Origin of the sequence: Pseudomonas sp. NPDC086566 (assembly GCF_050280885.1) — a bacterium.
GTDB lineage: Bacteria > Pseudomonadota > Gammaproteobacteria > Pseudomonadales > Pseudomonadaceae > Aquipseudomonas > Aquipseudomonas vlassakiae.
On sequence record NZ_JBNNWD010000010.1, the window covers coordinates 57672 to 258198 of the forward strand.

Below are 200527 nucleotides of genomic sequence, written 5' to 3' on the forward strand. Positions count from 1 at the left end.
GCAGATACCGAACTGCACGTTGGAGCCGCCGGTTTCGACACCGATTTCACGCAGCACCGCCAGCGAGGCGTTGCGCATGATCTGGTATTCCTTGTCGGTCAGGGTCTGCGCCGGCGCCACGGTGATCGAGTCACCAGTGTGCACGCCCATCGGGTCGAAGTTCTCGATGGAGCAAACGATGATGCAGTTGTCCTTCTTGTCGCGGACCACCTCCATCTCGTATTCCTTCCAGCCGATCAGCGATTCGTCGATCAGCAGCTCTTTGGTCGGCGACAGGTCCAGGCCACGGGTGCAGATTTCTTCGAATTCTTCGCGGTTGTAGGCGATACCGCCGCCAGTGCCGCCCATGGTGAACGATGGACGAATGATGCACGGGAAGCCGAGCTTCTCGAGCACTGCATTGGCCTCTTCCATGCTGTGGGCGATACCGGAGCGCGGGCACTCCAGGCCGATGTCCTTCATGGCCTTGTCGAAGCGCGAACGGTCTTCAGCCTTGTCGATGGTGTCGGCATTGGCGCCGATCATCTCTACACCGAACTTTTCCAGAACGCCGTGGCGCTCCAGGTCCAGGGCGCAGTTCAATGCAGTCTGGCCACCCATGGTCGGCAGCACCGCATCTGGACGCTCTTTTTCGATGATCTTGGCCACCGACTGCCACTTGATCGGCTCGATGTAGGTGGCGTCGGCCATGGCCGGGTCGGTCATGATGGTGGCCGGGTTGGAGTTCACCAGGATGACGCGGAAACCTTCCTCGCGCAGGGCTTTGCAGGCCTGGGCGCCGGAATAGTCGAATTCGCAGGCCTGGCCGATCACGATCGGGCCAGCGCCGAGAATCAGGATGCTTTTGATGTCTGTACGTTTTGGCATGGTTGTCACTCAAATCCGCGGGTCAGTCGGCAAGCCGTCTTGAACAATCTGGGTCAGGCGCTTCCGGGCGCGGCGCGAGCCGGCCCGGGGCCTTGATGCAGGATGCTCAGCGGCGCTTGGCCATGGCATCGGTGAAACGATCGAACAGTGGCGCGACATCGGTCGGGCCTGGGCTCGCTTCAGGGTGGCCCTGGAAGCTGAACGCGCTCTTGTCGGTGCGCTCGATACCCTGCAGGGTGCCGTCGAACAGCGACTTGTGGATGGCGCGGACATTGCCCGGCAGGGTGGCTTCATCAACGGCGAAACCGTGGTTCTGGCTGGTGATCATGACCACGCCGGTGTCCAGGTCCTGGACCGGGTGGTTGGCACCGTGATGGCCATGGCCCATCTTCACGGTCTTGGCGCCGGAGGCCAGGGCCAGCAGTTGGTGGCCGAGGCAGATGCCGAATACCGGAATCTCGGTTTCGAGGATTTCCTTGATCGCCTGGATCGCGTAGTCGCATGGCTCCGGATCACCAGGGCCGTTGGACAGGAACACACCATCCGGATTCAGTGCCAGCACTTCGCTGGCCGGGGTCTGGGCAGGCACCACGGTCACGCGGCAGCCGCGGGCGACCAGCATGCGCAGGATGTTCAGCTTGACGCCGTAGTCGAAGGCGACCACGTGGTACGGGAGGTCGGCAGCATCGATGGTCGGGTGGCTGTCGGTTTTCAGCTCCCACACGCTGGAGCGCCACTCGTAGCGTTCCTTGGTGGAAACGACCTTGGCCAGGTCCATGCCCTTCAGGCCAGGGAAGCCGCGGGCGGCCGCGATGGCGGCCTCTTCGCTGATGTTGTCACCTGCCAGGATGCAGCCGTTCTGAGCGCCTTTTTCGCGCAGGATACGGGTCAGGCGACGGGTGTCGATACCGGCGATGGCGACGACATTGTTGGCCTTGAGGTACTCAGGCAACGACTGGGTATTACGCCAGTTGCTGGCCAGCAGCGGCAGGTCACGGATAACCAGGCCAGCGGACCAGACACGGTTCGACTCGGCGTCCTCCGGCGTAGTGCCGGTGTTGCCGATGTGCGGATAGGTCAGGGTTACGATTTGCTGCGCGTAGGAAGGGTCTGTAAGGATTTCCTGGTAGCCGGTCATAGCGGTGTTGAATACCACCTCACCAACGGTCTGACCGTCGGCACCGATGGCTTCACCGCGGAAAATACTGCCGTCGGCAAGGGCGAGTATGGCTGGCTTTGTCAAGAAGACCTCCCGTAAGTCAAGCATGAAAGGGCGATCGCAGGTTGCAAAAAAGCGGAGTGACGTATGGACACGTCACCCCGCTTTCATGTGCTGAATTCAATTCGCTGCGCGCTTTTAGTGGACACACTAAAGCTGTAGCTTACAGAAAAGTGCGTTTTCGGTCTACCGCATATGTGCCTCTAAAACACATCAATGCGACAGACTGACATCGGCGTCGCCTGCTTCGCGGGTAAACCCGCTCCCACCGGCACCGCGCAAAGCCTGAGCCCTACATGATTCCTGCGGGAGCGGGCAAGCCCGCGAAGAAGCCAGCACCGTTCTGACGGCTCAGCGCAGCTCGAGCACGTCCTGCATGTCGTACAGGCCCGGCTCGCGCCCATCCAGCCACAGCGCCGCACGCACCGCACCCTTGGCAAAGGTCATGCGGCTGGAGGCCTTGTGGGTGATTTCCAGGCGCTCGCCTTCAGCGGCAAACAGCACGGTGTGGTCACCAACGACATCGCCGGCACGCACGGTGGCAAAGCCGATGGTCTGGCGATCACGCGCGCCGGTCTGGCCTTCACGTCCATACACCGCCACTTCCTGCAGATCGCGCCCCAGCGCATTGGCAACCACTTCACCCATGCGCAGCGCGGTGCCCGACGGGGCATCGACCTTGTGCCGGTGGTGCGCCTCGATGATCTCGATGTCGACATCGTCACCCAATACCCGTGCAGCCATGTCCAACAGCTTGAGGCTGAGATTGACACCCACGCTGAAGTTGGCGGCAAACACGATCGGGATATCTTTGCCCGCTTCGGCAAGCAGCTGCTTCTCCTCGGCGGTAAAACCGGTGGTACCGATGATCATCGCCTTGCCGTGCTTGCGGCAGAACGCCAGGTTCTTCAGCGTCACCGACGGGTGAGTGAAGTCGATCAGCACGTCGAATTCATCGGCAACCTTGGCCAGGTCGTCCGAAAGCAGCACACCGATACGACCGAGCGCTGCCAGCTCGCCGGCATCCGCCCCGACCAGCGAGCTGTCCGGACGATCGATCGCCGCCGTCAGCCCCGCGCCCGGGGTTTGCTGAACGGCTTCGATGAGGGTCTTGCCCATCCGCCCTGCTGCGCCCATCACTGCAATACGTCGCATAGCCATTTTCCTTGTCAGAGATCGCCGAAGAAGCGCTTAACGCCATCGAACCAGCCGCTGGCCTTGGGCGAGTTGTCACCTTCCAGCGAGCTGCGCAGCTCTTCGAGCAGTTCGCGCTGGCGACGGGTCAGGTTGACCGGGGTCTCGACCGCTACGCGGCACAGCAGGTCACCGGCACCACCACCGCGAACCGGGGCGACACCCTTGCCACGCAAGCGGAACTGCTTGCCCGTCTGGGTACCTTCCGGAATCTTGAGCTTCACGCGACCATCGAGGGTCGGCACTTCCAGCTCGCCACCAAGTGCGGCATCGGTGTAGCTGATCGGCACTTCGCAATAGAGGTGCTTGCCGTCACGCTGGAAGATCTCGTGCTCGCGCACGTTGATCACCACATACAGATCGCCAGTCGGACCACCATGGGTGCCCGCCTCGCCCTCGCCGGACAGACGGATGCGGTCGCCGGTATCGACGCCCGCCGGCACTTTGACCGACAGGGTCTTGTATTCCTCGACACGGCCCTCGCCATGGCACGAGGTGCATGGATCGGTGATGATCTTGCCCTGGCCGTGGCAGCGTGGGCAGGTCTGCTGTACCGAGAAGAAGCCTTGCTGCATGCGCACCTGGCCGATGCCGCCGCAGGTCGGGCAGGTCGACGGGGTCGAACCCTTCTTGGCGCCGGAGCCGTCGCACGGCTTGCAGTTGACCAGGGTCGGCACGCGAATACTGACCGTGGTGCCGCGCACCGCCTCTTCCAGGTTCAGCTCCAGGGTGTAGCGCAGGTCGCTGCCGCGCTGGGCGCCGCCACGTCCACCACCGCGGCCGCCGCCGAAGAAGTCGCTGAAAACGTCGCCGAAAATGTCGGAGAAGTTGGCGCCGCCGAAGCCGGCACCACCGCCACCCATGCTCGGGTCGACACCGGCATGACCGTACTGGTCGAACGCCGCACGCTTGCTCGCATCGGACAGTACTTCGTAGGCCTCGTTGGCCTCCTTGAACTTGTCTTCCGACTCTTTATCGCCCGGATTGCGGTCCGGGTGGTACTTCATCGCCAGTCGGCGGTAAGCCTTCTTGAGGTCAGCTTCGCTGGCGCCGCGCTCGACACCCAGGACCTCATAATAATCACGCTTGGACATAGGTCATTTGCACCTTGTTGGGCGTCAGGCATCTGCGCCGCGCCATCAGCACCTGCCTGCACACCACGAATGGCCCCGACAAATGCTGTAAAAAATCTCGAATTCCAGATACGCCAACGCGGGAGCAAGCCCCCGCGCGGCGACATCCTACCAGCTCACCGGCATCAACCAGTGAACGGCTCGACAGCAGGCAACGATTACTTCTTGTCGTCGCCTTTCACTTCTTCGAACTCGGCGTCAACCACGTCGTCGTGCTTGGCTTCCGGCTCGGCTTGCTGTGCGCCACCCTGAGGCTGTTCGGCCTGCTGCTCGGCGTACATCTTCTGAGCAACCGGAGCCGATACCTTGGACAGTTCTTCGACCTTGGCGTCGATGGCAGCCTTGTCGTCGCCTTTGACAGCGGCTTCCAGGGCGACCACGGCAGCTTCGATCGCGGCCTTCTCTTCAGCAGTGACCTTGTCACCGGCGTCTGCAACCATCTTGCGGGTCGAGTGGACCAGCGCATCACCCTGGTTACGAGCAGCGGCCAGCTCTTCGAACTTGCGGTCTTCCTCGGCGTTGGCCTCGGCGTCACGCACCATGCGCTCGATTTCCTCGTCAGACAGGCCGGAGTTGGCCTTGATCACGATCGACTGAGTCTTGCCGGTGGCCTTGTCCTTGGCGCCCACGTGCAGGATGCCGTTGGCGTCGATGTCGAAGGTCACTTCGATCTGCGGTACGCCGCGAGGCGCTGGCGGAATCTCGGCCAGGTCGAACTTGCCCAGCGACTTGTTCTGCGCGGCCTGCTTGCGCTCGCCTTGCAGCACGTGAATGGTCACGGCGCTCTGGTTGTCGTCGGCGGTCGAGAACACCTGCGACTTCTTGGTCGGAATGGTGGTGTTCTTCTCGATCAGCGCGGTCATTACGCCGCCCATGGTCTCGATACCCAAGGTCAGCGGGCTGACGTCCAGCAGCAGCACGTCCTTCACGTCACCGGCCAGCACGGCGCCCTGAATGGCAGCACCCATGGCCACGGCTTCGTCCGGGTTGACGTCCTTGCGCGCTTCTTTGCCGAAGAAGTCGGCAACGGCCTTCTGCACCATCGGCATACGGGTCTGGCCACCGACCAGGATCACGTCGTCGATCTTGCTGGCGTCGATGCCCGCGTCTTTCAGGGCGATGCGGCAAGGCTCGATGGTACGCTTGACCAGGTCTTCGACCAGCGACTCCAGCTTGGCGCGGGAAATCTTCACGTTCAGGTGCTTGGGACCGGTGGCATCTGCAGTGATGTACGGCAGGTTGACATCGGTCGATTGTGCCGAAGACAGCTCGATCTTGGCCTTTTCAGCAGCTTCTTTCAGACGCTGCAGGGCCAGAGGATCGTTCTTCAGGTCCATGCCGGACTCTTTCTTGAACTCGTCGACGAGGTAGTCGATCAGGCGCATGTCGAAGTCTTCGCCACCGAGGAAGGTGTCGCCGTTGGTGGCCAGTACTTCGAACTGGTGCTCACCGTCGACTTCGGCGATTTCGATGACCGAAACGTCGAAGGTACCACCACCCAGGTCATAAACGATGACGGTGTGGTCGCCCTTGGCCTTGTCCATGCCATAGGCCAGTGCAGCGGCGGTCGGCTCGTTGATGATGCGTTTTACGTCCAGGCCAGCGATGCGGCCGGCGTCCTTGGTAGCCTGACGCTGACTGTCGTTGAAGTAGGCCGGAACGGTGATGACCGCTTCGGTCACGGCCTCGCCGAGGTAGTCTTCGGCGGTCTTCTTCATTTTCTTCAGGACTTCGGCGCTGATCTGCGGCGGCGCCATTTCCTTGCCGCTGGCTTCAACCCAGGCGTCGCCGTTATTGGCTTTGACGATCTTGTAGGGAACCAGCTTGATGTCTTTTTGCACGACATCTTCTTCGAAGCGACGGCCAATCAGGCGCTTCACTGCGAACAGGGTGTTGTGCGGGTTGGTGACGGCCTGGCGCTTGGCCGACTGGCCAACCAGGATTTCACCGTCGTTGGCGTAGGCCACGATCGAAGGGGTAGTACGCGCGCCTTCGGCGTTTTCGATGACCTTGACGTTACCGTTTTCCAGAATGGAGACGCACGAGTTGGTGGTCCCCAGGTCGATACCGATGATTTTGCCCATGTTTACTCTCCCGAAACTTGAATTTGGCGGCAGCGGCTACGGTCGTGGCCAACTGCAGTAATACTTGAACGCTTGACACCTAGATGGGGATGCCCCGGAGGATTTCAAGCCTTCTCATCGATAGAAGGTTGCGCTGCCGCTGGCGCCTTGCTGACCACCACCATGGCAGGGCGCAGCAGGCGGCCGTTGAGCAGGTAGCCCTTCTGGAACACGTTGAGCACGCTGTTCGGCTCGACCTCGGCATTTTCCTGCATGGCCATGGCCTGATGGTGCTCAGGGTTGAATGGCTGCCCGTGCGGGTCGATGGCTTCGAGGTTGTAGCGCTTGAGGGTGTCCTGGAACATCTTCAGGGTCAGCTCGACGCCTTCACGCGTGTTCTTGACCTGTTCGTCCTCGGGGTTGAGGTGCGACAGGGCCATTTCCAGGCTGTCAATGACTGGCAGCAGGTCGCCAGCGAATTTCTCGAGAGCGAACTTGCGGGCCTTGTCGACTTCCTGCTCGGCGCGACGAATGCTGTTCTGCGCTTCTGCAGCGACACGCAGGGACTGATCCTTGGCGGCGGCCAGCTGCTCCTCGAGCTCCTGAACGCGGGCGCCGCTATCCACTGCACCAGCCTCTTCGGCATTAAGGTCTTTTTCATTCAGCTGTTCGTCAGCCATGGGTTCTCTCCTCCGCAATTTCGGTTGTACGAGCAAAGCTCGCCGTGTCTGCCGGCTATATGGGGCCGGAAAAACCAGCTTCAAGGGGCACGTGGGTTTTGCCGGCCGCAACAGAATCCGCCAGAGGGCATTGGCAGGGCCGAAAAAAGTACTGTATAAATAACCAGACCTGAACTTCGGGAGCCGCCCCCATGCTGGTGCACCTGTCCATTCACAACTACGCCATCGTCGAGCACCTCGACCTTGAAATCGCCCGTGGCATGTCGGTCATCACCGGCGAGACCGGTGCGGGCAAATCGATCATGCTCGACGCCCTCGGCCTGGCCCTGGGCGACCGCGCCGACAGCGGCGTGGTGCGCCCCGGCACCGACAAGGCGGACATCCTTGCCACGTTCGACCTGGTGGACATCCCCGAAGCCCATGCCTGGCTGGCCGAGCGCGACCTGGACACCGACGGGCTGTGTATCCTGCGCCGCGTCATCACCGCCGAAGGCCGCAGCCGCGGCTACATCAACGGCACACCCTGCCCGCTCGGCGACCTCAAGGCGCTGGGCGAGCTGCTGATCGACATCCACAGCCAGCATGAACACCAGTCTCTGCTCAAGACCGACACCCACCGCCGCTTGGTAGACGAATACGCTGGCGCCATCGACCTCTCCCGGCAGGTGCAGCTGGCCGCCAAACGCTGGAACCAGACCCGCCTGGAGCTGGAGCGGCTGAGCAATTCCGGCGACGAGCAACGCGCCCGCCATCAACTGCTCAGCTACCAGCTGGAAGAGCTGGACAATCTGGGCCTGGGCGAAAACGAACTGGAACAACTGGAGCAGGAACACAAGAACCTGACCAACGCAGAGGCCCTGTTCGGCATCTGCCGTCAGGTCATCGACCAGTGCAGCGAAAGCGATTCAGGCAATGTGCTCAGCGCGCTCACTTCCAGCCTCAACCGCCTCGGCGCTGCAGCGAACGCCCCGCGCGCGCTGGGCGAGGCCGCCAACATGCTCGCCAGTGCACAGATTCAGGTAGAAGAAGCGGTGGGCGAACTCAACCGCTTCCTCGACAACTTCGACGCCGACCCCATGCGCCTTCAAGCCCTTGAAGAGCGCCTCGATACGATCTACACCCTGGCGCGCAAGCACCGCGTACACCCCACCGAGCTGCCACACCTGCAGCAACAGCTGATGGACGAACTCGAAGGCCTGAATGCCAGCGACGAGTCGATCGAACGACTGGGCGAGGAGCTTGACGCCTTTGCCCAGCACTATAAAGAGAAGGCGCTGGAGCTGAGTGCACTTCGCCAGCAGGCAGCCAAACAGCTGGCCGTCGCCGTGGAGCACGAAATCCAGCGCCTGGGCATGCCGGGTGGGCGGTTCTGCATCGAACTTACCCCCAATGAAGGCAATGATCTGTCGCCCCACGGCCTGGAACAGGTCGAATTGCTGGTCAGCGCCAACCCCGGGCAGCCGCTCAAGGGCCTGGCCAAGGTCGCGTCCGGGGGCGAGCTCTCCCGCATCAGCCTGGCAATCCAGGTAATCACGGCGCAGACCTCGCGCATTCCGACCCTGGTATTCGACGAAGTGGACGTCGGCATCGGCGGCCCGACTGCCGAAATCGTCGGCCAGTTGCTACGCCGCCTGGGCGAGCGCGGCCAGGTACTGACCGTGACCCACCTGCCGCAAGTGGCCGCGCAAGGGCACCATCACCTGTTCGTGCACAAGGTGCGCAACAGCGACACCACCCACACCGCAGTCGCCAGCCTGGGCAAACGCGAGCGTGTCGAGGAAGTGGCGCGGATGCTTGGCGGCATCGACCTGACCAAGGAATCCCTGGCCCACGCCCGCAAAATGGTGGTTTCCGGCAAGGCCTGATACTGCCGCTCCTACAGAAAGCACAAAGGCGACCCGAAGGTCGCCTTTGTCATTCATAACGCGCTAAATCGTTACTTTTTCTTACGCACATAGAGGACCAGATTGTGGTCCACGAGCTCGTAGCCATGTTCGGCCACGATTTCTTTCTGGCGGCGTTCAATCTCTGCATCCATGAACTCGATAACTTCACTGGTATCCACGTTGACCATATGGTCGTGGTGACCGCCGTCAGCCAGCTCGAACACCGCGTGGCCACCGTCGAAGTTGTGGCGCACCACCAGACCAGCCGCTTCGAACTGGGTCAGTACGCGATAGACGGTTGCCAGACCGACGTCCTCGCCAGCCTCCATCAGCGCCTTGTAGACATCCTCGGCGCTCATGTGACGTTGCTCGGTCGAGTCGAGCATCTGAAGGATCTTGACTCGAGGCAGGGTCACCTTGAGACCGGCTTTGCGCAATTCGCTATTTTCAACCATGGTCAGCTTTCTCGCCGATGCTGCTTCGCAGCTTCTCTTAATACGGGTATGATCGGGGTTTACGTTGTCCAGCCAAGATAGTGGAAGTCGCCCACCGATGCAAAACACCAAGCTCTTGCTAAACAGCCTCGCCCTCGCGGGACTGCTCGCACTCGCCGGTTGCTCGTTTCCCGGGGTTTACAAAATCGACATCCAGCAGGGCAATGTCGTCACGCAAGACATGATAGACCAATTACGCCCCGGAATGACCCGTCGGCAAGTAAGGTTTATCATGGGCAACCCGCTGCTGCAGGACACCTTCAACACCAATCGTTGGGACTACCTGTACAGCCTGCAACCTGGTGGCGGCACTCGTCAGCAGGAACGGATGAGCATTTTCTTCAACGACAGCGACCAACTGGTCAGCCTGTCCGGCGACTTCATGCCAGGCGTGAGCCGCGACCAGGAAATCCTCGGCGGCAGCAATACCACCACGGTCAGCCCTGCCACCCAGCCAGAGCAGGCCAAGCCGCAGCCGGAAGAGAAGCCGGCCAAGCCAGGCTCGACGGAAGAGTCCATCCAGCGCGAGATCGACACCATCGAGACCACCCCAGTGCCGACTCCGGCACCGCTGGAAACTTCGCCACAGTAATTGCCGGCCAGATGAAAAAGCCCGGACCATGGTCCGGGCTTTTTATTACCGTCTGCTCAACTAGCGCTTGGCCTTCGCCTTCGCAGCGCGCTGCCTGCGCGCCTCGACAGGGTCGAGCAGCAGAGGCCGATAGATCTCCAGGCGGTCCCCCTCCTCGACTAAGCGCTCCTGCGCATCCGCCACCACTTTGCCGAAAATGCCCACCGGACAGCGCGCGATATCCAGCCCTGTCACTTGCCCGGCGATCCCGGACAGGCGCAACGCTTCACGCACTGTCGCACCGTCCGGCACTTCACAGGCCAACAACCACTGGCGCTCGGCCGTGGCGTAGGCCACTTCGACCTTAACCATTGAGCTGCTTGGCACGCTGGCAGAACGCATCGACCAGGGTGTTGGCCGCCTGGTTGAACAGCGGCCCGAGCGTGGCGCGCACGATCGCGCCGGCGTAGTCGAAGGTCAGGTCCAGGCTGATCTTGCAGGCTTTTTCGCCGAGCGGCTTGAACACCCACAGGCCATGCAGCTGCGTGAATGGCCCCTCTTCCAGGTTCATTTCGATGGACTGCCCCGGCACCAATATATTGCGGGTGACGAACTGCTGGCTCATGCCGCCCTTGGCCACTTCCAGCTTCGCCCGCATGTGCGTGTCGCTGGCCTCGATCACCGTCGAGGCCGAGCACCAGGGCAGGAATTCAGGGTAGCTGGCCACATCGTTGACCAGATCGTAGAGCGCCTGGGCAGGGTACGGCAGCAGGGCGGAACGTTGAATATGGGTAGTCATCCAGGCGTCACTTCCAAGGCTGGTTGGCGGCGCTTCGCAGCGTGCCGAAAACAGGTTCTGTGCATAGAACAGGCCTTGTATTGTCCGGTATTCATTGCAGTGGCTCAAGCACACCGAAATCCCATAGCCGACCACGTGATGTCTTGCCTATAATGCCGCCCCTATGGCTAAACAAAAGAAACATCCGACCGGGACCATCGCGCAAAACAAAAAGGCGCGACACGATTACTTCATCGAACACAAGTTCGAGGCCGGGCTGGTCCTGTCCGGCTGGGAAGTAAAGAGCCTGCGGGCCGGCAAGGCGCACCTGACCGACAGCTACGTGCTGCTCAAGGATGGCGAAGCCTGGCTGTTCGGCAGCCACATCACCCCGCTGACCACCGCCAGCACCCACGTCATCGCCGACCCCACGCGCACCCGCAAGCTGCTGCTGAACAAGCGCGAGCTCGAGCGCGTGGAAGCCGCCGTGGCGCAAAAAGGCTACACCTGCGTGGCCTTGGCGCTGTACTGGAGCAAGCACCTGATCAAGTGCGAGATCGCGCTTGGCAAGGGCAAGAAGGAGTTCGACAAGCGCGACACCATGCGCGAACGCGACTCCAACCGCGAGCTGCAGCGTGCGGTGCGGAACAAGGGCAAGGAAGAGTAAATCTCCTTTAGCCTGTTCTGGCCTCTTCGCGGGCAAGCCCGCTCCCACAGGGACTGCACAGGGCCTGAAACCTGCGCAGTACCTGTGGGAGCGGGTTTACCCGCGAAGAATCCCACGCCGAGCTCAGCGCCCGCTGCGCCGCTCTGCCCGCGCCACCCGCTGGGCCTCGTCCTGCGCCTCTTCCAGCACTTCCTGCACATACAGAATGTGCCGGCTGGACACCTCCCGCGCCTCCTCCGCCCTGCCCTCGACAATCGCCTGGTACAACTCGCGGTGCTGACTGATCAGCATGTCGCGTGTTTCCGTACGCTGCTGGTACATGCCACCAATGTTGGTCACCACATTGCGCTTGAGCAGGTCGAACAAGCCACGGATCGTATGCAGCAACACCGCGTTATGGCTGGCCTCGGCAATCGCCAGGTGGAAGCGCGCATCGGCCGCGCCCTCCTCCGCCCGCGTCACCTCGTCAGCCCGCGCATAGCAGTCCTGCAGAGCATCGAACGCCGCTTTCAGCCGCGCACGATCAGGCTCGGTGGCACGCAGGGCTGCGTAGTAAGCGCATGACGCCTCCAGGGTATGGCGAAACTCAAGCAGGTCGCGCTGCGCTTCGGCGCTGTGCTCGAGCAACTGCAACAGGGGGTCGCTGAAGGTCGAGCCGAGCGATTCGGCTACGTAATTGCCGCCACCCTGGCGGCTCACCAGCAGACCCTTGGCCACCAGCTTCTGGATCGCCTCACGCAGTGACGGACGCGACACACCGAACTGCTCGGCCAGGACGCGCTCGGCCGGCAGCCGCTGCCCAGAGGTCAGCGTGCCTTCCAGAATCATCCCTTCCAACCGATCGACGATATCGTCGGACAGGCGCCGTTGGCGGACCTGATCAAAAACCATCACATGCTCTCCACAAACCCCGGCCAATTTACGCCGAGCGCCTATTCTCGCCGATCCGTGCCGCGCCAGCACGCATCAGACGACGGTTTTCGCCGGTGAGCAGCTGCCCGTTCATCGAACTGCGACCAAAGTTTTGCACAGGACAAATTGACACACCCACGACAGCGCTTTTAACCTAGCGACCAGCCATTGTAAATTGGTCTTACCAATTATCCAATGCCAGTGCCTGACCAACAACAATTAGGGGCCACCCCATATGCAAACCTGGCAACAACTCTATACCCCGCTTGGTAGTCTCGGCCTGTCCGCACTGGCGGCGGTCATCCCCATCGTGTTCTTCTTCCTGGCCCTGGCCGTGTTCCGCCTCAAAGGCCACGTGGCTGGCAGCATCACCCTGGCGCTGTCGATCCTGGTGGCGATCTTTGCCTTCCAGATGCCTGTCGACATGGCCCTCGCTGCCGCAGGGTATGGCTTCCTCTACGGCCTCTGGCCGATTGCCTGGATCATCGTTGCCGCGGTGTTCCTGTACAAACTCACGGTCAAGAGCGGCCAGTTCGAAGTGATCCGCAGCTCGGTGCTGTCGATTACCGATGACCAGCGCCTGCAGGTACTGCTGATCGGCTTCTGCTTCGGTGCCTTCCTCGAAGGCGCGGCCGGCTTCGGTGCGCCGGTGGCCATCACCGCCGCGTTGCTGGTGGGGCTGGGCTTCAACCCGCTGTACGCAGCCGGCCTTTGCCTGATTGCCAATACCGCGCCGGTGGCCTTCGGCGCCCTGGGCATCCCGATCATCGTGGCCGGCCAGGTCACCGGTATCGACGCCTTCCACATCGGCGCCATGACCGGCCGCCAATTGCCGCTGCTGTCGCTGTTCGTACCGTTCTGGCTGGTGTTCATGATGGACGGCCTGCGCGGCGTGAAGGAAACCTGGCCTGCCGCCCTGGTCGCCGGCCTGAGCTTCGCCGTCACCCAGTACTTCACCTCGAACTTCATTGGCCCAGAGCTGCCCGACATCACCTCGGCCCTGGCCAGCCTGATCTGCCTGACCCTGTTCCTGAAAGTCTGGCAGCCCAAGCGCTCGTTCGCCGAAGCCAAAGCCAGCGTCGGCGCCGCCGTGGTGCAGCCAAGCGGCAGCCAGCCGACCCCGTACAGCTTCGGCGAGATCTTCAAGGCCTGGTCGCCGTTCCTGATCCTCACCGTGCTGGTGACAATCTGGACGCTGAAGCCATTCAAAGCGGCCTTCGCCCCAGGCGGCGCGATGTACAACTTCGTGTTCAATTTCGCCATCCCGCACCTTGACCAGCTGATGATCAAGACTGTGCCGATCGTTACCGCGCCAACCGCCATGCCGGCGGTGTTCAAGCTCGATCCGATTTCCGCCACCGGCACCGCGATCTTCCTCTCCGCTCTGGTCTCCATGTGGGTGTTGAAGATCAACTTCAAAACTGGTCTGACCACTTTCAAAGAGACCCTGTGGGAACTGCGCTGGCCGATCCTGTCGATCGGCATGGTGCTGGCCTTCGCCTTCGTCACCAACTATTCGGGCATGTCCTCGACCCTGGCCCTGGTCCTGGCCGGCACCGGCGCCGCGTTCCCGTTCTTCTCGCCGTTCCTCGGCTGGCTGGGCGTGTTCCTGACCGGTTCCGACACCTCGTCCAACGCCCTGTTCAGCTCGCTGCAGGCCACCACCGCTCACCAGATCGGGGTCAACGACACCCTGCTGGTCGCGGCCAACACCAGCGGCGGCGTAACCGGCAAGATGATCTCGCCACAGTCGATCGCCGTGGCCTGCGCCGCAACCGGGCTGGTCGGCAAGGAATCCGACTTGTTCCGCTTCACCGTCAAGCACAGCCTGTTCTTCGCCACCATCGTCGGCCTGATCACCCTGATCCAGGCCTACTGGCTGACCGGCATGCTGGTTCATCACTAAAGTGAAAGGGGCCGGGCGCCCTTACGCGCCCGGCATCTCCTTCAACCCACGCTGCGAGAATCCATGATCATTTCCGCCTCCACCGACTATCGCGCCGCGGCCCAACGCAAGCTGCCTCCTTTCCTCTTCCACTATGCCGACGGCGGGGCCTACGCCGAGCACACCCTGCGCCACAACGTCTCGGACCTGGCCAGCATCGCCCTGCGCCAGCGCGTGCTGAAGAACATGTCCGAGCTGAGCCTGGAAACCAGGCTGTTCGACGAGACCCTGAGCATGCCCGTGGCCCTGGCCCCGGTCGGCCTCACCGGCATGTACGCCCGCCGTGGTGAAGTGCAGGCGGCGCGTGCAGCGGCAGCCCACGGCATTCCGTTTACCATGTCGACGGTGTCGGTGTGCCCGATCGAAGAAGTGGCGCCCGCCATCGACCGGCCGATGTGGTTCCAGCTGTATGTGCTCAAAGACCGCGGTTTCATGCGCAACGCCCTGGAGCGGGCCAAGGCCGCTGGGGTGAAGACCCTGGTGTTCACCGTCGACATGCCCGTGCCCGGTGCCCGCTACCGCGATGCCCACTCCGGCATGAGCGGCGCGAATGGCCCGATGCGCCGCGTGCTGCAGGCCATGACCCACCCCGAATGGGCGTGGGACGTTGGCGTGATGGGCCGCCCGCACGACCTGGGCAACATCTCCAAGTACCGTGGCAACCCAACGGGTCTGGCCGACTACATCGGCTGGCTCGGCAACAACTTCGACCCGTCGATCTCGTGGAAGGACCTGGAGTGGATCCGCGAATTCTGGGATGGCCCGATGATCATCAAGGGCATCCTCGACGCCGACGACGCCCGTGACGCGGTCAAGTTCGGCGCCGACGGCATCGTCGTCTCCAACCACGGCGGCCGCCAGCTCGACGGCGTGCTGTCGAGCGCCCGTGCCCTGCCGGCGATTGCCGACGCGGTCAAAGGCGACCTGAAGATCCTCGCCGACTCCGGTATCCGCAGCGGCCTCGACGTGGTGCGCATGATCGCCCTCGGCGCCGACACCGTGCTGATTGGCCGCGCCTTCCTGTGGGCCCTGGCCGTGCATGGCCAGGCCGGGGTAAAGAACCTGCTCGAACTGTTCGAGAAGGAAATGCGCGTGGCCATGGTGCTGACCGGCGCCAAGTCGATCAGCGAGATCACCCGCGATTCGCTGGTCCGCGAACTGGGCGCCTGAGCGCCTGCCAACCGTACCGCCTGAATGACCGGGGCACGCTGCGCAGCAGACACTGCGGCCCCGCGAGGAGATTGCATGAGCCTGCCCGCTGCGTTCCTGCGCGATGCCGAGCGCCTTATCCCGGCCGAGCGCCGGTTCGACGACCCGACCTCCACCCTGGCCTTCGGTACCGACGCCAGCTTCTATCGGCTGATCCCCAAGCTAGTGGTGCGCGTCGAGTCCGAAGACGAAGTGGTCGGGCTGATTCAACTGGCCCAGCGCGATCGCGTGCCGGTAACCTTCCGCGCTGCGGGCACCAGCCTGTCCGGCCAGGCCATCAGCGACTCGGTGCTGATCGTGCTCGGCGACAACTGGGGAGGCAAAGAGATCCGCGGCCAGGGCGAGCAGATCCGCCTGCAACCCGGCGTCATCGGCGCCCAGGCCAACGCCTGGCTGGCCCCGTACGGGCGCAAGATCGGCCCCGACCCGGCTTCGATCAACGCCTGCAAGATCGGCGGCATCGTCGCCAACAACGCCAGCGGCATGTGCTGCGGTACCGCGCAGAACACCTACCACACCCTCGCCGGCCTGCGCCTGGTGCTGGCTGATGGCACCCGCCTGGACAGCGAAGACCCCGCCAGTGTCGCTGCCTTTGAAAGCAGCCACGCCGAACTGCTCGAAGCGCTTGCGCGGCTGGGCCGCGAAACCCGCGCCAACACCGAACTGGCCGACCGCATCCGGCACAAATACCGGCTGAAGAACACCACTGGCCTGTCACTCAACGCACTGGTGGACTACGACCAACCACTGGATATCCTGCAGCACCTGCTGGTCGGTTCCGAAGGCACCCTGGGCTTCATCAGCGCCGTCACCTACAACACCGTGCCCGACCATCCGCACAAGGCCAGCGCGCTGCTGGTGTTCCCCTGCGTGGAAAGCTGCTGCCGCGCCGTCACCGTGCTCAAGCGCCAGCCAGTGTCCGCCGTCGAACTGCTCGACCGCCGCAGCCTGCGTTCGGTGCAGAACATGCCAGGCATGCCGCTGTGGGTCAAAGCCCTGTCAGCCAACGCCTGCGCCCTGCTGATCGAGTCCCGCGCCGCCAGCCAGAGCCTGCTGCACGAACAACTGCAGCGGGTGATGGCCTCGATCGCCGACTACCCGCTGGAGCAGAAGGTCGACTTCAGCGAAGACCCGGCCGTGTACAACCAGTTGTGGAAAATCCGCAAAGACACCTTCCCTGCCGTCGGTGCCGTGCGCCAGACCGGCACCACGGTGATCATCGAAGACGTCACCTTCCCCGTCGAGCAACTGGCCGAGGGCGTCAAGCGGCTGATCCAGCTGTTCGACAAGCACCACTACGACGAGGCGATCATCTTCGGCCACGCGCTGGAGGGTAACCTGCACTTCGTCTTCACCCAGGGCTTCAACAGCGCCGAGGAAGTCGCCCGGTACCAGGCCTTCATGGACGACGTGGCACAGCTGGTGGCCGTCGAGTTCGGCGGCTCGCTCAAGGCCGAGCACGGCACCGGCCGCAACATGGCGCCGTTCGTGGCGCTGGAATGGGGCGCTGATGCTTATCAATTGATGTGGAAACTCAAGCGCCTGCTCGACCCCAACGGCATCCTCAACCCCGATGTGGTGCTGAGCGAAGATCCGGACATTCACCTGAAAAACCTCAAGCCGCTGCCCGCCGCTGACGAAATCGTCGACAAGTGCATCGAGTGCGGCTTCTGCGAGCCGGTCTGCCCCTCCAAGGGCCTGACCCTCAGCCCACGCCAGCGCATCGTCATGTGGCGCGACATCCAGGCGAAGAAGCGCGCTGGCATCGACACCCGCGCCCTGCTGCAAAGCTACCAATACCAAGGCATCGACACCTGCGCCGCCACCGGCCTGTGCGCCCAGCGCTGCCCGGTCGGCATCAACACCGGCGAGCTGGTGAAGAAACTGCGCAGCCAGGCCGCCGACCATGCCAAGACCGCCGATTGGCTGGCCGAACATTTCCACACCGCGCTGGGCGGCGCCCGCTTTACCCTCACCGCCGCCAACAGCGCCCGCAAGCTACTCGGCGCACCACGCCTCGGGCGCATCAGTGCAGCGCTGAGCAAGGCCAGCAAAGGCCGCCTGCCACAGTGGACACCGGCCCTGCCACAACCGCTGCGCACGCTGGACTTCGGCCCGGCGAGCAACGACGCCCGGCCCCGCGTGGTCTACCTTGCCGCCTGTGTTTCGCGCGTGATGGGCCCGGCCTACGCCGACCGCGAGCAAAGCTCGCTGCTCGACAAGACCCGCGCCCTGCTGGAAAAGGCCGGTTACCAAGTAGTCTTTCCGGACAACGCCGACAGCCTCTGCTGCGGCCAGCCGTTCGCCTCCAAGGGCTACCCCGAGCAAGCCGAACACAAGCGCCAGGAACTGCTCAACGCCCTGCTCCACGCCAGCCGCGGCGGCCTCGACCCGATCTACTGCGATACCAGCCCGTGCACCCTGCGCCTGGTGCAGGACCTGGGCGAAACCCGGCTGGACCTGTATGACCCGGTGCGCTTCATCCGCACCCACCTGGTCGACAAACTGGAGTTCAGCCCCCAGGACGAGCCCGTGGCCGTACATGTGACCTGCAGCACCCAGCATCTGGGCGAAAGCCAGGCATTGATTGACCTGGCACGCCGTTGCAGCAAGCAGGTGGTAATTCCGGAAGGCATTCATTGTTGCGGATTCGCTGGCGACAAGGGCTTCACCACACCCGAGCTCAACGCTCACTCACTGCGCAGCCTGAAGGATGCGGTGCAGTATTGCAGCGAAGGCATCTCCACCAGCCGCACCTGTGAAATCGGCCTGTCCAGCCACAGCGGCATCGACTACCACGGCCTGGTCTACCTGGTAGACCGCGTCACCCGCCCACGCAGCATCTGACCAGCCCCAGGGCCGCGCTGCGGCCCCTGCGGGAGCGGGTCTACCCGCGAACACAGGCGAAGCCCGTGCCATCACCATCCGGCCACCAAGCCATCACCCGATTGAACCCTCACCAAACCGCGGCAGTCCACCCTTACAGGCCCACTTCCCAGCGGCCATAAAAGGAGATTCCCATGAAAGGCACCGCGCTTTCGGCCCTCTTCGCGGCCGCTACCCTCCTGGCTTCGCCGGTATTCGCCGCCGACGACCTGTGCACAACCAACCTGCAGAAGATCGACGACAGCATGGCCACCGCCGGCGCTACCTCCGAAGGCCTGGACAAAGCCCTGACCGAGCAGGTCGACAAAGCCAAGGCCGCCCAGGCTTCAGGTGACACCAAAGGCTGCATCGCCATCACCAGCAAGGTCCTGGAGCGCCTGGAAAAGACCGAGAAAGGCAGCGGCACAGCCGGCGGCAGCGGTGCTTGAGCCGCCGCAGCGTGGGCGACAGGACCGGCTGTCGACGTCGCCCGCGCAATGGCGTATACTCCGTCTCACGTGCCGTAAGGTGCGTTAGCCAAGAGCTAGTGTGGGGCCGATCAGGATTCGACGCCGGTAGCGAAACTCTAGGTGCATGCCGAGTTGGTAACAGAACTCGTAAATCCACTGTTGCAACTTCTATAGTTGCCAATGACGAAACCTTCGGCGAGGAATCCTACGCTCTCGCAGCGTAAGTGACCTTTGCTTCTGGTAGCTTCGGCTCCAGCAATCACTAGGGGATGCCTGTAAACCCGAACTGATTGTCATATAGAACAGGATCGTCGCGTAGCACGTTGTGGGCGAAGTGACTAAAACTTACACAACTCATCCAAAGCACCCTGCCCGTCGGGCGGCTGCGGATTAAATCAGTAGACACGGCTAAGCATGTAGTACCGACAGCGGAGTACTGGCGGACGGGGGTTCAAATCCCCCCGGCTCCACCAAATTCCAAAAAAGAAGACGCCCTAGGGCGTCTTTTTTTGTGTCTGGAATAATCTAACTCACCGGCTTGGGCGTTACAGATTGTTTCGAAATGCCGCGAAAAATCAGATTTATCCCCTTTCTTGTAGGACATTTCCCAAAGATACTCTCCGCCCATGTTTTCCGTTGCGATCGCTTTTTCAGGGTTTTAGTCTCGCTGGGTCGTTGCACTCCAACGGCATGACTTTGACAGGTCGCGACGGTAAACAACAAAGCGGTTCGTCGTTATGGTGGCTGTACGTGCGGGCACGCTTGCGTGCGCCGGAACTTGTTGTTTCCGCCGGTCTGTCAACCCGCGTACAGCTGCCACCCTCTGTTTGACAGCAGATGGTGACGGCCCTGAAATGGAAGCAATCATGTTGAAGATAGTCCCCGATCCACCCCACCTCCTCCACGCCCTGGAAGACACGCTGATGATGGCCGCCGACTACGCGCTCTGCGCCGAAGCCGTCGTCCAGCAGGCAATGCTGATGCAGCCCAAGTCACCTGTGTCGCTGCTGATCATGACGTCGATGCACGAGCTCGACAGCTTGCGCAAACTGCTCGAAACGGCCCTGGCCCAGATCCAGAAACCCGCCGCCCCGCAGACGCTGCACTGATCCGCAGCATGCTCAGCCTGGCCTGCCAGGCCAGGCCTTTACGACTTCAGGGAGATCAAACAATGGCCACCGAAGAAACCCGATTCACCGTTGGCAAAACCACCTTCTTCCAAGGCGAAAACCAGACCCACCCATTATTCCGCATCGAACCCGGCATCCCTTGCCAGGCCGCCCGCGAACAGGCTTCAGAACTGATGGGCTACGTTCGCGACCTGTCCATCGATGGCCTCATGGAAGACAAACCACAGCTGCTTTGGGCCTCGCACTACCTAAGCGCCATGGCCAAGGCCCTGCTGGATGATGCGGAACTGGGCATGACGACAACGTCCTGAATCAACATTGAGCCGCTCTGCTCCTGAGGGCGGCTGTTCAAACGCGCCCCACCGCCCGCCTCACCTTGTCCAGCAACTCGCCCAACCGAAACGGCTTCACCAGCATATCCATCCCCACCCCCAGAAACGCCTGCCGGTCCAGCGCTTCATCGGCATATCCGGTCATGAACACCACCGGCAACCCTGGCCTGCAAACCCTGGCCATATCCGCCAGTTCGCGCCCGCTCATCGTCGGCAGCCCCACATCGGTCAACAGCAAATCCGGCCCTGGCTCAAGCCGCAGATGGAAAAGCGCCTCGTCGATCGTCGAAGCCAGTGTGCAGCGGTACCCCGCATCGGTCAGTGCCTCGGCCACCGACAGGCGCACCGAAGCCATGTCCTCGACAATCAGCACATGCTCGCCATTGCCGCGGGCATCTTCCGCCACTTCGCGCTGCGGGGTCACGGCGATATCCTCGGTGGCCGGCAACATCAGGGTCACTTCGGTGCCTTCATCCACTATGCTGCGCAGCACTACGTGGCCGCCCGACTGGCGGGCGAAGCCGTAGATGGTCGACAGCCCCAGACCGGTCCCCTGCCCCAGCGGTTTGGTGGTGAAGAACGGGTCGAATACCTTGTCCAGCACAGCAGGCTCGATGCCGGTGCCGTTGTCACGCACCGTCACCGCCACATAGGGACCGTCTTGCAGGTTGGGGTCGCCGTGGACCAACGCCGTGCAGGTCTTGACCCAGATCTGCCCGCCCTTGGGCAACGCATCGCGGGCGTTGATCACCAGGTTGAGCACGGCACTTTCCAGCTGCACGGGGTCGACCAGGGCGATGGCAGGATGGGTAGACAAATCCAGGCTGAGGGTGACGCGTTCGCCGATGGTGCGGGTGAGCAGTTCCTCTAGCGAGCTGACGTGCTGATTGACGTCCACCGGCCGGGTGTCCAGCGGTTGCTGGCGCGCGAAGGCCAACAGACGGTGGGTCAGCACGGCGGCGCTGTTGGCGGAACTGAGCGCTGCATCGACGTATTTGGGCACCTTTTCCGTGCGCCCTTCGGTGACGCGTTTGCGGATCAGCTCAAGGCTGGTGATCACGCCCGTCAGCAGGTTGTTGAAGTCATGGGCGATGCCACCGGTCAGGCTGCCCAGGGCTTCCATCTTCTGCAACTGCAGCAACTGGGCCTCGGTACGCGCGTGATCGGCAACTTCCTTGGCCAACTGCGTGGTGGCGTCGTCCAGGCGCGCCAGGTGCGAGCGTTCGCGATGGAGGTGCTCGGTGATGTCTTCGATGAACACCAGGCAAAGCCCAGGCGCGCGATACGGCGACAACTGCCATTCGGTATCGCGCGGCTCGCCATGCAGGCGCATGCCCAGATTGCCGCGCCAGCGCTTGCCGGCGCGCAGGTGCTCGCGCAGTTCTTCCAGCACCCGTGCCTGGCCATCGGCAAAGCACTCGCGCAGTTGCTGCGGGTCGCGGTTGTCCTGCATCAGGTGGGCGAATGCGTGGTTGCATTCATGCACCTTGAACTCGGCGTCGAGCACGGCGATAGGCGCCGATACGCTGCGGAAGATTTCCTGAAAACGCGCCTCGCTTTCGCGCAGTGCACGTTCGGTGTCGCGTACCCGCAACAGCGTACGCAGGGTGGCCAGCAATACGTCCGGGTCGACCGGGTGGATCAGGTAAGCATCGGCACCGGCGTTGAGGCCGGTGATGATGTCGCCGCTCTGGATCGATGCTGCCGACACGTGGATCACCGGCAACAAGGCTGTGCCCGGGTCCTGGCGCAGCAGGCGAACGATATCGAAGCCGCTCATGTCGGGCAGGTTGACGTCGAGGATGAGTGCATCCACCTGCTGCTCCCTGATCAGCGCCAACCCTTCGCCGCCGGTGCCGGCTTCGAGCACCTCATAGCCATGCACGCCCAACCGCCGGCGCAAGGCGTAGCGGGTGGCCGCGTTGTCGTCGACGATCAGCAGGCGCACATCAGGTTTCATCGGCGTTCTCCTGGGCCAAGGCCAGCGGGATGATCACGAAGAAGCATGAGCCGATCCCTGGTTCGCTGATCACGCCCACCTCGCCGCCCAGCAGCGTGGCGAAGCGCTTGCACAGCGACAGCCCCAGGCCGGTGCCGCGCAGGCGCTTCTGCAGCGGCGAGTCGACCTGGGCGAAATCCTCGAACAAGGTGTTCAACAGCCCGGTAGGGATGCCGATGCCGGTATCGCTGACGGCGAAGCGGATCTTGTTATCGCCTTGCAGTCGGGCAGAAACGCGCACCTCCCCGCGAGAGGTGAATTTCACTGCGTTGGAGATGAAGTTGCGCAGGATCTGCGCAAGCTTCTTGTCGTCGGTGTACAGCCTTGGCAGGCCGACCGGCTCTTCGAAGATCAGGTCCACCGCGCTGGCGTCGACAATTGGCCGGAACATGCCGCGCAGGGCCGCGAACAGGTCGAGCATGTCGAACCAGGCCGGCGAAATGGTGATGCGCCCGGCCTCGATCTTGGCAAGGTCGAGGAGGTCGTCGACCATGTCCGACAGCTCGCGAGTGGCGGTACTGACGAACGCGACCTGGCGGTGCTGCTCTTCGGACAAGGGGCCATCCAGTTCGTCGGCCAGCAGGCTGGTGATACTCAGGATCGAGCCCAGCGGGGTGCGGAACTCGTGGCTCATGTAGGACAGGAAGCGGCTTTTCAGGTCCGAAGCCTGGCGCAGTTGTTCGGCCTGGATGTCCAGTTCGGCATACAGCGCCAGCACGCCCTGGTTGGTCTCGTCGAGTTCGGCGCGCAGTGCCTGGTTTTCCGCCTGCAGGCGGGCGACCAATGCCACTGGGTCGGTCAAGGGTTTAGCCATGGGTGGGCTCCAGGTCGACGACCAGCACTGTCACATCATCCCGCCCACGGCAGAAGTCACGGTGCAGCACGGTCGCGATCACGGCCGGATGGCGATGCACCAGGCCAGGGTAGTCTTGAAGGTTCCAGCGCGATTGCAGGCCGTCGCTGTAGAGAATGAGCAGGTTGCCGTTTACCTGAGCGTAGTCGAAGGCCTGCGCCTTGCGGTACTGGCCGCCGACAATGCCCGGCAGCGAGGCCAGGCCACGCGCCTGGTTGCCCTGGATCAGGCTGGCGCCGATATTGCCGATGCCGGTGAAGGACAGGCGGTTCTGGCTGGCATCATGCTGGGCGATGGCGACGGCGCCACCGCGGGTGACGGCCATTGCCCGGTGCAGCCGCTCGATCAGCAGCAGCGGGTCGATGAATGCATCGGCGGCGAAGGCCACAGCGCCTGCCTGCGCGGCCGTCTCGGCATCTGGCCCGTGGCCCAGGCCATCCACCAGCAACACGCTGAGGCGGTTGCCGTCGAGCGCCACGTGCCAGGTATCGCCACACGCCGGGTCGTCATGCAGGGCGTGATGGCTCACGCCGATACGGATGTCGCGAGCGGCGTGCTGGCGCCTGTACAAGCGCGCCATGATCACCGAACCCCGCGCATCGGTATGCACGTCGAACACCTGCGCCAGGCGCGCAATGGCGCCCAGGCCAATGCCTTGGGTGCCGCCTGTGGAATAACCGTCGGCCAGGCAGGTGGCGGTATCGAAGCCCTGCGCCCGGTCCACGGCCAGCAGTTCGACACCGAAACCGTTGGCCCCGGGTATGGCGCGCAGGTGCAGCTCGCCGCGCTGTGCATGCTTGAGCACATTGCTGCTTAATTCGGTCGCCAGCAGGGCTACGCGCCCGGCATCCTCACTGTCGAAGCCTTGTTGCTCGGCCAGCTTCTGCGCCATGCGCCGGGCGTGGCCGACCTGGCTGCTGTCTTCCAGCGGCAACACCAGCGTGAGACTGGCATGGAGGTTCATGCCCATCGTGTGATCGTCACGCGTGTGCCCTCGCCTGGCGCGGTGTCCAGCTCGAATTCGTCGACCAGGCGCCTGGCTCCCGTCAGGCCAAGGCCCAGACCATTGCCGGAAGTCCAGCCGTCGGTCAGCGCCAGGTTGATGTCGGGGATGCCGGGGCCTTCATCGCGGAACACCAGGCGCAAGCCGGTTCGCCCGCCCTCTTCCAGCACCTGCCAGTCCATGTCGCCGCCACCGCCGTAGACCACGGTGTTGCGCGCCAGCTCGCTGACCGCCGTCACCAGCTTGGTCAGGTCCACCAGGCGCATGCCGCACTCGCCGGCCAGCTTGCGGGCCAATTGGCGGGCCAGTACCACGTCCTGCTCGATACGCACCGGCAGGCTGCCACTGTCATGGGCATTCATACGCGCCTCACGGTCTGGCGCAGGCGCTGCATGCCACGCTCGACGTTCAGTGCCGTGCTGACACCGGGCAGGTTCAGACCCAGCTCCACCAGAGTGATGGCCACCGCTGGCTGCATGCCCACCACCATCACCTGGGCATCCATCAGCCGCGACAGGCTGGCGATGTCGGCGATCATCCGGCCGATGAAGGAGTCGACCATGTCGAGTGCGGAAATGTCGATCAGCACGCCACGGGCCGAGGTACTGCTGATACGGTCGGTAAGATCGTCCTGCAGGCGCATGGCCAGTTCGTCATGCATGTCGACCTGAATGGTCACCAGCAAGAATTCACCCATTTGCAGGATCGGTATGCGTTCCATGGCCTTATCCCCGCTCGGCCAGGCTCACACCCAGGCGTGACAGGGCCAGTTTCAGCGCGTCGGCAAGGTTGGCCTTGGTGGTCAGCGTGCCGAGGTCGAGCCCCAGGTGAACGATGGTCTGGGCGATCTGTGGGCGCACCCCGCTGATGATGCAGTCGGCACCCATCAGGCGGATTGCAGTCACCGTCTTGAGCAAGTGCTGGGCGACCAGGGTATCGACGGTCGGCACGCCGGTGATATCGATGATGGCGATTTCCGAGCCGGTGTCGACGATGCGTTGCAGCAACGATTCCATCACGGTCTGGCTGCGTTGCGAGTCCAAGGTACCGATCAGCGGCAGCGCCAGCACGCCGTCCCACAGTTTGACCACGGGGGTGGACAGCTCCAGCAGCTCTTCCTGCTGACGCTTGATCACTGCTTCGCGGGTTTTCTGGTAGGTGCGCATGGTGTGCATGCCCAGGTTGTCTAGCAGTTCAGAGATGACCCACAGCTGCTCGGCGAGGCGCGCAGGCTCATCGCTGTAATGGGCCTGTAGCAAGCCAAACAACGGGCCTTTGAGGGCGAAGATGAAATAGACGGTCTGGTGCGAATCATGACCGAGCTGGGCGCGGCTGGCAGACAACTTTTCCAGGAAGCGCCGTATTTCCTCCCATTCACCCGTGCCGACATTATTGTCGCCATCCGATTGCATGCCTTGCGACAGCAGCTGGAGGAATTCGCGGGCTTCCTGGTTGAGCGTCTGCTCTTTGATGTTGCGCGTGGCGCCGCTGGCTTCCAGGGCCGCAAGCCACTCATTGAGCAGCTGAGCCTGGTTTGCCTTGATCGCTTCCAACGTGCTGCCTTGCAATGCTGCCATGTGCCTTTCGCTCCTGTGCGTTAAGGCCGGCATCCCTAGGTGGGCGCCAGCCTGTTGAGAATGACATCTTCACACTCAAATAGTTGTGGCGCACGGGAAAGATAGTTGCAATGGGCCATATCTGCGCGCTGTCTTCAACACCCAGGTGGCAGCGAGCGGTTCAGCAGCGCACCGACAAGCTCAGCGAACGCCAGGAGCGCGATGGTCTGACTCGAGCTCAAGCGCCGTCATCAGAAGCCCCCAAGGCGTAGAACTCGTGCAACTTGGCCTGCAGTAGTGCCTTGTCTGGCAGTCGTGTCTGGTACTCCGCAATCAGAGCGGGTGACAAGCTGCGGTTGAGCGCGTATTCGACCACTTCGTCGTCCTTGCTGGCACACAGCAATACACCGATGGAGGGGTTTTCATGAGGTTTGCGCTCATTGCGATCCAGGGCTTCCAGATAGAAATCGAGCTTGCCAAGGTATTCCGGCTCAAAGCGACCGACCTTGAGCTCGATCGCCACCAGGCAATTGAGACCACGGTGGAAGAACAGCAGGTCCAGAGCGAAGTCGCGGCCGCCTACCTGTAATGGGTATTGAGAGCCCACGAAGCAGAAGTCTCTGCCCAGCTCGATCAGAAATTCTTTGAGCCGATCCATCAATGCGCCATGCAGATCAGCTTCGGCATGGCCTCCAGGCAGGCCAAGGAACTCGACCATATAGGCATCCCGGAAAACATCCATGGCAGCAGGATAATTCTGTCTCAGCGCTGCTGAAACTTTTGCCGGGCTGGCGATGCTGCGTTCATACAACGCTGCCTTCAACTGTCGTTCAAGCTCACGCCTCGACCACCGCTCCTGAACGGCCATGCGCACATAGAACTGGCACTCATCGCGCTGCTTGCACTGCCCCATGATGATGAGGTTATGACTCCAGGATAATTGTCGCACCAGTGGTGCGACTTTCTCGTCACCCTGATATGACTCGTAGAACTGACGCATCCGGAACAGATTCGCGCGGGTGAAACCGCGCAGCCCCGGCTGCGTTTGGGCGAGATGTGCGGCCAATTGGCTGACCACCGAATCGCCCCACTCCGCTTGCTCCAACTTGCGACTGATATAGCCACCCACCTGCCAGTACAAATCGATCAACTGGGTATTGACTGCCTGCACCGCCCGTTGCCGGGCCCCGTGGATCAACGCCAGCACTTCTTCGAAACGGTCATCCTTTACCGACGGAGAAGCCACTGGCGCATTGGCGTCTTGTTGTTTCGCGCTCATGCCTCGACTCCCTGTATGAATTGCGCAGGAAGTCTACCCCCACCAAGCCACCCTCCAACTGCCAGCAGCACCGATCAAGTGTTTCAAAAAGCAAAGGGCACCCATCCACTGGGTGCCCTCGCCCTTGTTGCAAGATGAACTCAATCACCCCATCGACCGCGCCCCCACCGTTTGCGCATGGCCCCGGGAGGTCACGATCCCCAGGAAGGAAATCACGATCGCCAGGCCCAAGGTCGAACTCACTTCCGCCCGGTGTTCAGGGGTGTACATCATCACCGCCAGCGCACCAGCGATGAAGATGATCACCGCCCAGGTCAGGTACGGGAACAGCCACATGCGGAACTTGAGCTCCGTGTTCTCGCGCTCCAGGCGGCGGCGCATGCGCAGCTGGGAGATGGCGATGACCAGGTACACCAGCAGAGCGATGGCGCCAGAGCTGGCCAGCAGGAACTCGAACACGCCCTTGGGTGCGAAATAGTTGAGGATGGCGATGGCGGCGCCGATCAGGGTGCTGCCGAACACGGCGGCGCGTGGCACGCCGACCTTGGAGGTCTTGTTCAGCAGCGCCGGGGCGTCGCCACGCTTGGCCAGCGAGTACATCATCCGCGAGGCGATGTAGATCGACGAGTTCATGCAGCTGGTCACGGCCACCAGCACCACCAGGTCGACCATGAAGGCGGCGTTGGGGATGTTCATGATTTCCAGCGCACGCTGGTAAGACCCCACCACCGCCAGCTGTGGGTCGTTCCACGGCACCACCGAGATGATCACGAAAATCGACAGGATGTAGAAGGTGCTGATCCGCCAGATCACCGAACGGGTGGCCTTGGCAATGTTGCGCGACGGGTCGCTGGATTCGGACGCGGCGATGGTCACGGCCTCGGTGCCGATGAAGCTGAACATCACGGTGATGAACGCGCCAACCACCGCCGACCAGCCCTTGGGCACGAAGCCACCATGTTCGGCCATCAGCCCGCTCAGGCCGCTGACTTCACGGTCGGGCAGCCAGCCCAGCAGCGCGGCAAAGCCCAGGCCGATGAAGCCGAGGATGGCGGTGACCTTGAGGATGGCGAACCAGAACTCGAACTCGCCGTACTTGGCCACGCTGAACAGGTTGGTGCCGGCCAGCAACAGCACCGAGGCGAGGGCGAAGATCCAGCTGGGGATATCGGGGAACCAGGCGTTGAGCACGTGCCCTGCCGCCAATGCCTCGATCGGGATCACCAGCACCCAGAACCACCAGTACAACCAGCCGATGGTATAGCCGGCCCAGCGGCCGATGGCCTGGTCAGCATAGGTGGAGAACGATCCCGTGTCCGGATGCGCCACAGCCATTTCGCCGAGCATGCGCATGACCAGTACCACCAGGGTCCCGGCCACGAAGTAGGAAAGTATGGTGGCTGGCCCGGCAGCCGCGATGGCGTGCCCGGAGCCTACGAAAAGTCCGGCACCGATGATGCCGGCGATGGACAGCATCGTTACATGACGTGGCTTGAAACCTTGTGCAAGGTTGCCATCAGATCCCACGGTGTTCATTGATCTTGTTCTCTTTTTGCTGACACAAGGAAGGACGGGCAGGCGTAGGCGAAAATATCTCCTTTCAAATCAATAAGTCGACACGTTGCGGGTGCGCTGTTGTTGATCTTTGGCACACGTCACAGAGCAAGATGCCGGTGTGGTTCGGGCTTCATTTAAGCCCCGTAAGGCTGTGGGAAATTACACGAGAACGCCTCAGAACTGTTCGATCACGACAGGGCATTTCCCTGAGCGCCAGATGTCGCGAATGGCATGCCCGATCACGCCAGCGGGCCATCTGACGCTTCCGTTTTTCATTTGGATGTGTTTTCAGCAGGCACAAAAAAGCCCCGGTTCCCCGGGGCCTCTGTTGCTCAGGCGTCTGCCTACGCCTGCCCAGTGCGCTCGAAACGCCCGGCCAGCAACAGGTAAGCGAAGATCCCCAGCACCCCATGGGCGGCCACGAACCAGAGTGCGTTGTGGAACGAACCGGTGCTGGCGACCACGTAACCGATCACCAGCGGGGTGACGATGCCCGCGATATTGCCGATGCCGTTGAACACGCCGCCACACAACCCGACCATCTTCTTCGGCGCTACATCCGACAGCACCGCCCAGCCCACCGCCGCCAGGCCCTTGCCGAAGAACGCCAGGGTCATCAGGGCGATCACCGCCGCGTTGCCGTCCACATAGTTGGCCAGCACCAGGCTGGTGGACAGCGCCATGCCGATCACGAACGGGGTCTTGCGTGCCTTCGACGGGTGCACGCCGTGGCGGATCAGGCAGTCCGAAACGAAGCCGCCGAGAATGCCGCCGGTGAAGCCGCAGATGGCGGGCAGCGCAGCGACCCAGCCGGCTTCCATGATGGTCATGCCACGGCCCTTGATCAGGTAGATCGGGAACCAGGTGATGAAGAAGTAAGTGAGCGCAGTGATGCAGTACTGGCCCAGGTACACTGCCCACAGGTTGCGACTGGTGAACAGCTGTGCGATCTCGGCGCGGGTCGGTTTGCTTTTGGCCGTCTTGCGTTCCTGTTCAAGGTCGACCAGGGCGCCGCCTTCGCGCATGTAGTCCAGCTCTTCGCGGCTCAGCCCCGGCGCGCTGTGCGGTTCGTGATAAAGGCGGAACCACACCACGCTCAGCAGCAGCCCCAGCACACCCATCCAGATGAACACCTGTTCCCAGCTCAGGCTGTGGGTCATCCATGCCATCAGCGGGGTGAACACCACCACCGCCATGTACTGCGCCGAGTTGAACAAGGCAGAGGCCGTGCCGCGCTCACGGGTGGGGAACCAGCAGCTGACGATGCGTGAGTTGGCCGGGAATGCGGGTGACTCCACCAGGCCGAGCATGAAGCGCATGGAGAACAGCGCCACCGCCGCGGAAAAACCGGCCAGGCCCAGCCAGCCTACGGTGCCTTGCAGCAGCGTGAACAACGACCAGAGGACCAGGCTGAGGCCATACACCCGGCGCGCGCCGAAGCGGTCGAGCAGCCAGCCGCCGGGGACCTGGCCCAGGGCATAGGCCCAGGCGAAGGCCGAGAAGATCATCCCCAGCATCACCGGGTCCAGGCCCAGGTCTTTGAGTACTTCGGTGCCGGTGATCGACAGAGTGGCGCGGTCGGCGTAGTTGATGACGGTGATGACGAAGATCAGTGCCAGGACCAGGAAGCGATGGCGGCCGACCCCGACCACGGCCTGCGCTGGGGCGACGGCGGATTTGCTGTTCATGTGGACCCTCTTGCTTCTCGGTGGAAGCGATTGTTTTTGTACAGAGAAGGTGTGGCCCTTGGGCCTTGTGTTGCCTGATCTGGCCCTTCGCGGCTAAAGCCGCTCCTACACACGGCGATGTCCCTGTAGGAGCGGCTTTAGCCGCGAAAGGGCCCTAGAGGTCGTTCACCCGATTCGGCGGCACCTCACCTCGAAAACAGGCTTCAAGGTTGTTCAGCACCATGCGTCCCATTTCCAACCGGGTCTGCAGCGTGGCGCTGCCGCGATGCGGCTGCAGGCTGACCTGGTTCAGGTCGCGCAACGCCGGCGGCACATACGGCTCATCGACGAACACGTCCAGCCCGGCCCCGGCGATGCGCTGTTCACGCAACGCCTCGACCAGCGCGTCTTCATCAACCAACTTGCCCCGCGCCACATTGACCAGGTACCCCTCCGGCCCCAGTGCATCGAGCACCTCGGCCGTCACCAGTACCTGGCCGCCATCGGCGGAAGCCGCCACCACCAGCACATCCACCGAGCGCGCCAACGCGACCAGGTCGGGTTCGTAGCGGTAGCCGGTTTCTGGCTGCTCGCGCCGCCCGTTGTAGGCGATGCGCATGTCGAATGCAGCGGCGCGCCGGGCAATGGCCTTGCCCACCTCACCGAGCCCGACGATACCCAGTTCGATGCCGCTGACCTTACGCGCCAATGGCAGGTTGAGCGTGCCCCACAAGCCGTCGCGCACCAGCCGCTCGCCTTCGCCCAGGCGGCGCAGGGTACTGATGATCAGGCCCATCGCCAGGTCGGCCACATCAGCGGTGAGTACGCCCGGCGTGGTGGTGACGTGGATGCCGCGGCTGGCCGCGTGGCGCAGGTCCACGGCGTCGGTACCGATGCCGCTGATGGCGACGATCTCAAGGCTGGGCAGCCGGTCCATCAGCGCGTTCGCCAAGCCCTTGGCGCCGCCGGTGACAACCGCGCGAATGCGCGGGCCAACTTCGGCAAGCAGCTGTTGCGGGTGGTCATGCAGATACAGCCGATGCACCCGGTAGGTACTCACCAGTTGGGCATCAATGGCCTCGGGTACGGGCTGGGTCAGCAGAACGTCGATGGTGTCGTTGTTCATCGTGGGCATCCGGCAGTTCAAAGACATGACTCGATGCTAGGCCCACATTTGATACAGGTCTAATATAGTTACTGGATCGAATAATTCAGGAATTGAATCATGGAGCTGCACCAGTTGCGCTGCTTCGTCGCCGTCGCCGAGGAGCTGCATTTCGGCCGCGCCGCCACCCGCCTGCACATGACCCAGCCGCCGTTGAGCCGGCAGATCCAGCTGCTGGAACATTCCCTGGGGGTGCTGTTGCTGGAGCGTAACAACCGCCAGGCGCGCCTGACCCTGGCCGGGCAAAGTTTTCTCGAAGATGCCCGGCGTATCCTGCAAATTGCCGAGTCGGCCAGCCAGTCGGCGCGGCGTATCGCCCATGGCGAAGCAGGTCGCCTGACGCTGGGCTTCACCGCCGTCGGCGCCTACAGCATGATCCCGCGCTTGCTGGTGCACGCCGGCCAGGCCTTGCCAGACGTCGAGTTGCTGCTCAGCGAACGGGTCTCGTCCACCCAGGTGCATGACCTGGAAGCCGGCCTGATCGATGTCGGCCTGGTGCGCCAGGTGCTGCCCAGCGCACGCGTGGAGTACCTGCCGATTCACCGCGAACCCTTCGTCGCCGCCCTGCCCGCCGGGCATTCACTGGCGACACGCGAGCGGCTGAGGCCGAGCGATTTCGATAAGCAGCCGTTCGTGATGTACAGCGCCAACGAAGGGCGCTATTTCCATGACCGCATCGCCAACCTGTTCGCCCGGCACGAGGTGCAGCCGCTGTACCTGCATCAGCTGGGGCAGACCCATTCGATCCTGGGCCTGGTCAATGTCGGGCTGGGCTGCGCGGTGGTGCCGGCCTCGGCGCAGGCGTTGCGCCTGGAGCAGGTGGTGTTCAAGCCGTTGCTGGGAATGGAGCAGCAGGCGGAGATCTTTCTGGCGTTTTGCCGGGATAACCCCAACCCGGTGCTGGGGGCCTTTGTGGCGATGGCGCGGGCATTCTTTGAAGCAGGCTGAATGGTGATGGCCTCTTCGCGGGCGTGCCCGCGAAGAGGCCAGTAGCCTTACCGCACCAGGCAAGGCCGTTTGTTGTCGAAGCTCCAGCCCGGGATCAGGAACTGCATCGCCACGCTGTCATCCCGCGCCCCCAGCCCCATGTTGCGGTAGCACTCATGGGCTTTGGCCAGCTGGTCTTCATCCAGTTCAACGCCCAGCCCCGGCCGCTCCGGCACCCGCACATGGCCATCGATGATACGCAGCGGCGCGCGGGTCAGGCGCTGGCCGTCCTGCCAGATCCAGTGGGTATCGATGGCGGTGATTTCACCCGGCGCCGCCGCCGCCACCTGGGTGAACATCGCCAGCGAAATATCAAAGTGGTTGTTCGAGTGCGAGCCCCAGGTCAGGCCCCAGTCATGACACATCTGCGCCACCCGCACCGAACCCTGCAAGGTCCAGAAGTGCGGGTCGGCCAGGGGGATGTCCACCGACTGCAACTGGATCGCATGGCCCATCTGCCGCCAGTCGGTGGCGATCATGTTGGTGGCGGTCGGCAAGCCGGTGGCACGGCGAAATTCAGCCATCACTTCACGCCCCGAATAACCGTTCTCGGCCCCGCACGGGTCTTCGGCGTAGGCCAGCACATCGTGCTTGTCGCGGCACAGGGCGATGGCTTCTTTCAGCGACCAGGCGCCGTTCGGGTCGAGGGTGATGCGCGCTTGCGGGAAGCGTTCGGCCAGGGCCGTCACTGCCTCCATTTCCTCCTCGCCACGCAGCACGCCACCCTTGAGCTTGAAGTCGCTGAAGCCATAGCGCTGCCTGGCCGCTTCAGCCAGGCGCACCACCGCTTCCGGGGTCAGGGCCTTTTCGTGGCGCAGGCGCAACCAGTCGTCATCGGCGTCGGCTTCGTCGCGGTAGGCCAGGTCGGTCTGCTGGCGGTCGCCGATGTAGAACAGGTAACCGAGCATCTTCACCGCTTCGCGCTGCTGGCCTTCACCCAACAGTGCCGCCATTGGCACGTTGAGGTGCTGGCCGAGCAGGTCGAGCAGCGCCGACTCGATGGCCGTCACCGCGTGCACGGTGATGCGCAGGTCAAAAGTCTGCAGGCCGCGGCCTGCGCTATCGCGGTTGGCGAAGGTCTGGCGCATGGCATTGAGCACGCGCTGGTAGTGGCCGATCGGCTGGCCAACCACCAGGTTGCGGGCGTCTTCCAGGGTCTGGCGAATCTTCTCGCCACCCGGCACTTCGCCCAGGCCGGTGTTGCCGGCACTGTCGCGCAGCACCACGACATTGCGGGTGAAGTACGGGCCATGGGCACCACTGAGGTTAAGCAGCATGCTGTCGTGGCCGGCGACGGGAATCACCCGCAGGTCGGTGACGACCGGGGTGCTGGTGTGTACGGCGGGATTGGTCTGCATGTTCATGGTCGTTGTCTCGCAGTCTCAGTGGGTCTGGCCCAAGGCCGAAGGCGCCTTGTGCTGGTCAGAGGAAGCGCCCTTTGGGCGAATGCGTACGAAGAAGACGGCGATGGCCGCCAGCACCGAAGTCACGGCCAGGCCATACAGCCCGCCCTGGATCGAGCCGGTCTGCTGTTCGAGCAGGCCGAAGGTAGTGGGGGCAACGAAGCCGCCGAGGTTGCCGACCGAGTTGATCAAGGCGATCACGGCCGCAGCAATACGGGCGTCCAGGTAGCCCTGCGGAATCGGCCAGAACAGCGACGAGGCCGACTTGAAGCCGATGGCGGCGAAGCACACGGCGACGAAGGCGAACACCGGGCCGCCAGTGGTGGACATGAACATGCCGATGGCAGCGACTACCAGAGCACCGGCAACCCAGGCCTGCTGGAACTTCCAGCGCGTGGAACCGGCAGCGAAGGCGTACATGGCGATGATCGAGATCAGCCATGGGATCGAGTTGAAGAAGCCGACCTGCAGGTCGCTGAGGTCGCCCATGCGCTTGATGATGCTCGGCAGCCAGAAGGTGGCGGCGTAGATGGTCAGCTGGATGCAGAAGTAGATCAGGCAGAACAGTACGATCTGGCGGTCCTTGAGCAGGCTCCAGGCCGAAGGCTTTACCGCGCCGACGGCTTCACGCTCACGCTGCTCGCGGTCGATGGTCGCCACCAGCGCGTCCTGTTCGGCCGGGCTCAGCCACTTGGCATCCTGCGGTTTGGAGTCGAGCCAGAAGAATACGAAGAAGCACAGGGCCACCGAGGCCATGCCTTCGATGAACAGCATCCACTGCCAGCCATGCAGGCCCAGGCCCTGGATCTGCATCAGCGCGCCGGCCAGCGGCCCGGAGATCAGCGACGCCAAGGCCGAGCCGCTGAGGAAGATGGCGATCGCCTTGCCGCGCTCGGCGGCCGGCAGCCAGCGGGTGAAGTAGTAGATCACGCCGGGGAAGAAGCCCGCCTCGGCCACGCCCAACAGGAAGCGCAGCACGTAGAACTGGGTTTCGTTCTGGACGAAGGCCATGGCGGTGGCCACCAGGCCCCAGGTAAACATGATGCGGGTCAGCCACAGCCGCGCACCGACCTTTTGCAGCAACATGTTCGAGGGCACCTCGAACAGCGCGTAACCGATGAAGAACAGCCCGGCGCCGAACCCATAAGCGGCGGCACTGATGCCCAGGTCGCTTTCCAGGTGCGGACGGACGAAGCCGATGTTTACGCGGTCGAGGTAGTTGACGATGAACATGATGACGAACAGCGGCAGGACGTGGCGCTTGACCTTGGCCACGGCACTGGCCAAAGCGTCGCCTTCATTCCGGGCAGACGGAGCGAGGGTGTCGTTCACTGGTAGATCTCCCACTAATTGTTTTTGTGCGGGTCGGGGTTGTCTGACATGACAGTGGGTGGAGCATATGCGCAGCGAAGTTGTACGACAAGATGCCGAATATCGCCTAAATGGCAAAATACAAGCTGATAAATCAAGAAAACAGTGTCAATCATGCCTCGAAATCGATTAACAGCCTTGTGCCGCGCAGAGAAAATACGGGCAAAAAATATTTTTATCGATTAACTTGTCAGACAAGACGATCAGCTCCGGACGACTCATGGATACGCCAACCAAACGCAGCCACAGCCGCGCCCACGACATGGTGTCGAGCCTGACCCAGCAAATCCTCCTGGGCACTTTCAAGCCGGGGGACAAATTGCCGTCCGAGAACACCCTAGTGCGCGAGCATGGCGTCAGCCGCACCGTGGTCCGTGAAGCGCTGTCGAAACTGCAGGCCTCAGGCCTGGTGGAACCACGCCACGGCATCGGCACCTTCGTGATGGAGCGCCAGGGCCACGCGGGTTTGCGCGTGGGAGCAGAGAATGCCGCCAGCGTGCGCGACCTGCTGGAGCTGCGCATCGGCCTGGAGGGCCAGGCGGCCGCGCTCGCTGCCGTGCGCCGTAGCGACGAGCACCTGGCACGCATGCGCAAGGCGCTGGATGACTATCAGGACCTGGCGGCTGCCGGTGACAGCTGCATCGAGGCAGACCGGCGCTTTCACCTGTTGATCGCCGAGGCCACCGGCAACCTGTATTTCAGCGAGATGATGGCGCAGCTGGGTAACGGGTTGATCCCGCGTAACCGCATGGCCCTGGCCGAACGCACCGGGGCCAAGCTGGCGCGGCAGGCGTATTTAGCCAACCTTGAGCATGAGGCGATCCTCAATGCCATCCGCCGGCAAGACCCGGACGCGGCGCGGGCGGCGATCTGCCTGCACCTGTCCAACAGCCGGGATCGCCTGCTGCCGGACTAGGGCCGCTGTCGTTAGCGTTTCACCAGGTCAGGCAGATCTTGCCGAAATGCCGGTTGCTCTCCTGGTAGCGGAACGCCTCGACGATCTGCTCCAGTTCGAAGTGCTTGTCCACTACCGGCCGCAAGCCGTTGGCGTCGATGGCGCGCACCATCGCTTGCTGCTGCGCACGGCTGCCCACCAGCACACCTTGCAGGCGGATCTGCCGTACCAGTGCCTGCACCAGCGGCAGTTGCCCGGCCACACCGGTCAGAATGCCGATCAGCGATACATGCCCACCAATGCGCGCGGCGATCATCGATTGCTCCAGGGTCGCCGGCCCTCCCACTTCGATCACATGATCGACGCCGCGATTGCCGGTCAGCTCACGGGCCTTCTCGCCCCAGGCCGGGGTGCTCTTGTAGTTGATCAGGTGGTCGGCGCCGAGGGCTTTGAGGCGTTCGAGCTTGGCGTCGCTGGAGGACGTGGCGATGACCGTGGCCCCCGCCAGCTTGGCGAACTGCAGGGCGAAGATCGACACGCCGCCGGTGCCCTGCACCAGCACCGTGTCACCGGGTTTGAGGTGATCATCGCTAATCAAGCTGCGCCAGGCGGTGAGGCCGGCCGTGGTCAGGGTTGCAGCCTCGGCGTGGCTGAACCCCTTGGGCGCCAGCGTGAACGAAGTGACCGGGGCCGTTACCCGTTCGCGGGCATAACCATCGATGCCATCGCCGGGCACCCGGCCAAAGCCTTCGACGTTGGCCTGGCCGTCGAGCCAGTCGGGGAAGAAGGTGCTGACGACGTTGTCGCCGACCTTGAATTCACTCACGCCCGCACCGACCGCGACCACTTCGCCGGCGCCGTCGGCCATGGGAATGCGCCGCTCGCTCGGGCCCCACATGCCGCTGACCACGGCGAAGTCGTGGTAGTTGAGGGAGCTTGCATGCAGTTGCACGGTGATCTCGCCCGGCTTGGGCGCAGGGGCCTCGCAGGTGCCGACTTCGACCTTGTCGTAGCCGCCGCCGGGTTGCACATAGATGGCCTTGCTGGTCATGACTGAGGCTCCATTCAGAGAAAGACTGGGGTTCAGCATAGCCAGTGAAGCCACAACAATCAGCCCAGCATCACCCGCAATGCCCGGCAATCCGCCGCATGCCAATCCACCAGCTCCGGCCATGGGTTATCCGGCAAGTTCACCAGCACTGTGCGCGCCCCGGCGGCCCGCCCGCAGTCCAGGTCAAAGCGGTAATCGCCCACCATCACCAGCTCGTCAGGCGCCACGCCCCAGGCGCTGGCAATCTTCAGCAACCCATCCGGGCTCGGCTTTGGCTCAGCCTCATCGCGCCCGAGAATGTGCTCGACCTCAAAACAGTCGGCCAGCCCGATCGCCTCCAGCGTCACATGCGCCAGCTCCCGCGCATTGCGGGTCAGGATGCCCAGCCGGCAACCGCGCCCGGCCAGCTCACGCACCAGCTCCACCGCCCCGGTGGCGGCGGTCGAGGCAATCGCCAGGTCGCGTTCATGCTCCAGCAGCCAGGCATGCTTGGCCGCCGCTTCCACCGCCGGCAGCCCCGCCAGATGGGTGAGGATGTCGTGCTCGGCCGGGATATCCAGGGCGACGCGGATGGCGGCAAAATCATGCACCGCCACGGTCAGGGTGCCGTCCATGTCGAACACCCAATTGCGGATCTCGGCCAGGCTCATGCCCAGTCCTTGCGGTGGCGAATCAGGCCTTCCTGGGTCGACGACGCCACCAGCTGGCCGGCGCGGTTGAAGATGCTGCCGCGGCAGAAACCACGGGCATTACCGGCCCACGGGCTGTCGGTGGCGTACAGCAGCCACTCATCGGCGCGCAGGTTACGGTGGAACCACAGCGAATGGTCGAGACTGGCGATCTGCATGTCGCGCTGCCACACCGATTTGCCATGGGGCAGCAGCGACGTCGTCAGCAGGCCGAAATCGGAAGCGTAGGCCAGCAGGTACTTGTGCAGCGCCGGCACGTCCGGCAACGAACCGTCGGCGCGGAACCAGGCGTACTTCACCGGGTCGCCGGGCTGGGGGTTGAACGGATCGCGCTCGGTCACCGGGCGAATCTCGATCGGCTTGGCGCACAGCACCTTGTCGCGGATACGCTCGGGCAGCTTGTCGGCATGGGCACTGGCCAGCTCGACTTCGGTCGCCAGGTTTTCCGGGCCGACCACGTCGGGCATCTGCACCTGGTGCTCGAACCCTTCCTCGTCGTACTGGAACGACGCGCTGCAGGTGAAGATCGGCTGGCCCTTCTGGATCGCCGTCACCCGCCGGGTACTGAAGCTGCCGCCATCACGCACGCGGTCGACCGAATACACCACCGGCAAGCTGGCGTCGCCCGGGCGCAGGAAGTAGCCGTGCAGCGAATGCACGTGGCGCGCATCCTCGACCGTCTGGCTGGCCGCCGACAGCGACTGGCCCAGCACCTGGCCACCGTACAGCTGACGGAAGCCGAGGTCCTGGCTGCGGCCACGGAACAGGTTCTCCTCGATCGACTCGAGGCTCAACAGGTCGACCAAATCGTCCAACACATGACTCATCGGGGGGTTCTCCTTGCAGATGGAGAAATGATACAGGGTTTGTCATCGACACCGTGCATACCGGCTCATTCAGTGCGCAGGGTCTGCTCCCAATGTGCGCGGTCCATGCGATACAGCACATGCGGGCGCAGCGGGTGGCCGATGGGCAGGCGGGGGTGGTCGAAGCTGCCATTGACGTCCTGGACCATGCCGATGGCCTGCATGACTTTTTGCGACGGCAAGTTGCTCTCGCTGGTGAACGACACCACCTCATCCACGCGCAATTGGGCGAAAGCACACCGCAGGCAGGTCCATGCTGCCTCGCTGGCAAACCCTAGGCCCCAGTGACGCCGGGCCAGGCGCCAGCCAATCTCCACCGCCGGAGCGAACGGCGCGTCGAAATTGACATTGAGCAACCCGGTCATGCCGATGAACGCCCCGCTGTCTTTTCGCTCAAGCGCCCACAGGCCGAAGCCGTATTCGTTGAAATGCCCGCGGATCCTGCCGATCAGCGCCGCCGCTTCGAGCCGCGTCATGGGCGCCGGGAAATAACGCATCACCTGCGGGTCGGCACACATTGCCGCGAACTCGCGCAGGTCGTCATCGTGCCATTGGCGCAACACCAGGCGGGCGCTTTCCAGGTGGAGGATGGGGGTCATGGGAACAGCTCCGGTTTACACGATGGCATTTTACAGCGTAGGCGCGGCCAGGTTTGTCACGCAACCGGCGGCGCCCAGAATGCAATTTTCACAACCCCTTCACCGGTCCCCGACAGACGGCTGAGCACAATGCCCCCACACCACCGCCGCGCCATTGGAGTGACGCATGCAGCCGAGCAACACCTTGGGCCATCCCGCCATCCACGCCCGTCGCAAGCGACGCATGTCACGCAAAGCCCTGGGTGCCGCGCTCGGTTTGTGCATGGTCATCGCAGCGGTGACCACCTGGCTGGCAACGAGGACCCATATCGTGGACCTTGGCAACGAGCGGCAGTTGAACGAAAGCGGCCTGCTGCAGGACTGGGCCGACGGTGCGGTGATCGTGATGATCCGCCATGCCGAACGTTGCGATAGCGCGCCCGGCCCGTGCCTGAACGACCCCACTGGCATCACCGTGGCCGGTAGCGAAGCCGCCACCCGGGTCGGCCAGGGCTTGAAGCATCTGGGCCTGGGCAATGCCGATGTGCTCGCCAGCCCCAAAGTACGTACCCTGCAGACGGCGCACTTCATCCTTGGCCAGGCGGTTGCCAGCGAAGCCTGGCTGGAAAGCTGCGACAACGAGTTCGCCCGTGAAGCGCTGGCGCGCAAGCGTGCCGGGCACAACCTGGTGCTGGTCACCCACAATGGCTGCATCGACCATTTCGCCCGCCAGCAGCGCGTGGCCGGGGGTGAGCGCGAGAGCAACTACGCCAGCGCTCTGTTCGTCTCGGTGGACGCCAACGGCAAGGCGCGCATCCTCGGGCGCCTGAACGAGTCAGACTGGCAACGCGTATTGGCCAGCGTGGGGAAATAACTGGCAAGATCAGCGCTGGCCCCGATTGCGAACTCCCCATGCCGTTGCCGCTGATCTATCACGAAGACTACAGCCCGGAATTCCCCGCCGGGCACCGCTTTCCCATGGACAAGTTCCGCCTGCTGCGCGACCACCTGGTGGCCAGCGGGCTGACCACCGACCAAGCCCTGCTGCGCCCGGAAATCTGCCCCAACGATATCCTCGCCCTGGCCCATGACCGCGGCTACATCGAGCGCTACATGAACGGCGAACTGTCCCGCGAGGACCAGCGCCGCCTCGGCCTGCCCTGGAGCGAAGCCCTGGCCCGGCGTACCGTGCGTGCCGTGGGTGGTTCGCTGCTGACCGCCGAGATGGCCCTGCAGCAGGGCATCGCCTGCCACCTGGCCGGTGGCACCCACCACGCCCACTACGACCACCCGGCCGGTTTCTGCATCTTCAATGACCTGGCGGTGATCAGCCGCTACCTGCTCGAAGCCGGCCGCGTGCACCGGGTGCTGATCTTCGACTGCGATGTGCACCAGGGCGACGGCACTGCACGCATCCTCCAGGACACCCCGGACGCCATCACCGTGTCCCTGCACTGCGAACAGAACTTCCCGGCACGCAAGGCCCACAGCGACTGGGACATTCCCCTGCCACGCGGCATGGGCGACACGGCTTACCTGAAGGTGGTGGAAGACGCGCTGAACTACCTGCTGCCGCTCTATCAACCCGACCTGGTGCTGTACGACGCCGGCGTCGATGTGCACAAGGACGATGCCCTGGGCTACCTGCAGCTCACCGACGATGGCCTGGCGGCGCGTGACGAGCTGGTGATGCGCCACTGCCTGGGCCGTGACATCCCGGTGGTCGGGGTCATCGGTGGCGGCTACAGCAAGGACCGCGAAGCCTTGGCCAGGCGCCACGGCATTCTTCACCACACTGCGGCGCGTGTCATAGGTTGTTCACAATGACTGTGGAACCGCTTGTGGATAACCTGCGGGAAAGGCGCTGCAGCCCTTAACCGGTGGGGGTTGTGGAACACTGATCACTTTTTGTTCAGTACTTGGGTTGGCCCGGCTGCGCTAGAATGCGCAGTCTTTTCCACAACCTGCTGCCTACCATGTCCGATAAAAACCCCGCTTCCCCTCCCCTGGCCGTCGTGATCGGCGGCGGCCCTGCTGGCCTGATGGCGGCTGAAGCCATGGCCCAGGCGGGCCTGGCGGTGGAAGTGTTCGACGCCATGCCCTCGGTGGGCCGCAAGTTCCTGCTGGCCGGCGTCGGCGGCATGAACATCACCCATTCGGAAGTTTATCCACAGTTTGTTTCGCGCTACGCCGAGCGGCAGGCTGAAATCGACGGGTTGCTGCGCGACTTCGATGCCGATGCGCTGCGCCAGTGGATCCACGGGTTGGGCATCGAAACCTTTGTCGGTACGTCAGGCCGGGTTTTCCCCACCGACATGAAGGCGGCCCCGCTGCTGCGCGCCTGGCTGAAGCGCCTGCGTGACAACAATGTAGTTATCCACACACGCCATCGCTGGCTGGGCTGGACTGCCGACGGTAGCTTGCGAATCGCTTATCCACAGGGTGAATTGCAGGTCAGGGCCAACGCCGTGGTATTGGCCCTGGGTGGCGCCAGTTGGGCAAGGTTGGGTTCCGACGGTGCCTGGCAGCCATTGCTGGCCGAACGCTTTGTGGATATCTCTCCACTGAGGCCAAGCAACTGCGGTTTCGAGGTTGAAGGCTGGAGCCCGGTGCTTGTGGACAAGTTCGCGGGGGCGCCGCTGAAGAATGTTGCCCTGAGCGTGCCGGGCATGGCGCCGCGCAAGGGCGAATTCATCCTCACCGCGCAGGGCGTCGAGGGCAGCCTGGTGTATGCATGGTCGGCGCAGCTGCGCCGGGCCCTCGAGCATGAGGGGCAGGCCAGGTTGTTACTCGACCTGTTGCCAGACAAGCCTGTGGACAAGATTGCCGAGGCGCTGGCCAAGCCACGCGGGTCGCGCTCGATGGCCAAGCACCTGCATGGCCAGCTGGGGATCGATGGGGTCAAGGCGGGGATGCTGCGAGAGCTGACCGATCAGGCGACGTTCGCTGATCCTCAGGCACTGGCACGGGCAATCAAGGCGTTGCCGATAACCCTGGTGAGAACGAGGCCACTGGACGAGGCGATCAGCAGTGCCGGTGGCGTGCGTTTCGAAGGGCTGGATGAAGGACTGATGATTCGCCAGATGCCTGGGGTGTTCTGTGCGGGCGAGATGCTGGACTGGGAAGCGCCGACCGGCGGGTATCTGCTGACGGCGTGCTTTGCCAGTGGACTTCGTGCGGGAAGAGCTGCCGCAGACTGGCTGAAATCTCAAGGCTGACCCCGCACCCCTGTGGGAGCGGGCTTGCCCGCGAAGCAGGCAACGCGGTGCCTGGCACGGGCTTCGCCCGTGTTCGCGGGCCCGCCCGCTCCCACAGAGGTACCCGCTACTGCCGAAACTACGGTTTGCGCTTGCGCGGCCCGCTGTTGAAGCTCGGCACCTTGCGCACGGCTTTCACCGATGGCTCGGAGGCTCCCGCCTCGGCACTGTCCATCCACCGCCCCAGACCACGCTTGGCGCTGTTCTCTTTCGGTTTCTTGGGCTTTTTCGGCTTCTTGATCACCTGGCCACTGGCATCGGTCATCGGTACCCGATGTTCGGGAATGAAGTCCGGCTCTTCATGACGCGGCAGGGTCTGCCGGGTGAGCATTTCAATCGCCGACAGCATCTGCACTTCATCGGCACACACCAGCGAAATCGCCTCGCCCTTGTTGCCGGCGCGGCCGGTACGGCCAATACGGTGCACATAGTCCTCGGCCACGATCGGCAGGTCGAGGTTGACCACCAGCGGCAGGTCGTCGATGTCCAGGCCACGGGCCGCCACGTCGGTGGCCACCAGCACCTGGATTTCCCGCGCCTTGAAGCTGTCCAGTGCACGCTGGCGGGTGGCCTGCGGGCGGTCGCCGTGGATACCGTCGGCATTCACCCCGTCGGCCAGCAAGCGCTCGACCAGCTGATCGACACCATTGCGGGTCTTGGCGAACACCAGCACCTGCTTCCAGCGCTGCTTGCGCAGCAGGTGCATGAACAAGTCGGCCTTGCGCTTCTTGTCCACAGGCACCAGCCACTGTTTGACTGTGGTCGCCGCGGCGTTGCGCGGGCTGACTTCGATGCTCAGCGGGTCGTTCAGAGCCAGGCCGGCGAGCACGCGGATCTGCTCGGAGAAAGTGGCGGAGAACAGCAGCGTCTGGCGCTTGCGCGGCAAGGCGGCATAAACCGACTGCAACTCTTCGGCAAAGCCCAGGTCGAGCATGCGGTCGGCTTCGTCGAGCACCAGTGTCTGCACCTGGTTGAACTTCACCGCATTCTGGCGGAACAGGTCGAGCAGGCGGCCAGGCGTGGCCACCAGCAGGTCGACGCCACGGCGCAGGCGCATCATCTGCGGGTTGATGCTGACCCCGCCGTACACGGCATAGGTGCTCAGTGGCAGGTTCTCGGCATATTCGCGCACGTTGTTGTGCACCTGCTCGGCCAACTCGCGGGTCGGTACCAGCACCAGCGCACGGATCGAGTTGCTGGCAACCTTCTCACCTTCCAGGGCAAGGCGCTGCAGCACCGGCAAGGCGAAACCGGCGGTCTTGCCAGTGCCGGTCTGGGCCGCGGCCATCAAGTCACGGCCGGCCAGCACGGCGGGGATGGCCTTGGCCTGGACTGGGGTCGGGGTGGTGTAGTCCAGCTGCTGCAAGGTGCGCAGCAGCGGTTCGATCAGGCCGAGTTTGGCGAAATTCATGGCAATACCGTCAGGGGGTTCAGCGAAGGCGGCAAGTTTACCGCATCGCCCCTGGCTACTTGCTGCAGATTTCGCCCTTCATCGGCTGCTCTGGCGCCTTGCGCCATTGCGGCAGGCCGATCAGCACCACCGCGCCGATGATCACCGCCATGGCCAGGCACTCCTCGGTGCCGATCTGTTCGCCGGCAAAGAGGATACCCAGCAGCACCGCCACCGCCGGGTTGACGTAGGCGTAGCTGGTGGCCGCTGCCGGCCGCACGTTCTTGAGCAGGTACATGTAGGCACTGAAGGCGAGGATCGAACCGAACAGCACCAGGTAGGCCAGTGCTCCCCAGCCGGCAAGGGTCGGCATCTGCGTCATGCGCTCACCTGACAATGCACTGCCCAACAGCAATATCGCGCCGCCTACCAGCATCTCGGCGGCACTGGCCATCGGGCCTTGGGGCAACGGCAGGCTCTTGCTCCACACCGAACCGAACGCCCATGACGCCGCGGCGAACACCACCAACGCCGCCCCCACGGGGCTGGCCTGCAGGTTGGAACCGAGGTTGAGCAAGGCGATACCCAGCAACCCGAGCAGGATACCGGCCCACTCCAGGCGCGAGTTGCGGTGGCCGAACAGCAAGCCGAACAGCAGCGTGAACAACGGCACCGTCGCCACCGCCAGCGCTGCCACGCCCGAGGCCACGCCCGCATGCTCGGCCACTGTCACCCCGCCATTGCCGCAGCTGAGCAACAGGAAACCGATCGCCCCGGCCGCACGCCATTGCGGCCAGGTCGGGGCCGGCACACCGCGCCAGCGCAGGAAGCCGTACAGCAAACCGCCAGCGATGATGAAACGTACACCGGCCATCAGCATCGGCGGCCACGATTCGACACCGATGCGGATGAACAGGTAGGTGGAACCCCAGACCAGGTAAAGGGCAATGAAGGCGCCGATGAGCAACAGCGGAAAGCGACGGGAGGCAGGCATGGCAGGCAACTCAGAAATCCGTTTTCGGGTGACCGAGTTTAGGGCTGCGGGCAAGTAAAGATAAGTTACAAAACTGCGCGAAATGAGCGGCACACTTTTGGTGCGCTCGTCTTGGAATGGGCGCTCGATCTCACAGGCGCCAAAATCCACAGCCAGTCACCTGCCCGCCCTCAATGCTTGAGCAACAGCGCACCCTCGATGGGCACATAGCGGGTGGCGGCGCGAATCAGCGACAACGCCGTCAGGCCGGGCACGCCATAGACTACAGCCTCGGTGCCGTGGCGCTGGATGACCCGTTCCAGCAGCAGGTCGAAGTCACCATCACCAGAGGCCAGCACCACCTGGTCGACCCGGCTGGCCGCATCGATTACATCGAGAGTGATGCCCACGTCCCAGTCGCCCTTGGCCGAACCGTCGCTGCGCTGGATGAACGGCTTGAGACGCACGTCGAAACCGAGGTTGCGCAGGATCTGCTGGAACTGCTGCTGCTTGCTGTCGCCCCGGTCGATGGCATAGGCCACGGCCTCGACGATCTCGCCTTCGCGGCTGACGTCCTTCCACAATGCGGTGTAATTGAAATGGCAGCCGTGGGCCTGGCGCACGGTGTAGTAGAGGTTCTGCACATCGGCGAACAGCGCGATCTTTTTCACCTGAGAACCCCATGGTCTGGAAGAATTCGCGGGCAAGCCCGCTACCACAGGATTCGTGCAACCTTGTGGGAGCGGGCTTGCCCGCGAAAGGGGCGAATAGCGCCCCTCGAATTGCCGCCAGTATGCCAGACCCGTCAGACGAACGTATCGTCATCCGAGAAGAAGCCACCCCCATCATTACCGTAATCAGTATCGGCCCAATCACCCTGATCATTGCCCCAGCCACCGTTGTCGGCGACCTGCTGCTGTGTACCCTGGTCATGCCAGCCGCCGCTGTCACTGGCAGGAGCCGGCTCTTCCTTGATCACCTCGACCACCTCTTCAGGCTGCGAATGGTGGTTGAACAGGCTGCTGATGCCCTGGGCCAGCAACACGCCACCGGCGACACCGGCGGCAGTCTGCATTGCGCCGCCGAGGAAGCTGCTGGCCCCGCTGCGCGCTGGCGCCGCGCCAAAGCCGGGCTGTTGCTGTGGTGGTTGTGCCTGCATTTGCGGCTGCGGCTGGGAGAAGCCCGGCGCACTCGGCTCGCGCCAACCGCCACCCGATGCCACCGGCGCACTTGAGCGTTGCGGCTGAGCGGGCTCCGGATTGCGCGCACCGGCACCGAAGATGCTCGACAGGAAACCACCTCCGCCGTTACCACTGCTGGCACGGGTGGCCTCAAGCTGGGCCCGGGCCTGCTTCAGCTCGGCCTCCAGCTGCTTGTTCTGCTCGTCCAGGCGCTTGATCGCGGCTTCCTGAACCAGGATCGCCTGGGCCATGTAGTACGGCGCCGCCGGCTGCTGGCGGACATGCTCCTCGATCCGTGCCTGCGCCTGCACATCACGCGGCTGGCTTGGGTCCTCGGCTTGCTTGATGCGGCCGAACAGGCCGTCGATCAGGGTTTGTTCATCAGTGTTCATGGGGCTACCTCATGGGCTAGCAGGACATCGGACATGGCAAAGATGGGGCGCCCGGCCCAAGGATTCAATCACCGCGCGGGTGAAACTTTTTTCAGCAAGTGACCGCTCTGGGCTAAAGTTAGGCCCCTGCTTTTACTGCCTTGCGATGTTGACTGATGAATCCGCTGAGCGTTCTGCGCGACTCCCTGTACTTCTTCCGCCGCCACCTGGCCAGCATCATTCCGTTGTGTCTGCCGCTGGTGGTGCTCGAAGCCCTCTCCACCCAGCTGCTGTACCGCCAGCTGGGCGAGCAGGCCTCGCCGGCCTACGGCATGCTGATCAGCCTGTTGTTCTACCCGTTGTACAGCGCGGCGCTGATCCTCTACCTGGACACCCGCAGCAACGGCCAGGAGATCCGCAAGCGCGACCTGTTCGCCCGCGCCGTGCAACTGTGGCCGCAACTGGCCCTGCTGATCACGATCAGCTCGTTGTTGATCATGGCCGGCCTGGCGCTGCTGGTGTTCCCGGGCGTGTGGATCATGATCAACCTGGTGTTCGCCGAATACCTGCTGGTGTTGCGCGGCCTGCCGGTGGTGCAGTCGATGCGCGAAAGTGCGCGCATGACCACCGGGCACTTCCTGCGCATCATGATCTGCGTGCTCGGCGTGCTGGCACCGATCTGGCTGATCGATGGGCTGCTGCTGATGGCCTTCCCCGAGCCCGCGCCGGGCGTCGAACTGGCTCTGGACAGCCTGAGTGGGTTCCTGCAGTTGTTCAGCACGGTGGTGCTGTATCGCCTGTTCATGCTGCTGGAAGGTGAAGCAGGCGCCTGACAACGGCACATCCACGAAGCGCCGGAGGAAGCCATTCAGTCTCCCATGTGACATGCCTGATCCCTACGGTGGAGTCCCAATCACCTGGAGACTCCCCATGGACTCGCAAATACAAGACGCTTACGCCCGCTCGTTCAGCGGCCAACTGTATGCAATGGCCACCGACAGGTATGTGCCCCTGCGGTTAAGCCGCACTAGAGATAAATGGACCTGGGGTATCACGCCCCAGGACGACTGGCTCATGGCAGGCGGCGAGAAGAACTCCATACACCTGGATTTTGCCTTCGACTCCCAGACACACGACCGACTGCATTATCACATCAGCCTCTCCGGCAACGCCTATCCCCCTAAGAAACTAGGCCAGAGCCGGAACGGTTATCTGGGTTTCTACCAGCGCTCGGAAGTGACCGACTACTGGAAGATCGAACCGCTGAAGCTGACGGAGCACGGCCTGATCTGTCATCTGCGTGATCACTTGGGCCACCGTGCAGGTGCTATCAAGGACGATCCACATCACAGCGGCCAGACAATGTATCTGCTGAATACGAAAGAAGGCGAAACGCTCACCTTCCTTCTCCAGCAGAGCACCTGAAAGGAAGGTATTCAGGTACCGCGCGGTTTGGCCCGCGCGGTAGCCTCCGCCACCAGGGGGTCATCCGGCCAGTAGTGCTTGGGATAGCGCCCCTTCAAGTCCTTCTTCACTTCGGCATAGGTCGTGCGCCAGAAGTTGGCCAGGTCCTGTGTCACTTGCACTGGCCGTCGTGCTGGCGACAGCAGGTGCAGTTTCACCTGCTGTCGCCCCTGGGCAATGCGTGGGGTATCGGCCAGGCCGAACAGTTCCTGCAGGCGCACGGCAAGGATCGGCGGGTGTTCGCTGTAGTCCAGGCGGATGTTCGAGCCGGACGGCACTGCCAGATGCGCCGGCGCCCATTCTTCCAGGCGCTGCGGCAATGGCCAGGGCAGCAGGTTGCGCAGGATCGACGGCAGGTCCAGCGCGGCGAAGTGGCTCAGGCGCGAGACCTTGCCCAGGTAGGGCTGCAGCCAGTCTTCCAGCGTCGCCAACAGCGCCTCGTCACCCAGGTCGGGCCATTCGCTGTGCCCGTCCTTGTCCAGATCCAGCTGACGCAACAGCGCCACCCGTGCTTGCCACTGGCGCAGCTCCGGAGTCCAGGTCAGCAGGTTCAGGCCCTTGCGCCGCACCAGGCCAAGCAACGCCTTGGCGCGGGCTTCATCATCCAGGGCAGGCAACGGTTCGCGCGCCAGGACCAGCTCGCCGACCTTGGTCTGGCGCTCGGCACGCAGCACCTGCTCGCGCTCGTCCCAGTCGAGGATATCGACGTGCTCGACCTGTTCGGCCAGCACATCATCGAGCAGCGTCGGGTCGAACTCGGCCGCCAGGTAGATGCGTTCTTCCCGTTGGCCCTGGCGGCTACCGAGGTCAGCGATCACCAACCACGGGCATTTCATCAACGCGTCGACCTCGGCGAACAACGCCGCACGGCCATTGGCCAGGCGATATTCAGCGCCACCCTCGCGACGCTGCTGGGCGATCCGATCGGGATAGGCCAGCGCCAGCAGTGCGCCAAGCCAGCGCGGATGGTCGGGGTCGGCAACCGCCGCCGTGGCCTTGCCGCGCAACAGGCCACGGTATTGCCGAGCGAGTTGCCGTGCACGCTGCACGCCACCCTGGCCACCCCGGCTGGCCTTGCTTTCACCGCTGACCAGGGCCAGGCGGCTGTGCAGGTCGGCCCCACCACCGCGCTGGATATCACGCTCGCCAAGCAAGGCAGCGACATCACAGGCCATCGTTGCCAGGCCAAGGTCCTGGCCGCGCAACAGCAGGTGGGCGATGCGCGGATGGGCCGGCAGTTCGGCCATGGCCTGGCCGTGGTCGCTGAGGTTGTTGCGGCTGCCCGGCTTGAACGCGCCCAGCCGCGCCAGCAGGTCCTGGGCTTGGGCGAAGGCCGCTGCCGGCGGCTGGTCGAGCCAGCGCAGCTGATCGGGCGTGACGCCCCAACGCGCAAGCTGCAGGGCCAGGCCGGCGAGGTCGGCCTGGAGGATTTCGGCGCTGCCGTGGGCAGCCAGTTGGTCATGCTGGGCCTCGGACCACAGGCGGTAGCACACTCCGGGTTCCAGGCGCCCTGCCCGGCCGGCGCGCTGGGTGGCGCTGGCGCGGGAAATCCGCTGGGTGTCCAGGCGGGTCATGCCGCTCCCCGGATCGAAGCGCGGCACCCGCGCCAGGCCAGCATCGATGACAACGCGCACGCCGTCGATGGTCAGGCTGGTTTCGGCGATGTTGGTAGCCAGTACCACCTTGCGCAGGCCCTTGGCCGGCGGGTAGATGGCGGCGCGCTGGGCATTGAGGTCAAGCTCACCATGCAGCGGGCACAGCAGTACATCCGGCCGCTCCCCCAAGGCGTCCTGCAGGCTCTGATGCACACGGCGGATCTCGGCCTGGCCGGGCAGGAACACCAGCACGCTGCCGGGCTGTTCGGCCAACGCCAGCAATACGTTGTCCACGACCCGCGGCTCGATGAACTCGCCTGGCTGGAACGGTCGGCCCCAGCGGATATCCACCGGGTGCATGCGGCCTTCGCTGCTCACCACCGGCGCGTCACCCAGCAGCCGCGAAAGGCGCTCGCCCTCAAGGGTTGCCGACATCAGCAGGATTTTCAGCGCAGGCTCGTCACGCAGCAGTTCGCGGCCATTGAGGCTCAACGCCAGGGCCAGGTCAGCATCCAGGCTACGCTCATGAAATTCGTCGAAGATCAGCAGGCCCACGCCGTCCAGCGCCGGATCGGACTGCAGCCGGCGGGTCAGGATGCCTTCGGTGACCACCTCGATGCGCGTGTCCGGCCCGACCTTGCTGTCCAGGCGGATGCGGTAGCCCACGGTTTCTCCGACCTTTTCACCCAGTTCGCTGGCCAGGCGCTCGGCCGCCGCCCGCGCCGCCAGGCGGCGCGGCTCGAGCATGAGGATGGTCTGCCCGGCCAGCCACGGCTCGTTGAGCAGCGCCAGCGGTACACGGGTGGTCTTGCCTGCTCCGGGAGGCGCTTCGAGCACGGCTTCGTCGCGGTTATGCAGGGCGTCGCGCAAGGCGGGCAAGACAGCATCGATCGGTAAAGAAATCATGGTGGTCCTCGAACAGTCTGGCGAGTATAACGGCGAACCCAGCCTGCTCTATCATGGTCTTAGCTTCAGGTGCTGGCGCTTCGCTTGCCCTGCTGAATACTTTTCGGAGATTTACATGCGCATCCCATCCCGCGTCATCGGTGGCGCCCTGATCGTCACGCTGCTGACCCAGCTGACGGCCTGCGGCACCATCTTCTATCCAGAGCGCCGTGGCCAGATCGGCGGCAAGATCGACCCCGTCGTAGCGGCAATGGACGCCATCGGCATCCTGTTCTATGTCATCCCCGGCCTGATCGCCTTTGGCATCGACTTCGCCACGGGCGCCATCTACTACAAAGGCGGGCACACCGCCCAGGTCGACCCGGTAAAACTGCGTGACGCCGTCAGCCCGGATGGCAAGGTCGACAACCTCAAGCTGCAGGCCATTCTGGAAAGTGAACTGGGCCAGCGCCTGCCGCTGGATGACCCGCGGCTGATCCAGCACCGCGGCAGCGTCGAGCAACTGGCGGCCCTGGGGCTGGTACCCGCAGCCTGACACTGACAAGGACAATGCCCTGAGCATGATCACCCCAGCCGAGCACCAGCGCTTGCTGCGCCTGGCCACCCGCGTATCACTGGCGGTGGCCAGCATACTGGTGGTAAGCAAGGCCGTGGCCTGGTGGCTGAGCGGCTCGGTCAGCCTGCTGGCCGGGCTGACCGACTCGGCGCTGGACGCCGTCGCCTCGTTCCTCAACCTGCTTGCCGTGCACTACGCCCTGCGCCCTGCCGATGACGACCATCGCTTTGGCCACGGCAAGGCAGAGGCGCTGGCTGGCATGGCCCAGGCGCTGTTCATCGGGGTCAGTGCGGTGCTGATCGGGATACAGGCGTATGAGCGCCTGCAAGCCCCGCGGCCGCTGGGTGACACAGCCATCGGTATCAGCGTGATGCTGCTGTCGCTGGCGCTGACTGTCGCTTTGCTGGCCTTGCAGCGCAAAGTGATTCGCCTGACCGGCTCGACCGCGGTGCGCGCCGACTCGCTGCACTACCGTTCCGATCTGCTGCTCAACGGCAGCATCCTGCTGGCGTTGCTGCTGGCACGCCTGGGCTGGGCACAGATGGATGCGCTGTTCGGCTTGGGCATCGCGGTGTACATCCTCTGGAGTGCACTGCAGATCGCCCGCGAGAGCACGGCGATTCTCATGGACAAGGAACTGCCAAGCGACATTGGCGAAGGGATGGTCGAACTGGTGCTGGGCATTCCAGGTGTCGAAGGCGTGCATGACCTGCGCACCCGGGTGTCAGGTAACCAGTGGTTCGTGCAATTGCACCTGGAGCTACCTGGGCAGCTGCCGCTGAATGCAGCGCACGACTTGTGCGTGCAGGCATCGGCAGTCATCCGCCAGCGTTATCCACAGGCGGATGTGATGGTGCACGCTGACCCCGTGTGAATCAGTTGACGCTGTAGCCGCGGCCACTGAAACAGGCGCTCAGCGCCCGTCGGTAATTGCTCGCCACTTCGCCGGGAGGCGCATAAGGCGCGGTTGCCGGGTCGAAGCCTGACTGGCTTACCGCCCAGCGGTGGCACTGGTAGCGGTCCTGGTCCTGCTGCTCCTGCCCTTGGCCATACATGGGGTAGGCAATCACGTCGTAGCTATTGCCGGCCGGCGCTGCCGCCGGCAACGGTGCCGGGGCCATGGCAGGCGGGTTGACCACCACATACTCCTGGCTGTCGGCCAGGTACTGGTAGTAGGTGTCGGCCACAAGGAAGAACAATGCCCCGCCCAGCCAGACTTCCCGCGCATAGGAAGGCAGGTAGCTGACCCGCACGCCGTAGGGCGGGGTTACCACCACGTAGCTGCCCCCATGCGGGCGATACCAGTAGCCGCCGGAGTAGAAGTAGTCATCGCCGCGATAGGGCACCTTCCAGTAACGGTCCGGGAAGTGATCGATGGTGTGCCCCGGGCGATACTGCGGCCCAGGGCCCCAGCCATTACCGTGGCCATCCGGGCGTCCCTGCCAGTCGCCGCCGGGCCGTTGCCCTGGGCCGCCGGCTTGCCAGTGACGGTTGTCGCCGTTGTGCCGGGGGATATCCTGGTAATAGCCCTGCCGCGCGGGCTGCGTCTGCTGCACCTCGTCACGCGAGTTGAGTGAGCGGCCTGGACCTCCCTCGTTGCCGTGCCCCTCGCCCGGGCCTTCGGCCATCGCCCCGAGGCTGATACTCAAACCCAGCAAACCAACACCTGCCAACTGCCAGATGCGTGACTTCATGTTGTTCCTCACGGTAAAGAAAACGGCAGGCTGCCAGTCTACCGCGCTGGCACTGAGAGCAGATGAAATTGCGGCCATGAAAAAAGGGAGGCCATTGACCTCCCTTTGGGAATTGTCGTCCGTGCTCGGCACTTGTGGCGCCGGCTCACCTCACAGCGTCTTCTGGAAGCTGTGTAGCCCGGGGGCCTGCAGATCCTGTTGGATGGCTGGCCGCGACCGCCCGCCTAGGGCGCGTCACCGTGGACTGATGTCCGGGCAGTGATTCTGGGAGTAACGATACGGGAGCGGTAGCGGCACAGGATTGCGAAGATTGCTCAGATAAATAGCACTTGCGCAATTTTTAACCCTGGATCGATAATTCACCGCAATCCGAACAGAAAAGGCCTTTTCCATGAGCAAACTTGACCGCTACGACCTGAGCATCCTCGCCGAATTGCAGCGCGACGCGCGCATCTCCAACCAGGAGCTGGCCGAACGCATCGGCCTGTCGCCATCGCCATGCTCGCGTCGGGTCAAGCAACTGGAAGACGACGGCTATATCTCGCGCCAGGTCGCCCTGCTCGATCGCAAGAAACTCGGCCTGAGCCTCACTGCCTACGTGTTGATCGGCATGGACCGGCACACCCCGGAGCGCTTCGAGACATTTGAAGCCGCCATCCGCAACCTGCCGCAGGTGCTCGAGTGCAGCCTGGTCACCGGGATGGATGCCGACTACCAGCTGAAGGTGGTGGTGCCAGACATGGACCACTACCAGAAACTGCTGCTGGGCAGCCTGACCCGCATCGAAGGGGTGACCAGCGTACGTTCGAGCTTCGTGCTCAACCAGGTGCTGGCAAGCACCGAGCTGCCATTGACGCACCTGCGTTAAACGCCTGCTCGCCCGCGTATAATCGCAAGCTCAGCCTGCCTGGAGAACACAGATGGATCCCGCCGTATTCGAAGAGTGGATGATGATCGTGCTGGTCACTGTACTGATCGGCTTCATGGGCTTCATCGTCTGGGACCTGGCGAAAAAGTCCAAGGCCGGGCGCTTTGGCACGATGATCCTGTTCTTCGTGCTCGGGCTGGGGGTGCTGGCCTTCATCATCAAGAGCGTGGTGGTGGCGTTTCTCGAAGGCGTCTAGGCCTTCAACGCGCGAGCTTCGGGGCAACCTCGCGCCAGCAGCCCTGTTCCAGCCCCTCCAGCGCCCAGTCGCCGATCCGCACCCGCACCAGGCGCAAGGTCGGCAAGCCAACCGCGGCAGTCATCCGCCGCACCTGGCGATTACGCCCTTCGCGAATCACCAGCTCCAGCCAGCTGGTCGGTACGCTCTTGCGAAACCGTACCGGCGGATTGCGCGGCCATAGCTCGGGCTCGTCGAGGCGCCGCGCTTCGGCAGGCAGGGTCGGGCCATCATTGAGCTCCACGCCATCGCGCAAACGCTGGATCTGCTCGTCGCTCGCTTCGCCCTCCACCTGTACCCAGTAGGTCTTGGGCAACTTGTGCCTGGGGTCGGCAATGCGCGCCTGCAGGCCGCCATCGTTGGTCAGCAGCAACAAGCCTTCGCTGTCACGGTCGAGCCGGCCGGCCGGGTAGATGCCAGGGATATCGATGAAATCCTTGAGCGTCGCGCGCCCCTCACCGTCACTGAACTGGGTCAGCACGTCGAATGGCTTGTTGAACAGGATCAGGCGTGGCTCGGCCGGTGGCGCCTTGGCCTGGCGACGGGGGCCGGCAGGCCGCGCCTGGGGGCGGCGCGGCTTGGAACGGGGTGGCAGTGGCATGGATCCTCAGCGGAACGGCGGCTCATCGAAGCTGCGCAGTTTACGCGAGTGCAACGAATTGAGCTCGGTGCGCAGCAGGTCGAGGGCGGCGATGCCGATCTTCAGGTGCTGGCTGACCGCACGGTTGTAGAAGGCATTGGCCGATCCGGGCAACTTGATCTCGCTGTGCAGGGGTTTGTCGGACACGCACAGCAAGGTGCCATACGGTACCCGCAAGCGATAGCCCTGGGCGGCGATGGTGCCGCTTTCCATGTCCACCGCCACCGCACGCGACAGGTTGATCAACGGCCGCTCCTGAGCCCAGCGCAGCTCCCAGTTGCGATCGTCGTAGGTCAGCACGGTGCCGGTGCGCAGGCGCTTCTTCAGCTCTTCGCCACGCTCGCCGGTCACCTGTGCCGCGGCTTCCTGAAGTGCCAGCTGCACTTCGGCCAAGGCCGGAATCGGAATGTTCGGCGGCACCACTCGGTCGAGGATCCCATCGCGGCGCATGTAGGCGTGGGCCAGCACGTAGTCGCCGATGGTCTGCGACTGACGCAGGCCGCCGCAGTGGCCGATCATCAGCCAGCAGTGCGGGCGCAGCACCGCCAGGTGGTCGGTGATGTTCTTGGCGTTGGACGGGCCGACACCGATGTTGACCAGGGTCACGCCATCACCGTCGCCGGCGATCAGGTGGTAGGCCGGCATCTGGTAGCGGTGCCAGACCACGCTGGCCACCAGGGCCTGCGCTTCGCCGTGGTCCATACCCTTTTCGATCACCACGTTGCCCGGCAGCACCATGCGCACGAAGCGCGGGTCTTCACGCAGCTGCTCGAGGCCGTGGCTGATGAACTGGTCGACATAGCGGTGATAGTTGGTCAGCAGGATCCACGGCTGCACATGGCGCCAGTCACTGCCGGTGTAATGCACCAGGCGACGCAGCGAGAAATCCACGCGGGCGGCATCGAACAGCGCCAGCGGCAGGGTTTCGGCATTGCCCCAGTCGTACAGGCCATCGGCGATGTTATCGGTGGCTGCGGACAGGTCGGTGCTGGGGAACACCCGCGCCAGCTCGGCGGCGGTAATGCCGCTGCCAGCCAGCTCATCGCCCTGGTCAACCACATAGGGGTAAGGGATGTTCTGCTCGCTGACGCCGACTTCCACGGTCACCGTGTAGTCATGCATCAGCGGGCGCAGCTGCTCCAGCAGGTAACCGCGAAATGCCGCCGGCTGGGTGACGGTGACGCTGTAGGTACCCGCCACCTGGACCTTGGCATAGGCGCGCGTGGTGGCAGCCACTTCACCGTGGCTGTAATAAGTCAGGCGCAGTGCCGGGTAGCGATACAGGGCGCGCTCGTCGGCACTCGGTTCGGTACGGTCCTTCAGGTATCGCTTGAGGGCCTGGCTCAGAGCCCCGGTGGCCTGTTCATGCAGGGCCGCCAGACGGTCGACGGCCTGTTCGGGGGTATCAACGACTACAAAAGCTTGGCTCACACTGGGCTTCCTGTCTGGACATGCATGTCAGCCATCTTGCCTGCCTTTGTTACTAAATACATCCCCGATGGTCAGCCACGGTGTTCAACTTGGCCAGGCCGGTGTCGCCCGCGCCACCAATGCCTCGACATCGATGCCTCGCGGCAATGCGCCATACACCCGCCCGCCACCGCTCAGCCGGCTGCTGATGAATGCATCGCTGACCACAGCATTGCCAGCCTCCAGCAGCAGCTTGGCCTGCAACGCCAAGGCAATGTCTTCGGTCAGCTGCCGTGCCCGGTACTGGATATCGCTGGTATCGGCGAACGCCCCCTTGAGGTTGCCGATATGCGCGGCAAGGCGCGGGTCGCCATGCCCGTCGCCCAGCTCGGCGAACAGCGCATCGAGCACACCCGGCTCCTTGGACAACGCCCGCAGCACGTCCAGGCATTGCACGTTGCCGGAACCTTCCCAGGTCGAGTTGACCGGCGCTTCGCGATACAACCGCGGCAGGATGCTGTCTTCGACATAACCAGCACCGCCCAGGCATTCGGCGGCCTCGTTGATCATGGCCGGCGCCCGCTTGCAGATCCAGTACTTGCCCACCGCCGTAACCAGCCGTGCGAAGTGCGCCTGCTGCGGGTCGTCCAGCTGCTCCAGCGCTTGCCCCATGCGCAGGCTGAGGGCCAGCGCGGCCTCGCTTTCCAGGGCCAGGTCGGCCAGCACGTTCTGCATCAGAGGTTGTTCGCTCAGCACCCGGCCGCCGACCTTGCGATGGGCGCAGTGGTGCGCCGCCTGGGTGAGCGCCTGGCGCATCAACGCGCTGGAGCCGACCATGCAATCGAAACGGGTCATGGCCACCATCTCGATGATGGTTGGCACGCCGCGCCCCTCCTCGCCCACCATCCATGCCAGCGCGCCGCGAAACTCGACTTCGCTGGAGGCGTTGGAGCTGTTGCCCAGCTTGTTCTTCAGGCGCTGGATGTAGAACTGGTTGCGGCTGTCGTCGGGGCGATGGCGCGGCAGCAGGAAGCAGCTGAGGCCCTTGTCGGTCTGGGCCAGGGTCAGGAAGGCATCGCACATCGGTGCCGAGCAGAACCACTTGTGCCCGACCAGCTCGTAGGGCTGCCCAGGGCCGGAGCTGCCGACCGGGTAAGCGCGAGTGGTGTTGGCACGCACGTCGGTGCCGCCCTGCTTCTCGGTCATGGCCATGCCAAGGGTCACGCCGGCCTTGTGGCGGTCACCGACGTTGCGCGGGTCGTATTCGCGGGCGAGGATCTTCGGTAGCCAGTATTCGGCCAGCTCTGGCTGCAAGCGCAACGCAGGCACGGCCGCAAAGGTCATGGTCAGCGGGCAGCCGCTACCGGCTTCGGCCTGGCTGTGCAGGTAGGTCATCGACGCCCGGGCCACGTGGGCACCTGGGCGAGGTTCGGCCCAGGGCAATGATGGCAGACCGTGTTCGACGGCAGTGCGCATCAACTCGTGGTAGGCGGGGTGGAACTCGACCAGGTCGATGCGGTGGCCATAGCGGTCATGGCTGCTGAATTCCGGCTTGTGCGCATTGGCCAGGAAGCCTGCGGCCATCAGCGGACCACCGGCCAAGGCACCATAGGCATCGATCCGCGCTTCGGCCCAACCGGCCCCGAAACGCCGCGACCATTCCTGCAGTGGCAGGTCGAGGCGGTAGAGGTTGGCGCTGTCGAGCGAAGGCGGCTGATTGGTGACTTCGTGGGTTTCAGCGTACTGGTGGAGGTTCATCGGGAGCTCCTGAATCCGGGCATGCCTGAAAGGCCCAGTGAAGCACTCCCAGCGGGTCAGTCAAAGTGGCAATAATGACTAAGCATGTGGCTCAGGGCTCGCCACAACAGTTTCGCAGGCGCTGAAACCCTCAAGGAAGGCCCTAGAACCGCGTAGACCCCGACACGGCCCGCCCCGGCGGCATCTGCACCTGGGCAATCGCCACATTCAAGGTCAGCTCAAAGCGGCTGCCCAACCCCCGCGTCGACTCATGGGACAGCTTGGCATCAAGCAGTTCGGCCAACTGCCGGCAGATCGACAATCCAATCCCGAGCCCGCCATAGCGCCGGGTCATCGAGCCATCGACCTGGAAGAAACGCTGATAGAGAATCGCCTGGTCCAGGTCATCGAACCCGATACCGCTGTCGCTGATGGTAAACGTCAACGCCAGGCTGTCGGGGCCAAGGCGGCGCCCGCGAACTTGCATCATCACCCCACCGTGATGGGTGAACTTCAGGCCGTTGTCCACCAGGCAGCCCAGGCAGCGGGCCACTTTCTGCGCATCGCCCAGCAACTCGTCCGGCAGCTCGGCGGGGATGTCCAGGCTCAGGTACAAACCCTTGCCCAAGGCCGTTCCGGCATAGCCGGCACGCAGGTCCTGCAGCGTGCGCCGCAGGCTGAACGGCAGTGCCTGCAGGCGCATGCGGCCGGCCTGCAGTTCGGTCAACGTGAGGATGTCGTCGACCATGTCCATCATGTCCTGGGCCGAGCCGACCGCCGTGCGGTGGTACTGGGCCATCTCCGCAGTCATGGGCAGTGTGTGCATCAGTTCCAGCGAGCCGATTACACCATTCATCGGTGTCCGCAGTTCGTGGGTAACGGTGGCGAGGAATTCATCCTTAAGGTGATTGCTCCTGGCCAGTTGCTGGTTCATCTGCTCCAACGCCTCGCCGGTATCACGCAAGGTCTGTGCCTGCTGTTCGCGCATGCTGTTGATGCGGTCGGCCAGGGCCAGCGACAGCAACGCTACTTCCAGCGCCGACCCCAGCTGGCTGGAATACATGGTGATGAACTGGTTGGGCAGGTAACCCAGCACCATCAGGGTATTGACCAGCCCACCGAGCAGGAACGCCGTCCAGGCGATGATGAACCAGCGCGCCACACGCAGGCCACGCACCCAGGCATACAAGCCGGCGGCAAAGATGCTCACGGTGAACAGCAAGGCCAGCACCGTGGCCATGCGCAAGGCGATGCCGTAGCGCATGCTCACCGACAGCACCATTACCAGCACGCCACCGAGCATCAGCAATTGCAGCAAGCGGTCGAAGCCGCGACTGATCTTGCCTAGCTGCAGGAAGTGACGGGCGAACTGGCACCCAAACAAGCCCGCAGCGCCGATGAACAGTGGTGTTGCGGCGTTGGCCCACCACGGGCTGTCCGGCCAGAAGTAGGCAACCCCTGCCCCGTTCACCGACACCTGATACAAGCCAAACGAAGCGATATAGAGGATGTAGTAGAGGTAACTGACATCCCGCACGCTGAGGTAGATGAACAGGTTGTACACCGCCATCACCAGCAGTACGCCGTAGATCATGCCAAGCACATAGAGGCGGGTCGGCTGGTCTTCCATGTAGGCTTCGGCAGACCACAACGACAGCGGTGCCTGTACCGAACCCTGGCTGTGCAAGCGCAGGTAGGCGGTGGTCGACTGCCCCGGCTGCAGCGGCAGTTCGAACAGGTAATTGTTCTGACGGATCTGGCGGCTGCCGTAGGGCAAAGCATCGCCGGTGCGCTGGGCCAGGACGAACTCGCCATCGCTGCCCGGCAGGTACAGCTCGATATGGTCCATGGGGGGGTATGCCAGCTCGAGCAGCCACTGACGCGGTTGCGCATCGGCAGAAGCCACATAATGCAGGTCGACCTTGAGCCAGAACACCGAATGCGAGTAACCGGCGTTCAGCACCTCCTGGTGATGCGTGCGGAAACGGCTGGCAAAGATAGGCGCACTGACTTGGGCAATGCTCGCGCTGCCGTCACGGTCCTCGTAGACCTGCATGATCTTGCCCAAGGGAAGATGCCGAGTCGCCTCGTCGATTTCGACGGCTCCGGCCAGGACGGGCAACAAGCCCAGAAGCATAATCAGCAAATAGCGCATACAGCCCCAGCATGGCTTGTCCGGTCGCGTCGCGATGGCCTCCTATCCCTTTGAGACGACGAAATCCGGCAGAGCCCGTTTGTCGAGTTATCCGAGCACTCTAGCATAGCTTTCAAGGCTGGCGACGGGCCACTCCAATTTTCAAGGAAAAGGCTCTAGGACAATGCTTTCAGGGCATACATTCAGCCAAATCTGACCGCACGATCAACAAAACCCGTTTGTAGGACGATCCGCACAAAGGGGTTTGGTGGTAAGCTCGCCGACCATGAATACCTACAGCTCCCGCCCCGTTGTCCTCTGTCTCTCCGGCCACGACCCAAGTGGCGGCGCCGGCTTGCAGGCAGATATAGAAGCCCTGCTCGCCCAAGGCTGTCACGCCGCACCTACCGTGACCGCCCTGACGGTGCAGGATACCGTCAACGTTTCCGACTTCCGCGTGCTCGACCGCGAGTGGGTCCTGGCCCAGGCCAATGCCGTGCTGGCCGACTCCACCGTCGCCGCGGTGAAGCTGGGCATGCTCGGCTCGATCGGCATGGTCGACACCGTCGCCGAACTGCTCAGTGCCCACCCGCACCTGCCGCTGGTTTGCGACCCGGTGCTGCGTGCCGGTGGCGGTGGCCGCCTGGGCAAGGACGAAGTCGGCTATGCCCTGCGCGAACGCCTGCTGCCGCTGGCGACCATTGCCACGCCGAACTTGCCAGAAGCGCGCATCCTGGCCGAACTCCCCGAGGGCACCGCCGACGAGTGTGCCGAAAAACTGTTGCCGTTTTGCAAGAACCTGCTGATTACCGGTGGGCACGGTGACGAGGAAGAAATCCACAATCGCCTGTACAGCCGCGACGGCCATAGCCATACCTGGACCTGCCAGCGCCTGCCAGGCAGCTACCATGGTTCGGGCTGCACCCTGGCCAGCGCCCTGGCCGGTCGCCTGGCCCTCGGCGAGCAATTGCAAAGCGCGGTGAAAAGCGCCCTGGATTACACCTGGCGCACCCTGCGCGACGCCGAACAGCTGGGCAAAGGCCAGTACGTTCCGCGTCGCCTGCCCCTGGATTTCTGCTCCTGACACGAGGCGTTCAATGAAGCTACGCGGCCTGTATGCAATCACCGACAGCCAGCTGCTCGCCGGCCGTTTCCTGTCCCACGTCGAAGCCGCGCTGGAAGGCGGTGTGTGCCTGCTGCAGTACCGCGACAAGGGCGATGACGCCGCCCGCCGCCTACGCGAGGCCGAAGCCCTGATGAAGCTTTGCGAGCGCTACGGCACCCAGCTGATCATCAACGACGACGCCGAACTGGCCGCACGCCTGGGCGTCGGCGTGCACCTGGGCCAGACCGACGGCCCGCTGACACCGGCTCGCGCCCTGCTCGGCCGCCACGCAATCATCGGTTCCACCTGCCACGCCAGTCTCGAACTGGCCGCCCAGGCTGCCAACGAAGGCGCCAGCTATGTAGCCTTCGGCCGCTTCTTTAATTCCGTCACCAAGCCTGGTGCGCCGGCTGCCAACGTCGATCTGCTGAAGCAGGCCCGCGCCCAGGTAAAACTGCCGATCGCCGTGATCGGTGGCATCACCCTCGACAATGCCGCCCCGCTGATCGCCCATGGTGCCGATCTGCTGGCGGTGATCCACGGCCTGTTCGGTGCCGACAGCGCGCAGGAAGTCACCCGCCGCGCTCGCGCCTTCAACGCCCTGTTCGCTTCCTGATTTCGAGAGAAGATCCCATGTCCCGTTCCGAAGCCCTGTTCGCCCAAGCCCAGAAGCACATCCCTGGCGGCGTCAACTCGCCGGTCCGCGCTTTCAAGAGCGTTGGCGGCACTCCTCTGTTCTTCAAGCATGCCGAAGGCGCCTACGTCGTCGACGAAGATGACAAGCGCTACGTCGACTATGTCGGCTCGTGGGGCCCGATGATCCTTGGCCACGGCCACCCGGACGTGCTCGGTGCAGTGCGCCGCCAGCTGGAACACGGCCTGTCCTATGGCGCGCCGACCGCGATGGAAACCGAGATGGCCGACCTGGTCTGCTCGCTGGTGCCGTCGATGGAAATGGTGCGTATGGTCAGCTCCGGTACCGAGGCGACGATGAGCGCCATTCGCCTGGCCCGTGGCTACACCGGCCGCGACGCCATCATCAAGTTCGAAGGCTGCTACCACGGCCACTCCGACAGCCTGCTGGTCAAGGCCGGTTCCGGCCTGCTGACCCAAGGCGTGCCTAGCTCGGCAGGTGTACCGGCAGACTTCGCCAAGCACACCCTGACCCTGCCGTTCAACGACATCGCCGCGGTCGAGAAGACCCTTGCCGAAGTCGGCCAGACCGTGGCCTGCATCATCGTCGAACCGGTGGCCGGCAACATGAACTGCGTACCGCCGGCACCCGGCTTCCTCGAAGGCCTGCGCGAGCAGTGCGACAAGCACGGTGTGGTACTGATCTTCGACGAAGTGATGACCGGTTTCCGCGTCTCCCTCGGCGGCGCCCAGGGTTACTACGGGATCAAGCCGGACCTGTCGACCTTCGGCAAGATCGTCGGCGGTGGCATGCCGGTCGGCTGCTTCGGCGGCAAACGCGAAATCATGGGCTGCATCGCCCCGCTGGGCCCGGTCTACCAGGCCGGTACGCTGTCGGGCAACCCGCTGGCCATGGCCGCTGGCCTGACCACCCTGAAGCTGATCAGCCGCGCAGGCTTCCATGACGAGCTGAGCAATTTCACCAGCCGCATGCTCGATGGCCTGCAACAACGCGCCGATGCCGCTGGCGTACCTTTCGTCACCACCCAGGCGGGTGCCATGTTTGGCCTTTACTTCAGCGGCGCCGACGACATCGTCACATTCGACGACGTGATGGCCAGCGATGCCGAACGCTTCAAGCGCTTCTTCCACCTCATGCTCGACGGTGGCGTGTACCTGGCGCCGAGTGCATTCGAGGCAGGCTTCACTTCGATCGCCCACGGTGAAAAAGAGCTGCAGATCACCCTGGATGCGGCTGAAAAAGCCTTCGCCGCGCTGAAGTGACGGGCCGCCTGCGCCGGCCTCTTCGCGGGTAAACCCGCTCCCACAGGTTATGCGTGTACCCTGTAGGAGCGGGTTTACCCGCGAAGAGGCCGGTACAGGCAATAATTGCCAATCCAATCGGCAAACCCGTCTTCTCTACAGAATTTCGCGTAAAACTTTGTAAGGTTGGCGCTGCTTATCCCATAATGTGCCACCAGAGACATTGGCCGCAGCTTTGCAGAGGTAAGTCGATCCCCATGAACCGCACCGGCCGCGCCCTGACCTTGGGCTGCCTGTTGCTTCTTCAGCCCCTGCTGGCCCTGGCGGAGGGCGGTAACTCGTTGCTGATTCCGGCAACGGGGCGCTGCACGCTCAATGTTCAGCCAGAAGACCTGCAGAACGCGCTGAAAGCCTGCGAAGAAACAGCGGCGACCGGGGACGCCCAGGCACAGTTCGAGCTAGGCGAGTACTACTACACGCTGACGCCGAAAAACCTGAAGATGGCCCTGGACTGGTTCCAGAAGGCCTCGCTGCAAGGCCACGCCGAAGCCCAGTACCGCCTTGGCGCCATGTTCTTCCATGGCGAAGGGGTCAAGGCCAACAATGTGCAGGCCTATATCCTGCTGAAGATGGCCGCGGTCAACGGCGCCGAGGATGCGCTGGACATGGCCGACGAAGTGACCGAACAGATGCCTCGCGACGAGCTTGAGCACGCTACCCAGGTGCTTGGCCAGATCTTCCGCAAGTACCTGCTGGAACTGCAGAACGCCGAAGGACGCACACCGTTTTCGCCACTGCCCTGATCCTTACCGCTCCGGCATTGGCATGGGGAACGGCATTACATTGCCGCTGGCCTTCGCCTCGCTGATCTTGGCCGTGCCCAGGCGCTCCACTTCATCGATGCGCACGATCGAATGCATCGGCACGAAACTGCGGATCACCCCTTCGAACTGATTCTTGAGCTTCTCTTCGCTTGGGTCGACCACCACCTGGGTGCGTTCGCCGAACACGAACTCCTCGATTTCAAGAAAGCCCCACAGGTCGCTCTGGTAGATCTGCTTGGCGTACATCTCGAAGACCTGCCCCTGGTTGAGGAAGATCACTTTATAGATGGCAGGTTCGCGTTTGCTCATGTTCGGCGGGATAACACATGCGTAAGAAAAGGCGCGCATCATAGCAGAGCGGGCCCCGGCCCGTGCGGGGACACAGCCTGAACCAACCCTTGATCGTTTCAGTGCTTTCGCCACTGCCCTTCAAGGGTTATTCTTGAGTTCACATTCATTGCCGTCGAGCGGCTAAAAACGACCTTGAACGCACCCATACAACCTCATCGTTTCATCCTCGAACCTTTCGAGGCCCACCGTTTCGCCAACTTGTGCGGCCAGTTCGACGAGCACCTGCGCCTGATCGAACAACGCCTGGCCATCGAAATCCGCAACCGCGGCAACCAATTCGAGCTGATCGGCGAACCCAAGACCACTTCCGCTGCCGAGCAACTGCTGCGCCGCCTCTACCGCGAGACCAAGGCCACGGACCTGTCGCCGGAAACCGTGCACCTGTACCTGCAGGAGTCGACGGTAGAGAACATCGACAATCCTGCGGTCAACGAAGTCAGCGTCTCGCTGCGCACGCGCAAGGGCAATATTCGCCCGCGCGGCGTCAACCAGCAGCGCTACGTCAAGGAGATCCTGGCCAACGACATCAACTTCGGCATCGGCCCGGCCGGTACCGGCAAGACCTACCTGGCCGTGGCCTGCGCTGTCGACGCCCTGGAGCGTGAGCAAGTGCGCCGCATCCTGCTGGTACGCCCAGCGGTTGAAGCGGGCGAAAAGCTCGGATTCCTGCCTGGCGACCTGGCCCAGAAGATCGACCCGTACCTGCGCCCGCTGTACGACGCGCTGTACGAGATGCTCGGCTTCGAGCATGTGGCCAAGCTGATCGAGCGCCAGGTGATCGAGATCGCCCCGCTGGCCTACATGCGCGGTCGCACCCTGAACAACAGCTTCATCATCCTCGACGAGAGCCAGAACACCACGCTGGAGCAGATGAAGATGTTCCTTACCCGTATCGGCTTCGGCTCGACTGCGGTGATCACGGGTGATATCACCCAGGTCGACCTGCCCCGTGGCACCAAGTCGGGCCTGGCCCATGTGATCGAGGTGCTCAGGGACGTACCGGGGATCAGCTTCACCCATTTCCAACCCAAAGATGTGGTTCGTCACCCACTGGTGCAGCGTATCGTCGAAGCGTATGACCGCTTCGATGCCCGCCAGGCCAAGCCCGAGGCGCCCGGCAAAGATGCTTGAACTTGACCTGCAACGGGCCACGGATGCTGCCGCCCCGGATGACGCCGCCTTCCGCCGCTGGTGCGAACTGGCCTTGCGCCAGCGCACGGCCGACTCGGAAATGACCATTCGTCTGGTCGACGAAGGCGAAGGCCGCGAACTCAACCACACCTACCGGCACAAGGACTACGCGACCAATGTGCTGTCGTTCCCGGCCGACGTGCCGGATGACCTGCTCGATATCCCGCTGTTGGGCGACCTGGTGATCTGTGTGCCAGTGGTCGAGCGCGAGGCGGCCGAACAGGGCAAATCGCTGGAAGCGCACTGGGCGCACCTGGTCATCCATGGCTGCCTTCACTTGCTCGGCTACGACCACATCGAAGACGATGAGGCCGAGGAAATGGAAGCGCTGGAACGGGAATTGCTGGCGGAACTGGGTCACCCCGACCCGTACGCCGACGATGAAAACGAACCTCTCACACACTGATACACGAAGGATCACGAGAACCGCCATGAGCGAAGATCGATCGAGCAACGGGCAGAAGTCCTGGCTGGGTAAACTGACCCAGGCTTTTGCCCATGAGCCGAAAAACCGCCAGGAGCTCCTTGAGCTGCTGCGCGAAGCCCATCAGAACAAGCTGCTCGACAGCGAAGCGCTGACCATCGTCGAAGGTGCCATCCAGGTCGCCGACCTGCAGGTACGCGACATCATGGTCCCGCGTTCGCAAATGATCAGCATCAAGGCGACCCAATCGCCGCGCGAGTTCCTCCCGGCCGTCATCGACGCTGCCCATTCGCGCTACCCGGTGATCGGTGAAAGCCACGACGATGTGCTCGGGATCCTGCTGGCCAAGGACCTGCTGCCGCTGATCCTCAAGGAGAACGGCGACAGCTTCAACATCAAGGACCTGCTGCGCCCGGCCACGTTCGTGCCGGAGTCCAAGCGCCTGAACGTGCTGCTGCGCGAGTTCCGCGCCAACCACAACCACATGGCCATCGTCATCGACGAGTACGGCGGCGTGGCGGGCCTGGTGACCATCGAGGACGTGCTGGAGCAGATCGTCGGCGACATCGAGGACGAGCACGACGTCGAGGAAGACAGCTACATCAAGCCGCTACCGAGCGGTGACTTCCTGGTCAAGGCGCTGACCCCGATCGACAACTTTAACGAGTTTTTCGACAGCGAATTCTCGGATGACGAATTCGACACCGTCGGCGGCCTGGTGATGAGCGCCTTCGGCCACCTGCCCAAGCGCAACGAGACCACCGAAATCGGCGCCTACAAGTTCCGTATTCTCAATGCCGACAGCCGGCGGATACACTTGCTGCGCCTGACCCCGATCACCCGCTAAGGACAAACATGCGTTGGATCTCCCGCCCCGGCTGGCCCGGTAATTTGCTGGCCCTGGCGGCCGGCGCATCGACCCTCCTGGCCCTGGCGCCGTTCGACATCTGGCCGCTGGCCCTGCTGTCAATCGCCCTGCTCTACCTCGGTCTGCGCGAGCTCAGCCCACGCCAGGCCATGTGGCGTGGCTGGTGGTTCGGCTTTGGCCTCTATGGCGCAGGCACCTGGTGGATCTACGTCAGCATGAACACCTATGGCGGCGCCTCGCCGTTGTTGGCGATCGTCTTGCTGCTGGCGTTCTTCGCCGCCCTCGCCTGGTTCTTTGCCCTGCCCACCTGGCTGTGGGCACGCTGGTTCAGGCGCAATGAGGCGCCGCTGGCCGATGCCCTGTGCTTCGCCGCCCTGTGGCTGCTGCAAGAGGCCTTCCGTGGCTGGTTCCTGACCGGCTTCCCTTGGCTGTATGCCGGTTACAGCCAGCTCGATGGCCCGCTGGCGGGGCTTGCGCCGCTAGGTGGCGTGTGGCTGATTTCCTTCGCCCTGGCGCTGAGCGCCGCGCTGCTGTGCAACCTGCACCGCCTGCGCGAACGCCCATCGTTCCTTGCCATCGGCGCAGTACTGCTGCTGGCGCCATGGGTAATCGGCATGGCGCTCAAGGGCCACGCCTGGACCAAGCCGGCGGGTGACCCGCTGAAGGTCGCGGCCCTGCAGGGCAACGTCGAGCAGGAGCTGAAATGGGACCCGGCCCACATCGACGCGCAACTGGCGCTGTACCGCGACATGAGCTTCAGCTCCAAACCGGTTGACCTGCTGGTGTGGCCGGAGACCGCCGTGCCGGTGCTCAAGGACCAGGCTCAAGGCTATATCGATGTGATGGGCCGCTTTGCTGCCGACCGGCACTCGGCGCTGATCACCGGCGTGCCGGTGCGTGAAGTGGTGCATCACCAACGCCGCTTCTACAACGGCGTCACCGTGACCGGCGAAGGCGACGGTACCTACCTCAAGCAAAAACTGGTGCCGTTTGGCGAATATGTGCCGTTGCAGGACATGCTTCGCGGCGCGATCGAGTTCTTCAACCTGCCGATGTCGGACTTTGCCCGTGGCCCCGCGGACCAGCCACTGCTGCAAGCCAAGGGCTACCAGGTTGCCCCGTTCATCTGCTACGAAGTGGTCTACCCCGAGTTCGCTGCTGGCCTGGCGGCACGCAGCGACCTGCTGCTGACCATCAGCAATGACACCTGGTTCGGCACCTCGATCGGCCCGCTGCAGCACCTGCAAATGGCGCAAATGCGTGCACTGGAGGCCGGCCGCTGGATGATCCGCGCTACCAACAACGGCGTGACCGCATTGATCGACCCGTTTGGCAAGATCACCGCGCAAGTGCCGCAGTTCCAGCGGGCGGTGCTGTATGGCGAAGTGGTGCCGATGCAGCAGCTGACGCCTTACCTGCAGTGGCGGTCGTGGCCGCTGGCCATTCTGTGTGTGCTGTTGCTGGGCTGGGCGTTGCTGGCCGGGCGGATCGCCAAAACCGTCTGAGTCGTCCTGCACTGGCCTCTTCGCGGGGCAAGCCCGCTCCTACAAGGGCATTGCGCGCCCTTGTAGGAGCGGGCTTGCCCCGCGAAGAGGCCCGCACAGGTTACCGATAGAACAGCCGGTACCCCACCAACCCCACCGCTTCATTGAGCAACTGCCCGCTCTGCCACATGGCCCGGCTCTCCGGCAGCAACCCGCCGAACGGCCGCGCATGATCGCGCCCGAGGAACCCCACCGGCGCCGGCACCACCTCGAACCCGGCCCGCTCGAAGCTCCAGCGCGAGCGCTGCATGTGCCACGCCTGAGTCACCACCACCACCCGGTGTATACCCTGCGGTTGCAACACCTTGGCGCTCAGTTGGGCGTTCTCCCAGGTAGTGCGGCTGGCCTCTTCCTGCCATTTCACCTCGACGGCAAAATCCTCACGAAAGCGGTCTGCCATCAACTGTGCTTCGCTCGGTGGCGTGCCATAGTGCAAGCCACCGCTGGTCAGCACCGGCAAACCCGAGGCTTTCGCCAGCCGAGCGGCAAAACGCATGCGCTCAAGGGCCGTTGCCGCAGGCTGGTCATCACCGCCCCAGGCCGGGTCACCCCGCTCACGCCCCGCGCCAAGCACGACGATGGCGTCTGCCCTGTTCGCCAGGCCAGCCCAGTCCGCTGTCGCCAGGGGCGGCTCGGTCTCCAGCAGGCGTGCGGACTCCTGCACCACCAGCGGCAAGCTCATCAACCACAGGCCTCCCAGCCCCGCGGCAAAACACAGCGCCGCCAGCCGCGGCCGCCGCCGACGCAACCACCAGGCCGCGAGCAGCAGCAGAAACAAGACGCCAGGCGGCATCAGCCATTGCTTGAAAAAAAACCGGATCGGCATCGACACACCTCCATGGAAGGCGTGCAGCCTATAAAGGATCGACGCCGGTCAACAAGCCCGGGCCGGCGTCGATCATGGGAAGTGTGTTGTAGAACCGGCGCGCGATTGCCTGCGCCTGGCGTCCTGAACGGCTAGCGATGCGGCAGCGTCCTGGATCTCGCCGAGTTGGCGGGGCGTTTCTTGTCCTTGAGCCAGATAATCTTGGCCGTGGCCGGTTCCGCTTGCGGGACTGTACCGGCACAGGCATTACGGCGTTCCGGGAGGGACTCCAGGTAAGCCTTGATCACTTCGAACTCTGCATGGCTCAAGCCACGCAACTCCAGCTCGGCTGGCATCTCGTCGCGTAATCTTACCGAGGTCCTGGCGACTTCCAGTGCCAGGCCAAGCCGGTCGATCAGGCGTTCGTAAAGCTCCGGTTTGATTGCGGGTAGCTGCGTCTCTCCCATCCGTTCACCTCATTGAAGATAAAGATTATCTCCCCCCACACCTGAGCTTAGCGTCGCTGTAAAAAGCAGCCGGATGCCGCGACCAGCGGGCATTCGCAATCAAGGTTTCCCACGATGCGCAGCGCTGCTGTATGCTACGGCGTTCACTCTAAAACGACACCGGAGTGCCGGACGCAGCGAGGTTCCGCTGCCTGGAACAAGGTCTCTTCCCTCTCAGCAAAAAGTAGCCATGCACGAACAATACACGCCCCGTGATATCGAAGCCGCCGCCCAGAAATTCTGGGACGAGCAACAATCGTTCGCTGTTACCGAACAGCCAGGCAAGGACACGTACTACTGCCTGTCGATGTTCCCGTACCCGAGCGGCAAGCTACACATGGGCCACGTGCGCAACTACACCATTGGTGACGTGATCGCCCGTTACCAGCGCATGCTGGGCAAGAACGTCCTGCAGCCGATGGGCTGGGATGCCTTCGGCATGCCTGCGGAAAACGCGGCAATGAAGAACAACGTCGCCCCGGCCAAGTGGACGTACGAGAACATCGACTACATGAAGACCCAGCTCAAGAGCCTGGGCCTGGCCATCGATTGGGCGCGTGAAGTCACCACCTGCAAGCCGGATTACTACCGCTGGGAACAGTGGCTGTTCACCCGCCTGTTCGAGAAAGGCATCATCTACCGCAAGAACGGGACCGTGAACTGGGACCCGGCCGACCAGACCGTACTGGCCAACGAGCAGGTCATCGACGGCCGCGGCTGGCGTTCGGGCGCGCTGATCGAGAAGCGCGAAATCCCGATGTACTACTTCCGTATCACCGACTACGCCGACGAGTTGCTGGAAAGCCTCGACGAACTGCCGGGCTGGCCTGAGCAGGTCAAGACCATGCAGCGCAACTGGATCGGCAAGTCGCGCGGCATGGAAGTGCAGTTCCCGTACGACAAGGCCAGCATCGGCCACGAAGGCACCCTCAAGGTCTTCACCACCCGTCCGGACACCCTCATGGGCGCCACTTACGTCGCCGTTGCTGCCGAGCACCCGCTGGCCACCCAGGCCGCCCAAGGCAACCCGGCCCTGCAGGCGTTCATCGACGAATGCAAGAGTGGCAGCGTCGCCGAGGCCGACATGGCCACCCAGGAGAAGAAGGGCATGCCCACTTCCCTGTTCGTCGAGCACCCGCTGACCGGCGAGAAATTGCCGGTCTGGGTCGCCAACTACGTGCTGATGCACTACGGCGATGGCGCCGTGATGGCCGTCCCGGCCCACGACGAGCGCGACTTCGAGTTCGCCCGCAAGTACAACCTGCCGGTCAAGGCCGTGGTGCGCACCAGCGCCGGCGATGATGTCGGCAGCGAATGGCTGGCCGCCTATGGCGAGCATGGCCAGCTGATCAACTCCGCCGAGTTCGACGGCCTGGACTTTGCCGGCGCCTTCGACGCCATCGAAGCCGCCCTGATCCGCAAGGAACTGGGCAAATCTCGCACCCAGTTCCGCCTGCGCGACTGGGGCATCAGCCGCCAGCGCTACTGGGGCTGCCCGATCCCGATCATCCACTGCCCGTCGTGCGGCGACGTCCCCGTGCCGGAAGACCAGCTGCCGGTCACCCTGCCGGAAAACGTGGTGCCGGACGGCGCCGGCTCGCCGCTGGCGCGCATGCCTGAGTTCTATGAATGCAGCTGCCCGAAATGCGGTGCTGCGGCCAAGCGCGAAACCGACACCATGGACACCTTCGTCGAGTCGTCCTGGTACTTCGCCCGCTACGCTTCGCCGAACTACCAAGGTGGCATGGTCGACCCGAAAGCAGCCAACCACTGGCTGCCGGTCGACCAGTACATCGGTGGTATCGAGCACGCGATCCTGCACCTGCTGTATGCGCGCTTCTTCCACAAGCTGATGCGTGACGAAGGCCTGGTAACCTCCAACGAGCCGTTCAAGAACCTGCTGACCCAGGGCATGGTGGTCGCCGAGACCTACTACCGCGTGGCCAGCAACGGCGGCAAGGACTGGTTCAACCCGGCCGACGTCGAAATCGAGCGTGATGCCAAGGCCAAGATCATCGGCGCCCGCCTGAAGACCGACGGCCTGCCGGTGGAAATCGGCGGCACCGAAAAGATGTCGAAGTCGAAGAACAACGGCGTCGACCCGCAGTCGATGATCGACCAGTACGGCGCCGACACCTGCCGCCTGTTCATGATGTTCGCCTCGCCACCTGACGCGAGCCTGGAGTGGTCCGACTCCGGCGTCGAAGGTGCAAGCCGCTTCCTGCGCCGCGTTTGGCGCCTGGCCCAGGCTCATGTCGCACAAGGCCTGCCCGGCAAGCTGGACGTCGCCGCACTGGAGGATGCGCAGAAGGTCATCCGCCGCGCCATCCACGCCGCAATCAAGCAGGCCAGCACCGATGTCGGCCAGTTCCACAAGTTCAACACCGCCATCGCCCAGGTGATGACCGTGATGAACGTGCTGGAGAAGGCCCCGCAGGCCACTGAACAGGACCGCGCCCTGCTGCAGGAAGGCCTGGAGGCCGTGACCCTGCTGCTGGCACCGATCACTCCGCACATTTCCCACGAGCTGTGGAAGCAGCTGGGCCACGACCAGGCTGTCATCGACGCAGACTGGCCGGCAGTCGACGAAAGCGCCCTGGTGCAGGACAGCGTCACCTTGGTGGTGCAGGTCAACGGCAAGCTGCGCGGCCAGGTGGAAATGCCAGCCGCCGCCAGCCGCGAGGAAGTCGAAGCCGCTGCCCGCAGCAACGAAAACGTCCTGCGCTTCATCGATGGCCTGACTATCCGCAAGGTCATCGTGGTACCGGGCAAACTGGTCAACATCGTCGCCAACTGATGGCAACGCCCACCTGCATCCGGTGCGGGTGGGCGGTATCGGCCCACAAGGGAGCAACAACATGATCAAACGCAATCTGCTGGTAATGGGCCTGGCTGTCTTGCTCAGCGCCTGCGGTTTCCAGCTGCGCGGCACCGGCACCAACGATCTGCGCGTCAAGGAGATGGACGTCAGTGCGCGCAACGCCTACGGCCAGACCGTGGTGCTACTGCGCCAGGTACTTGAGCGCAGTGGCGTCAACGTGCACGCTGGCGCGCCTTATCGCCTGGTACTGACCAACGAGCAGGAAAACTCGCGCTCGGCGAGCTACGCCGGCGGCAACAGCACGGCCGAGTACGAGCTCACCACCACGCTCAACTACAGCATCCTGGGCCTGAACAACCTCGAACTGCTGAGCGACAAGGTCGAAGTCCGCAAGGTGTATGTGCGTGACGGCGGCAATATCACCGGCTCCGATCAGGAAGCCCAGCGGGCGCGCGAAGAAATGCGCCGCGACCTGGTGCAGTCGATGGTCTCGCGCCTGCAACTGCTGAGCCCTTCGCAGCTCGATGAGTTGCAGCGCAAGGCCGACGCACGCGCCAAGGCCGAAGCCGATGCACTGGAAGCTGCACGCCGCCAACAGGCCGAGACGCCGCAGCAGTCACCCATGGAAATCCCGGGCAACTAAGCCCGGACGGGGCACTTCGGTGCCCCGCCTGCTCTCATGAAGCTCGCCCCCGCCCAACTCAACAAGCACCTGCAAGGTAGCCTGGCCCCGGTCTACGTGGTCAGCGGCGACGACCCACTGCTGTGCCAGGAAGCCGCCGACGCCATCCGCAACGCGGCGCGCCAGCAGGGGTTTGATGAACGTCAGGTGTTCAGCGCTGACGCCAACTTCGACTGGGGTACACTGCTGCAGGCGGGCGCCAGCCTGTCGCTATTCGCCCAGCGGCGTCTGCTGGAGCTGCGCCTGCCATCGGGCAAGCCCGGTGACAAGGGTGCTGCGGCACTCATGGAATATTGCGCCAGGCCCGCCGAAGACACACTGCTGCTGATCAGCCTGCCCAAGCTCGACGGCAGCGCGCAAAAGACCAAGTGGGGCAAGGCACTGATCGAAGGTGCCCACTGTCAGTTCATCCAGATCTGGCCGGTGGATGCCCAGCAACTACCCCAGTGGATCAACCAACGCCTGTCCCAGGCCGGGCTGTCGGCGCAACGCGATGCCGTCGACCTGATCGCCGCACGGGTAGAAGGCAACTTGCTGGCCGCCGCCCAGGAGATCGAAAAGCTCAAGCTGCTGGCAGAGGGCAACCAGATCACCGTCGAGACGGTGCAGGCTGCGGTTGCCGACAGTGCGCGCTTCGATGTTTTCGGCCTGGTGGACGCCATCCTCAATGGTGAAGCCGCACACGCACTGCGCATGCTCGAAGGGCTGCGTGGCGAGGGTGTGGAACCGCCGGTGATTCTCTGGGCACTGGCGCGTGAGCTGCGCCTGCTGGCCGGGTTGGCCCAGCAGTTCAGCCAAGGCGTACCGCTGGACAAGGCCTTCAGCCAGGCGCGCCCGCCCGTGTGGGACAAACGCCGGCCGCTGGTCAGCAAAGCGCTGCAGCGCCTCTCCGCGCAGCGCTGGGCGCAGCTGCTGCAGGATGCCCAGCGTATCGATGCGCAAATCAAGGGGCAGGCCGAGGGCTCGCCGTGGACCGGGTTGTCGCGCCTGGTGCTGTTGATGGCCGGGCAAAAACTCGGGCTTCCTGCGCAATAGCTGGAGCGCGGAGCGGCCCAAAGCGCCGGCCATAAAGACAATCAATTGGCCCCACCCAGCCCCAAGCCCTAAAGTCCGCCCCGAAACCCACCCTAGCCGGGAACCCGCCATGAGCAAAAAGCCGAAAAAGCACGGCCACAACAAGGCCAAATCGATCATCGCCCAACCCTTGTTCCGCTGCCGCCAGGAACAACCGGAAAAAGGCAAAGGCAGCTACCGCCGCAAAGCCTTCCAATCGAGAGATTGGGAGGCTTCTTACTTTTTGGCCGCATGAAAGCATCGCAGGCGCAGGCATGGTATGGTCGGCACCTGACCTGCAATTCTGGATCTGTGCATGCTCTTGAGTCTTCTCCCCCGTTGGAAATCCCGCCAGTTGCTCGCGGTCTCCAGCTTCATCCTGCTCGTCGCCTGCGCGGAAAAACCCACGGCCGCCGACGCCCTGCCGCTGGCCCCCGCCCAGCCCGCGCCGGTAGTGACCCTGCCCAGCGCCACAGCTGACGTCAGCACCGACATCCAGCCCCTGCTGACCTTCGCCGAATGGCAGGCGAACTTCCGCCAGCAGGCCCTTCAGGCCGGCATCGAAGCGAGCACCTTCGACCGAGCGTTCCTCGGCGTGACGCCTGATCTCGATGTGATCAAGGCCGACCGCAGCCAGCCCGAATTCACTCGCCCGGTGTGGGAATACCTGGAGGGTGCGCTGTCGCCCCTGCGCGTGCGCAACGGCAAGAAACTGCTGGAACAGAACGCCGAACTGCTGACCCGCATCGAGCAGCGCTATGGCGTCGATCGTCAGGCGCTGGTTGCGGTGTGGGGCATGGAGAGCAACTTTGGTCAGTTCCAGGGCAGCAAGTCGGTGATCCGTTCGCTGGCCACCCTCGCCTATGAAGGCCGCCGCCCTCAGTTCGCTCAAGACCAGCTGATCGCCGCCCTGCAAATCATCCAGCACGGCGATATCCAGCCTGAGGCGATGCGTGGTTCATGGGCCGGCGCCATGGGCCAGACCCAGTTCATCCCGACCACCTACAACACACACGCGGTGGATTTCGACAGTGATGGTCGACGGGATATCTGGAACAGTACGCCCGATGCCCTGGCATCAACTGCGCACTACCTGCAGAGCTCTGGCTGGAAACATGGCCAGCCTTGGGGCTTTGAAGTGCAGGTGCCGGCCGGTTTCGACTACTGGCAAGCCGACGGCTCGCTGCGAAAGCCGGTGTACGAATGGCTACAGATGGGCGTAAAACTGCCTGCAGGTACCCAGCTGCCAGCGGGCAGCAATCAGTTGTCGGCAGCCCTGCTGCTGCCTGCGGGCGCCCGCGGCCCGGCATTCCTCGTGCTGGACAACTTCCGCGCCATTCTCAAGTACAACAATTCGTCGTCCTACGCGCTGGCAGTGAGCCTGCTCGGTGATCGTTTCTCGGGCTGGGGTTTCATCAGCGGCAGCTGGCCGAAAGAGGACCTGCCATTGAGCCGCAGCGAGCGGATGGAATTGCAGAATCTGCTGAATGCCAGCGGGCATGAGGCGGGGAACCCGGACGGCATCATCGGGGCCAACACCCGCAAGGCGATTCGTAATGCCCAGCAGCAGCTGGGGTGGCCGGCGGATGGCTATCCGACCCACAAGTTGCTCGACAGCCTGCGTCAACGCTGAAGTCATCGGGGCCGCTTTGCGGCCCCGGCGATCTCAAGCCTTGAACAGGCCCTGACCCAGCACCAGTGTCTGCTTCTCACTGTCCAGCCTCACCAAGGCCCCCAGCGGCAAGCACACATTCGGATCACAGTGCCCACTGCGCCACCCGGCCAGCACCGGCACCCCCAGCGGCCTGAAAGTCTCTTCCAGAAGCGGCGCCAGCGCTGCCACGGTAATCCCGGCAAAATCCCCCACCAGAACGCCCTGGACGCCCTCCAGCTTGCCCGCCAGGCGCAATTGAGTCAGCAACCGGTCCACCCGATACAGCGGTTCATTGACGTCTTCGATGAACAGGATGCAGCCCTGCGTATCTATCTCCGCTACCGTCCCGAGGGTGGCACTCAGCATCGACAGATTGCCACCCAGCAGACGCCCGCTGGCGACACCGGGAACCACGCAATTCAAGGCGAACGCGGCCGGATGGACAATTTCATCCCCCTCCCCCAAAAGCCCGCCCAACTGCGCCAGCAACGATGACTCGGTCGGTTGCAACTTGGCGCCCAACAGGTCGGCATTGAGCATCGCACCGTGAAAGGTGATCATCCCGGTACGCTGGTAAATGGCGGTGTGCAGCGCGGTGATATCGCTATAGCCGATCAGCGGCTTGGGGTTGCGGCGGATCAGCTCGAAATCGAGCCGCTCGAGCAGGCGCATGCTGCCATAACCACCACGCATGCACAGGATCGCATCGACCTGCGGGTCGGCGAAAGCGGCATGCAGATCCTGCAGGCGCTGCTCGTCGCTGCCGGCCAGGTAACCCTCAGCCTGAGAAACGCCCGGGTAGATCTTGCAGCGGTAGCCACGCTCACTGAACCACTGGCCAGCCTTCTGCACATCCAGACGTGCCGGCCCTGCCGGTGCAACGATGGCAAAGCAGGCATTTTCCGCCAGCGCCGCAGGCAAACGGGACTCTGTGGTTTCAACGCAATTCATCGCAGCTCCTTACGGGACAGCAAAGACAAAAATGCCGATGCCGCCTCTAAGCGTGCATCGGCATGTTCAACCCAAGCCCGGCTCAGAGCTTGATCTTGGCTTCGTGCGCCTGCTGGTCGGCATGGTACGACGAACGCACCAACGGGCCGGAAGCAACGTTCTTGAAGCCCATCTTGTAGCCTTCCTCGGCGAACCAGGCGAAGGTGTCCGGGTGGACGAAACGCTGCACCGGCAGGTGGCTGCGCGATGGCTGCAGGTACTGCCCGAGGGTCAGCATGTCGATGTCGTGCTCACGCATGCGGTGCATCACCTCGATCACTTCCTCGTCGGTCTCGCCCAGGCCGAGCATCAGGCCCGACTTGGTCGGCACGTGCGGGACCATCTGCTTGAACTTCTGCAGCAGGTCAAGCGACCAGTCATAGTCCGAACCCGGACGCGCGGCCTTGTACAGGCGCGGCACGGTCTCGAGGTTGTGGTTGAACACGTCAGGCGGCGTTTGCGCAGTGATTTCCAGGGCAACGTCCATGCGGCCACGGTAGTCCGGCACCAGGGTTTCCAGCTGAACGCCAGGCGACAAGGCGCGGATTTCGCGAATGCAGTCGGCGAAGTGCTGGGCACCGCCGTCTCGCAGGTCGTCGCGGTCCACCGAGGTGATCACCACGTACTTCAGGCGCAGGTCGGCAATGGCAACGGCCAGGTTCTTCGGCTCGTCCAGGTCCAGTGGCTTCGGCCGGCCATGGCCGACGTCGCAGAACGGGCAGCGACGGGTGCAGATGTCACCCATGATCATGAAGGTCGCGGTGCCACCGGAGAAGCACTCGCCCAGGTTCGGGCAAGACGCCTCTTCGCACACGCTGTGCAGCTTGTGCTTGCGCAGCAGCTGCTTGATACGGTCGACTTCAGGGGATACCGGGATGCGCACGCGGATCCAGTCAGGCTTTTTCGGCAGCTCATCGGTGGGGATGATCTTCACCGGGATACGCGCGACCTTTTCGGCGCCACGCAGCTTAACCCCGGCTTCCACTTTCTTCGGCGCTGGGCGCGCGGTGGCATCCTGGGTAGGTATCAGGTTCGGCACGGCTTCTTGCACAGTTGTCATATTCAGTCGATTCCGCCCGTGAGGGTCGTCTGCTCAGCATAGTCGAGGTGCCTGACCAGCTGTCCGCGCAGCCTTGTCCTGACCTCGTCGAGTTCGATCGGACCTGCCAGGTCACGCAGCTGGGTCATGGCCAGCCCCGCATACCCACAGGGGTTGATTCGGCGGAATGGAGCCAGGTCCATGTCCACGTTCAGAGCAAGGCCGTGGAAGGAACGGCCGTTGCGGATTCGCAGGCCGAGGGAGGCGATTTTCGCTCCGTCGACATAGACACCCGGCGCATCGGGCTTGGCCACCGCGTTGACGCCATAGCTGGCCAGCAGGTCGATCAGGGTCTGCTCGATGCGGCTGACCAGTTCGCGCACGCCAAAGCCCAGACGGCGCACGTCCAGCAGCAGGTAGGCCACCAGCTGCCCGGGGCCATGGTAGGTCACCTGGCCGCCGCGGTCGGTCTGCACCACCGGGATGTCACCCGGCACCAGCAGGTGCTCGGCCTTGCCGGCCTGGCCCTGGGTGAAGACCGCGGGGTGCTCGACCAGCCAGACTTCGTCCTGGCTGTCCGGGCTACGCTGCTCGGTGAAGCGACGCATGGCCTCCAGCACCGGTTCATAGGGCTGCAGGCCAAGTTCGCGAACACCGAGGCAAAGCGACATCAGAGCACCATTTTCACGATGCCGGTGGCACGCAGGGCACTGTTGATGTCATGCAGCTGATTCTCGCTTTCGGCGACGATGTGCAGTTGCACCGTGGTGTACTTGCCTTCCTTGCTCTGGCGCTCGGCCAACGTGGAAAGGTCGACCTTCGCGTGCTTGCTCAGGATCTCGATCACCGTGTCCCTGAAGCCGACTACGGTGTCGCCGATTACCTTGATCGGGTAATCGTCGCAGGGGAATTCGATTTTGTGCGACTTGACGTCAGGTTCGCTCATGGCGGAAACGGCCTCGTAAGCCGTGGCAACAACAACGCCCCCGCTGGATACGCGGGGGCGTGCAGGTCACGTATTCAGTTGAACAACCCGTAGAAGAATAGACGGATGCTATCCCACATACGGCGGAAGAAACCACCTTCCTCGACGCCATCGAGGGCAATCAGGTCGGCGCTGTGAACCACGTTCTCGTCCAGTTTGACTTCCACTTTGCCGATCACGTCACCTTTGGCGATAGGTGCGGTGAGCTGCGGGTTCATGGTCATCGAAGCCTGAAGGCGCTTCAATTGGCCTTTAGGCATAGTCATGGTCAGGTCGTCGGCCAGGCCAGCCTTGACTTGGCTGGTAGCACCCTTCCAGACCGGAGCCTGGGTCAGCTCGGTGCCCTTCTGGTAGAAGGTCTGGGTTTCGAAGAAGCGGAAACCGTAGGTCAGCAGCTTCTGGGTCTCGGCAGCACGGGCTTGCTCGCTGTTGGTGCCGAACACCACGGCGATCAGGCGCTGGCCGTCACGAACGGCCGAAGCCACCATGCAATAGCCGGCTTCTTCGGTGTGGCCGGTTTTCAGACCGTCGACGGTCTTGTCACGCCACAGCAGCAGGTTGCGGTTCGGCTGCTTGATGTTGTTCCAGAAGAATTCTTTCTGCGAGTAGATGGCGTAGTGGGCCGGGTCGATATTGATGATCGCGCGGGCCAGCAGGGCCATGTCGTGAGCCGACGAGTAGTGCTCCGGGTTCGGCAGGCCGGTCGGGTTCATGAAGTGGCTGTTGGACATGCCCAGTTCGGCAGCGGTCTTGTTCATCATGTCGGCGAAGGCGTCTTCACTGCCGGCGATGTGCTCGGCCAGGGCAACCGAGGCATCGTTGCCCGACTGGATGATGATGCCATGCAGCAGGTCGCTCACGGTGACCTGGCTACCGACCTTGATGAACATGCGCGAACCGCCGGTGCGCCAGGCGTTTTCGCTGACAGTGACCGGGTCGTTCTCGCCGATCTGGCCGCGACGGATGTCGACGGTGGCGATGTAGGCGGTCATCAGCTTGGTCAGGCTGGCAGGCGGCAGGCGCTCGTCACCGTTGTTCTCGACCAGCACGTTGCCGCTGGACGCGTCCATGAGTACGTAGGACTTGGCTGCCAGTTGCGGTGGCGCCGGCATCATCTGCTCTGCTGCGAAGGCAGCAGGCGTGAGCATCAGCAGTACGGGCAGGCAAAGTCGTTTGGCAAGGTTGGTGATGTTCATCCGTCTCTCGAAAATCGCTAATGGTCTGATGTTCCCTGGGCCACATCGTGTGCCCAGCGCCAGTCAGTCTAGTTTTTGTGGCCTTCGGCCTGGCCCACGAACTGCGGCTTTATGTCGCTGCGGGCAAAAGCCGACATTGTACATGGCCGTGGCCGGCAATTCATGACAAAACCGACAGTTTGTGGAGGCCCACGCCCCCACGTGAACGGTCAGTCAGCGGTGACCAGCTTGGCCTGGCCAAGATTCGCCAGGCGAATGCTGTCCTGTGCCTGCTGGATCTCCCCCTGGCTGCCGAACGGCCCCAGGCGCACGCGGTGCAGGGTTTGCTGGTTGCGCACGATGGAGCTGATGAACACCGGCGCGCTGACCATGGTGCTGAGCTTGGAGCGCAGCAGCTCGGCCGCATCCGGGTTGGCGAAGGCGCCTACCTGAAGGACATTGCCGGCAGCGCCGGCTGGCACGTTGCCGCCGCCTACCTGCACCGGCACCACCGGCGCCGCGTGCTGCTGCGGTGGCGGGGTCCACTGCTCGACCCGCCCGGTGCTGGCCGGAATCGCCTGGGTCTGCGCGACCTGCGGCTCTTTGAGCATCAGCGGCGGCTTCTGGCCCTTCTGTGCCCACCACTGCTGCGGGTCGATACCCTCGACCCGCACGTGCGCGGTGCCAATCTCGGCGTAGCCGAGTTTCTTCGCCGCCGCATAGGACAGGTCGATGATCCGGTCGGAATAGAACGGGCCGCGGTCGTTCACCCGCAAGATCACACTACGGCCGTTGGCCAGGTTGGTCACCCGGACATAGGCCGGCAGCGGCAGGGTCTTGTGCGCCGCGCTCATGCCGTACAGGTCGTAGAGTTCTCCGTTGGCAGTGTTCTGCCCGTGGAACTTGGTGCCGTACCACGATGCAGTGCCCTCGGCGCGGTAGTTGCGCGCGTCCTGCATCGGGTAGTAGGTCTTGCCCAGCACGGTATACGGGTTGGCCTTGTAGGCACCGGTATGCACGGTCGGGGTGGCATCAGGGATCTTGTTGACATCCACATCCCACCACGGAGCACCGTCCTTGTGGGCACGGTTGATATCCAGGCCAGGCTGCGAACGGACGACATTGCCACTGCCCTGGGAGGTCGGGCGGCTGGAGGAACAGCTGACCAGCAACATGCCGACGGTCATGCAGGTCAGCAGCTTGAAGGTATTGGCAGAGATGATTGCGCGCATTACTTGACGCCCCGTACTTGGACCAGCTGTTCCGCAAGCTGATGCACCGCCATGGCATACATCACGCTGCGGTTGTAGCGAGTGATCGCGTAGAAGTTCTTCAGGCCCATCCAGTACTCGGGGCCGTTTTCGCCTTCCAGGCGGAAAGCCGTCACCGGCAGATCATCGCGCAGCGCATCATGGCTCGACCAGCCCAACGCCCGCAACTCCCCGACCGTCTTGACCGGCTCGATGCCGGTGGTGACGCCTTCGTCGACCCGCGTACCACTGACCCGGGCGCGGCTGACCACGCCTTCGCCGGCCACCCAGCCATGGCGCTTGAAGTAGCTGGCCACGCTGCCGATGGCATCGTCGGGGTTGTTCCAGATGTTGATGTGGCCGTCGCCGTCGAAGTCCACCGCGTAGTTGCGGAAGCTGCTCGGCATGAACTGCGGCAAGCCCATGGCGCCGGCGTAGGAGCCCTTGAGGTTGAGCGGGTCGATCTGTTCGTCGCGGGCCAGCAAGAGGAATTCGCGCAGTTCCTTGCGGAAGAATTCAGCTCGCGGCGGGTAGTCGAAGGCCAGGGTGGACAGGGCATCGATCACCCGGTAGTTGCCGGTGTTGCGGCCAAAGAAGGTCTCCACCCCGATGATCGCGACGATGTATTGCGCCGGCACGCCATAGGTTTGTTCGGCCCGGGCCAGCACCGCCTCGTGCTGACGCCAGAAATCCACACCCCGGGCAATGCGCGCGTCGGTGATGAACATCGGCCGGTATTCCTTCCACGGCTTGACCCGTTCGGCCGGGCGCGAGATGGCGTCGAGAATCGACTGCTTGCGCTGCACCTCGCGAAATACACCGTTCAATTGCTCGGGAGCAAACCCGTAGTCGCGGCTCATCTGGAGAACGAACTCGGTCACCTGCGGGGAGCCGTCGTAGTCACCGGCATGGGCCAGCTGTACAGCGCCGAACAGGCCCACCGCGCCGATCCACGGCGCACAACGGGCAGCCCAGTTACGCACTGCTTGCATGAAATTGTTCACCTTATTCAAACTTGCGCGATCCATTTGCGGTGCGTGTGGATCGACATCAGAACGCCAAACGCTGACAGCAGCGTCACCAACGAAGTTCCGCCATAGCTAATGAAGGGCAGCGGCACTCCCACCACGGGCAACAGGCCGCTGACCATACCGATATTGACGAACACATAGACAAAGAAGGTCATGGTCAGGCTGCCCGCCAGCAACTTGCCGAACAGGGTCTGCGCCTGAGCGGTGATCATCAGCCCGCGGCCGATCAGCAGCAGGTAGACGATCAGCAGCAGGCAGATGCCGACCAGGCCGAACTCCTCGCCAAGCACCGCGATAATAAAGTCGGTGTGGCTTTCCGGCAGGAAGTCCAGGTGCGACTGGGTGCCCAGTAGCCAACCCTTGCCGAACACACCACCAGAACCGATGGCCGCCTTCGATTGAATGATGTTCCAGCCGGTACCCAGCGGATCGCTTTCCGGGTCGAGGAAGGTCAGTACGCGCTGCTTCTGGTAGTCGTGCATCACGAAGAACCACATCGCCACCGCTACCGGTACCGTCGCTGCAAGTACGCTGAGGATCCAGCGCCAGCGCAGCCCCCCCATGAACAGCACGAAGGCACCGGAGGCAAGAATCAGCAACGCGGTGCCCAGATCAGGCTGACGGACGATAAGAATGAACGGCACGCCAATCAACACCAGGCTTATTGCCACGTGTTTCAGGTGCGGCGGCAACGTGCGCTTGGACAGGTACCAGGCGATGGTCGCCGGCATGATGATCTTGAGGAATTCCGAGGGCTGGAATCGGATCACCCCGGGAATGTTGATCCAGCGCGTGGCGCCCATGGCGTTGTGGCCCATGACGTCGACCACCACCAGCAGGCACACCCCTACCAGATACGCCAGTGGCACCCAGCGGGCCATGAAGCGCGGCTCAAGCTGGGCGATGACGAACATCGAGACCAGGCCAATACCGAACGAGGTGGCCTGCTTGAGCAGCAGGTCCCAGTTCTTGCCACTGGCTGAATAGAGGACGAACAGGCTGCCGGCAGCGAGGGTCAGCAGGATGATCAGCAAGGGGCCGTCGATGTGGATGCGCTGCAGGAAGCTGGCGCGTCGACGCATCACGTCCTCGCTGGAGAGCATGCGATCGAAATTGTTCTTCACTGGGCCGTTTCCTGGGCGACGGTGGCAGGCGCGAATTCGCTTTTCAACCGGCCGCTCTCGTCGAGCAGCCAGGCGTCCATGATCTGCCGCACCACGGGCGCGGCAACGCCGGAGCCGGACTCACCGTTCTCGACCATCACCGAGACCACGATCTTCGGATCGTCGGCCGGGGCAAAGGCCACGAACAGCGCGTGGTCGCGGTGGCGCTCCTGGAGTTTGTTGCGGTCGTACTTCTCGCCCTGCTTGATCGCCACCACCTGGGCGGTACCGCTCTTGCCGGCAATGCGGTACTGGGCGCCGGTTGCCGCCTTGCGCGCGGTGCCGCGGGCGTTGTGCATCACCTGCTCCATGCCGTGGGTGACCTTCGCCCAATCGGACTTGTCGCGCAGGACGATGTCTTCCATCGGGTTAGGGTCCACCGGCGGCTGGCCTTCGATGGTCTTGGCCAGGTGCGGACGGTTCCACACGCCCTTGTTGGCGATCAGTGCAGTGGCCTGGGCCAACTGCAGCGGCGTGGCCTGCATGTAGCCCTGGCCAATGCCGAGAATCAGCGTTTCACCCGGGAACCAGGCCTGGCGGCGAGTGGCGCGCTTCCACTCGCGCGACGGCATCAGCCCGGGCGACTCCTCGAACATGTCGAGGGCGACCTTCTGGCCGATGCCGAACTTGTTCATGTAGCTGGACAGCCGATCGATACCCATCTTGTGGGCAAGGTCGTAGAAGTAGGTGTCGTTGGAGCGCATGATCGCGGTGTCCAGGTCGACCCAGCCGTCACCGGTGCGGTTCCAGTTACGGTACTTGTGATCGTAGTTGGGCAACTGGTAGTAACCGGGGTCGAATACCCGGCTGCTGGCATTGACAACCCCGCTATCGAGGCCGGCAATGGCCACCGCCGGCTTGATGGTCGAACCCGGCGGATACAGGCCGCGCAAAACACGGTTGAACAGTGGCCGGTCGATCGAGTCGCGCAGTTCGGCATAGGCCTTGAAGCTGATGCCGGTGACGAACAGGTTGGGGTCGAAGCTCGGCTGGCTGACCATCGCCAGCACCTCGCCGGTACGCGGGTCGAGCGCCACCACAGCCCCACGCCGGCCACCCAGGGCGGCCTCTGCGGCTTCCTGCAGTTTGATGTCGAGGCTCAGCACGATGTCCTTGCCCGGCTTCGGGTCGGTGCGCTTGAGCACCCGCAGCACACGGCCCCGCGCGTTGGTCTCGACTTCCTCGTAACCGACCTGGCCGTGCAGCTCGGGCTCGTAGAAGCGCTCGATGCCGGTCTTGCCGATATGGTGGGTGCCGCTGTAGTTCACCGGGTCGAGGGTTTTCAGCTCTTTTTCGTTGATCCGCCCGACATAACCGACCGAATGAGCGAAATGCGCGCCCTGTGGGTAATGGCGCACCAGTTGGGCAACGACCTCGACGCCTGGCAGGCGGAACTGGTTGACCGCCACGCGGGCGATCTGCTCTTCGTTGAGTTCGAACAGGATCGGTACCGGCTCGAACGGCCGACGCCCCTGCTTCATGCGCTTTTCGAACAGCGCGCGGTCGTCCGCGGTCAGGTCCAGCACTTCAACGATGGTATCCAGCACTTCCTGCCAGTTACCCGCACGTTCGCGGGTCATCGACAGGCTGAAACTGGGCCGGTTGTCGGCGACGATCACCCCGTTGCGGTCGAAGATCAACCCGCGAGTCGGCGGAATCGGCTGCACATGCACCCGGTTGTTTTCCGAGAGCGTCGAGTGATAGTCGTACTGGATGATCTGCAGGTAATACAGCCGCGCGACCAACACGCAAATAAGCAGCATGACCGCCACCGCGCCGACAACGACGCGGTTGCGCACCAGGCGGGCGTCTTTCTCGTGGTCCTTGAGACGGATCGGCTGCGACATCGGACTGCTTACAGGCTCATTTGTGGTAAGGGTGCCCGGACAATACCGTCCAGGCGCGATAGATCTGCTCGCCGATGAGTATCCTTACCAACGGGTGCGGCAGGGTCAGCGGCGACAGCGACCAGCGCTGCTCGGCGCGTGCGCAGACCTCAGGCGCCAGCCCCTCCGGACCGCCCACCATCAAATTCACCGTGCGCGAGTCCAGGCGCCAGCGATCCAGCTCGGTCGCCAGTTGCTCGGTACTCCAAGGCTTGCCATGGACCTCGAGGGTGACGATGCGTTCCCCGGGCTGGACCTTGCTCAGCATGGCTTCGCCCTCCTGGCGGATCAGGCGGGCGACGTCGGCATTCTTGCCACGAGTGTTCAGCGGGATTTCCACCAGCTCGAGCGACAGCTCCTGGGGCAGGCGCTTGGCATATTCATGCCAGCCTTCCTCGACCCACTTGGGCATACGCGAGCCGACCGCGATCAGGCGCAGGCGCACGACGCTTCCTTATTCCCGGTCTTTCAGTTTGTCGGTGAAGTAGTCGCTGGCGTTTTCCGGGCTGTGGTGCTTGGCATCAGCCGCACGGCTCTGCTCGGCGCCCATCCACAGGCGCTCCAGGTCGTAGAACTGGCGGGCAGCGGCGGTCATCATGTGCACGATGACGTCGTTCAGGTCCAGCAGTACCCAGTCGCTGTCGCCCTTGCCTTCTTCACCCAGCGGCTGCGCGCCCTTGGCCTTGACCGCTTCACGGACCTTTTCCAGCATCGCGTTGATCTGACGGTTGGAGGTACCGGTGGCAATGATCATGTAGTCGGTCAGGCTGTGCTTATCGCGCACGTCGATGACCTGGATGTCCTGGGCCTTGACGTCTTCCAGGGCGGCTTTGGCCAGATCGACCAGTGCTTGGCCATTGATGGTTTGCTTGCTCATATAAAACTCTTCAACTCGTTTGGATGAGGCGCCCTGGGGCACCGTCAGTTAGGGGCACGATACAGTTCGTGCGCCTCGATGTAGGCCAGTACGGCGTCCGGCACCAGGAACCTCACCGATTTGCCGCTGGCCAGCAGCTGTCGGATCTGTGTAGCCGACACCGCGAGCGGCGTCTGCCAGACGAACGAAATATTCCCCGCCGGGCCGGACATGGCGGTGGGATCGCTCTCCGAGCGCGCAGCCAGCAGGTTGCGCAACTCGTCAGGGGGTTCAACGTCCGCATCCGGGCGTTGCAGCACCAGGATGTGACAGTGTTGCAGCAGTTCTTCCCAGCGGTGCCAGGTGGGCAGGCCACAGAAGGCATCCCAGCCGAGCACCAGGAACAGCTGGTCGTCGACGCCCAGTTCGGCGCGAATCGATTCCAGCGTGTCGAGGGTGTAGGACGGCTTGTCGCGTTCGAGTTCGCGAGCATCGACGCTGAGGCAATCGACGCCCTGCACCGCTTCACGGACCATGGCCAGGCGGTCCTGCGCCGCTACCTGCGGGGTATCGCGGTGTGGCGGGCGGGCATTGGGCAACAGGCGCAGCTCATCGAGCGCCATGAACTCGGCCACTTCAAGCGCGCTGCGCAGGTGGCCGATGTGCACGGGGTCGAAGGTACCGCCAAGAATGCCGATGCGCCGGACTGCCTGGGCCTTGCTCAACTCAGCAGGACTCCTGGCCACGCAGCTGGCCGTCACCGATCACCACGTACTTCTCGCAAGTCAGGCCTTCCAGGCCGACCGGGCCGCGGGCATGCAGCTTGTCGGTGGAGATGCCGATTTCCGCGCCCAGGCCGTACTCGAAGCCATCGGCGAAGCACGTCGGGGTGTTGAGCATCACCGATGCCGAATCGACCTCGGCCATGAACTGGCGGGCCTGGCCCTGGTGTTCGGTGATGATCGAGTCGGTGTGGTGCGAGCCGTACTGGTTGATGTGCTCGATGGCCTGGTCCAGGCCGTCGACGACGCGGATCGACAGGATCGCGTCGAGGTACTCGGTGTGCCAGTCGTCCTCAGTGGCCGGCTTGGCCTCGATCAACCCACGGGTACGCTCGCAGCCACGCAGTTCGACGCCCTTCTCCTGGAAACGGCGGGCCATTTCCGGCAGGAAGCCTGCGGCCACGCGCTGGTCGACCAGCAGGGTTTCCATCGCGCCGCAGATGCCATAGCGGTAGGTCTTGGCGTTGAACGCCACGCGCCAGGCCTTGTCCAGGTCGGCGTGCTCGGCCACATAGACGTGGCAGATACCGTCCAGGTGCTTGATGACCGGCACACGGGCATCGCGGCTGATGCGCTCGATCAGGCCACGGCCACCGCGCGGCACGATGACGTCGACGAACTCGGGCATGCTGATCAGCGCGCCAACGGCTTCGCGGTCGGTGGTCTCGACCACCTGCACCACGGCAGCCGGCAAGCCGGCCGCAGCCAGGCCACGCTGGATGCAGGTGGCGATGGCACGGTTGGAGTGGATGGCCTCGGAACCGCCCCGCAGAATGGTGGCGTTGCCCGATTTCAGGCACAGGCTGGCGGCATCGATGGTCACGTTCGGGCGCGACTCGTAGATGATCCCGATCACTCCCAGCGGCACGCGCATCTTACCGACCTGAATGCCCGACGGGCGGTAGCTCATGTCGCGGATGGCGCCGACCGGGTCCGGCAGGCTGGCCACCTGGCGCAGGCCGGTGATCATGCCGTCGATACGCGCCGGGGTTAGCGCCAGGCGGTCAAGCAGCGCCGCCTCCAGGCCATTGGCCCGGCCGGCGGCCAGGTCCAGTTCGTTGGCTGCGGCAAGCTCGGCGCGCGCAGCATCCAGCGCATCGGCGGCGGCCTGCAGGGCGCGGTTCTTCTGCGCGGTGCTGGCACGTGCGATGACGCGGGAAGCCTGGCGTGCGGCGCGACCCAGGCGGGTCATGTAGTCAAGAACGGACTCAGTCATGGGTTCGGTGTCTTGGCGAAGGGGAAATCGGCTGATTATAACTGTCGCGCAGGTATACGCCCAGCGGCGGGTGGCGGATGGTCGAAAATGGCTTGGTAGAATCCATAGGAAAGATGTAACCGCGCTTATCGAACTGTCCCGGTTCAGCCTCGATTAAGCTATTCATTGCTATCATCCCCGCCTTTACTGCCACGAACCGCCAGCATGCCAGCCTCAGCCCCCTGCCCTGCACGTGCCCTTCCTGACAACTTCTTCGACCGCGACGCCCAGACCTTGGCCAAGGCGTTGCTGGGCAAAGTCATCCGTCATCGCCAAGGCGACCTCTGGCTGGCTGCGCGGATCATCGAGACCGAGGCCTACTACCTGACCGACAAAGGCAGCCACGCGTCGCTCGGCTACACCGAAAAACGCAAGGCGCTGTTCCTCGACGGCGGGCACATCTACATGTATTACGCCCGCGGTGGCGACTCGCTCAATTTCAGCGCCAAAGGCCCGGGTAACGCGGTGCTGATCAAGTCCGCATACCCTTGGGTCGATGCCATCTCCGATGCCAACAGCCTCGCACAGATGCAGTTGAACAACCCCGACGCCAGCGGCAACCTGCGCCCGCCCGAGCGCCTGTGCGCCGGGCAGACCCTGCTGTGCAAGGCCATGGGCCTGAAAGTGCCGCACTGGGACGCACAGCGTTTCGACCCCGAACGCCTGTACGTCGAAGATTGCGGCATTGCCGTGCCAAGGGTGATCCAAACGGCACGTCTGGGCATTCCCCACGGGCGCGACGAGCACCTGCCGTACCGCTTCGTCGATGCCGAATACGCCCGTTTCTGCACCCGGAACCCGCTGCGCCGGGGTCAAGTCGAAGGGCAAGACTTTTTCATCCTCGAACAAGGAAGCTGAAACATGGGCCAATGGCTCGACAGCCTGACAGGCTGGCTCAGCGCCAACCCACAGTGGCTTGGTGTGGCGATTTTTCTGGTGGCGTGCGTTGAGTGCCTGGCCATTGCCGGCATCATCGTGCCGGGCACGGTACTGCTGTTTGCCGTTGCCGTGCTGGCCGGCAGTGGCGCATTCAGCCTGGGAGAAACCCTGCTGCTGGGGTTCCTCGGCGGCCTGCTCGGTGACGCACTGTCGTACACCGTCGGCAAGTACTTCCACCAGAACATCCGCCGCCTGCCGCTGCTGCGCCATCACCCCGAGTGGATCGGCAGCGCCGAGGCCTACTTCCAGCGTTATGGCATCGCCAGCCTGCTGGTCGGCCGCTTCATCGGCCCGCTGCGGCCGATGCTGCCAATGGTGGCCGGGATGTTCGACATGCCGCTGCCGCGCTTCATCGCCGTCAGCCTGGTGGCGGGTGCGGGTTGGTCAGTGGCTTACCTGCTGCCCGGCTGGGCCACCGGTGCCGCCATGCGCCTGCCCTTGCCTGAAGGTTTCTGGCTGGATGCCGGCATCATCGCCGGGACCCTGGCGGTACTGATCGGCCTGAGCCTGAACAGCAGCCTGCGCGACCAGCGTCATGGTACCCGGCTGATCGCCGGCCTGAGCTTCATCGCACTCGCGGCGGTGTTTCTTGGCTGGCCTTACCTGCAGGCATTCGATCAGGGCGTGATGACGCTGGTACAGGAACACCGTAGCAAAGCCATTGATGGCACCGTGGTGCTGGTGACCCGGTTGGGCGACTTCAAGACCCAGTTTTTCCTGGGCGGTTTGCTGACCGGCTTGCTGCTCCTGGCGCGTCAGTGGCGCCATGCCCTGTTCGCGGGCGGTACGCTGATTGGCACGGCGCTGGCCAATGGCACGCTCAAATGGCTGTTCGCCCGTGCCCGCCCGGAAGTACTGAGCGACCCGTTGACCAGCTACAGCATGCCCAGCGGGCACAGTTCGGCATCGTTCGCATTCTTCCTGACCCTGGCAGTGCTGGCCGGGCGTGGCATGCCGCCGCGCATGCGCCTGACCTGGGTGATGCTGGGCTGCATTCCGGCGTTGGCGATTGCATTGTCGCGGGTGTACCTGGGCGCCCATTGGCCGACCGACATCATGGCCGGCGCCTTGCTGGCCTGTTGTGTGTGCGCGCTGAGCCTGACGCTGGTGCAGCATCGGCAGCCGCTGACAGCACTGCCGCAGAAGGTCTGGTGGCTGGTGTTGCCGGCGTGCGTCGCGTTGCTGGCGTTCTTTGCCATGCATGCGCTGCCTCATGCCCTGCTTCGCTACCAGTATTGAGGTGGCCGGTACAGGCCACTGCGCTCAATCAGGCGAACAACTCACCCTGGATCCGCTCAAGCAGCTTCTGGATTTCTTCCAGCCGCTGCGCCGGCGAGTCGATCGCCAGCAAGTCCAGCTTGTCCTCTTCCATGAACGGCAACAGATACGCCAGTTGGTTGGCCAAGGCCTGGCGCCCGTCGACGTCCCGCGGCATGTCCAGCGCCTCGACCATCGGATGCTCGCCCAGTGCCACCAGCAGCGCCAGCAAGTCATCGTCGTGATCGGTGAGCGGGCTGTCCGGCTGTTCCGCCAGCCAATGGACCTCGCCGACCAGCAATTGGTCTTTCTGGACTTCGGTCTGGCTCAACTCGAAGCGCCGTATACCTTCCACGCGAATGCCCAGCAAGCCGTTGTCCTGCTGGACGAAGTCACGGATCATGGCCTCGCAACCGATCGAGGCCACCACCGGCGGCGCCTTGCCGACCTGCTCCCCTTCGACGATGCACACTACGCCAAAGCCGGTGCCCTGTTTCATGCAGCGGCCAATCATGTCCAGGTAACGCGCCTCGAAGATCTGCAGATCCAGCAGGCAACCGGGAAACAACACGGTATTGAGGGGAAACAGCGGTAGCGTCATCACAACTCCTCAAGCCACCAGGCTGACCGCCAACGGCAGGAACACCGCCGTGGCCACCCCCATCAGGCTCATCGCCAGCGCGGCAAAAGCGCCGCACTCGTCACTTTCCTGCAAGGCCACCGAAGTGCCCACGGCGTGAGCCGTCACACCTAGCGACATGCCACGCGCCTCCGGGCTGTGCACACCCAGCCGGGTCAGCAGTGCCGGGCCGAAGATTGCCCCGATCACCCCGGTAATCAACACGAACACGGCCGCCAGCGCCGCCACGCCACCAATCTGTTCCGCCACCAGCATGGCGATCGGCGAAGTGACCGATTTCGGCGCCATGGTCATCAGGATCATGTGTTCGGCACCGAACCACCAGCCCAGCAGCAAGCAGCAGACCGTGGCGAACAGGCCTCCGATTACCAGCGTAGTAAAAGTCGGCCAGAACAGCTGCCGGATGCGCCGAAGGTTGAGATAGAGCGGCACCGCCAGTGCCACGGTGGCGGGGCCGAGGAGGATGTTCATGATTTCGGTGCTTTTGCGGTATTCGGCGTAGCTGATGCCGCAGGTCAGCAGCACGCCGATCACCAGCAGCATCGACACCAATACCGGTTGCAGGAACAGCCAGCGGGTCTTTTCGTAAGCGGCCAGCACTATCTGGTACGCGCCCAACGTGATCCCGATACCGAACAAGGGATGGTGGATGACCGCGTCGAGCGCGCCCTGCCAGTCAAAGATCATGGCTATTCCTCGTGCTTGCGGTGTTGGCGGTCGATGAGTTTCTGCATCAGCAGGCCGACGAACACCAGGGTCACCAGGCAGGAAATCAGCAACGCACCGGCAATCGCCCAGAAGTCTGCGGCAATGTCCTTGGCGTAGACCATCACCCCCACCGCTGGCGGCACCAGCAGCAATGGCAGGTAACGTAGCAGGCTACCGGCGGCCTCGCTCAGCGGCTTGCCGACCTCGCCGCGGGCCATGAGGAAAAACAGCAGCAGTAACAGGCCGATGATCGGGCCCGGCAGAATCGGCACGCACAAGTGATTGAGCGCCGTACCCAGCAGCTGAAACAGCACCAGCCAGGTCAAACCACGCAACAGCATAAGGACCTCCTTCAGGCACGCCGCGACATTATAAGCACGCGCTGCGTATAAGCCGATATTCGCCGAAATGCGGGCTTCTTGACTGAAACGGTTCGCCGTGCTGATCTTGCACTTTCGTACCAAATGACAACCTGGAGAGTCGCGATGCCCTATGTACCGGTAAACGAGCTATCGCAGTACGTTGGAAAGGAGCTGGGACGTTCCGACTGGCTGAAGATCGACCAGCAGCGCATCAACCTGTTCGCCGAAGCCACCGGCGATTTCCAGTTCATCCATGTCGACCCGGAAAAAGCGGCGAAAACCCCGTTCGGCACCACCATCGCGCATGGTTTCCTGACCTTGTCGCTGATCCCCATGCTGATGATGGACATCCTGGTGCTTCCTGAAGGGTTGAAGATGGTGGTCAATTATGGACTCGACAGCGTGCGTTTCATCCAGCCGGTAAAGGTCGACAGCAAGGTTCGACTGAAGGTGGACCTGGGTGAGGTGACCGAGAAGAAGCCGGGGCAGTGGCTGCTCAAAGCGACCGCTACCCTGGAGATCGAAGGCGAAGAGAAGCCGGCCTATATCTCAGAACCCCTCTCGCTCTGCTTCGTCTGACAGAGCCAATTTGCGGGTGAACCCGCTCCCACAGGATCGCCACACGGCCAGGCCTTTGTGCTGTACCTGTGGGAGCGGGTTCACCCGCGAACAATCCAACCCCGATTCCGATTGGATCACAGATACCTGCGCCCCGCATTCTGCGGCATACTCGGCAGACCTTTTGCCCGGATTCCGCCATGCGTCCACTGCTCCCCCTCGCACTGACCCTGATGCTCGCAGCCTGTGGCGATGGTGAGTCGTTGTCCCCGCCTGACGCACGCCTGCCCGACGGTGGCCGCTACCGCGGGCAGGTTGTCGATGGGTTGCTGCAGGGCGAGGGGCGCATCGACTACCCCAACGGCAGCTGGTACGCCGGCAGCTTCAAGGACGGCCAGTGGCACGGCCAGGGCGAGTGGCATGGCAGCAACGGTGAGATCTACCGAGGCCAGTTCGACAAGGGGCTGTTCCACGGCCTGGGCGACCTGACCACCCCCGGCAGCCACTATGCCGGCACATTCAGCCACGGCCGACGTGACGGTGAAGGTACGCTCAAGCAGGCCGACCTGAGCTACCGCGGCCAATTCAAGGATGACCAGTACGAAGGTGCCGGCGAACTGGAAATGGCCGACGGCAGCCGCTACCAAGGCTTGTTCGCCAAAGGCAAACCCAATGGCGCAGGCGTGCGCAGCGATGCCAGCGGCAACCAGTTCAGTGGCCGCTTCGTCGACGGCCAGTTGCAGGGCAGCGGCACCTACGACAGCGTCGATGGCGAGCAATACATCGGTGAGTTCAAGGACAACCGCCTGGAGGGCCGTGGCCGCTACGAGAACGCCGACGGCGACGTCTGGATAGGCGAGTTCAAGGACGGTTCGCTGACCGGCGAAGGCGAATTGCTCGGCAGCGACGGCAGCCACTACAAAGGCACTTTCGTCGACTGGCATCTGTCTGGCCAAGGCAGCCTGCAGTTGCCGGATGGCAGCAGGTACGTCGGCGGTTTCGACAACGACGCCTACCAGGGCCACGGCAAGCTGACGCTGGCCAACGGCCAGGTCGAAAGCGGCTTCTGGGTCAATGGTGTGCGCGTACGTGACCAGAAAGGCAAGCTACTGCCCGACCCGCTGGACCTGGCCCTGCTCAATCAGGGCCGCCTGCTGGATGAAGCCCTGGCGCGGGTACCGCGCTCGGCGCCGCCCGTCCAGCTGTACAGTCTGGTAGTGGCCGGCGATGGTCAGCAGAGCGTGTTCCTGCGCGAAGCCGACTATGTCAGCAACATGCTCAATGTGCGTTTCGGTGCCCGTGGCCAGGTCACCTTGGTCAACCACCGCGACCAGATGACCACCCGCCCCATGGCCACCCGCGAGAATCTCAGCCGCGCCGCCCGCACCCTGGCCGAACGCAGCGGCCCGGAAGACCTGATCTTCATCTACCTGACCAGCCACGGCAGCCAGGACCACCAGCTGGTGCTCGACCAACCGCGCCTGCAGCTGGCCGACCTGTCCGCCGACGAATTGGCCAGCGCCCTGGCGCCGCTCAAGGACCGCGACAAGATCATTGTCATCTCCGCCTGTTATTCAGGTGGCTATATCGCCCCGCTCAAGGACGACCGTACGCTGATCATGACGGCCGCCCGTGCCGACCGGGTATCGTTCGGGTGCTCGGAAGAAGCTGACTTTACCTACTTCGGCGATGCCTTGTTCGCCGAGGCCTTGAACCAGACCGACGACCTGAAACAAGCGTTTGAACTGGCGCGTACCAGTGTTGCCGAACGAGAACGGAGGGAAGGTTTCGAGGCCTCCGAACCCCAGATCTGGGCGCCGCCCGCAGTACTGGCACACTGGCAGCAACTGCGTAAGCACCAAGCCGAGGAAGCCTTGCGTAATGCGGCACAGGCCAAGCCGCAGGAACAGGCAAAAACGCCTGCCAGCCGCTAAGCTTGTGTGTAACAAGGGAGAGACATCATGTATTTGACGCCTCAGCATGTCCTGCTTGCCGGTGCCACCGGCCTTACCGGTGAGCACCTGCTCGACCGCCTGCTCAACGAACCCACCATCAGTCGCGTGCTGGCCCCGACCCGTCGGCCATTGGCCGAGCACCCCCACCTGGAAAACCCGGTGGGCGACCCCGCAGTGTTTCTCCCGCAACTGGCCGGCCGGGTCGATATTGCCTATTGCTGCCTGGGCACCACCCTCAAGCAGGCGGGCTCGGAGCAAGCGTTTCGCGCCGTCGATCTGGACATGGTCGTGGCCTTCAGCAAGCGCGCACGAGAAATGGGTGCGCGCCACCTGCTGGTCGTCAGCGCCCTGGGTGCCGACCCCAAGTCGTCAATCTTCTACAACCGCGTCAAAGGCGAAATGGAAGAAGCGCTCAAGGCTCAGGACTGGCCACAACTGACCATCGTGCGGCCATCGTTGCTGCTCGGTGAACGGCTGGAACCACGCCTGGGTGAGAAGCTGGCCTCGCCATTCTCGAAGTTGATGCCGGGTAAATATCGCGGGATCGAGGCATGCACACTGGCACGGGCGTTGTGGCGCCTGGCGCTGGAAGAAGAAGATGGAATCCGCGTGATCGAGTCCGACGAGTTACGCAGGCTCGGCAAATAACAGCCGCTACAGCCCACCCGTAGCCTGAAACCCTATGCCTGCCGCCGTCAGCAATGACAGCGGCAGGAACAGCGTGTCCAGCAGCATGCTGCCAGGCAGGTCCAGGCGTGGATACGCCGGCGCCTCGGCACCGAAGCGATCCATGGGGCAGCAGCCACCCTTGATTGCGTACATGTCCAGCCGGGTCCCGGCATACACCACTGGCGCCCCTGGCTTGTTGGCGTCCAGCGTGCGCACTGTGGCGCAGCCGCCGAGCAGACTGGCCGCCAGCAATCCAGCCAGGCAGCGTTTCAATCATCAGCCCCGAAATGATGTTCGCCCCAGCGTGGCAACATGTCCTGCGGAATGTTCAGCAGGTTGAGAATGCGCGCCACGACAAAGTCGATCAGGTCATCGATGGTCTGCGGCTGGTGATAGAACCCCGGCGCCGCTGGCAGGATCACTGCGCCCATCTGCGACAGCTTGAGCATGTTCTCCAGGTGAATGGTCGAGAACGGCGCTTCGCGCGGCACCAGGATCAACTGCCGGCGTTCCTTCAGGCTGACGTCGGCGGCCCGCTCGATCAGGTTGTTGCAGGCACCGGTGGCGATGGCCGACAAGGTACCGGTCGAGCATGGCACCACCACCATCGCCGCTGGCGCACCAGAGCCCGAGGCCACCGGTGACATCCAGTCCTCCTTGCCGTAAACGCGAATCTGCCCGTCGGCAGCCCCTGTGTATTCGGTGAGAAACGCCTGCATGGCCTGCGGCTTCGCCGGCAGGACCACGTCGGTCTCGGTGGCCATCACCAGTTGCGCGGCCTTTGAGATGAGGAAATGCACCTCACGGTCTTCGCGCACCAGGCAGTCGAGCAGGCGCAGGCCGTATTGCACGCCGGAGGCGCCGGTCATGGCCAGGGTGATGCGTTCCGGACCGCTCACTGCAGTGCCTCGGCCAGCTTGCCGTGCAGGCCGCCGAAGCCGCCATTGCTCATGATCACCACATGGGTACCCGGGCGCGCCTGGCCCTTGACCCGCTCGATGATGGCGTCGAGGCTGTCGGCCACCACACTGGGCACCTTGCATTGCGCCGCCGTGGCGGCCAGGTCCCAACCCAGGTTGGCGGGCGCATACCAGATCACCTGGTCGGCGTCATTGACGCTTTCCGGCAAGCCGTCACGATGGGCGCCAAGCTTCATGGAATTGGAGCGCGGCTCGACAATGGCGATCACCGGCGCTTCGCCAACGCGCTTGCGCAGGCCGTCGAGTGTTGTGGCAATGGCGGTCGGGTGGTGGGCGAAATCGTCGTAGATAGTCACGCCCTGGACTTCAGCGACCTTCTCCATGCGCCGCTTGACGCTCTTGAATGCGCTAAGGCCTTCGATGCCCATTGCTGGCACCACGCCCACATGACGGGCAGCGGCCAGCGTGGCGAGGGCGTTGGCAACGTTGTGCTGACCGGTCAGCGCCCAGTCCACCACTCCTTGTACTTCACCTTCGAACAGCACTTCGAAACGCGAGCCATCGGCGCTGAGCAGGCGCGCCTGCCACTGGCCACCTTCACCGGTAGTCTGCACCGGAGTCCAGCAACCCATGCCGATGACACGTTCCAGCGCTTGCTCAGTGGTCGGGTGAATGACCAGGCCCTCACTCGGAATGGTCCGCACCAGGTGATGGAACTGCCGCTCGATCGCCGCCAGATCCGGGAAGATATCCGCATGATCGAACTCAAGGTTGTTGAGGATCGCGGTGCGCGGGTGGTAATGCACGAACTTCGAGCGCTTGTCGAAGAAGGCGCTGTCGTATTCGTCGGCCTCAACCACGAAAAACGGCGTGCCGCCCAGGCGTGCCGACACCGAGAAGTTCTGTGGCACACCGCCGATCAGGAAGCCCGGGCTCATGCCGGCATGCTCCAGCACCCAGGCCAGCATGCTGCTGGTGGTGGTTTTGCCATGGGTGCCTGCCACGGCCAGGACCCAGCGGCCCTGCAGCACGTGGTCGGCCAGCCACTGCGGGCCGGACACATAAGGCAGGCCCTTGTTGAGCACATACTCCACGGCCGGGTTGCCCCGCGACATGGCGTTACCGATCACCACCAGGTCAGGTGCAGGGTCCAGCTGAACCGGGTCGTAGCCCTGGGTCAGCTCGATGCCCTGGGCTTCGAGCTGGGTGCTCATGGGTGGATAGACGTTGGCGTCGGAGCCGGTGACGCGGTGGCCGAGCTCTTTGGCCAGCACGGCCAGCGAACCCATGAAAGTGCCGCAAATACCGAGAATATGAATATGCATGATCGACCTCGCAAAACTTCGAGGCAGGGTAGCCTAGGGCGAGAAAAATCGCACACGCTGTTTCGGTTATTACACGCGGCTGATGCCGTGTTTTCGAAGTTTTCGATATAAGGTATTGCGGCTGATGCCCAGGTGCTCGGCGACCCGGGTCAGGTGCCAGTGTTTTGCTTCCAGCACTTCCATCAGCGCCTGATGTTCAGCGCTCTGCAATACATCGACGCCCTCCGAAACTTCAGGCTCGACAGCCGCTCCCACAGAGGGCGCGTACGTCTTGATGATGGCGGGAAGGTCCAGGAAGTGGATGATGGTGTCTTCGCACAGCGCCACCAAGGTCCGTAGCACGTTGCGCATCTGCCGGACGTTCCCCGGCCAGGCAAAGCCAAGCAGTGCCTGACGCGCCTCGGGCGCCAATCGGACCACCTGCCCCTGTGCCTCTTGATGCAGCAGGAAATCCAGCAACTGCTCCTTGTCACTACGCTCGCGCACCGCTGGCAGCGCCACCTCCAGGCCATTGAGCCGGTAGTACAGGTCTTCGCGGAAACTGCCCTGCTCCACCCGTTCCAGCAAGTCGCGGTGGGTGGCGCTGACGATCCGCACATCCACTGCCTGCGGCTCACCACCAATCGGCACCACCTGGCGCTCTTCCAGCACCCGCAACAGGCGGGTCTGCAACGCCAGCGGCATGTCGCCGATCTCGTCCAGCAACAAGGTACCGCCGTCAGCCTGCAGCAGCTTGCCACGCATGCCCTCCTTGCGTGCTCCGGTAAAGCTGCCACCGCGATAGCCGAACAGCTCACTTTCGATCAGGCTCTCTGGGATCGACGCACAGTTGACCGCCACGAACGGCTTGCCACGGCGCTGGCTGGCCTGGTGCACGGCTTGGGCAAAGGCTTCTTTACCGCAACCGGTCTCGCCGCGCAGCAGCAGCGGCACATCGCGCTCGAACACACGCACGGCACGTTGGAAATCGTGCTGCAGAGCCGGGTCCAGCAAGCAGATGCCCGGCGCTGTGGCAGGCCTGGCCTGGGGCAGGCTGGCCGGCACCGTCCATCGCGGCGCCGACGCCTGGCCGCGCAGGCTGGCGAACACCTGGCGACCATCACGGGTGCGTAACGGCCAGACCGTACTGCCGCCTGGCGTCGCGCGGCTGAACAGCTCGTCGTGGCTGCAGGCGAAGAACATCTCCAGCGGTTTGCCCAATACACCGCCGCGAATGGTCCCCAACAGGTTCAGCGCACTCTGGTTGGCGGCGCAAATCCGGCCATCGCCATCGAACGCCAGCAACCCTTCACTGAACTGGCCGACCGACTCCGCCTGCACGTGGATGCGCAGCAACCACTGCTGCTCGAAGTGACGCAGGAAATAGCAGCTCTCGATCATCTTCGCCGACAGGTTGACCAGCGCCATGGTGTGGAACTGGCTCTGGCGCGATACGTCCGGCCGCGCCGAGGACACATCGAGCACCGCCAGCAGCTCACCGTGCGGGTCGAACACCGGGCTCGCCGAGCAGGTCAGCCCGGTATGGCGGCCGCGAAAGTGCTCATTCTGGTGAATGGTCAGGGCCTGACGCTCGACCAGGCAGGTGCCGATGCCATTGGTACCCTCGCGCGCTTCGCTCCAGTCCGCGCCCAGCCACAGCCCGGCACGCTCGAAGTTGCGCCGCTCGCTGGGCGCGGTGACACAGTTGAGGATCACCCCGCGGGCATCGGTCAACAGCACCGCATGGCCGGCGCCAGACAGCTGCTGGTGCAGGCTGTTCATTTCGCTGTCGGCGATTTTCAGGACTTGGCGCAGGCGCTCGCGGCTCTCCAGCAGGCGGCCGTGCTCAAGCACCACCGGTGCCTCGATCACTGACGGGTCGAGATGGTAATCGTCAAGGCAGCGCAGCCAGGAGCGGGCAATGGAAGGATCGCTGCCCGCTTCGCCACGGGCAACGGTATGCACTTGCTGGGCATGTTGGCTGAATGAGTTGCTCTGCATTTGTTGTTGTTCTCCGCAGATAGAGATTCAGGCCAGCATCCTCCACCTGCGCAGGGTTTGCAACGTACCCGCCGGCACCGTGTCGCAAACGGTACAAAGTGTCACCCCCGGCCGTCCCAAGCCTGGCACAGCGTTCCTTGCTGCAGCGCCAAAGCATGACCCAAGTCATTGATTCCACGAGGGTGCACCACGCTGGCCCGACCTTTGCTCTACGCTTTCCAACTCCTCAACAAACATAACAGCCAGGAGACACACCATGCGTTACGCACATCCCGGTACCGAGGGCGCGAAGGTTTCCTTCAAGAGCCGCTACGGCAACTTCATCGGTGGCGAATTCGTGGCCCCCGTCAAAGGCCAGTACTTCGAGAACACCTCCCCGGTGAACGGCCAGTTGATTGCCGAATTCCCGCGCTCCACTGCCGAAGACATCGATAAAGCCCTGGATGCCGCCCATGCTGCTGCCGATGCCTGGGGCCGCACCTCGGTCCAGGACCGCTCCAACGTCCTGCTGAAGATCGCCGACCGTATCGAGCAGAATCTGGAAATCCTGGCCATCACCGAAACCTGGGACAACGGCAAGCCGATCCGCGAAACCCTCAATGCCGATATTCCTCTGGCCGTCGACCACTTCCGCTACTTTGCCGGCTGCATCCGCGCCCAGGAAGGCGGCGCTGCGGAAATCAACGAAAACACCGTGGCCTACCACATCCACGAGCCGCTGGGTGTGGTCGGGCAGATCATCCCGTGGAACTTCCCGATCCTGATGGCCGCCTGGAAGCTTGCCCCGGCTCTGGCCGCCGGCAACTGCGTGGTGCTCAAGCCGGCCGAACAGACGCCGCTGGGCATCACCGTGCTGGTCGAGCTGATTGCCGACCTGCTGCCCAAAGGCGTGCTCAACGTGGTGCAAGGCTATGGCCGCGAGGCTGGTGAAGCATTGGCCACCAGCAAGCGCATCGCCAAGATCGCCTTCACCGGCTCCACCCCGGTCGGCTCGCACATCATGAAATGCGCGGCCGAGAACATCATCCCGTCCACCGTCGAGCTGGGTGGCAAGTCGCCGAACGTGTACTTCGAAGACATCATGCAGGCCGAGCCGAGCTTCATCGACAAGGCCGCCGAAGGCATGGTGCTGGCGTTCTTCAACCAGGGCGAGGTGTGCACCTGCCCATCGCGCGCCCTGGTGCAGGAATCGATCTACCCGCAGTTCATGGAAGTGGTGATGAAGAAGGTGCTGCAGATCAAGCGCGGCGACCCGCTCGACACCGACACCATGGTCGGCGCCCAGGCCTCGCAGCAGCAGTTCGAGAAGATCCTCTCGTACCTCGACATCGCCCAGCAGGAAGGCGCCGAGCTGCTGACCGGCGGCAAGGTGGAAAAACTCGAAGGTTCGCTGGCCACCGGTTACTACATCCAGCCGACCCTGCTCAAAGGCAACAACCGCATGCGCGTATTCCAGGAAGAAATCTTCGGCCCGGTGGTCAGCGTCACCACCTTCAAGGACGAAGCCGAAGCCCTGGCCATTGCCAACGACACCGAGTTCGGCCTCGGTGCTGGCGTGTGGACCCGCGACATCAACCGCGCCTACCGCATGGGCCGCGGCATCAAGGCGGGCCGCGTGTGGACCAACTGCTACCACCTGTACCCGGCGCATGCCGCATTCGGTGGCTACAAGAAGTCCGGCGTCGGCCGTGAAACCCACAAGATGATGCTCGACCATTACCAACAGACCAAGAATCTGCTGGTGAGCTACGACATCAACCCGTTGGGCTTCTTCTAAGACCGAGTCGCCTGCTTCGCGGGTAAACCCGCTCCCACTGGGACCGCACAAGCCTGAAAACTGTGCAATCCCCTGTGGGAGCGGCTTTAGCCGCGAAGAGGCCAGACCTGCTTTCACCAACCCAGAGCCAAATCCGCTCTGGCTCGCTTCCTGCAGTACCTATCACCATCGGCCTGGACACCTTCCGGCCATCAAGAAAAAGAACAGGTGAAACTATGCCAAGCGATCATTCCGCCGGGGTGCCGGCAGGGTCTTCCGTCGACTTCGAAAAGGTCGGTTCGGACTATTTCCAGCAACGTGAACTGAAGAAAGGCGCCGCCGGCTGGGTACTGCTGGTAGGCCTGGGCGTTGCCTACGTGATTTCCGGCGACTACGCCGGCTGGAACTTCGGCCTCGCCCAGGGCGGCTGGGGCGGCATGTTCCTCGCCACCTTGCTGATGGCCACCATGTACCTGTGCATGTGCTTCTCGCTGGCCGAACTTTCCTCGATGATCCCAACCGCTGGCGGCGGCTACGGCTTTGCCCGCAGCGCCTTCGGCCCGTGGGGCGGCTTTTTGACCGGCACGGCGATCCTCATCGAGTACGCCATCGCACCCGCCGCCATCGCGGTGTTCATCGGCGCTTATTGCCAGTCGCTGTTCGGTATCGGCGGCTGGATGATCTACCTGGCGTTCTACATCGTGTTCATCGGCATCCACATCTTTGGCGTGGGTGAGGCACTGAAGCTGATGTTCATCATCACCGCCGTCGCAGCCATTGCCCTGGCCGTATTCCTGGTGGCCATGGTGCCCCATTTTGATGCAGCCAACCTGTTCGACATCGCCAAAACGGACGCCGCGGGCGCCAGCAGCTTCCTGCCATTCGGCTATGTCGGCGTGTGGGCCGCGATCCCCTATGCCATCTGGTTCTTCCTCGCCGTGGAAGGTGTGCCACTGGCCGCTGAAGAAACCAAGAACCCCAAGCGCGACCTGCCCCGCGGCCTGATCGGCGCAATGCTGGTACTGCTGGCGTTCGCGCTGCTGATCCTGGTGGTCGGCCCTGGCGGCGCAGGCTCCGAAGCCTTGAAGGCCTCGGGCAACCCGCTGGTCGAGGCGCTGGCCAAGGCCTACGGCGGCTCCACCTGGATGGGCGGTTTCGTCAACCTGGTGGGCCTCGCCGGCCTGATCGCCAGCTTCTTCTCGATCATCTACGCCTATTCGCGGCAGATCTTCGCCCTTTCGCGCGCGGGCTACCTGCCGCGCAAGCTGTCGGAAACCAACAAGAGCAAGGCCCCGGTCATGGCGCTGGTGATCCCCGGAATCATCGGCTTCGCCCTGTCCCTGACCGGTCAGGGTGACTTGCTGATCCTGGTGGCGGTTTTCGGTGCCACACTGTCGTATGTGCTGATGATGGCCGCGCACATCACCCTGCGTATTCGCCGGCCGAAAATGGAACGCCCTTACCGCACCCCGGGCGGCATCTTCACCTCGGGCCTGGCCCTGGTGCTGGCCTGTATCGCCGTGGTCGCGGGCTTCCTGGTCGACCCACGGGTGGTGATTGGCGCTGCGGTGATCTACGCGGTATTCATCGCCTATTTTGCGTTGTACAGCCGCCACCACCTGGTTGCGGGCACACCGGAAGAGGAATTCGCCGCGATCCAGAAGGCCGAAGAGGCGCTGCACTGATCAAAGCCACCTGCCGCGGGCCAGCCCGCGGCTCTGGAGATTCTGTATGGCAAGTTTCGTACACACGGTGGGCCACCTGGTCTATCGCTTCGACAGCCTCAAGGACGTCATGGCCAAGGCCAGCCCGGCCCGTTCCGGGGACTTTCTGGCCGGCGTCGCCGCCAGCAACGACGGCGAACGCGTGGCCGCGCAGATGGCCTTGGCCAACATCCCGCTGACGCATTTTCTGAATGAAGCACTGATCCCCTACGAACAGGACGAGATTACCCGGCTGATCGTCGACACCCATGACGCCCAGGCCTTCGCCCCGGTCAGCCACCTGACCGTTGGCGGCCTGCGAGACTGGCTGCTCAGCGAAGAAGCTGATGAGCAGAGCCTGCGCGCCCTCGCCCCTGGGCTGACCCCGGAAATGGCCGCTGCCGTGTCGAAGATCATGCGTGTGCAGGACCTGGTCCTGGTGGCGCAGAAGATCCGCGTGGTCACCCGGTTCCGCGGCACCATCGGCCTGCGCGGGCGCCTGTCGACCCGCCTGCAACCCAACCACCCGACCGACGAGCCGGCCGGTATCGCCGCCAGCATCCTCGACGGCCTGCTCTACGGCAACGGCGACGCCATGATCGGCATCAACCCGGCCACCGACAGCATCGCCTCGATCTGCGCCCTGCTGGAAATGCTCGACGCCATCATCCAGCGCTACGATATCCCCACCCAGGCCTGCGTGCTGACTCACGTCACCACCTCGATCGAAGCGATCAACCGCGGCGTGCCGCTGGACCTGGTGTTCCAGTCGATCGCCGGCACCGAGGCGGCCAACGCCGGCTTCGGCATCAACCTCAACGTTCTGCGGGAAGGCTACGAGGCCGGCCTGTCGCTCAAGCGCGGCACCCTCGGGCAGAACCTGATGTACTTCGAGACCGGTCAAGGCAGCGCGCTGTCGGCCAATGCCCACCACGGCGTCGACCAGCAAACCTGCGAAACCCGCGCCTACGCCGTGGCCCGCCACTTCAAGCCGTTCCTGGTCAATACCGTGGTCGGCTTCATCGGCCCCGAATACCTGTACAACGGCAAGCAGATCATCCGCGCCGGCCTCGAGGACCACTTCTGCGGCAAGCTGCTCGGCGTGCCGATGGGCTGCGACATCTGCTACACCAACCACGCCGAAGCCGACCAGGACGACATGGACACCCTGCTGACCCTGCTGGGCGTGGCCGGGATCAACTTCATCATGGGCATCCCAGGCTCCGACGACATCATGCTCAACTACCAGACCACGTCGTTCCACGATGCGCTCTATGCGCGCCAGACCCTGGGCCTGAAGCCCGGGCCGGAATTCGAAGCCTGGCTGCAACGCACCGGCATCTTCACCCAGGCCGATGGCCGCGTGCGCTTTGGCGACAACCTGCCGCCGGCATTCCGCCAGGCCTTGGCGCAGCTGGCTTAGGAGGTGACCATGGCAGACCGATCCCCCACCCCGGACAATCCCTGGCTGGCCCTGCGCGACCTGACCCCGGCACGCATCGCCCTGGGCCGTTGCGGCACCAGCCTGCCCACGGGTGCGCAACTGGACTTCCAGTTCGCCCACGCCCAGGCCCGCGACGCTGTGCACCTGGCCTTCGACCACGCCACCCTGAGTGAACAGCTCAAGGACCGTGGCCGCGATAGCCTGGTGCTGCACAGCGCCGCCACTGACCGCCACCAATACCTGCAACGCCCCGACCTGGGCCGGCGGCTTAACGAAGACTCGGCCGAGCGCTTGCGCCAGCATGCCCAGGCCAACCCCGAAGGCGTAGACCTGGCCATCGTGGTCGCCGACGGCCTCTCGGCCCTGGCCGTGCACCGCCATACCCTGCCATTCCTGGCCCGCTTCGAGGAGCAGGCCGCAGCCGATGGCTGGACCAGCGCCCCGGTGGTGCTGGTCGAGCAAGGCCGGGTTGCCGTGGCGGACGAAGTTGGCCAATTGCTCGGTGCGCGCATGACCGTAATGCTCATCGGCGAGCGCCCAGGGCTGAGCTCGCCAGACAGCCTGGGCCTGTATTTCACCTACGCCCCGAAGGTCGGCCTGACCGATGCCTACCGCAACTGCATCTCGAATATCCGCCTGGAGGGCCTGAGTTACGGCATGGCGGCCCACCGGCTGCTATACCTGATGCGCGAAGCCTGCCGGCGCCAGCTTTCCGGTGTGAATCTGAAGGACGAAGCCGAGGTCCATAGCATCGACAGTGAAAATACCCCCAACCGGCGCGGCAACTTCCTGCTCGGTGAAGGTTAAAGAACCTGTAACGGAAGGCGGATTGCACTGATGGCCAGCATTGGGGCAGCATGCCCATGAAAGCTGCAGGCATTCCGCCGTTTCCCCAAATGGACTCTGAGGGCCGCACATGCGCATCATCAAGGCAACCCTGCAACACCTCGACCTGCTCACCCCGCTGTTCGTCAGATACCGCGAGTTCTATGGGCAGCTGCCTTTCCCCGACAGCTCGCGTGCCTTTCTCGAGAAACGCCTCAAACGCGACGAATCGGTGATCTACCTGGCCCTGGCGGACGATGATGACGGTAAATTGCTTGGTTTTTGTCAGCTGTACCCGAGCTTTTCATCGCTTTCGCTGAAACGTGTATGGATCCTCAACGACATCTTTGTCGCCGAAGACTCGCGGCGCATGCTGGTGGCCGACCACCTGATGCGCGAGGCCAAGAAAATGGCCAAGGAGACCCAGGCCGTGCGCATGCGGGTATCGACCAGCGCCAACAACGAGGTGGCGCGCAAGACCTATGAGTCGATCGGCTTTCGCAAGGACACCGAGTTCGAGAACTACATTTTGCCGATCAGCCAGGACTGACCCGTACCGGCCTCTTCGCGGGTTGACCCGCGAAGAGGCCGGTACGGGCTTGCGCAGTAACCCCCCGCTACAAACTCTGCGGGCACGTTTCCTTCTTCGCCGTATAATGCTTCGACCTGTCATGTGTGAAAATTTACCCACCCACAGGTAGTCATGCCGACGCCCAGGGCATTGCCCGTCATCGCGTGCCCGTATAGGCGGGTCAAGAACACAGGTGCTGTACATGGAATTCAACCCGCTGGACTTAATCCTGCATCTCGATGCCTACCTCGATCTGCTGGTCACCAATTACGGCCCCTGGATCTACGCCATCCTCTTTGCCGTGATCTTCTGCGAAACCGGCCTGGTGGTGATGCCGTTCCTGCCGGGCGACTCGCTGCTGTTCATCGCTGGCGCCGTGGCCGCCGGTGGCGGCATGGACCCGGTCCTGCTGGCGGTCCTGCTGATGGCAGCTGCGATCATGGGCGACAGCACCAACTATGTGATCGGCCGTACGACCGGCGAAAAACTGTTCAACAATCCGAATTCGAAGATCTTCCGCCGCGACTACCTGCAGCGCACCCACGAGTTTTATGAACGCCATGGCGGCAAGACCGTGACCATGGCGCGCTTCCTGCCGATCCTGCGCACCTTCGCACCGTTCGTGGCCGGTATCGCCCACATGCACTACCCACGTTTCCTCGGTTTCAGCGTGGCCGGTTCGCTGCTGTGGGTCGGCGGCCTGGTAACCCTGGGCTACTTCTTCGGCAACGTGCCCTTCATCAAGCAGCACCTGTCGCTGATGGTAGTCGCCATCATCGTGCTGTCGCTGGTACCGATGATCCTCGGCGTGCTGCGCAGCCGCCTGGGCCGCACCGCCAAGGTCCACTGACAGCAGACATGTGGTCCTTCAGCGCCTGGCGGCGCAAGCGCACACTCGCACGCTACCCGATCGACCCACAGCAATGGCAGGTGATCCGCGATCGCCTGCCAATGCTCGACGGCATCACTGATGCCGAGGACCAGTGGCTGCGCGAAGCCTGCATCCTGTTCCTGCTCGACAAGCACCTGACCACCCTCCCTGGGGTCGAACTGGACGACGAGCAGCGCCTGTTTCTCGCCGCCCAGGCGCAGCTACCACTGCTGCACCTGGGCGAGTTGAACTGGTACCAGGGCTTCCACGAGATCATTCTCTACCCCGATGACTTCAAGAGCCCGCAGCGCCACCGCGATGCCACTGGCGTGGAGCACGCGTGGGATGCCGAACACAGCGGCGAAGCCTGGCAGCAGGGGCCGATCATCCTGGCCTGGGCCGGGGTGCTGGCCAGTGGCGGCTGGGAGGCCTACAACCTGGTGATCCACGAGCTGGCGCACAAGCTCGACATGCTCAATGGCGATGCCAACGGCCTGCCGCCGCTGCACCCGGGCATGCGCGTGGAGGCCTGGGCTGCGGCCATGCAGCAGGCCTACGACGACCTCAATCGACAGCTCGACGCCGACCCCGACGCCGAAACCGCCATCGACCCTTACGCTGCGGAAAACCCGGCAGAATTCTTCGCTGTCACCAGTGAGTACTTCTTCAGCGCTCCCGACCTGCTGCAGCAGGCTTATCCACAGGTGTATCAGCAGCTTTCGCTGTTCTACCGGCAGAACCCGCTCGAGCGCCTGCTGAAGCTGCAGGCCGGGCACCCGGATTACCGCGAAAGCCACGCCTGATGCGGCCGCACATCCGCCCACACGTGGCATGGCCTGGTGGAATGTGCCTATAATCGCCGCCACTTTTTTGATCAAACACGGGGGCACCGCCCAATGAGCTACAGCAAGATTCCGGCTGGCAAAGACCTGCCGAACGACATCTACGTCGCTATCGAGATCCCGGCCAACCACGCGCCGATCAAGTACGAAATCGACAAGGACAGCGACACCCTGTTTGTCGACCGTTTCATGGCCACCCCGATGTTCTACCCGGCCAACTACGGTTTCATCCCGAACACCCTGGCCGACGACGGTGATCCGCTGGACGTGCTGGTCGTGACCCCGTACCCGGTTGCGCCTGGCTCGGTCATCCGCGCCCGTCCGGTCGGCGTGCTGAACATGACCGACGACGGCGGCGGCGACGCCAAGGTCATCGCCGTGCCTCACGACAAGCTGAGCCAGCTCTACGTCGACGTGAAGGAATACACCGACCTGCCAGCCCTGCTGATCCAGCAGATCGAGCACTTCTTCGCCAACTACAAGGATCTCGAGAAGGGCAAGTGGGTCAAGATCGAAGGCTGGGAAGGCGCCGACGCCGCCCGTGCCGCAATCACCAAATCGGTCGCTGCCTACAAAGGCTGATACCGCTTTGCTGAAAAAACCCCGCTTTGGCGGGGTTTTTTTATGGGTCACTCAGGAGGTCGGTAAAAAATCCTACGCAGTCCTACGCCTTTGCCCTACATCCCGGCATTTTTCACACCGTTCATATCAACATCACGTTCATATCGCTACTGGCAACCGGCCGCTACACTCGGCGATATGAACAGATCCGGTGACCGCCTCAAGGCACTCCTTCGGGAATGTGGCCTTACCCCCTCAGAATTCGCTGCCCAACGTCGCGTGTCGTCGCAGCACATCAACAACTGGTTCACCCGAGGCATCCCCATTGCCCGCCTCGATGAAATGGCCGAGTTGTTCTGCGTGCAGCGCCGCTGGCTGCTGACCGGCGAAGGTCCCAAGCATCCACATTCGTTGCTGCGCATGTACGCGCCTCAGACCATCCCGACGCACAATGCCGGTTTGCCATCGGAGTCGCCTGCGGCCTTGGTGCACGTGCCCTTTCACGAGCTGCGCAACGGCCAGCTCATAGCGCTCGACGGTCACCACATGGCAATGCCGGCACCTGCGCTGGAGGCACTGGCCGTGCCTGTGGACCAAGCGATCTGCATGACCATGCCTGCAGCCAACATGGCGCCGTGGATCCCGCGCGATGCCATCCTGGCGATCGACCTCAGCTACACCCGGGTGGTGGATGGCGAGATCTATGCCCTGCTGCACAACGGCAGGCTCAGGGTGAACAGCCTGAGCCTCGGCCATCAAGGCACGCTGTGCCTCCATAGCCACAACCGGCGTGAGGTGGTGGAGCGCTACACACCGCTACAATGCAAGGCGCAGAAGCTTGAGGTACTCGGCTGGGTGTTCCACTGGTCGCATTACCGTCAGCGACGCCCCGACTGACACACGCTGTGCCATTTTTTGCTGGGCATACTGCGCCAGCCCTTGTATGCTACGCCGCACATTCAGCCCCGCCCGGCGCAAGCCGTGTTGCAGAGGGCTCGGCGACGTTCCACACGACCGTCAGCCATCTCTTTCAGGCCCTTGCTGGCCACACAGTTAAGGCGGTTGCGACTTACCATAAATTAGTCGGAAGCGTCCCCGAGAAGCCGGCCACAAGCCGGCTTTTTAATGCCTGCCGGTTTGTTCGCCATGATATTTGCAGCGCCTGTGCGATCGAGCGCCGCCCGCGCGGCGCATCGCGGATAAATCCGCTCCTACATTTGTTGCAACGTGCCGAACCTGTTACGCCATGGTCGCCTGCCTTGGTGCATGTCTTGAGTCTTGCGAACCGGCTGACAACCATGGCCTCACAGGCATGGCCACGTTGCAACAAATGTAGGAGCGGATTTATCCGCGATGCGCCGCGCGGGCGGCGCCCGATCTCACAAACGACGCAACCTTAAAGCCCTACTCAAAAGTCATACCGCGCCCCGACCATCATGCTCCGCGATGGCCCATAGAAGTTGAACGTCGAGGTCGAGCCCACCCGTGACAGGTAATCCCGGTCGAACAGGTTGTTGACGTTCAAGGTCGCCGTCAGCTTCGAAGTCACCGGGTACGACAGCATCGCATCCACGGTGGCATAGCCCGGCGCATCGATGCGCACGCCGCCGTTCTCGGAGTAGAAGTTGCTCATCGCCGATACACCGCCACCAATGGCCAGCCCGTTCAGCGGGCCCTGGCTGATGGTGTACTTGCTCCACAGCGACGCCTGGTTGCGCGGCATGATGAAGAAGGTGGTCTCAGCATCGCCCTTGACCGTTTCGGTTTCCATCCAGGTATAGCCCGCCAGCAGTTCCCAATTTGGCGTGAGCTTGCCGCTGACTTCCACCTCCGCGCCCTTGACCCGGGTCTTGCCGGAGGCGACCGAGAAACCTGTATCCACGCCATCGGTATCGTACTGGGTACTGGCGCGGTTCTTGTCGGTCAGGCGGAACACCGAGAAGCGGGTGTTCAGGTCGCCACCGAAATAGCTGCTCTTCAGGCCGAATTCATACTGCTCGCCCTGGCGTGGCTTGAGTACCCGGCCATTGCTGTCGGTGTCGGACTGCGGCTTGAACACCTGCGAATAACTGGCGTACAGCGCGTGGTTTTCGGTCAGGTCGTAGACCAGGCCACCATACGGCGTAAAGCGGCCATCGACGCGCTTGTTGTCGTCGACCGTCGAGCCGCTGCTCAGCGTGGTGGTATAGAAATCACCGCGATACCAGCTGAAACGGCCACCGGCAATCAGCGCCAGGCGCTCGACCGGGCGGAAGGTCACCTTGGAATACAGGCCGTATTCCTCTTCCTGCATGCCGGTCTCGGTGCTGTAGTTCGGCGACGGCTTGGCGAAGCGCGTTGGCGTGTAGGTGTTGACGTTGATGCTGCCCAGGTTGGTGGTGCCGTTGAGGTACTCGGTGTCGTAGTTCTTGTAGTCGCTGCCAACCACGAATTCGCTGACCTGGCCGAAGGTTTCGAACGGCTGGCTGTAGCTGGCGTCGAGCGAGTAGGTGTCTTGGGTGAAGTCCCGGGCGCTGGCACGCTCGGAGTTGGCCCCGGTGGTGGCATTGGTCGCGGTGAAGGCGTACAGGTAGTTGGTGTCGCGGTGCGAGCCACGGGCGGCGACGCGGCCATAGCCACCGTTATCGAAGCGGTGGGTCAGTTCGGCGACCAGGTCGGTGGTCTTTCCGTCGAAGTAGTTCCAGTCGGCGCCGAGGAACTTCGAATGGCTGAAATCAGGCACTTCACCGGACAACGTCGCCGGGTAGCCGTTATGCGGTGTGATGTTCTTCACTTCATGGATCAGGCCGAACGACAGCTGGGTGTCGTCGTCCAGGTCGATGTCCAGCGCGCCATAGTAGCTGTTGCTGGTGTTGGCGTTGTAATCGACTTCGCCGTTGGTGTCGTCACGCGAGGCGATGAAACGACCGCGCACCCGGCCGGCATCGTCCAGCGGCCCGCTCAGGTCGATTTCTTCGTGGTTGGTGTCCCAGGTGCCATAGCTACCCTCGACATGGCCCTGGAATTCGGCGGTCGGGCGCTTGCGCACCATGTTGACGATGCCGCCCAGTTCGCTGGTGCTGCTGAACAGCCCGGCCGGGCCGCGCATGATCTCGACCCGGTCGAAGGCGGCCAGCGACGGCACAGTGCCGAAGATGCTGGCCATGGGCGCCGGCAGGCCGTCGATGTTGAATTCGCTGTACTCGTAGCCACGGGCGTAGATCGACGAACGGCCACTGTCGTTGGTCAGGGTGCGCAGGCCCGCGGTGTATTTGGCCAGGTCATCCAGGTGCACGAACTGGCGGTCCTTGACGTAATCCTGGGTGTACACGGTGATCGACTGCGGGATGTCCTTGAGTGCCGCCGGGGTCTTGGTACCCACGGTGGCGGCATCGACGCTGTAACCACCCGTCTGTTCCGAGGGCAGCATGTCGTACAGGCGGTTGCCTTCGATGGTCAGCGCCGGCAGGTCGAGCGAAGCGTCGTCCGCTGTCACCTCACTTGCCACTGTTTCAGCCAGTGCCGACAACGAATAAGGCGCGAGCAGCCCCAGCACCAGCCATCCCCGCACCCGTCGCGCACTCCCCGCACCTTTGAAACCGCTCATGACACACCCTTCGCTCAAATGATATTTAATCGCAAACGAAACAAGTTGCTTTTTGCGAAAGATACCGGACGGAAAACGGGGGTGCAGCAGGATTAACCTTCTTAACACAAACCAGCAGCACGGGATGATTGCCCTTTGCCTGCTGGCAGTGGGATGATTGCTAACTGATATGAATTCTCATTAAAGACAAACGATGCCCACCTCACTCCTCCTCGCCGAAGATGACGCTCGTCTGCGTGAGGACCTGCAGCGCCACTTTCTCAACCGCGGCTTCCGGGTCAACGCCTGCGCCACCGGCACCCAGGCATTGAACGCCGTGCAGCTCGGCCGTTTCGACCTGGTGCTGCTGGACATCATGCTGCCCGGCATCGACGGCCTCAGCCTGCTCGACGAACTGCGCCGCCAGCACGCCGTGCCGGTGATGCTGATGTCGGCGCTGGGGGCCGAGCAGGACCGTATCAGCGGCTTTACCCGCGGCGCGGACGACTACCTGCCCAAGCCGTTCAGCCTGGCCGAGCTGGATGCACGGGTGGACGCCCTGCTGCGGCGCGTGGCGTTCGGCCGCAACTCGCTGGCGCAGCGCGAAGCCGGCCCGCTGATCTACGACCAGTACCTGCAGGACGTAATTCTCGACGGCAAGGCGGCCGGCCTGACCGCTTCGGAGTTCCGCTTGCTGGCCACGCTCAACGCCCACCCCGGTGAGGCCCTGAGCAAGCCGTTCCTGTACCAGACCGTGCTGCACCGGGCCTACACCCGCCTGGACCGCGGCCTGGATGTGCACGTGTGCAACCTGCGCCGCAAACTGGCCGATATCGGCGCCCAGCACCTGCAGATCCAGGCCGTGCGCGGCCAAGGTTACCTGCTGGTCGACACGGAACGCGCCTGATGCGCCGACACCCCTTGTTGTGGAAACTGGCCGCCCTGCAGGTCAGCTTCTGTCTGCTGCTGACCTGGCTGATCTGGACCTGGGGCCTGTCGGTGGAGCGCAGTACCTATTTTCTTTCCCAGGCCGACCAGGACTACCTCGCCCGCTATGCTCAACAGGCCGAACAGGCCTGGCAGCAAGCAGGGGCAACGGGTGCCGAAGCCTTCCGGCGCCAGCTCGAACACGCCGAAGACACCTGGGCGGTACTGCTCGGGCCGCACCTGCAAAGCCTGGGCACCATACCGCTGGACGCCGAAGAGGCCAGCCACCTGACCTTCATGCGCAAGCTCGACTGGCCGATGAGCCGGCGCCTGCAGGATGAACTGCCCTACGTCAGTATCGAGTTCCCGCAACACCCCGAGAACGGACGCCTGGTGATGCAACTGCCCGAACGTTTGCTGCCCACCGGCCTGACCCCCTGGACCCATGTCATCACCCACGGCGTCGCGCCCACACTATTCGCTCTGCTGCTGGGCCTGGCGATCTATCGGCAACTGGTGGTGCCGCTCAACCGCCTGCGCGACCGTGCCGATGCCCTGCGTGCGGACGACCTGGACAGCCCTGGCCTGCCACTGCAGGAGCGCCGCGACGAGCTGGGCGAACTGGCGCAGGCCTTCGAACACATGGCCGGGCGCTTGCGGCAAAGCCTTGAGCAACAGCGCCTGTTGCTGCGCACGTTGTCCCACGAACTGCGCACGCCTCTGGCGCGGCTGCGCATCGCCCACGACAGCGACTTGCCGCCAGCGCAACTGCGCGAGCGCCTTGAGCGTGAAGTCGACGACATGCAGAAGCTGCTCGAGGACACCCTGGACCTTGCCTGGATGGACACCGAGCAGCCGCAACTGCCCACCGAGCCGGTGCTGATGCTTTCGGTGTGGGAAGCGCTGTGCCAGGACATCTGCTTCGAAAGTGGCTGGGACCGCTCGCGCCTGCCCTGTTCCCTGGGCACCGATTGCCGGGTGCAGGTTCACCTGGACAGCCTGGCCCAGGCCCTGGAAAACCTGATGCGCAACGCCATCCGCCATTCGCCTGAAGGCGGCCGGGTCAGCCTCGATGGTTGGCGTGAGGGCGACTACTGGCACCTGCGCCTTAGCGACCAGGGCCCCGGCGTGCCGCAAGCTGACCTCGAACGCATCTTCAAACCCTACCAACGCTTGCCCGACAGCGGCGCAGGCTTCGGCCTGGGGCTGGCCATCGCCCGCCGCGCCATCGAACTGCAAGGTGGCCAGCTGTGGGCCAGCAATGGCCACCCTGGCTTGTGCCTGCATGTGGTGCTGCCGATCGGCGAGGATTGTTTAGAAAGTTAATGCGCTTTACGCCCAAACAGCACTGATTATCATCGGGGTCATTCCGCTTTGCGCGCCTTGCAAAGCCCTGACGAGACGCCTGATGAGCAAGATGACCCTGCCCCTGATCATGGCGCTGGCATTGGCCGCGCCGGTTGCCTTAGCGCAGCCAGCGCGTGAGCAGAAGATGGATACCTCGCTGCTGCAGCGCCAGGATCTGGCCTACCGCTTCAGCCAGCTTGACCTGGATTCGGCCGACGGCCGGCGCCATTACCGCCTGTGGGTCGGCAAGCCGGACCGCCCGGCGCCTGCCGCCGGTTATCCGGTGCTGTGGATGCTCGACGGCAATGCCGCTCTGGGGGCGCTGGATGACCAGCAACTGAGCCAGCTTGCCGCCGGCCAAGCGCCGCTGCTGGTAGCCGTGGGCTACCAGACTGACCAGCGCATCGAGCGCACCGGGCGCACCTTTGACTACACCCCGCCAGTGCCAGGGCAGACCGCGCAGCGCGACCCCCTTACCGGCGAGCCCAGCGGCGGGGTGGATGCGTTCCTTGACCTGCTGATCCAGACGATGCGGCCACGGGTGGCCGGCGTGGCGCCGATCGACCCGCAGCGACAGACGCTGTGGGGGCATTCCTATGGTGGCCTGGCGGTGCTGCATGCTTTGTTCACCCGGCCCGGGGCGTTCAGTGACTATGCGGCGGCCAGCCCGTCGCTGTGGTGGAACGATGGGGCGATCGTGGGTGAGGCGCAGGGGTTTCAACAGCGCCTGGGTGACAGCCGGCCGCGGTTGTTGCTGATGCGCGGGAGTGAGGAGCCGGCGAATCCGCGGATGCCGGTGAAGGGCGATGTGGAGCGGCCGGCGCGTGAGTTGGCGGCTGATCTAGCCAAGGTGCAGGGGTTGCAGGTGCGCTATGAGCGATTCGAAGGGCTTGGGCATGGGCCGATGCTGTCGGCTTCGCTGGGTAAAGTGATCAAAGAAATGTCGCGGTAGGATTCTCTCACGACCGCGTCTCCCAAGACATGTACACCGCCGAAGGTCGTAGAACAGTGGCTTGCCAGCAAGGTGGCACAGTGCTGTATGCTTGGCCGGTCTTCAGGGCGGGGTGAAAGTCCCCACCGGCGGTAAATCGAAAGATGAGCCCGCGAGCGCCCCGGCCATGCCGGGGGTCAGCAGATCTGGTGCGACTCCAGAGCCGACGGTCACAGTCCGGATGAAAGAAGGCGTCAGGCAGGGGCCATTCGGGCGCCCCTGTGCGCGCATTTTGTTCGCCCCGAGACGTTCATCGATCAATCACGAGGAGCGTTTCATGTCCCCTTTGCTGCAAAAACAATTCCCCAATGTCTCCGCCGCCATCGCCGCCTTCCAGGCCGGGCGCCCTGTGCTGCTGCTCGACGATGACGACCGCGAGGACGAAGCCGACATCGTCGCCGCTGCCGAGAACCTGTCGCTGCAGACCATGGCCATGATGATCCGCGATTGCAGCGGCATCGTCTGCCTGTGCCTGGACGAAGCCACCGTCGATGCCCTGCAACTGGCGCCGATGGTGCAAAACAACCAGGCCCGCCACGGCACCGGCTTCACCGTCACCATCGAGGCCGCCGAAGGCGTGAGCACCGGCGTTTCCGCCCAGGACCGCATCACCACCATTCAAGCGGCGCTACGCTCGACCGCCGAGCAACGCCATATCGTCAGCCCGGGCCATGTGTTCCCGCTGCGTGCGCGTGACGGTGGCGTGCTGACCCGTCGTGGGCATACCGAAGGCTCGGTGGACCTGGCGCGCCTGGCCGGCCTGCGCCCGGCGGCGGTGCTGTGCGAGCTGATGAACCCCGATGGCAGCATGGCGCGGGGTGAGCAGGTGGCGGTGTATGCGCGGCAGTACAATTTACCGGTGCTGACGATCGAAGAGCTGGCGCGGTGCCGTGAGGCCATGGTCCAGTTCGAAGCCGAGCCTGCCTGATCTATCGCACGGGGCCGCTTTGCGGCCCATTCGCGGGTAAACCCGCTCCCACACGCTGAACCCGGTGCAGACCTTGTGGGAGCGGGTTTACCCGCGAATGGTCCAGTGATTCCAGCGGAAGTTTGCTCCCCCCGCCCCGCTCTGCTAACGTCGCGCGGTTCTGACCCGCCAACGAGACTGTCGCCATGGCCCGCAAAAAAGCCTCCATCGATTTCGAACAATCCCTCGCCGACCTGCAAGCCCTGGTCGAGCGCCTGGAGAACGGCGAACTGTCGCTGGAAGACTCGCTGGCCGCGTTCGAGCAAGGCATCGCCCTGACCCGCGACTGCCAGGGCGCCCTGGCCCAGGCCGAACAGAAAGTGCAGATCCTGCTGGAACGTGACGGCGAACTGGCCGCGCAGCCGTTCGATGCGGAGCCAGAGGCATGATCACTGCTTACCAGGCCAGCTGCCAGGCCCGTGTCGACGCCGCCCTCGAACCGCTGTTCATCGCCCCGACCAAAGAGCTGGAGCGGCTTTACGCCGCCATGCGCTACAGCGTGATGAACGGCGGCAAGCGCGTGCGCCCGCTGCTCGCCTATGCCGCCTGCGAAGCCCTTGGTGCGCCAGCCGAGCAGGCCAACGGTGCGGCCTGTGCGGTGGAACTGATCCACGCCTATTCGCTGGTGCATGACGACCTGCCGGCCATGGACGACGACGACTTGCGCCGTGGCCAGCCGACTACCCACAAGGCTTTCGATGAAGCCTGCGCGATTCTTGCCGGTGACGGCTTGCAGAGCCTGGCGTTCAGCGCCCTGCTCGACCCACGCCTGAGCCCGCAGGCCGACAGCATCCGCCTGGCCATGGTCCAGGCCCTGGCCAAGGCAGCAGGCCCTGCGGGCATGGTCGGCGGCCAGGCCATCGACCTCGGCTCGGTCGGCCTGAAGCTGGACCAGCAGGCCCTGGCATTCATGCACCGGCACAAGACCGGCGCCCTGATCGAAGCCAGCGTGCGCCTCGGCGCCCTGGCCAGTGCCCGCGCCGAGCAGGCGCAGCTGGATGCGCTGCAGACTTATGCACAGGCCATTGGCCTGGCATTCCAGGTGCAGGACGATATCCTTGATGTGGAAAGCGATACCGCCACCCTGGGCAAACGCCAGGGCGCCGACATCGCCCGCGACAAACCAACCTACCCGGCATTGCTCGGGCTGGAAGCGGCCAAGGCCTACGCAATCGAGCTGCGCGACCAGGCGCTGGTCGCCCTGCAAGGCTTTGGCGAAGCCGCCGAGCCGCTGCGGGCGTTGGCGCGCTATATCGTCGAACGCCGCCACTGATTGAATGGGGCCGCAGCGCGGCCCTTCGCGGGCAAGCCCGCTCCCACAGGGGCAGCTTTTCCCACAATGGGGTAAACTGCCGCGTCTTCACATCTATAACGACTCGCCTGATGCCCACGACGTTTCAAGAGATCCCCCGCGAACGCCCGGTCACGCCGTTGCTCGACCGCGCTGACACGCCTGCCGGCCTGCGCCGGCTGGCCGAAGCCGACCTGGAGACCCTGGCCGACGAGTTGCGCCAGGAGTTGCTCTATACCGTTGGTCAGACCGGTGGGCATTTTGGCGCCGGCCTGGGCGTCATCGAGCTGACGATCGCGCTGCACTACGTCTTCGACACGCCGGATGACCGGCTGGTGTGGGACGTCGGCCATCAGGCCTACCCGCACAAGATCCTCACTGGCCGCCGCAACCGCATGCTCAGCCTGCGCCAGAAAGACGGCATCGCCGCCTTCCCGCGTCGCAGCGAGAGCGAATACGACACCTTCGGCGTCGGCCACTCCAGCACGTCGATCAGCGCTGCGCTGGGCATGGCCATAGCCGCCCGTCTGCAGAACAGCGCCCGCAAGTCGATCGCCGTGATCGGCGATGGTGCCCTTACTGCCGGCATGGCCTTCGAAGCGTTGAACCACGCCCAGGAAGTCAACGCCGACATGCTGGTGATCCTCAACGACAACGACATGTCGATTTCGCGAAATGTCGGCGGCCTGTCCAACTACCTGGCCAAGATCCTCTCCAGCCGCACCTACGCGAGCATGCGCGAGGGCAGCAAGAAGGTGCTGTCGCGCCTGCCCGGTGCCTGGGAAATCGCCCGTCGTACCGAGGAATACGCCAAAGGCATGCTGGTGCCGGGCACGCTGTTCGAAGAGCTGGGCTGGAACTACATTGGCCCGATCGACGGCCATGACCTGCCGACCATGATCGCCACCCTGCGCAACATGCGTGACCTCAAAGGCCCGCAGTTCCTGCACGTGGTGACCAAGAAAGGCAAAGGCTTCGCCCCGGCCGAAGTCGATCCGATCGGCTACCACGCCATCACCAAGCTCGAACCCGCCGACAAGCCGGCTGCGCCGAAAAAGGTCAGCGGGCCGAAGTACTCTGCAGTGTTCGGCCAGTGGCTGTGCGACATGGCCGCCGCCGACAATCGCCTGGTGGGCATCACCCCGGCGATGAAGGAAGGCTCCGACCTGGTCGATTTCAGCGAACGCTACCCCGAGCGCTACTTCGACGTGGCGATCGCCGAACAGCACGCGGTGACCCTGGCCGCAGGCATGGCTTGCGAAGGCAGCAAGCCGGTGGTGGCGATCTACTCCACCTTCCTGCAGCGTGGCTACGACCAGCTGATCCACGACGTGGCGGTGCAGAACCTCGATGTGCTGTTCGCCATCGACCGTGCCGGCCTGGTCGGCGAAGACGGTCCGACCCACGCTGGCGCCTATGACCTGTCGTACCTGCGCTGCATCCCAGGCATGCTGGTGATGGCCCCGAGCGACGAGAACGAACTGCGCAAGATGCTCAGCACCGGCCACCTGTACAACGGCCCGGCCGCTGTGCGCTACCCGCGCGGCACCGGCCCGAATGCACCGATCAGTGGCGACCTCGAACCGTTGGAAATCGGCAAAGGCGTGGTGCGCCGCCGTGGCGAGAAAATCGCCCTGCTGGTGTTCGGCGTGCAGTTGGCCGAGGCGCTGCAAGTGGCCGGGCAGATCAACGCCACCGTGGTCGACATGCGCTTCGTCAAACCGCTCGACGAGGCCCTGGTGCTGGAGCTGGCTGCCAGCCATGAGCTGCTGGTGACCATTGAAGAGAACAGCATCATGGGCGGCGCCGGAGCGGCCGTGGGCGAATTCCTGGCCCGTGAGGGCGTGGTCAAGCCGCTGCTGCACCTGGGGCTGCCGGATATCTATGTCGAGCATGCCAAGCCGGCGCAGATGCTGGCCGAGTGTGGGCTGGATGCCGCTGGCATCGAGGCCTCGGTGAAAGCCCGCATGGCCAAGCTCGGGCTGTAAATTTTGGGGCCGCTTTGCGGCCCTTTCGCGACACAAGGCCGCTCCTACAAGGATCGCGCAATCCTGTGTAGGAGCGGCCTTGTGTCGCGATCGAGGGCGCAGCCCTCGCAAAATGGAACAGCCAATGAAAACCTCAACCCTTGCCACCCTGCTTTGCCTCCCCATTCCGTTGCTGGCCGCCGAGCGCGACGACGCCCTCAAGCTCCCCGACATCCTGATCAGCGCCAACCGCCAGGTCGAATCGCGCAGCGCCACCAGCGCCGCCAACACCGTCTTCACCCGCGCCGACATCGACCGCCTGCAACCGGGCAGCGTCACCGACCTGCTCACCCGCGTGCCTGGCGTGCAAGTCGCGCCCACTGGCGGCCGCGGCAGCCTGCCTGGCATCTTCATCCGGGGCACCAAGGCCGCCCAGAGCCTGGTGCTGGTCGATGGCGTGCGTATCGCCAATGCCACCTCCGGCGACAGCGGCCTGCAGTTTCTCGATGTCGACCAGATCGAACGCGTCGAAGTGCTGCGCGGTTCGCGCTCGGCGGTGTATGGCAGCGATGCCATTGGTGGGGTGATCCAGATCTTCACTCGCCGCAGCAGCGGCCCCGGCCTGCAACCCCGCTTGCGCCTCGCGACGGGCAGCAACCAGACGTTCCAGCGCAGCCTGGGGCTGTCTGGCGGTGACGATGCCACCCGCTTCAATCTGGGCGCCAGCCTGGATGAGACGGCGGGTATCGACTCGACTGGCCCGTCGTTCGCCAGCGACGGCGACCACGACGCCTACCGCAACAAGTCGCTCAACCTGAGCCTGAGCCATACCTTTGGCGAGCGCTTCGAAGCCGGCCTGAACCTGCTCGACAGCCGCGGGCGCAGCGAATACGACAACCCGTTCGGCCGCTTCGATCCGGTCACTTTCCAGAGCTTCGGGCAAAAGCCCTACACCGACTTCAGCGTCAGCAGCCTGGGCAGCTATTTCGATGCCCAGCTCAACGACCGCTGGCATTCGCGCCTGGAAATCGCCCACAGTGAAAACCGCGACGACAAGCGCGACAAGCTCAGCGACGAGCGCTTCGTGTTCAACACCTACCGCGACCAGGTTACGTGGCAAAACGACCTGGCCCTGGCCGAGCGGCACAACCTGCTGCTGGGCGGGGACTGGTACGAAGACCGCGTGCACGGTAGCACCGATTTCACCGAGGACAGTCGCTGGAACCGCGCGGCGTTCATCCAGCACCGCTACAGCGGCGAAGACTTTTCCACGGAGCTTGGGGTACGCCACGACGACAACCAGCAGTTCGGCGGCCAGACCACTTGGAGCGGCAGCCTCACCGTGCCGCTCAATGCTCGCAATGACGTGCTGCTGTCCTACAGCGAAGGCTTCCGCGCCCCGACCTTCAACGACCTGTACTACCCGCAGTTCAGCAACCCGGACCTCAAGCCCGAGCGCTCGAAGAGCTATGAAGTACAGTGGCGCAGTCAGCTGAGCCGCGACAGTCGCCTGGAAACATCGCTGTACCGTACCGACCTGCGCGATGCGATCATCTTCGGCCAGGACTCGATTCCGCAAAATGTCGCTTCGGCGCGTATCAACGGCCTGGAGATCGCGCTGGACCAGCAATGGGGCCAATGGCGCAGCCAACTTGGCCTGGCGCTGATCGACCCACGCGACCGGGATAGCGGCCACACCCTCGCCCGCCGCGCCCGCCGTACCCTGAGCCTGGACCTGGACCGCCAGTTCGAGCGCTTCGATGTGGGCGCCAGCTGGCAAGCCGTGAGCGCCAGCTACGACGACGAGGCCAACCGCAATCGGCTCGGTGGCTCCGGCCTGTTGGGCCTGCGTGCGGGCTGGCTGGCAACCGATGAACTGAAACTGGAAGTGAAGCTGGATAACGTGCTGGACAAGGACTACAGCCGGGCACTCTACAGTTTTGACGGGGCCAGCTACGGCTACCGCGAAGAAGGCCGCACCGCGCTGTTCAGTGTCACCTGGACGCCGGCACGCTAGCCGCGAGCAGCGCGCACAGTCGGGCAGTGGCTTCGATCATCTGCCCGCTGGGCCGCTCCAGGCCCTTGTCCGGCACTACCAGCAAGCCCTTGCCTGCCACCGCGCTCAGCCGTGGCCAGGCCTTCCAGCTCGCCAACTGCGCCTCGTCACCCGCCAGGATCACTTGTGGGTCGCGGATCAGTACCGACTCGACATTCACCTGCGGTGCCGGCTGGTCCAGATCGGCAAAGACATTGTGCGCCCCACATACCGCCAGGGCATCGCTGACCACCTGCCGTCCGCCCAGTGTGTACAGCGGCCGGTCCCATACCTGATAGAACACCCGCAGCGGTTGCCCGCGCCGGTATTGCTGGCGCAGTTGCTGCAGGCGCGCGCGCAGGGCTTGCACGTAGGGCCGGCCTTGCCCACCTCGTCCGATGCGCACGGCAATTTCCTCGATCTGGTCGAGCAACTGGTTCAGGTCGTGGGGTTCGGCGCTGTAAGTGGCAATGCCCAGGCGCGTGAGCTGGTCGCGCTGGGCCGGCGCCACGCTGCCGGGCCAGAGCAGCAACAGGTCGGGCTTGAGGCTGAGCAGGGTTTCCATGTCCAGCTGGCCGTGGCGGCCGACCGAAGGCAGCCGCTGCAAGGCTGGCGGCCGCTCGCCGCCATCGAGCACACCCACCAGCAGGTCATCGGCGTGCAATTCGAGCATGATTTCGCTCATCGACGGCGCAAGGCTGACCACGCGCATAGGCTCGTCTGCCTTTGCGGCAAGGGCGAACAGCGCCAGCAGGTAGAACAGGACGCGCATCAGCCCAGCTGACGCGGAATACGGTAGAGGTAAAGCAGCACCACGGTGGACAGTGCCAGGAGGAACTGCGGCACTGCCTCAAGCCCGACCAGCACAGACAGCGCAGCAACCCAGGCCGGGAAGCAGGCGAACAGCATGGCCATGCGCCGCACCCGCGCCAGGACGATCCAGGCGTCCGGCTCTTCAGCCGTGCCGAGCACCTTCGAGGTGGCAATCAGGGCCCGCTTGTAGGCGCCGAAGCGCGGCAGGCTGAGGAACAGGGTTGCGGCGCCGGCGATGAACAACGGCATCGCCAGCACCGGAATCAAAGCATCGCCACCGCCAAAAGCCCAGGCCATCACTGGCAGCGGTACCAGGCCGACTGCCAGGTACTGCCACCAGGCCAGCGCCAGGCGCCGCTTGACCTCACCCCGGGTCACGCCTGGGGCACCTCGCCCTGGTGTTCATTACCCAGCATGTGGCCGAGCTTGCCGGCCTTGGTCGCCAGGTAGTAGCGATTGTGCGGGTTGTGGCCGGTGTGCAGCGGCACGCGCTCGGCGACCTTGATGTTCATGTCGGTCAGCGCCTTGACCTTGCGTGGGTTGTTGGTCATCAGACGCAGCGATTTGACGCCCAAGTGCTCCAGCATGGGCAGGCACATGGCGTAGTCGCGCTGATCCGCGGCAAAGCCCAGGCGCTCGTTGGCCTCGACGGTGTCGGCACCACCATCCTGCAGCTCATAGGCACGGATCTTGTTCAGAAGGCCGATGCCGCGGCCTTCCTGACGCAAGTACAGCAGCACGCCACGGCCTTCGCGGGCGATCGCCTGGAGCGCGGCTTCCAGCTGCGAACCGCAGTCGCAGCGCTGGCTGAACAGGGCATCGCCGGTCAGGCACTCGGAGTGCAGGCGCCCCAGCACCGGCTCGCCGTCGGCGATGTCACCCAGGCTGAGCACCACGTGCTCACGGCCAGTGGCTTCGTCGAGAAAGCCATGCATGGTGAAGATCGCAAAGGGAGTCGGGAGTTTCGAGGCGGCAACAAAGACGACGGGCACGTTGTGCTCCTGGATTAAGTAGGAAATTTCTCGTGAGCCGATTGTATCAGCAGGTCGCTGCGTGTGCGCTCGTTGAATACCGTGGCTTAAGATCGAAAAGTTCGATGCTTAGCTGCCTCCCGTCCTCTGCCCTGCGCTCCCACAGGGACCTACGCAGGTCATCAGACTGTGGTCCTACTGTGGCTTGCTGTTCGCAGTGAAGGGGTACGGCTGCTTCCAGTGCTCGAAGATCGGCTTCAACTCGCCGCTGTGCACCAGCTCGGCCATGCGCCTGTCGAACAGGTCGCGCAGGGCCTTGGCGTGCTCGGTCCTGGCAAACGCCAGGTACAAGGGCAGTTCGGCTACATGGGTGCTGCGAAAACGCTCAGGCTGCGAGGCCTGCCCGAGCACATAGTCGACTTCGGTCTGCGCATCGATGTAGAAATCCACACGCCCGTGCTCAAGCATCGGCAGGATGCCTTCGCGGCGCTGGATTTCGCGGAAATCGTGCGCGTTGGGCAGGTAGCTGCCGTAGTCATAGCCGCGCACCCAGGCCAGGCGGTAACGGCCGACAGTGGCCAAGGTCGGCACCGGCTTGCTGGCCAGGCCAAGGGCATAGATGTGGTCCATATCAAAATGCCAGCGCGGATACAGGTTGTCGCTGATCTCTTCCTTGTAGGACCCGACCCAGGCATCCGCCTCGCCACGTTTGACCAGGCCAACCGCACGGCTGTACGGCGCGCTCTGGGTCACCACCTTGACCCCGGCAGGCTCGAACACCTTGCGCAAGACATCCCAGGCCACACCGCTGCCATCGGCGTTGGTGTAGTCGATCCACGCTTCGCTGACCAGATGAATCTGCCTGGGTAATGCATCGGCCGCCATCGCCCAGGGGGCGACGCTCAGCATCATTGCCAGCAGCACAGTCCTTATGGCCATCGGAACGCTCCCTGCTTCAGCCTACCGCCCACACCAGAATCTGCATGCCCAGCCAAGCAAATACACCGGCCAGGATATCGTCGAGCATGATCCCGACACCCCCGTGCACATGGCGATCGATCCAGCGAATCGGCCATGGCTTGAGGATGTCGAAGAAGCGGAACATCAGGAAACCCGCAAGCAGCCACTGCCACCCTTCCGGCACCAGCCACAGGGTGATCCACATGCCGACCATCTCGTCCCAGACAATGCCTTCGTGGTCGTGCACACGCAAGTCGTTGGCGACCTTGCCGCACAGCCAGAAGCCGAACAGCATGGTCACACCCAGCAACAGCCAGTAGCCCCAGTCGGGCAGCATCTGCCACAGCGGGATGAACGGGATTGCTACCATCGAGCCCCAGGTGCCGGGCGCCTTGGGCAGGGTGCCGGAGCCGAAGCCGAAAGCGATGAAGTGCCACGGGTTGCGCCAGACCGAGGGCGGAACGAACTCCGCAGGCACCTGGTTGGGGTGGTCGGTCACGGTGTCTCCCTAAAGTGTTGATAGCCCCGTTTGACCGGGGTGATGTCCTGGCCCTGCGGGTCGCGCAGGGTCACACCCTGGCCTTCGAGAACGCGGCCGATGACCTGTACCTCGGCAAAATCGAGGTCGGCCAGCGGGGCGAGCGCGGCAGGCGGCAGGGTGAAAACCAGTACGTAGTCGTCGCCGCCGGTCAACGCTGCCTGCCGAGCCGCATCGTGGCCAAGGAAGGCTTCCAGAGCAGCAGACACTGGCACCTGGGCCAGGTTCACCTCGAGTGCGACCCCGGATGCCTTGGCGATATGCCCACAGTCAGCGAGCAGGCCATCGGAAATATCCAGCGCCGCCGTAGCCCGGCCGCGCAAGCGTTGGCCAAGGCAGAGCTGCGGCATCGGTGACCAATAGTGGTCGAGCAGCGGTTTGGCCAGTTCGGCCGCTGCCTCGCGCTCACCCAGTACCAGCGGCAATGCCCCTGCCGCATTGCCCAGCACACCACCGACGCAAAGCAGGTCGCCCGGCCGAGCGCCGCTGCGGCGCAACGCCTGCCCGGCCGGCACTCGACCGAACACGGTGATGGTGATGCTCAGCGGGCCGCGGGTGGTATCCCCACCGATCAGGCTCATGCGGCAACGCTGGGCCATGCGGCCGAGGCCGTCGGCATAGGCCGCCAGCCAGTCGGCGCCGACATCAGGCAGGGTCAGGGCAAGGGTAAAGCCGATCGCCGTCGCGCCCATGGCTGCCAGGTCACTGGCCGCCACGGCCAACGAGCGCTGGCCAAGCAGCAGCGGATCGCAAACAGCGGGGAAATGCACCCCGGCGACCAGGGTGTCGGTCGACACCGCCAGTTGTTCGCCAGGCGGGAGGTCCAGCAAGGCACAGTCGTCGCCGATACCCAGGGCCACGCCCTCACCGCCCTGCGCACAAGGCGCGGCGGCGAAGTAATGGTTGATCAGCTCGAACTCACCCATGGGCAGGCAGCGCCAGGATCAGCGCTTGTTCGCCTTGACTTCTGCTTCACGCAGGGCCGGGGCGAGCTTGTCCAGCACACCGTTGACGAACTTGTGGCCATCGGTGGCGCCGAAGACCTTGGCCAGCTCCACGCCTTCGTTGATGACCACGCGGTACGGTACGTCGACGCGCTTGATCAGTTCCCAGGTGGACAGGCGCAGCACGGCCAGCTCGACCGGGTCGAGCTCTTCCAGTGCGATGGACAGGCACGGCTTCAGCGCGCCGTCGATTTCGCCTTTGATCGCTGGGACCCCGTGGAGGATCTCGCGGAAATAGGCACCGTCGACATCGGTGAAATCGTTATCGACCCGGAACTGCGCTTCGATCTCGTTCAGCGAATGCTGGGCCATGTGCCACTGGTACAGGGCCTGGGTCGCGAGCTTGCGGGCTTCGCGGCGCTTGGCGCTCTTCGAGGGCTTGCCGGCATCCGCAGGTTTTGGATCGCGCGGGTTGAAACGATCGCTTTCGTCGCTAATCACTTGGCCTCCAACTGCGCCAGCAGGCTGACCATTTCCAGAGCGGACAGGGCAGCTTCACCGCCTTTGTTGCCAGCCTTGGTGCCGGAGCGTTCGATGGCTTGTTCGATGGAGTCGACGGTCAGAACGCCGAAGGCCACCGGTACGCCGAACTCCATGGACACCTGGGCCAGGCCCTTGGTGCATTCGCCCGCCACGTATTCGAAGTGCGGGGTACCGCCACGGATCACGGCGCCCAGGGCGATGATCGCGTCGTATTCGCCTTGCTGGGCGACTTTCTGTGCCACCAGCGGGATTTCGAAGGCGCCCGGGGCACGAATGATGGTGATGTCGCTTTCGCTGACACCGTGGCGTACCAGGGTATCAACGGCGCCGCTTACCAGGCTTTCGACAACGAAGCTGTTGAAGCGGCCAACCACCAAAGCATAGCGACCTTTGGGGGCGATGAAGGTACCTTCGATGGTCTTCAGGGTCATTCCGATATTCTCATCTTCAAGAGCGAGGCCGCTTACAAGCGGCCTCGACAGGGGTCTGGACTCGAGCTCAGGGCGTCAATGCCGCCTCAAGTCACTCGGAGGGCACGTATTCTACAACTTCCAGATCGAATCCGGATATCGCATTGAACTTCATCGGCGAACTCATCAGGCGCATCTTGCGCACGCCAAGGTCGCGCAGGATCTGCGAACCGGCACCGACGGTGCTGTAGGTGGTCGGCGTCTTGGCCTGTGCATCGCCCGCGCTTTCGCGGATGTGCGCCAGCAGCACGTCGCCGTCCAGCGGGTGGCCCAGCAGCAGTACCACGCCACTGCCCGCCTCGGCCACGGCGGCCATGGCCGCGCGCAGGCTCCAGCGGCCCGGCTGCTTGACCAGCAGCAGGTCACGCAGGGGGTCCATGTTGTGAACGCGCACCAGGGTCGGCTCTTCGGCGCAGATGTTACCCAGGGTCAGGGCCATGTGCACGTCGCCTTCCACCGAGTCTCGGTAGGTGACCAGGTTGAACTCGCCCAGCTCGCTCTCGATCGGCTGCTCGGAGACACGCTGCACGGTGCGCTCGTGGATCATGCGGTAGTGGATCAGGTCGGCGATGGTGCCGATCTTCAGGCCGTGTTCGGCGGCGAACACTTCCAGTTCGGCGCGGCGCGACATGGTACCGTCGTCGTTCATCACTTCGCAGATCACGCCGCTCGGCTCGAAGCCGGCCATGCGCGCCAGGTCGCAAGCCGCTTCGGTATGGCCGGCGCGGGCCAGGGTGCCACCCGGCTGGGCCATCAGCGGGAAGATGTGGCCTGGGCTGACGATGTCTTCGGCCTTGGCGTCCTTGGCAGCGGCAGCCTGCACGGTACGTGCGCGGTCTGCGGCGGAGATGCCGGTGGTGACGCCTTCGGCGGCTTCGATCGACACGGTGAACTTGGTGCCGAAGCCCGAACCGTTGCGCGGCGCCATCAGCGGCAGTTTCAGGGTTTCGCAGCGCTCGCGGGTCATCGGCATGCAGATCAGGCCGCGGGCGTGCTTGGCCATGAAGTTGATGTGCTCAGGCAGGCAGCACTCGGCCGCCATGATGATGTCGCCTTCGTTCTCGCGGTCTTCGTCATCCATGAGGATGACCATTTTGCCCTGGCGGATGTCTTCGACCAGTTCTTCGATGCTGTTGAGCGCCACTCGGCACCCCCTTCTCAATCAGGATTTCAAGAAGCCGTTGGCGGCCAGGAAGCTTTCGGTGATGCCACTGCCCTTGCTCGGTTCGGCGGCCTTGTCGCCCAGCAGCAGACGCTCCAGGTAACGGGCCAGCAAGTCGACCTCAAGGTTGACCCGACGCCCTGCGCGGTAGTCGGCCATGATGGTTTCGGACAGGGTGTGCGGGACAATGGTCAGCTCGAATTCGGCGCCATCGACCTCGTTGACCGTCAGGCTGGTGCCGTCGACGGTGATCGAACCCTTGTGGGCGATGTACTTGGCCAGTTCCCTGGGCGCACGCACCCGGAACTGGATGGCGCGGGCGCTATCGCTGCGCGAGATGATTTCGCCGACGCCGTCGACGTGGCCGCTGACCAGGTGGCCGCCCAGGCGGGTGGTCGGGGTCAGGGCTTTTTCCAGGTTGACCTTGCTGCCGCTCTTGAGGTCGATGAACGCGGTGCGCTTGAGGGTCTCGACACTGACGTCGGCCCAGAACCCGTTGCCCGGCAGTTCGACAGCGGTCAGGCATACGCCGTTGACGGCGATGCTGTCGCCGAGCTTGACGTCACCCAGGTCGAGCTTGCCGGTTTCGACGTAGACGCGCACGTCACCGCCCTTGGGGGTCAGGCTGCGGATGGTGCCGATGGATTCGATGATGCCGGTGAACATGGGGACTTCCTCAGAAACGGGTTGCGCGGGGCAAGCCCGGCATTATACGCCGGGCGCCGGCAGAGGGATGGCAGTGACCCGCCAGTCATCGCCCACAGCGCGCATTTCGGTGATTTTCAGCCGTGGTGCCTGGCTCATCTTCTCCAGGGGCCAGTCCAGCAACGGCCGGGCCTGGGAGCCGAGGAAGGTGCCGGCGACGAACAGCTGGTACTCGTCAATCAGGCCCCGCTGGGCAAAGGCGCCAACCAGGCCGGCACCGGCCTCCAGCAGGACCTCATTGACGCCGCGGGCGGCCAGCGCCTGCAGCAGCGCCGGCAAGTCTACCTGGCCATTGTCGCCCGGCAGGCTGAGCAGCTCATGGCCGGCAGCGGCATAGCGCACGTCATCTGCGACGGCAGTGACCACCAGCGCCGGGCCGGCCTGGAAGAACGGCGCGTCCAGCGGCAAACGCAGGCGGCCGTCGACCAATACGCGCAACGGCGTGCGGCTCAGTGCCAGGGCGGTGGTTTCGGCGTCCAGGCCCAGTTCGCTGCCTCGCACGGTCATCCGCGCGTTATCGGCCAGCACGCTGGCCGCGCTGGTCAGCACCACGCTGGAACGGGCGCGCAGGCGTTGCACGGCCGAGCGGGCAGCGGGGCCGGTGATCCACTGGCTTTCGCCGCTGGCCATGGCGGTGCGGCCATCGAGGCTCATGGCCAGTTTGGCGCGGACGAACGGCAGGCCGTGCTCCATGCGTTTGAGGAAGCCGGGATTGAGGGCGCGGGCTTCGGCTTCGAGCACGCCGCTGGCCACGCTGATGCCGGCTTCTGCCAGGCGCCGCAGGCCTTGCCCTGCGACTTGCGGATTGGGGTCCTGCATGGCCGCGACCACCCGGGCTACGCCGGCCTTGACCAGCGCCTCGGCGCACGGCGGCGTGCGGCCGTGGTGGCTGCACGGTTCCAGGGTCACGTAGGCGCAGGCGCCACGGGCCAGTTCGCCGGCCTGACGCAGGGCATGCACTTCGGCATGCGGCTCGCCGGCACGCACGTGCCAGCCTTCACCGACCACTTCGCCATCGCGTACGATCACACAACCCACACGCGGGTTGGGGTGGGTGGTGTACACACCCTTGCGCGCCAGCTCCAGCGCGCGGGCCATGTAGTGGGCGTCGAGGATCGCGGTCTGGCTGGGCATGCTCACTCTTTAGCCGGCTCGCGGGCCAGGCGGTCGATTTCTTCGCGGAATTCGTCGAGGTCCTGGAAGCGCCGGTACACCGAGGCGAAGCGGATGTAGGCCACTTCGTCGAGCTTGCGCAGTTCGGCCATGACCATTTCACCCACCACCAGCGACTTCACCTCGCGCTCGCCGGTGGCGCGCAGGCGGCTCTTGATATGCGCCAGCGCCGCTTCCAGGCGCTCGATGCTGACCGGGCGCTTCTCCAGCGCACGCTGCATGCCGGCACGCAGTTTCTCTTCATCGAAGGGCTGGCGCGTGCCGTCCTGCTTGATCAGCCGGGGCAGTACCAGTTCGGCGGTTTCGAAGGTGGTGAAACGCTCGCCGCAGGCGACGCATTCACGGCGGCGGCGCACCTGTTCGCCCTCGGCGACCAGACGCGAGTCGATGACCTTGGTGTCGTTGGCACCGCAAAAGGGACAGTGCATGGTGGCAGGCAACAAAAAAAGGGAGGGCCATGGTAGCGCATTGCACTGGCAAGACAAGCCAAAGGGGTTAACATCCATACAATTCTGCCCGTGAAGGACCCACCCATGCATCTTCGTGCGCTCGTCGTGCTGTGCTGCGCTTCCCTGCTCGCCGCCTGCGGCAGTGACCGCCCCAAGCCTGAAGCAGCTCCTGCACCAGCAGTGGCCAAGGTGGCGAAAAACGCCGAACCGCTTGGGCCGCTGCCGGCCTATCAGCGTGAATTGAGCGGCACCTTGCTGGAGATCCCCGCCGGCGCCGACGTGGAGCTGGCGCTGCTGGTCATCGACGACCGCGACCGCCCGCAACAGCTGCTGGCCAGTAGCAACCTGACCGGCACCGGCCAGGCCCTGCCCTATCACTTGCGTTTCAACCCCGAGGCCTTCCCGGCCGGCGCCCGCGTCGAGCTGCGCGGCCGCGCCAGCCGTTCCGGCCAGCTGATCATGCACCTGCCCCCCGTGCGGATCGTCCAGGCCCAGACCCAGGCCACCGGCCCGCTGCGCTTCGAGAAGATGCCGTAAGTGGTGCTGCTTGCCCTGCAACAGGCCCTCAGCGGCCTGATCGGCGAAGCGCGGCTGGTCGTCAGCCATCTGCCTGAGTGTGCGCTGAAGCTGTGGCTGATCGATGATCAGAACATGGACCGCGCCTTCAGCAGCGAAGAAACCCGGCGCATCCTCGAAGAACCACCGTACTGGAGCTTCTGCTGGGCCAGCGGCCTGGCCATGGCCCGCTACCTGGCGGCGCACCCCGAGTGGGTCGCCGGCAAGCGCGTGCTGGACTTCGGCGCCGGCTCCGGCATCGCCGGGATCGCCGCGGCTCGCGCCGGGGCGCTGGAAGTGGTCGCCTGTGACCTCGACCCGCTGGCACTGCAAGCCTGCCGTGCCAACGCCCAACTCAACGACGTCGAACTGGGCTACAGCAGTGATTTCTTCGCAGAAGCCGACCGTTTCGACCTGATCCTGGTCGCCGACGTACTCTACGACCGCGCCAACCTGCCGCTGCTCAATGCCTTCCTGGGCCGTGGCCGCGAGGCACTGGTGGCCGATTCGCGCGTCCGCGATTTCAGCCACCCGCTGTACCGGCAGCTGGGCGTGCTCGAAGCCTTGACCCTGCCAGACCTGGCCGAGCCGCACGAATTCCGCCGGGTCAGCCTGTACCACGCCAGTCGCGAGCCTTTATAGTGGTGCGAATCACGGATTTGCGAGAGTCGCGATGAGCCAAGCTCCTAGTAAAGATCTGCCCTACATCTTCGATGCCACCGATGCCACCTTCCAGCAGCTGGTGATCGAGAACTCCTTCCACAAGCCGGTGCTGGTGGACTTCTGGGCCGAGTGGTGCGCCCCGTGCAAGGCGCTGATGCCGTTGCTGGCGAAAATCGCCGAGGGTTACCAGGGCGAGCTGCTGCTGGCCAAGATCAACTGCGACGTCGAACAGCAGGTCGTTGCCCAGTTCGGTATTCGCAGCCTGCCGACCGTGGTGCTGTTCAAGGATGGCCAGCCGGTTGACGGTTTTGCCGGTGCGCAGCCGGAGTCGGCGATCCGTGCCATGCTCGAGCCGCATGTGCAACTGCCGCCCGCCCCGACCGCTTCGCCGCTGGAGCAGGCCAAGGTGCTGTTCAGCGAAAGCCGCTTCGCCGAGGCCGAGGCAGCGCTGAAGGCACTGCTGGGTGAAGACAACAGCAATGCCGAGGCACTGATCCTGTATGCCCGTTGCCTGGCCGAACGAGGCGAACTGGCCGAGGCTCAGGTGGTGCTGGATGCGGTCAAGACCGATGAGCACAAGGCCGCCCTCGCGGGTGCCAAGGCCCAACTGACCTTCCTGCGCCAGGCCGCCAGCCTGCCGGAAGTCGCCGACCTGAAAAGCCGCCTGGCGCAGAACCCGCAGGATGATGAGGCGGCTTACCAGCTGAGCGTGCAGCAGTTGGCGCGTCAGCAGTATGAAGCGGCGCTGGACGGATTGCTGAAGCTGTTCCAGCGTAATCGTGGGTATGAGAACGGCTTGCCGCAAAAGGCGATGCTGCAGGTGTTCGAGCTGCTGGGCAGTGACCATCCGCTGGTAGGTGTTTACCGCCGTAAGCTGTCGTCGGCCATGTTTTGACTTCAAGTCCCTTGCGAGGGCTTCGCCCTCGTTCGCGGGGCAAGCCCGCTCCTACAAGGGGACGCATATTCCTGTAGGAGCGGGCTTGCCCCGCGAAAGGGCCAGAACAGGCAACCTCATCCCACCCAGTGATACACCGGCGCATCCACGCCACTTTCCACCTTCACTTCACTGCTGTGCCGCAAACGCACCAGCAGCCGCTTGCCCGCAGCCGTACTGCCGGCCAACCCTTCCAGCCGGTCGAGCAATTCCGGCCCGCTCATCTGCCCTGCCAGACGCAGCACTTCACGCGCCGCATCCCACTGCCCATCATCCTGGCGCGGTGATGATGCGGCTACGGGCTGAGCAGCCGGCACTTCGAGTTGCCGCCCCAATTGCGCCCACTCCTGCGGCTCCAGCTCGATGGTCAGGTCCACCGGCCAGTCACCAATCTGTCCACGAATTCTCACGATGCGTTCCTTCAGCTCAAGTCAATGCAGCCATGCTACCGCAACATGAAACCTGCGCCACGCAGGCTGGCGGCGCGAAGAAAAGTTGTTATAACATAACGCAATCTTCCAACCCGCTCCCGGAGTCGTCCATGCGTCGTCTGCTGCTCGCCCTGCCCCTCGCCCTGCTGCCCCTGGCCGTGGCCCACGCCCACGACGAACATGACCACGATCACGCCCACGGTACCCTCGGCGCCCACGAGCATGGCGTGGCCAAGCTCAATGCCGTGCTCGACGGCAACACCCTGGAGCTGGAGCTGGACAGCCCGGCGATGAACCTGGTCGGCTTCGAGCACATGGCCAGCAGCGATGCCGACAAGGCCAAGGTCGCCGCCGTGCGCCAGCAACTGGAACAGCCGCTGAAGCTGTTCGCCCTGGCCTCGGCCGCCGGCTGCGAGGAAGACCAGCAAGAACTGGAAAGCCCGCTGTTCGGCGATGCAGCCAAAGCTGACGACGACGGTGACGAGCACGAAAAAGGCCACGTGCACAGCGACATCAATGCCCATTACCAGCTGACCTGCGCCACCCCGGAGAAACTCGCCCAGATCGACCTCACCCCGTTGTACAAGGCCTTCCCGGCCACCCAGAAGATCAATGTGCAACTGATCGGCCCGAACGGCCAGAAAGGCGTCGAGACTTCGCCGGCCAAGGCCGTGGTCGCGTTCTGAAATGAGCCAGGCGTTGATTGAACTGCAGGACCTGGAGTTCGCCTGGCCCGGCCAGGCGCCACTGCTGGATATCCCGGCATTCCGCCTGGAAGCCGGCGAAGCACTGTTCCTCAAAGGCCCCAGCGGCAGTGGCAAGACCACCCTGCTGGGCCTGCTCGGCGGGGTCAACCGGCCGGGCCATGGGCGCATCCAGCTGCTCGGGCAGGACCTCGCCCTGCTCGGCCAGGGGGCGCGTGACCGCTTCCGGGTCGACCACACCGGCTATATCTTCCAGCAGTTCAACCTGCTGCCGTTCCTTTCGGTGCGCGAGAACGTCGAGCTGCCCTGCCGCTTCTCGCGCAGCCGCGCCGAACGGGCGATTCAGCGCCACGGCAGCGTCGACCAGGCCGCCCGTGAGCTGCTGGCTCACCTGGGCCTGGGTGACCCGGCGCTGCTCGTACGGCGCGCCGACAGCCTGTCGATCGGCCAGCAGCAGCGCGTTGCAGCTGCTCGTGCACTGATCGGCCAGCCGGAACTGGTGATCGCCGATGAGCCGACTTCGGCGCTGGATGCTGACACCCGTGAGGCCTTCATCCGCCTGCTGTTCGATGAATGCCGCGCCGCCGGTTCCAGCCTGCTGTTCGTCAGCCACGACCAGGGCCTGGCACCGCTGTTCGACCGTCACCTGTCCCTGGCCGAACTCAACCGCGCCGCCAAGCCCCGGGAGGCCTGATGTACCTGCTCCGCCTAGCCCTGGCCAGCCTGGCCAACCGCCGCTTCACCGCATTCCTCACGGCCTTCGCCATCGCCCTGTCGGTGTGCCTGCTGCTGGCCGTCGAACGCGTGCGCACCGAAGCGCGCGCCAGTTTCGCCAGCACCATCAGCGGCACCGACTTGATCGTCGGCGCCCGTTCAGGGTCGGTGAACCTGCTGCTGTATTCGGTGTTCCGCATCGGCAATGCCACCAACAACATCCGCTGGGACAGCTTCCAGCACTACGCCCAGGACCCGCGGGTGAAGTGGGCAATCCCCATCTCGCTGGGCGATTCGCACCGTGGCTACCGGGTGATGGGTACTACCACCGATTATTTCAGCCATTACCAGTACGGCCGCAAGCAGCACCTGGAGCTGAGCCAGGGCCGTGAATTCGCCAGTGACCCGTTCGAAGTGGTGCTCGGCGCCGAAGTGGCCGAGGCGCTGCACTACAAGCTCGGCGACAAGCTGGTACTGGCGCACGGTGTCGCCGCGATCAGCCTGGTCAAGCATGACGACAAGCCGTTCACCGTGGTCGGCGTGCTCAAGCGCACCGGCACGCCGGTCGACCGCACCTTGCATATCAGCCTCGGCGGCATGGAGGCCATCCATATCGACTGGCACAACGGTGTGCCAGCCCGCGGTGCCGGGCGCATCAGTGCCGAACAGGCACGGACCATGGACCTGCAGCCAGCCGCCATCACCGCGTTCATGCTTGGTCTGAACAACAAGATCGCCACCTTCAGCCTGCAGCGCGAGATCAACGAGTACCGCAACGAGCCGTTGCTGGCGATCCTGCCTGGAGTTGCCTTGCAAGAACTGTGGAGCCTGATGGGCACCGCCGAACAGGCGTTGTTCGTGGTGTCGTTGTTCGTGGTGCTGACTGGCCTGATCGGCATGCTCACGGCGATTCTCACCAGCCTCAACGAGCGCCGCCGGGAAATGGCGATTCTGCGCTCGGTGGGCGCGCGGCCGTGGCATATCGCCGGGCTGCTGGTACTCGAAGCGCTGGCGCTGGCGGTGACGGGCATCGCGGCGGGGCTGGGGTTGCTGTATGCGGGCATCGCCGTGGCCCAGGGCTACGTTCAGGCCAACTACGGGCTGTACCTGCCCCTGGCCTTGCCCAGTGCGCATGAATGGACGCTGCTGGCTATCATCCTTGGCGCAGCGCTGCTGATGGGCAGCGTACCGGCCTGGCGTGCCTATCGGCAGTCGCTGGCCGACGGCCTGTCCATTCATCTCTGAGAGGCATCATGCTCCGCGTACTGTTGATATCGATGCTGTTCCTCGCCGCCCCTGTGTGGGCGGGTGAGGTGCGCGAGCTGGACTGGCCTGCGCTCATCCCTGAAGGTGCGCCGGTCATCCCGCCACAACTGGCACCGCTGCACGACATGTCGCAGCTGGGCAATGCGTTGTCAGCCGAATCGGCCCCACCGGCGCAGCAGCAGGCGCCCAATGCGCCGGTGGTGAAAAGCCTCGACGGCCAGCAGGTCAAGATCCCGGGCTACATTGTGCCGCTGGAGGTGAGCGAAGAGGGGCGCACCACGGAGTTTCTGCTGGTGCCCTACTACGGCGCCTGCATCCATGTGCCACCGCCGCCGTCGAACCAGATCGTGCACATTTTCAGCGAAATGGGTGTGCGCGTGGAGGACCTCTACCAACCCTACTGGATCGAGGGAAAGATGCAGGTTAGAGCCTCCAGCAGCGAATTGGCCGACGCCGGATACCAGATGGAAGCGGAGAAAATATACGCTTATGTTCTCAAGTGAGAACTGTGTCGGATTCATGACGACGCTTCTTTGAGCTGGGTCAAACATTCCGTTTAGCCAGCTCCGTACCATTGGACTACTCGATTACTCACGTCCTTTGGGAGCTTCCATGAACAAGTCCTTGCTCGGCGCCTCGCTTGTGGCCCTTGCGCTCGCCGCCCCTGTTGCCCACGCCCACCAGGCGGGTGATGTCATCGTCCGCGCCGGTGCCATCACCACCGCACCGAACGAAAGCAGTGGCGACCTGAAATTCGACGGCAACAAGGTGTCGGGCACCAAGGCGACCCTGGACAGCGACACCCAGCTGGGCCTGACCTTCGCCTACATGCTCACCGACCACATCGGCCTGGAGCTGCTGGCCGCCACCCCGTTCAAGCACAGCGTAGGCGTCAAAGGCCTGGGCGGCGGGCTGGACGGCAAATTGGCCGACATCAAGCAGCTGCCACCGACCCTGTCCGTGCAGTACTACCCGATGGAGCCTAACTCCAAGTTCCAGCCCTATGCCGGCGTCGGCATCAACTACACCCTGTTCTTCGACGAAGACCTGACCAGCGAACGCAAGCAACAGGGCTTCAGCAACCTCAAGCTGCAGGATTCGGTAGGTATCGCCGGCCAGTTGGGCATGGACTACATGATCACCGACAACCTGCTGGTGAACGCCTCGGTCTGGTACGTCGACATCGACACCAAAGCCAGCGTCAACGGCCCGACCGCATTGGGCTACAGCAAGACCAAGGTCGACGTCGATGTCGACCCTTGGGTGTACATGGTCGGCCTTGGCTACAAGTTCTGACCTGAACACGACAGGGCGGCTTCGGTCGCCCTTTTTCGTTGCCCCCATGACCAGTACCCCAGCGCCAGCGCACTGATCGCCATCCCCAGCCCGCATACCGCCATCCAGCCCCAGCGCGCATACACCCAGCTCGCCAGCACCGCCCCTGAACCGCTGCCGACCGAGTAGCAACACATGTAGGCGCCGATCAAGCGGCTGGCCATCGCGCCACGCCCCGCCAGCAACAGGCTCTGGTTGGTGACATGCACCGCCTGCACGGCGAAATCCAGCATCAGCACACCCAGCACGAACGCCGTCAGCGATTGCCCGACGAAGGCTGTCGGCAGCCATGACAGCGTCAACAAGGCCAGCGCCAGGCCAGTGGTGCGCTCGCCCAGCCCTCGATCAGCCAGCCGCCCGGCCCTCGACGCTGCCAGGGTACCGGCGATACCTGCCAGGCCGAACAGGCCGATCTCGGTATGGCTGAGCGCCAAAGGTGGTGCACTCAGGGGCAGCACCATGGCACTCCACAGCACACTGAAGGCAGCGAAGATCAACAAACCGAACAAGCCGCGCCGACGCAACAAGCTGTCATGCCGGTACAAAGTGAACAACGAACCGATCAGTTGCCGGTAGCCTGGCCGTTGCGCGGGTAACCGGCTGGCTGGCAGGCAGCGCCAGAGCACCACGGCCATCAGCGTGAGCACAGCTGCTGCCACGAAGTACACGTTGCGCCATCCGGCCAGGTCAGCGAGTGCGCCGGAAACCAGACGCGCGAGCAGAATGCCCAGCACCACCCCGCTGGTGACCGTGCCCACCGCTTGCCCCTGACTGGCCGGGGTGGCCAGGGTGGCGGCGTGGGCGACCATCACTTGCACCATGACAGCCATGAGCCCTACCAACGCCAGAGCGGCGAGCAGTATCAGCCATTGCTGCGCCAGGCCAACACCGACCAGTGCCAGGGCGGCAACCAGCAACTGCCCCAACAGCAGGCGCTTGCGTTCGATCAGGTCACCAAGGGGCACGATCAGGATCAGCCCAAGGGCATAACCCGCCTGCGTTGCGCCGACCACCCAACCGATCTGCTGCTGCGCCACACCGAGGTCGCTGGCTATCGACTCGAGCAATGGTTGGGCGAAATAGACCGTGGCCACTGCCATGGCGCAGGTGGCGGCAAGCAACAGGGTTATCCCGCGATACATCAGGCTGACTCCTTCATGCTGGTTTCAAATTGAAACCACAGGATGGATATTTAGCAAATGTGGTTTTAATCTGCAACCAGACGAACAACGGAGGTGCCCCCCATGCTCGATGAAGTGAACGCTCAATGCCCCGTGGCTCGGGCGCTGGAAGTGCTGGGTGACCGCTGGGCGCTGATGATCCTGCGCGATGCCTTCGATGGCCTTCGCCGTTTCAGCGAGTTCCAGAAGAACCTCGGGCTGGCGAAGAACATCCTGGCGTCACGGCTGAAATGGCTGGTGGAGAGTGGGCTGTTGGCTTTGCAGCCGGCCTCGGATGGCAGTGCCTACAAGGAATATGTGCTGACCGAGAAAGGGCGCTCGGTGTTTCCGATCGTGGTGGGGTTGCGCCAGTGGGGGGAGCGCTTTCTGTTCGAGGCGGGGGAAACGCGGTCTGAGCTGGTGGACAGCGCCAAGGGGCGGCCAGTCGGGATTCTGCAGGTGCGAGCGGAAGATGGCCGGCTGCTCACGGCACAGGATTGCCTACGCAAGGTTGTACGGCATACGTGAACTGGGGCCGCTTTGCAGCCCCAGCTATCTCAAGCCCTGCCGAGCAACTTAGCCAAGCCCTCGACCATCGGGGTCGGCTGCGGGAAGTCGAAGCGCGCCAGCAAACGCTGGTTGTCCGCACGGGAATGGCGAATGTCACCCGAACGCGCCTGGCCGTAGCTGACCGCCGGCAAGCTGCCCACCACCTGCTGCAGCGCCTTGAGCATCTGGTTCAGCGAAGTCGCCTGGTTCAGGCCCACGTTCACCGCGCCCTCTTCCACCTGCGGTTGCTCCAGTGCCTGTACCATCACGTGCACCAGGTCGCCGACGTAGAGGAAGTCACGGGTCTGCTCGCCATCACCAAACACGGTGATCGGCAAGCCTTGGGCCGCCCGCTCGCTGAAGATGCTGATCACCCCGGAATACGGCGAGGAAGGATCCTGACGCGGCCCGAATATGTTGAAGAAGCGGAATATCACCGGCTCCAGGCCATGCTGGCGGCGGTAGAAATCCAGGTACTGCTCGCTGGCCAGCTTGTCCACGGCATAGGGCGTCAACGGTGCCTTGGGCGTGTCCTCGGCAATCGACTCGCCTTCACCATTGTTGCCGTATACCGCTGCGCTCGATGCGAAAAGCACACGGCGCACGCCATGCACACGCATGGCCTCGGCCACGTTGAGGGTGCCAATGAAGTTGCTCTGGTGAGTTTTGACCGGGTCTTCGACCGAGGCCTGCACCGACGCCACTGCAGCCAGGTGGACCACGGCACCGCAACCGGCGGCGGCACGCTGAACCAGCGCGGCGTCCGCCACATCGCCTTCGATCAGCTCGAGGCGCGGGTTGCCCAGTTGCAGGTTGTCACGCTTGCCGGTGGAAAGGTCGTCGAGGATACGTACGGCATAGCCCTTGGCCAGCAACGCATCGCACAGGTGAGAGCCAATGAAGCCGGCGCCGCCGGTGATCAGGATGGGGGCATCAGCCATGGCGGTAGAATCGATCCAATAGTGGCGGCAAGCCAGCGCGCCAGGCACGCGGCTTGATGCCGAAGGTGTGAAGAATTTTCTTGCAGGCCAGTACCGCGTGCTGCGGCTCCTCACTGGCATCCGGCCGTGCGGCATGGGCTTGCGCCGTCGGGGCCTGCACGGCCAGCTGACGGTACTGCCCGGCCTCGCTGAGGATTGCCTGGCCCAGTGCCAGCGGCGTGGTCGCCTCGTTGCCGGCGTAGTGATAGGTGCCCCACAGCGGCGCGCTGCAATCGAGCTGCTTGAGCACCGACAGGATCACCCGCGCGGCGTCGTCGACCGGCGTCGGGTTGCCGCGGCGGTCATCGGCCAGCAGCAGTTCCTGGGGTTGCTCGGCGCGGGTCAGGAAGCGGCCCAAGGCACCGTCGATGCTTTCGTCCAGCAACCAGCCGAAGCGCAGCAGCACATGCTGCGGGCACGCCGCACGCACGCTCTGCTCGATACGCCACAAGGCCTGGCCACGCTGGCCCAGGGGCACCGGTTCGTCCTTTTCGCTGTAGGCCGTGGCCCGCGAACCGTCGAACACCCGGTAGCTGGAAGGCTGCACCAGGGTGATCTGGTGATGCTGGCACAACTCCGCCAGCCGCTCCACTGCGCGCTCCTGCTGGGCCAGTCGCTGTTCGCTGACCGACTCGGCCTGGAACCAGTCGAAGTAATAGGCCAGGTTGACCAAGGCATCGGGGCGATGATCGTCGAGCAGCTGAGTGAGGCTGGCCGGAGCCCAGCCGTTTTCTGGCGGGCGCGGAGCCAGGAATGCGATGTCCTCCTCGGCCCCGAGACGAATCAGCGCTTGCCCAAGGGCATTGCCACCACCCAACAGCATCAGGCGCATACGCATAGAGTCAGCAGATCCGAACAGGTTGATTGAGCGAAGGGAGTCATTTTGCGGTTTCCGGGCGGGGAAGTCCAACCCTAGGGTGCGCTGCTACTAATGCGCCTCGGAGCCACCACCTCGCAGGAATATTCCTACGCCTTCGAGTGGCCAGGTCCTGCATCCAACATCAAAAAAAGTTGCCTAAATAGCTCCCTTATCTTCGAAAGTTTCACAGAAGCCCTACAGGCCAGGACAAAACAATGACAGGGAGCTATAGCGAAGAATTACACGATGTTGCTCATTTCAACTTGCATTCTCGGGACACCATTCTTGATAACAGGAGGCTACTGGTTCGGCTGTTTGCATATGCGCCACACTCAGAACCTCTGGTGCTTCAATCAGATCCACTCGTCGTTAGCGGATAAGACTGGATAACCAAGTATGGAAATCGAAACTTCAACTTTGTTGATCCTTGCCGCCACTGCATTGATGGCAGGCTTCTTCGACGCCATCGCAGGCGGCGGTGGTTTACTCACGCTTCCGGCGTTATTCATTGCTGGAGTCGATCCGCTGGCGGCAATGGCTACCAACAAGTTCCAGGCCTCCTCGGCCAGTTCTTCAGCAGTCTGGGCGTTCGCCCGCAAGCGAATGATCCAATGGCGAACAGACTGGCCAATGGCTTTGCTGTCATTCGCAGGTGGTGCGGTAGGGGCCTTGTCGATCAGCTTGCTCGACAGAGCGGTCCTGGAAGCAACTGCGCCGTTCTTGCTGATAGCAGTCGCTGCCTACTTTGCACTCAGCCCCAAGCTTGAAGATCAGGACCGCAAGCGGCGGCTGTCGTATTTCTACTTTGCGCTCGTGGTTGCTCCAGGCATTGGTTTCTATGACGGGATTTTTGGCCCGGGTACCGGTTCATTCTTCATGGTCGCCTTCACACTGCTGCTGGGGCAGCCTCTCATGCAGGCAATCTGTAGCAGCAAACTGCTCAATGCATCTTGCAACCTTGGAGCATTGTCGGTGTTTGCCTTCGGTGGGGCCATCATATGGCCTTTGGCGCTGGCCATGGCAGCCTGCGCCATCCTCGGCGCTCAACTCGGCGCTCGTTGCGCCCTCTACTTCGGGCCGCAATTGATCAAACCACTGTTGATCACAGTGTGTTGCCTGATGGCAGTGAAGTTGTTGCTGGGTGATGGTCATCCGGTAGCGGAGTGGCTGCGCGCTTACACAGCGCTGCGCTAGATATTTCACTCGATCTCGAACAGGCTGTTACGCAACGGCCCCACACTCAACCGCTCACGCACATCGTCATCGATCCGTGGATCATCCGGCTGGTACAGCCTGACCTGCCGATAGGCATTGATGCGATTGATCTCCTCCCCCAGGTACTCCCACACCACCCGGGTGCAGGCCGGGTTGCGCCGATCGCCGCTGGAGACCCCGGCCTTCAGGCCGTTCAGGCGGGTGATGCGGCTCTTGAAGCTGGGGATGAGGATGGTCTGGCTCATCTCGTTGAAGGTCAACGATTCGTAGTCGACCAGGAACATCCGGTCCTGCAACTGGAACGCCGCCCCAAGATAGCGGCAACGCACCTCGGCATGTGGGTCGGTGGCACTGGAGCGTTCCTGGCGTTCCTGGCGCTCGAACAAATAGCGGCCACGCTCCTCCCACAGGTGCACCAACGACACCAGGATGGTGCCCGGGACGGACATGCAGTTGGAGTATTCCAGGTAGTAGCCACAATAACGCGACAGGTTACCGGCGTGATCATGCAGCGGGCGGAACAGTTCGCTGATCGGGTCACCGGCCTGCTCGGCCGGTGTCGACGCACGAGCACCGATCAGGCGACTGAACTGCTCGGGCGGCAAATTCAGCTCGTAATCTTCAACGCCGAAGAAATCACCGATGCGCTTGAGGTTGTAAGCCGTCGGACGGCTCTGCCCGCTCAGGTACTTGTTGAATTGCGCACGGTTTATCGAAAGCTGGCGGCAAACTTCGGAGATAGAGCGGTAATGGCTGCACGCCAGTTTGAGGTTGGTAGCGAAATGATCGCTCATGCTTAGGGGCTCGGGTGACGCGATTGACGCCATTGTAGCATCAAGTCGCACCAAATTAGAGCAACCCGCGAAATTGTAACCGCCTTTGTCATGGCCAACCATGCGCGCCAACGAATAGCGATACGCCTGCCGTCCGCTGTTCATTCCATGCGAAGAATAAGAATCGAGGTCATTTTCCAATGCTCGAAGCACTCAACGATTTCCTTTCGGGAAAACTCCTCATCGTGCTGATCGTCGGTCTCGGCGGTTACTTCACCATCCGTTCGCGGTTCGTCCAGTTCCGCCACTTCGGCCACATGTTTGCTGTATTCAAGGAATCGCTGCGTGGCCAGGCAGGCCAGCTGAGCTCCTTCCAGGCCCTGATGCTGAGCCTAGCCGGCCGAGTTGGCGCCGGTAACATCGCCGGTGTCGGTATCGCCGTGACCCTGGGCGGCCCAGGCGCGGTGTTCTGGATGTGGGTCACTGCCCTGGTCGGCATGGCCAGCAGTTTCTTCGAATGCACCCTGGCCCAGGTCTACAAGCGCGCTGACGGCGACGGCCTGTACCGTGGCGGCCCGGCCTACTACATCCAGCACGGCCTGAAGCTCAAGAGCATGGCCATCGTGTTCTCGATCCTGCTGCTGGTCACCTATGGCTTCGCCTTCATCGGCCTGCAGTCGTACACCGTGACCCACTCGCTGCAGAATGCCTTCGCCTTCGACCCCAAGCACACCGGCATCGTCCTTGCCGTGCTGCTGGCCATCACCTTCATCGGTGGCATCAAGCGCATTGCCGCAGTGTCCGACCTGCTGGTACCGGTCAAGACCCTGGCCTACATCGGCGTGACCCTGTACGTGATCGGCACCCAGATCGACCACGTGCCAGCCATGCTGGAAACCATCTTCAAGAGCGCCTTCGGCCTTGACCCGGCGTTCGGTGGCCTGCTCGGCAGCGCCATCGTCATGGGCGTCAAGCGTGGCGTGTTCGCCAACGAAGCGGGCCTGGGCAGCGCGCCAAACGTGGCTGCCGTGGCCGCTGTGAAACACCCGGGCGCCCAGGGCGTGGTCCAGGCGTTCAGCGTGTTCCTCGACACCTTCGTGATCTGCACCTGCACCGCGCTGCTGATCCTGCTGTCGGGCTTCTACACCCCGGGCTTCGAAGGTGACGGCATCGTCCTGACCCAGAACTCGCTGGCCGCCGTGGTCGGTGACTGGGGCCGTCTGTTCGTCAGCGTGGCACTGTCGCTGTTCGTGTTCACCTGCATCCTCTACAACTACTACCTGGGTGAAAACAGCCTGCAGTTCCTCAGCCGCAACCGCTTGGTACTGCTGGTATTCCGCGCCCTGGTACTGGCGCTGGTGGTATGGGGTTCGATGCAGGACCTGTCGACCGTATTCGCCTTCGCCGACATCACCATGACCTGCCTGGCCTTCGTCAACCTGGTGGCCCTGGCACTGCTGTTCAAAGTCGGCCTGCGGGTAATGCGCGACTACGACGAACAGCGCAAGGCCGGCATCCAGCAGCCGGTGTTCGATTCGTCGAAATTCGCCGACCTGGACCTGGACCGTAACGCCTGGCCTGCCAATCCGCAGGCGGAAACCGCCACCGACGCGGCAGCTGGCCAAGTTCAGACGCAGCGCTGATATCCTCCCCTGCCTGGCCGCCCCGTCCGTGGGCGGCTGCTTCACCTCCGCTCACCGCTACGGATGTTTTCCATGCGTGCTGTCAAGAATCTTCTCGTGCTCTACACCGGTGGCACCATCGGCATGCTCGAAACCGCCGAAGGCCTGGCGCCGGCTGGCGGTTTCGACGCGCGGATGCGCGAACACCTGGCCCAGTTGACCGACGCACCCCAGGTGCAATGGACACTGCAGGAAATGAACCCGCTGCTCGACAGCGCCAACATGCAACAGCACAACTGGCTGGCGATGCGCGATGCCATCGTCGCGGCGGTGGACGCAGGCCATGACGGCGTGCTGCTGCTGCACGGTACCGACAGCCTGGCCTACAGTGCCGCAGCGCTGTCGTTCCTGTTGCTGGGCCTGCCGGTGCCGGTACTGCTGACCGGCTCGATGTTGCCGGCTGGCGCGCCGGGCAGCGATGCCTGGGGCAACCTGTGCGGGGCCTTGCGCCTGTTCGAACAGGGCCTGGAGGCTGGCGTGCAGCTGTACTTCCATGGCCAGTTGCTGCATGGCTGCCGGGCTTCGAAGCTGCGCAGCGAGGCCTTCGACGCCTTCGCTGCACTGCCGCGCCACCGTGAAGGCGAGCGTGCCGCCGAATTGCCTGCCGCCCTGAGCTATCGCCAGCAGCGTCAGCCAGTCAACCTGGCGGTGATGCCGGTGTTCCCGGGCCTGCAAGCCGGGCACCTGAAGGGATTGCTCGACAGCGGCGTGCAAGGGTTGCTGCTGGAATGCTATGGCAGTGGCACCGGGCCGTCGGATGACCAGGCGCTGCTGGAAGTGCTGCGTGCAGCGCGCCAGCGTGGTGTGCTGCTGGCTGCCATCAGCCAGTGCCCCGAAGGTTCGGTCGTGTTCGATACCTATGCGGCAGGCAACCGCCTGCGCGCGGCTGGACTGGTCAGTGCTGGCGGCATGACCCGCGAAGCGGCGCTGGGCAAGATGTTTGCGCTGCTGGGTGCCGGGCTAAACGCGGATGCAGCGGAGCAATGGTTCGCGCTGGATCTTTGCGGGGAGCGGGCCTAGGTTTCGGCCTGATCGTGGCCTCTTCGCGGCCTTGACAGGCAAGAGAAATGGCGGAAGGCAGCGGGAGTCGAACCTGCCCGGGAACGGCTGCCGTCCCCAACCGGGTTTGAAGCCCGGCCGCGCCACCGGGCGCGATTGCCTTCCTTGAACTCAGTGCCTGGCCTGCTGTTGGGCCAGTGCGCTGTCGGCGCGGATGTAGCGTTGGTCAGCCACCCGACGGGTCAGGCCGATGCGGTCGAAATACTCGAGAATCTGCACACTGCGCTTGCGACCGATGCCCAACATATCGCGAAACGCAGCAACCTGCACTACTGGCGTGTCGTTAGCCTGCCGCAGCAGCAGCTCTGCCATGCGCCTCAGCGTCACCTCAGGATAGAACAGGTCGCGCACCACCTGGTGTACCAGGCCCAGCCGGGCCAGCTTACGCAGCAACAGGCGCACATCCGCCTCCGCGCACTTTTCCTCAGTAGCCAGCGTCCGGACCCAAGGTGGGTCATATTGCCCTGCGAGCAACTTCGGCTGCAGCCGCTCCCACAGCGCGCTGTCGGCGGCGCTCAACTGCACCTTGTGATCAGGCAGATGCAGCCACGGTCCGCTGCTGGCGATCATTTCGTCATTGAGCAGCTCATCGAGCAAGCTGACAAACGCCGGGCGCTCAAGCGGCAAGGCGGCGAAGCGGCGCAGGCGGTCGCGGTCCGGGCCGAGCTGGTCAGGCTCCTGCTCATGGAAGCGCGCCAGCTGCTCGAGCACCTGCTGCCTGAGTGCTTGCCATTGGCTTCTGGCAAACAACAGCGGGCCTTGGCGCGTGGCTACCACCAACACATCATCGGGCAAGCGCCAGGTATCACGCTGGCGATTGAACTGGCGCTCCAGGCGCTGCGGGTCAAGGCCGCCGAGCGCACTGGCGAGCAAGGCCGGCAGTGCGTCCTCGAGGCCATCTGCATCACGCAGCACCTGCAGCTGGCGCAGCCTTTCTTCACTACGGCGCTGTCGACTTGGCGCGAACGGATCGAGCACCTTGCCGCCGCCCAGGGTGCGCTGCGCACGCTGGTCCCGTAGCACCAGACGGTCGCCGTGTACCGCCTGCAAGGGTGCGTTGAGCAGCAACTGGGCAAACATGCGCTGGCCGGCAGCCAGGGTTTCACCTTCAAGCAACGCCACCCGTGCCGTCACATCCTGAGTGCCAAGGTGTACATGTACCGCACGGAAATGCTCGAACAGGCGGGTTTCGCCGGGAAGCAGGCAAAGTTCGATATCGACTCGCACGCTGGGCGCATGCAGCCATTCCGGCACCAGCCAGTCGCCTCGGTGCACCTGCTCTACCGTGAGGCGCTCAGCGCTGATGTTCAACGCCACCCGCTGGCCGGCCTCGGCCACCAACGCCACCTGGTTCTGCGCGTGCAAGCCACGCACCCGTACCGGCTTGCCGGCCTTGCCCAGCAGCAATGTGTCGCCGGCACTGACACGCCCGGCCAGCGCCGTGCCGGTCACCACCACCCCGGCACCGGTCACGGCGAAGGCGCGATCGACGGCCAGGCGAAAGCCCCCGCGTGCGCTGCGTTGACGCACCCGCACTTCGGCCTCCAGCAAGGCTCGACGCAACACCTCGATACCCTGCCCGGTGATGCTCGACACGGGGAACTGCCGTGCCTTTGCGTAAGGCCCCGCCGCCAGCAACTCCCTGACCTGCGCCTGCACCTCTGCCAGACGAGCGGGCTCGACCCGGTCACATTTGCTGATCACCACCAGCGCCTGGGGAATCCCCAGCAGCTCGATGATCGCCAGGTGCTCCCGGGTCTGAGGCATCACCCCATCGTCAGCGGCCACCACCAGCAGCACCAGGTCGATGCCATGGGCGCCGGCCAGCATGTTGTGGATGAACCGCTCATGGCCCGGCACATCGATGAAGCCAGTCAATGCAGCCCCTTCGGCCAGCGCCGCGTAGCGGTAGCCGAGGTCGATGGTCATGCCACGCGCGCGCTCTTCCTGGCGCTGATCCCCGGCCTGGCCGGTGAGGGCCTGAAGCAGCGCGGTCTTGCCGTGGTCGATGTGGCCGGCGGTGCCGACGATCATTGCACGGGCCCAAGTTGTAGGGCCGGCAACTGCGCCAGCCACTGGGCCTCATCGTCGAGCTGGCGCAGGTCGAGCCACAGGGCGTCGCCAGCGATGCGCCCAAGCACCGGTACCGGCAGGTCGCGCAAGGCACGCTCCAGCACATGCAGGCTGCGCCCGCGCAGCTTCTTCGACACGAGCGGGCGCAGGCACAGCGCCGCACTGGGCAGCCGCGCCACTGGCTGGCTGCCGCTGCCGATCATGCCCAGCGCCGGCTCGACGCTGACTTGCCATTGCTCACCAAGGTGCGCCTTGAGCTCCGGAGCCAGGCGTTCGGCCTGGGCCTGGATCCCGGCCTGGCCGCGGGTCAGCAGGCGCAGGCTCGGCAAGCGTTCGGCCAGGCGATCAGGGTTGCGGTATAGCGCCAGCACCGCCTCGAGCGCGGCGAGGGTGATCTTGTCGACCCGCAGTGCGCGCTTGAGCGGGTTCTTCTTGATCCTGGCGATCAAGGCTTTGCTACCGACGATGATCCCGGCCTGGGGGCCGCCCAGCAGCTTGTCGCCACTGAACGTGACGATATCGGCACCATCGGCCAAGGCCTGGCGCACCGTCGGTTCGGCGGGCAGGCCCCAGCGCGTGAGGTCAAGCAGGCTGCCGCTGCCGAGGTCTTCGAGCAGTGGCAAGTCATGCTGGTGAGCGATACGCGCCAGTTCGGCAGTCGGTACCTGATGGGTAAAGCCCTGAATGCTGTAGTTGCTGCAGTGCACGCGCATCAGCAGGCCGGTGCGCGGGCCGATGGCGGCTTCATAGTCGCGGGCGTGGGTGCGGTTGGTGGTGCCGACTTCGTGAAGCTTCACCCCGGCCCTTGCCATGATGTCGGGAATGCGGAAGGCACCGCCAATCTCGATCAGTTCGCCGCGACTGATGATGCCCTCCTTGCGTGCGCCCAGGCTGTTGAGCGCCAGCAGTACGGCGGCGGCATTGTTGTTGACCACGGTGACGGCCTCGGCACCGGTCAGCTCGCGGATCAGGCCTTCGATCAGGTCGTCGCGATCGCCGCGTTTGCCGGTGGCCAGGTCGAACTCCAGGTTGAGCGGGTAGCGGGCGGCAGTCTGCATGGCCTCGACCGCCTCCTCGGGCAGCAGCGCGCGACCGAGGTTGGTGTGCAGCACGGTGCCGGTAAGGTTGAATACGCGGCGGACCTGGCTGCGTTGCTGGATCGAAAGGCGTTCGCCTGCACGACCGAGGAGGATTTCAGGGGCCAGTTCGGCGGCGCCGAGGTAGCCGTGACGGGCGGGGTCGCGCAGGTCATCGAGCAATTGGCGCAGGGTGGCCAGCACGATGTCGCGGCCGTGGCGGTCGGTCAGCGCGAGGCAGGCCGGGTGGCGCAGGAGGGTGTCGATGGAGGGTAGGCGTGGGGTGTCGCTGGCTAGGCTGGAGGACATGCAGTACTACCTTGGACTGATCCGTTGTCTTTGATGGCCCTTTCGCGGGTAAACCCGCTCCCACAGGTCCAGCGCCAGCCTTCAGGTTGCGCGGCAGCTTGTGGGAGCGGGTTTACCCGCGAAGCAGGCGACTCGGTATTACAGTGTAGACACTACCCGGGCGCGAGCAGCAGGTTGGGTGCCAGGCGATGGAAGCCCTCCTCGTCCAGCCTGATATCCAGCGCCAGACTGGCCAGGTCATCAGCCAGCGGCTCGGCCGCCGCATCGTTTTCCAGATAATGCTGCTTCAGGTAGCTTGAGCATCCCGGGCAGCATTCGGCCCGTAGCGGCGCCTTGCCCGGCGCGTGGCGGTCGTCTTCGAGGCTGGTGTAACGCAGATCCTTGCTCGATTCGCAATACACGCACTTGACCCGCACCACATGCCACTCACAGGCACACAGCGAACACGCCAGGTAACGTAGACCGTTATGCTTGCCACGGTTGCGCACCACCCCGGCCATTGCCGGCGAACCGCAGGCCGGGCACTGCGCCAGACTACCGGCGGGCTTCAGTTCAGGTACTGGCAACGCCAGCAACCAGCTCGACCAGGCTGCCTGCAAGGCGGCGCCAATGAACGGTACCAACGCCGCCGGCACCGCATCGTACTGGCCGGCCAGCAAGGCGATCCCCCAGCCCTTGCGCTGGCTGTCGTCACTGTCGCGCAGGGCCTGCAGTGCTTCGCCCAGCGCGCCATTGGCCTCGCTATCGAAGTGCAAGAGCAAGGCCTCTAACCAGACCAGCCAAGGCCCCTCCCGTACCAGGCCGTCGGCTGCCAACGGCGGCAGGCCATGACTTATGCACAAGCGCTGGCGCTCCTCGGCCACCGGCAAACTATCGGGAGGGTTATCCACAAGCTGCTGCTGGACGCGGCACAGTTGAGCGATCAGCAGCAGGTAGTCGCCAAGCGCATTGCCCTCAGCCAAGTGCTCCAGGCGTGCTGCGCGCAGTGCAAACAGATTGGGGGGCGGCAGATGCAGAAACGGCGGCATCACTGCCGACGCCTCGATCTGCCCGGGTTCGAGTATCGTGCTCAAGCGCTCATCCTTCTTTTCGCCCGTGATTGCCCGGCGTCTTGTCGCCGGTCACTTCGCGGTACCACAACTCATGGTGCTTGCGTGCCCAGGCGCGGCTGACCCAGCCATGCAGCATGGCGCCGATCGAGCCCTTGATCCAGATACCGGCGTAGATGTGCACGATGATGCTGAGGATCAGCACGAAAGCCGCCAGGGCATGGGCCAGCGCCGACAGGCGAATGACCTCGATACCGAACAGCTGGCTGAAATACGCGCGCCAGATCACCACGCCGCTGAGCAACAACACCAGCATGCACACCAGCAGTGTCCAGAACAGCAACTTCTGCCCGGCGTTGTACTTGCCGATCGGTGGCACTCCCTCCTCCTGGTTCAGCATCACCCGGTCAACGCGGCGCAGCCACAGGCGGTCGTTGGCGGTGATGAAGTTGGCGCGCCAGAAGCGCACCACCAGGCCGAGGAAGAACACGAACATCGCCACGCCCAGGAATGGGTGCAGGATGCGTGTCCATGGCCCGCCGCCAAACAGATGGCTGAGCCAGAACAGTGCCGGGTGGAACAGCGCCAGCCCGGAAAGGCCTGCCGTCATGAACAGGATGGCGACGATCCAGTGGTTGGTCCGCTCGTTGGCGTTGTAGCGCAGGATGGGTTTGTTATCGTTCATGGCCGCTGCTCCCCTTGCCCGCCGGGCTTGGTCGGGTCATAGACATGCACCGCAGGGTCCACCGTGTGCACGCTGTTATCCGGTGCCGTCGGGTGCTCGTCTTCCTCGACCCGCTGCGGGCCAACCCGCACGTAGTGGAAGAACCCGGCCAGCACCGCCGCGCCCATGGCCAACAGCGCCAGCGGTTTGGTGAAGCCCTTCCACAAGCCCACCAGCGGGCTGATCACCGGTTGGTCCGGCAGGCCGGCGTACAGCTTCGGTGTGTCGGCGTGGTGCAGCACATACATCACGTGGGTGCCGCCGACACCGTCCGGGTCGTACAGCCCGGCCTGCTCGAAGCCGCGTGACTTGAGGTCGACGATACGCTCGGCGGCATGCACCTTCATCTCCTCCTTGGTGCCGAACACGATCGCCCCGGTCGGGCAGGTCTTTACACAGGCCGGCTCCAGGCCCACGGTCACGCGGTCGGAACACAGAGTGCACTTGTACGCCTTGTGGTCCTTCTGCGAGATGCGCGGGATATTGAACGGGCAGCCGGTGATGCAGTAGCCGCAGCCGATGCAGTGGTCCTGGTTGAAGTCGACGATGCCGTTGGCATGCTTGATGATCGCGCCCGGGCTAGGGCAGGCCTTCAGGCAGCCCGGCTCGGCGCAGTGCATGCAGCCGTCCTTGCGAATCAGCCACTCCAGGTTGCCGTCGTCGCGTTCGTGCTCGGTGAAGCGCATCAGGGTCCAGGTTTCGGCGGTGAGGTCCTGGGGGTTGTCATAGGTGCCGTGGTTGTGGCCGACCTCGTCACGCAGTTCGTTCCATTCCGAGCACGCCACCTGGCAGGCCTTGCAACCGATGCACTTGGTGGTGTCGATCAGTTTGGCGACCTCGTCCAGCTGGCGTACCGAAGGCGGAACGGTGGTGGTGGCCGAGCGGGCGATGATGTCTTGGCTGGCCATCAGAGTTTCTCCACTTTGACGAGGAACGACTTGGACTCTGGCGTCTGGGTGTTGCCATCACCAAGGAACGGCACCAGGGTGTTGGTCAGGTAGCCATGCCGCGTGGTCCCGGTGAAGCCCCAGTGCAGCGGGATGCCGATCTGGTGCACCGTCTGGTTGTTGACCTGCAGCGGGCGAATCCGCTTGGTCACCACCGCCACCGCGTCGATATGGCCACGCTTGCTCGACACCCGCACCCGGTCACCGGCCTTGATGCCTTTTTCGTTGGCCAGCACCTCGCCGATCTCGACGAACTGCTCGGGCTGGGCGATGGCATTGAGGCGGCAGTGCTTGCTCCAGAAGTGGAAGTGCTCGGTCAGCCGGTAGGTGGTCGCCGCGTACGGGAACTCCTCGTGCTTGCCAAGGGTGTCCCACACGGAATCGAAGATCCGCCCGGCCGGGTTGCTGGTGGCCTTCTTGTTCTGCGGGTGCAGCGGGTTGATGCCAATCGGCGTCTCGAACGGCTCGTAGTGCTCGGGGAACGGGCCTTCGGCCATCTTGTCGATGGCGAAGAACCGTGCCACACCTTCGGGGTTCATAATGAACGGGTTCATTCCCGCCTCGGGTGGCGAGTCGACCTTGAAGTCGGGCACATCGGTGCCGGTCCAGGCCTTGCCGTTCCACCACACCAGGCGCTTCTTCTCCGGCTCCCACGGCTTGCCTTGCGGGTCGCTGGACGCGCGGTTGTAGAGGATGCGGCGGTTGGCCGGCCACGCCCAGGCCCAGTTCTGCACCTGGTGCATGCCGTACGGGTCGCTGTTGTCGCGGCGGGCCATCTGGTTGCCTTGCTCGGTCCAGCAGCCGGCGAAGATCCAGCAGCCGGAGGCGGTACTGCCGTCATCCTTGAGTTGGCCGAAGCCGGACAGCTGCTGGCCAGCCTTGATGACCGCACCGGTCGGGTCGGTGACATCAGTCACTGCCCAGCCGTTCATCTCCCTGGCCAGCTCCTCCGGTGAGGGCTCTTCAGGAATCTTGTACGGCCAGTGGATGTTCATGATGGCGTCTGGATAGGCCCCGCCTTCTGCCTGATAGCGCTGGCGCAGGCGAATGAACAGCTCGCTCATGATCTGCACGTCGGTGCGGGTCTCGCCCGGGCCGTCGGCGCCCTTCCAGTGCCACTGCAGCCAGCGGCTGCTGTTGACCAGGGAACCATCCTCCTCGGCGAAACAGGTGGTGGGCAGGCGGATCACCTCGGTCTGGATATTGGCCGTGTCGACATCGTTGAACGGCCCGGCGTTGCGCCAGAACTCCGAGGTTTCGGTGGCCAGCGGGTCCATGATCACCAGCCACTTGAGCTTGCCCAGGGCCGCAGTGACGCGGTTCTTGTCCGGTAGCGCAGCGATCGGGTTGAAGCCCTGGCACATGTAGCCGTTGACCTTGCCCTGGCTCATCATTTCGAACATGCGCAGCACGTCGTATGCCGGCACATCGAGCTTGGGCAGCCAGTCATAGCCCCAGTTGTTTTCCGCCGTCGCGTTCGGCCCATACCAGGCCTTCATCAGGCTGACGTGGAACTTGCCGTAGTTCTGCCAGTACGACAGCTGCCCCGGGCGCAGCGGCTTGGAAGCGCGCTTGTCGATATAGGCGGCGTAGTCCTGCTCGGCATCGCCTGCCAGGGTCAGGTAGCCCGGCAGTGAATTGGACAGAAGGCCGAGGTCGGTCAGGCCCTGAATGTTCGAATGCCCGCGCAGGGCGTTGACCCCGCCACCCGGCATGCCGACGTTACCCAGCAGCAACTGGACCATGGCCGCACTGCGGATGATCTGCGCGCCGATGGAATGCTGCGTCCAGCCGAGTGCGTAGAGGATCGTCATGGTCTTGCCCGGTACCGAGCAGGTGGCGATCTCTTCCCAGACTTTCATCATGGCGTCCTGCGGCATGCCGCAGGTCATGCTGGCAAGTTCCGGGGTGTAGCGGCTGTAGTGCTGTTTCATCAGCTGGTACACGCAGCGGGGGTGCTGCAAGGTCGGGTCGACTTTGGCGAAACCATCCTCGCCCAGCTCGTAGCCCCAGCCGGACTTATCCGCATACACACGCTTGGCCTCGTCGTAGCCGCTGAACAGCCCGTCCTCGAAGCCATAGCTTTCTTTAACGATGAACGACACGTCGGTGTAGTTGCGCACGTACTCGTGCTGGATCTTGTCATTGCTCAGCAGGTAGTTGATCAGCCCACCCATGAAGGCGATGTCGGTACCGGTACGGATCGGCGCGTAGTAGTCCGCCACCGAAGCGGTACGGGTAAACCGCGGGTCGACCACGATCAGCCGCGCCTGGTTGTGTGCCTTGGCCTCGGTCACCCATTTGAAGCCGCATGGATGCGCTTCTGCTGCGTTGCCACCCATTACCAGGACCAGATTCGCGTTGGCGATATCGGACCAGTGGTTGGTCATGGCGCCACGGCCGTACGTCGGGGCAAGACTTGCCACCGTCGGGCCATGTCAGACACGTGCCTGGTTATCGAACCCCAGCATGCCTGTAGCGCGGACGACCTTGTGGGTCAGGTAGCCAGCCTCGCTTGAGGCGGCGGAAGCAGCGAGGAAACCGGTGGTGAGCCAGCGGTTTACCGTTTGCCCCTGGGCATTCTTCTCGATGAAGTTCGCGTCGCGGTCCCTCTTCATCAGATCGGCAACGCGGTCGAGCGCCTCGTCCCAGCTGACCCGCACCCACTCGTTGCTGCCCGGCTTGCGCACTTCGGGGTACTTGAGGCGGCTGGGGCTGTGGATGAAGTCGAGCAGGCCGGCACCTTTCGGGCACAGGGTGCCACGGTTGACCGGGTGATCGGCGTCGCCTTCGATGTGGATGATGTTCTGTTTGACGTTCTTGCCCGCATCGCCCTGGCTGTACATGATCAGCCCGCAGCCGACCGAGCAGTAAGGGCAAGTGTTGCGGGTTTCCTTCGTATGCGCCAGCTTGAAGTGGCGCACCTGCTCGGCGAAGGCCGGCGTCGGGGCCATGCCCAACGCCGCCAGGCTCGAGCCTCCAAGGCCGACAGCGGCGACCTTGAAGAACTGCCGACGGTTGAGATCCATCGTGCACTCCTGATCAGGTTTGACGCACGGAACATGGCCGGCGCCTCTTGGTAGTCACGGTGGCGGCCAATTGATGGCCGCCAGTAGATAAGACTAGTCAAGAAACGAGAAGGTGCGATGACATGAGTCACGGGAGGGGGGATTGATTGTGTCTGGGGGTTGCGTTGGGGCTGCCGGTGTATGCCTTGAGCTCTTCAGCGCCTGTGAGATCGAGCGCCGCCCACGCGGCGCATCGCGGATAAATCCGCTCCTACATCTGTTTCGGGCCAATTCCTCCTGACAGGCCACCGCTGTCCGCCTTGTTTTTCCATTCGTAATCGAAGGTATCGCTGCTGCCGGTACACCTATGTCCAGGCATGTGCCAAGGCGGCGCACGCAAGGTCCCTGGAATAACTGGCTCGAAACGGATGTAGGAGCGGATTTATCCGCGATGCGCCGCGTGGGCGGCGCTCGATCTCATAGGCGCTGCACATGGTTTGGCGAGTACCTAGGGCTGTCAGCACACCAACTTCAGTAGAAGCAATTAGTGAGGCGGCTGGGTCTGAGGATAACGTTGAGCAGGCCCCAGTCAGTCATTGCATACGCCAATCAACACCGCGGCAGATTACGCGCCACATTGAGAGCCGCGCTGCTCTGGGCCACCGGCATGATCTCGACGGTGTTGATATTCACATGCCCCGGTTGCTCGGCAATCCAGGCCACCGTGGCGGCGATATCTTCGGGCTGGATGGCCTCCACGTCGCGGTACAGCGCTTGCACGGCATCCAGGTCACCGTTCAGGCGCACCACCGAGAAATCGGTACCCGAGCACAAGCCCGGTTCGATATTGCTCACCCGCACACGGGTGCCTGCGAGGTCGGCGCGCAGGTTGAGGCTAAACTGGCGAACGAAGGCCTTGCTGGCGCCATACACATTGCCGCCCGGGTACGGATAGGTGCCGGCGATGGACCCCATGTTGATGATCATGCCGCTATCGGCTTCCACCATCTGCGGCAGGACCTTGTGGGTCACCATGGCCAGGCCGGTGATGTTGGTGTCGATCATCTGCTGCCAGTTCTCGCTGCTGCTGGCCTGGGCACGGTCGACACCCAGCGCCAGCCCGGCATTGTTCACCAGCAGGTCAATTTGCAGCGAGGCGTCACGGACTTGTTCAAACGCCGCCTCGATCGACTGCGGATCGGTGACATCCAGCGCCAGCGCAATGAAATTGACGCCCAACTCGGCTTCCAGCGCTTGCAGCTTGTCCATGCGCCGGGCGGCGCCGATCACACGATAACCCTTGCCGATCAGGGTGCGGCAGATGGCCAGACCAAAGCCCGAAGAAGCGCCGGTCACGAATGCAGTTTTCATCAATTATCTCCTTTGAAAGGTCAGGCCAGGTACTTAACACCCAGGCTGGTAAACAGGCAGAGCATTGAGAACACCAGCGCCTTGCGCACCACTTCATTGCCTTTGCGCAGGGCCAGGGCGCTGCCCAGGTGGTTGCCGAGGATGTTGCAGGCCACCAGCGGTAGTGCCAGCAGGTAAACGACCTTGCCCGCCATGACGAACGCCACCAGCGCGCCGATGTTGGAGGCGAAGTTGAAGGTCTTGGAGTTGGCGGAGCTGGAGACCAGGTCCATGCGCAGCAGGTAGTGGAACGCGATGATGAACATGCTGCCGGTGCCGGGACCGAAGAAACCGTCGTAGAAGCCAATGGCCAGGCAGGTCAGCGGAACCACGGTGAACAGCATGCGCGGCGACAGCTCGCGCTCCTCCACCGGGCGGTCCTTGGGGGTGAGGAAGATGAGGATGCCGAACGGGATCAGCGCCAGGATGATCTTGCCCACGGTTTCCTGGGGGATCGAGACGATCAGGTGCGCGCCCAGGTAAGCCCCGAGCAATGAAAATGGCACACCGACCAGTGCCACCTGCCAGACCATCTTACTGTTGGCCAGGAAGTTGCGGATGGCCGCGAGGGTGCCCAGGGTACTGACCAGCTTCTCTTGCCCCAGGGCAACCTGCGGTGGCATGCCCACCAGCAGAAAGCCCGGCACCAGAAACAGCCCGCCACCCCCGGCGATACTGTCGACAAAGCCGGCAACGAATGCGATGGCGCCCAGCATCAGGATCGCCAGTAACCAGTGTTCCGCCCAGAAGGCGCCTAACAGTTCCATATCGGTACGTCCGTCGAGTCAGTAAAAAATCAGGAGAGCACTTCGTAGAGGTGGTCGGCCCGGACGAAATGCACGCGGTTCAGGTCGTTGACCGCGAACAGACGCAACAGCCAGCGGTCTGCGCCATCGTTCTGCGGCTCGAAGCCATCGCGGGCATGCAGCACACGCTGGTTCTTGAAGACCATGAAGTCGCCCGGCAGCAGCAGGTGTGGTTCGTCGAAGCGACGGGTTTCCAGCACGCCGCGCAAGCTGGCCAGCGCCTGCTCGGCCCGCAGGTTGAGACCGTGGGTGTTTTCGCTGTCGAAACGGCACAACCATTCACCGGCATGGCCGCGCACCAGAATCGGGAGTTCGGCCGTGCAACGGCGGTTGCCGCTAAACGAGTCAGGGCGGCGGATCTCGAACTGTGGCAGGCACAGTTCGCGCACGGTGGTTGCGGGCAATGCCGCCACCACGGCATCAAGGCTGACCAGGGTGGTGCTGATGCGCGGGTCGCAACGCATGCCAAAGAACGAGAGGTACTCCGGGCAGCACGAAGTGGCGCCAAGGGGCTCGGAAGACAGCGGCAGGTCCGGGTTGTCCACGTGATAGGAGAAGCGCAGCCGAGAGCCATGGGAGCTCTTGTGGCTGGATGAATGGCGCGACGGAATAACATGGCGGAACAGCCGGCCATCGTTTTCGCCCTCGTAGACCACCGGGTTGATCTCCATCAGGCTCTGCATGGTCAGGCTGACCAGGCACGCGACCGGCGTGCTGCGCGGGCTGAGCACACCTGAGTAAGGCGTGGGCGGAACATCACGATCCCGCGGGCAATTGCGCACGATCATGCTGGTCAGGTACGGGTCCGCGACAAAGCCACGCATCTGTTGGCACAGCGCCTTGCCCAGCACGTCCTGCGCCTGGTCCTTGAGCTGTGGATAGATTTCCTTGCTTGTCTCGAAGTCGAGCGGTGTGTTGTTCAGCAGGGTTTGCCAGGCGCTGGAGATGACCCAGGGCAGACGGATCTCCAGTGAGGCTTGAAGCTCAGCGCCTTGATGCAGGTGTGCACTTTCCATTTGCAGTGATATTCCATGTTGCGGCCTGAGGCCAGTCGGTGTCGGCGGCAGATGTTTGTGTTTTATGAAGCCGGTCACAGCGGGACGATTGAGCGACTGAAGCCGGTGAAAGCTTCGCGCATTGAATCGACGCAATCATTGTAATTACAAAAATAACATCGACTCAATGCCTTTCATGTTGCGTACAGGGCGACGATTGCATCGATCAAATCAAGCCATTGATTTCAAAAGGGTTTCTATTTTCTCAACGTGAGGCGACGTAACCCAAGCAGCTCGAGCTCTGGCAAGCGACGCTTCTCGAAGATGACGATCGGAATATCGATGCGATTCAATCGATGTAATTTACGTGTAGGAAAACACAATTACTTCCATCAGACCATTCGTGCTAGGCTTTCGCGTTCTCGCAGATTCTGGTGCCATTTCTATGTGGGTTCCTCATTACAGCGACCTGGCGCAGCCGGTCTACCTGATGATTGCCGACGCCCTGGAGCAGGACATCGGCAGTGGCCGGCTGGTGGCCGGCGATCGCTTGCCAACCCTCAAGGATCTGGCCGAGTCACTGGGCGTGACCCCCGGCACCATCGGCCGAGCCTATGACGAAGCCGCCAAGCGTGGCCTGGTGGTGGGCGAAGTCGGGCGCGGGACGTTCGTGCTGCCGCAACGTCAGGCGCAGCCCCCTGCCCCGCCTGCGCGGCCTGGGCCTGCCAGCACCGAGCGCGAAAGCGGACAGATCGACCTGTCGATCATCAAGCCCAATGACGCCCACATGACCGACTGGCTGCGCGGCGCCATCAACGAGCTGGCCGAGGCGCCCGACCTGGCCCAGGTGCTGGACTATGTCACCGAAGGCGGCCATGCGACGCACAAGCAGGCAGGTGCGGCCTGGATCAGGCGCTGGCTACCCGAAGCCCGCTGGCAGCAGGTGGTGCTGACGTCCGGCGCCCAGCATGGCTTGCTGGTGGCCATCAGCAGCCTGTCGAAGAGTGATGACGTGGTGCTGTGCGAGTCGTTCTGCTACCCAGGCATCATCTCCCTGGCCCACAGCATGGGCCGTCGCCTGCGCGGTGTGGCCATGGACGAGTTCGGCCTGATTCCCGAGGCACTGCGTGCAGCATGCCTGGAACACCGCCCTTCGCTACTGGTTTGCGTCACCACGCACCAGAACCCGACCAACTCGATCATGCCCCACGCGCGGCGCGAGGCCATTGCGCAGATCGCTCGCGAGTTCGACCTGTTCATCGTCGATGACGACATCTACGGCTTTCTCGAACCCGCCCCGGATTACCAGCCGCTTGCCGCCTATGCCCCTGAACGCTCGGTGTACCTCACCAGCCTGTCCAAAAGCGTGCTGCCGGCGCTACGCATCGGCTACCTGTACGCCCCGCCGCAAACCCTCTCGCGGCTGTCGTCGATGGTGCGCAGCAGCGTCTGGATGCCGTCGCCGTTGATGGCGCAGCTGGCCAGCAACCTGATCAACAGCGGCATGGCCGACCAGCTGGTGCAGGTGCAGCAGGAAGAAGCGGCTGCGCGCCAGCAAATGGCGGGCGAGATCCTGGGCAAGTACAGCATCCGCAGCCAGCCCAACAGCTTCCACATCTGGCTGGAACTGCCTGAGCCCTGGACCAGTGACGAGTTCGCCAATCTAGCGCGCAACAATGGTGTCACGGTGGTCAGTGGCAGCCAGTTCCTGCCCGAGCGCAGCCACGCCGTGTGCGGAGTGCGCATTGCTTTGATGGCCCCCAGCCGCCAGGAGCTGGGCTTTGCCCTGACCAAGCTGGCGAGCCTGCTGGATTCGCCAGAGCCACGGTTGTTTTACTAAACGGCAGGCATAAAAAAACCCAGGGCACATGCCCTGGGTTCTTTGGTTCCAGCCAGACGCCAGACCGTTCAATCAGAACGGAATATCGTCATCGAAGCTGTCGAAGTCAGCTGCCGGCTGCGGTGCTGGCTGCTGCGGCGCCGGGCGCTGTTGCTGCTGCGGGCGCTGGGCCTGCTGGCGTGGCGGGGCCTGGTTGTACTGTTGCTGCTGGCCGCCACCCTGGTTGTAGTTGCCGCCACCCTGATTGTACGGGTCACCGCCCTGCTGCTGGCCCTGCGGACGACCGCCGAGGAGCTGCATGGTGCCGTTGATGTCAACGATGATCTCGGTGGTGTAACGCTTGATGCCGTCCTTTTCCCACTCGCGGGTCTGCAGCTTGCCTTCGATGTAGCACTGCGAACCTTTGCGCAGGTACTCGCCGGCGATTTCGGCAACCTTGCCGAACAGCGACACACGGTGCCACTCGGTACGCTCGACCTTCTGGCCCGACTGCTTGTCGGTCCACTGCTCGCTGGTGGCCAGGCTCAGGTTGGTCACGGCGTTACCGTTGGGCAGGTAGCGGACTTCGGGATCCTGGCCACAGGTGCCGACCAGAATGACTTTGTTAACCCCACGGGCCATAACGTTCTCCTAGGCTTCGCACGCCGAAGAGGCTGGATTCACCAGTCGCTCGAGGGTCGCACGGTCCAAAATTTTCGTATCCAGTTTGATATAGATGGCGGCTTCATCTGCCACCACCACGGCGTCGGTCACACCCGGCACGGCCATCAGGCGCTCGGTCAAGCCGGCTTCCCGAACGGCCTCTGGCGTCAGCGGCATGCGCAGGCTGGTCACATAGGGCGGCTCGTTCATGCGCAAGGCGACGACCAACCAGATGGCACACAGGACTGCGCAACCAAGGAACACCATGTTCAGCCCGCCGTGCTGGAACAGCCAGCCACCGAGGATGCCTCCCAGGGCAGCGCCGAGGAACTGGCTGGTGGAATACACCCCCATCGCCGTCCCCTTGCCACCAGCAGGCGACACCTTGCTCACCAGCGAAGGCAACGAGGCCTCCAGCAGGTTGAATGCGGTAAAGAATACCACGGTGCCAATCACCAGTCCGCGCAAACCGTCAGCCCACTGCCAGAAGAACACTTCCGTCAGCAGCAGGACACTGACCGCACCGGCCAGGACGCGTTTCATCTTGCGCTTTTTTTCGCCGTAGATGATGAACGGGATCATTGCAAAAAATGAGATCAACAGCGCGGTCAGGTATACCCACCAGTGCTGCTCCTTGGGCAGCTCTCCGCGTTCGACGAAGGCCAGCGGCAGCGCGACGAAGCTGGCCATGAGGATGGCATGGAGGATGAAAATGCCCGCATCCAGGCGCAGAAGGTCCGGATGACGCAGGGTCGGGCCGAGTGCCTGGCGCGCCACACCCGACTCGCGATGCTGCAATGTGCTGTGGGTATTGGGGACGACAAAGGCAATCAGCAGGATACCCACCAGCGCTAGTCCTGCGGTAGCCAGGAACAATCCTGACAAGCCGAAGTGGCTTGTGAGCAATGGGCCGATGACCATGGCCACGGCAAACGACAAGCCGATGCTCATGCCGATCATCGCCATCGCCTTGGTCCGGTGCTGCTCGCGGGTCAGGTCCGAGAGCAAGGCCATGACCGCGGCGGAAATCGCTCCGGCGCCCTGCAGGATACGCCCGGCGATTACCCCCCAGATGGAGTCTGCCTGAGCCGCCAGCAGGCTACCCAGGGCAAAGACCACCAGCCCCAGGTAAATGACGGGCCGGCGGCCAATGCGGTCGGAAATCATCCCGAACGGGATCTGCAATACCGCCTGGGTCAGGCCATAGGCGCCTATCGCCAGGCCGATCAGCGCAGGGGTAGCGCCGGCCAGGTCCATGCCGTAGGTGGCCAGCACCGGCAAGACCATGAACATGCCCAGCATACGAAAGGCAAAGACCAGGGCCAGGCCGCCAGCAGCGCGGGTTTCGCCGCTGCTCATGCGCTCGTTGTGGGTGTCGTGCATGGATAAACCTCGTGTGAACCGGCGGCGATTCTATCAGTCCGACAGCTTGACGGCATCTACGCGACGCTTTGCCGCGTACTGGCAGCGCGCCGTATACTTCCTTGTTTATGCCCGCCGAGCGAGGCCGCAGTGGACAAGATCCTGATTCGTGGGGCACGTACCCACAACCTGAAGAACATCGACCTGACCCTGCCGCGGGACAAGCTTATCGTGATCACCGGCCTGTCCGGATCCGGCAAGTCGTCCCTGGCGTTCGACACACTCTACGCCGAGGGCCAGCGCCGCTACGTGGAATCGCTGTCGGCCTATGCCCGGCAATTCCTGTCGATGATGGAAAAGCCCGACGTCGACACGATCGAAGGCCTGTCGCCGGCGATTTCCATCGAGCAGAAGTCGACATCGCACAACCCAAGGTCGACGGTCGGCACCATCACCGAGATCTACGACTACCTGCGCCTGCTGTACGCCCGCGTCGGTACGCCGCGCTGCCCGGACCATGACATCCCACTGGAAGCGCAAACGATCAGCCAGATGGTCGACTTGGTACTGGAGCGCCCTGAAGGCAGCAAGCTGATGCTGCTGGCGCCGGTCGTGCGCGAGCGCAAGGGTGAGCACCTGGCGGTATTCGACGAGTTGCGCGCCCAGGGCTTCGTGCGTGCGCGGGTCAACGGCAAGCTTTATGAGCTCGACGAACTGCCGAAGCTGGACAAGCAGAAGAAGCACAGCATCGATGTGGTAGTGGACCGTTTCAAGGTCCGCGCCGACCTGCAACAGCGCCTGGCCGAGTCGTTCGAAACCGCGCTGAAGCTGGCCGATGGCATCGCCTTGGTAGCGCCCATGGACGACGAGCCCGGCGAAGAGATGATCTTCTCCGCGCGCTTCGCCTGCCCGGTGTGCGGCCACGCGATCAGCGAACTGGAGCCGAAGCTGTTCTCCTTCAACAACCCGGCCGGTGCCTGCCCGACCTGCGATGGCCTTGGGGTGAAGCAGTTCTTCGATACCAAGCGCCTGGTCAACAGCGAGCTGACCCTGGCCGAAGGCGCGATTCGCGGCTGGGACCGGCGCAACGTGTATTACTTCCAGATGCTCGGCTCGCTGGCCGCGCATTACGGCTTCAGCCTGGAAGAGCCGTTCGGTGAACTGTCAGCCGAGCACCAGAAGGTGATCCTGCAAGGCAGCGGCAAGCAGAGCGTCGACTTCAAGTACCTCAACGACCGCGGCGATATCGTCAAGCGCTCGCACCCGTTCGAAGGCATCGTGCCGAACCTCGAACGCCGCTATCGCGAGACCGAATCGGCCACCGTGCGTGAAGAGCTGGCCAAGTTCCTCGGCACCCAGCCCTGCCCGGATTGTCGTGGCACCCGCCTGCGCCGCGAAGCCCGCCACGTGTGGGTTGGCGAGAAGACCCTGCCGGCAGTGACCAACCTGCCGATCGGTGAGGCCAGCAGCTATTTCGGTGACCTGACCCTGACCGGCCGCCGCGGCGAGATTGCGGCAAAGATCCTCAAGGAGATCTGCGAACGCCTGCAGTTCCTGGTCAACGTCGGCCTCGACTACCTGACCCTCGATCGCAGTGCCGACACGCTGTCTGGCGGTGAGGCCCAGCGTATCCGCCTGGCCAGCCAGATTGGTGCCGGCCTGGTCGGAGTGATGTACATCCTTGACGAACCGTCCATCGGTCTTCATCAACGGGACAACGACCGCCTGCTGGCCACCCTCAACCACCTGCGCGACCTGGGTAACACGGTGATCGTGGTGGAGCACGACGAGGACGCCATACGTCTGGCCGACTACGTGGTGGACATCGGCCCAGGTGCCGGCGTGCACGGTGGCCAGATCGTTGCTGAGGGCTCGCCACAGGAGGTCATGGACCACCCAGATTCGCTGACCGGCAAGTACCTGTCCGGCCGCAAGAAGATCGTCGTGCCCGCCAAGCGCACCCCGCGCAACAAAAAACTGCAGCTCAAGCTCAAGGGCGCACGCGGCAACAACTTGCAGAACGTCGACCTTGAAATCCCGATCGGTCTGCTGACCTGCGTGACCGGCGTGTCCGGCTCGGGCAAGTCGACGCTTATCAACAACACCCTGTTCCCCCTCGCCGCCACTGCCCTCAATGGTGCAAGCACCCTGGAAGCTGCGCCGCACACCAGCATGGACGGCCTGCAGCACCTGGACAAGGTGGTGGATATCGACCAGAGCCCGATCGGCCGCACACCGCGCTCGAACCCGGCTACCTACACCGGTATCTTCACGCCGATTCGCGAACTGTTCTCCGGCGTGCCGGAATCGCGCTCGCGCGGCTACGGCCCTGGGCGCTTCTCGTTCAACGTCAAGGGTGGCCGTTGCGAGGCCTGCCAGGGCGATGGCCTGATCAAGGTCGAGATGCACTTCCTGCCGGACATCTACGTGCCCTGCGACGTTTGCAAAAGCAAGCGCTACAACCGGGAAACCCTGGAGATCAAGTACAAGGGCAAGAACATCCACGAAGTGCTGGAAATGACCATCGAGGATGCCCGTGCGTTCTTCGATGCGGTACCGGCGCTGGCGCGCAAGCTGCAGACGCTGATGGACGTGGGTCTTTCGTACATCAAGCTGGGGCAATCGGCGACCACCCTGTCCGGTGGCGAGGCGCAACGGGTGAAGCTGTCCCGCGAGCTGTCCAAGCGCGACACCGGCAAGACCTTGTACATCCTCGACGAGCCGACCACCGGCCTGCACTTCGCCGACATCCAGCAGCTGCTGGACGTGCTGCACCGCCTGCGTGACCACGGCAACACCGTGGTGGTGATCGAGCACAACCTGGATGTGATCAAGACAGCCGACTGGCTGGTGGACCTGGGGCCGGAAGGTGGTTCCAAGGGCGGGCAGATCATTGCCTGCGGTACCCCGGAAGAGCTGACCAAGATGAAACAGTCGTATACCGGGCACTACCTCAAGCCGCTGCTGGAGCGTGACCGGGCCTGACGGTTGCGGGTGACATGAAAAAAAGCCCCTGGCACCGTGAATGCCAGGGGCTTTTTCGTGAAGCTGTGGATAACTTACATCTGCGACTGCAGGTAGTTCTCCAGGCCGATGGCCTTGATCAGGCCCTGCTGCTTCTCCAGCCAGTAGGTGTGATCTTCTTCGGTGTCAGCCAGTTGCGCGCGCAGAATGTCGCGGCTGATGTAGTCCTTGTGCAGTTCGCACAATTCGATGCCTTTGCACAGCGCGCCACGCACCTTGTACTCGAGCTTGAGGTCGGCCTCGATCATTTCCGGCACGGTGCTGCCCACTTCGAGGTCGTCCGCGCGCATGTCGGGAGTGCCTTCGAGCATGAGAATACGGCGCATCAGGGCATCAGCGTGCTGCGTCTCTTCTTCCATCTCGTGGTTGATACGCTCGTAGAGCTTGGTCAGGCCCCAGTCTTCGTACATGCGCGAGTGGATGAAGTACTGGTCGCGAGCCGCCAGTTCGCCCTTCAGCAACGTGACGAGGTAGTTGATAACGTCCGGGTGACCTTGCATCGCCCTGATTCTCCCTGTGAAAACGACTAATGCACATAGTGTGAACCAGCTTTTGCGCGCGGTCACTGAAAAACGCGCAATTAGATGCAAAAAATCGGTTAAACAGTAGTGATATTCATTGAAAAACCGCCCAAATGAGGGCGGTTCTTCTTATCACTTCGACTTAGGCGAGATTCACGCCCAGTGCCTTGGCGATGCCTTCGCCGTACGCCGGGTCAGCCTTGTAGAAGTACTGCAACTGGCGCTGGATCACGTCTTCGCTGACACCCGCCATGGTGCCTGCGATGTTGCTGATCAGCAGTGCCTTCTGCTCGTCGCTCATCAGGCGGAACAGCGCACCGGCGTGGCTGTAGTAATCCTGGTCTTCGCGGTGGTCGTGGCGATCCGCCGCGCCGCTGAGGGCCAGTGCAGGTTCGGCGTGGCGTGGCGACTGCTTCGGCGCATAGGCGTAGCTGTTGGGCTCATAGTTCGGCGCGCTGCCGTAGCTGCCCATGGCCATCGAGCCATCACGCTGGTAGCTGTTCACCGGGCTGCGCGGGGCGTTCACCGGCAACTGCTGGTGGTTGGTGCCCACACGGTAGCGGTGTGCGTCGGCGTAAGCGAATACGCGGCCCTGCAGCATGCGGTCAGGCGACAGGCCGACACCCGGGACCATGTTGCTCGGGCCGAATGTTGCCTGTTCCACTTCGGCGAAGTAATTGAGCGGGTTGCGGTTGAGCTCCAGCACACCGACTTCGATCAATGGGTAGTCCTTCTGCGACCAGGTCTTGGTCACGTCGAACGGGTTCTCGTCACGGCTTGCCGCCTCGGCCTCGCTCATCACCTGAATGCATACGGTCCAGCGCGGGAAATCGCCACGCTCGATGGCCTCGAACAGGTCACGCTGGGCGTAGTCCGGGTCAGTACCGGCCAGGCGAGCTGCGTCGGCCGGAGCCAGGTTCTTGATGCCTTGCTGGGTTTTGAAGTGCCATTTGACCCAGGTGCGCTCGCCTTGGGCATTGATCAGACTGTAGGTGTGGCTGCCGAAGCCGTGCATGTGCCGGTAACCGTCCGGGATACCGCGGTCGGAGAACAGGATGGTGACCTGGTGCAGCGCCTCGGGCGAGTGCGACCAGAAGTCCCACATCATCTGGGCGTTCTTCAGGTTGGTTTGTGGGTGGCGCTTCTGGGTGTGGATAAAGTCCGGGAACTTGAGCGGGTCGCGGATGAAGAACACCGGGGTATTGTTGCCAACGATGTCCCAGTTGCCTTCCTCGGTGTAGAACTTGACCGCAAAGCCACGTGGGTCACGCTCAGTATCCGCCGAGCCACGCTCGCCGCCGACCGTCGAGAAGCGCAGGAAGGTCTCGGTCTGCTTGCCAATCTGTTCGAACAGCTTGGCACTGGTGTACGAGGTGATATCGCGGGTGACGGTGAAGGTACCGTAGGCACCCGAGCCTTTGGCGTGCACACGGCGCTCAGGGATGTTCTCACGGTTGAAGTGAGCGAGCTTCTCGATCAGGTGGAAGTCGTCGAGCAGCAGCGGGCCGCGTGGGCCTGCGGAGCGGGAATTCTGGTTGTCGGCTACAGGTGCACCGCTGGCGGTGGTGAGAATCTTGCTCATGGGCTCTCCTAATCGGTCTTCATATGCCGGCTACCGGCTTGAGAAGGAGTATCGATGAGCGGTAGCTTCAGAACAAATTCATTACATGACTTGTATCAATAGAAATAAACAATACCTACAGCTACAAAAAACCGGGCACTAGGCCCGGTTCTTTGTAGCAGACAGAACGTCTTACTCAGCAGCTTCTACAGCACCGCCGACCGGACGATCAACCAGCTCGACGTACGCCATAGGCGCGTTGTCGCCAGCGCGGAAACCGCACTTCAGGATGCGCAGGTAGCCGCCCTGACGGGTGGCGTAACGCTTGCCCAGGTCGTTGAACAGTTTGCCAACAGCGGACTTCGAACGGGTACGGTCGAAGGCCAGACGACGGTTAGCAACGCTGTCTTCCTTGGCCAGGGTGATCAGCGGCTCGGCAACGCGGCGCAGTTCCTTGGCTTTCGGCAGGGTGGTTTTGATCAGCTCGTGCTCGATCAGCGACACTGCCATGTTCTGGAACATAGCCTTGCGGTGAGAGCTGGTACGGCTCAGGTGACGTCCACTTTTACGATGACGCATGATTCATTCCTTACCAAACACTACGTTCGGTGATTACGACGATCAGGCGGTCGCCTTGTCGTCTTTCTTAAGACTTGCAGGCGGCCAGTTGTCGAGGCGCATGCCGAGAGACAGACCACGAGAGGCCAGAACGTCCTTGATTTCAGTCAGGGACTTCTTGCCCAGGTTAGGAGTCTTCAACAGCTCTACTTCGGTACGCTGAATCAGGTCGCCGATGTAGTAGATGTTCTCCGCCTTGAGGCAGTTGGCCGAACGTACAGTCAGTTCCAGGTCGTCAACCGGGCGCAGCAGGATCGGATCGATCTCGTCTTCCTGCTCGACTACGACAGGCTCGCTGTCACCTTTGAGGTCGACGAACGCGGCCAACTGCTGTTGCAGGATGGTCGCAGCGCGGCGGATAGCCTCTTCAGGATCCAGGGTGCCGTTGGTTTCCAGATCAATGACCAGCTTGTCCAGGTTGGTACGCTGTTCAACACGGGCGTTTTCGACCACATAGGCGATACGACGCACCGGGCTGAACGAAGCGTCCAGCTGCAGACGGCCAATGCTACGGCTTTCGTCTTCGTCGGTTTGACGGGAGTCAGCCGGCTCGTAACCGCGACCACGAGCTACGGTGAGCTTCATGTTCAGGGCGCCGTTGGACGCCAGGTTCGCGATTACGTGATCGGGGTTGACGATCTCGACATCGTGATCCAGCTGAATATCGGCAGCGGTAACCACCCCCGAACCCTTTTTCGACAAGGTCAGCGTAACTTCGTCACGACCGTGCAGTTTGATAGCCAGGCCTTTCAGGTTCAACAGGATTTCAATGACGTCTTCCTGAACACCTTCGATCGCGGAGTACTCGTGGAGTACGCCATCGATCTCGGCCTCGACTACTGCACAGCCAGGCATGGAGGACAACAGGATGCGGCGCAGCGCGTTGCCCAGGGTATGGCCGAAACCACGCTCGAGAGGCTCGAGCGTAATCTTGGCGCGGGTCGGACTGACTACCTGCACATCAATATGGCGGGGAGTCAGGAACTCATTTACCGAAATCTGCATGGATGCACCTATTTTCTAGCCCTTACTTGGAGTAGAGCTCGACAATCAGGTTTTCGTTGATGTCGGCAGACAGATCGCCACGAGCAGGAACGTTCTTGAAAACGCCCGACTTCTTAGCAGAATCTACGTCTACCCACTCAACGCGGCCACGCTGGGCACACAGTTCAAGGGCTTGAACAATGCGCAGCTGGTTCAGCGACTTCTCGCGAACCGCGACCACGTCACCCGGACGAACTTGGTAGGATGGAATGTTTACAGTCTTACCGTTGACGCTGATCGCTTTGTGCGAAACCAGCTGACGGGATTCGGAACGAGTCGAACCGAAGCCCATACGGTAAACGACGTTATCCAGACGGCACTCGAGCAGTTGCAGCAGGTTCTCACCGGTTGCGCCTTTTTTCGAGGCAGCAGCCTGGTAGTAACCGCGGAACTGACGCTCCAGAACACCGTAGATACGACGGACTTTTTGCTTCTCGCGCAGCTGGGTACCGTAGTCGGACTGACGGCCACGGCGCTGGCCGTGGATACCTGGGGCTGCTTCGATGTTGCACTTCGATTCCAGAGCGCGAACGCCGCTCTTCAGGAACAGGTCGGTGCCTTCACGACGAGACAGTTTGCATTTTGGACCAATGTAACGTGCCATTCTTCTGTCTCCTGATTACACGCGACGCTTCTTCGGCGGACGGCACCCGTTGTGCGGGATAGGCGTCACGTCGGTGATGCTGGCGATCTTGTAGCCGCAGCTGTTCAATGCACGAACGGCGGATTCACGACCTGGACCTGGGCCCTTGACGTTGACGTCGAGGTTCTTCAGACCATATTCCAGCGCAGCTTGACCAGCACGCTCAGCAGCGATCTGGGCTGCGAACGGGGTGGATTTGCGCGAACCACGGAAACCCGAACCACCGGAAGTAGCCCAGGACAGTGCGTTGCCCTGACGGTCGGTGATGGTCACGATGGTGTTGTTGAAAGACGCATGGATGTGGGCGATGCCATCAACCACTGTCTTTTTGACTTTTTTACGAGGACGAGCAGCAGGTTTTGCCATGTCTATATTCCTGGGCGATTACTTGCGGATCGGCTTACGCGGGCCCTTACGGGTGCGTGCGTTGGTCTTGGTGCGCTGACCGCGAACCGGCAGACCTTTACGATGACGCAGGCCGCGGTAGCAACCCAGGTCCATCAAGCGCTTGATCTTCATGTTGATGTCACGACGCAGGTCACCTTCGGTGGTGAACTTCGCGACTTCGCCACGCAGGGTTTCGATTTGCTCGTCGCTCAGATCCTTGATCTTTGCGGCTGGGTTGACACCAGCGTCTGCACAGATCTTCTGTGCAGTTGTGCGACCGACACCATAGATGTAGGTCAGCGAGATAACAGTATGCTTGTTATCTGGAATGTTGACGCCTGCAATACGGGCCATTCAGTGGGACTCCAATTGACAGCTACCTACGCCCCGGAAGCCAAGAAATAGGGCGCGAGATAATATCGCTGTAGAAACGAATAATCAACCCAGCAGCACACTAGCTGCTGGGTTTGAAGCGCAGATCACACTCAGCCTTGGCGCTGTTTGTGACGCGGTTCCGCGCTGCAGATCACTCGTACGACGCCTTCGCGACGGATGATCTTGCAGTTGCGGCACAGCTTTTTCACCGATGCACGAACTTTCATTACCGACTCCTCGAACCTTAGGGGCGTATCAGCGCAGCAGACCGCTGCCACCGTAGCCTTTCAGGTTGGCTTTCTTCATCAGGGATTCGTACTGGTGCGAAACGAGGTGCGATTGTACTTGGGACATGAAGTCCATCACAACCACTACCACAATCAGCAACGAGGTCCCGCCAAGGTAGAACGGCACATTTGCTGCCACCACCAGGAACTGGGGCAGAAGGCAGACGGCCATCATGTAAAGAGCACCGAACATGGTCAGACGAGTCAGAACGCCATCAATGTAGCGTGCGGACTGCTCACCAGGACGGATACCCGGAATAAAGGCACCGGACTTCTTCAGGTTTTCCGCTACGTCTTTCGGGTTGAACATCAACGCTGTGTAGAAGAAGCAGAAGAAAATGATCCCCGCACTAAACAGCAGAATGTTCAACGGCTGACCAGGAGCGATCGACTGCGAGATGTCCTGCAGCCAGCCCATACCTTCGGACTGACCGAACCAGGCACCCAGCGAAGCCGGGAACAGCAGAATGCTGCTCGCGAAAATGGCTGGGATAACCCCTGCCATGTTCACCTTCAGCGGCAAGTGGCTGGTCTGCGCGGCAAAGACCTTGCGGCCCTGCTGACGCTTGGCGTAGTGAACGGCGATACGACGCTGACCACGCTCAATGAACACCACGAAACCGATGATCGCTACTGCAAGCAAACCGATTGCGACCAGGGCGAAAATGTTGATATCGCCTGTGCGTGCAGACTCGAAAGACTGCCCGATTGCTCTCGGAAGACCGGCAACGATACCTGCGAAGATCAACATCGAGATACCGTTACCCACACCGCGCTCGGTGATCTGCTCACCCAGCCACATCATGAACATCGCGCCTGCCACGAAGGTGGAGACAGCAACGACATAGAAGCCGAGCCCTACAGAAAACGCCACGCCCTGGTTGGCCAGGCCAATGGACATGCCAATGGCTTGAACCAGTGCCAGGATAACGGTGCCGTAGCGGGTGTACTGGCTGATCTTGCGACGGCCAGCTTCACCTTCCTTCTTCAACTGCTCCAGTTGCGGGCTGACCGCCGTCATCAGCTGCATGATGATCGATGCCGAGATGTACGGCATGATCCCCAGTGCAAAGATGCTCATGCGCTCAAGCGCGCCACCGGAAAACATGTTGAACAAGCTAAGAATGGTCCCCTCATTCTGCCGAAACAGATCCGCCAGACGGTCTGGATTGATGCCAGGAACCGGGATATGCGCACCTATCCGATAGACGATGATCGCCATGAACAGAAAGCGCAGACGAGCCCAGAGTTCCGACATCCCGCCCTTACCGAGCGAAGAGAGAGCACCTTGCTTAGCCATTTATTCCTCGAATTTGCCGCCAGCTGCTTCGATAGCCGCACGCGCACCCTTGGTGGCTGCGATGCCCTTGATGGTGACTGCGCGAGTGACTTCGCCAGACAGCATGATTTTCACACGCTGTACGTTCTGGCCAATCACGTTGGCGTCCTTCAGGGACTGTACGGAAACCACGTCGCCTTCCACCTTGGCCAGTTCGGACAGACGCACTTCAGCGCGGTCCATGGCTTTCAGGGAAACGAAGCCGAATTTCGGCAGACGACGGTGCAGCGGCTGTTGACCGCCTTCGAAGCCAGGAGCGATCGAACCACCGGAACGGGAGGTCTGACCCTTGTGGCCACGGCCGCCGGTCTTACCCAGACCGCTACCGATACCACGACCTGGACGATGCTTCTCGCGACGGGAACCCGGCGCTGGACTCAGATCATTGAGTTTCATCGATTAACCCTCGACCTTCAGCATGTAGTAAGCCTTGTTGATCATCCCGCGGTTCTCGGGAGTATCCTGGACTTCTACAGTGTGACCGATGCGACGCAGACCCAGACCCTTAACGCACAGTTTGTGGTTAGGCAGGCGGCCCGAGACGCTCTTGATCAGCGTTACTTTTACGGTTGCCATGATTAGAAGATCTCCTCAACGCTCTTGCCGCGCTTGGCAGCAATGGACTCAGGAGATTGCATGGCTTTCAGACCCTTGAAGGTGGCGTAAACCACGTTCACTGGGTTGGTCGAACCGTAGCACTTGGCCAGGACGTTCTGAACACCAGCAACTTCCAGGACGGCACGCATTGCACCGCCGGCGATGATACCGGTACCTTCCGAAGCAGGCTGCATGTAAACCTTCGAGGCGCCGTGGGCAGCCTTGGTGGCGTACTGCAGGGTGGTGCCCTTCAGGTCAACCTGGATCATGTTGCGACGTGCAGCTTCCATGGCTTTCTGGATCGCAGCAGGTACTTCGCGCGATTTGCCACGGCCGAAACCAACGCGACCCTTGCCATCACCCACCACGGTCAGCGCGGTGAAGGTGAAGATACGGCCGCCTTTTACGGTTTTAGCTACGCGGTTAACTTGAACCAGCTTCTCGATGTAGCCTTCGTCGCGCTTTTGATCGTTATTTGCCATAACTTAGAACTCCAGCCCGCCTTCACGAGCAGCATCAGCCAGCGCTTTGACGCGGCCGTGGTACTTGAAGCCGGAACGGTCAAAGGCAACTTGAGATACACCGGCGGCTTTCGCGCGCTCAGCTACCAGCTTGCCAACCTTAGTGGCCGCGTCGATGTTGCCAGTGGCGCCATCACGCAGGTCTTTGTCCAAGGTCGAGGCGCTTGCCAGAACCTTGCTGCCGTCGGCCGAAATGACCTGGGCGTAGATGTGCTGCGAGGAGCGGAACACGCACAGGCGCACGACTTCGAGTTCGTGCATCTTGAGACGTGCTTTGCGAGCGCGACGCAGTCGAATAACTTTTTTGTCGGTCATTTGCTAGGCCCTACTTCTTCTTGGCTTCTTTACGACGGACTGCTTCGTCCGCGTAACGCACACCCTTGCCTTTGTAAGGCTCTGGCGGACGGAACCCGCGGATTTCAGCGGCCACCTGACCTACCAGCTGCTTGTCGATACCCTTGATCAGGATGTCGGTCTGGCTAGGAGTTTCAGCGGTGATGCCGGCTGGCAGTTCGTAGTCCACTGGGTGAGAGAAGCCCAGGGCCAGGTTCAGGACGGTGCCTTTGGCCTGTGCCTTGTAACCAACACCGACCAGCTGGAGCTTGCGCTCGAAGCCTTGGCTTACGCCTTGGACCATGTTGTTGACCAGAGCGCGGGTAGTACCGGCCATGGCGCGAGCTTGCTGGTCACCATTGCGAGCGACGAAACGCAGCTCACCAGACTCTTCGGTAACTTCAACAGACGAGTGAACGTTCAGTTCGAGAGTGCCTTTGGCACCCTTCACCGAAAGCTGCTGGCCGGCGAATTTGACTTCGACGCCTGCTGGCAGCTTAACGGGGTTCTTAGCGACGCGAGACATGTCTATCCCCCCTTAGAACACTGTGCAGAGAACTTCGCCGCCGACACCGGCAGCGCGCGCAGCGCGATCAGTCATCACACCTTTGTTGGTGGAGACAATAGACACGCCCAGGCCGCCACGTACTTTCGGCAGCTCAGCGACGGACTTGTACTGGCGCAGGCCTGGACGGCTGGAGCGCTTCAGTTCCTCGATGACCGGACGGCCTTCGAAGTACTTCAGTTCGATCGACAGGGAAGGCTTGGCTTCACCAGTAACCTGGTAGCCAGCGATGTAACCTTCGTCCTTCAGAACTTTGGCAACCGCGACCTTCAGGGTGGAGGAAGGCATGCTTACGACGGACTTTTCAGCCATCTGGGCATTACGGATGCGAGTTAGCATGTCCGCTAACGGGTCCTGCATACTCATGGGCTAGATGCTCCTGATACAAGAAATATTAGCCTTGCGGCTATCACAACCACCCGAGCGGGCAGGGTAAAAAACCCAGGCTCAGGTGAGCCGGTCATTCTAGACATAAGGCAGAAACGAAACAAGCCCCACGAGGGGGCTTGTTTGTTGGCGAGGTCACCGATGGTCGGAAGATTGCTCCCCTTCCATCGGGATCACACCTATAGCGATTACCAGGAGGCCTTGACCAGACCTGGTACGTCGCCGCGCATTGCAGCTTGACGCAGCATGTTACGGCCCAGGCCGAACTTACGGTATACACCGTGAGGACGACCAGTCAGGCGGCAACGGTTGCGCAGACGCGCAGCGCTGGCATCACGTGGCTGCTTCTGCAGAGCGACAACGGCAGCGAAACGCTCTTCTGGAGAGGCGTTCAGGTTGACGATGGTCGCTTTCAGCTCAGCACGCTTTTTGGCGAACTTGGCTACCGTGAGCTGACGCTTCAGCTCGCGGTTCTTCATGCTCTTCTTGGCCATTTTCCTACTCCAATCAGTTGCGGAACGGGAATTTGAATGCACGCAGCAGAGCGCGGCCTTCGTCATCCGAACGAGCAGTGGTGGTCAGGGTGATGTCCAAACCGCGCAGAGCATCGATCTTGTCGTAATCGATTTCCGGGAAGATGATCTGCTCTTTCACGCCCATGCTGTAGTTGCCACGACCATCGAAGGACTTGGCATTCAGGCCGCGGAAGTCGCGTACCCGAGGCAGGGAGATCGCCAGCAGGCGGTCCAGGAATTCGTACATCTTGTCGCTACGCAGGGTCACCTTGACGCCGATCGGCCATCCTTCACGGACTTTGAAGCCCGCGATGGATTTACGAGCGAAAGTCACGACCGGCTTTTGACCGGTGATCTTTTCCAGGTCGGCAACAGCGTGCTCGATGACTTTCTTGTCGCCGATCGCTTCGCCCAGACCCATGTTCAGGGTGATCTTGGTAACGCGCGGAACTTCCATCACGTTCGACAGCTTAAGTTCTTCCTTAAGCTTAGGAGCGATTTCGTTCCGGTAAATCTCTTTCAGTCGTGCCATGGTCTTCTACCTAGCAGTGTTCAAGCATCAACCGCTTTTTGGGTCGACTTGAAGACACGAATTTTCTTACCGTCTTCTACTTTGAAACCAACGCGGTCAGCCTTGTTGGTTTCGCCGTTGAAGATGGCAACGTTGGAAGCGTGCAGAGGCGCTTCTTTTTCGACGATACCGCCCTGAACGCCCGCCATCGGGTTAGGCTTGGTATGGCGCTTGACCAGGTTCACACCACCGACGACCAGACGGTCATCAGCCAGAACCTTCAGCACCTTACCGCGCTTACCTTTGTCTTTGCCGGCGATCACGATGATCTCGTCGTCACGACGAATCTTTTGCATGTCGGATCTCCTTACAGCACATCAGGGGCGAGCGAGACGATCTTCATGAACTTCTCAGTACGAAGTTCACGGGTCACTGGCCCGAAGATGCGAGTGCCGATCGGCTCTTGCTTGGTGTTCAGCAGAACAGCAGCGTTGCCGTCGAAACGAATGATGGAACCGTCAGCGCGACGTACACCGTGACGGGTACGGACGACAACAGCAGTCATCACTTGGCCTTTTTTGACCTTACCGCGCGGAATTGCTTCCTTGACGGTTACTTTGATGATGTCACCGATGCCGGCGTAACGGCGGTGCGAACCGCCGAGAACCTTGATGCACATGACGCGACGAGCGCCGCTGTTATCGGCCACATCGAGCATGGATTGAGTCTGAATCATAAAATTTCTCCGACCCCTAGCCCTTAGACTTCAACAGCGCGTTCGAGGACTTCAACCAGTGCCCAGGACTTGGTCTTGGCCAGCGGACGGGTTTCACGGATGGAAACCTTGTCGCCGATTTTGCACTGGTTGGATTCGTCGTGCGCGTGCAGCTTAGTCGAACGCTTAACGTATTTACCGTAGATCGGGTGCTTTACGCGACGCTCGATCAGAACGGTGATGGTCTTGTCCATTTTGTCGCTGACGACACGGCCAGTCAGCGTACGGACGGTTTTTTCAGCTTCAGCCATGATCACTTACCTGCCTGCTGGTTAAGCACAGTTTTCACGCGAGCGATGTCACGCTTAACTTGCGAGAGCAGGTGCGACTGCCCCAACTGGCCAGTTGCCTTCTGCATACGCAGATTGAACTGGTCGCGCAGCAAGCCGAGCAGTTGCTCATTCAGTTGCTGTGCAGATTTTTCACGAAGTTCATTCGCTTTCATCACATCACCGTCCGCTTAACAAAGGAGGTGGCGAGAGGCAGCTTTGCAGCAGCCAGGGCGAAAGCTTCGCGCGCCAGCTCTTCAGAAACACCCTCGATCTCGTACAGGACCTTGCCTGGCTGGATCTGGGCAACCCAGTACTCCACGGAGCCCTTACCTTTACCCATACGAACCTCGAGAGGCTTCTTGGAGATCGGCTTGTCCGGGAACACACGGATCCAGATCTTGCCGCCACGCTTGACGTGACGGGTCAGCGCACGACGTGCGGACTCGATCTGGCGAGCGGTGAGGCGACCGCGAGCAACAGCTTTCAGGGCGAATTCGCCGAAGCTGACTTTGCTACCGCGCAGTGCCAGACCACGGTTGTGGCCAGTCATCTGCTTGCGGAATTTTGTACGCTTTGGTTGCAACATTTGGCGTACCCCTTACTTAGCAGCTTTTTTACGAGGCGCTGGTGCTTGTGGTTTCAGTTCTTCTTGGCGACCACCAATAACTTCGCCTTTGAAGATCCAAACCTTCACACCGATCACACCGTAAGTGGTGTGAGCTTCGTAGGTGTTGTAGTCGATATCGGCACGCAGGGTGTGCAGCGGCACACGACCTTCGCGATACCACTCGGTACGAGCAATCTCAGCACCGCCGAGACGACCGCTCACCTGGATCTTGATGCCCTTGGCACCAATACGCATGGCGTTCTGTACGGCGCGCTTCATGGCGCGACGGAACATTACGCGGCGTTCCAGCTGCTGAGCTACGCTCTGCGCAACCAGCATAGCGTCGAGTTCCGGCTTGCGGATCTCTTCGATGTTGATGTGCACAGGCACACCCATCTGCTTGGTCAGGTCCTGACGCAGCTTCTCGACATCTTCACCTTTCTTCCCGATAACGATACCTGGACGAGCGGTGTGGATGGTGATGCGTGCAGTTTGAGCCGGACGATGAATATCGATACGGCTTACGGACGCGCTTTTTAGTTTGTCTTGGAGGTACTCACGCGTTTTCAGATCCTTCAACAGGTAATCTGCGTAAGTAGCACCGTCTGCGTACCAGACGGAGGTGTGCTCCTTGACGATTCCCAGGCGAATGCCAGTGGGATGTACTTTCTGACCCATCTGATCGACTCCGTTACTTGTCCGCAACCTTGACAGTGATATGGCAAGACCGCTTGACGATGCGATCAGCACGGCCTTTGGCACGTGGCATGATGCGCTTCAGCGAACGCCCTTCGTTGACGAAGACGGTGGAGACCTTCAGGTCATCAACGTCTGCGCCTTCGTTGTGTTCGGCGTTGGCTACGGCCGACTCGAGGACTTTCTTCATGATTTCAGCGGCTTTTTTGCTGCTGAAGGCCAACAGGTTGAGCGCTTCGCCCACCTTCTTCCCGCGGATCTGGTCGGCGACCAAGCGGGCTTTCTGGGCGGAGATGCGAGCGCCCGACAACTTAGCGGCTACTTCCATTTCCTTACCCCTTAACGCTTGGCTTTCTTGTCAGCCACGTGCCCGCGATAGGTGCGGGTACCGGCGAACTCGCCCAGTTTGTGGCCGACCATGTCTTCGTTCACGAGAACTGGGACATGCTGGCGACCGTTGTGAACCGCGATGGTCAGACCGACCATTTGTGGCAGGATCATCGAACGGCGAGACCAGGTTTTAACTGGCTTGCGATCGTTCTTCTCCACCGCCACTTCGACCTTCTTCAACAGGTGAAGATCGATAAAAGGACCTTTTTTCAGAGAACGTGGCACTGTCGTATCCCTCTAGTTACTTGCGACGACGGACGATCATGTTGTCGGTACGCTTATTACCGCGGGTCTTCGCACCCTTGGTTGGGAAGCCCCATGGCGATACCGGATGACGACCACCGGAGGTACGACCTTCACCACCACCATGTGGGTGGTCAACCGGGTTCATGGCAACACCACGAACGGTTGGGCGAACGCCGCGCCAGCGTTTGGCACCAGCTTTACCCAGCGAACGCAGGCTGTGCTCGGAGTTCGAGACTTCACCCAGGGTCGCACGGCACTCAGCCAGGACTTTACGCATTTCACCAGAGCGCAGACGCAGGGTCACGTAGACACCTTCACGAGCGATCAGCTGAGCCGAAGCACCAGCGGAACGTGCGATCTGAGCACCCTTACCCGGCTTCAGTTCGATGCCGTGAATGGTGCTACCTACTGGAATGTTGCGCAGCTGCAAGGAGTTACCGGCCTTGATTGGGGCCAGGGCACCTGCGATCAGCTGGTCGCCAGCGCTCACGCCTTTAGGGGCGATGATGTAGCGACGCTCACCGTCTGCGTAGCACAGCAGGGCGATGTGAGCAGTACGGTTTGGATCGTATTCGATACGCTCGACAGTGGCTGGGATGCCATCTTTGTCGTTGCGACGGAAGTCGACCAGACGGTAATGCTGCTTGTGACCACCACCAACGTGACGAGTGGTAATGCGGCCATTGTTGTTACGACCACCAGACTTCGATTTTTTCTCGATCAGCGGTGCGTGAGGAGCGCCTTTGTGCAGCTCCTTGTTGACCACCTTGACCACGAAACGGCGGCCAGGGGAAGTCGGTTTGCATTTAACGATTGCCATGATGCACCCCTTCCTTACTCAGCACTGCTGCTGAAATCGAGATCTTGGCCTGGCTGAAGGGAGACGATCGCCTTCTTCCAGTCATTACGCTTGCCCAGACCACGTGCGGTACGCTTGGTTTTACCCAGAACGTTAACAGTCGACACGTTTTCAACTTTTACGTTGAACAGGCCTTCGACAGCTTTCTTGATTTCCAGCTTGGTTGCATCGGTAGCAACCTTGAATACGAACTGGCCTTTTTTCTCAGCCAGAACGGTAGCCTTCTCGGAAACGTGCGGGCCAAGGAGGACTTTGAATACGCGTTCCTGGTTCATCCCAGCAGCTCCTCGAATTTCTTCACGGCCGAGACGGTGATCAACACCTTCTCGTATGCGATCAGACTGACCGGGTCGGAACCTTGAACGTCACGTACGTCGACGTGCGGCAGGTTGCGAGCAGCCAGGTACAGGTTCTGATCAACAGCGTCGGAAACGATCAGTACGTCGTTCAGACCCATGCCGTTCAGCTTGTTCAGCAGATCTTTGGTTTTCGGCGCTTCAACAGCGAAGTCCTGAACCACGACCAGACGGTCGCTACGCACCAGCTCAGCGAGGATGGAGCGCAGGGCTGCGCGGTACATCTTCTTGTTGAGCTTCTGCGAGTGATCTTGAGGACGAGCTGCGAAGGTTACACCACCGCCACGCCAGATCGGACCACGAGTGGTACCAGCACGAGCACGGCCAGTACCCTTCTGACGCCATGGGCGCTTACCGCCACCAGCCACGTCGGAACGGGTCTTCTGCTGCTTGGTGCCCTGACGGCCGCCAGCCATGTAGGCTACGACTGCTTGGTGTACCAGCGTCTCGTTGAATTCGCCACCGAAAGCCAGTTCGGAAACTTCGATCGCCTGAGCGTCATTTACATTAAGTTGCATGTCAGTATCCCCTTAACCGCGAGCCTTGACAGCTGGACGTACAACCACGTCGCCGCCAGTAGCGCCAGGAACGGCACCCTTGACGAGCAGCAGGTTGCGCTCAGCGTCTACGCGAACTACTTCCAGGGACTGAACAGTCACGCGCTCGGCGCCCATGTGACCGGACATTTTCTTGCCCTTGAACACACGACCAGGAGTCTGGCACTGGCCGATGGAACCTGGGACACGGTGCGACACGGAGTTACCGTGGGTGTTGTCCTGGCCACGGAAGTTCCAGCGCTTGATGGTACCGGCGAAGCCTTTACCTTTGGACTGACCAGTAACGTCAACCAGCTGGCCTGCAGTGAAGAGTTCAGCTTTGATCGAGTCGCCAGCCTGGAACTCGCCTTCTTCAAGACGGAACTCCCAGACACCGCGACCAGCGGCAACGTTGGCCTTGGCGAAGTGACCTGCCTGAGCGGCAGTCACACGCGAAGCACGACGCTCGCCGACAGTGACTTGCACTGCACGGTAGCCATCGGTTTCTTCAGTTTTGAACTGGGTGACACGATTCGGCTCGATCTCAATGACCGTGACCGGAATGGAGACACCTTCTTCGGTGAAAATGCGGGTCATACCGCACTTGCGACCGATTACACCAATAGTCATGTTGTAAACCTCATGAGTGTACGGGGCTTTCACCCGCTATGGCCGCCCATTTCAGAGCGTTACACGACTAGACCGAAGTCTTAGCCGAGGCTGATCTGTACTTCCACACCTGCCGCCAGATCGAGCTTCATCAGCGCGTCAACGGTTTTATCCGTTGGCTGGACGATGTCCAGAACACGCTTATGAGTGCGAATCTCGTACTGGTCACGCGCGTCTTTATTGACGTGCGGGGAGACCAGAACGGTGAAACGCTCTTTGCGGGTAGGCAGTGGAATTGGACCACGCACTTGTGCACCAGTACGTTTCGCGGTTTCCACGATTTCCTGGGTGGATTGGTCGATCAGGCGATGGTCGAAAGCCTTCAACCTGATACGGATTTGCTGATTTTGCATTGGATTTCAGACTCCAGGCTGTTCCCAACGGACGCACTACGCCCGCTAAAAGGAGGCGTGATTCTATAGACGCCCCCATTTAGTGTCAACCCAATAAAAAAAACCCCCGCTGAGCGGGGGTTTTTTCAATCGGTCGAGTGATTACTCGATGATTTTGGCTACGACGCCGGCGCCGACGGTACGACCGCCTTCACGGATAGCGAAGCGCAGACCGTCTTCCATTGCGATGGTCTTGATCAGGGTGACAGTCATCTGAATGTTGTCACCTGGCATTACCATTTCAACGCCTTCCGGCAGTTCGCAGTTACCGGTCACGTCAGTGGTACGGAAGTAGAACTGAGGACGGTAGCCTTTGAAGAACGGAGTGTGACGACCGCCTTCTTCCTTCGACAGGACGTAGACTTCTGCGGTGAACTTGGTGTGCGGCTTGACCGAACCTGGCTTGACCAGAACCTGGCCACGCTCAACGTCGTCACGCTTGGTACCACGCAGCAGAACGCCGCAGTTCTCGCCAGCACGGCCTTCGTCCAGCAGCTTGCGGAACATCTCAACACCGGTGCAGGTGGTGGTGGAGGTGTCACGCAGACCAACGATTTCCAGCGGATCCTGAACGCGGACGATACCACGCTCGATACGACCGGTAACAACGGTACCACGACCCGAGATCGAGAATACGTCTTCGATTGGCATCAGGAATGGCTGGTCGATGGCACGAACTGGCTCAGGGATGTAGGCATCCAGAGTTTCTACCAGCTTCTTGACAGCGGTAGTACCCATTTCGTTGTCATCTTTGCCTTCCAGAGCCATACGAGCCGAACCGATGATGATCGGAGTGTCGTCGCCTGGGAAGTCGTAGGTGGACAGCAGGTCGCGAACTTCCATTTCGACCAGTTCCAGCAGCTCAGCGTCGTCTACCAGGTCAGCCTTGTTCAGGAAGACCACGATGTACGGAACGCCAACCTGACGGGACAGCAGGATGTGCTCACGGGTTTGTGGCATCGGACCATCGGCGGCCGAGCAAACCAGGATCGCGCCGTCCATCTGGGCAGCACCGGTGATCATGTTCTTCACGTAGTCAGCGTGACCTGGGCAGTCAACGTGAGCGTAGTGACGAATGTTCGAGTTGTACTCGACGTGAGCGGTGTTGATGGTGATACCGCGCGCTTTTTCTTCCGGAGCCGAGTCGATCTTGTCGAACTCAACGACTGCCGAACCGAAAACTTCGGAGCAGACGCGAGTCAGAGCTGCGGTCAGAGTGGTCTTACCGTGGTCAACGTGGCCGATGGTGCCGACGTTAACGTGGGGAAGGGAACGATCAAATTTTTCTTTAGCCACGACAGTGAACCTCTTGCCTAAAGGGGATTAGCCTTGTTTTTTAACGAGTGCTTCGACGATGTTCGACGGAGCTTCGGCGTATTTGGAGAATTCCATGGAGTAGCTTGCGCGACCCTGAGACATGGAACGAACGTCGGTTGCGTAACCGAACATCTCTCCGAGCGGAACTTCAGCGCGGACGACACGGCCAGAGACCGACTCATCCATACCCTGTACCAGACCACGACGACGGTTCAGGTCACCCATCACGTCACCCAGGTAGTCTTCCGGGGTTACAACTTCGACCTTCATGATCGGCTCGAGAACCACGCCACCGCCCTTCTGGGCCAGTTGCTTGGTTGCCATCGAAGCAGCGATCTTGAACGCCATTTCGTTGGAGTCGACGTCGTGGTACGAACCATCGAATACCGCAGCCTTCAGGCCGATCAGAGGATAACCGGCAACAACGCCGTTTTTCATCTGCTCTTCGATACCCTTCTGGATCGCAGGGATGTATTCCTTAGGAATCACACCACCAACGACTTCGTTGGCGAACACCAGACCTTCGGTGATGTTGCCCTTGTCGTCCTGATCCGGCTCCGAGAAACGGATCCAGCAGTGACCGAACTGACCACGACCGCCCGACTGACGAACGAATTTGCCTTCGATTTCGACGTTGGACTTGGTGATCTTCTCGCGGTACGAAACCTGCGGCTTACCGATGTTGGCTTCGACGTTGAACTCGCGCTTCATGCGGTCAACGAGGATGTCCAGGTGCAGCTCGCCCATACCGGAGATGATGGTCTGGCCGGTTTCTTCGTCGGTCTTGACGCGGAACGACGGGTCTTCCTGGGCCAGCTTGCCCAGAGCGATACCCATCTTCTCCTGGTCAGCCTTGGTTTTCGGCTCTACGGAGAGCGAAATTACCGGCTCAGGGAAGTCCATACGCTCGAGGATGATCGGCTTGTCGGCGTTGCACAGGGTGTCACCGGTGGTGACGTCCTTCATGCCGATCAGAGCAGCGATGTCGCCTGCACGTACTTCCTTGATTTCTTCACGCTGGTTGGCGTGCATCTGCACCATACGACCAACGCGCTCTTTCTTGCCCTTGACCGAGTTGATGACGGAGTCACCGGAGGTCAGGAAGCCCGAATAAACGCGGACGAAGGTCAGAGTACCAACGAACGGGTCGGTAGCAATCTTGAATGCCAGAGCCGAGAACGGCTCGTCATCGCTGGCGTGACGCTCGTCGTACTGCTCAGGAGTGACTTCATCCTTCGGCACTTCGGCCAGATCAGGGTGGATACCCTTGATCGCAGGAATTTCGGTCGGAGCAGGCAGGAAGTCGATGACGGCGTCGAGAACCAGGGGAACGCCCTTGTTCTTGAACGACGAACCGCAGACAGCCGGAACGATCTCGCTGGCCAGGGTGCGCGCGCGCAGGCCTGCCTTGATTTCTTCGACGGTCAGCTCACCTTCTTCAAGGTACTTGTTCATCAGCTCTTCGCTGGCTTCGGCGGCGGCTTCAACCATGTTGTTGCGCCATTCGTTAGCCAAGTCGACCAGATCCGCAGGAATCTCTTCCTCACGGTAGGTAGTACCCTTGTCGTCTTCGTTCCAGTAGATGGCTTTCATCTTGATCAGGTCGACCTGACCCTGGAAGTCGTCTTCCGCACCGATAGCCAGCTGGATCGGAACCGGGGTGTGACCCAGGCGGTTCTTGATCTGGCCGACAACGCGCAGGAAGTTGGCACCGGCACGGTCCATCTTGTTCACGTAGACAACACGTGGAACGCCGTACTTGTTGGCCTGACGCCATACGGTTTCGGACTGCGGCTCAACGCCGGAGGTACCGCAGAACACAACGACCGCGCCGTCGAGTACACGCAGCGAACGCTCAACTTCAATGGTGAAGTCAACGTGGCCGGGGGTATCGATGACGTTTACGCGGTAGTTGTCGTACTGACCACGGGAACCTTTCCAGAAGGTGGTAACGGCAGCGGAGGTAATGGTGATACCGCGCTCCTGCTCCTGCACCATCCAGTCGGTGGTCGCGGCGCCGTCATGCACCTCGCCCATCTTGTGGCTCAGACCTGTGTAGAACAGGATCCGCTCGGTAGTGGTAGTCTTGCCCGCGTCAACGTGGGCGCAGATACCGATGTTACGGTAGCGGTTAATTGCTGTAGTACGAGCCATAAAGCCCTCGCAAAATAATTGATGCTTGAATTAGAAGCGGTAGTGCGAGAACGCTTTGTTGGCTTCAGCCATACGGTGCACGTCTTCACGCTTCTTGACTGCAGCACCTTTGCCTTCGGCAGCATCCAGCAGCTCACCGGCCAGGCGCAGAGCCATCGACTTCTCGCCACGCTTGCGGGCGTAGTCTACGAGCCAGCGCATTGCCAGAGCGTTACGACGGGATGGACGAACTTCAACCGGAACCTGGTAAGTGGCACCGCCGACACGGCGGGACTTTACTTCGACCAGCGGAGCGATGGCGTCGAGAGCTTTCTCGAAGATTTCCAGGGGGTCGCTGTTCTTGCGTGCTTTGACGGTATCCAGGGCACCGTAAACGATGCGCTCGGCTACGGCCTTCTTGCCGCTTTCCATCACGTGGTTCATGAACTTGGCGAGGATCTGGGATCCGTACTTCGGATCGTCAAGGATCTCACGTTTTGCTGCTACACGACGTCTTGGCATGATAAGCCCTCAAACGGTCTTCAGGTTAGCCCGGGACGTGGGTCTTCGACCCCTGCCCGACCTTACTCTTATCGACTCAAAAAAATGGATGTCTGCAAACGGCCGATTACTTCGGACGCTTGGTACCGTATTTCGAACGACCCTGGTTACGGCCTTTAACGCCCGAAGTATCCAGAGAGCCGCGAACGGTGTGGTAACGAACACCTGGCAAGTCTTTTACACGGCCGCCACGGATCAGGACGACGCTGTGCTCTTGCAGGTTGTGGCCTTCACCACCGATGTACGAGGAAACCTCGAAACCGTTGGTCAGACGCACACGGCATACTTTACGCAGTGCCGAGTTAGGTTTTTTCGGCGTGGTGGTGTACACGCGGGTGCACACGCCACGACGCTGCGGGCAGTTCTGCAGCGCAGGAACGTCGGACTTCTCGACCGAACGCTTACGCGGCTGACGTACCAGCTGGTTGATAGTTGCCATCTACTAGCTCCACTGATTGTCTTGCGACTCTATTGTCTTGCAAGAAAGCCAAAAATTGGCGAGACGGAGCCTCACCAAATTTAAGGGTACAAAAGTCTACGGAGGATCTTGCACCCAGTCAAGACGAGGCCCCGGCCCTCCTCGCCCGATCATCGGCAACATTTCGTGTCACCGAGGGTCGTTCGAGGTTTGCCGGGGCCCTGCCCTGTACTTAGTTGCCGCTGGAGTTCAGCGCTTCGGTCAGTGCGGCTTCCACCTCACTGGCGCTTACACGCAGCGGTTTGTCGGCATCACGGCGACGCTTGCGCTCGCTGTGGTAGGCCAGACCGGTACCAGCCGGGATCAGACGACCCACGACCACGTTCTCTTTCAGGCCGCGCAGGTAGTCGCGCTTGCCGGTTACAGCCGCTTCGGTCAGTACGCGGGTGGTTTCCTGGAAGGAAGCCGCGGAGATGAACGACTCGGTCGACAACGAGGCCTTGGTGATACCCAGCAGCACGCGGGTGTACTTGGAGACGAACTTGTCTTCCGCTGCCAGGCGCTCGTTTTCCATCAACACCTGGGTCAGTTCCATCTGGTCGCCCTTGATGAAGCTGGAGTCACCCGACTCGGCGATCTCGACCTTGCGCAGCATTTGACGCAGGATGGTCTCGATGTGCTTGTCGTTGATCTTAACGCCTTGCAGACGGTAAACGTCCTGGATCTCGTTGACGATGTACTTCGCCAGCGCGCTCACACCCAGCAGACGCAGGATGTCGTGCGGATCGCTCGGGCCGTCGGAGATGACTTCGCCGCGGTTTACCTGTTCGCCTTCGAAGACGTTCAGGTGGCGCCACTTCGGAATCAGCTCTTCGTACGGCTCGCTGCCGTCGGTCGGAGTAATGACCAGACGACGCTTGCCCTTGGTCTCCTTGCCGAACGCGATGGTGCCGCTGACTTCAGCCAGAATCGAGGCTTCCTTCGGACGGCGCGCTTCGAACAGGTCGGCAACGCGTGGCAGACCACCGGTGATGTCACGGGTCTTCGACGTTTCTTGCGGAATACGCGCGATAACGTCACCAACACCGATCTGGGCACCGTCAGCCACACCCACGAGGGCGTTGGCCGGCAGGAAGTACTGGGCAGGTACGTCGGTACCCGGCAGGTACAGATCCTTGCCAGCGGCGTCGACCATCTTGATTGCCGGACGGATTTCCTTGCCTGCGGCAGGGCGATCCTTGACGTCCATTACTTCAATGTTGGTCAAGCCGGTCAGTTCATCTGTCTGACGCTTGATGGTGATGTTCTCTTCCATGCCCACGAAGGTCACGGTACCTTTCAGCTCGGTAACGATCGGGTGGGTGTGCGGGTCCCACTTGGCGACGATGGCGCCAGCTTCGACCTTGTCACCTTCCTTGACCGAAATCACCGCACCGTAAGGCAGCTTGTAGCGCTCACGCTCACGACCGAATTCGTCGGCAATGGCCAGCTCGCCGGAACGCGATACGGCAACCAGGTTACCGTCGGCACGCTCAACCTGTTTCAGGTTGTGCAGGCGGACCATACCGCCGTTCTTCACCTGGACGCTGTCGGCAGCCGAGGTACGGCTTGCAGCACCACCGATGTGGAACGTACGCATGGTCAGCTGGGTACCCGGCTCACCGATCGACTGTGCAGCGATAACGCCGACAGCTTCACCGATGTTCACCTGGTGACCACGAGCCAGGTCGCGACCGTAGCACTTGGCGCAGATACCGAAGCGGGTTTCGCAGTTGATCGGCGAACGCACGATCACTTCGTCGATGCTGTTCAGCTCGATGAACTCGACCCACTGCTCGTCGACCAGGGTACCGGCCGGAACGATGACGTCCTCGGTGCCTGGCTTGAACACGTCACGGGCAATGACACGACCCAGTACACGCTCGCCCAGCGGCTCTACAACGTCGCCGCCTTCGATGTGCGGGGTCATCAGCAGGCCCTGGTCGGTGCCGCAGTCGATCTCGGTCACGACCAGGTCTTGCGCAACGTCTACCAGACGACGGGTCAGGTAACCGGAGTTCGCAGTCTTCAGTGCGGTATCCGCCAGACCCTTACGAGCACCGTGGGTCGAGATGAAGTACTGGAGTACGCTCAGACCTTCACGGAAGTTCGCGGTGATCGGCGTCTCGATGATCGAGCCGTCCGGCTTGGCCATCAGGCCACGCATACCAGCCAGCTGACGGATCTGGGCTGCGGAACCCCGCGCACCCGAGTCAGCCATCATGTACATCGAGTTGAAGGACTCTTGGTCGACTTCGTTGCCGTCGCGGTCGATGACCTTCTCTTTCGAGAGGTTGGCCATCATCGCCTTGGATACTTCGTCGTTCGCCTTCGACCACAAGTCGATGACCTTGTTGTACTTCTCGCCCTGGGTTACCAGGCCGGACGCGTACTGGCTCTCGATTTCCTTCACTTCGTCGGTAGCGTTACCGATGATGCGGGCTTTCTCATCCGGGATAACGAAGTCGTTAACACCGATGGAAACGCCGGAAATGGTCGAGTAGGCGAAACCGGTGTACATCAGCTGGTCAGCGAAGATAACGGTCTCTTTCAGGCCAACCACGCGGTAGCACTGGTTGATCAGCTTGGAGATCGCCTTCTTCTTCATCGGCTGGTTGACCACATCGTACGGCAGGCCTGCCGGTACAACCTGGAACAGCAGCGCACGGCCGACGGTGGTGTCGACGATGCGGGTATTCTTGACCACCGAACCGTCACGCTCTTTCACGGTTTCGTTGATACGAACCTTGATCTTCGCGTGCAGGGCAGCTTCGCCGGCGCGGAATACGCGGTCGACTTCCTGCAGGTCGGCGAATACGCGACCTTCACCCTTGGCGTTGATGGCTTCACGGGTCATGTAGTACAGACCCAGTACAACGTCCTGCGACGGAACGATGATTGGCTCACCGTTGGCTGGCGACAGGATGTTGTTGGTCGACATCATCAGCGCGCGCGCTTCGAGCTGGGCTTCCAGCGTCAGCGGCACGTGAACGGCCATCTGGTCACCGTCGAAGTCGGCGTTGTACGCGGCGCACACCAACGGGTGCAGCTGGATGGCCTTACCTTCGATCAGTACCGGTTCGAATGCCTGGATACCCAGACGGTGCAGGGTCGGTGCACGGTTAAGCAGCACGGGGTGTTCGCGAATCACTTCGGCGAGAACGTCCCACACCTCCGGCAGCTCGCGCTCGACCATCTTCTTGGCAGCCTTGATGGTGGTCGCCAGACCACGCATTTCCAGCTTGCCGAAAATGAACGGCTTGAACAGCTCGAGGGCCATCTTCTTCGGCAGACCGCACTGGTGCAGACGCAGGGTCGGGCCTACGGTAATTACCGAACGGCCGGAGTAGTCCACACGCTTACCGAGCAAGTTCTGACGGAAACGACCTTGCTTACCTTTGATCATGTCGGCCAGGGACTTCAGCGGACGCTTGTTCGAGCCAGTGATGGCGCGACCGCGACGGCCGTTGTCCAGCAGGGCGTCGACCGCTTCCTGCAGCATGCGCTTTTCGTTGCGCACGATGATGTCCGGCGCCGACAGATCGAGCAGGCGCTTCAGACGGTTGTTACGGTTGATCACCCGACGATACAGATCGTTCAGGTCGGAGGTCGCGAAGCGGCCGCCATCCAGCGGTACCAGCGGACGCAGGTCCGGCGGCAGTACTGGCAGGACGGTCAGGACCATCCACTCAGGCAGGTTACCCGAGCCCTGGAACGCTTCCATCAGCTTCAGGCGCTTGGACAGCTTCTTGATCTTGGTTTCCGAGTTGGTCTGCGGAATCTCTTCGCGCAGGCGGCCGATCTCGTGCTCCAGGTCGATAGCATGCAGCAGCTCGCGGACAGCCTCGGCACCCATGCGGGCGTCGAAGTCATCACCGAACTCTTCCAGCGCTTCGAAGTACTGCTCGTCGTTCAGCAGCTGGCCCTTCTCGAGGGTGGTCATGCCTGGGTCGATCACGACGTAGCTCTCGAAGTAGAGCACGCGCTCGATGTCACGCAGGGTCATGTCCATCAGCAGGCCGATACGGGACGGCAGCGACTTCAGGAACCAGATGTGGGCAACCGGCGAGGCCAGTTCGATGTGCGCCATGCGCTCACGACGAACCTTGGCCAGGGCAACTTCAACGCCGCACTTCTCGCAGATCACGCCACGGTGCTTGAGGCGCTTGTACTTGCCGCACAGGCACTCGTAGTCCTTGACTGGGCCAAAGATCTTGGCGCAGAACAGGCCGTCACGCTCAGGCTTGAACGTGCGGTAGTTGATGGTTTCCGGCTTCTTAACTTCACCGAACGACCACGAACGGATCATTTCAGGCGACGCCAGACCGATGCGGATGGCGTCGAACTCTTCGACTTGACCCTGGTTTTTCAGCAAATTCAGTAGGTCTTTCAAGGCCTTTCCTCCTGGCGGAGCAGGGAGCGGGCATTACCTGCCCCACTCCCCTTCGCGTCACGTGTTATTCGGTTTCCAGATCGATATCGATACCGAGCGAACGGATCTCTTTGATCAACACGTTGAAGGACTCGGGCATGCCCGGCTCCATACGGTGATCGCCATCCACGATGTTCTTGTACATCTTGGTACGGCCGTTCACGTCGTCCGACTTCACTGTGAGCATTTCTTGCAGAGTGTATGCCGCGCCGTATGCTTCCAGCGCCCACACTTCCATCTCCCCGAAACGCTGACCACCGAACTGCGCCTTACCACCCAGCGGCTGCTGGGTAACCAGGCTGTAGGAACCAGTGGAACGCGCGTGCATCTTGTCGTCCACCAAGTGGTTCAGCTTGAGCATGTACATGTAACCAACGGTCACAGGACGCTCGAACTTGTTGCCGGTACGGCCGTCGAACAGCACCATCTGGCCGCTTTCTGGCAGGTCTGCCAGTTTCAGCATGGCCTTGATCTCACGTTCCTTGGCACCGTCGAAGACTGGAGTGGCCATCGGCACGCCTTTCTTCAGGTTGTTCGCCAGGGCAATGATCTCTTCGTCGGTGAACTCGTCCAGGTTCTCCTGACGACCACCGATCTCGTTGTAGATCTCGGTGAGGAAGGTGCGCAGTTCAGCGGCTTTACGCTGCTCTTCGATCATGCGATCGATCTTCTCGCCCAGGCCTTTGGCCGCGAGGCCCAGGTGGGTTTCAAGGATCTGACCGACGTTCATACGCGAAGGTACACCCAGCGGGTTCAGTACCACGTCAACCGGAGTACCGTTGGCGTCGTGCGGCATGTCTTCTACCGGCATGATCACCGAGACGACACCCTTGTTACCGTGACGACCGGCCATCTTGTCACCCGGCTGGATGCGACGGCGGATTGCCAGGTAGACCTTGACGATCTTCAGTACGCCTGGAGCCAGGTCATCGCCCTGCTGCAGCTTGCGCTTCTTGTCTTCGAACTTGTCGTCCAGCAGACGGCGGCGGTCGACGATGTACTGCTGAGCCTTTTCCAGCTGCTCGTTCAGTGCATCTTCGGCCATGCGCAATTTGAACCACTGGCCGTGCTCCAGACCGTCCAGCACTTCGTCAGTGATCACGGTGCCTTTCTTCAGGCCCGCGCCACCGTCGACCACCTGGCCGTTCAGGGCAGCACGCAGACGCTCGAAGGTTGCACCTTCGACGATGCGGAACTCTTCGTTGAGGTCCTTGCGGATCTCGTCCAGCTGCATCTTCTCGATGGACAGGGCGCGGCTGTCGCGCTCTACGCCATCACGGGTGAAGACCTGTACGTCGATGACGGTACCCTTTGTGCCGGTCGGCACACGCAGGGAGGTGTCTTTAACGTCGCTGGCCTTTTCACCGAAGATCGCGCGCAGCAGTTTTTCTTCCGGCGTCAGCTGGGTTTCGCCCTTCGGCGTGACCTTGCCAACCAGGATGTCGCCAGCGCCGACTTCGGCACCCACGTAGACGATACCGGCTTCGTCCAGCTTGTTCAGAGCGGCTTCACCCACGTTCGGGATGTCCGCGGTGATTTCCTCTGGGCCAAGCTTGGTGTCACGCGCCACACAGGTCAGTTCCTGGATGTGGATGGTGGTGAAGCGGTCTTCCTGAACCACACGCTCGGACAGGCAGATGGAGTCTTCGAAGTTGAAGCCGTTCCACGCCATGAACGCGATGCGCATGTTCTGGCCCAGCGCCAGTTCACCCATGTCGGTGGACGGGCCGTCAGCCATGATGTCGCCACGCTGGACCTTGTCACCTTTGCTCACCAGCGGACGCTGGTTGATGCAGGTGTTCTGGTTCGAGCGGGTGTACTTGGTCAGGTTGTAGATATCCACACCTGCTTCACCGGTCTCGACTTCGTCGTCGGCTACGCGAACGACGATACGGCTGGCGTCGACCGAGTCGATCACACCACCGCGGCGAGCAACCACGCAGACACCGGAGTCACGGGCAACGTTGCGCTCCATGCCGGTACCTACCAGCGGCTTGTCAGCACGCAGGGTGGGTACAGCCTGACGCTGCATGTTCGAACCCATCAACGCACGGTTGGCGTCGTCGTGCTCGAGGAACGGAATCAGCGACGCAGCAACGGAAACTACCTGCTTCGGCGAAACGTCCATCAGGGTGACGTCTTCCGGCGCCTTAACGGTGAATTCATTCAGGTGACGAACCGCTACCAGCTCATCGATCAGCTGCTTCTTCTCGTTCATCGCAGCCGAAGCCTGAGCGATGACGTGATCCGCTTCTTCGATGGCCGACAGGAACACGATGTCATCAGTGACCACGCCTTCCTTCACCACGCGGTACGGGCTTTCAAGGAAGCCGTACTGGTTGGTGCGGGCATAGGCCGCCAGGGAGTTGATCAGACCGATGTTCGGGCCTTCAGGGGTCTCGATCGGGCACACGCGGCCGTAGTGGGTCGGGTGTACGTCACGGACTTCGAAGCCGGCGCGCTCACGGGTCAGACCACCAGGGCCGAGTGCGGAAACGCGGCGCTTGTGGGTGATCTCGGAGAGCGGGTTGTTCTGGTCCATGAACTGCGAGAGCTGGCTGGAACCGAAGAACTCTTTCACCGCCGCCGCTACCGGCTTGGCGTTGATCAGGTCCTGCGGCATCAAGCCTTCGCTTTCAGCCATCGACAGGCGTTCCTTGACCGCACGCTCAACACGTACCAGGCCAACGCGGAACTGGTTCTCGGCCATCTCGCCAACGCAACGAACGCGACGGTTACCCAGGTGGTCGATGTCGTCGACGATGCCTTTGCCGTTACGGATATCGACCAGGGTCTTCAGAACCTCGACGATATCTTCTTTGCTCAGCACGCCCGAACCTTCGATCTCGGTACGACCGATACGACGGTTGAACTTCATGCGGCCAACGGCAGACAGGTCGTAACGCTCGGCGCTGAAGAACAGGTTGTTGAACAGGGTCTCGGCAGCATCCTTGGTCGGCGGCTCGCCTGGACGCATCATGCGGTAGATCTCGACCAGGGCTTCCAGCTGGTTGCTGGTGGTGTCGATCTTCAGGGTATCCGAGATGAACGGACCGCAATCGATGTCGTTGGTGTACAGGGTCTCGATGCGGACAACCTGAGCCTTGGCGATCTTGATAAGCAGCTCGGTGGTCAGCTCGGTGTTGCACTCGGCCAGGATCTCGCCGGTAGCCGGATGAACGATGGCCTTGGCGGTGGTGCGACCGAGGACGTATTCCATCGGCACGTCCAGCTGGTTGACGCCAGCCTTCTCGAGCTGATTGACGTGGCGCGCAGTGATGCGACGACCCTGCTCGACAATGACCTTGCCAGCGCCGTCATGGATGTCCATGACCGCGACTTCACCACGCAGACGCTGAGGTACCAGTTCCAGGCTCAGCTTCTCGCCCGAAATGTGGAACACGTTGGTGGTGTAGAAGGTGTTGAGCACTTCTTCCGTGCTGTAGCCCAGCGCGCGCAGCAGCACCGAGGCCGGCAGTTTGCGGCGACGGTCGATACGCACGAACACGCAGTCTTTCGGGTCGAACTCGAAGTCCAGCCACGAACCGCGGTAAGGGATGATGCGAGCGGAGTACAGCAGCTTGCCGGAGCTGTGCGTCTTGCCACGGTCGTGGTCGAAGAACACACCAGGCGAACGGTGCAGCTGGGAAACGATTACTCGTTCGGTACCGTTGATAACGAAGGTACCGTTCTCAGTCATCAGGGGGATTTCACCCATGTAGACTTCTTGCTCTTTGATGTCCTTGATCGCTTTGTTCGACGATTCCTTGTCGAAGATGATCAGGCGCACCTTGACCCGCAGTGGGACCGCGAAGGTCACGCCACGCAGGACACATTCCTTCACATCGAAGGCGGGATCGCCCAGGCGGTAGCCTACGTACTCCAGGGCAGCATTGCCGGAGTAGCTGATGATCGGGAATACCGACTTGAAGGCCGCGTGCAGGCCGACGTCACGGAACTGATCCTTGGATGCTCCCGCTTGCAGGAATTCGCGATACGAATCCAGCTGGATGGCCAGAAGATATGGCACATCCATGACGTCCGGCAACTTGCTAAAGTCCTTGCGGATACGTTTTTTCTCAGTGTATGAGTAAGCCATCAGCGTTCCCCAGCTTGGTCACCTGCTTGTTTGGCTTCTCCCGGCGGGAGCAGCCAGAAAATCGTGCAAACCCCTTGGTTTGCGCACCCACATGGGTGTCTTGCAGCGTGCTATCGGGGCCGGCTTGACCAGCCACCAATAACGGAAAAAGGCCGGTGGCATAAGCCACCAGCCATCAGCCTTTCGCTCAACGCTCAGGCTGGCATCGCAAAGTCGAAATTACTTCAGCTCGACTTTAGCGCCTGCTTCTTCCAGCTTCTTCTTAGCGTCTTCAGCGGCTTCTTTCGAAACGCCTTCAGCTACAACCTGAGGAGCGCCGTCGACTTTCTCTTTGGCTTCTTTCAGGCCCAGACCGGTCAGTTCGCGAACGGCTTTGATCACGTTCACTTTCTTGTCGCCGGCTTCAACCAGAACAACGTTGAACTCGGTCTGCTCTTCAACAGCGGCAGCGGCGGTAGCTGGGCCAGCGGCAACAGCGGCAGCAGCGGTAACGCCGAAGGTTTCTTCCATCGCTTTGATCAGTTCAACAATTTCCAGAACGGTTTTCTGGCCGATCGCTTCGATGATTTGCTCGTTAGTCAGAGACATGACTTAAATCCTGTATTGGGGTGACAGCCTACGCAGCCATCAAATTAAACGTATGATTTTGAAAGCGTTGCGCGTGCCTTAGGCAGCAGCAGCTTCTTTCTGGTCGCGCAGAGCTGCCAGGGTACGAGCCAGCTTGCTGGTTGCACCTTGGATTACGCTCATCAGCTGTGCGATAGCCTCGTCGCGAGTTGGCAGGGTTGCCAGCACGTCGATCTGGTTAGCGGCAAGGAACTTGCCGTCAAACGCAGCTGCCTTGATCTCGAACTTGTCCTGACCCTTGGCGAACTCTTTGAACAGACGAGCGGCAGCGCCCGGGTGTTCGTTGGAGAAAGCAATCAGGGTCGGGCCTTTGAACGCGTCGTTGAGGATCGAGAATTCGGTGCCTTCAACAGCGCGCTTGAGCAGGGTGTTACGTACGACACGTACGTATACGCCAGCTTCGCGGGCCTCTTTACGGAGTCCGGTCATTGCGCCTACAGTCACACCACGGGCATCGGCCACGACAGCGGACAGAGCGACTTTGGCAGCCTCGTTGACTTCAGCGACGATGGCCTTCTTGTCTTCGAGTTTAATTGCCACGGGTTTACTCCTGGTTTTTACCGTTTCATCTGGCCGAAGCCGGATGTCGTTTTGGTGTCTGATTCGGTAAACGAATCGGGAGCACCATCTGCGTGGGCTGGGGTTTTAAGGCTCGCGCCGCCTACGGTCTTGGATAGCCCCCGCCAGGCAGGGACCCCAATTTTTGCTGGTGGCGCGACAGGTCGCGCCACCATGTTCTTACACGTTCAGCGAGCTCTGATCGATGATCAGACCTGGGCCCATGGTGGTGCTCAGGGTAACGCGCTTGACGTAGATACCTTTCGAAGAGGCCGGCTTGATACGCTTCAGGTCAGCGATCAGGGCTTCAACGTTTTCCTTCAGCTTGTCAGCTTCGAAGCCGATCTTGCCAACGGAGGTGTGGATGATACCGTTTTTGTCGGTACGGTAGCGAACCTGACCAGCCTTGGCGTTTTTGACAGCGCCGGCTACGTCTGGGGTCACGGTACCCACTTTCGGGTTAGGCATCAGGCCGCGAGGACCCAGAACCTGACCCAGCTGACCTACAACGCGCATGGCATCAGGCGATGCGATGACGACGTCATAGTTCAGGTCGCCGCCTTTCATTTCGGCAGCCAGATCGTCCATACCTACACGGTCAGCGCCGGCAGCCAGAGCGGCTTCAGCAGCTGGACCCTGGGTGAAGACAGCAACACGTACGGTCTTGCCAGTGCCGTGTGGCAGCACGGTAGCGCTACGAACGACCTGGTCGGATTTACGCGGGTCAACACCGAGGTTAACGGCGATGTCGTAGGACTCTACGAATTTGGCAGCCGGCAGCGAAGCGAGCAGAGTTGCGGCTTCTTCGAAGTTGTAGGCCTTGCCTGCTTCGATTTTCTCGGCGATTGCCTTTTGGCGCTTGGTCAGCTTAGCCATTACACACCCTCCACGTTCAGGCCCATGCTGCGGGCAGAGCCAGCGATGGTGCGTACAGCTGCGTCCAGGTCAGCGGCGGTCAGATCAGCCTGTTTAGCCTTGGCGATATCTTCCAGCTGAGCACGGGTAACGGTACCGACTTTAACGGTGTTCGGGCGAGCCGAACCACTGGTCAGGCCAGCAGCTTTCTTCAGCAGAACCGAGGCAGGGGTGCTCTTGGTCTCGAAGGTGAAGCTACGGTCGCTGTAGACAGTGATGATCACTGGAGTCGGCAGGCCGGCTTCTTGACCCTGAGTACGGGCGTTGAAGGCCTTGCAGAATTCCATGATGTTCACACCGTGTTGGCCCAGAGCTGGACCGACGGGTGGGCTTGGGTTGGCCTGGCCGGCCTTAACTTGCAGCTTGATGTAAGCCTGAATCTTCTTAGCCATGAGCTACTCCAAAATCGGGTACGAACGCCTATTGGCTCCCCGGATGACTTGCGTTTTATCCCAGTGACGACAAAACCCCGCAGCACACAGGGCTGCGGGGTATGGGATGCTTCGTCCGCCTAGACCTTTTCGACCTGGCTGAACTCGAGCTCCACCGGAGTAGAGCGACCGAAAATGAGCACCGCAACCTGCAGGCGACTCTTTTCGTAGTTAACCTCTTCGACACTACCATTGAAGTCAGCGAACGGACCGTCAATGACTCGAACCACTTCACCCGGCTCGAACAGTGTCTTCGGCTTCGGCTTGTCACTACCGTCGGCAACGCGACGCAGGATAGCTTCAGCTTCTTTATCGGTAATCGGTGCAGGCTTGTCTGCAGTACCACCGATAAAGCCCATCACACGAGGGGTATCCTTGACCAAGTGCCAGGTCCCTTCGTTCATCTCCATCTGGACCAATACATAGCCAGGGAAGAATTTGCGCTCACTTTTGCGCTTCTGGCCATTGCGCATTTCAACGACTTCTTCGGTCGGGACCAGGATCTCGCCGAAACCGTCTTCCATGCCTGCCAGCTTCACGCGCTCGATCAGAGAGCGCATTACATGCTTCTCGTAACCCGAGTAAGCATGCACAACATACCAACGCTTAGCCACGGGACACCTTTAGCCAACGATCAGGGAGACCGCCCAGCCGAGCAGGGAATCAAGACCCCACAGCAGCAGTGCCATAACCAGCACGACAGCCACAACAATCAGCGTGGTCTGGGTGGTTTCCTGGCGGGTCGGCCACACGACTTTACGGATCTCGGCACGAGCTTCCTTCGCCAGCACAAAGAACGACTTACCCTTCGCAGTCTGCAGAGCTACAAAGCCTGCGACAGCAGCCAGGGCGAGAAGTGCAAGGACGCGATACAGGATTGGAGAGGCGGAGTAATACTGATTACCCACGACACCAACAACCACCAAAGCCACTACAGCCAGCCACTTGAACAGATCAAAACGCGATTCTTGGGCTTCAGTTTTGGGGGTCATCGAGGAGGATCCTGTAAGAAGAAAGCCATCACACCGAGGTGAAATGGCAGGTCAGGAGGGAATCGAACCCCCAACCTACGGTTTTGGAGACCGTCGCTCTGCCAATTGAGCTACTGACCTGTAACGCTGTATCAGGCCGGCCATTATACCGGCCTGATCAAGTAAATCAACTACTTATTCAATAATTTTTGCTACGACGCCGGCGCCGACGGTACGACCGCCTTCACGGATAGCGAAGCGCAGACCGTCTTCCATTGCGATGGTCTTGATCAGGGTGACAGTCATCTGAATGTTGTCACCTGGCATTACCATTTCAACGCCTTCCGGCAGTTCGCAGTTACCGGTCACGTCAGTGGTACGGAAGTAGAACTGAGGACGGTAGCCTTTGAAGAACGGAGTGTGACGACCGCCTTCTTCCTTCGACAGGACGTAGACTTCTGCGGTGAACTTGGTGTGCGGCTTGACCGAACCTGGCTTGACCAGAACCTGGCCACGCTCAACGTCGTCACGCTTGGTACCACGCAGCAGAACGCCGCAGTTCTCGCCAGCACGGCCTTCGTCCAGCAGCTTGCGGAACATCTCAACACCGGTGCAGGTGGTGGTGGAGGTGTCACGCAGACCAACGATTTCCAGCGGATCCTGAACGCGGACGATACCACGCTCGATACGACCGGTAACAACGGTACCACGACCCGAGATCGAGAATACGTCTTCGATTGGCATCAGGAATGGCTGGTCGATGGCACGAACTGGCTCAGGGATGTAGGCATCCAGAGTTTCTACCAGCTTCTTGACAGCGGTAGTACCCATTTCGTTGTCATCTTTGCCTTCCAGAGCCATACGAGCCGAACCGATGATGATCGGAGTGTCGTCGCCTGGGAAGTCGTAGGTGGACAGCAGGTCGCGAACTTCCATTTCGACCAGTTCCAGCAGCTCAGCGTCGTCTACCAGGTCAGCCTTGTTCAGGAAGACCACGATGTACGGAACGCCAACCTGACGGGACAGCAGGATGTGCTCACGGGTTTGTGGCATCGGACCATCGGCGGCCGAGCAAACCAGGATCGCGCCGTCCATCTGGGCAGCACCGGTGATCATGTTCTTCACGTAGTCAGCGTGACCTGGGCAGTCAACGTGAGCGTAGTGACGAATGTTCGAGTTGTACTCGACGTGAGCGGTGTTGATGGTGATACCGCGCGCTTTTTCTTCCGGAGCCGAGTCGATCTTGTCGAACTCAACGACTGCCGAACCGAAAACTTCGGAGCAGACGCGAGTCAGAGCTGCGGTCAGAGTGGTCTTACCGTGGTCAACGTGGCCGATAGTGCCGACGTTAACGTGGGGAAGGGAACGATCAAACTTTTCCTTAGCCATCGATACAATCCTCCGCAGAAGAAAATGGTCTTACGCTGATAAAACAAAGGCAGATATTTTCATATCTGCCTTGTTTATATGGAGCTCTTGAGCGGACTTGAACCGCTGACCTCACCCTTACCAAGGGTGTGCTCTACCAACTGAGCTACAAGAGCGAAACACTTTGCGCAAAATCCAGCAAACTTGGAGCGGGTAGCGGGAATCGAACCCGCATCATCAGCTTGGAAGGCTGAGGTTCTACCACTAAACTATACCCGCGGAGCTTGCGGCTCTCGCTAAAACTGGTGGAGGGAGAAGGATTCGAACCTTCGAAGCTCTCGCAACGGATTTACAGTCCGTCCCCTTTGACCGCTCGGGAATCCCTCCAGATGTGGCCGGCATTCTATTTGTCTGCCGTCCCAGTGTCAAGCTTTTTTTCAAATTTTTTCAATCAAATCTGAAACTTAGCTGCTTTGACACTCGCTTCCAGTTCTGCCACCTGAGTGGTGTTCCCTGTGAAGCGGGCGCCATTCTATCAAGCTATTCACCAGTTGCAATACCCTGGCAGAAAATAATTTTATGTTTTAAGTCTTTGAAATCGTTGGAAAGAGTCTCGAGCACGGTTTGGTCCAGCAAACGCTCGCTTTCCGGGGAGATCTTGAGCCAGGCACCTTCGGCACCAGGCAACTGGCCAGCCACCGGCACAGCATTGATATCCAGGCTTAGCAGGCGCTGTCGCAGCGCATCGAGTTGATCGCGAGCCATCAGGCCACCTACCACCAGGCATTCATCGCGTCGTCGGGCCGGTGCAGATGCGCCAGTCTCCTTGAGCAGACGGATCTCTTGCTGATTTCCTTTGTACAACGACAACGGCGCGACATCCTTCGCCTTCAGCGGGGCTTCCTGTTGGTGCCAGACGTAATAGAAGACGTTAAGCACCAGCAACAGCAGAAACAACCAACGCATAAGCACCTCAGTCCAGTGGACAGGCCATGGCCAGGCCGACAAATACCAGGTCAGGGACTACCCTGCCCTGCGGCGCCGCCTCGCGCACCAGCGGCGCATCCCCTCCCGTCAGGAATACCGTGAAGTCTTCACCCCACAAAGCCCGAGCCTGCTCGAGCTGCGTGCGGGCAAAACCCTGCAGCATCAATACACAACCGCGTTCTACCGCTTCGACTGTGGAGCGCCCTGGCGCAAGGCTGCTCAGAGCCCGCTCAGCCGAAGCGTCGTCGTAGCGAATACGGCGGGTATGCGTCCGCAGTTGGCTACGCATGAGCGGCATACCTGGGCAGATGTAGCCCCCCAGGTGTTCGCCATCGGCCGATACAAAGTCGGCCTTGGCCGCTGTGCCCAGATCAATGACCAGGCAGGCCCCCTTGGCGAGATGGAAAGCACCCAATACCGCGAGCCAGCGATCCATGCCGAGGCGCTGGTAATCGTCATAACCATTGCGCACACCTGCCATTTGTTGCGCAGGCTCTGCAACCCGGGCAACCACAGCAAAAGCCTTGGCGATCAGCGCACAGAGGGCGGCTGTTTCATCCTCGCTACGCACACTGACGATTCGACAGCCGGTTAGACGCAATGATTGCAGGGCCGCGACCTCGCCTACCAGGGCCTGGTCCGAATCGACAATGCCACCACCGACAATGGTGGCGTCGGCAGCATGAATGACACGCCACTTGATGAAGCTGTTACCGCAATCGAGCTCAAGAATCATCACGCAACCTCAAACTGAGCTCACCACCACTGAAGCTCTTTTCCACACCGTCGACTTCAAGGCGCAATCCACCCTGCCCGTCCACCCCCAGCACTACACCATCGATACGGGTGGCACCGGCGACGAGCGACACATTACGCCCCTGCCACAGGTGCGACTGCTCCCACTCTTCCTGGAAGGCCGCAAAACCGTAGCGCCGATGACGGGCCAATTCATGCTGCAGTTGCCGGCTGAGCATGGCCACCAGGCGATTGCGATCAATTGTCACTCCAATCTCACGCCGCATCGAGGTCCACTGCTGATCGACCTGCTCATTGACCTGCATGTTCACATTGATGCCGATGCCAAGCACCACATGGCAGACGTCTGCTGGATCGCCCACTAACTCAAGAAGAATACCGGTGATCTTCTGCCCGCGAACCAAGACATCGTTGGGCCACTTCAACCCCACGTCCTTTACACCAAACGCCTGCAGCGTGCGCATCACGGCCAACCCGACCACCAGGCTGAGCCCCTCCAACTGACGCATGCCACCGTCTACGCGCAAAACCAGGCTGTAATAGAGGTTTTCTGCGAATGGGCTAATCCATGTGCGTCCTCGCCGGCCACGCCCAGCACTCTGGCGCTCGGCCAGGACCAGGAAGGGTGCTGATTGCCCTTCACTGGCAAGCCGCAGGCCTTCGGCGTTGGTCGAATCGATTGTTTCATGGATGAAAACGGGCCAGCACTCACCCTCGCTGAGCTCAGCAATCGCCTGAGCATCAAGCAAGCTCAGCGGCGCAACCAACTGGTAACCACGCCCTCGAACTTTATGAATGGTGAGGTTCAGCTCACTTTCCAGATGTTGCAGCTGCTTCCAAACGGCGCTGCGACTCACCCCGAGGGCCGCCCCCAAGGCTTCTCCGGAATGGAACCGGCCATCCTTGAGGAGATTCAACAACTTCAGCATGCCAGTCTCGACTTGGAATAAGGCTGGCATGATAGCTAGGGGTCGTTGGCTTGCATAGGAAAAGGGCTGCGCACGGGTGCGACAATTGCCTGCATTCAGGCCAGAAAGACAAAACCCCTACCTGCATGCGCAGATAGGGGTTTTGCGAAATGAATCTTGACGATGACCTACTCTCACATGGGGAAACCCCACACT

The 200527-nt window shown here is 62.5% G+C and carries 203 protein-coding genes, 5 tRNA genes, 1 other RNA gene and 1 riboswitch (1 of these 210 running past the window's edge); of the genes, 70 read left to right on the plus strand and 139 right to left on the minus strand.

Features of this window, described 5'->3' with window-relative positions; genetic code table 11:
• The 6 genes from carB to grpE all read right to left on the minus strand — a co-directional run.
• Positions 1–867 carry the beginning of a carbamoyl-phosphate synthase large subunit gene (carB, locus tag ACQKPS_RS22025; RefSeq protein WP_254481501.1) on the minus strand. It extends 2355 nt beyond the left edge of the window, so 867 of the gene's 3222 nt are visible here — the first part of the coding sequence; it begins with the start codon at positions 865–867; its stop codon lies beyond the left edge, outside the window.
• 106 nt (positions 868–973) lie between these two features.
• Positions 974–2110: a glutamine-hydrolyzing carbamoyl-phosphate synthase small subunit gene (gene carA / locus ACQKPS_RS22030; protein ID WP_003249935.1), complete on the minus strand. Its 1137-nt coding sequence runs from the start codon at positions 2108–2110 to the stop codon at positions 974–976.
• 327 nt (positions 2111–2437) lie between these two features.
• Positions 2438–3241 (minus strand): 4-hydroxy-tetrahydrodipicolinate reductase, encoded by an 804-nt coding sequence (gene dapB / locus ACQKPS_RS22035; RefSeq protein WP_186601125.1) that lies wholly within the window; start codon positions 3239–3241, stop codon positions 2438–2440.
• 14 nt (positions 3242–3255) lie between these two features.
• On the minus strand, positions 3256–4374 hold the full coding sequence (gene dnaJ, locus ACQKPS_RS22040) for a molecular chaperone DnaJ (protein ID WP_110639666.1): 1119 nt from the start codon (positions 4372–4374) through the stop codon (positions 3256–3258).
• 197 nt (positions 4375–4571) lie between these two features.
• Entirely contained in the window at positions 4572–6497 is a 1926-nt protein-coding gene (gene dnaK / locus ACQKPS_RS22045; RefSeq protein WP_283725371.1) for a molecular chaperone DnaK, read from the minus strand.
• Between the two features lie 104 nt (positions 6498–6601).
• The gene (grpE, locus tag ACQKPS_RS22050) at positions 6602–7156 is read right to left on the minus strand and encodes a nucleotide exchange factor GrpE (protein ID WP_283725372.1); all 555 of its coding nucleotides are present in this window, start codon (positions 7154–7156) and stop codon (positions 6602–6604) included.
• Positions 7157–7347: 191 nt separating this feature from the next.
• Here grpE and recN point away from each other — a divergent pair, with 191 nt between their 5' ends.
• Positions 7348–9021, plus strand: coding sequence for a DNA repair protein RecN (recN, locus tag ACQKPS_RS22055; protein WP_254481505.1), 1674 nt, complete (start codon positions 7348–7350; stop codon positions 9019–9021).
• A 71-nt stretch (positions 9022–9092) separates the two neighbouring features.
• On the opposite strand, the gene fur is transcribed toward recN, so the two are convergent.
• On the minus strand, positions 9093–9497 hold the full coding sequence (fur, locus tag ACQKPS_RS22060; RefSeq protein WP_046788147.1) for a ferric iron uptake transcriptional regulator: 405 nt from the start codon (positions 9495–9497) through the stop codon (positions 9093–9095).
• 97 nt (positions 9498–9594) lie between these two features.
• On the opposite strand from fur, the gene ACQKPS_RS22065 reads away from it, so the two are divergent.
• Complete coding sequence (locus tag ACQKPS_RS22065; RefSeq protein WP_054885652.1) at positions 9595–10128, plus strand: outer membrane protein assembly factor BamE; 534 nt, start codon at positions 9595–9597, stop codon at positions 10126–10128.
• A gap of 60 nt (positions 10129–10188) precedes the next feature.
• On the opposite strand, the gene ACQKPS_RS22070 is transcribed toward ACQKPS_RS22065, so the two are convergent.
• Positions 10189–10479 carry an RnfH family protein gene (locus ACQKPS_RS22070; protein WP_254481506.1) on the minus strand — a complete coding sequence of 97 codons (291 nt, stop codon included), beginning with the start codon at positions 10477–10479 and terminating at the stop codon, positions 10189–10191.
• Entirely contained in the window at positions 10472–10906 is a 435-nt protein-coding gene (locus ACQKPS_RS22075) for a type II toxin-antitoxin system RatA family toxin (protein WP_054885654.1), read from the minus strand. Before ACQKPS_RS22075 ends, ACQKPS_RS22070 begins: the two co-directional genes overlap by 8 nt.
• 163 nt (positions 10907–11069) lie before the next feature.
• On the opposite strand from ACQKPS_RS22075, the gene smpB reads away from it, so the two are divergent.
• Positions 11070–11552, plus strand: coding sequence for an SsrA-binding protein SmpB (gene smpB / locus ACQKPS_RS22080; RefSeq protein WP_003249914.1), 483 nt, complete (start codon positions 11070–11072; stop codon positions 11550–11552).
• Positions 11553–11675: 123 nt separating this feature from the next.
• On the opposite strand, the gene ACQKPS_RS22085 is transcribed toward smpB, so the two are convergent.
• Positions 11676–12443: an FCD domain-containing protein gene (locus ACQKPS_RS22085; RefSeq protein ID WP_254481507.1), complete on the minus strand. Its 768-nt coding sequence runs from the start codon at positions 12441–12443 to the stop codon at positions 11676–11678.
• 256 nt (positions 12444–12699) lie between these two features.
• Here ACQKPS_RS22085 and ACQKPS_RS22090 point away from each other — a divergent pair, with 256 nt between their 5' ends.
• The 7 genes from ACQKPS_RS22090 (at position 12700) to ACQKPS_RS22120 (ending at position 20394) form a co-directional block, all read left to right on the plus strand.
• A complete protein-coding gene (locus ACQKPS_RS22090) occupies positions 12700–14370 on the plus strand; it encodes a lactate permease LctP family transporter (RefSeq protein WP_427605626.1) in 1671 nt (556 codons plus the stop codon).
• A 63-nt stretch (positions 14371–14433) separates the two neighbouring features.
• On the plus strand, positions 14434–15579 hold the full coding sequence (gene lldD, locus ACQKPS_RS22095; RefSeq protein ID WP_186601120.1) for an FMN-dependent L-lactate dehydrogenase LldD: 1146 nt from the start codon (positions 14434–14436) through the stop codon (positions 15577–15579).
• Between the two features lie 75 nt (positions 15580–15654).
• Entirely contained in the window at positions 15655–18465 is a 2811-nt protein-coding gene (locus tag ACQKPS_RS22100; RefSeq protein WP_427605627.1) for an FAD-binding and (Fe-S)-binding domain-containing protein, read from the plus strand.
• A 173-nt stretch (positions 18466–18638) separates the two neighbouring features.
• Positions 18639–18932 (plus strand): hypothetical protein, encoded by a 294-nt coding sequence (locus ACQKPS_RS22105; RefSeq protein ID WP_283725378.1) that lies wholly within the window; start codon positions 18639–18641, stop codon positions 18930–18932.
• Positions 18933–19034: 102 nt separating this feature from the next.
• Positions 19035–19426: a transfer-messenger RNA gene (gene ssrA, locus ACQKPS_RS22110) on the plus strand.
• A 393-nt stretch (positions 19427–19819) separates the two neighbouring features.
• A complete protein-coding gene (locus ACQKPS_RS22115; RefSeq protein ID WP_254481511.1) occupies positions 19820–20062 on the plus strand; it encodes a hypothetical protein in 243 nt (80 codons plus the stop codon).
• 62 nt (positions 20063–20124) lie between these two features.
• Positions 20125–20394: a DUF3077 domain-containing protein gene (locus tag ACQKPS_RS22120; RefSeq protein ID WP_427605628.1), complete on the plus strand. Its 270-nt coding sequence runs from the start codon at positions 20125–20127 to the stop codon at positions 20392–20394.
• Positions 20395–20431: 37 nt separating this feature from the next.
• On the opposite strand, the gene ACQKPS_RS22125 is transcribed toward ACQKPS_RS22120, so the two are convergent.
• From ACQKPS_RS22125 to ACQKPS_RS22170, 10 genes are all read right to left on the minus strand, one after another.
• Positions 20432–22375: a response regulator gene (locus ACQKPS_RS22125; RefSeq protein ID WP_254481513.1), complete on the minus strand. Its 1944-nt coding sequence runs from the start codon at positions 22373–22375 to the stop codon at positions 20432–20434.
• Complete coding sequence (locus ACQKPS_RS22130; protein ID WP_283725380.1) at positions 22365–23228, minus strand: ATP-binding protein; 864 nt, start codon at positions 23226–23228, stop codon at positions 22365–22367. The genes ACQKPS_RS22125 and ACQKPS_RS22130 overlap by 11 nt, the downstream gene beginning before the upstream one ends.
• Positions 23221–24231: an ATP-binding protein gene (locus ACQKPS_RS22135; RefSeq protein WP_283725400.1), complete on the minus strand. Its 1011-nt coding sequence runs from the start codon at positions 24229–24231 to the stop codon at positions 23221–23223. Before ACQKPS_RS22135 ends, ACQKPS_RS22130 begins: the two co-directional genes overlap by 8 nt.
• A complete protein-coding gene (locus ACQKPS_RS22140; RefSeq protein WP_427605629.1) occupies positions 24228–24632 on the minus strand; it encodes an anti-sigma regulatory factor in 405 nt (134 codons plus the stop codon). Before ACQKPS_RS22140 ends, ACQKPS_RS22135 begins: the two co-directional genes overlap by 4 nt.
• Positions 24629–24991 (minus strand): STAS domain-containing protein, encoded by a 363-nt coding sequence (locus tag ACQKPS_RS22145; protein WP_054883952.1) that lies wholly within the window; start codon positions 24989–24991, stop codon positions 24629–24631. The genes ACQKPS_RS22140 and ACQKPS_RS22145 overlap by 4 nt, the downstream gene beginning before the upstream one ends.
• 4 nt (positions 24992–24995) lie before the next feature.
• Complete coding sequence (locus tag ACQKPS_RS22150) at positions 24996–25847, minus strand: STAS domain-containing protein (protein ID WP_254481515.1); 852 nt, start codon at positions 25845–25847, stop codon at positions 24996–24998.
• Between the two features lie 217 nt (positions 25848–26064).
• Positions 26065–27105, minus strand: coding sequence for a PDDEXK nuclease domain-containing protein (locus tag ACQKPS_RS22155; RefSeq protein WP_283725381.1), 1041 nt, complete (start codon positions 27103–27105; stop codon positions 26065–26067).
• 144 nt (positions 27106–27249) lie between these two features.
• Positions 27250–28641 (minus strand): GABA permease, encoded by a 1392-nt coding sequence (gene gabP / locus ACQKPS_RS22160; RefSeq protein ID WP_254481516.1) that lies wholly within the window; start codon positions 28639–28641, stop codon positions 27250–27252.
• Between the two features lie 365 nt (positions 28642–29006).
• Positions 29007–30350, minus strand: a complete 1344-nt coding sequence (locus ACQKPS_RS22165; protein WP_427605630.1) for an MFS transporter — start codon at positions 30348–30350, stop codon at positions 29007–29009.
• Positions 30351–30504: 154 nt separating this feature from the next.
• Positions 30505–31455 carry a 2-hydroxyacid dehydrogenase gene (locus ACQKPS_RS22170; RefSeq protein ID WP_427605631.1) on the minus strand — a complete coding sequence of 317 codons (951 nt, stop codon included), beginning with the start codon at positions 31453–31455 and terminating at the stop codon, positions 30505–30507.
• A gap of 99 nt (positions 31456–31554) precedes the next feature.
• Between ACQKPS_RS22170 and ACQKPS_RS22175 the strand changes: the two genes are divergently transcribed.
• The gene (locus ACQKPS_RS22175) at positions 31555–32442 is read left to right on the plus strand and encodes a LysR substrate-binding domain-containing protein (RefSeq protein WP_427605632.1); all 888 of its coding nucleotides are present in this window, start codon (positions 31555–31557) and stop codon (positions 32440–32442) included.
• Between the two features lie 47 nt (positions 32443–32489).
• On the opposite strand, the gene gudD is transcribed toward ACQKPS_RS22175, so the two are convergent.
• Both gudD and ACQKPS_RS22185 read right to left on the minus strand, forming a co-directional pair.
• A complete protein-coding gene (gene gudD / locus ACQKPS_RS22180; protein WP_283725382.1) occupies positions 32490–33845 on the minus strand; it encodes a glucarate dehydratase in 1356 nt (451 codons plus the stop codon).
• Between the two features lie 18 nt (positions 33846–33863).
• Positions 33864–35216 carry an MFS transporter gene (locus ACQKPS_RS22185; protein WP_254481521.1) on the minus strand — a complete coding sequence of 451 codons (1353 nt, stop codon included), beginning with the start codon at positions 35214–35216 and terminating at the stop codon, positions 33864–33866.
• Positions 35217–35475: 259 nt separating this feature from the next.
• Between ACQKPS_RS22185 and ACQKPS_RS22190 the strand changes: the two genes are divergently transcribed.
• Positions 35476–36171: a FadR/GntR family transcriptional regulator gene (locus ACQKPS_RS22190; RefSeq protein ID WP_254481522.1), complete on the plus strand. Its 696-nt coding sequence runs from the start codon at positions 35476–35478 to the stop codon at positions 36169–36171.
• Positions 36172–36190: 19 nt separating this feature from the next.
• Here the strand turns inward: ACQKPS_RS22190 and ACQKPS_RS22195 are convergent, their stop codons facing one another.
• From ACQKPS_RS22195 to ACQKPS_RS22210, 4 genes are all read right to left on the minus strand, one after another.
• Entirely contained in the window at positions 36191–37201 is a 1011-nt protein-coding gene (locus tag ACQKPS_RS22195) for a zinc-dependent alcohol dehydrogenase family protein (RefSeq protein WP_427605633.1), read from the minus strand.
• 59 nt (positions 37202–37260) lie between these two features.
• The gene (locus ACQKPS_RS22200; RefSeq protein ID WP_427605634.1) at positions 37261–37851 is read right to left on the minus strand and encodes an HAD family hydrolase; all 591 of its coding nucleotides are present in this window, start codon (positions 37849–37851) and stop codon (positions 37261–37263) included.
• Positions 37848–38717 carry an acyl-CoA thioesterase II gene (gene tesB, locus ACQKPS_RS22205; RefSeq protein ID WP_054883941.1) on the minus strand — a complete coding sequence of 290 codons (870 nt, stop codon included), beginning with the start codon at positions 38715–38717 and terminating at the stop codon, positions 37848–37850. The genes ACQKPS_RS22200 and tesB overlap by 4 nt, the downstream gene beginning before the upstream one ends.
• Before the next feature lie 65 nt (positions 38718–38782).
• On the minus strand, positions 38783–39355 hold the full coding sequence (locus ACQKPS_RS22210) for a GNAT family N-acetyltransferase (protein ID WP_254481525.1): 573 nt from the start codon (positions 39353–39355) through the stop codon (positions 38783–38785).
• Between the two features lie 166 nt (positions 39356–39521).
• Between ACQKPS_RS22210 and ACQKPS_RS22215 the strand changes: the two genes are divergently transcribed.
• The 3 genes from ACQKPS_RS22215 to ACQKPS_RS22225 all read left to right on the plus strand — a co-directional run bounded on the left by ACQKPS_RS22215 (position 39522) and on the right by ACQKPS_RS22225 (position 42552).
• Positions 39522–40208 (plus strand): histidine phosphatase family protein, encoded by a 687-nt coding sequence (locus tag ACQKPS_RS22215; RefSeq protein WP_427605635.1) that lies wholly within the window; start codon positions 39522–39524, stop codon positions 40206–40208.
• 38 nt (positions 40209–40246) lie between these two features.
• Positions 40247–41161, plus strand: a complete 915-nt coding sequence (locus tag ACQKPS_RS22220; RefSeq protein ID WP_427605636.1) for a histone deacetylase family protein — start codon at positions 40247–40249, stop codon at positions 41159–41161.
• Between the two features lie 149 nt (positions 41162–41310).
• A complete protein-coding gene (locus ACQKPS_RS22225; protein WP_254481528.1) occupies positions 41311–42552 on the plus strand; it encodes a TIGR03862 family flavoprotein in 1242 nt (413 codons plus the stop codon).
• Between the two features lie 118 nt (positions 42553–42670).
• Here the strand turns inward: ACQKPS_RS22225 and ACQKPS_RS22230 are convergent, their stop codons facing one another.
• From ACQKPS_RS22230 to ACQKPS_RS22245, 4 genes are all read right to left on the minus strand, one after another.
• A complete protein-coding gene (locus ACQKPS_RS22230) occupies positions 42671–44002 on the minus strand; it encodes a DEAD/DEAH box helicase (protein ID WP_254481529.1) in 1332 nt (443 codons plus the stop codon).
• 55 nt (positions 44003–44057) lie between these two features.
• The gene (yedA, locus tag ACQKPS_RS22235) at positions 44058–44975 is read right to left on the minus strand and encodes a drug/metabolite exporter YedA (RefSeq protein ID WP_283725387.1); all 918 of its coding nucleotides are present in this window, start codon (positions 44973–44975) and stop codon (positions 44058–44060) included.
• 170 nt (positions 44976–45145) lie between these two features.
• Positions 45146–45625, minus strand: coding sequence for an NYN domain-containing protein (locus ACQKPS_RS22240; RefSeq protein ID WP_027917740.1), 480 nt, complete (start codon positions 45623–45625; stop codon positions 45146–45148).
• 134 nt (positions 45626–45759) lie between these two features.
• On the minus strand, positions 45760–46527 hold the full coding sequence (locus tag ACQKPS_RS22245; protein ID WP_427605637.1) for a DUF2076 domain-containing protein: 768 nt from the start codon (positions 46525–46527) through the stop codon (positions 45760–45762).
• A gap of 155 nt (positions 46528–46682) precedes the next feature.
• Here ACQKPS_RS22245 and ACQKPS_RS22250 point away from each other — a divergent pair, with 155 nt between their 5' ends.
• Positions 46683–47339 (plus strand): YciC family protein, encoded by a 657-nt coding sequence (locus ACQKPS_RS22250; RefSeq protein WP_283725389.1) that lies wholly within the window; start codon positions 46683–46685, stop codon positions 47337–47339.
• A 97-nt stretch (positions 47340–47436) separates the two neighbouring features.
• The gene (locus ACQKPS_RS22255) at positions 47437–47931 is read left to right on the plus strand and encodes a hypothetical protein (protein ID WP_254481533.1); all 495 of its coding nucleotides are present in this window, start codon (positions 47437–47439) and stop codon (positions 47929–47931) included.
• Positions 47932–47942: 11 nt separating this feature from the next.
• Here the strand turns inward: ACQKPS_RS22255 and hrpB are convergent, their stop codons facing one another.
• Entirely contained in the window at positions 47943–50471 is a 2529-nt protein-coding gene (gene hrpB / locus ACQKPS_RS22260) for an ATP-dependent helicase HrpB (RefSeq protein ID WP_427605638.1), read from the minus strand.
• Between the two features lie 115 nt (positions 50472–50586).
• On the opposite strand from hrpB, the gene ACQKPS_RS22265 reads away from it, so the two are divergent.
• A complete protein-coding gene (locus ACQKPS_RS22265) occupies positions 50587–51006 on the plus strand; it encodes a hypothetical protein (protein WP_054886744.1) in 420 nt (139 codons plus the stop codon).
• Positions 51007–51031: 25 nt separating this feature from the next.
• A complete protein-coding gene (locus ACQKPS_RS22270) occupies positions 51032–51901 on the plus strand; it encodes a cation diffusion facilitator family transporter (RefSeq protein WP_427605639.1) in 870 nt (289 codons plus the stop codon).
• A gap of 1 nt (position 51902) precedes the next feature.
• Here ACQKPS_RS22270 and ACQKPS_RS22275 read toward each other — a convergent pair whose 3' ends face one another.
• Positions 51903–52721: a DUF6515 family protein gene (locus ACQKPS_RS22275; protein WP_427605640.1), complete on the minus strand. Its 819-nt coding sequence runs from the start codon at positions 52719–52721 to the stop codon at positions 51903–51905.
• Positions 52722–53112: 391 nt separating this feature from the next.
• Between ACQKPS_RS22275 and ACQKPS_RS22280 the strand changes: the two genes are divergently transcribed.
• Together ACQKPS_RS22280 and ACQKPS_RS22285 are read left to right on the plus strand one after the other, a co-directional pair.
• Positions 53113–53589 carry an Lrp/AsnC family transcriptional regulator gene (locus ACQKPS_RS22280; protein ID WP_003249795.1) on the plus strand — a complete coding sequence of 159 codons (477 nt, stop codon included), beginning with the start codon at positions 53113–53115 and terminating at the stop codon, positions 53587–53589.
• Positions 53590–53641: 52 nt separating this feature from the next.
• Positions 53642–53845 carry a DUF2788 domain-containing protein gene (locus ACQKPS_RS22285; RefSeq protein ID WP_027917747.1) on the plus strand — a complete coding sequence of 68 codons (204 nt, stop codon included), beginning with the start codon at positions 53642–53644 and terminating at the stop codon, positions 53843–53845.
• Positions 53846–53849: 4 nt separating this feature from the next.
• On the opposite strand, the gene ACQKPS_RS22290 is transcribed toward ACQKPS_RS22285, so the two are convergent.
• The 4 genes from ACQKPS_RS22290 to ACQKPS_RS22305 all read right to left on the minus strand — a co-directional run bounded on the left by ACQKPS_RS22290 (position 53850) and on the right by ACQKPS_RS22305 (position 59826).
• Positions 53850–54485 carry a pseudouridine synthase gene (locus tag ACQKPS_RS22290; protein ID WP_254481553.1) on the minus strand — a complete coding sequence of 212 codons (636 nt, stop codon included), beginning with the start codon at positions 54483–54485 and terminating at the stop codon, positions 53850–53852.
• A 6-nt stretch (positions 54486–54491) separates the two neighbouring features.
• Complete coding sequence (gene amn, locus ACQKPS_RS22295) at positions 54492–55955, minus strand: AMP nucleosidase (RefSeq protein WP_176507091.1); 1464 nt, start codon at positions 55953–55955, stop codon at positions 54492–54494.
• 84 nt (positions 55956–56039) lie between these two features.
• A complete protein-coding gene (locus tag ACQKPS_RS22300) occupies positions 56040–57692 on the minus strand; it encodes an acyl-CoA dehydrogenase family protein (protein WP_427605641.1) in 1653 nt (550 codons plus the stop codon).
• A gap of 142 nt (positions 57693–57834) precedes the next feature.
• Positions 57835–59826 carry a sensor histidine kinase gene (locus tag ACQKPS_RS22305; protein WP_427605642.1) on the minus strand — a complete coding sequence of 664 codons (1992 nt, stop codon included), beginning with the start codon at positions 59824–59826 and terminating at the stop codon, positions 57835–57837.
• A 265-nt stretch (positions 59827–60091) separates the two neighbouring features.
• Between ACQKPS_RS22305 and ACQKPS_RS22310 the strand changes: the two genes are divergently transcribed.
• The 4 genes from ACQKPS_RS22310 to ACQKPS_RS22325 all read left to right on the plus strand — a co-directional run bounded on the left by ACQKPS_RS22310 (position 60092) and on the right by ACQKPS_RS22325 (position 63609).
• On the plus strand, positions 60092–60889 hold the full coding sequence (locus ACQKPS_RS22310) for a hydroxymethylpyrimidine/phosphomethylpyrimidine kinase (RefSeq protein ID WP_254481557.1): 798 nt from the start codon (positions 60092–60094) through the stop codon (positions 60887–60889).
• A 13-nt stretch (positions 60890–60902) separates the two neighbouring features.
• Positions 60903–61526 (plus strand): thiamine phosphate synthase, encoded by a 624-nt coding sequence (thiE, locus tag ACQKPS_RS22315; protein ID WP_254481558.1) that lies wholly within the window; start codon positions 60903–60905, stop codon positions 61524–61526.
• 17 nt (positions 61527–61543) lie between these two features.
• Positions 61544–62827 (plus strand): glutamate-1-semialdehyde 2,1-aminomutase, encoded by a 1284-nt coding sequence (gene hemL / locus ACQKPS_RS22320; protein ID WP_254481559.1) that lies wholly within the window; start codon positions 61544–61546, stop codon positions 62825–62827.
• A 236-nt stretch (positions 62828–63063) separates the two neighbouring features.
• A complete protein-coding gene (locus tag ACQKPS_RS22325) occupies positions 63064–63609 on the plus strand; it encodes a tetratricopeptide repeat protein (protein WP_176507085.1) in 546 nt (181 codons plus the stop codon).
• A gap of 3 nt (positions 63610–63612) precedes the next feature.
• On the opposite strand, the gene ACQKPS_RS22330 is transcribed toward ACQKPS_RS22325, so the two are convergent.
• A complete protein-coding gene (locus tag ACQKPS_RS22330; protein ID WP_176507084.1) occupies positions 63613–63939 on the minus strand; it encodes a DUF1820 family protein in 327 nt (108 codons plus the stop codon).
• A gap of 174 nt (positions 63940–64113) precedes the next feature.
• On the opposite strand from ACQKPS_RS22330, the gene ACQKPS_RS22335 reads away from it, so the two are divergent.
• The 4 genes from ACQKPS_RS22335 to lnt are packed head-to-tail and all read left to right on the plus strand — an operon-like array spanning position 64114 to position 67969.
• The gene (locus ACQKPS_RS22335) at positions 64114–65112 is read left to right on the plus strand and encodes a PhoH family protein (RefSeq protein WP_254481561.1); all 999 of its coding nucleotides are present in this window, start codon (positions 64114–64116) and stop codon (positions 65110–65112) included.
• Complete coding sequence (gene ybeY, locus ACQKPS_RS22340) at positions 65105–65578, plus strand: rRNA maturation RNase YbeY (protein ID WP_099814656.1); 474 nt, start codon at positions 65105–65107, stop codon at positions 65576–65578. The genes ACQKPS_RS22335 and ybeY overlap by 8 nt, the downstream gene beginning before the upstream one ends.
• 25 nt (positions 65579–65603) lie before the next feature.
• On the plus strand, positions 65604–66443 hold the full coding sequence (locus ACQKPS_RS22345) for an HlyC/CorC family transporter (protein WP_027917759.1): 840 nt from the start codon (positions 65604–65606) through the stop codon (positions 66441–66443).
• Between the two features lie 8 nt (positions 66444–66451).
• A complete protein-coding gene (gene lnt, locus ACQKPS_RS22350; protein WP_427605643.1) occupies positions 66452–67969 on the plus strand; it encodes an apolipoprotein N-acyltransferase in 1518 nt (505 codons plus the stop codon).
• A gap of 100 nt (positions 67970–68069) precedes the next feature.
• Here the strand turns inward: lnt and ACQKPS_RS22355 are convergent, their stop codons facing one another.
• Together ACQKPS_RS22355 and ACQKPS_RS22360 are read right to left on the minus strand one after the other, a co-directional pair.
• Entirely contained in the window at positions 68070–68834 is a 765-nt protein-coding gene (locus ACQKPS_RS22355) for a YdcF family protein (RefSeq protein WP_254481563.1), read from the minus strand.
• A 131-nt stretch (positions 68835–68965) separates the two neighbouring features.
• On the minus strand, positions 68966–69280 hold the full coding sequence (locus tag ACQKPS_RS22360) for a hypothetical protein (protein ID WP_254481564.1): 315 nt from the start codon (positions 69278–69280) through the stop codon (positions 68966–68968).
• A 229-nt stretch (positions 69281–69509) separates the two neighbouring features.
• On the opposite strand from ACQKPS_RS22360, the gene leuS reads away from it, so the two are divergent.
• The 5 genes from leuS to ACQKPS_RS22385 all read left to right on the plus strand — a co-directional run bounded on the left by leuS (position 69510) and on the right by ACQKPS_RS22385 (position 75508).
• Positions 69510–72116: a leucine--tRNA ligase gene (gene leuS / locus ACQKPS_RS22365; RefSeq protein WP_427605644.1), complete on the plus strand. Its 2607-nt coding sequence runs from the start codon at positions 69510–69512 to the stop codon at positions 72114–72116.
• 61 nt (positions 72117–72177) lie between these two features.
• Entirely contained in the window at positions 72178–72783 is a 606-nt protein-coding gene (gene lptE, locus ACQKPS_RS22370; RefSeq protein ID WP_427605645.1) for an LPS assembly lipoprotein LptE, read from the plus strand.
• A 36-nt stretch (positions 72784–72819) separates the two neighbouring features.
• On the plus strand, positions 72820–73857 hold the full coding sequence (gene holA / locus ACQKPS_RS22375) for a DNA polymerase III subunit delta (RefSeq protein WP_254481567.1): 1038 nt from the start codon (positions 72820–72822) through the stop codon (positions 73855–73857).
• Positions 73858–73966: 109 nt separating this feature from the next.
• On the plus strand, positions 73967–74131 hold the full coding sequence (gene arfA, locus ACQKPS_RS22380) for an alternative ribosome rescue factor ArfA (RefSeq protein WP_054886155.1): 165 nt from the start codon (positions 73967–73969) through the stop codon (positions 74129–74131).
• Between the two features lie 60 nt (positions 74132–74191).
• Positions 74192–75508 carry a lytic murein transglycosylase gene (locus ACQKPS_RS22385; protein ID WP_427605646.1) on the plus strand — a complete coding sequence of 439 codons (1317 nt, stop codon included), beginning with the start codon at positions 74192–74194 and terminating at the stop codon, positions 75506–75508.
• 33 nt (positions 75509–75541) lie between these two features.
• Here the strand turns inward: ACQKPS_RS22385 and ACQKPS_RS22390 are convergent, their stop codons facing one another.
• The 13 genes from ACQKPS_RS22390 to ACQKPS_RS22450 form a co-directional block, all read right to left on the minus strand.
• Entirely contained in the window at positions 75542–76480 is a 939-nt protein-coding gene (locus ACQKPS_RS22390; protein ID WP_313201712.1) for a S66 peptidase family protein, read from the minus strand.
• Between the two features lie 82 nt (positions 76481–76562).
• Positions 76563–77579, minus strand: a complete 1017-nt coding sequence (lipA, locus tag ACQKPS_RS22395) for a lipoyl synthase (protein WP_060509515.1) — start codon at positions 77577–77579, stop codon at positions 76563–76565.
• Positions 77580–77581: 2 nt separating this feature from the next.
• Complete coding sequence (lipB, locus tag ACQKPS_RS22400) at positions 77582–78229, minus strand: lipoyl(octanoyl) transferase LipB (RefSeq protein WP_254481570.1); 648 nt, start codon at positions 78227–78229, stop codon at positions 77582–77584.
• Positions 78229–78504 (minus strand): DUF493 domain-containing protein, encoded by a 276-nt coding sequence (locus ACQKPS_RS22405; protein WP_085625758.1) that lies wholly within the window; start codon positions 78502–78504, stop codon positions 78229–78231. Before ACQKPS_RS22405 ends, lipB begins: the two co-directional genes overlap by 1 nt.
• A 74-nt stretch (positions 78505–78578) precedes the next feature.
• A complete protein-coding gene (locus tag ACQKPS_RS22410; RefSeq protein ID WP_176507072.1) occupies positions 78579–79739 on the minus strand; it encodes a D-alanyl-D-alanine carboxypeptidase family protein in 1161 nt (386 codons plus the stop codon).
• Between the two features lie 209 nt (positions 79740–79948).
• The gene (locus tag ACQKPS_RS22415; RefSeq protein ID WP_054886162.1) at positions 79949–80950 is read right to left on the minus strand and encodes a septal ring lytic transglycosylase RlpA family protein; all 1002 of its coding nucleotides are present in this window, start codon (positions 80948–80950) and stop codon (positions 79949–79951) included.
• Entirely contained in the window at positions 80950–81960 is a 1011-nt protein-coding gene (gene mltB / locus ACQKPS_RS22420) for a lytic murein transglycosylase B (protein WP_176507071.1), read from the minus strand. Before mltB ends, ACQKPS_RS22415 begins: the two co-directional genes overlap by 1 nt.
• Before the next feature lie 17 nt (positions 81961–81977).
• Positions 81978–83081, minus strand: coding sequence for a rod shape-determining protein RodA (rodA, locus tag ACQKPS_RS22425; protein WP_054886191.1), 1104 nt, complete (start codon positions 83079–83081; stop codon positions 81978–81980).
• A gap of 38 nt (positions 83082–83119) precedes the next feature.
• A complete protein-coding gene (gene mrdA / locus ACQKPS_RS22430; protein WP_152956228.1) occupies positions 83120–85009 on the minus strand; it encodes a penicillin-binding protein 2 in 1890 nt (629 codons plus the stop codon).
• 16 nt (positions 85010–85025) lie between these two features.
• Positions 85026–85493, minus strand: a complete 468-nt coding sequence (gene rlmH, locus ACQKPS_RS22435; RefSeq protein ID WP_008090421.1) for a 23S rRNA (pseudouridine(1915)-N(3))-methyltransferase RlmH — start codon at positions 85491–85493, stop codon at positions 85026–85028.
• A gap of 9 nt (positions 85494–85502) precedes the next feature.
• Positions 85503–85925, minus strand: coding sequence for a ribosome silencing factor (gene rsfS / locus ACQKPS_RS22440; protein WP_254481572.1), 423 nt, complete (start codon positions 85923–85925; stop codon positions 85503–85505).
• A gap of 44 nt (positions 85926–85969) precedes the next feature.
• Positions 85970–86629, minus strand: a complete 660-nt coding sequence (gene nadD / locus ACQKPS_RS22445) for a nicotinate-nucleotide adenylyltransferase (RefSeq protein WP_427605647.1) — start codon at positions 86627–86629, stop codon at positions 85970–85972.
• A 1-nt stretch (position 86630) separates the two neighbouring features.
• Positions 86631–87902 (minus strand): glutamate-5-semialdehyde dehydrogenase, encoded by a 1272-nt coding sequence (locus tag ACQKPS_RS22450; protein WP_427605648.1) that lies wholly within the window; start codon positions 87900–87902, stop codon positions 86631–86633.
• Between the two features lie 204 nt (positions 87903–88106).
• Here ACQKPS_RS22450 and ACQKPS_RS22455 point away from each other — a divergent pair, with 204 nt between their 5' ends.
• Together ACQKPS_RS22455 and ACQKPS_RS22460 are read left to right on the plus strand one after the other, a co-directional pair.
• A complete protein-coding gene (locus tag ACQKPS_RS22455; RefSeq protein ID WP_427605649.1) occupies positions 88107–88799 on the plus strand; it encodes a DNA-3-methyladenine glycosylase in 693 nt (230 codons plus the stop codon).
• Between the two features lie 3 nt (positions 88800–88802).
• Entirely contained in the window at positions 88803–90119 is a 1317-nt protein-coding gene (locus ACQKPS_RS22460) for a bifunctional DedA family/phosphatase PAP2 family protein (protein WP_427605650.1), read from the plus strand.
• Between the two features lie 28 nt (positions 90120–90147).
• Here ACQKPS_RS22460 and ACQKPS_RS22465 read toward each other — a convergent pair whose 3' ends face one another.
• Genes ACQKPS_RS22465 through ACQKPS_RS22475 form a run of 3 tightly spaced genes read right to left on the minus strand, consistent with a single transcriptional unit; the run spans position 90148 to position 91826 of the window.
• Complete coding sequence (locus ACQKPS_RS22465; protein WP_254481577.1) at positions 90148–90738, minus strand: LON peptidase substrate-binding domain-containing protein; 591 nt, start codon at positions 90736–90738, stop codon at positions 90148–90150.
• Positions 90739–90747: 9 nt separating this feature from the next.
• A complete protein-coding gene (locus tag ACQKPS_RS22470) occupies positions 90748–91464 on the minus strand; it encodes an LrgB family protein (protein ID WP_254481578.1) in 717 nt (238 codons plus the stop codon).
• A gap of 2 nt (positions 91465–91466) precedes the next feature.
• The gene (locus ACQKPS_RS22475) at positions 91467–91826 is read right to left on the minus strand and encodes a CidA/LrgA family protein (RefSeq protein ID WP_254481579.1); all 360 of its coding nucleotides are present in this window, start codon (positions 91824–91826) and stop codon (positions 91467–91469) included.
• Between the two features lie 144 nt (positions 91827–91970).
• Here ACQKPS_RS22475 and ACQKPS_RS22480 point away from each other — a divergent pair, with 144 nt between their 5' ends.
• From ACQKPS_RS22480 to ACQKPS_RS22490, 3 genes are all read left to right on the plus strand, one after another.
• Positions 91971–92426 carry a MaoC family dehydratase gene (locus ACQKPS_RS22480; protein WP_427605651.1) on the plus strand — a complete coding sequence of 152 codons (456 nt, stop codon included), beginning with the start codon at positions 91971–91973 and terminating at the stop codon, positions 92424–92426.
• A 179-nt stretch (positions 92427–92605) separates the two neighbouring features.
• A complete protein-coding gene (locus ACQKPS_RS22485) occupies positions 92606–94339 on the plus strand; it encodes a C13 family peptidase (RefSeq protein ID WP_427605652.1) in 1734 nt (577 codons plus the stop codon).
• A 27-nt stretch (positions 94340–94366) separates the two neighbouring features.
• On the plus strand, positions 94367–95008 hold the full coding sequence (locus ACQKPS_RS22490; RefSeq protein WP_254481581.1) for an oxidoreductase: 642 nt from the start codon (positions 94367–94369) through the stop codon (positions 95006–95008).
• Positions 95009–95014: 6 nt separating this feature from the next.
• On the opposite strand, the gene ACQKPS_RS22495 is transcribed toward ACQKPS_RS22490, so the two are convergent.
• From ACQKPS_RS22495 to ACQKPS_RS22510, 4 genes are all read right to left on the minus strand, one after another.
• A complete protein-coding gene (locus tag ACQKPS_RS22495) occupies positions 95015–95302 on the minus strand; it encodes a YceK/YidQ family lipoprotein (protein ID WP_427605653.1) in 288 nt (95 codons plus the stop codon).
• A complete protein-coding gene (gene ubiX / locus ACQKPS_RS22500) occupies positions 95299–95928 on the minus strand; it encodes a flavin prenyltransferase UbiX (protein WP_254481583.1) in 630 nt (209 codons plus the stop codon). Before ubiX ends, ACQKPS_RS22495 begins: the two co-directional genes overlap by 4 nt.
• On the minus strand, positions 95925–97274 hold the full coding sequence (mpl, locus tag ACQKPS_RS22505; RefSeq protein ID WP_254481584.1) for a UDP-N-acetylmuramate:L-alanyl-gamma-D-glutamyl-meso-diaminopimelate ligase: 1350 nt from the start codon (positions 97272–97274) through the stop codon (positions 95925–95927). Before mpl ends, ubiX begins: the two co-directional genes overlap by 4 nt.
• Positions 97275–97343: 69 nt before the next feature.
• On the minus strand, positions 97344–99254 hold the full coding sequence (locus tag ACQKPS_RS22510; RefSeq protein WP_254481585.1) for a sigma-54-dependent Fis family transcriptional regulator: 1911 nt from the start codon (positions 99252–99254) through the stop codon (positions 97344–97346).
• Positions 99255–99510: 256 nt separating this feature from the next.
• On the opposite strand from ACQKPS_RS22510, the gene exaC reads away from it, so the two are divergent.
• From exaC to ACQKPS_RS22555, 9 genes are all read left to right on the plus strand, one after another.
• The gene (gene exaC, locus ACQKPS_RS22515; protein ID WP_254481586.1) at positions 99511–101031 is read left to right on the plus strand and encodes an acetaldehyde dehydrogenase ExaC; all 1521 of its coding nucleotides are present in this window, start codon (positions 99511–99513) and stop codon (positions 101029–101031) included.
• Between the two features lie 215 nt (positions 101032–101246).
• Positions 101247–102695, plus strand: coding sequence for an ethanolamine permease (eat, locus tag ACQKPS_RS22520; RefSeq protein ID WP_254481587.1), 1449 nt, complete (start codon positions 101247–101249; stop codon positions 102693–102695).
• Positions 102696–102741: 46 nt separating this feature from the next.
• Entirely contained in the window at positions 102742–104136 is a 1395-nt protein-coding gene (locus ACQKPS_RS22525; RefSeq protein ID WP_254481588.1) for an ethanolamine ammonia-lyase subunit EutB, read from the plus strand.
• Positions 104137–104145: 9 nt separating this feature from the next.
• Positions 104146–104964, plus strand: coding sequence for an ethanolamine ammonia-lyase subunit EutC (gene eutC, locus ACQKPS_RS22530; protein WP_254481589.1), 819 nt, complete (start codon positions 104146–104148; stop codon positions 104962–104964).
• Between the two features lie 109 nt (positions 104965–105073).
• Positions 105074–105532, plus strand: a complete 459-nt coding sequence (locus tag ACQKPS_RS22535; protein WP_254481590.1) for a GNAT family N-acetyltransferase — start codon at positions 105074–105076, stop codon at positions 105530–105532.
• A gap of 223 nt (positions 105533–105755) precedes the next feature.
• Positions 105756–106403 (plus strand): DedA family protein, encoded by a 648-nt coding sequence (locus ACQKPS_RS22540; RefSeq protein WP_254481591.1) that lies wholly within the window; start codon positions 105756–105758, stop codon positions 106401–106403.
• A gap of 8 nt (positions 106404–106411) precedes the next feature.
• Positions 106412–107227, plus strand: coding sequence for a zinc-dependent peptidase (locus ACQKPS_RS22545; RefSeq protein WP_254481592.1), 816 nt, complete (start codon positions 106412–106414; stop codon positions 107225–107227).
• Between the two features lie 93 nt (positions 107228–107320).
• Entirely contained in the window at positions 107321–107848 is a 528-nt protein-coding gene (ppa, locus tag ACQKPS_RS22550; RefSeq protein WP_003255365.1) for an inorganic diphosphatase, read from the plus strand.
• A 177-nt stretch (positions 107849–108025) separates the two neighbouring features.
• Positions 108026–108724, plus strand: a complete 699-nt coding sequence (locus ACQKPS_RS22555; RefSeq protein WP_427605654.1) for an XRE family transcriptional regulator — start codon at positions 108026–108028, stop codon at positions 108722–108724.
• Between the two features lie 511 nt (positions 108725–109235).
• Here the strand turns inward: ACQKPS_RS22555 and ACQKPS_RS22560 are convergent.
• The gene (locus tag ACQKPS_RS22560) at positions 109236–111413 is read right to left on the minus strand and encodes a TonB-dependent siderophore receptor (protein WP_283725242.1); all 2178 of its coding nucleotides are present in this window, start codon (positions 111411–111413) and stop codon (positions 109236–109238) included.
• Between the two features lie 193 nt (positions 111414–111606).
• On the opposite strand from ACQKPS_RS22560, the gene ACQKPS_RS22565 reads away from it, so the two are divergent.
• The 8 genes from ACQKPS_RS22565 (at position 111607) to ACQKPS_RS22600 (ending at position 120899) form a co-directional block, all read left to right on the plus strand.
• Entirely contained in the window at positions 111607–112299 is a 693-nt protein-coding gene (locus ACQKPS_RS22565) for a response regulator transcription factor (protein ID WP_254481595.1), read from the plus strand.
• Positions 112299–113645: a HAMP domain-containing sensor histidine kinase gene (locus tag ACQKPS_RS22570; RefSeq protein ID WP_254481596.1), complete on the plus strand. Its 1347-nt coding sequence runs from the start codon at positions 112299–112301 to the stop codon at positions 113643–113645. The genes ACQKPS_RS22565 and ACQKPS_RS22570 overlap by 1 nt, the downstream gene beginning before the upstream one ends.
• 82 nt (positions 113646–113727) lie before the next feature.
• On the plus strand, positions 113728–114618 hold the full coding sequence (locus tag ACQKPS_RS22575) for an alpha/beta hydrolase (protein WP_254481597.1): 891 nt from the start codon (positions 113728–113730) through the stop codon (positions 114616–114618).
• 94 nt (positions 114619–114712) lie between these two features.
• Positions 114713–114854: riboswitch (FMN riboswitch) on the plus strand.
• Positions 114855–114934: 80 nt separating this feature from the next.
• Positions 114935–115585, plus strand: a complete 651-nt coding sequence (gene ribB / locus ACQKPS_RS22580; protein ID WP_427605655.1) for a 3,4-dihydroxy-2-butanone-4-phosphate synthase — start codon at positions 114935–114937, stop codon at positions 115583–115585.
• A 185-nt stretch (positions 115586–115770) separates the two neighbouring features.
• Positions 115771–116013, plus strand: a complete 243-nt coding sequence (locus ACQKPS_RS22585) for an exodeoxyribonuclease VII small subunit (protein ID WP_008092375.1) — start codon at positions 115771–115773, stop codon at positions 116011–116013.
• Positions 116010–116897, plus strand: a complete 888-nt coding sequence (ispA, locus tag ACQKPS_RS22590) for a (2E,6E)-farnesyl diphosphate synthase (RefSeq protein WP_283725247.1) — start codon at positions 116010–116012, stop codon at positions 116895–116897. Before ACQKPS_RS22585 ends, ispA begins: the two co-directional genes overlap by 4 nt.
• 110 nt (positions 116898–117007) lie before the next feature.
• Complete coding sequence (dxs, locus tag ACQKPS_RS22595; RefSeq protein WP_254481600.1) at positions 117008–118903, plus strand: 1-deoxy-D-xylulose-5-phosphate synthase; 1896 nt, start codon at positions 117008–117010, stop codon at positions 118901–118903.
• Between the two features lie 124 nt (positions 118904–119027).
• A complete protein-coding gene (locus ACQKPS_RS22600; RefSeq protein ID WP_254481601.1) occupies positions 119028–120899 on the plus strand; it encodes a TonB-dependent receptor domain-containing protein in 1872 nt (623 codons plus the stop codon).
• Here the strand turns inward: ACQKPS_RS22600 and ACQKPS_RS22605 are convergent.
• The 12 genes from ACQKPS_RS22605 to nrdR all read right to left on the minus strand — a co-directional run bounded on the left by ACQKPS_RS22605 (position 120877) and on the right by nrdR (position 129624).
• Positions 120877–121689, minus strand: a complete 813-nt coding sequence (locus tag ACQKPS_RS22605; protein ID WP_254481602.1) for a cobalamin-binding protein — start codon at positions 121687–121689, stop codon at positions 120877–120879. The two genes, ACQKPS_RS22600 and ACQKPS_RS22605, sit on opposite strands and share 23 nt — an antisense overlap.
• Positions 121689–122108, minus strand: coding sequence for an MFS transporter (locus ACQKPS_RS22610; protein WP_254481603.1), 420 nt, complete (start codon positions 122106–122108; stop codon positions 121689–121691). Before ACQKPS_RS22610 ends, ACQKPS_RS22605 begins: the two co-directional genes overlap by 1 nt.
• Positions 122105–122722 carry a GTP cyclohydrolase II gene (gene ribA / locus ACQKPS_RS22615; RefSeq protein WP_085677098.1) on the minus strand — a complete coding sequence of 206 codons (618 nt, stop codon included), beginning with the start codon at positions 122720–122722 and terminating at the stop codon, positions 122105–122107. Before ribA ends, ACQKPS_RS22610 begins: the two co-directional genes overlap by 4 nt.
• A 174-nt stretch (positions 122723–122896) precedes the next feature.
• Positions 122897–123640, minus strand: a complete 744-nt coding sequence (locus ACQKPS_RS22620; RefSeq protein WP_427605656.1) for a substrate-binding periplasmic protein — start codon at positions 123638–123640, stop codon at positions 122897–122899.
• A gap of 16 nt (positions 123641–123656) precedes the next feature.
• Positions 123657–124160 carry a phosphatidylglycerophosphatase A family protein gene (locus ACQKPS_RS22625; RefSeq protein ID WP_054886553.1) on the minus strand — a complete coding sequence of 168 codons (504 nt, stop codon included), beginning with the start codon at positions 124158–124160 and terminating at the stop codon, positions 123657–123659.
• Positions 124157–125125, minus strand: a complete 969-nt coding sequence (gene thiL, locus ACQKPS_RS22630) for a thiamine-phosphate kinase (RefSeq protein WP_254481605.1) — start codon at positions 125123–125125, stop codon at positions 124157–124159. Before thiL ends, ACQKPS_RS22625 begins: the two co-directional genes overlap by 4 nt.
• A gap of 18 nt (positions 125126–125143) precedes the next feature.
• On the minus strand, positions 125144–125644 hold the full coding sequence (nusB, locus tag ACQKPS_RS22635; protein WP_060509621.1) for a transcription antitermination factor NusB: 501 nt from the start codon (positions 125642–125644) through the stop codon (positions 125144–125146).
• Positions 125641–126117, minus strand: a complete 477-nt coding sequence (gene ribH, locus ACQKPS_RS22640) for a 6,7-dimethyl-8-ribityllumazine synthase (protein ID WP_027917814.1) — start codon at positions 126115–126117, stop codon at positions 125641–125643. The genes nusB and ribH overlap by 4 nt, the downstream gene beginning before the upstream one ends.
• Positions 126118–126208: 91 nt before the next feature.
• Positions 126209–127300 (minus strand): bifunctional 3,4-dihydroxy-2-butanone-4-phosphate synthase/GTP cyclohydrolase II, encoded by a 1092-nt coding sequence (gene ribBA, locus ACQKPS_RS22645; RefSeq protein ID WP_254481606.1) that lies wholly within the window; start codon positions 127298–127300, stop codon positions 126209–126211.
• An 18-nt stretch (positions 127301–127318) separates the two neighbouring features.
• On the minus strand, positions 127319–127984 hold the full coding sequence (locus ACQKPS_RS22650; protein ID WP_427605657.1) for a riboflavin synthase: 666 nt from the start codon (positions 127982–127984) through the stop codon (positions 127319–127321).
• A 42-nt stretch (positions 127985–128026) separates the two neighbouring features.
• Complete coding sequence (gene ribD, locus ACQKPS_RS22655; RefSeq protein ID WP_254481607.1) at positions 128027–129157, minus strand: bifunctional diaminohydroxyphosphoribosylaminopyrimidine deaminase/5-amino-6-(5-phosphoribosylamino)uracil reductase RibD; 1131 nt, start codon at positions 129155–129157, stop codon at positions 128027–128029.
• A gap of 2 nt (positions 129158–129159) precedes the next feature.
• Positions 129160–129624 carry a transcriptional regulator NrdR gene (nrdR, locus tag ACQKPS_RS22660; RefSeq protein ID WP_054886565.1) on the minus strand — a complete coding sequence of 155 codons (465 nt, stop codon included), beginning with the start codon at positions 129622–129624 and terminating at the stop codon, positions 129160–129162.
• 105 nt (positions 129625–129729) lie between these two features.
• Between nrdR and ACQKPS_RS22665 the strand changes: the two genes are divergently transcribed.
• The 3 genes from ACQKPS_RS22665 to trxA are packed head-to-tail and all read left to right on the plus strand — an operon-like array spanning position 129730 to position 131758.
• Complete coding sequence (locus ACQKPS_RS22665; RefSeq protein ID WP_254481608.1) at positions 129730–130182, plus strand: YbaY family lipoprotein; 453 nt, start codon at positions 129730–129732, stop codon at positions 130180–130182.
• A gap of 3 nt (positions 130183–130185) precedes the next feature.
• Entirely contained in the window at positions 130186–130842 is a 657-nt protein-coding gene (locus ACQKPS_RS22670; RefSeq protein WP_427605674.1) for a class I SAM-dependent methyltransferase, read from the plus strand.
• Between the two features lie 31 nt (positions 130843–130873).
• Positions 130874–131758, plus strand: a complete 885-nt coding sequence (trxA, locus tag ACQKPS_RS22675) for a thioredoxin (protein ID WP_254481610.1) — start codon at positions 130874–130876, stop codon at positions 131756–131758.
• A gap of 116 nt (positions 131759–131874) precedes the next feature.
• Here trxA and ACQKPS_RS22680 read toward each other — a convergent pair whose 3' ends face one another.
• Positions 131875–132207, minus strand: coding sequence for a hypothetical protein (locus ACQKPS_RS22680; RefSeq protein ID WP_254481611.1), 333 nt, complete (start codon positions 132205–132207; stop codon positions 131875–131877).
• 131 nt (positions 132208–132338) lie between these two features.
• Between ACQKPS_RS22680 and ACQKPS_RS22685 the strand changes: the two genes are divergently transcribed.
• The 5 genes from ACQKPS_RS22685 to ACQKPS_RS22705 all read left to right on the plus strand — a co-directional run bounded on the left by ACQKPS_RS22685 (position 132339) and on the right by ACQKPS_RS22705 (position 136208).
• The gene (locus ACQKPS_RS22685; protein ID WP_427605658.1) at positions 132339–132914 is read left to right on the plus strand and encodes a DUF2796 domain-containing protein; all 576 of its coding nucleotides are present in this window, start codon (positions 132339–132341) and stop codon (positions 132912–132914) included.
• A gap of 1 nt (position 132915) precedes the next feature.
• Positions 132916–133626: an ABC transporter ATP-binding protein gene (locus ACQKPS_RS22690; protein ID WP_427605659.1), complete on the plus strand. Its 711-nt coding sequence runs from the start codon at positions 132916–132918 to the stop codon at positions 133624–133626.
• Entirely contained in the window at positions 133626–134891 is a 1266-nt protein-coding gene (locus tag ACQKPS_RS22695) for an ABC transporter permease (RefSeq protein WP_254481614.1), read from the plus strand. Before ACQKPS_RS22690 ends, ACQKPS_RS22695 begins: the two co-directional genes overlap by 1 nt.
• Positions 134892–134899: 8 nt before the next feature.
• Positions 134900–135415: a DUF3299 domain-containing protein gene (locus ACQKPS_RS22700; RefSeq protein WP_254481615.1), complete on the plus strand. Its 516-nt coding sequence runs from the start codon at positions 134900–134902 to the stop codon at positions 135413–135415.
• Between the two features lie 109 nt (positions 135416–135524).
• Positions 135525–136208 (plus strand): OmpW/AlkL family protein, encoded by a 684-nt coding sequence (locus tag ACQKPS_RS22705; protein WP_054886541.1) that lies wholly within the window; start codon positions 135525–135527, stop codon positions 136206–136208.
• Here ACQKPS_RS22705 and ACQKPS_RS22710 read toward each other — a convergent pair.
• The gene (locus ACQKPS_RS22710) at positions 136196–137389 is read right to left on the minus strand and encodes an MFS transporter (protein ID WP_427605660.1); all 1194 of its coding nucleotides are present in this window, start codon (positions 137387–137389) and stop codon (positions 136196–136198) included. The genes ACQKPS_RS22705 and ACQKPS_RS22710 overlap by 13 nt on opposite strands.
• A gap of 102 nt (positions 137390–137491) precedes the next feature.
• Here ACQKPS_RS22710 and ACQKPS_RS22715 point away from each other — a divergent pair, with 102 nt between their 5' ends.
• Entirely contained in the window at positions 137492–137935 is a 444-nt protein-coding gene (locus ACQKPS_RS22715; RefSeq protein WP_254481617.1) for a winged helix-turn-helix transcriptional regulator, read from the plus strand.
• Positions 137936–137964: 29 nt separating this feature from the next.
• Here the strand turns inward: ACQKPS_RS22715 and ACQKPS_RS22720 are convergent, their stop codons facing one another.
• Both ACQKPS_RS22720 and ACQKPS_RS22725 read right to left on the minus strand, forming a co-directional pair.
• Positions 137965–138897, minus strand: coding sequence for an NAD-dependent epimerase/dehydratase family protein (locus ACQKPS_RS22720; RefSeq protein WP_254481618.1), 933 nt, complete (start codon positions 138895–138897; stop codon positions 137965–137967).
• Positions 138890–139774, minus strand: coding sequence for a sugar nucleotide-binding protein (locus ACQKPS_RS22725; RefSeq protein ID WP_283725259.1), 885 nt, complete (start codon positions 139772–139774; stop codon positions 138890–138892). The genes ACQKPS_RS22720 and ACQKPS_RS22725 overlap by 8 nt, the downstream gene beginning before the upstream one ends.
• 417 nt (positions 139775–140191) lie before the next feature.
• Here ACQKPS_RS22725 and ACQKPS_RS22730 point away from each other — a divergent pair, with 417 nt between their 5' ends.
• Positions 140192–140989, plus strand: a complete 798-nt coding sequence (locus tag ACQKPS_RS22730; protein WP_427605661.1) for a TSUP family transporter — start codon at positions 140192–140194, stop codon at positions 140987–140989.
• Positions 140990–140994: 5 nt separating this feature from the next.
• On the opposite strand, the gene ACQKPS_RS22735 is transcribed toward ACQKPS_RS22730, so the two are convergent.
• The gene (locus tag ACQKPS_RS22735; protein ID WP_254481621.1) at positions 140995–141804 is read right to left on the minus strand and encodes a helix-turn-helix domain-containing protein; all 810 of its coding nucleotides are present in this window, start codon (positions 141802–141804) and stop codon (positions 140995–140997) included.
• Positions 141805–141983: 179 nt separating this feature from the next.
• Here ACQKPS_RS22735 and ACQKPS_RS22740 point away from each other — a divergent pair, with 179 nt between their 5' ends.
• Entirely contained in the window at positions 141984–143426 is a 1443-nt protein-coding gene (locus ACQKPS_RS22740) for an alanine/glycine:cation symporter family protein (RefSeq protein ID WP_254481622.1), read from the plus strand.
• A gap of 72 nt (positions 143427–143498) precedes the next feature.
• Complete coding sequence (locus ACQKPS_RS22745; protein ID WP_427605662.1) at positions 143499–144485, plus strand: asparaginase; 987 nt, start codon at positions 143499–143501, stop codon at positions 144483–144485.
• A gap of 48 nt (positions 144486–144533) precedes the next feature.
• On the opposite strand, the gene ACQKPS_RS22750 is transcribed toward ACQKPS_RS22745, so the two are convergent.
• The 10 genes from ACQKPS_RS22750 to ACQKPS_RS22795 form a co-directional block, all read right to left on the minus strand.
• Positions 144534–144629 (minus strand) — tRNA-Sec (locus tag ACQKPS_RS22750).
• A gap of 6 nt (positions 144630–144635) precedes the next feature.
• Positions 144636–146558 carry a selenocysteine-specific translation elongation factor gene (selB, locus tag ACQKPS_RS22755; RefSeq protein ID WP_427605663.1) on the minus strand — a complete coding sequence of 641 codons (1923 nt, stop codon included), beginning with the start codon at positions 146556–146558 and terminating at the stop codon, positions 144636–144638.
• Positions 146555–147982 carry an L-seryl-tRNA(Sec) selenium transferase gene (selA, locus tag ACQKPS_RS22760; RefSeq protein ID WP_254481625.1) on the minus strand — a complete coding sequence of 476 codons (1428 nt, stop codon included), beginning with the start codon at positions 147980–147982 and terminating at the stop codon, positions 146555–146557. Before selA ends, selB begins: the two co-directional genes overlap by 4 nt.
• Positions 147983–148134: 152 nt before the next feature.
• Positions 148135–149055: a formate dehydrogenase accessory protein FdhE gene (gene fdhE, locus ACQKPS_RS22765; RefSeq protein WP_254481626.1), complete on the minus strand. Its 921-nt coding sequence runs from the start codon at positions 149053–149055 to the stop codon at positions 148135–148137.
• 4 nt (positions 149056–149059) lie between these two features.
• The gene (locus tag ACQKPS_RS22770; RefSeq protein ID WP_254481627.1) at positions 149060–149716 is read right to left on the minus strand and encodes a formate dehydrogenase subunit gamma; all 657 of its coding nucleotides are present in this window, start codon (positions 149714–149716) and stop codon (positions 149060–149062) included.
• Positions 149713–150663, minus strand: a complete 951-nt coding sequence (gene fdxH / locus ACQKPS_RS22775) for a formate dehydrogenase subunit beta (RefSeq protein ID WP_283725264.1) — start codon at positions 150661–150663, stop codon at positions 149713–149715. The genes ACQKPS_RS22770 and fdxH overlap by 4 nt, the downstream gene beginning before the upstream one ends.
• The gene (fdnG, locus tag ACQKPS_RS22780) at positions 150663–153731 is read right to left on the minus strand and encodes a formate dehydrogenase-N subunit alpha (protein ID WP_427605664.1); all 3069 of its coding nucleotides are present in this window, start codon (positions 153729–153731) and stop codon (positions 150663–150665) included. The genes fdxH and fdnG overlap by 1 nt, the downstream gene beginning before the upstream one ends.
• A gap of 588 nt (positions 153732–154319) precedes the next feature.
• Positions 154320–155081 (minus strand): SDR family NAD(P)-dependent oxidoreductase, encoded by a 762-nt coding sequence (locus ACQKPS_RS22785; RefSeq protein WP_427605665.1) that lies wholly within the window; start codon positions 155079–155081, stop codon positions 154320–154322.
• Positions 155082–155101: 20 nt separating this feature from the next.
• Positions 155102–155887, minus strand: coding sequence for a sulfite exporter TauE/SafE family protein (locus tag ACQKPS_RS22790; protein WP_099814604.1), 786 nt, complete (start codon positions 155885–155887; stop codon positions 155102–155104).
• 29 nt (positions 155888–155916) lie between these two features.
• Positions 155917–156942 (minus strand): TauD/TfdA family dioxygenase, encoded by a 1026-nt coding sequence (locus ACQKPS_RS22795; protein WP_254481631.1) that lies wholly within the window; start codon positions 156940–156942, stop codon positions 155917–155919.
• Between the two features lie 424 nt (positions 156943–157366).
• On the opposite strand from ACQKPS_RS22795, the gene ACQKPS_RS22800 reads away from it, so the two are divergent.
• Entirely contained in the window at positions 157367–158761 is a 1395-nt protein-coding gene (locus ACQKPS_RS22800) for a PLP-dependent aminotransferase family protein (protein WP_427605666.1), read from the plus strand.
• Positions 158762–158833: 72 nt separating this feature from the next.
• On the opposite strand, the gene ACQKPS_RS22805 is transcribed toward ACQKPS_RS22800, so the two are convergent.
• On the minus strand, positions 158834–159382 hold the full coding sequence (locus tag ACQKPS_RS22805) for a single-stranded DNA-binding protein (RefSeq protein WP_103448767.1): 549 nt from the start codon (positions 159380–159382) through the stop codon (positions 158834–158836).
• 9 nt (positions 159383–159391) lie between these two features.
• A complete protein-coding gene (locus ACQKPS_RS22810; RefSeq protein ID WP_427605667.1) occupies positions 159392–160786 on the minus strand; it encodes an MFS transporter in 1395 nt (464 codons plus the stop codon).
• A gap of 129 nt (positions 160787–160915) precedes the next feature.
• Between ACQKPS_RS22810 and uvrA the strand changes: the two genes are divergently transcribed.
• Positions 160916–163750 (plus strand): excinuclease ABC subunit UvrA, encoded by a 2835-nt coding sequence (gene uvrA, locus ACQKPS_RS22815; RefSeq protein WP_254481634.1) that lies wholly within the window; start codon positions 160916–160918, stop codon positions 163748–163750.
• A gap of 74 nt (positions 163751–163824) precedes the next feature.
• Here uvrA and bfr read toward each other — a convergent pair whose 3' ends face one another.
• The 50 genes from bfr to birA all read right to left on the minus strand — a co-directional run bounded on the left by bfr (position 163825) and on the right by birA (position 200332).
• Positions 163825–164289, minus strand: coding sequence for a bacterioferritin (bfr, locus tag ACQKPS_RS22820; protein WP_016715322.1), 465 nt, complete (start codon positions 164287–164289; stop codon positions 163825–163827).
• A gap of 163 nt (positions 164290–164452) precedes the next feature.
• Positions 164453–165892 (minus strand): catalase, encoded by a 1440-nt coding sequence (locus ACQKPS_RS22825; protein ID WP_427605668.1) that lies wholly within the window; start codon positions 165890–165892, stop codon positions 164453–164455.
• Between the two features lie 171 nt (positions 165893–166063).
• Positions 166064–166450, minus strand: coding sequence for a 50S ribosomal protein L17 (gene rplQ / locus ACQKPS_RS22830; protein ID WP_003255451.1), 387 nt, complete (start codon positions 166448–166450; stop codon positions 166064–166066).
• Between the two features lie 42 nt (positions 166451–166492).
• Positions 166493–167494, minus strand: a complete 1002-nt coding sequence (locus ACQKPS_RS22835) for a DNA-directed RNA polymerase subunit alpha (RefSeq protein WP_003255452.1) — start codon at positions 167492–167494, stop codon at positions 166493–166495.
• A gap of 22 nt (positions 167495–167516) precedes the next feature.
• Positions 167517–168137 (minus strand): 30S ribosomal protein S4, encoded by a 621-nt coding sequence (gene rpsD / locus ACQKPS_RS22840; RefSeq protein ID WP_027917844.1) that lies wholly within the window; start codon positions 168135–168137, stop codon positions 167517–167519.
• Between the two features lie 15 nt (positions 168138–168152).
• On the minus strand, positions 168153–168542 hold the full coding sequence (gene rpsK / locus ACQKPS_RS22845; protein ID WP_003255454.1) for a 30S ribosomal protein S11: 390 nt from the start codon (positions 168540–168542) through the stop codon (positions 168153–168155).
• 18 nt (positions 168543–168560) lie between these two features.
• Entirely contained in the window at positions 168561–168917 is a 357-nt protein-coding gene (rpsM, locus tag ACQKPS_RS22850) for a 30S ribosomal protein S13 (protein WP_003255457.1), read from the minus strand.
• A gap of 131 nt (positions 168918–169048) precedes the next feature.
• Positions 169049–169165 (minus strand): 50S ribosomal protein L36, encoded by a 117-nt coding sequence (rpmJ, locus tag ACQKPS_RS22855; protein WP_002555468.1) that lies wholly within the window; start codon positions 169163–169165, stop codon positions 169049–169051.
• Positions 169166–169193: 28 nt separating this feature from the next.
• Positions 169194–170525 (minus strand): preprotein translocase subunit SecY, encoded by a 1332-nt coding sequence (gene secY / locus ACQKPS_RS22860; protein WP_016393394.1) that lies wholly within the window; start codon positions 170523–170525, stop codon positions 169194–169196.
• The gene (gene rplO, locus ACQKPS_RS22865) at positions 170526–170960 is read right to left on the minus strand and encodes a 50S ribosomal protein L15 (protein ID WP_023382625.1); all 435 of its coding nucleotides are present in this window, start codon (positions 170958–170960) and stop codon (positions 170526–170528) included. It abuts the gene before it with no gap.
• Positions 170961–170963: 3 nt separating this feature from the next.
• Positions 170964–171140 (minus strand): 50S ribosomal protein L30, encoded by a 177-nt coding sequence (gene rpmD / locus ACQKPS_RS22870; protein ID WP_003255463.1) that lies wholly within the window; start codon positions 171138–171140, stop codon positions 170964–170966.
• 2 nt (positions 171141–171142) lie between these two features.
• Positions 171143–171643, minus strand: a complete 501-nt coding sequence (gene rpsE, locus ACQKPS_RS22875; protein ID WP_003255465.1) for a 30S ribosomal protein S5 — start codon at positions 171641–171643, stop codon at positions 171143–171145.
• 3 nt (positions 171644–171646) lie between these two features.
• A complete protein-coding gene (gene rplR / locus ACQKPS_RS22880) occupies positions 171647–171997 on the minus strand; it encodes a 50S ribosomal protein L18 (RefSeq protein WP_003255467.1) in 351 nt (116 codons plus the stop codon).
• Between the two features lie 10 nt (positions 171998–172007).
• Positions 172008–172541: a 50S ribosomal protein L6 gene (gene rplF, locus ACQKPS_RS22885; protein WP_186603319.1), complete on the minus strand. Its 534-nt coding sequence runs from the start codon at positions 172539–172541 to the stop codon at positions 172008–172010.
• A 12-nt stretch (positions 172542–172553) separates the two neighbouring features.
• Complete coding sequence (gene rpsH, locus ACQKPS_RS22890; RefSeq protein ID WP_009681971.1) at positions 172554–172946, minus strand: 30S ribosomal protein S8; 393 nt, start codon at positions 172944–172946, stop codon at positions 172554–172556.
• Between the two features lie 209 nt (positions 172947–173155).
• Positions 173156–173461 carry a 30S ribosomal protein S14 gene (gene rpsN, locus ACQKPS_RS22895; RefSeq protein ID WP_012316516.1) on the minus strand — a complete coding sequence of 102 codons (306 nt, stop codon included), beginning with the start codon at positions 173459–173461 and terminating at the stop codon, positions 173156–173158.
• Positions 173462–173474: 13 nt separating this feature from the next.
• Positions 173475–174014 (minus strand): 50S ribosomal protein L5, encoded by a 540-nt coding sequence (rplE, locus tag ACQKPS_RS22900; protein WP_003255474.1) that lies wholly within the window; start codon positions 174012–174014, stop codon positions 173475–173477.
• Between the two features lie 20 nt (positions 174015–174034).
• Complete coding sequence (gene rplX, locus ACQKPS_RS22905) at positions 174035–174349, minus strand: 50S ribosomal protein L24 (protein ID WP_016715319.1); 315 nt, start codon at positions 174347–174349, stop codon at positions 174035–174037.
• Between the two features lie 11 nt (positions 174350–174360).
• Positions 174361–174729: a 50S ribosomal protein L14 gene (gene rplN / locus ACQKPS_RS22910; protein ID WP_427605669.1), complete on the minus strand. Its 369-nt coding sequence runs from the start codon at positions 174727–174729 to the stop codon at positions 174361–174363.
• Positions 174730–174752: 23 nt separating this feature from the next.
• Positions 174753–175019, minus strand: coding sequence for a 30S ribosomal protein S17 (gene rpsQ / locus ACQKPS_RS22915; protein ID WP_008089812.1), 267 nt, complete (start codon positions 175017–175019; stop codon positions 174753–174755).
• Between the two features lie 2 nt (positions 175020–175021).
• On the minus strand, positions 175022–175213 hold the full coding sequence (gene rpmC, locus ACQKPS_RS22920; protein WP_002555481.1) for a 50S ribosomal protein L29: 192 nt from the start codon (positions 175211–175213) through the stop codon (positions 175022–175024).
• Positions 175213–175626: a 50S ribosomal protein L16 gene (rplP, locus tag ACQKPS_RS22925; protein WP_003255479.1), complete on the minus strand. Its 414-nt coding sequence runs from the start codon at positions 175624–175626 to the stop codon at positions 175213–175215. Before rplP ends, rpmC begins: the two co-directional genes overlap by 1 nt.
• 12 nt (positions 175627–175638) lie before the next feature.
• Positions 175639–176325, minus strand: a complete 687-nt coding sequence (rpsC, locus tag ACQKPS_RS22930; protein ID WP_003255481.1) for a 30S ribosomal protein S3 — start codon at positions 176323–176325, stop codon at positions 175639–175641.
• A gap of 13 nt (positions 176326–176338) precedes the next feature.
• The gene (gene rplV, locus ACQKPS_RS22935; protein WP_003103908.1) at positions 176339–176671 is read right to left on the minus strand and encodes a 50S ribosomal protein L22; all 333 of its coding nucleotides are present in this window, start codon (positions 176669–176671) and stop codon (positions 176339–176341) included.
• 11 nt (positions 176672–176682) lie between these two features.
• Positions 176683–176958, minus strand: a complete 276-nt coding sequence (gene rpsS, locus ACQKPS_RS22940; protein ID WP_003255482.1) for a 30S ribosomal protein S19 — start codon at positions 176956–176958, stop codon at positions 176683–176685.
• 16 nt (positions 176959–176974) lie between these two features.
• The gene (gene rplB, locus ACQKPS_RS22945) at positions 176975–177799 is read right to left on the minus strand and encodes a 50S ribosomal protein L2 (protein ID WP_003255483.1); all 825 of its coding nucleotides are present in this window, start codon (positions 177797–177799) and stop codon (positions 176975–176977) included.
• 14 nt (positions 177800–177813) lie between these two features.
• Positions 177814–178113, minus strand: coding sequence for a 50S ribosomal protein L23 (rplW, locus tag ACQKPS_RS22950; RefSeq protein WP_003255484.1), 300 nt, complete (start codon positions 178111–178113; stop codon positions 177814–177816).
• A complete protein-coding gene (rplD, locus tag ACQKPS_RS22955; protein ID WP_027917846.1) occupies positions 178110–178712 on the minus strand; it encodes a 50S ribosomal protein L4 in 603 nt (200 codons plus the stop codon). Before rplD ends, rplW begins: the two co-directional genes overlap by 4 nt.
• Positions 178713–178724: 12 nt before the next feature.
• The gene (rplC, locus tag ACQKPS_RS22960) at positions 178725–179360 is read right to left on the minus strand and encodes a 50S ribosomal protein L3 (RefSeq protein ID WP_027917847.1); all 636 of its coding nucleotides are present in this window, start codon (positions 179358–179360) and stop codon (positions 178725–178727) included.
• Positions 179361–179440: 80 nt separating this feature from the next.
• Entirely contained in the window at positions 179441–179752 is a 312-nt protein-coding gene (rpsJ, locus tag ACQKPS_RS22965; protein WP_003186070.1) for a 30S ribosomal protein S10, read from the minus strand.
• 141 nt (positions 179753–179893) lie between these two features.
• Positions 179894–181087 (minus strand): elongation factor Tu, encoded by a 1194-nt coding sequence (gene tuf, locus ACQKPS_RS22970; RefSeq protein ID WP_054881963.1) that lies wholly within the window; start codon positions 181085–181087, stop codon positions 179894–179896.
• Positions 181088–181114: 27 nt separating this feature from the next.
• Positions 181115–183262: an elongation factor G gene (fusA, locus tag ACQKPS_RS22975; RefSeq protein WP_176510301.1), complete on the minus strand. Its 2148-nt coding sequence runs from the start codon at positions 183260–183262 to the stop codon at positions 181115–181117.
• Between the two features lie 30 nt (positions 183263–183292).
• Positions 183293–183763 carry a 30S ribosomal protein S7 gene (gene rpsG / locus ACQKPS_RS22980; RefSeq protein WP_003246741.1) on the minus strand — a complete coding sequence of 157 codons (471 nt, stop codon included), beginning with the start codon at positions 183761–183763 and terminating at the stop codon, positions 183293–183295.
• Between the two features lie 106 nt (positions 183764–183869).
• Entirely contained in the window at positions 183870–184241 is a 372-nt protein-coding gene (gene rpsL, locus ACQKPS_RS22985) for a 30S ribosomal protein S12 (protein ID WP_003255492.1), read from the minus strand.
• A gap of 211 nt (positions 184242–184452) precedes the next feature.
• Positions 184453–188652 carry a DNA-directed RNA polymerase subunit beta' gene (rpoC, locus tag ACQKPS_RS22990; RefSeq protein ID WP_176510300.1) on the minus strand — a complete coding sequence of 1400 codons (4200 nt, stop codon included), beginning with the start codon at positions 188650–188652 and terminating at the stop codon, positions 184453–184455.
• Positions 188653–188716: 64 nt separating this feature from the next.
• Entirely contained in the window at positions 188717–192790 is a 4074-nt protein-coding gene (gene rpoB, locus ACQKPS_RS22995; RefSeq protein WP_427605670.1) for a DNA-directed RNA polymerase subunit beta, read from the minus strand.
• A 219-nt stretch (positions 192791–193009) separates the two neighbouring features.
• Entirely contained in the window at positions 193010–193378 is a 369-nt protein-coding gene (rplL, locus tag ACQKPS_RS23000) for a 50S ribosomal protein L7/L12 (RefSeq protein ID WP_054887147.1), read from the minus strand.
• A gap of 78 nt (positions 193379–193456) precedes the next feature.
• The gene (rplJ, locus tag ACQKPS_RS23005) at positions 193457–193957 is read right to left on the minus strand and encodes a 50S ribosomal protein L10 (RefSeq protein WP_003257082.1); all 501 of its coding nucleotides are present in this window, start codon (positions 193955–193957) and stop codon (positions 193457–193459) included.
• Between the two features lie 198 nt (positions 193958–194155).
• Positions 194156–194851: a 50S ribosomal protein L1 gene (rplA, locus tag ACQKPS_RS23010; protein ID WP_027919361.1), complete on the minus strand. Its 696-nt coding sequence runs from the start codon at positions 194849–194851 to the stop codon at positions 194156–194158.
• A complete protein-coding gene (gene rplK / locus ACQKPS_RS23015) occupies positions 194851–195282 on the minus strand; it encodes a 50S ribosomal protein L11 (RefSeq protein ID WP_003255500.1) in 432 nt (143 codons plus the stop codon). Before rplK ends, rplA begins: the two co-directional genes overlap by 1 nt.
• A 119-nt stretch (positions 195283–195401) precedes the next feature.
• Complete coding sequence (gene nusG, locus ACQKPS_RS23020; RefSeq protein ID WP_003255501.1) at positions 195402–195935, minus strand: transcription termination/antitermination protein NusG; 534 nt, start codon at positions 195933–195935, stop codon at positions 195402–195404.
• Positions 195936–195944: 9 nt separating this feature from the next.
• On the minus strand, positions 195945–196313 hold the full coding sequence (gene secE / locus ACQKPS_RS23025) for a preprotein translocase subunit SecE (RefSeq protein WP_254481636.1): 369 nt from the start codon (positions 196311–196313) through the stop codon (positions 195945–195947).
• Positions 196314–196357: 44 nt separating this feature from the next.
• Positions 196358–196433 (minus strand) — tRNA-Trp (locus ACQKPS_RS23030).
• A gap of 54 nt (positions 196434–196487) precedes the next feature.
• Complete coding sequence (gene tuf / locus ACQKPS_RS23035) at positions 196488–197681, minus strand: elongation factor Tu (RefSeq protein WP_054881963.1); 1194 nt, start codon at positions 197679–197681, stop codon at positions 196488–196490.
• 79 nt (positions 197682–197760) lie between these two features.
• Positions 197761–197836, minus strand: a tRNA-Thr gene (locus tag ACQKPS_RS23040).
• 29 nt (positions 197837–197865) lie between these two features.
• Positions 197866–197939, minus strand: a tRNA-Gly gene (locus ACQKPS_RS23045).
• A 24-nt stretch (positions 197940–197963) separates the two neighbouring features.
• Positions 197964–198047: transfer RNA gene (locus ACQKPS_RS23050), tRNA-Tyr, on the minus strand.
• Between the two features lie 153 nt (positions 198048–198200).
• Positions 198201–198626, minus strand: coding sequence for a hypothetical protein (locus ACQKPS_RS23055; RefSeq protein ID WP_427605671.1), 426 nt, complete (start codon positions 198624–198626; stop codon positions 198201–198203).
• Positions 198627–198633: 7 nt separating this feature from the next.
• Positions 198634–199383 carry a pantothenate kinase gene (locus tag ACQKPS_RS23060; RefSeq protein ID WP_427605672.1) on the minus strand — a complete coding sequence of 250 codons (750 nt, stop codon included), beginning with the start codon at positions 199381–199383 and terminating at the stop codon, positions 198634–198636.
• Positions 199373–200332: a bifunctional biotin--[acetyl-CoA-carboxylase] ligase/biotin operon repressor BirA gene (birA, locus tag ACQKPS_RS23065; RefSeq protein WP_313203522.1), complete on the minus strand. Its 960-nt coding sequence runs from the start codon at positions 200330–200332 to the stop codon at positions 199373–199375. The genes ACQKPS_RS23060 and birA overlap by 11 nt, the downstream gene beginning before the upstream one ends.
• Positions 200333–200527: the final 195 nt, after the last annotated feature.

Bases quoted from the DNA above. Each gene is read 5' to 3' on its own strand.
- dapB (WP_186601125.1), bottom strand. From the start codon at position 3,241: ATGCGACGTATTGCAGTGATGGGCGCAGCAGGGCGGATGGGCAAGACC.
- dnaJ (WP_110639666.1), bottom strand. From the start codon at position 4,374: ATGTCCAAGCGTGATTATTATGAGGTCCTGGGTGTCGAGCGCGGCGCC.
- dnaK (WP_283725371.1), bottom strand. From the start codon at position 6,497: ATGGGCAAAATCATCGGTATCGACCTGGGGACCACCAACTCGTGCGTC.
- grpE (WP_283725372.1), bottom strand. From the start codon at position 7,156: ATGGCTGACGAACAGCTGAATGAAAAAGACCTTAATGCCGAAGAGGCT.
- recN (WP_254481505.1), top strand. From the start codon at position 7,348: ATGCTGGTGCACCTGTCCATTCACAACTACGCCATCGTCGAGCACCTC.
- fur (WP_046788147.1), bottom strand. From the start codon at position 9,497: ATGGTTGAAAATAGCGAATTGCGCAAAGCCGGTCTCAAGGTGACCCTG.
- ACQKPS_RS22065 (WP_054885652.1), top strand. From the start codon at position 9,595: ATGCAAAACACCAAGCTCTTGCTAAACAGCCTCGCCCTCGCGGGACTG.
- ACQKPS_RS22070 (WP_254481506.1), bottom strand. From the start codon at position 10,479: ATGGTTAAGGTCGAAGTGGCCTACGCCACGGCCGAGCGCCAGTGGTTG.
- ACQKPS_RS22075 (WP_054885654.1), bottom strand. From the start codon at position 10,906: ATGACTACCCATATTCAACGTTCCGCCCTGCTGCCGTACCCTGCCCAG.
- smpB (WP_003249914.1), top strand. From the start codon at position 11,070: ATGGCTAAACAAAAGAAACATCCGACCGGGACCATCGCGCAAAACAAA.
- ACQKPS_RS22085 (WP_254481507.1), bottom strand. From the start codon at position 12,443: ATGGTTTTTGATCAGGTCCGCCAACGGCGCCTGTCCGACGATATCGTC.
- ACQKPS_RS22090 (WP_427605626.1), top strand. From the start codon at position 12,700: ATGCAAACCTGGCAACAACTCTATACCCCGCTTGGTAGTCTCGGCCTG.
- lldD (WP_186601120.1), top strand. From the start codon at position 14,434: ATGATCATTTCCGCCTCCACCGACTATCGCGCCGCGGCCCAACGCAAG.
- ACQKPS_RS22100 (WP_427605627.1), top strand. From the start codon at position 15,655: ATGAGCCTGCCCGCTGCGTTCCTGCGCGATGCCGAGCGCCTTATCCCG.
- ACQKPS_RS22105 (WP_283725378.1), top strand. From the start codon at position 18,639: ATGAAAGGCACCGCGCTTTCGGCCCTCTTCGCGGCCGCTACCCTCCTG.
- ACQKPS_RS22115 (WP_254481511.1), top strand. From the start codon at position 19,820: ATGTTGAAGATAGTCCCCGATCCACCCCACCTCCTCCACGCCCTGGAA.
- ACQKPS_RS22120 (WP_427605628.1), top strand. From the start codon at position 20,125: ATGGCCACCGAAGAAACCCGATTCACCGTTGGCAAAACCACCTTCTTC.
- ACQKPS_RS22125 (WP_254481513.1), bottom strand. From the start codon at position 22,375: ATGAAACCTGATGTGCGCCTGCTGATCGTCGACGACAACGCGGCCACC.
- ACQKPS_RS22130 (WP_283725380.1), bottom strand. From the start codon at position 23,228: ATGGCTAAACCCTTGACCGACCCAGTGGCATTGGTCGCCCGCCTGCAG.
- ACQKPS_RS22135 (WP_283725400.1), bottom strand. From the start codon at position 24,231: ATGAACCTCCATGCCAGTCTCACGCTGGTGTTGCCGCTGGAAGACAGC.
- ACQKPS_RS22140 (WP_427605629.1), bottom strand. From the start codon at position 24,632: ATGAATGCCCATGACAGTGGCAGCCTGCCGGTGCGTATCGAGCAGGAC.
- ACQKPS_RS22145 (WP_054883952.1), bottom strand. From the start codon at position 24,991: ATGGAACGCATACCGATCCTGCAAATGGGTGAATTCTTGCTGGTGACC.
- ACQKPS_RS22150 (WP_254481515.1), bottom strand. From the start codon at position 25,847: ATGGCAGCATTGCAAGGCAGCACGTTGGAAGCGATCAAGGCAAACCAG.
- ACQKPS_RS22155 (WP_283725381.1), bottom strand. From the start codon at position 27,105: ATGAGCGCGAAACAACAAGACGCCAATGCGCCAGTGGCTTCTCCGTCG.
- gabP (WP_254481516.1), bottom strand. From the start codon at position 28,641: ATGAACACCGTGGGATCTGATGGCAACCTTGCACAAGGTTTCAAGCCA.
- ACQKPS_RS22165 (WP_427605630.1), bottom strand. From the start codon at position 30,350: ATGAACAGCAAATCCGCCGTCGCCCCAGCGCAGGCCGTGGTCGGGGTC.
- ACQKPS_RS22170 (WP_427605631.1), bottom strand. From the start codon at position 31,455: ATGAACAACGACACCATCGACGTTCTGCTGACCCAGCCCGTACCCGAG.
- ACQKPS_RS22175 (WP_427605632.1), top strand. From the start codon at position 31,555: ATGGAGCTGCACCAGTTGCGCTGCTTCGTCGCCGTCGCCGAGGAGCTG.
- gudD (WP_283725382.1), bottom strand. From the start codon at position 33,845: ATGAACATGCAGACCAATCCCGCCGTACACACCAGCACCCCGGTCGTC.
- ACQKPS_RS22190 (WP_254481522.1), top strand. From the start codon at position 35,476: ATGGATACGCCAACCAAACGCAGCCACAGCCGCGCCCACGACATGGTG.
- ACQKPS_RS22195 (WP_427605633.1), bottom strand. From the start codon at position 37,201: ATGACCAGCAAGGCCATCTATGTGCAACCCGGCGGCGGCTACGACAAG.
- ACQKPS_RS22200 (WP_427605634.1), bottom strand. From the start codon at position 37,851: ATGAGCCTGGCCGAGATCCGCAATTGGGTGTTCGACATGGACGGCACC.
- tesB (WP_054883941.1), bottom strand. From the start codon at position 38,717: ATGAGTCATGTGTTGGACGATTTGGTCGACCTGTTGAGCCTCGAGTCG.
- ACQKPS_RS22210 (WP_254481525.1), bottom strand. From the start codon at position 39,355: ATGACCCCCATCCTCCACCTGGAAAGCGCCCGCCTGGTGTTGCGCCAA.
- ACQKPS_RS22215 (WP_427605635.1), top strand. From the start codon at position 39,522: ATGCAGCCGAGCAACACCTTGGGCCATCCCGCCATCCACGCCCGTCGC.
- ACQKPS_RS22220 (WP_427605636.1), top strand. From the start codon at position 40,247: ATGCCGTTGCCGCTGATCTATCACGAAGACTACAGCCCGGAATTCCCC.
- ACQKPS_RS22225 (WP_254481528.1), top strand. From the start codon at position 41,311: ATGTCCGATAAAAACCCCGCTTCCCCTCCCCTGGCCGTCGTGATCGGC.
- ACQKPS_RS22230 (WP_254481529.1), bottom strand. From the start codon at position 44,002: ATGAATTTCGCCAAACTCGGCCTGATCGAACCGCTGCTGCGCACCTTG.
- yedA (WP_283725387.1), bottom strand. From the start codon at position 44,975: ATGCCTGCCTCCCGTCGCTTTCCGCTGTTGCTCATCGGCGCCTTCATT.
- ACQKPS_RS22245 (WP_427605637.1), bottom strand. From the start codon at position 46,527: ATGAACACTGATGAACAAACCCTGATCGACGGCCTGTTCGGCCGCATC.
- ACQKPS_RS22250 (WP_283725389.1), top strand. From the start codon at position 46,683: ATGAATCCGCTGAGCGTTCTGCGCGACTCCCTGTACTTCTTCCGCCGC.
- ACQKPS_RS22255 (WP_254481533.1), top strand. From the start codon at position 47,437: ATGGACTCGCAAATACAAGACGCTTACGCCCGCTCGTTCAGCGGCCAA.
- hrpB (WP_427605638.1), bottom strand. From the start codon at position 50,471: ATGATTTCTTTACCGATCGATGCTGTCTTGCCCGCCTTGCGCGACGCC.
- ACQKPS_RS22265 (WP_054886744.1), top strand. From the start codon at position 50,587: ATGCGCATCCCATCCCGCGTCATCGGTGGCGCCCTGATCGTCACGCTG.
- ACQKPS_RS22270 (WP_427605639.1), top strand. From the start codon at position 51,032: ATGATCACCCCAGCCGAGCACCAGCGCTTGCTGCGCCTGGCCACCCGC.
- ACQKPS_RS22275 (WP_427605640.1), bottom strand. From the start codon at position 52,721: ATGAAGTCACGCATCTGGCAGTTGGCAGGTGTTGGTTTGCTGGGTTTG.
- ACQKPS_RS22280 (WP_003249795.1), top strand. From the start codon at position 53,113: ATGAGCAAACTTGACCGCTACGACCTGAGCATCCTCGCCGAATTGCAG.
- ACQKPS_RS22285 (WP_027917747.1), top strand. From the start codon at position 53,642: ATGGATCCCGCCGTATTCGAAGAGTGGATGATGATCGTGCTGGTCACT.
- ACQKPS_RS22290 (WP_254481553.1), bottom strand. From the start codon at position 54,485: ATGCCACTGCCACCCCGTTCCAAGCCGCGCCGCCCCCAGGCGCGGCCT.
- ACQKPS_RS22300 (WP_427605641.1), bottom strand. From the start codon at position 57,692: ATGAACCTCCACCAGTACGCTGAAACCCACGAAGTCACCAATCAGCCG.
- ACQKPS_RS22305 (WP_427605642.1), bottom strand. From the start codon at position 59,826: ATGCGCTATTTGCTGATTATGCTTCTGGGCTTGTTGCCCGTCCTGGCC.
- ACQKPS_RS22310 (WP_254481557.1), top strand. From the start codon at position 60,092: ATGAATACCTACAGCTCCCGCCCCGTTGTCCTCTGTCTCTCCGGCCAC.
- thiE (WP_254481558.1), top strand. From the start codon at position 60,903: ATGAAGCTACGCGGCCTGTATGCAATCACCGACAGCCAGCTGCTCGCC.
- hemL (WP_254481559.1), top strand. From the start codon at position 61,544: ATGTCCCGTTCCGAAGCCCTGTTCGCCCAAGCCCAGAAGCACATCCCT.
- ACQKPS_RS22325 (WP_176507085.1), top strand. From the start codon at position 63,064: ATGAACCGCACCGGCCGCGCCCTGACCTTGGGCTGCCTGTTGCTTCTT.
- ACQKPS_RS22330 (WP_176507084.1), bottom strand. From the start codon at position 63,939: ATGAGCAAACGCGAACCTGCCATCTATAAAGTGATCTTCCTCAACCAG.
- ybeY (WP_099814656.1), top strand. From the start codon at position 65,105: ATGCTTGAACTTGACCTGCAACGGGCCACGGATGCTGCCGCCCCGGAT.
- ACQKPS_RS22345 (WP_027917759.1), top strand. From the start codon at position 65,604: ATGAGCGAAGATCGATCGAGCAACGGGCAGAAGTCCTGGCTGGGTAAA.
- lnt (WP_427605643.1), top strand. From the start codon at position 66,452: ATGCGTTGGATCTCCCGCCCCGGCTGGCCCGGTAATTTGCTGGCCCTG.
- ACQKPS_RS22355 (WP_254481563.1), bottom strand. From the start codon at position 68,834: ATGCCGATCCGGTTTTTTTTCAAGCAATGGCTGATGCCGCCTGGCGTC.
- ACQKPS_RS22360 (WP_254481564.1), bottom strand. From the start codon at position 69,280: ATGGGAGAGACGCAGCTACCCGCAATCAAACCGGAGCTTTACGAACGC.
- leuS (WP_427605644.1), top strand. From the start codon at position 69,510: ATGCACGAACAATACACGCCCCGTGATATCGAAGCCGCCGCCCAGAAA.
- lptE (WP_427605645.1), top strand. From the start codon at position 72,178: ATGATCAAACGCAATCTGCTGGTAATGGGCCTGGCTGTCTTGCTCAGC.
- holA (WP_254481567.1), top strand. From the start codon at position 72,820: ATGAAGCTCGCCCCCGCCCAACTCAACAAGCACCTGCAAGGTAGCCTG.
- arfA (WP_054886155.1), top strand. From the start codon at position 73,967: ATGAGCAAAAAGCCGAAAAAGCACGGCCACAACAAGGCCAAATCGATC.
- ACQKPS_RS22385 (WP_427605646.1), top strand. From the start codon at position 74,192: ATGCTCTTGAGTCTTCTCCCCCGTTGGAAATCCCGCCAGTTGCTCGCG.
- ACQKPS_RS22390 (WP_313201712.1), bottom strand. From the start codon at position 76,480: ATGAATTGCGTTGAAACCACAGAGTCCCGTTTGCCTGCGGCGCTGGCG.
- lipA (WP_060509515.1), bottom strand. From the start codon at position 77,579: ATGACAACTGTGCAAGAAGCCGTGCCGAACCTGATACCTACCCAGGAT.
- lipB (WP_254481570.1), bottom strand. From the start codon at position 78,229: ATGTCGCTTTGCCTCGGTGTTCGCGAACTTGGCCTGCAGCCCTATGAA.
- ACQKPS_RS22405 (WP_085625758.1), bottom strand. From the start codon at position 78,504: ATGAGCGAACCTGACGTCAAGTCGCACAAAATCGAATTCCCCTGCGAC.
- ACQKPS_RS22410 (WP_176507072.1), bottom strand. From the start codon at position 79,739: ATGAACATCACCAACCTTGCCAAACGACTTTGCCTGCCCGTACTGCTG.
- ACQKPS_RS22415 (WP_054886162.1), bottom strand. From the start codon at position 80,950: ATGCGCGCAATCATCTCTGCCAATACCTTCAAGCTGCTGACCTGCATG.
- mltB (WP_176507071.1), bottom strand. From the start codon at position 81,960: ATGCAAGCAGTGCGTAACTGGGCTGCCCGTTGTGCGCCGTGGATCGGC.
- rodA (WP_054886191.1), bottom strand. From the start codon at position 83,081: ATGCGTCGACGCGCCAGCTTCCTGCAGCGCATCCACATCGACGGCCCC.
- mrdA (WP_152956228.1), bottom strand. From the start codon at position 85,009: ATGTCGCAGCCGATCCGTCTCAAGGACCACGAGAAAGACGCCCGCCTG.
- rsfS (WP_254481572.1), bottom strand. From the start codon at position 85,925: ATGAGCAAGCAAACCATCAATGGCCAAGCACTGGTCGATCTGGCCAAA.
- ACQKPS_RS22450 (WP_427605648.1), bottom strand. From the start codon at position 87,902: ATGACTGAGTCCGTTCTTGACTACATGACCCGCCTGGGTCGCGCCGCA.
- ACQKPS_RS22455 (WP_427605649.1), top strand. From the start codon at position 88,107: ATGCCAGCCTCAGCCCCCTGCCCTGCACGTGCCCTTCCTGACAACTTC.
- ACQKPS_RS22460 (WP_427605650.1), top strand. From the start codon at position 88,803: ATGGGCCAATGGCTCGACAGCCTGACAGGCTGGCTCAGCGCCAACCCA.
- ACQKPS_RS22465 (WP_254481577.1), bottom strand. From the start codon at position 90,738: ATGACGCTACCGCTGTTTCCCCTCAATACCGTGTTGTTTCCCGGTTGC.
- ACQKPS_RS22470 (WP_254481578.1), bottom strand. From the start codon at position 91,464: ATGATCTTTGACTGGCAGGGCGCGCTCGACGCGGTCATCCACCATCCC.
- ACQKPS_RS22475 (WP_254481579.1), bottom strand. From the start codon at position 91,826: ATGCTGTTGCGTGGTTTGACCTGGCTGGTGCTGTTTCAGCTGCTGGGT.
- ACQKPS_RS22480 (WP_427605651.1), top strand. From the start codon at position 91,971: ATGCCCTATGTACCGGTAAACGAGCTATCGCAGTACGTTGGAAAGGAG.
- ACQKPS_RS22485 (WP_427605652.1), top strand. From the start codon at position 92,606: ATGCGTCCACTGCTCCCCCTCGCACTGACCCTGATGCTCGCAGCCTGT.
- ACQKPS_RS22490 (WP_254481581.1), top strand. From the start codon at position 94,367: ATGTATTTGACGCCTCAGCATGTCCTGCTTGCCGGTGCCACCGGCCTT.
- mpl (WP_254481584.1), bottom strand. From the start codon at position 97,274: ATGCATATTCATATTCTCGGTATTTGCGGCACTTTCATGGGTTCGCTG.
- ACQKPS_RS22510 (WP_254481585.1), bottom strand. From the start codon at position 99,254: ATGCAGAGCAACTCATTCAGCCAACATGCCCAGCAAGTGCATACCGTT.
- exaC (WP_254481586.1), top strand. From the start codon at position 99,511: ATGCGTTACGCACATCCCGGTACCGAGGGCGCGAAGGTTTCCTTCAAG.
- eat (WP_254481587.1), top strand. From the start codon at position 101,247: ATGCCAAGCGATCATTCCGCCGGGGTGCCGGCAGGGTCTTCCGTCGAC.
- ACQKPS_RS22525 (WP_254481588.1), top strand. From the start codon at position 102,742: ATGGCAAGTTTCGTACACACGGTGGGCCACCTGGTCTATCGCTTCGAC.
- eutC (WP_254481589.1), top strand. From the start codon at position 104,146: ATGGCAGACCGATCCCCCACCCCGGACAATCCCTGGCTGGCCCTGCGC.
- ACQKPS_RS22535 (WP_254481590.1), top strand. From the start codon at position 105,074: ATGCGCATCATCAAGGCAACCCTGCAACACCTCGACCTGCTCACCCCG.
- ACQKPS_RS22540 (WP_254481591.1), top strand. From the start codon at position 105,756: ATGGAATTCAACCCGCTGGACTTAATCCTGCATCTCGATGCCTACCTC.
- ACQKPS_RS22545 (WP_254481592.1), top strand. From the start codon at position 106,412: ATGTGGTCCTTCAGCGCCTGGCGGCGCAAGCGCACACTCGCACGCTAC.
- ppa (WP_003255365.1), top strand. From the start codon at position 107,321: ATGAGCTACAGCAAGATTCCGGCTGGCAAAGACCTGCCGAACGACATC.
- ACQKPS_RS22555 (WP_427605654.1), top strand. From the start codon at position 108,026: ATGAACAGATCCGGTGACCGCCTCAAGGCACTCCTTCGGGAATGTGGC.
- ACQKPS_RS22560 (WP_283725242.1), bottom strand. From the start codon at position 111,413: ATGAGCGGTTTCAAAGGTGCGGGGAGTGCGCGACGGGTGCGGGGATGG.
- ACQKPS_RS22565 (WP_254481595.1), top strand. From the start codon at position 111,607: ATGCCCACCTCACTCCTCCTCGCCGAAGATGACGCTCGTCTGCGTGAG.
- ACQKPS_RS22570 (WP_254481596.1), top strand. From the start codon at position 112,299: ATGCGCCGACACCCCTTGTTGTGGAAACTGGCCGCCCTGCAGGTCAGC.
- ACQKPS_RS22575 (WP_254481597.1), top strand. From the start codon at position 113,728: ATGAGCAAGATGACCCTGCCCCTGATCATGGCGCTGGCATTGGCCGCG.
- ribB (WP_427605655.1), top strand. From the start codon at position 114,935: ATGTCCCCTTTGCTGCAAAAACAATTCCCCAATGTCTCCGCCGCCATC.
- ACQKPS_RS22585 (WP_008092375.1), top strand. From the start codon at position 115,771: ATGGCCCGCAAAAAAGCCTCCATCGATTTCGAACAATCCCTCGCCGAC.
- ispA (WP_283725247.1), top strand. From the start codon at position 116,010: ATGATCACTGCTTACCAGGCCAGCTGCCAGGCCCGTGTCGACGCCGCC.
- dxs (WP_254481600.1), top strand. From the start codon at position 117,008: ATGCCCACGACGTTTCAAGAGATCCCCCGCGAACGCCCGGTCACGCCG.
- ACQKPS_RS22600 (WP_254481601.1), top strand. From the start codon at position 119,028: ATGAAAACCTCAACCCTTGCCACCCTGCTTTGCCTCCCCATTCCGTTG.
- ACQKPS_RS22605 (WP_254481602.1), bottom strand. From the start codon at position 121,689: ATGCGCGTCCTGTTCTACCTGCTGGCGCTGTTCGCCCTTGCCGCAAAG.
- ACQKPS_RS22620 (WP_427605656.1), bottom strand. From the start codon at position 123,640: ATGGCCATAAGGACTGTGCTGCTGGCAATGATGCTGAGCGTCGCCCCC.
- thiL (WP_254481605.1), bottom strand. From the start codon at position 125,125: ATGGGTGAGTTCGAGCTGATCAACCATTACTTCGCCGCCGCGCCTTGT.
- ribH (WP_027917814.1), bottom strand. From the start codon at position 126,117: ATGACCCTGAAGACCATCGAAGGTACCTTCATCGCCCCCAAAGGTCGC.
- ACQKPS_RS22650 (WP_427605657.1), bottom strand. From the start codon at position 127,984: ATGTTCACCGGCATCATCGAATCCATCGGCACCATCCGCAGCCTGACC.
- ribD (WP_254481607.1), bottom strand. From the start codon at position 129,157: ATGCCCAGCCAGACCGCGATCCTCGACGCCCACTACATGGCCCGCGCG.
- nrdR (WP_054886565.1), bottom strand. From the start codon at position 129,624: ATGCACTGTCCCTTTTGCGGTGCCAACGACACCAAGGTCATCGACTCG.
- ACQKPS_RS22665 (WP_254481608.1), top strand. From the start codon at position 129,730: ATGCATCTTCGTGCGCTCGTCGTGCTGTGCTGCGCTTCCCTGCTCGCC.
- trxA (WP_254481610.1), top strand. From the start codon at position 130,874: ATGAGCCAAGCTCCTAGTAAAGATCTGCCCTACATCTTCGATGCCACC.
- ACQKPS_RS22685 (WP_427605658.1), top strand. From the start codon at position 132,339: ATGCGTCGTCTGCTGCTCGCCCTGCCCCTCGCCCTGCTGCCCCTGGCC.
- ACQKPS_RS22690 (WP_427605659.1), top strand. From the start codon at position 132,916: ATGAGCCAGGCGTTGATTGAACTGCAGGACCTGGAGTTCGCCTGGCCC.
- ACQKPS_RS22695 (WP_254481614.1), top strand. From the start codon at position 133,626: ATGTACCTGCTCCGCCTAGCCCTGGCCAGCCTGGCCAACCGCCGCTTC.
- ACQKPS_RS22700 (WP_254481615.1), top strand. From the start codon at position 134,900: ATGCTCCGCGTACTGTTGATATCGATGCTGTTCCTCGCCGCCCCTGTG.
- ACQKPS_RS22705 (WP_054886541.1), top strand. From the start codon at position 135,525: ATGAACAAGTCCTTGCTCGGCGCCTCGCTTGTGGCCCTTGCGCTCGCC.
- ACQKPS_RS22710 (WP_427605660.1), bottom strand. From the start codon at position 137,389: ATGTATCGCGGGATAACCCTGTTGCTTGCCGCCACCTGCGCCATGGCA.
- ACQKPS_RS22715 (WP_254481617.1), top strand. From the start codon at position 137,492: ATGCTCGATGAAGTGAACGCTCAATGCCCCGTGGCTCGGGCGCTGGAA.
- ACQKPS_RS22720 (WP_254481618.1), bottom strand. From the start codon at position 138,897: ATGGCTGATGCCCCCATCCTGATCACCGGCGGCGCCGGCTTCATTGGC.
- ACQKPS_RS22725 (WP_283725259.1), bottom strand. From the start codon at position 139,774: ATGCGTATGCGCCTGATGCTGTTGGGTGGTGGCAATGCCCTTGGGCAA.
- ACQKPS_RS22730 (WP_427605661.1), top strand. From the start codon at position 140,192: ATGGAAATCGAAACTTCAACTTTGTTGATCCTTGCCGCCACTGCATTG.
- ACQKPS_RS22735 (WP_254481621.1), bottom strand. From the start codon at position 141,804: ATGAGCGATCATTTCGCTACCAACCTCAAACTGGCGTGCAGCCATTAC.
- ACQKPS_RS22740 (WP_254481622.1), top strand. From the start codon at position 141,984: ATGCTCGAAGCACTCAACGATTTCCTTTCGGGAAAACTCCTCATCGTG.
- ACQKPS_RS22745 (WP_427605662.1), top strand. From the start codon at position 143,499: ATGCGTGCTGTCAAGAATCTTCTCGTGCTCTACACCGGTGGCACCATC.
- selB (WP_427605663.1), bottom strand. From the start codon at position 146,558: ATGATCGTCGGCACCGCCGGCCACATCGACCACGGCAAGACCGCGCTG.
- selA (WP_254481625.1), bottom strand. From the start codon at position 147,982: ATGTCCTCCAGCCTAGCCAGCGACACCCCACGCCTACCCTCCATCGAC.
- ACQKPS_RS22770 (WP_254481627.1), bottom strand. From the start codon at position 149,716: ATGAACGATAACAAACCCATCCTGCGCTACAACGCCAACGAGCGGACC.
- fdxH (WP_283725264.1), bottom strand. From the start codon at position 150,663: ATGGCCAGCCAAGACATCATCGCCCGCTCGGCCACCACCACCGTTCCG.
- ACQKPS_RS22785 (WP_427605665.1), bottom strand. From the start codon at position 155,081: ATGAAAACTGCATTCGTGACCGGCGCTTCTTCGGGCTTTGGTCTGGCC.
- ACQKPS_RS22790 (WP_099814604.1), bottom strand. From the start codon at position 155,887: ATGGAACTGTTAGGCGCCTTCTGGGCGGAACACTGGTTACTGGCGATC.
- ACQKPS_RS22795 (WP_254481631.1), bottom strand. From the start codon at position 156,942: ATGGAAAGTGCACACCTGCATCAAGGCGCTGAGCTTCAAGCCTCACTG.
- ACQKPS_RS22800 (WP_427605666.1), top strand. From the start codon at position 157,367: ATGTGGGTTCCTCATTACAGCGACCTGGCGCAGCCGGTCTACCTGATG.
- ACQKPS_RS22805 (WP_103448767.1), bottom strand. From the start codon at position 159,382: ATGGCCCGTGGGGTTAACAAAGTCATTCTGGTCGGCACCTGTGGCCAG.
- ACQKPS_RS22810 (WP_427605667.1), bottom strand. From the start codon at position 160,786: ATGCACGACACCCACAACGAGCGCATGAGCAGCGGCGAAACCCGCGCT.
- bfr (WP_016715322.1), bottom strand. From the start codon at position 164,289: ATGCAAGGTCACCCGGACGTTATCAACTACCTCGTCACGTTGCTGAAG.
- ACQKPS_RS22825 (WP_427605668.1), bottom strand. From the start codon at position 165,892: ATGAGCAAGATTCTCACCACCGCCAGCGGTGCACCTGTAGCCGACAAC.
- rplQ (WP_003255451.1), bottom strand. From the start codon at position 166,450: ATGCGTCATCGTAAAAGTGGACGTCACCTGAGCCGTACCAGCTCTCAC.
- ACQKPS_RS22835 (WP_003255452.1), bottom strand. From the start codon at position 167,494: ATGCAGATTTCGGTAAATGAGTTCCTGACTCCCCGCCATATTGATGTG.
- rpsD (WP_027917844.1), bottom strand. From the start codon at position 168,137: ATGGCACGTTACATTGGTCCAAAATGCAAACTGTCTCGTCGTGAAGGC.
- rpsK (WP_003255454.1), bottom strand. From the start codon at position 168,542: ATGGCAAAACCTGCTGCTCGTCCTCGTAAAAAAGTCAAAAAGACAGTG.
- rpsM (WP_003255457.1), bottom strand. From the start codon at position 168,917: ATGGCCCGTATTGCAGGCGTCAACATTCCAGATAACAAGCATACTGTT.
- rpmJ (WP_002555468.1), bottom strand. From the start codon at position 169,165: ATGAAAGTTCGTGCATCGGTGAAAAAGCTGTGCCGCAACTGCAAGATC.
- secY (WP_016393394.1), bottom strand. From the start codon at position 170,525: ATGGCTAAGCAAGGTGCTCTCTCTTCGCTCGGTAAGGGCGGGATGTCG.
- rplO (WP_023382625.1), bottom strand. From the start codon at position 170,960: ATGAAACTCAATGATCTGAGTCCAGCGCCGGGTTCCCGTCGCGAGAAG.
- rpmD (WP_003255463.1), bottom strand. From the start codon at position 171,140: ATGGCAACCGTAAAAGTAACGCTGATCAAGAGCGTCTCGGGCCGCCTG.
- rpsE (WP_003255465.1), bottom strand. From the start codon at position 171,643: ATGGCAAATAACGATCAAAAGCGCGACGAAGGCTACATCGAGAAGCTG.
- rplR (WP_003255467.1), bottom strand. From the start codon at position 171,997: ATGACCGACAAAAAAGTTATTCGACTGCGTCGCGCTCGCAAAGCACGT.
- rplF (WP_186603319.1), bottom strand. From the start codon at position 172,541: ATGTCTCGCGTCGCTAAGAACCCCGTTAAGCTGCCAGCAGGCGTCGAA.
- rpsH (WP_009681971.1), bottom strand. From the start codon at position 172,946: ATGAGTATGCAGGACCCGTTAGCGGACATGCTAACTCGCATCCGTAAT.
- rpsN (WP_012316516.1), bottom strand. From the start codon at position 173,461: ATGGCCAAGAAGAGCATGAAGAACCGCGAGCTGAAGCGTCAGCTCACG.
- rplE (WP_003255474.1), bottom strand. From the start codon at position 174,014: ATGGCACGACTGAAAGAGATTTACCGGAACGAAATCGCTCCTAAGCTT.
- rplX (WP_016715319.1), bottom strand. From the start codon at position 174,349: ATGCAAAAGATTCGTCGTGACGACGAGATCATCGTGATCGCCGGCAAA.
- rplN (WP_427605669.1), bottom strand. From the start codon at position 174,729: ATGATTCAGACTCAATCCATGCTCGATGTGGCCGATAACAGCGGCGCT.
- rpsQ (WP_008089812.1), bottom strand. From the start codon at position 175,019: ATGGCTGAAGCTGAAAAAACCGTCCGTACGCTGACTGGCCGTGTCGTC.
- rpmC (WP_002555481.1), bottom strand. From the start codon at position 175,213: ATGAAAGCGAATGAACTTCGTGAAAAATCTGCACAGCAACTGAATGAG.
- rplP (WP_003255479.1), bottom strand. From the start codon at position 175,626: ATGTTGCAACCAAAGCGTACAAAATTCCGCAAGCAGATGACTGGCCAC.
- rpsC (WP_003255481.1), bottom strand. From the start codon at position 176,325: ATGGGTCAGAAAGTACATCCCACTGGCATTCGCCTGGGAATCGTCAAG.
- rplV (WP_003103908.1), bottom strand. From the start codon at position 176,671: ATGGAAGTAGCCGCTAAGTTGTCGGGCGCTCGCATCTCCGCCCAGAAA.
- rplB (WP_003255483.1), bottom strand. From the start codon at position 177,799: ATGGCAATCGTTAAATGCAAACCGACTTCCCCTGGCCGCCGTTTCGTG.
- rplW (WP_003255484.1), bottom strand. From the start codon at position 178,113: ATGAACCAGGAACGCGTATTCAAAGTCCTCCTTGGCCCGCACGTTTCC.
- rplD (WP_027917846.1), bottom strand. From the start codon at position 178,712: ATGCAACTTAATGTAAATGACGCTCAGGCGATCGAAGTTTCCGAACTG.
- rplC (WP_027917847.1), bottom strand. From the start codon at position 179,360: ATGACTATTGGTGTAATCGGTCGCAAGTGCGGTATGACCCGCATTTTC.
- rpsJ (WP_003186070.1), bottom strand. From the start codon at position 179,752: ATGCAAAATCAGCAAATCCGTATCAGGTTGAAGGCTTTCGACCATCGC.
- fusA (WP_176510301.1), bottom strand. From the start codon at position 183,262: ATGGCTCGTACTACAGCAATTAACCGCTACCGTAACATCGGTATCTGC.
- rpsG (WP_003246741.1), bottom strand. From the start codon at position 183,763: ATGCCAAGACGTCGTGTAGCAGCAAAACGTGAGATCCTTGACGATCCG.
- rpsL (WP_003255492.1), bottom strand. From the start codon at position 184,241: ATGGCAACTATCAACCAGCTGGTACGTCAGCCGCGTAAGCGTTCGGTC.
- rpoB (WP_427605670.1), bottom strand. From the start codon at position 192,790: ATGGCTTACTCATACACTGAGAAAAAACGTATCCGCAAGGACTTTAGC.
- rplL (WP_054887147.1), bottom strand. From the start codon at position 193,378: ATGTCTCTGACTAACGAGCAAATCATCGAAGCGATCGGCCAGAAAACC.
- rplA (WP_027919361.1), bottom strand. From the start codon at position 194,851: ATGGCTAAGCTGACCAAGCGCCAAAAGGCAATCGCCGAGAAAATCGAA.
- rplK (WP_003255500.1), bottom strand. From the start codon at position 195,282: ATGGCTAAGAAGATTCAGGCTTACATCAAGCTGCAAGTTAAGGCCGGC.
- secE (WP_254481636.1), bottom strand. From the start codon at position 196,313: ATGACCCCCAAAACTGAAGCCCAAGAATCGCGTTTTGATCTGTTCAAG.
- tuf (WP_054881963.1), bottom strand. From the start codon at position 197,681: ATGGCTAAGGAAAAGTTTGATCGTTCCCTTCCCCACGTTAACGTCGGC.
- ACQKPS_RS23055 (WP_427605671.1), bottom strand. From the start codon at position 198,626: ATGCGTTGGTTGTTTCTGCTGTTGCTGGTGCTTAACGTCTTCTATTAC.
- ACQKPS_RS23060 (WP_427605672.1), bottom strand. From the start codon at position 199,383: ATGATTCTTGAGCTCGATTGCGGTAACAGCTTCATCAAGTGGCGTGTC.
- birA (WP_313203522.1), bottom strand. From the start codon at position 200,332: ATGCTGAAGTTGTTGAATCTCCTCAAGGATGGCCGGTTCCATTCCGGA.